The 182,984-nt window shown below is 65.7% G+C and carries 159 protein-coding genes, 1 tRNA gene and 1 pseudogene; 71 read left to right on the plus strand and 90 right to left on the minus strand.

Annotation, left to right across the window (positions count from 1 at the left end; translation table 11 throughout):
* Window positions 1-128: 128 nt before the first annotated feature.
* Window positions 129-204, minus strand: a tRNA-Gly gene (locus LGY53_RS31675).
* Window positions 205-314: 110 nt separating this feature from the next.
* On the opposite strand from LGY53_RS31675, the gene LGY53_RS31680 reads away from it, so the two are divergent.
* Entirely contained in the window at window positions 315-752 is a 438-nt protein-coding gene (locus LGY53_RS31680) for a GNAT family N-acetyltransferase (RefSeq protein ID WP_225730366.1), read from the plus strand.
* Between the two features lie 12 nt (window positions 753-764).
* Here LGY53_RS31680 and LGY53_RS31685 read toward each other — a convergent pair whose 3' ends face one another.
* Both LGY53_RS31685 and LGY53_RS31690 read right to left on the minus strand, forming a co-directional pair.
* Complete coding sequence (locus LGY53_RS31685) at window positions 765-1,634, minus strand: SDR family NAD(P)-dependent oxidoreductase (protein WP_225730367.1); 870 nt, start codon at window positions 1,632-1,634, stop codon at window positions 765-767.
* Between the two features lie 59 nt (window positions 1,635-1,693).
* Window positions 1,694-2,578 (minus strand): NAD(P)H-binding protein, encoded by an 885-nt coding sequence (locus LGY53_RS31690; RefSeq protein ID WP_225730368.1) that lies wholly within the window; start codon window positions 2,576-2,578, stop codon window positions 1,694-1,696.
* Window positions 2,579-2,664: 86 nt separating this feature from the next.
* Between LGY53_RS31690 and LGY53_RS31695 the strand changes: the two genes are divergently transcribed.
* Window positions 2,665-3,528 (plus strand): helix-turn-helix domain-containing protein, encoded by an 864-nt coding sequence (locus LGY53_RS31695; protein ID WP_225730369.1) that lies wholly within the window; start codon window positions 2,665-2,667, stop codon window positions 3,526-3,528.
* 65 nt (window positions 3,529-3,593) lie between these two features.
* On the opposite strand, the gene LGY53_RS31700 is transcribed toward LGY53_RS31695, so the two are convergent.
* Entirely contained in the window at window positions 3,594-4,349 is a 756-nt protein-coding gene (locus tag LGY53_RS31700) for a 1-acyl-sn-glycerol-3-phosphate acyltransferase (protein ID WP_225730370.1), read from the minus strand.
* Window positions 4,350-4,362: 13 nt separating this feature from the next.
* Complete coding sequence (locus LGY53_RS31705; protein ID WP_225730371.1) at window positions 4,363-5,112, minus strand: 1-acyl-sn-glycerol-3-phosphate acyltransferase; 750 nt, start codon at window positions 5,110-5,112, stop codon at window positions 4,363-4,365.
* Window positions 5,113-5,233: 121 nt separating this feature from the next.
* On the opposite strand from LGY53_RS31705, the gene LGY53_RS31710 reads away from it, so the two are divergent.
* A complete protein-coding gene (locus LGY53_RS31710; RefSeq protein WP_225730372.1) occupies window positions 5,234-6,136 on the plus strand; it encodes a hypothetical protein in 903 nt (300 codons plus the stop codon).
* A gap of 42 nt (window positions 6,137-6,178) precedes the next feature.
* Window positions 6,179-7,717 (plus strand): Rieske 2Fe-2S domain-containing protein, encoded by a 1,539-nt coding sequence (locus LGY53_RS31715; RefSeq protein ID WP_225730514.1) that lies wholly within the window; start codon window positions 6,179-6,181, stop codon window positions 7,715-7,717.
* Window positions 7,718-7,741: 24 nt separating this feature from the next.
* Here the strand turns inward: LGY53_RS31715 and LGY53_RS31720 are convergent, their stop codons facing one another.
* Window positions 7,742-9,001, minus strand: a complete 1,260-nt coding sequence (locus tag LGY53_RS31720) for an oxygenase MpaB family protein (protein ID WP_225730373.1) — start codon at window positions 8,999-9,001, stop codon at window positions 7,742-7,744.
* 151 nt (window positions 9,002-9,152) lie between these two features.
* Here LGY53_RS31720 and LGY53_RS31725 point away from each other — a divergent pair, with 151 nt between their 5' ends.
* Window positions 9,153-9,488 carry a DUF6247 family protein gene (locus LGY53_RS31725; protein ID WP_225730374.1) on the plus strand — a complete coding sequence of 112 codons (336 nt, stop codon included), beginning with the start codon at window positions 9,153-9,155 and terminating at the stop codon, window positions 9,486-9,488.
* Entirely contained in the window at window positions 9,489-9,737 is a 249-nt protein-coding gene (locus LGY53_RS31730; protein ID WP_225730375.1) for a hypothetical protein, read from the plus strand.
* A 23-nt stretch (window positions 9,738-9,760) separates the two neighbouring features.
* On the opposite strand, the gene LGY53_RS31735 is transcribed toward LGY53_RS31730, so the two are convergent.
* Window positions 9,761-11,551: a bifunctional diguanylate cyclase/phosphodiesterase gene (locus LGY53_RS31735; protein WP_225730376.1), complete on the minus strand. Its 1,791-nt coding sequence runs from the start codon at window positions 11,549-11,551 to the stop codon at window positions 9,761-9,763.
* Window positions 11,552-11,726: 175 nt separating this feature from the next.
* Window positions 11,727-12,989: a serine--tRNA ligase gene (serS, locus tag LGY53_RS31740; protein ID WP_225730377.1), complete on the minus strand. Its 1,263-nt coding sequence runs from the start codon at window positions 12,987-12,989 to the stop codon at window positions 11,727-11,729.
* Window positions 12,990-13,149: 160 nt separating this feature from the next.
* Here serS and LGY53_RS31745 point away from each other — a divergent pair, with 160 nt between their 5' ends.
* From LGY53_RS31745 to LGY53_RS31770, 6 genes are all read left to right on the plus strand, one after another.
* A complete protein-coding gene (locus LGY53_RS31745; RefSeq protein ID WP_225730378.1) occupies window positions 13,150-14,856 on the plus strand; it encodes an aldehyde dehydrogenase family protein in 1,707 nt (568 codons plus the stop codon).
* Window positions 14,857-14,934: 78 nt separating this feature from the next.
* The gene (locus tag LGY53_RS31750) at window positions 14,935-16,008 is read left to right on the plus strand and encodes a septum formation family protein (RefSeq protein WP_374111260.1); all 1,074 of its coding nucleotides are present in this window, start codon (window positions 14,935-14,937) and stop codon (window positions 16,006-16,008) included.
* Window positions 16,009-16,012: 4 nt separating this feature from the next.
* Window positions 16,013-16,363, plus strand: coding sequence for a metallopeptidase family protein (locus LGY53_RS31755; RefSeq protein WP_225730380.1), 351 nt, complete (start codon window positions 16,013-16,015; stop codon window positions 16,361-16,363).
* Window positions 16,364-16,551: 188 nt separating this feature from the next.
* Complete coding sequence (locus LGY53_RS31760; protein ID WP_225730381.1) at window positions 16,552-16,875, plus strand: PE family protein; 324 nt, start codon at window positions 16,552-16,554, stop codon at window positions 16,873-16,875.
* A gap of 42 nt (window positions 16,876-16,917) precedes the next feature.
* Window positions 16,918-18,111 carry a PPE domain-containing protein gene (locus LGY53_RS31765; RefSeq protein ID WP_225730382.1) on the plus strand — a complete coding sequence of 398 codons (1,194 nt, stop codon included), beginning with the start codon at window positions 16,918-16,920 and terminating at the stop codon, window positions 18,109-18,111.
* On the plus strand, window positions 18,108-18,935 hold the full coding sequence (locus LGY53_RS31770; protein ID WP_225730383.1) for an ESX secretion-associated protein EspG: 828 nt from the start codon (window positions 18,108-18,110) through the stop codon (window positions 18,933-18,935). The genes LGY53_RS31765 and LGY53_RS31770 overlap by 4 nt, the downstream gene beginning before the upstream one ends.
* Window positions 18,936-18,959: 24 nt before the next feature.
* On the opposite strand, the gene LGY53_RS31775 is transcribed toward LGY53_RS31770, so the two are convergent.
* The 4 genes from LGY53_RS31775 to LGY53_RS31790 form a co-directional block, all read right to left on the minus strand.
* Window positions 18,960-19,979, minus strand: coding sequence for an alpha/beta hydrolase family protein (locus LGY53_RS31775; RefSeq protein WP_225730384.1), 1,020 nt, complete (start codon window positions 19,977-19,979; stop codon window positions 18,960-18,962).
* A gap of 86 nt (window positions 19,980-20,065) precedes the next feature.
* Window positions 20,066-20,725, minus strand: coding sequence for a histidine phosphatase family protein (locus LGY53_RS31780; RefSeq protein WP_225730385.1), 660 nt, complete (start codon window positions 20,723-20,725; stop codon window positions 20,066-20,068).
* On the minus strand, window positions 20,722-21,636 hold the full coding sequence (gene pheA, locus LGY53_RS31785) for a prephenate dehydratase (protein WP_225730386.1): 915 nt from the start codon (window positions 21,634-21,636) through the stop codon (window positions 20,722-20,724). Before pheA ends, LGY53_RS31780 begins: the two co-directional genes overlap by 4 nt.
* 406 nt (window positions 21,637-22,042) lie before the next feature.
* Window positions 22,043-22,480 carry a hypothetical protein gene (locus LGY53_RS31790; RefSeq protein WP_225730387.1) on the minus strand — a complete coding sequence of 146 codons (438 nt, stop codon included), beginning with the start codon at window positions 22,478-22,480 and terminating at the stop codon, window positions 22,043-22,045.
* Window positions 22,481-22,616: 136 nt separating this feature from the next.
* On the opposite strand from LGY53_RS31790, the gene LGY53_RS31795 reads away from it, so the two are divergent.
* From LGY53_RS31795 to LGY53_RS31815, 5 genes are all read left to right on the plus strand, one after another.
* Entirely contained in the window at window positions 22,617-23,384 is a 768-nt protein-coding gene (locus tag LGY53_RS31795; protein WP_225730388.1) for a DUF2470 domain-containing protein, read from the plus strand.
* A 46-nt stretch (window positions 23,385-23,430) separates the two neighbouring features.
* Window positions 23,431-24,222, plus strand: a complete 792-nt coding sequence (locus LGY53_RS31800; protein WP_225730389.1) for a CPBP family intramembrane glutamic endopeptidase — start codon at window positions 23,431-23,433, stop codon at window positions 24,220-24,222.
* 65 nt (window positions 24,223-24,287) lie between these two features.
* Entirely contained in the window at window positions 24,288-25,604 is a 1,317-nt protein-coding gene (locus tag LGY53_RS31805) for an LCP family protein (RefSeq protein ID WP_225730390.1), read from the plus strand.
* Window positions 25,605-25,614: 10 nt separating this feature from the next.
* The gene (locus tag LGY53_RS31810; protein WP_167471355.1) at window positions 25,615-26,163 is read left to right on the plus strand and encodes a ferritin; all 549 of its coding nucleotides are present in this window, start codon (window positions 25,615-25,617) and stop codon (window positions 26,161-26,163) included.
* A gap of 71 nt (window positions 26,164-26,234) precedes the next feature.
* Window positions 26,235-26,783 carry a ferritin gene (locus tag LGY53_RS31815; RefSeq protein WP_225730515.1) on the plus strand — a complete coding sequence of 183 codons (549 nt, stop codon included), beginning with the start codon at window positions 26,235-26,237 and terminating at the stop codon, window positions 26,781-26,783.
* Between the two features lie 416 nt (window positions 26,784-27,199).
* Here the strand turns inward: LGY53_RS31815 and LGY53_RS31820 are convergent, their stop codons facing one another.
* The 4 genes from LGY53_RS31820 to LGY53_RS31835 form a co-directional block, all read right to left on the minus strand.
* Entirely contained in the window at window positions 27,200-28,120 is a 921-nt protein-coding gene (locus tag LGY53_RS31820; RefSeq protein ID WP_167471353.1) for a DUF5926 family protein, read from the minus strand.
* 90 nt (window positions 28,121-28,210) lie between these two features.
* A complete protein-coding gene (locus LGY53_RS31825) occupies window positions 28,211-28,978 on the minus strand; it encodes a glycerophosphodiester phosphodiesterase (RefSeq protein ID WP_167471352.1) in 768 nt (255 codons plus the stop codon).
* Window positions 28,975-29,991, minus strand: a complete 1,017-nt coding sequence (locus LGY53_RS31830) for a DUF4328 domain-containing protein (RefSeq protein ID WP_225730391.1) — start codon at window positions 29,989-29,991, stop codon at window positions 28,975-28,977. The genes LGY53_RS31825 and LGY53_RS31830 overlap by 4 nt, the downstream gene beginning before the upstream one ends.
* A 21-nt stretch (window positions 29,992-30,012) precedes the next feature.
* Entirely contained in the window at window positions 30,013-30,372 is a 360-nt protein-coding gene (locus LGY53_RS31835) for a rhodanese-like domain-containing protein (RefSeq protein ID WP_225730392.1), read from the minus strand.
* 550 nt (window positions 30,373-30,922) lie between these two features.
* Between LGY53_RS31835 and LGY53_RS31840 the strand changes: the two genes are divergently transcribed.
* Window positions 30,923-31,534: a hypothetical protein gene (locus LGY53_RS31840; protein ID WP_225730393.1), complete on the plus strand. Its 612-nt coding sequence runs from the start codon at window positions 30,923-30,925 to the stop codon at window positions 31,532-31,534.
* 66 nt (window positions 31,535-31,600) lie between these two features.
* Here the strand turns inward: LGY53_RS31840 and msrA are convergent, their stop codons facing one another.
* Window positions 31,601-32,281, minus strand: a complete 681-nt coding sequence (msrA, locus tag LGY53_RS31845; RefSeq protein ID WP_225730394.1) for a peptide-methionine (S)-S-oxide reductase MsrA — start codon at window positions 32,279-32,281, stop codon at window positions 31,601-31,603.
* 178 nt (window positions 32,282-32,459) lie between these two features.
* On the opposite strand from msrA, the gene LGY53_RS31850 reads away from it, so the two are divergent.
* From LGY53_RS31850 to LGY53_RS31860, 3 genes are all read left to right on the plus strand, one after another.
* Window positions 32,460-33,083: a superoxide dismutase gene (locus tag LGY53_RS31850; protein ID WP_225730395.1), complete on the plus strand. Its 624-nt coding sequence runs from the start codon at window positions 32,460-32,462 to the stop codon at window positions 33,081-33,083.
* 161 nt (window positions 33,084-33,244) lie between these two features.
* Complete coding sequence (locus LGY53_RS31855; RefSeq protein WP_225730396.1) at window positions 33,245-33,775, plus strand: peptidase; 531 nt, start codon at window positions 33,245-33,247, stop codon at window positions 33,773-33,775.
* Window positions 33,776-34,071: 296 nt separating this feature from the next.
* Window positions 34,072-34,869, plus strand: a complete 798-nt coding sequence (locus LGY53_RS31860; RefSeq protein ID WP_225730397.1) for a TMEM165/GDT1 family protein — start codon at window positions 34,072-34,074, stop codon at window positions 34,867-34,869.
* A 328-nt stretch (window positions 34,870-35,197) separates the two neighbouring features.
* Here LGY53_RS31860 and LGY53_RS44260 read toward each other — a convergent pair.
* Window positions 35,198-35,416, minus strand: a pseudogene (locus LGY53_RS44260) (TetR/AcrR family transcriptional regulator); the annotation flags it as partial.
* A 31-nt stretch (window positions 35,417-35,447) separates the two neighbouring features.
* On the minus strand, window positions 35,448-36,326 hold the full coding sequence (locus tag LGY53_RS31870; RefSeq protein WP_225730398.1) for an SDR family NAD(P)-dependent oxidoreductase: 879 nt from the start codon (window positions 36,324-36,326) through the stop codon (window positions 35,448-35,450).
* Window positions 36,327-36,500: 174 nt separating this feature from the next.
* Between LGY53_RS31870 and LGY53_RS31875 the strand changes: the two genes are divergently transcribed.
* Entirely contained in the window at window positions 36,501-37,268 is a 768-nt protein-coding gene (locus tag LGY53_RS31875) for an SDR family NAD(P)-dependent oxidoreductase (protein ID WP_167471343.1), read from the plus strand.
* 59 nt (window positions 37,269-37,327) lie between these two features.
* Here the strand turns inward: LGY53_RS31875 and LGY53_RS31880 are convergent, their stop codons facing one another.
* The 3 genes from LGY53_RS31880 to LGY53_RS31890 all read right to left on the minus strand — a co-directional run bounded on the left by LGY53_RS31880 (window position 37,328) and on the right by LGY53_RS31890 (window position 42,113).
* Complete coding sequence (locus LGY53_RS31880) at window positions 37,328-38,146, minus strand: class I SAM-dependent methyltransferase (RefSeq protein ID WP_225730399.1); 819 nt, start codon at window positions 38,144-38,146, stop codon at window positions 37,328-37,330.
* Window positions 38,147-38,293: 147 nt separating this feature from the next.
* Window positions 38,294-40,252 carry a molecular chaperone HtpG gene (gene htpG, locus LGY53_RS31885; protein WP_225730400.1) on the minus strand — a complete coding sequence of 653 codons (1,959 nt, stop codon included), beginning with the start codon at window positions 40,250-40,252 and terminating at the stop codon, window positions 38,294-38,296.
* Between the two features lie 151 nt (window positions 40,253-40,403).
* The gene (locus LGY53_RS31890) at window positions 40,404-42,113 is read right to left on the minus strand and encodes a TM0106 family RecB-like putative nuclease (RefSeq protein ID WP_374111258.1); all 1,710 of its coding nucleotides are present in this window, start codon (window positions 42,111-42,113) and stop codon (window positions 40,404-40,406) included.
* A 223-nt stretch (window positions 42,114-42,336) separates the two neighbouring features.
* Here LGY53_RS31890 and LGY53_RS31895 point away from each other — a divergent pair, with 223 nt between their 5' ends.
* The 7 genes from LGY53_RS31895 (at window position 42,337) to rraA (ending at window position 46,828) form a co-directional block, all read left to right on the plus strand.
* Window positions 42,337-42,978 (plus strand): DUF6474 family protein, encoded by a 642-nt coding sequence (locus LGY53_RS31895; RefSeq protein WP_225730401.1) that lies wholly within the window; start codon window positions 42,337-42,339, stop codon window positions 42,976-42,978.
* Between the two features lie 4 nt (window positions 42,979-42,982).
* A complete protein-coding gene (locus tag LGY53_RS31900; RefSeq protein ID WP_225730402.1) occupies window positions 42,983-43,492 on the plus strand; it encodes a hypothetical protein in 510 nt (169 codons plus the stop codon).
* A 59-nt stretch (window positions 43,493-43,551) separates the two neighbouring features.
* Window positions 43,552-44,211 (plus strand): YcnI family protein, encoded by a 660-nt coding sequence (locus LGY53_RS31905; RefSeq protein ID WP_225730403.1) that lies wholly within the window; start codon window positions 43,552-43,554, stop codon window positions 44,209-44,211.
* On the plus strand, window positions 44,208-44,756 hold the full coding sequence (locus LGY53_RS31910) for a copper resistance CopC family protein (RefSeq protein ID WP_225730404.1): 549 nt from the start codon (window positions 44,208-44,210) through the stop codon (window positions 44,754-44,756). Before LGY53_RS31905 ends, LGY53_RS31910 begins: the two co-directional genes overlap by 4 nt.
* Window positions 44,757-45,698: a CopD family protein gene (locus LGY53_RS31915; RefSeq protein WP_225730405.1), complete on the plus strand. Its 942-nt coding sequence runs from the start codon at window positions 44,757-44,759 to the stop codon at window positions 45,696-45,698.
* A gap of 53 nt (window positions 45,699-45,751) precedes the next feature.
* Complete coding sequence (locus LGY53_RS31920; RefSeq protein WP_225730406.1) at window positions 45,752-46,117, plus strand: DUF5313 family protein; 366 nt, start codon at window positions 45,752-45,754, stop codon at window positions 46,115-46,117.
* A gap of 222 nt (window positions 46,118-46,339) precedes the next feature.
* On the plus strand, window positions 46,340-46,828 hold the full coding sequence (gene rraA, locus LGY53_RS31925; RefSeq protein ID WP_225730407.1) for a ribonuclease E activity regulator RraA: 489 nt from the start codon (window positions 46,340-46,342) through the stop codon (window positions 46,826-46,828).
* Here the strand turns inward: rraA and LGY53_RS31930 are convergent.
* Window positions 46,825-47,043, minus strand: a complete 219-nt coding sequence (locus LGY53_RS31930) for an RNA-binding S4 domain-containing protein (RefSeq protein ID WP_225730408.1) — start codon at window positions 47,041-47,043, stop codon at window positions 46,825-46,827. The genes rraA and LGY53_RS31930 overlap by 4 nt on opposite strands.
* 145 nt (window positions 47,044-47,188) lie before the next feature.
* Here LGY53_RS31930 and lysX point away from each other — a divergent pair, with 145 nt between their 5' ends.
* The 4 genes from lysX to LGY53_RS31950 all read left to right on the plus strand — a co-directional run bounded on the left by lysX (window position 47,189) and on the right by LGY53_RS31950 (window position 51,861).
* Window positions 47,189-50,509, plus strand: coding sequence for a bifunctional lysylphosphatidylglycerol synthetase/lysine--tRNA ligase LysX (gene lysX, locus LGY53_RS31935; protein ID WP_225730409.1), 3,321 nt, complete (start codon window positions 47,189-47,191; stop codon window positions 50,507-50,509).
* A 59-nt stretch (window positions 50,510-50,568) separates the two neighbouring features.
* Window positions 50,569-50,817, plus strand: coding sequence for a hypothetical protein (locus LGY53_RS31940; RefSeq protein ID WP_225730410.1), 249 nt, complete (start codon window positions 50,569-50,571; stop codon window positions 50,815-50,817).
* A gap of 45 nt (window positions 50,818-50,862) precedes the next feature.
* Window positions 50,863-51,483, plus strand: coding sequence for a histidine phosphatase family protein (locus tag LGY53_RS31945; protein ID WP_225730411.1), 621 nt, complete (start codon window positions 50,863-50,865; stop codon window positions 51,481-51,483).
* Window positions 51,484-51,594: 111 nt separating this feature from the next.
* Window positions 51,595-51,861 (plus strand): hypothetical protein, encoded by a 267-nt coding sequence (locus LGY53_RS31950; RefSeq protein WP_225730412.1) that lies wholly within the window; start codon window positions 51,595-51,597, stop codon window positions 51,859-51,861.
* A gap of 80 nt (window positions 51,862-51,941) precedes the next feature.
* Here LGY53_RS31950 and LGY53_RS31955 read toward each other — a convergent pair whose 3' ends face one another.
* Window positions 51,942-52,841, minus strand: a complete 900-nt coding sequence (locus LGY53_RS31955) for a cutinase family protein (protein WP_225730413.1) — start codon at window positions 52,839-52,841, stop codon at window positions 51,942-51,944.
* A 500-nt stretch (window positions 52,842-53,341) separates the two neighbouring features.
* On the opposite strand from LGY53_RS31955, the gene LGY53_RS31960 reads away from it, so the two are divergent.
* On the plus strand, window positions 53,342-53,914 hold the full coding sequence (locus LGY53_RS31960; RefSeq protein WP_225730414.1) for a dihydrofolate reductase family protein: 573 nt from the start codon (window positions 53,342-53,344) through the stop codon (window positions 53,912-53,914).
* An 85-nt stretch (window positions 53,915-53,999) separates the two neighbouring features.
* Window positions 54,000-55,109, plus strand: a complete 1,110-nt coding sequence (locus LGY53_RS31965) for a hypothetical protein (protein ID WP_225730415.1) — start codon at window positions 54,000-54,002, stop codon at window positions 55,107-55,109.
* A gap of 51 nt (window positions 55,110-55,160) precedes the next feature.
* Here LGY53_RS31965 and LGY53_RS31970 read toward each other — a convergent pair whose 3' ends face one another.
* The 3 genes from LGY53_RS31970 to aroQ all read right to left on the minus strand — a co-directional run bounded on the left by LGY53_RS31970 (window position 55,161) and on the right by aroQ (window position 62,740).
* Window positions 55,161-56,630 (minus strand): glutamate synthase subunit beta, encoded by a 1,470-nt coding sequence (locus tag LGY53_RS31970; protein WP_225730416.1) that lies wholly within the window; start codon window positions 56,628-56,630, stop codon window positions 55,161-55,163.
* Window positions 56,623-61,269, minus strand: coding sequence for a glutamate synthase large subunit (gene gltB, locus LGY53_RS31975; RefSeq protein ID WP_225730417.1), 4,647 nt, complete (start codon window positions 61,267-61,269; stop codon window positions 56,623-56,625). Before gltB ends, LGY53_RS31970 begins: the two co-directional genes overlap by 8 nt.
* An 883-nt stretch (window positions 61,270-62,152) precedes the next feature.
* Complete coding sequence (gene aroQ, locus LGY53_RS31980; RefSeq protein WP_225730418.1) at window positions 62,153-62,740, minus strand: gamma subclass chorismate mutase AroQ; 588 nt, start codon at window positions 62,738-62,740, stop codon at window positions 62,153-62,155.
* A gap of 213 nt (window positions 62,741-62,953) precedes the next feature.
* On the opposite strand from aroQ, the gene LGY53_RS31985 reads away from it, so the two are divergent.
* Window positions 62,954-64,675, plus strand: a complete 1,722-nt coding sequence (locus LGY53_RS31985) for a DUF4407 domain-containing protein (RefSeq protein ID WP_225730419.1) — start codon at window positions 62,954-62,956, stop codon at window positions 64,673-64,675.
* A 133-nt stretch (window positions 64,676-64,808) separates the two neighbouring features.
* Entirely contained in the window at window positions 64,809-66,356 is a 1,548-nt protein-coding gene (locus tag LGY53_RS31990; RefSeq protein WP_225730420.1) for an adenylate/guanylate cyclase domain-containing protein, read from the plus strand.
* A 151-nt stretch (window positions 66,357-66,507) separates the two neighbouring features.
* On the opposite strand, the gene LGY53_RS31995 is transcribed toward LGY53_RS31990, so the two are convergent.
* A complete protein-coding gene (locus tag LGY53_RS31995; protein ID WP_225730421.1) occupies window positions 66,508-68,046 on the minus strand; it encodes an MFS transporter in 1,539 nt (512 codons plus the stop codon).
* 121 nt (window positions 68,047-68,167) lie between these two features.
* Between LGY53_RS31995 and LGY53_RS32000 the strand changes: the two genes are divergently transcribed.
* The 5 genes from LGY53_RS32000 (at window position 68,168) to LGY53_RS32020 (ending at window position 72,950) form a co-directional block, all read left to right on the plus strand.
* A complete protein-coding gene (locus LGY53_RS32000; RefSeq protein WP_225730422.1) occupies window positions 68,168-68,713 on the plus strand; it encodes a TetR/AcrR family transcriptional regulator in 546 nt (181 codons plus the stop codon).
* A 107-nt stretch (window positions 68,714-68,820) separates the two neighbouring features.
* A complete protein-coding gene (locus LGY53_RS32005) occupies window positions 68,821-69,606 on the plus strand; it encodes a hypothetical protein (protein WP_225730423.1) in 786 nt (261 codons plus the stop codon).
* Complete coding sequence (locus tag LGY53_RS32010; protein WP_225730424.1) at window positions 69,603-70,649, plus strand: DUF4129 domain-containing protein; 1,047 nt, start codon at window positions 69,603-69,605, stop codon at window positions 70,647-70,649. Before LGY53_RS32005 ends, LGY53_RS32010 begins: the two co-directional genes overlap by 4 nt.
* Window positions 70,650-70,668: 19 nt before the next feature.
* The gene (locus tag LGY53_RS32015) at window positions 70,669-71,655 is read left to right on the plus strand and encodes a MoxR family ATPase (RefSeq protein WP_225730425.1); all 987 of its coding nucleotides are present in this window, start codon (window positions 70,669-70,671) and stop codon (window positions 71,653-71,655) included.
* Window positions 71,656-71,657: 2 nt separating this feature from the next.
* Window positions 71,658-72,950 (plus strand): DUF58 domain-containing protein, encoded by a 1,293-nt coding sequence (locus tag LGY53_RS32020; RefSeq protein ID WP_225730426.1) that lies wholly within the window; start codon window positions 71,658-71,660, stop codon window positions 72,948-72,950.
* Between the two features lie 15 nt (window positions 72,951-72,965).
* Here the strand turns inward: LGY53_RS32020 and LGY53_RS32025 are convergent, their stop codons facing one another.
* Complete coding sequence (locus LGY53_RS32025) at window positions 72,966-73,799, minus strand: RDD family protein (RefSeq protein WP_225730427.1); 834 nt, start codon at window positions 73,797-73,799, stop codon at window positions 72,966-72,968.
* A gap of 42 nt (window positions 73,800-73,841) precedes the next feature.
* Here LGY53_RS32025 and LGY53_RS32030 point away from each other — a divergent pair, with 42 nt between their 5' ends.
* Entirely contained in the window at window positions 73,842-74,825 is a 984-nt protein-coding gene (locus tag LGY53_RS32030; RefSeq protein ID WP_225730428.1) for a stage II sporulation protein M, read from the plus strand.
* Between the two features lie 732 nt (window positions 74,826-75,557).
* Here LGY53_RS32030 and LGY53_RS32035 read toward each other — a convergent pair.
* Window positions 75,558-77,744 (minus strand): MMPL family transporter, encoded by a 2,187-nt coding sequence (locus LGY53_RS32035; protein WP_225730429.1) that lies wholly within the window; start codon window positions 77,742-77,744, stop codon window positions 75,558-75,560.
* Between the two features lie 59 nt (window positions 77,745-77,803).
* Between LGY53_RS32035 and LGY53_RS32040 the strand changes: the two genes are divergently transcribed.
* The gene (locus LGY53_RS32040) at window positions 77,804-78,454 is read left to right on the plus strand and encodes a TetR/AcrR family transcriptional regulator (RefSeq protein ID WP_225730430.1); all 651 of its coding nucleotides are present in this window, start codon (window positions 77,804-77,806) and stop codon (window positions 78,452-78,454) included.
* A gap of 104 nt (window positions 78,455-78,558) precedes the next feature.
* Here LGY53_RS32040 and LGY53_RS32045 read toward each other — a convergent pair whose 3' ends face one another.
* Window positions 78,559-79,962: a hypothetical protein gene (locus LGY53_RS32045; protein WP_225730431.1), complete on the minus strand. Its 1,404-nt coding sequence runs from the start codon at window positions 79,960-79,962 to the stop codon at window positions 78,559-78,561.
* 196 nt (window positions 79,963-80,158) lie between these two features.
* On the opposite strand from LGY53_RS32045, the gene LGY53_RS32050 reads away from it, so the two are divergent.
* A complete protein-coding gene (locus LGY53_RS32050; protein ID WP_225730432.1) occupies window positions 80,159-80,797 on the plus strand; it encodes a class I SAM-dependent methyltransferase in 639 nt (212 codons plus the stop codon).
* A 346-nt stretch (window positions 80,798-81,143) separates the two neighbouring features.
* Here the strand turns inward: LGY53_RS32050 and LGY53_RS32055 are convergent, their stop codons facing one another.
* Genes LGY53_RS32055 through LGY53_RS32065 form a run of 3 tightly spaced genes read right to left on the minus strand, consistent with a single transcriptional unit; the run spans window position 81,144 to window position 85,654 of the window.
* Window positions 81,144-83,528, minus strand: a complete 2,385-nt coding sequence (locus LGY53_RS32055; RefSeq protein ID WP_225730433.1) for a bifunctional salicylyl-CoA 5-hydroxylase/oxidoreductase — start codon at window positions 83,526-83,528, stop codon at window positions 81,144-81,146.
* A 54-nt stretch (window positions 83,529-83,582) separates the two neighbouring features.
* Entirely contained in the window at window positions 83,583-83,999 is a 417-nt protein-coding gene (locus LGY53_RS32060) for a thioesterase family protein (protein WP_225730434.1), read from the minus strand.
* Window positions 84,000-84,055: 56 nt separating this feature from the next.
* On the minus strand, window positions 84,056-85,654 hold the full coding sequence (locus LGY53_RS32065) for an AMP-binding protein (protein ID WP_225730435.1): 1,599 nt from the start codon (window positions 85,652-85,654) through the stop codon (window positions 84,056-84,058).
* Window positions 85,655-85,790: 136 nt separating this feature from the next.
* Between LGY53_RS32065 and LGY53_RS32070 the strand changes: the two genes are divergently transcribed.
* Window positions 85,791-86,624 (plus strand): PaaX family transcriptional regulator C-terminal domain-containing protein, encoded by an 834-nt coding sequence (locus LGY53_RS32070; RefSeq protein WP_225730436.1) that lies wholly within the window; start codon window positions 85,791-85,793, stop codon window positions 86,622-86,624.
* On the opposite strand, the gene LGY53_RS32075 is transcribed toward LGY53_RS32070, so the two are convergent.
* Window positions 86,605-87,003, minus strand: coding sequence for a RidA family protein (locus LGY53_RS32075; protein WP_225730437.1), 399 nt, complete (start codon window positions 87,001-87,003; stop codon window positions 86,605-86,607). The genes LGY53_RS32070 and LGY53_RS32075 overlap by 20 nt on opposite strands.
* A gap of 111 nt (window positions 87,004-87,114) precedes the next feature.
* Between LGY53_RS32075 and LGY53_RS32080 the strand changes: the two genes are divergently transcribed.
* The 4 genes from LGY53_RS32080 (at window position 87,115) to LGY53_RS32095 (ending at window position 90,003) form a co-directional block, all read left to right on the plus strand.
* The gene (locus LGY53_RS32080) at window positions 87,115-87,954 is read left to right on the plus strand and encodes a fumarylacetoacetate hydrolase family protein (RefSeq protein ID WP_225730438.1); all 840 of its coding nucleotides are present in this window, start codon (window positions 87,115-87,117) and stop codon (window positions 87,952-87,954) included.
* Window positions 87,955-87,968: 14 nt separating this feature from the next.
* Window positions 87,969-88,409 carry a cupin domain-containing protein gene (locus tag LGY53_RS32085; protein WP_167471302.1) on the plus strand — a complete coding sequence of 147 codons (441 nt, stop codon included), beginning with the start codon at window positions 87,969-87,971 and terminating at the stop codon, window positions 88,407-88,409.
* Entirely contained in the window at window positions 88,406-89,260 is an 855-nt protein-coding gene (locus tag LGY53_RS32090) for an acyl-CoA thioesterase II (protein WP_225730439.1), read from the plus strand. Before LGY53_RS32085 ends, LGY53_RS32090 begins: the two co-directional genes overlap by 4 nt.
* Before the next feature lie 107 nt (window positions 89,261-89,367).
* Window positions 89,368-90,003 carry a cysteine hydrolase family protein gene (locus LGY53_RS32095; RefSeq protein ID WP_225730440.1) on the plus strand — a complete coding sequence of 212 codons (636 nt, stop codon included), beginning with the start codon at window positions 89,368-89,370 and terminating at the stop codon, window positions 90,001-90,003.
* A 10-nt stretch (window positions 90,004-90,013) separates the two neighbouring features.
* Here the strand turns inward: LGY53_RS32095 and LGY53_RS32100 are convergent, their stop codons facing one another.
* Window positions 90,014-90,781: an SDR family NAD(P)-dependent oxidoreductase gene (locus LGY53_RS32100; RefSeq protein WP_225730441.1), complete on the minus strand. Its 768-nt coding sequence runs from the start codon at window positions 90,779-90,781 to the stop codon at window positions 90,014-90,016.
* Between the two features lie 89 nt (window positions 90,782-90,870).
* Between LGY53_RS32100 and LGY53_RS32105 the strand changes: the two genes are divergently transcribed.
* From LGY53_RS32105 to LGY53_RS32140, 8 genes are all read left to right on the plus strand, one after another.
* On the plus strand, window positions 90,871-92,043 hold the full coding sequence (locus LGY53_RS32105; protein ID WP_225730442.1) for an NADH:flavin oxidoreductase: 1,173 nt from the start codon (window positions 90,871-90,873) through the stop codon (window positions 92,041-92,043).
* Between the two features lie 43 nt (window positions 92,044-92,086).
* Window positions 92,087-94,531: a WD40 repeat domain-containing protein gene (locus LGY53_RS32110; RefSeq protein WP_374111261.1), complete on the plus strand. Its 2,445-nt coding sequence runs from the start codon at window positions 92,087-92,089 to the stop codon at window positions 94,529-94,531.
* 832 nt (window positions 94,532-95,363) lie between these two features.
* Entirely contained in the window at window positions 95,364-96,935 is a 1,572-nt protein-coding gene (locus LGY53_RS32115) for a TIGR02677 family protein (RefSeq protein WP_225730444.1), read from the plus strand.
* The gene (locus LGY53_RS32120; protein ID WP_225730445.1) at window positions 96,935-98,152 is read left to right on the plus strand and encodes a TIGR02678 family protein; all 1,218 of its coding nucleotides are present in this window, start codon (window positions 96,935-96,937) and stop codon (window positions 98,150-98,152) included. Before LGY53_RS32115 ends, LGY53_RS32120 begins: the two co-directional genes overlap by 1 nt.
* Window positions 98,149-102,270 carry a TIGR02680 family protein gene (locus tag LGY53_RS32125; protein ID WP_225730446.1) on the plus strand — a complete coding sequence of 1,374 codons (4,122 nt, stop codon included), beginning with the start codon at window positions 98,149-98,151 and terminating at the stop codon, window positions 102,268-102,270. Before LGY53_RS32120 ends, LGY53_RS32125 begins: the two co-directional genes overlap by 4 nt.
* Window positions 102,271-102,311: 41 nt before the next feature.
* Window positions 102,312-103,634 carry a TIGR02679 family protein gene (locus LGY53_RS32130; protein WP_225730447.1) on the plus strand — a complete coding sequence of 441 codons (1,323 nt, stop codon included), beginning with the start codon at window positions 102,312-102,314 and terminating at the stop codon, window positions 103,632-103,634.
* The gene (locus LGY53_RS32135) at window positions 103,631-103,894 is read left to right on the plus strand and encodes a type II toxin-antitoxin system Phd/YefM family antitoxin (RefSeq protein ID WP_225730448.1); all 264 of its coding nucleotides are present in this window, start codon (window positions 103,631-103,633) and stop codon (window positions 103,892-103,894) included. Before LGY53_RS32130 ends, LGY53_RS32135 begins: the two co-directional genes overlap by 4 nt.
* Window positions 103,879-104,286, plus strand: a complete 408-nt coding sequence (locus tag LGY53_RS32140; protein ID WP_067579594.1) for a PIN domain-containing protein — start codon at window positions 103,879-103,881, stop codon at window positions 104,284-104,286. Before LGY53_RS32135 ends, LGY53_RS32140 begins: the two co-directional genes overlap by 16 nt.
* 773 nt (window positions 104,287-105,059) lie before the next feature.
* On the opposite strand, the gene LGY53_RS32145 is transcribed toward LGY53_RS32140, so the two are convergent.
* The 27 genes from LGY53_RS32145 to LGY53_RS32275 all read right to left on the minus strand — a co-directional run bounded on the left by LGY53_RS32145 (window position 105,060) and on the right by LGY53_RS32275 (window position 139,970).
* Entirely contained in the window at window positions 105,060-106,535 is a 1,476-nt protein-coding gene (locus LGY53_RS32145) for an AAA family ATPase (RefSeq protein ID WP_225730449.1), read from the minus strand.
* On the minus strand, window positions 106,532-107,770 hold the full coding sequence (locus LGY53_RS32150; RefSeq protein WP_225730450.1) for a DUF262 domain-containing protein: 1,239 nt from the start codon (window positions 107,768-107,770) through the stop codon (window positions 106,532-106,534). The genes LGY53_RS32145 and LGY53_RS32150 overlap by 4 nt, the downstream gene beginning before the upstream one ends.
* Window positions 107,771-107,889: 119 nt before the next feature.
* On the minus strand, window positions 107,890-110,829 hold the full coding sequence (locus LGY53_RS32155; RefSeq protein WP_225730451.1) for a type I restriction endonuclease subunit R: 2,940 nt from the start codon (window positions 110,827-110,829) through the stop codon (window positions 107,890-107,892).
* 29 nt (window positions 110,830-110,858) lie between these two features.
* Window positions 110,859-112,076, minus strand: a complete 1,218-nt coding sequence (locus tag LGY53_RS32160) for a restriction endonuclease subunit S (protein ID WP_225730452.1) — start codon at window positions 112,074-112,076, stop codon at window positions 110,859-110,861.
* The gene (locus LGY53_RS32165) at window positions 112,073-113,611 is read right to left on the minus strand and encodes a class I SAM-dependent DNA methyltransferase (protein ID WP_225730453.1); all 1,539 of its coding nucleotides are present in this window, start codon (window positions 113,609-113,611) and stop codon (window positions 112,073-112,075) included. Before LGY53_RS32165 ends, LGY53_RS32160 begins: the two co-directional genes overlap by 4 nt.
* A complete protein-coding gene (locus tag LGY53_RS32170; RefSeq protein ID WP_225730454.1) occupies window positions 113,608-115,155 on the minus strand; it encodes a class I SAM-dependent DNA methyltransferase in 1,548 nt (515 codons plus the stop codon). Before LGY53_RS32170 ends, LGY53_RS32165 begins: the two co-directional genes overlap by 4 nt.
* Before the next feature lie 112 nt (window positions 115,156-115,267).
* On the minus strand, window positions 115,268-116,275 hold the full coding sequence (gene xerC / locus LGY53_RS32175; RefSeq protein WP_225730455.1) for a tyrosine recombinase XerC: 1,008 nt from the start codon (window positions 116,273-116,275) through the stop codon (window positions 115,268-115,270).
* Window positions 116,272-116,559: a hypothetical protein gene (locus LGY53_RS32180; RefSeq protein ID WP_225730456.1), complete on the minus strand. Its 288-nt coding sequence runs from the start codon at window positions 116,557-116,559 to the stop codon at window positions 116,272-116,274. The genes xerC and LGY53_RS32180 overlap by 4 nt, the downstream gene beginning before the upstream one ends.
* A 352-nt stretch (window positions 116,560-116,911) precedes the next feature.
* On the minus strand, window positions 116,912-122,467 hold the full coding sequence (locus LGY53_RS32185) for a helicase-related protein (protein WP_225730457.1): 5,556 nt from the start codon (window positions 122,465-122,467) through the stop codon (window positions 116,912-116,914).
* Window positions 122,468-123,207: 740 nt separating this feature from the next.
* Window positions 123,208-123,825, minus strand: a complete 618-nt coding sequence (locus tag LGY53_RS32190) for a hypothetical protein (protein WP_225730458.1) — start codon at window positions 123,823-123,825, stop codon at window positions 123,208-123,210.
* 160 nt (window positions 123,826-123,985) lie between these two features.
* The gene (locus LGY53_RS32195; RefSeq protein ID WP_225730459.1) at window positions 123,986-124,393 is read right to left on the minus strand and encodes a DUF4913 domain-containing protein; all 408 of its coding nucleotides are present in this window, start codon (window positions 124,391-124,393) and stop codon (window positions 123,986-123,988) included.
* Window positions 124,393-126,195, minus strand: coding sequence for a type IV secretory system conjugative DNA transfer family protein (locus LGY53_RS32200; RefSeq protein WP_225730460.1), 1,803 nt, complete (start codon window positions 126,193-126,195; stop codon window positions 124,393-124,395). The genes LGY53_RS32195 and LGY53_RS32200 overlap by 1 nt, the downstream gene beginning before the upstream one ends.
* 21 nt (window positions 126,196-126,216) lie before the next feature.
* A complete protein-coding gene (locus LGY53_RS32205) occupies window positions 126,217-126,966 on the minus strand; it encodes a hypothetical protein (RefSeq protein WP_225730461.1) in 750 nt (249 codons plus the stop codon).
* Window positions 126,967-126,973: 7 nt separating this feature from the next.
* Window positions 126,974-127,543: a hypothetical protein gene (locus LGY53_RS32210; RefSeq protein ID WP_225730462.1), complete on the minus strand. Its 570-nt coding sequence runs from the start codon at window positions 127,541-127,543 to the stop codon at window positions 126,974-126,976.
* Between the two features lie 71 nt (window positions 127,544-127,614).
* Complete coding sequence (locus LGY53_RS32215; protein WP_225730463.1) at window positions 127,615-128,394, minus strand: hypothetical protein; 780 nt, start codon at window positions 128,392-128,394, stop codon at window positions 127,615-127,617.
* Window positions 128,395-128,495: 101 nt separating this feature from the next.
* Complete coding sequence (locus LGY53_RS44265; protein ID WP_225730464.1) at window positions 128,496-129,584, minus strand: C40 family peptidase; 1,089 nt, start codon at window positions 129,582-129,584, stop codon at window positions 128,496-128,498.
* Window positions 129,581-131,305, minus strand: a complete 1,725-nt coding sequence (locus LGY53_RS32225; protein ID WP_225730465.1) for a hypothetical protein — start codon at window positions 131,303-131,305, stop codon at window positions 129,581-129,583. The genes LGY53_RS44265 and LGY53_RS32225 overlap by 4 nt, the downstream gene beginning before the upstream one ends.
* 3 nt (window positions 131,306-131,308) lie before the next feature.
* Entirely contained in the window at window positions 131,309-132,805 is a 1,497-nt protein-coding gene (locus tag LGY53_RS32230; protein WP_225730466.1) for an SCO6880 family protein, read from the minus strand.
* Window positions 132,806-132,864: 59 nt separating this feature from the next.
* Window positions 132,865-134,088: a hypothetical protein gene (locus tag LGY53_RS32235; RefSeq protein WP_225730467.1), complete on the minus strand. Its 1,224-nt coding sequence runs from the start codon at window positions 134,086-134,088 to the stop codon at window positions 132,865-132,867.
* A gap of 266 nt (window positions 134,089-134,354) precedes the next feature.
* Window positions 134,355-135,170, minus strand: coding sequence for a hypothetical protein (locus LGY53_RS32240; RefSeq protein ID WP_225730468.1), 816 nt, complete (start codon window positions 135,168-135,170; stop codon window positions 134,355-134,357).
* Window positions 135,167-135,775, minus strand: coding sequence for a hypothetical protein (locus tag LGY53_RS32245; protein WP_225730469.1), 609 nt, complete (start codon window positions 135,773-135,775; stop codon window positions 135,167-135,169). The genes LGY53_RS32240 and LGY53_RS32245 overlap by 4 nt, the downstream gene beginning before the upstream one ends.
* On the minus strand, window positions 135,772-136,041 hold the full coding sequence (locus LGY53_RS32250) for a hypothetical protein (protein ID WP_225730470.1): 270 nt from the start codon (window positions 136,039-136,041) through the stop codon (window positions 135,772-135,774). The genes LGY53_RS32245 and LGY53_RS32250 overlap by 4 nt, the downstream gene beginning before the upstream one ends.
* A gap of 15 nt (window positions 136,042-136,056) precedes the next feature.
* Window positions 136,057-136,335: a hypothetical protein gene (locus LGY53_RS32255; protein WP_225730471.1), complete on the minus strand. Its 279-nt coding sequence runs from the start codon at window positions 136,333-136,335 to the stop codon at window positions 136,057-136,059.
* Window positions 136,335-136,949, minus strand: coding sequence for a DUF6668 family protein (locus LGY53_RS32260; RefSeq protein ID WP_225730472.1), 615 nt, complete (start codon window positions 136,947-136,949; stop codon window positions 136,335-136,337). The genes LGY53_RS32255 and LGY53_RS32260 overlap by 1 nt, the downstream gene beginning before the upstream one ends.
* Window positions 136,946-138,130, minus strand: coding sequence for a cutinase family protein (locus LGY53_RS32265; RefSeq protein WP_225730473.1), 1,185 nt, complete (start codon window positions 138,128-138,130; stop codon window positions 136,946-136,948). Before LGY53_RS32265 ends, LGY53_RS32260 begins: the two co-directional genes overlap by 4 nt.
* Window positions 138,131-138,873: 743 nt before the next feature.
* The gene (locus LGY53_RS32270; protein WP_225730474.1) at window positions 138,874-139,080 is read right to left on the minus strand and encodes a DUF397 domain-containing protein; all 207 of its coding nucleotides are present in this window, start codon (window positions 139,078-139,080) and stop codon (window positions 138,874-138,876) included.
* Entirely contained in the window at window positions 139,077-139,970 is an 894-nt protein-coding gene (locus LGY53_RS32275) for a helix-turn-helix transcriptional regulator (protein WP_225730475.1), read from the minus strand. Before LGY53_RS32275 ends, LGY53_RS32270 begins: the two co-directional genes overlap by 4 nt.
* 280 nt (window positions 139,971-140,250) lie before the next feature.
* Here LGY53_RS32275 and LGY53_RS32280 point away from each other — a divergent pair, with 280 nt between their 5' ends.
* From LGY53_RS32280 to LGY53_RS32300, 5 genes are all read left to right on the plus strand, one after another.
* A complete protein-coding gene (locus tag LGY53_RS32280) occupies window positions 140,251-140,436 on the plus strand; it encodes a hypothetical protein (protein ID WP_225730476.1) in 186 nt (61 codons plus the stop codon).
* Window positions 140,437-140,941: 505 nt separating this feature from the next.
* The gene (locus LGY53_RS32285) at window positions 140,942-141,238 is read left to right on the plus strand and encodes a hypothetical protein (protein WP_225730477.1); all 297 of its coding nucleotides are present in this window, start codon (window positions 140,942-140,944) and stop codon (window positions 141,236-141,238) included.
* A 375-nt stretch (window positions 141,239-141,613) separates the two neighbouring features.
* Complete coding sequence (locus LGY53_RS32290; protein WP_225730478.1) at window positions 141,614-141,892, plus strand: hypothetical protein; 279 nt, start codon at window positions 141,614-141,616, stop codon at window positions 141,890-141,892.
* Window positions 141,893-141,972: 80 nt separating this feature from the next.
* On the plus strand, window positions 141,973-142,269 hold the full coding sequence (locus LGY53_RS32295; RefSeq protein WP_225730479.1) for a hypothetical protein: 297 nt from the start codon (window positions 141,973-141,975) through the stop codon (window positions 142,267-142,269).
* A 496-nt stretch (window positions 142,270-142,765) separates the two neighbouring features.
* Entirely contained in the window at window positions 142,766-143,089 is a 324-nt protein-coding gene (locus LGY53_RS32300; RefSeq protein WP_225730480.1) for a hypothetical protein, read from the plus strand.
* Between the two features lie 42 nt (window positions 143,090-143,131).
* Here the strand turns inward: LGY53_RS32300 and LGY53_RS32305 are convergent, their stop codons facing one another.
* Window positions 143,132-143,896, minus strand: coding sequence for an ESX secretion-associated protein EspG (locus tag LGY53_RS32305; RefSeq protein WP_225730481.1), 765 nt, complete (start codon window positions 143,894-143,896; stop codon window positions 143,132-143,134).
* Window positions 143,897-145,618 carry a hypothetical protein gene (locus tag LGY53_RS32310; protein ID WP_225730482.1) on the minus strand — a complete coding sequence of 574 codons (1,722 nt, stop codon included), beginning with the start codon at window positions 145,616-145,618 and terminating at the stop codon, window positions 143,897-143,899.
* A gap of 324 nt (window positions 145,619-145,942) precedes the next feature.
* Here LGY53_RS32310 and LGY53_RS32315 point away from each other — a divergent pair, with 324 nt between their 5' ends.
* Genes LGY53_RS32315 through LGY53_RS32325 form a run of 3 tightly spaced genes read left to right on the plus strand, consistent with a single transcriptional unit; the run spans window position 145,943 to window position 149,639 of the window.
* A complete protein-coding gene (locus tag LGY53_RS32315) occupies window positions 145,943-146,254 on the plus strand; it encodes a hypothetical protein (protein WP_225730483.1) in 312 nt (103 codons plus the stop codon).
* Window positions 146,254-148,848, plus strand: coding sequence for a hypothetical protein (locus LGY53_RS32320; RefSeq protein WP_225730484.1), 2,595 nt, complete (start codon window positions 146,254-146,256; stop codon window positions 148,846-148,848). The genes LGY53_RS32315 and LGY53_RS32320 overlap by 1 nt, the downstream gene beginning before the upstream one ends.
* Window positions 148,842-149,639: a hypothetical protein gene (locus LGY53_RS32325; protein ID WP_225730485.1), complete on the plus strand. Its 798-nt coding sequence runs from the start codon at window positions 148,842-148,844 to the stop codon at window positions 149,637-149,639. Before LGY53_RS32320 ends, LGY53_RS32325 begins: the two co-directional genes overlap by 7 nt.
* Window positions 149,640-149,657: 18 nt before the next feature.
* On the opposite strand, the gene LGY53_RS32330 is transcribed toward LGY53_RS32325, so the two are convergent.
* The 10 genes from LGY53_RS32330 to LGY53_RS32375 form a co-directional block, all read right to left on the minus strand.
* Complete coding sequence (locus LGY53_RS32330) at window positions 149,658-150,263, minus strand: DUF3558 domain-containing protein (RefSeq protein WP_225730486.1); 606 nt, start codon at window positions 150,261-150,263, stop codon at window positions 149,658-149,660.
* Window positions 150,260-150,664, minus strand: coding sequence for a hypothetical protein (locus LGY53_RS32335; RefSeq protein ID WP_225730487.1), 405 nt, complete (start codon window positions 150,662-150,664; stop codon window positions 150,260-150,262). Before LGY53_RS32335 ends, LGY53_RS32330 begins: the two co-directional genes overlap by 4 nt.
* Before the next feature lie 447 nt (window positions 150,665-151,111).
* Complete coding sequence (locus LGY53_RS32340; protein WP_225730488.1) at window positions 151,112-151,336, minus strand: hypothetical protein; 225 nt, start codon at window positions 151,334-151,336, stop codon at window positions 151,112-151,114.
* 14 nt (window positions 151,337-151,350) lie between these two features.
* Complete coding sequence (locus LGY53_RS32345) at window positions 151,351-152,829, minus strand: ADP-ribosyltransferase (protein WP_225730489.1); 1,479 nt, start codon at window positions 152,827-152,829, stop codon at window positions 151,351-151,353.
* Between the two features lie 2 nt (window positions 152,830-152,831).
* Window positions 152,832-153,140, minus strand: coding sequence for a WXG100 family type VII secretion target (locus LGY53_RS32350; RefSeq protein WP_225730490.1), 309 nt, complete (start codon window positions 153,138-153,140; stop codon window positions 152,832-152,834).
* Entirely contained in the window at window positions 153,137-153,457 is a 321-nt protein-coding gene (locus tag LGY53_RS32355; RefSeq protein WP_225730491.1) for a WXG100 family type VII secretion target, read from the minus strand. Before LGY53_RS32355 ends, LGY53_RS32350 begins: the two co-directional genes overlap by 4 nt.
* Window positions 153,458-154,384: 927 nt before the next feature.
* Window positions 154,385-155,008, minus strand: a complete 624-nt coding sequence (locus tag LGY53_RS32360; protein ID WP_225730492.1) for a hypothetical protein — start codon at window positions 155,006-155,008, stop codon at window positions 154,385-154,387.
* A gap of 14 nt (window positions 155,009-155,022) precedes the next feature.
* Window positions 155,023-155,499: a hypothetical protein gene (locus tag LGY53_RS32365; protein WP_225730493.1), complete on the minus strand. Its 477-nt coding sequence runs from the start codon at window positions 155,497-155,499 to the stop codon at window positions 155,023-155,025.
* A gap of 825 nt (window positions 155,500-156,324) precedes the next feature.
* Window positions 156,325-156,921, minus strand: coding sequence for an MspA family porin (locus LGY53_RS32370; protein WP_225730494.1), 597 nt, complete (start codon window positions 156,919-156,921; stop codon window positions 156,325-156,327).
* 214 nt (window positions 156,922-157,135) lie between these two features.
* On the minus strand, window positions 157,136-157,552 hold the full coding sequence (locus LGY53_RS32375; RefSeq protein ID WP_225730495.1) for a hypothetical protein: 417 nt from the start codon (window positions 157,550-157,552) through the stop codon (window positions 157,136-157,138).
* A 431-nt stretch (window positions 157,553-157,983) separates the two neighbouring features.
* Between LGY53_RS32375 and mobF the strand changes: the two genes are divergently transcribed.
* Entirely contained in the window at window positions 157,984-163,626 is a 5,643-nt protein-coding gene (gene mobF / locus LGY53_RS32380; RefSeq protein ID WP_225730496.1) for a MobF family relaxase, read from the plus strand.
* Window positions 163,627-164,053: 427 nt separating this feature from the next.
* Here the strand turns inward: mobF and LGY53_RS32385 are convergent, their stop codons facing one another.
* The 3 genes from LGY53_RS32385 to LGY53_RS44490 all read right to left on the minus strand — a co-directional run bounded on the left by LGY53_RS32385 (window position 164,054) and on the right by LGY53_RS44490 (window position 165,668).
* A complete protein-coding gene (locus LGY53_RS32385; RefSeq protein ID WP_225730497.1) occupies window positions 164,054-165,049 on the minus strand; it encodes an acyl-ACP desaturase in 996 nt (331 codons plus the stop codon).
* A 113-nt stretch (window positions 165,050-165,162) separates the two neighbouring features.
* Window positions 165,163-165,375 (minus strand): hypothetical protein, encoded by a 213-nt coding sequence (locus LGY53_RS32390; protein ID WP_225730517.1) that lies wholly within the window; start codon window positions 165,373-165,375, stop codon window positions 165,163-165,165.
* Entirely contained in the window at window positions 165,273-165,668 is a 396-nt protein-coding gene (locus tag LGY53_RS44490; RefSeq protein WP_225730498.1) for a DUF4442 domain-containing protein, read from the minus strand. The genes LGY53_RS32390 and LGY53_RS44490 overlap by 103 nt, the downstream gene beginning before the upstream one ends.
* Window positions 165,669-165,840: 172 nt before the next feature.
* Here LGY53_RS44490 and LGY53_RS32400 point away from each other — a divergent pair, with 172 nt between their 5' ends.
* A complete protein-coding gene (locus LGY53_RS32400; protein ID WP_255665202.1) occupies window positions 165,841-166,737 on the plus strand; it encodes a MerR family transcriptional regulator in 897 nt (298 codons plus the stop codon).
* Between the two features lie 151 nt (window positions 166,738-166,888).
* On the opposite strand, the gene LGY53_RS32405 is transcribed toward LGY53_RS32400, so the two are convergent.
* The 4 genes from LGY53_RS32405 to LGY53_RS32420 all read right to left on the minus strand — a co-directional run bounded on the left by LGY53_RS32405 (window position 166,889) and on the right by LGY53_RS32420 (window position 170,834).
* Window positions 166,889-168,058 carry a cytochrome P450 gene (locus LGY53_RS32405; protein WP_225730500.1) on the minus strand — a complete coding sequence of 390 codons (1,170 nt, stop codon included), beginning with the start codon at window positions 168,056-168,058 and terminating at the stop codon, window positions 166,889-166,891.
* Entirely contained in the window at window positions 168,033-169,373 is a 1,341-nt protein-coding gene (locus LGY53_RS32410) for an MFS transporter (protein ID WP_225730501.1), read from the minus strand. Before LGY53_RS32410 ends, LGY53_RS32405 begins: the two co-directional genes overlap by 26 nt.
* Window positions 169,364-170,545, minus strand: a complete 1,182-nt coding sequence (locus LGY53_RS32415; protein WP_225730502.1) for a hypothetical protein — start codon at window positions 170,543-170,545, stop codon at window positions 169,364-169,366. The genes LGY53_RS32410 and LGY53_RS32415 overlap by 10 nt, the downstream gene beginning before the upstream one ends.
* Window positions 170,546-170,666: 121 nt before the next feature.
* Window positions 170,667-170,834 carry a hypothetical protein gene (locus LGY53_RS32420; protein ID WP_225730503.1) on the minus strand — a complete coding sequence of 56 codons (168 nt, stop codon included), beginning with the start codon at window positions 170,832-170,834 and terminating at the stop codon, window positions 170,667-170,669.
* A gap of 574 nt (window positions 170,835-171,408) precedes the next feature.
* On the opposite strand from LGY53_RS32420, the gene LGY53_RS32425 reads away from it, so the two are divergent.
* Window positions 171,409-172,197 carry an NRDE family protein gene (locus LGY53_RS32425; RefSeq protein WP_225730504.1) on the plus strand — a complete coding sequence of 263 codons (789 nt, stop codon included), beginning with the start codon at window positions 171,409-171,411 and terminating at the stop codon, window positions 172,195-172,197.
* Window positions 172,198-172,399: 202 nt separating this feature from the next.
* Here LGY53_RS32425 and LGY53_RS32430 read toward each other — a convergent pair whose 3' ends face one another.
* Genes LGY53_RS32430 through LGY53_RS32445 form a run of 4 tightly spaced genes read right to left on the minus strand, consistent with a single transcriptional unit; the run spans window position 172,400 to window position 174,742 of the window.
* On the minus strand, window positions 172,400-172,612 hold the full coding sequence (locus tag LGY53_RS32430; protein ID WP_225730505.1) for a hypothetical protein: 213 nt from the start codon (window positions 172,610-172,612) through the stop codon (window positions 172,400-172,402).
* A gap of 17 nt (window positions 172,613-172,629) precedes the next feature.
* The gene (locus LGY53_RS32435; RefSeq protein ID WP_225730506.1) at window positions 172,630-174,105 is read right to left on the minus strand and encodes an ADP-ribosyltransferase; all 1,476 of its coding nucleotides are present in this window, start codon (window positions 174,103-174,105) and stop codon (window positions 172,630-172,632) included.
* Window positions 174,102-174,413 carry a WXG100 family type VII secretion target gene (locus tag LGY53_RS32440; RefSeq protein WP_225730507.1) on the minus strand — a complete coding sequence of 104 codons (312 nt, stop codon included), beginning with the start codon at window positions 174,411-174,413 and terminating at the stop codon, window positions 174,102-174,104. Before LGY53_RS32440 ends, LGY53_RS32435 begins: the two co-directional genes overlap by 4 nt.
* Window positions 174,410-174,742 carry a WXG100 family type VII secretion target gene (locus tag LGY53_RS32445; protein ID WP_225730508.1) on the minus strand — a complete coding sequence of 111 codons (333 nt, stop codon included), beginning with the start codon at window positions 174,740-174,742 and terminating at the stop codon, window positions 174,410-174,412. The genes LGY53_RS32440 and LGY53_RS32445 overlap by 4 nt, the downstream gene beginning before the upstream one ends.
* A gap of 509 nt (window positions 174,743-175,251) precedes the next feature.
* Here LGY53_RS32445 and LGY53_RS32450 point away from each other — a divergent pair.
* The gene (locus tag LGY53_RS32450; RefSeq protein ID WP_225730509.1) at window positions 175,252-176,319 is read left to right on the plus strand and encodes a GAF domain-containing protein; all 1,068 of its coding nucleotides are present in this window, start codon (window positions 175,252-175,254) and stop codon (window positions 176,317-176,319) included.
* On the opposite strand, the gene LGY53_RS32455 is transcribed toward LGY53_RS32450, so the two are convergent.
* Complete coding sequence (locus LGY53_RS32455; RefSeq protein ID WP_225730510.1) at window positions 176,311-177,351, minus strand: DUF3068 domain-containing protein; 1,041 nt, start codon at window positions 177,349-177,351, stop codon at window positions 176,311-176,313. The two genes, LGY53_RS32450 and LGY53_RS32455, sit on opposite strands and share 9 nt — an antisense overlap.
* Window positions 177,352-177,708: 357 nt before the next feature.
* Here LGY53_RS32455 and LGY53_RS32460 point away from each other — a divergent pair, with 357 nt between their 5' ends.
* Window positions 177,709-178,908, plus strand: coding sequence for a GAF domain-containing protein (locus LGY53_RS32460; RefSeq protein ID WP_225730511.1), 1,200 nt, complete (start codon window positions 177,709-177,711; stop codon window positions 178,906-178,908).
* Between the two features lie 155 nt (window positions 178,909-179,063).
* On the opposite strand, the gene LGY53_RS44495 is transcribed toward LGY53_RS32460, so the two are convergent.
* The 3 genes from LGY53_RS44495 to LGY53_RS32470 form a co-directional block, all read right to left on the minus strand.
* A complete protein-coding gene (locus LGY53_RS44495; protein WP_374111259.1) occupies window positions 179,064-179,387 on the minus strand; it encodes a restriction endonuclease in 324 nt (107 codons plus the stop codon).
* Window positions 179,388-179,524: 137 nt separating this feature from the next.
* Window positions 179,525-181,840 carry a type I restriction-modification system subunit M/S gene (locus LGY53_RS32465; protein ID WP_225730512.1) on the minus strand — a complete coding sequence of 772 codons (2,316 nt, stop codon included), beginning with the start codon at window positions 181,838-181,840 and terminating at the stop codon, window positions 179,525-179,527.
* Window positions 181,841-182,687: 847 nt separating this feature from the next.
* A partial coding sequence (locus tag LGY53_RS32470; RefSeq protein WP_225730513.1) for a helix-turn-helix domain-containing protein occupies window positions 182,688-182,984 on the minus strand: 297 nt, incomplete at its 5' end.

Genomic DNA, 182,984 nt, shown 5'->3' on the forward strand with positions numbered 1-182,984 from the left:
CCCCCCCCCCCCGGGGGGGGGGGGGGGGGCCCCCCCCCCGCCCGCGCGGGGCGTGGGGGCTGCGCCCCCACAAAACATGGCGAAACGAGCCAGGCCCATGCCCTCCATGGGTATGGGCCTGCTACTCGTGGAGCGAATGACGGGATTCGAACCCGCGACCCTCACCTTGGCAAGGTGATGCGCTACCAACTGCGCTACATTCGCGCGCCTTTCGCTGCTTTCGCAACGTCTTGCGTTGGTGAACTTTAGTCGCCATACCCTCGTTCCACCAAACCGCCCCGGTCGGCGGGTGTCGGATCGCATAGGTTGGCGGCATGAGTGGGGTCAGGATCGAGGTTGCGCGGCGGGCCACTTCGGAGCTCGCGCGTGCGGTGTCCGCGTTGAATCGTCAGTTGTCCAGTTCGCCGCGCGAGTGGTCGGTGGATGGGCTCGGCGAGCTGCTGTCCGCCGAGTCCAACACCTTGTTCGTCGCATATCTCGATGACGCGATCGTCGGCATGTTGACCCTGGTCACCTACCCGATTCCGACGGGCATCCGGGCCAGGATCGAGGATGTGGTGGTCGACGAGTCCGCTCGCGGCCGCGGTATCGCCTTCGACCTCACCACTGCCGCCGTCGACCTGGCCCGCGAAAAGGGCGCCCGCACAGTCGATTTGACCTCACGCCCGGAGCGTGCGGCCGCTAATCGCCTGTACCGCCGCGCCGGTTTCACCGCCCGTGATTCGGTTACCTATCGCCGGACTCTCGAGTGAGGATGCACCGAGTTACCGGGAGGATCGGCTGTCTGCCCGAAATGCATCGATATGGTCGGCGACCCACTGGGCGTACGTGCGGGGCGCACGACCGAGCACCTTTTCGACGTCGTCGGTGATGGTGACGTCGACAGTTTTGCGGAGCATCACCTGAGCCTCGAGCGCGGCTTCGACGAATTCCGGTGACCGGCCCGCCGCCAGCAGATGTTCGCGCGCTACCTCGTCCGGCACGTCGACGACCTGAAGCTTGCGGCCGAGGGCGGCACCGATCACGGTGGCCTGCTCGTGCGTGTTGAGCCCCGCAGGCCCGGTGAGGGTGTATGTCTGTCCGGCATGGGCGTCGGACAGCAGCGCCTCGACGGCCACCGCCGCGATATCGCGCGGATCGATCCACGGCTGTGCGCCGATTCCGGTCAGGTTCGGCACCGGCCGACCGGCCCGAATCTCCGCGGCCCAACCAAGTGAGTTGGAGGCAAAACCGCTGGGCCGCAGGATCGTCCAGGTCAATCCGCTTTCCCGGACCGCACGCTCGCCCGGCACATGCCACGTGCTGACCGCGGCGCCGCCCGGTTCGCCCGTCCCGATCGCCGAGAGTTTCACGATGCGGCGCACACCGGCCGCGCGCGCCGCATCGACAAGGGCTGGATCCGATTCGAGGTACTCGGGGCCGAGTTGGCCGACGAGGAAGGCCGCCTCCGCACCGGTCATCGCGGCGACCATCGATGCGGGTTCGGCCAAATCCCCGCGCACCACCTCAACGCCGGCGGGCACCGCGACCTTTTCCGGATTCCGCGATACCGCACGGACTTTCGCGCCGCGCGCGGCCAGCTGGCGGACGACTTCACTGCCGATGGCGCCCGTGGCACCGGTGATAACGATCATGTCGTTCACGATGCCGTCGCACTGCCCGCGCGCTCTAGGAGAAAGCGGCACAACCGATTTCACAGATGTTTGCCGCGTGCGCCGGGCAGCGGCGCGGTGAGGAAGGCCGCGACGTGGTCCGCGGCCCATTGGGCGTAGGTGTGCGGTGGACGGCCGAGGACCTTTTCGACATCGTCGGTGATCACCGCGTTGCCGTTGTCGCGCACGTAGGTCTGGCCGACGACCGCGAGTTCGGCGAATTCCGGGGTCATGCCCGCGTCGATCATGTGCTGTTTCATCGCATCCAACGGAATGTCGGCGACCTCGATCGTTCGGTGCAGCACGGTGGACAGGATCGCGACGAGTTCGTGCGTGTTGAGGACGGCCGGTCCGGTGAGGGTGTAGATCCGCTCCGCGTGCGCATCGGACAGCAGCGCCTCGATCGCGACCGCGGCGATATCGCGCGGATCGGTGACGCCCTGCCCGCCGGTGCCGGTCATATTCGGCACCGGTTTACCTGCCCGGATCGCCGGAGCCCAGCTCAGGGTGTTGGTGGCGAACATGCTGGGGCGCAGGATCGTCCACACCGCGCCGCTCTCGCGCACCGCCTGTTCGCCGGGCAGATGCCGTTTGCTGAAGTCGGGCAGGCCGGGCTCGCCGGTGCCGATCGCGGACAGCTTCACCATCCGCCGCACTCCGGCGTCGCGTGCCGCATGAGCCAGGGCGGGATCCAGATCCTCATAGCCCGGGCCGAGCTGGCCGACCAGGAATGCGGCCTCGGCGCCCGCCAGCGCCGCCGCGATCGAGTCGGCGTCGCGGTAGTCGCCGCGCACCACCTCGACACTCGGCGGCAGGTCGGCCCGCCCCGGATCGCGGGTCACCGCGCGCACCTTCTCGCCCCGCGCGGCCAGCTGTCGGACAATTTCGCCACCGATAGTGCCAGTGGCACCGGTAATTACGATCATGCGGATCACGCTGCTCGCCGCGATGCCGCGACGGATAGGAAAAACCGGCACGGCCGACCAGCCGCGAACTGCTTAAAGTGGATTCGGTGAGCAGCGCACCGACGGCAGTCATGACCGCCGACGACATCGAACAGCCGATGCCGCCGCCGGAATCGCTGCGGCCGTGGATCACCGAGGTGGGCCATATCCCCGACGTTCGCCGCGAGCCGACGCCATTCGCGCATGTGCCACAGGCGGTGACCACCATCGCGCTGCGCACGTCGGAATCCGGTCGCCGCGACGCACTGGTACTCGGCCCGCGCACCCGTGCCACCTACGCACGGGCCGACAAGGGCGCGGGATGCGTCAGGCTGCGGCTCGCGCCGGGCGCGACCCGGCCGCTGCTCGGCGTATCGGCCGCGGCGATCACCGACCGTGTCGTGCGGCTCGCGGATCTGCCCGGCGTCGCCGGCGAGCTGGCAGACGCGCTCAGCGAGCTCGAACCCGACGATGTGCTGCCTTACCTGGAAGAGACACTGCCGCAACGAATTTCCGAGGATCCGACGCAGCGCGCACACCGTACCCTGCTCACCTCGGCGGTCACCGCACTGACAACGGCGACCGCGCCGGTGCAACAGCTTGCGACCACGTTGGCCATCAGTGAACGGCAGCTGCGCAACCTCTTCGCGACCGGGGTCGGCGTCTCACCCAAGCACTACGCCAGGATCAATCGCGTGCGGCACGTCATCGCCAGGGCGGGCTACCATCCGTTAACCCAAATCACTACGGCCACCGGCTATTACGACCGTATCCGCGATCATTCTATGGCGCGGGTCGCGGCCGACACCGGCTATTACGATCAATCCCATCTGGCGGCGGACTTCCGTGCGCTCATGGGGGTTCCGCCCACCAGATTCTTCCGGGGCGACTTCCCGGCACCGACGCCGTGCCAGTCGATTACGCGCGTCTGATCTTCGACACAATGCCGTCCGCTTCGGCGTTGCCGGCGAACAGAGGCGCGGAATACCTCGCCATGTCAATCCCGGTGGCGCTCAGCGGCTTTCGCCCGCCGACGGGCCATCTCCTCCTGCTCGAGCACCGCGGCCCGCTCCAGCGTCGGTGCGGTGCCGCCGAGCCGGGCGGGCACCCATCGCGCACCCGGCTCCATCGGGTAATCCCGTTGCGCCGCTTCGAGGCATTCGCCCATGCGCGTCCGCAGCGTCGCGGTCAATTCGTCGGTCGGCGGGTCGGGCGGGATCGGCTCGCCGATTTGGATGTTGATCGGAAAACGATGCCGCCCAAGCTTTTTCGGAATATCCTTGGTCCAGATTCGATGCGCGCCCCAGATCACCACCGGGATGATCGGCACCTGCGCCTCGATCGCCATCCGCGCCGCACCGGATTTGAATTCCTTCAGTTCGAAGCTGCGGCTGATGGTCGCCTCGGGATAGACGACGACCAATTCACCGTCCCGCAGGGCCGTGACGGCCCGGGCGTACGACTCCGCGCCCGCCGTGCGGTCGACGCCGATCGCCTTGCAGTGCTTCATCAGAAAGCCGACGATGCCGTGCTCCAGTTCGGCCTTCATCATGTAGCGCACATTGCGGCCGGAATTGCGCCCGACCAACCCGACCTCCATGAAATCCAGGTAGGCCGTATGGTTCACGGCGAGAACGGCCCCGCCGGTCCGCGGAATGCGTTCCTGCCCTTGGATATGGATCCGCAACCCCTGCACCGCGAAGATGGTGCGGACCAATCCGGTGAGAATGTCGTAAACCGGTTCCCGCTGCACTGGTGAAACTCCGCTACTGATCGGCCGTGTTCTTGCGCGCGGCCTTGGCCTCGGCCTCGGCGGCATCCATCGCGTCGGCCTCTTCCAGGGTAGGAGCGCTGCCGCCGAGCCGGGCCGGAACCCAATAGGCGCCCGGCTCGTGCACATAGTCCTGCTGCAGGTCGAGCAGCATTCGCTGCATGGTCGAGCGCAGCTGCGCGGTGAGCTCGGCGGCGGGCTCGTACGGCTGGATCGGTTCGCCGACCGCGATGAAAATCGGGGTGTTGGTGCGACCCAACCGTTTCGGGAACCCCTTGGTCCACACCCGTTGCGCACCCCAGATGACGATCGGGATGATCGGCACCTGCGCCTCGATCGCCATCCGCGCCGCACCGGATTTGAAATCCTTGATCTCGAAGCTGCGGCTGATGGTCGCCTCCGGATACACGCCGACCAGCTCGCCGCGCCGCAGGTAGTCGACCGCCGCCTTATATGAATCGGCGCCCGCCGACCGGTCCACCGGAATATGCTTGAGCGCGCGCATGATCGGCCCGGAGATCTTGTCGTCGAAGACCTCCTTCTTGGCCATGAATCGGATGTAGCGCTTGGGGGTGCGCACGGGCAGACCGGCATAGGTGAAATCCATATAGCCGGTGTGGTTCACCGCGAGCACGGCACCACCGGTGGCGGGAATGTGCTCATCGCCCTTGACGGTGAACTTCAATCCCTGAATGAAGAAGACGGTACGGGCCAGGCCGATGACGGTCCGGTAGACGGGTTCCACAATTCCGCTAGCGTAGTCGCAGACTGTCCCATCCGGCAGTGCGGCGCTGCGCCGCGCGTGCCGCGACGACAGCGCGTCACGTATTCGCCCCACCGCACGCCTATGGAAGAGGACCGTCGAAGTGGAACCCGCTCAACCGGAAACCCGTGTGCGCGAGCTGAAGTCGGCGCGGACCCGCGAGCGGGTGTGGTTCGGTGTACTTGTCGCGACAACCTTGCTGGTCGGCGCGTGCGACAACGTGGTCGGCGTTCCGGAGGACGCGAATCGGCCGGCCCGGCACACCACGCCACCCGCCGCGATCCCCGCACTCACTCAGACGCCGACGACCAGCGCGCCCGCCACGTCGACCCGGCGGCAGGTGCCGTTGGACGCACCACCGGTCGGCGCCCTTCCCGGCCGGGACTCGGGCCCGGCCGGGCTGCAGCTCTGGGCCGCCGACCTGCAAACCGATTCGATCACCGAGCTGCAGGCGAAATGCTGGACCATCGCCCCGAAGAACGTGGCCGACATGTACCAGGACAAGCCGGCGATCCTGGCCGCACTCGCCCAACCCGGCGCGGTCACCGAGGACGGCCTGGTCTGGAAGTACCGTGGCACCACCGTCGTCGCCGACCCGAACACAATCTCATGGGGTTACACCTGCCCACGGGTGTATCCGGCGGGCACCGATATCGGCTACAACGAGGCCGACGCGCGGCACGCCGTGCGCCGCTACCTGTCCCGCTTCGTCGGCACGCCACTCGATCCGGCCGACCAAGAGGGCCACTATCCGCTCATCTGCGGGGCCGCGAGTTGGGATCCGACGGGCAGCGGTAAACCCATCGAGCCGCCACTGGCCAACAATCCGGGCAAGCTCACCGGCGTCACCAAATTCGCGGACCAGGAGATCCGTTCGGAACGGTTGCGGCAGGACTATGTCAGCGTGCAGGTGCCGGTCACCAATGCCGCGGGCGTGACGCAGACCCGCACCTTCACCCTGGCCGAAACCGCGCACGGCTACTGCATCGGCGACGTTTCTTCATAACCACTACCCTGGATGGCTGGTAACGGTCAGGAGGAACAGCTCGTGCAGATCACCAGCGTCGGACACGCCGGTTTCCATATCCGCACCGCGGCCGGGTCGATCCTTTGCGATCCCTGGGTCAATCCCGCGTACTTCGGTTCGTGGTTCCCGTTTCCGGACAACACCCAGCTCGACTGGGACGAACTGGGCAACTGCGACTTCCTGTACGTCTCACATCTGCACCGCGACCACTTCGACGCGAAGAATCTGGCCGAGCACGTCAACAAGGACGCGACGGTGCTGCTGCCGGACTATCCGGTGCCGGACCTGCGGCGGGAGCTGGAAAAGCTCGGCTTCCACAAGTTCTTCGAGACCGAGGATTCGGTCAAGCACACGGTGACCGGTCCGGGCGGCGAACTGGACATCATGATCATCGCGCTGCGCGCGCCCGCCGACGGACCGATCGGCGACTCCGGCCTGGTGGTGTCCGACGGCGAGACCACCTGCTTCAACATGAACGACGCCCGCCCTGTCGATATGGACGTGCTGCACGAGGCGTTCGGGCATATCGATATCCACCTGCTGCAGTACTCGGGCGCGATCTGGTATCCGATGGTGTACGACATTCCGGCGCGCACCAAATCCAATTTCGGCAAGCAGAAGCGCCAGCGCGGCATGGACCGGGCACGCAGCTATATCGAGCAGGTCGGCGCCACCTGGGTGGTGCCATCGGCGGGGCCGCCGGTCTTCCTGGATCCGGAACTGCGCTACCTGAACGACGATCGCGGCGACGAGGGCAATATCTTCCCGGACCAGATGGTGTTCCTGGAGCAGATGCGCATCCACGGGAATTCCGGTGGCGTGCTGATGATTCCGGGTTCGGTCGCCGATGTGCGCGGCGCCGAGCTCGCGCTGACCCACCCGTTCGAACCCGGCCTGATCTACGACAACAAGGCCGAGTACATCGAGCTGATGGCGCAGCGGCTGGCGCCGGTGCTCGAGGCCGAAAAGGCTTCCTGGGCAACGGGAGAAGGCTCATTGCTGGAGCCGTTGAAGGCGCTGTTCGAGCCGATCATGGCGCAGAGCGACCTGATCTGCGACGGCATCGGCTATCCGGTGGGTCTGGTGATCGGCGAGGAAACCGTCGTGCTCGACTTCCCGAAGCGGGTGGTGCGCCAGCCCATCGACGGAGAAGGCAAGTACCGCTACGGATTCCGCATCGCGCCCGAGCTGGTGCGCACCGTGTTGCGGGATAACGAGCCCGACTGGGTGAACACCATCTTCCTGTCCACCCGGTTCCAGGCGTGGCGGATCGGCGGATACAACGAATTCCTCTACACCTTCTTCAAATGCCTCACCGACGAACGAATCGCCTACGCCGACGGCTGGTTCGCCGAGGCGCACGACGATTCCGCGTCCACCGAGATCGCCGGCTGGGAGGTGCAGCGCCGCTGCCCGCACCTCAAGGCCGACCTGTCGAAATTCGGTGTGGTGGAAGGCAATACCCTCACCTGCAACCTGCACGGCTGGCAGTGGGACCTGGAGTCGGGCCGTTGTAAGACCTCCAAGGGTCATGAACTGCGTTCGCGCAAGCTGAGCTGACCTACCCCGCGGATTCGCGCTAGATCAACCGGCGCGCAGGGTCCGCTGATTTGTCGCGAAGGTGTCGTGCCTGGCGTAGGTGCGGTCGCCGCCGTTGCGGGCGATCGAGCCGCGGACCAGGCGGGCCCGCAGGCGCGCACCCAACCTCTCCTGGAAACGCGTTGCGCCGGGCAGTATTTGGCGCGGCACCTCCAGGACGCTGTTCACCAGTGCGGTCGTCACCACCGCGGCCTGGAAGAAGCGGCTGTCGGGCAGGCCGAGAAAATCGGAATTGCTCGGCCCGAGCATGATTCGGCTGTACGCGACCAGATACTGGGTGACCAGCCCGCGGACCGCGCGCTTGGCCGCCGTGTCCTCGGCCAGGAACAGCCCGCCCGCGGCGGACATCAAGGCCTGAGCCAGGCGCCGTGAATCGTCGTCCGGAATGAATTCGGTATCCGCCAGAATCCAGTAGGCCCGCCAGGTATCGGATTCGCTGGTCGGCAGGATCTGCGGATCGATGCCGAGCAAATATCCGATGTAGCGCCACAATTGGAAGACCGCATCCTTCTCCTCGGCCGAGAAGCGCAGCCCGAGCGCTTGGGTGCCAACGAGATTCGCCATCGAGAACAGGCCGAGCGTGCCGACCGTCAGCACCTGGTTCACCGGCTGATCCCAGGCCGCGTAATCCCAGTCCGGCCTGCTGTTCATGCCCGACCGCACCAGCGCGTGCATCAGCCGCACCCGCAGCACGCTCTGGTAACCGACCGAATTGCGTTCCAGCCCACCGGGAGTCGTGACATCCAGCCACCACTGGGTGGTCTCCGCGAGCCGGCGCGGCGCCAGTGCGTCCAGATCACCCGTGCCGACCAGCGTTTTATCCGCCCGGGATGCGAGATAGCCGCCCATCAGCGCGAACATGCCCATCGCGATGCCGCCCCAGACGCCGGTCCGCCCGACCACCCTGGCACCGCGATCCAGCTTCGACCGATCCAGCCAGTACGGCTCCGACTCCACCTGCTCGAAGAAGGCGATCAGCTCCGGCGGCGCATCCGGCACCGCGGCGATGCCCTGCGCCACCGCGACCTCGAACATCTGCCGTCCCACACCCGCGGGCAGCCGCTTGATCATCGCGACAACGTCATCGGCCAGCGGATCACCCAGCTGCGCGAAGCGGCGGAACGAGGCCTGTTGCGCGGCGGTGCAGCGCAGATCCCCCGGGGCCAGCAGCGGTACCGCCTGCCGGAACGGAAACTCCGTGAACAGTCGCGGCGTCGGCAGATAGGTCACTGTGTCATGCGTCATTGCATCGCACCCCAATCGAGTAGGGAATCTGACAGAAACCGTCTCACAGTTTCACCGATTCTGGCAAGACGCTATGCCAGAATGATGCGTAACGGCTCGATCCGGGAGAAACTCGTAAGCACCTGCTGTTACCGACGGCTATTGTGTTCCTATGGCCTCCCCCGCCGCAGCACCCGATTCTGTCCCGGTTCCGCCCGCAGCTGATCCGGCATCGATACGCGCCACTCTGTCACCCGCGCTGCTGGCGATTTTCGACCGTGAATGGGATGCCGTGCTGGAGGAAGCCAAAAAGACCAAGGAGCTCGCCACCATCCGTTCGATGCTGCAGAACTGGCAGTTCATTGCGTACGACGAGATGCGCGACCCTGGTAGCTACTTCCGTCTCCAGGCGAAGGCCGAGCTCATTTCGAGAACCGGCAGTAACCCTGATGCGAGAACAACAGTTGAGGAGATGCGCGCCCAAATACGGCAACGTCTGGAGGGTTAGTTGTACCGCATCATCCCTGACTCCGTTGTCGTAGATCAGGTTGCGGCTCTTCCGACAGAGGCATTGCTCGCTTACGCCGAAGTCTTGAGCGTGCTCGAAATCGAACCCTGGTCTGGTCAACCACAGCATCGTGACAACCCCGAGGGCGCCGTTCGACGATGGGTTTTCGGTGGATCCGGCCAGCTCGTCTATTTGATCGCGGACCGGCAACGCGAAGTCCACCTGCTCAGGCTGGTGTGGCTGGGCTGAGGGCCTCGCCACCTGGCTGACCGCTACCCGAGGGGCAGCCAACCGTTGGCGGTGTGCATCGAATCTCCGCCGCCGAGTTCCCGGCCCGGCACCGTGGAGCCGACCCGCCCGTTGCCCTCGTTGAGGTCGCTGATCAGCTCCGAGACCGGATGCGAATCGCTGTAGTGGTAGCCCTGCGCCAGGGCGAATCCGAGTTCGGTGAGCACCGCGGCCTGGTATTCGGTCTCCACGCCCTCCGCGATCACCTGCAGATCCAGCGCGCTGGACAGCGCCGCGATCACCCCGAGCAGCGGCGGCGCCGGCGAATCCGAGCGGATGGCCGCGACGAACGACTGATCCACCTTGAGGATGTCGCTCGGCAGCGTGGCCAGCCTGCTCAGCGACGAGTAACCGGTGCCGAAATCGTCGATGGCGATCCGCACGCCGCGCTCGCGCAGCGTGTGCAGATTCCCGATGGCCGTTTGGGATTCGGCCGCCAGCTCGCTCTCGGTCACCTCCAGCACCAGCTGGTTCGCGGGCCAGCCGGTGCTGGCCAGAATGTTGGAAACCCGGTCGGCATAACCGGATTCGGCCAGTTCCAGCCCGCTCACATTGACATTCAGCGTCAAATCCAGCTGCGCGAAGGTCTCCTGCAGCCGCGCGGCGTCGGCGCAGGCGCGGCGCAACACCAGCTCGTCCAGATCGGAGATGAGGTCGTACTCCTCGGCGACCCGGATCAGACCCTCGGTGGTGACATCCGGTTGCGCACTCGACGACCAGCGCAGCAGCGCCTCGACACCCACCGCCTTGCCGCCGCCCTCGGTGAGGCTGACGATCGGCTGATAGTGCACGTCGAGCGCGCCGCGATCGATCGCCTCCCGCAACTCGACCGCCAGCGGCAGCTGCCGCGACGATTCCAGCACGGTACGGTTGCGCCCCGCCTGCTTGGCCCGGTACAGACCCACATCGGCGCGACTCACCAGCAACGATCCGGATTCGCCCGGCTGCCATGAGGTGACGCCCGCCGAACAGCCGGTCGTCACCGCCGCCCGCAGCTGTTCGGTGAGCAGGATCGCCGCCTGCTCGGTGGTGTTGGGCAGCAGCAGCGCGAAAGCGTCACCGCCGTAACGGGCCAGCCGCTGCCCGGGCACCAGCAGCTTCGACCAGGTGTCGGCAACCCGTTGCAGCACAGCGTCTCCCGCGCGATGCCCGAGATGATCGTTGATCTTCTGGAAGCGATCGAGATCGACGAGCACCAGCGCCAGCCCCTGCCCGCCGCGGGTGGCCTGTTCGATCGCGGAGTTCAGCGCCCGATCGAAGCCACGCCGGTTGAGCAACCCGGTGAGCACATCGATATCGGCCTCCGAGGCCATCCTGGTCAGGATGCCGACCACCACGCCGACACCGAAGGTGACCCCCGCCGGAATCAATCCCGACCACAGTGGCAGCGCCGGATGCACCGGCCGCGCGGGCAGCACCCAAAGGCACAGCACCAGTGCGAATCCGATATGCGCCGCGGCGAGCGGCCAGGAGAAGAACAGCGCCGCATCACAGGCGATGAATACGTAGAACGCGGCAAGGCTGATGGCCCCAACGGTATTCGGGAACGCGTACACCGCGATCGTCACCAGGATGGTCGCGATGGCGACATATCCGTGGTGGATCGCGTGCGGCACCCGGGGACCCCAGCCGAGCAGGCTGAGCCCGAGTAGCAGCGCGATGGCGGCCGCCCAACCGACCAGCGCCCGATTGCCCTCGTTCCCCGGGGCGATGCCGGTGATGAGCAGCCCGAGCGCGCCCCCCATGACGTAGAAGGCCCCGGTGGTCCGGGACATGACCATAGCCGTCGCCAGCGCAGACGCGGCCCGCACCCGGGTTCGGGTATCGCCGCGAGACCCGATTCCTCGCACGGTGAATAGCCTAGACACAACGTATCCCGGCAGTAGCCACATCCCGTGAATCCGACATGGCGAACACGTGGCTAATTTGCGGACAGCGGATTTCGGCTTGTCACCGAACCGGGCGCAGCACCTCGGTACCGACAAACGGGACGAGCGCGGCGGGCACCCGGACCGAACCGTCGGCCTGCTGATGGTTCTCCAGAATGGCGACAATCCACCGCGTGGTGGCCAGCGTACCGTTCAAAGTCGCTGCGATCTGCGGCTTTCCGTGCTCGTCTCGATAGCGGATGGAAAGCCTGCGCGCCTGGAAGGTGGTGCAGTTCGAGGTGGAGGTGAGCTCGCGGTAGGTCCGCTGGGTGGGCACCCAGGCCTCACAGTCGAACTTGCGCGCCGCCGAGCTGCCGAGATCGCCTGCGGCGGTGTCGATGATCCGGTAAGGCACCTCTACGGCGGCGAGCATGTCCTGCTCCCAGCCGAGCAGCCTGCGGTGCTCCGCCTCGGCATCCTCCGGCTTGCAGTAGACGAACATCTCGACCTTGTCGAACTGGTGCACCCGGATGATGCCGCGGGTGTCCTTGCCGTAGCTGCCCGCCTCCCTGCGGAAACACGACGACCAACCCGCGTACCGCACCGGGCCCGCGCTCAGATCGATGATCTCGCCGGCGTGGTATCCGGCCATCGGCACCTCCGAGGTGCCGACCAGGTAGAGGTCGTCCTCCTCCAGGTGATAGATCTCGGCCGCGTGCGCGCCGAGGAAGCCGGTGCCCGCCATGATCTCCGGACGCACCAGCACCGGCGGAATCATCATGGTGAACCCGTTGGCCACCGCGCGCTGCGCCGCCAACTGCAGCATGCCGAGCTGCAGCAGCGCGCCGTAACCGGTGAGGAAGTGGAACCGCGAGCCCGAAACCTTGGCCCCGCGCTCCATATCGATCATGCCGAGCGATTCGCCGAGCTCCAGGTGATCCTTCGGCTCGAAGTCGAATTCCCTTGGCGTGCCGACGGTTTCGAGAACGACATAATCGTCCTCACCGCCGGCGGGCACACCGTCGAGCACGATATTCGAGATGGCGCGGTGCGCGGCCTCCAGCTCGGCGTCCGCCGCGGTCTGCGCGACCTCGGCCTCCTTGACCTGCTGCGACATCTCCTGCCCCTGCGCCAGCAGCGCGGACCGCTCCTCCGGCTTCGCCTTGCCGATCAGCTTGCCCATCGCCTTGTGCTCGGCGCGCAGCTTATCGGCGGTGGCCACCGCCGCCCGCCGCGCGGCATCCGCCTCGAGCAGGGCATCGACGAGGGCGGGGTCTTCGCCGCGGGCGCGCTGCGACGCGCGGACCGCGTCGGGGTTTTCCCGCAGGAATCGGAGGTCGATCATGGGCCACCAGCCTAATAGGCGCTGCCGACGAAGTCGCCTTCAGACCGCGCCGGGCCGAGCTCCTGCGCGAGGCACTCGCCTAGTGGTTTGCTATTTCCGTTTCACGCCGATATCGGCGGTACCGCGACGGTAAGGCCCATTACGCGCGCATAGTTGGCTCGTGGGAACGACTTTCGACGAATCGGCCATCGACGCGGCGCTCGCCGAGCTGGCGGCGGGCGAGAAAGTGTGGGCGGCGACACCGCTGGCCCGCCGTCGCGAACTGCTCGACCAACTGCATGCGCGCACCGCCCGCTACGCACCGGAATGGGTGGCGACGGCCAGCGCGATCAAACATCTGGACGCCGACTCACCGCTGGTCGGCGAGGAATGGATGTCCGGTCCGCTGGCTCTGCTGCAGGGCGCGTCCGCGCTGGCGGCGACGCTGGCGGCCCTGGAATCGGGCCACAGCCCGCTGGAGGGCCTGCACCTCGGCACCGCCCCCGGCGACCGGGTGAGCGTGCCCATCCTGCCGCTGAATATCTATGATCGCCTGCTGCTCAGCGGTTTTCGCGGCGAGGTATGGCTGCGGCCCGGGGTGGACGCGGCCACCGCGCGCAGACGCGCCGGGCTCGGACAACTCGACCCGACCGCGACCGGCGGCATCGGGGTCGTACTCGGCGCGGGCAACGTCATGTCGATTCCGCCGCTGGACGTGCTGTACGAGCTGTACGCGCACAACCGGGTGGTCGCGCTGAAGCTGAACCCGGTCACCGACCCGATGTATCCGATATTCGAGATGGTCTTCGAGCCGTATCTCGAACTGGGCGTGCTGCGCGTACTGACCGGCGGCGCGGATACCGGCGAATATTTGGTGCATCATCCCGATATCGCGCACGTGCACATGACCGGCAGCGCGAAAACACACGACACGATCGTCTGGGGTACCGGTCCGGAGGCCGAACAGCGCAGGGCCGAACGGCGTCCGCTGCTGGACAAGCCGATCACCAGCGAGCTCGGCGGCGTCTCACCCACCATCGTGGTGCCCGGCGAGTGGTCCGCCGCCGATCTGCGTTTCCAGGCCGAGCACGTCGCGACGCAGCGGCTGCACAACGGCGGCTACAACTGCGTCGCGACCCAGGCCGTCGTACTCGCCGAGAACTGGCCGCTGAAGGACCGGTTCCTGGCCGAACTGCGCGCGGCCATCGCCGCGGCGCCGCAGCGGCCCGCCTACTACCCGGGCAGCGACGGCCGGGTAGCCGAGGCGCTCGCGTCCTATCCCTCGGCCGAACGACTCGGCCCGGAGGCGAACCGGGTGCTGGTGCGGCAGGTTCCCGCGACCGCGAACCCGCTGCTGCGCACCGAATACTTCTCACCGGTGCTCGGTGTCGTCGAACTGCCATACGACGGCAGCGAATTCCTGCATCACGCGGTCGAATTCGTCAACGGCGAGGTCAGCGGGACGCTCGGCGCGAACGTCCTCGTCGACCCCGCGACCAGGCGCAGGCTCGGCATCGCCGTCGACCGCGCCCTGGAACGGCTGCGCTACGGCACCATCGCGGTGAACGCTTGGACGGGGCTGGCGTTCCTGACCCCGCGCGCGGCGTGGGGCGCGTTCCCGGGACACACCCTCGACGATGTACAGAGCGGAATCGGCGTGGTGCACAACGCGTTTCTGCTCGAAGACGTGGAGCGCACGGTGGTGTACGGGCCGTTCCGGCCCGCGCCGCGCTCACTGTTCGGCGGGGAGCTGGCGCTCTCACCGAAGCCGCCGTGGTTCGTCGACAATGCCACCGCCGCGGCGACCGGACGCAAGCTCGCCGAGTTCTACGCAACGGCGAGCCCGGCGAAATTGCCCGCGATTTTCCTGTCCGCCTTCCGCGGTTGAATCCGGGCAGGTCGTGGCACCGCGCCCCGGACACTGCCATGATGGATCGCGATGTCTGTCGATGACGAGCCGAAGCCGATGCCGGGTAAAACCGCGCGCAAACGCCCGCCGCTGTCCATGCCGACGCGGGTGAACCTGCACCTGACCGCGCCGAAGTTGCGCTGGGGTCTGCTCGCGGTGGCCGCCGGCGCGGTGATCGCCGCGCTGGTCACCCTGTTCGTCACCGGATTCCGCAATGACAAGGGCCTGGAGGCGCACAATCCGGCCGTACCCGGTTCCACCATCCTGGACAAGCAGTTCGGCACCGCCGACCGCGGCGACTGCCTGACCTGGTCCAAACCGGACCGGACCGACCTGACGAAGGTGTCCTGCTCGGGTAAGCACCTGTTCGAGGTGGCCGCCGACATCGATATGAGCAAATATCCCGGCGTTGAATTCGGTCCCGGCTCCCGCTTCCCGGATTCGTTGCGGCTCACCGAGTTGAAGGAAGAGCACTGCCTGCCCGCGGTGCAGAACTACCTCGGCGGCCGCTACGACCCGCGCGGCCGCTACATCATCGGCCTCATGTACCCGAGCCCCGACGGTTGGAAGCACGGCGATCGCACGCTGCGCTGTGGTGTGCAGCTCGGCGGCGCCACCGGCGCGGCGCGCCCGGTCACCGGCAGCATCCTCGACGGCGACCAGTCGAAGGTCTACGACCGCGGCACCTGCCTCGGCATCAATCAGAATCTGCCGACCGATCCGGTGGACTGCGCCCAGCAGCACGCGCTGGAGATCGTCTCGACCGTCGACCTGGGCCAGCATTTCCAGGGCCCGCCGCCCGCCAAGGACGAGCAGGACAAATACGTGCAGGACGAATGCGCGAAGGCGGCCACCGACTATCTGGGCGCACCCGACGTGATCCGCAACAAGACGCTCACGATGTTCTTCGACTTCGTCGACGCGCGCAGCTGGCTGGCCGGTAACCGCAAGTTGGACTGCATGGTCGGCAAGGGCGCGGATAAAGAGGGTTTCGCGCCGATCACCGGTTCGGCCAAGGGCGATATCCAGATCAACGGTCAGGCTCCGGTGCCGCCGCCGAGCAACGGCCGCTCCACTCCGAGCCCGCTGCCGGGCGCCGCACCGCTGCCGCCGCAACCGCAACCCAGGTAGTCCGATGGCGGTATCCATGTCCGCCGACCGGTTCGAGGAACTGGTCGGCGATGCGCTAGACCTCATTCCGCCGGAGTTGGCGCGGGCCATCGATAACGTGGTCGTGCTGATCGAACCTCGCAATCCGGATGATCCGCATCTGCTCGGGCTCTATCACGGAATCGCGCTGACCGAACGGGACAGCCACTACGGCGGCTCACTGCCGGACACCGTGACGATCTACCGGGACACCATTCTCGAAATCTGTTCGGACGAAGCCGAAGTCGTCGAAGAAGTGGCGATCACCGTGATCCATGAGATCGCACATTATTTCGGCATTGACGAAGAGCGTCTGCATCAGCTGGGATGGGGCTAGTCTTAGCAAGCTGGTTGCGAGCATGCACGCGACGAAGGGGTTTCGAGTGGGGTTCGTGAGCAGCGAAAGACCGGGCAAGAAATTTTGGGGATTCGATGGAACCGATCGCGTACCCGTCGCGTCCAATCACTCGTAGGGGGAATTCTCGTGGTTCCGCCCCATAGCCGCCACTAGAAGGAGTTCGAGACATGGTTGGCCACGTACTAGTCTCACCCGAAGCCGTGCTCGCCGCCGCGGCCGAGCTCGACCTGGTCGCCGATCGGCTGGCCGGTGTCGCCGCGCTCAGCGGTCCTGCCACGCATGTTGTTCCCTCGGGAATCGACGAGGTGTCGTTGCTGGCGGCATCCCACCTCAACAATGGCGCGGTCACGCACGACGGGGCGACCGCCCAGGCCGTGCTGGAACTGCACCACGCCGCCGCGACCCTGCGTCTCCAGCTGGCCCAGTACCTGGCCGAGGACGCCATGCGCGCGGGCACCATCGCCGCCACCGCAGCGACACTTGCCATCTAGACGCGCACCGGGCAACGCGTCGACCAAGAGGGGAGAACAAAGATGACCGCAGGAATCACCGGGGTGTTCTGGCTGCCCCGGCTGGCAGAAGGCAATTCGCTGGCATTGGAATCGGGCGCGCACGCCGTCCCGATCTACGCGGCGAGCACGGCATGGGGTGCGCTCACGGGTGCATGGGTTGATGCGACGGCAACCGTCGCGCGAGTGATCGCCGAGGTCGGCGTCGGCCTCGAAGGCATCAACGGACTTTCGGTGCTCAGCAAGCTCGCCGGCTTCACCGGCTGGGCCGAGCAGCAGGGCGTCATGGCGGCGAGTATGGCCGCCAAGGCCGCGTCGAACGCGACCGCGTACACCATCGCCTCGCTCGCCATGCCCAATCCGGTCGAGATCGCGGCCGCCGATGGGGCGCGCGTCGCGGCATACTCGACCGGCGGTGTGCTGAACGGCTCCGCCGAGGCCGCCGAGGCGGCAAAGGCCGCGCTCGACCTGCGCGCCGCGCTCACCATGGAAACCTACGAGGCCGCCACCTCCGCGATGGTCGCGACCCCGAGCCAATTCATCAACCCGCCCGCCATCGCGCACGGCGCGGGCACCGCCGATCCGAACCAGGCCGCCCAGCAGACGGCCCAGCAGGCACAGGCCGACCCGGTACAGACCGCGATCGCCGCCGCGACCGCACTGGCCAACAATCCGGCCGTCGCCAGCGTCGCGACCCAGGCGGCCAATGTGGTCGGCTCGATCGCCACCACCGGCGTCAGCGGCGTCGGTACCGCGGCGACCTCGGCGCTGTCCGCCGTCACCAGCATCAGCGCGCCCTCGGTCACCGCGGCCGCACCGATGACCTTCATCGGCGGCGGTGTCGCGGCGGGCGCCGCCGCCGCGGCGACCAGCACCGGGACCAGGTCCGCGTCGGTCGGCGTCGGCACGTTCAAGACGGTCAGCCTGTCCAGCGGATCGCTCAAGCTCCCCGAGGGCTGGGGCAGCGGCATTTCGGGCAGCGGCACACCGACCACCGAGCCGGTGGCGGTGGCGAACGTCGAAACCGGCGTTCCGGTTCGCCCGGCGAGCGCCACCGCGCCCGGCACCAGCCCGCTGCTCGGCCGTCAGGCTCAGGACGAGGACGACGAGTCGCTGCACAACACCCCCGACTACCTGCGGTCCGCCGACAACTTCGCAGACGGCCGCCTGGCTGCGGACGGGGTTATCGGCGCCGAACCGGCCGGGACGGCTAAGTGACGGTTCTCGGTGCGGGCCGCGGCCCGTCGATGCTCGCCGGGGTCGTGCTGTCGCTCGACGAGATGCAGTACCTCTTGGAGAAACTGCAGTTCGACGAATTGCCCACGGTGCTGGATACCCGTGGGCAATACGACAACGTGACCGCGCACGCGGCAGCGATGGCCGCGGCCGCCCAGTCACTCACCGATCGGGAACTGCTGATCGATGGTGTGGTTCATCGAGAATTAGAGGACCGGTTGCGGGCGCTGTACCGCCCGCACTGGGTCGTCGCGCTGCGGCTGCACGTCGAGGGACAGATCAGCCGGATGTGCCTCGCCCGGGGCGACGATCTGGTCACCGTCGCGCTGCGCGGACCGCAGTCGTATGTCATCGACGAGGTCGAGGAAGATCTGCCCGGCCCGCTGATCGCGGCGCTCGGCGCGACCGAACCGCTCGAGCTCACCGGGATGAACGCCCCCACCGAGCAGCTGGTGCCGATCTTCGACGATGCGGGCGATGCGGCGACCACCGCACAGCGCCTCGCCAAGGTCGGCAACCCGCCCCGCGACGCACAGGTGATCGCCTCGGCGATGGTGCAGTGCAATGCGCACGCCGAAATCGTCGGTGTCATCTACGGCGACGGCACCCGCGAGGTCACCGACAATCACATCGCGGTATTCGACACCCGGAACGGACGATTCATCGCCACCGCGAGCAGATCCGACGACGGCGTGAAGTGGACATCGTTCAGCAGCGGCACCAACGCGCGGCTGCGCACCGCACTGCTGGATTTGATCAACTCGCTGCCGCTGCGGGAGGAGTTCCCGGCGAAGCCGGAACACTGAACCCCTCCCGAGCGGGGGGCGACGTCAGCTCGCGATGCCCATGCCCTGCGCGAGCAGCGGCCACGACTCGTGCAGCGCGTCCTCCCAATACGGCCAGTTGTGCGTGCCGACCGGGCTGAACTGGTAGGTCGCGGGGATGCCGAGCGAATCAAGCCGGTTCTTCAGATTCACGGTGCAACCCTTCACGGCCGCCTCGATGCCCATGCCGAGCCCGAGGTTGACCACACCCTGCGGTCCCGGCGCCTCGCTCTGGTACAGCTGAACGTCCCTCATCAGCGGAATGCCGCTACCGGCGGAGATATAGAGCAGGGTGCCGCGCAATTTCTCCGCGTTCACCACCGGATCGTTGTCCTGCCACAGCGGGCTGCTGGCGGGACCGTACATATTCACCGTGTTGCCGCCGGCCCAGAGCTCGGTGGCCAACTTCACGTACTGCTGACCGGCCGGGTCGGAGATCTGCGCGCATCCGCTGTACGCGGCGACCGTCTGCCACAGACCGGGCTTGGCCTCGGCAAGCTGCAACACCGACGTGCCGGAGGTGGACAGACCGGTCAACGCGTTGCGGCCGCTGGATTGCAGGGTCTTGTCCAGTACCGGCGGCAGCTCCTCGGTGAAGAAGGTCCGCCACTTGTTCACGCCGAGAACCGGATCCGGGTTCTGCCAGTCGGTGTAGTAGCTGCCGCGGCCACCGATCGGCTGGATGACGTTGACCTGCTTATCGGCCAGCCAGTCCAGCACCTTGGTGCGGTCCTTCCAGCTCGCGGTGCCCTCACCGGCATCGAGGCCGTTGAGCATGTAGAGGTTCGGCGCTGGTTTGGAGTCATCGGCCGGGCGCAGGACATCGACCGTGATCTCCTTGTCCATCGACGGCGAGTACACCTTCAGATGCCAGGTGCGCCCCTCCTTCGTGATGGAGGTGACTGCAGCCGATTTCGGCGGTGTCGCGACGGCCGTGCCGCCGAGCAAGGTCACCGACACCATGGCGGTGAGTGTCACGGCGGCGGTGCGTAGCGCGGCCGCGCCGCATAGCGAAGAGAGCTTCATCCTTTTCCCGTCTACGTGCTTCGTCCACCCCAGGGGCTGCCCCCAGCCCATCGTTACGTCTGCAGGCGAGACGGAATCGTTACAGGTCAGCCCATCGGGTCGTCGGCCGTCGGCGACACTTCGTCGCCGAACGGCGGCGTGTACCGGCCCCAGCGCGTGCAGTCCCAGCCGCCGTCGTCGCGGGGCGCCAACTCGATGGTTTCGGTGTTGTCCAGATGATTGTTGGTGGCGAAGAGCAGCGGGACACCGGTCAGGAAGCGAGCGACCAGACGCATGGCGGCGCCGTGGTTGACCAGCAGCACATCGCCGGAATCGACGGCGATCAGTTCGGTCCGGACCTGTTCGAGCACCGGGAGGAAACGGGCGAGCACCTGGTAGCCGGATTCACCGCCCGGTGTGCGCTCCCATAGCTGGCCCGCATGCCAGGAGCGGTAGATCCGCTGGAAGATGGCGTGCGCCTGCGCACTGCTCTCCCCCTCGATATCCCCGACCTGCACCTCGTGCACATCGGCGACGATCTGCGCGGGTACACCGGTGGCCGCCTCGATATAACCCGCGGTCTGTCTCGCGCGCAGCGCCTCCGAGCAGAGCAGCGCCCGCGGCGGACCCGACAGACTCGCACCGAATGTTTTCGCCTGTGCCGCACCGCGTTCGGTCAACGGCAGCCCCGGAACCCTGGTGTCCAGGATCTTGGCGACATTGCCCTCGGTCTCCCCGTGCCGGACCAGAATCAATCTGCCACTCATAGATCCGCCACCCCTTTGCGCAACCGGGTCAGCCATTCGGCGTGCGGTTCGTCGGCGGGCGGGGGCGTACCGGTCGTCGAGGCGGCGGGCCACGAGCCGAGGAAACGCACCCGCGCGGTGCGGTGCAGCGCCTTCAATGTCTCGGCGACCGCGATATCGTCGATATGCCCGACGCAGTCGAGATAGAACCGGTAGGTGCCCATACCCGTTCTGGTCGGCCGGGATTCGATCCTGGTCAGGTCGATGCCGCGGGTGGCGAATTCGGCGAACGCGCGCATCAGCGAGCCGGGTTCGTTGGTCAGTTCCAGCACGACGGAGGTGCGGTCGGCGCCGGTCGGCGGCGGCGCGACCCGGGGACGCGTCACCAGGATGAAGCGGGTGACCGCCTGCTCGTGGTCGGCGACACCGGAGGCCAATGCGACCAGTCCGAGACGTTCACCCGCGAGCGCCGTCGACACCGCGGCATCGGCCTTGTCCGCCACCACATCCTCGGCCGCGGCGGCGTTGGATGCCGACGGAAACGGTTGCGCCAGCGGCAGATTCCGCGCCACCCACTCCCGCACCTGCGCCGCCGCCACCGGATAGGCCGCGAGCGTGCGCACGTCGGCCAGGCGGGTGCCGGATTTCGCGAGAATGGTGAAGCTGACCTCCAATTCGGTTTCCGCGACAATCTGCAGTCGCGGCCCGATGGCCAGCGAATCCATGGTGGCCGCGATGGAACCCTCGATCGAACTCTCGATCGGCACCACCGCGCCGTCGACATCGCCGGACCGGATCAGGTCCAGCGCCGCGCCCTGGGTCGGCGCGGCGATCCGTTCGACCGGTCCGTCGAAGACGCCGGTGGATTCGAGGTCGGCGAGGGCCATCTCGGTGAAGGTTCCGGATGGCCCGAAGTAGGCGATGCGGGGCACCCCTACGACATTACTTGCGGGAAACCAGGTTGCCGGGCGATCCGCGAACCCACGGACACCCTGGACCGCTCAACGGATCCAGGATTGCCAGCCCCGCGGACGGGTCGCCTGGACCACCGGATCCGACCGAACTCCGCACCAGCCCCGAACCAGCACGGATCCAGGACGCGATCCTTGGCGACAAGCTCGCCGCGACCACCGGACTCGACCGAATCCCACGGCAGCCCGAATCAGTACGGATCCAGGACACGAGCCCGGCGACAACCTGACTACGACCATCGAATCCGACGAAGGCCCGAACTCCATAGCAGCACCGGGAAGCATGGACCCAAGACCTGAGCCCTGCGACAAACTCACCACGACCACCGGGCTCGGCGGCCGATCGAATTTCGCGGCAACCCCCGAATCAGCGCGGATCCAGGATCGCCAGCCCTGCGGCAAGCTCGCCGGGGTCATTGGTTTCGATGGCGAGCAGGACTGTGCGAACGGCCTCGATCGCGGGTGGTTTCAGCGAGGTCAGGAATGCTATGTCGGGGCTGCGCAATGCCGTGCGAATGTCGTCGCCGCAGAGCGCGGCCGCAGTCGCGGCGATGATGGCGAGCGCCCGTTCCGCGGCTCGCGCAGAGCTGATCTGCGGTGTGCCGACGCCGATGCGTGCGACGAATCCGCCGTCGGTGTGCGCGATTTCGGCGAGGAAGTCGGCGATTTCGGGCTCGGATGCGGTGTCCAGGTCGAGTACGCGGGCGGCGCCGGGCGCGACTGCACGCACCAGTCCGTCGATGAGACTCCGCCGGGACGGCGCGCTCAACGAAACCAGTACCGGCTCATTCGATCCGTCTGCCACCAGGCCACCGTAGCCAACGGCCGGACGCTCCCGACAACGGATCCTTTGCGATCCGACGGCGGCGAACCCTTGCCAATCTCCGGTTGGTCACTTAGCTTAGGGTAACCTAATACGCCCTCAGCTACCGGAGGTCCGCATGCCGCGCACGAACTCGACCGTCGCACCGTCCACCGCGGAACGGGTACGTAGCGCGTGCTCACATGCGGAACAGGCGGTACTCGCCATGCCCGGCATCGATCCGACGCCGACCTCGGTGCACTTCATCCGGCCCGGCGGCGATGCGGTGGTCGCGGTGCCCGCCGCCTCGCTCGCCGCGGTGCTCGCGGCCAATTCCGGCGAGACCGGCGCGCCCGCGGTGCTCGAACTCACCGACCACGCCCCGCTACCACTGCGCGAACCGGTGCGCGCCCTGGTGTGGTTGCGCGGTTGGGTGCGGTCGGTGCCGACCCAGGCGCAGCGCGCGCTGGCCACCGAGGTGGCCAAGGATCATCCGCGCGTGGGCCTGCTGGAGGTCGGGCATACGGCGACGCTGCTGCGCCTGATGATCGATTCCGCGGTGGTGGCCGACTCGACCGGCGCCGCGTCGGTCCACGTCGACGAGCTGCGGCTGGCCCAGCCGGATCCGTTCTGCGCCATGGAATCCGCGTGGCTGCGTCACCTGACCGTCGATCACGCCGACGTCGTCGCCCAGCTGGCCCGCCACCTACCGGCCCGCCTGCAACACGGCCGGGTGCATCCGCTCGCCATCGACCGCTATGGCCTGACCCTGCGCATCGAAGGCAGCGACGGCGACCACGATTTCCGGCTCCCCTTCGGCACCCCCGCCACCGATATCGAATCCCTCAGCCGAGCCGTCCGCACGCTCGCGGGCTGCCCATTCCTGAACGGCCTGCGCCGCATCTGATCCGGCGGTACGCGCCGCATCGCGGCCTGGGCAATAGATTCGACGTATGCATGTCGAATCCGGCGCCGGGGTGGACGAACCCGAGTTGACGCGGCGGGAGCGGATGGCGATCCGGATGGAGATCGCCGTGGTGCTCGTCGTCACGTTCGGGTTGAGCGGGATCAGTGCGGCGCTGTCCTTATTGGAGAGCGCGCTGCGGCCGGGCGGCGTCGGCGGGCAGACGGTGGCGTTGAACCCGTCGCGGTCGGCGCAGTCGATCATCGATCTGCTGTTCCAGCTGATCGGCGTGCTGCGACTGGCCGGTTGGGCCGCCCTCGGCCTATATCTGTTGTGGCGCAGTGGAATCGGACCGCGGCTGATCGGGCTGACGCGAATCAGGTTCCGGCCCGACGGCTGGCATGGGCTCGCGCTCGCGGCGATCATCGGAATACCGGGCCTCGGGCTCTATCTGGTCGCGCACGCGCTACATTTCAGCGTCACCATCGTGCCGAGTTCACTCGGCGACCACTGGTGGCGGCTGCCGGTGCTCATCCTTTCGGCATGTGCGAATTCGGTGGCCGAGGAGGTGATCGTCGTCGCATATTTGCTCACCCGATTGCGCAGACTCGGTTGGACGGAGAATTCCGCACTGCTTGCCTCGGCATTGCTGCGCGGCAGTTACCACCTGTACCAGGGTTTCGGCGGTGGCGTCGGAAATGTGGTGATGGGCTTGATCTTCGGCCGTTACTGGCAGCGAACCAATCGGCTGTGGCCGCTGATAATCGCGCATGCGACCATCGATGCCGTCGCCTATATCGGCTATACCGTACTGCGCGGTCATGTTTCGTGGCTGCCGTAACGCATTCAGCGGAATCCGAGATTCATTCATGAACCGAATCACGACCGACAAGTAGAGTTTCGAGGATGAACGGCGACGACCCCAATGCGCGGACGCGTCGGGTGCCGCCGCAATCCGGCCGCCCCGGCCACTCTCCGGCGAATCACCCGTACCCGCCGCCCGGGCCGCGGCAACGGATAGAACCGACCCACGTCATCGGGCGCGACGGCGCCCCGGACCCGTATGCCCCGCCGCTGGCCTACTCGCAGGTTCCGCCCGAGCGACAGGCCGCACCGCCGCGCCGGAACTGGGCGCCGACCCAGCAGCCGGTCCCCTTCGACGACCACCGCGGCTATGGCCACGAACCGCCGCGCCGCGAACCACCCCGGCGCGCCGCACCGCCACCGCCGCCCGCCCTCCCGCCGAAGCGGGCCGAGCGCGGCGCGCGCCCACCGCGCCGTCGCAAACTGCACCTTTTCCGCTGGTTCCTGGTGCTGATCCTGATCATCGTGCTGGCCCTGATCGGCGCGATCATCAAACTCGATTCCTCGTTGAACCGGATTCCGGCGCTCGCGGGCTACCCGGGCCGCCTCGGCGACACACCCGGTACCAACTGGCTGCTCACCGGCTCCGACGGCCGCGAGGGCCTGACTCCCGAACAGGAACAGGAGTACTCCACCGGCGGCGATGTCGGCCCGGAGCGCAGCGACACGATCATGCTGGTGCACCTGCCGAAATCCGGTAAAGCGACGCTGATCAGCCTCCCCCGCGACTCCTATGTCAGCATCCCCGGCCACGGCAAGGACAAGCTGAACGCCGCCTTCGCCTTCGGCGGGCCGCCGCTGCTGGTGCAGACCGTCGAGCAGGCGACGGGTGTGCACATCGATCACTACGCGGGCATCGGATTCGGCGGGTTCGCGAATGTGGTCGACGCGCTCGGCGGCATCGACCTGTGCCTGGAGCAGCCGATCGACGATCCGCTCGCCGGTGTCGACCTGCAAGCGGGTTGTCAGCGGTTGAGCGGTAAGAACGCGCTGGGTTTCGTGCGCAGCCGCGCGACGCCGCGCGCCGATATCGATCGCATCCAGCATCAGCGCATGTTCATGACGGCGCTGCTGAAGAAGGCGACCGACGCGGGGACGCTGGCGAACCCGTTCAAGCTGTGGCCGCTGGTCAGCGATTCCGCGAAATCGCTGAAGGTGGACAAGGGCGATCACATCTGGGATCTGGCGCAGCTCGGCTGGGCGCTGCGCGGCGGCCCGGTGACCACGACGGTGCCGATCGGCGGTTTCTCCGATACCGATGTCGGCAATGTGCTGGTGTGGGATAAGACCAAGGCGGGTCAGTTCTTCGACGATATCGCCAACGACCGACCCATCCCGGACGATCTTCTGACCCGGTAACGTCGATCGCATGCCGGAAACCGAAGTCGTCCAGACCTTTCCCGCACTGCTCAGAGTCCAGCTCCGGCGCGGGTTCACCATCGCACAGCAGTATCTGGCCGCCGCCGTGTATTTCGATTCGAAACGCCTGCCGCGGTTGGCGAATCACTGTTATGTCAGATCCGAGCGGCATCGCGGGCACGCGCTGCGGATGGTGCGGCATCTGCTCGACCGCGATCTGGGGGTCGCCGTCGAGGGTTTGGACGAAATCGTGTCCACCTTCGAATCACCAAGGGCGGCAATAGCTTTCCTGCTCGCGGCCGAACGCGTCTACACCGCGGAGATCACCGCGCTCGCCGCGTCGGCCCGTACATCGGCCGATTATCTCGGCGAACGTTTCGTGCAGTGGTTCATGAAGGACCAGGTGGCCGAGGTGTCCGGGATGTCGCGGCTGCTCACCGTCATCGATCGGGCCGCGGGCGATCTGTTCGATGTGGAACAGTTCCTGGCGCGCGAGTCGCGCACCGCACCGCCCGTCGACAATATGGCGCCGAAAATGGCGGGGCCGCAGCGGAATTAATTAGGCAACACTAGCCTCAATAAGGTTGTACTTGGATGACACGCGGGCTGACCAGCGATATTGTCGCTGCTATGTCCAGCCACCCGGAGACCCCACGCAGCAAATTCCACGGCCTGCTCCACGATCAGATCAGGCATGAATTCAATGCCGAGCACCAATACATCGCCATCGCGGTGTGGTTCGACAATGCTGATCTGCCGCAGCTGGCCAAGCGCTTCTACGCCCAGGCGGTCGAGGAGCGCAATCACGCGATGATGATCGTGCGGTACTTCCTCGACCGGGATATCACCGTCGAATTCACCGGCATCGACAGCCCGAAGTCGAAATTCGAGAACGCGCGGGAGCCGATCGCACTGGCCCTCGCCCAGGAGAAGACGGTCACCGATCAGATCGTCCAGCTTGCCAGCACCGCCCGGGAAGAGGGCGACTACCTGGGCGAACAGTTCATGCAGTGGTTCCTCAAGGAACAGGTCGAGGAGGTCGCCAATATGACGACGCTGCTCACCATCGCCGATCGGGCCGGCGCCAACCTCTTCGATCTCGAAGAGTTCATCGCACGCGAAATGAGCGGCCCCAGCGATACGTCCGGTGCACCGGGCGCGGCCGGCGGCGCGATTTAACCGCCCCACTGCTTTTCGAACCGCGGCAGGCCCAGCAGGGCCTGTCGCGGCTTTTTCGGATAATGCGTCGGCCCGATTGCGTCTGCGAAATGTCGTACCGAATAAGGGTTCACGCGAAGGCCTCGGGCAGAAACTCGGCGAGGACGCGGTTAAGATCGGGCTTCGTACGAAGACGCCAATTCACCGAGGCCCACGCATAACTCGGCCTGACGTGGGCCAGGCACAGACTTCATGCGACCCGAATATCGGGCACTGCTCACCGCCACACAATGATCGAACCCGCCGCGCACACCTTTCGGCGCACGCGGCGGGCTCAGCGGGCGACCCCGGCGCAATGTCGTCGCGGAGCCCGGCACCGCACCGAATGATTCGGCACGACACCGGAACTCGGGCCCGGGACCGCCACGTCCATGGCGTCAGCGCAGGGTGACCTGACGCGAACGCAACCCGTCGCGGGAACGGCGCTCGGCGGGGCTGAGCGGCGCGTCGACGGCGAGCGCCTCGGCCAGGCGCGCACCGAATTCCTCCGCGGGCTTGGTCCATTCGTTCGCGTGCCGCTCCGGATCCAGATCGAAGACCGGCACCAGCACGCCGTGCGTGCGGAACGATCCGGCGAAGCGGGACCCCTCGCCGAAGGTCAGACCGCCCGCAGCGTGCAACCGGGCCAGGGCCAGCATCAGCTCGTCCTCCGGCTCCGGCCGGACCCAGCGCACATGCGCCTTCTCACCCGCCTCGACCCACCAGGCCGCGCCGACCGAATCCGCGCCGAGCGAGAGGCGGGCCGACGGCATGATGGCCTGCTTGGCCTGTTCGATGGTGGCGGCCACCTGCGGATCGGGCTGCACACCCTCGGGCACCCACCAGTCGAAGTCCTGGTGCACGGTCAGCTCCAGGGCGGCGCCGGGATCGATGACGTCCGCCAGCCGCGGGCCACCGGTGACGGCCTCGGGGGCGTCCAGTGATTCGCCGGGCTCGGCCGACTGGGTCCACAGGATGGCGGCCGCCAGATCGGCGCCCGGATCCGCGCCGCGGTGCTGCATCTGCGCACCGACGTAACCGGTCGGGTTGTCGCCCGCGCGAACCAGCGCGGCGACCGCGCCGGGCAGCACCGTGCCGATGACGACCGGCCGCTCGGCGGCCGCGCCGGGAGCCAGCTTCAGGGTCGCGGTGGCCGACGGCACGAACTCCTGCAATGCCACCAGATCGCATTCCGCGGCGAGCCCATCGAACGGGCGCGTGACGGCCTGCGCGGCCTGTTCCTGCGCCGCCCGCCGCTCGGCGAGACGCTGTGCCCGGTTGCCTCCGGGCTTCGGACTGTTTCGCTTGCTCTTACCCACGGAGGGTCAACCTACATGGTGGACGGCCCGCGTCCCGCAAGCCACGTCGGCGGATCAGCGCGCCCGCGCCGGTACTTGCGCAAACGCCGATCAAGCCGGGGTGAGCAGTGCCTTGGTGCGGCCGGGGTGGTTGGTGGCGACCCAGCTGACACCGAGATCCGCGCAGAGTTTCACGTCGTCGGGTTCGTCGACGGTCCAGCAGTAGGTGGCGCGGCCCGCGGCGGCGGCCTTGTCCACCAGGTCCGGATGTTCGCGCAGGGTCTTCACCGACGGGCCGACGGCCGTCGCGCCGACGGTGGTGGCCGCGCCGCCACCGAGGTAGCGCGAGGATTCGCCGAGCAGGACCGTCGGCAGCAGCGGGGCGGCGCGGCGGATGCGCCAGACCGCGGTGGCCGCGAAGGACATGACGACGGCGCGCGAATGGTCGGCCGAGGCCGGGGTCGCGATGCCGAACCGCTGCAGTTCGGCGAGCAACTTGTTCTCCACCAGTGCGCCGTAGCGGACCGGATGTTTGGTCTCGATGAACAGCTTCGTCGGCCTGCTGCGCCAATCCAGCACCAGCGCAATGAGTTCGGCGAGGGTGAGCACGGAAGCCGGTTCGCCGTCGGCGCCGAAGTCGAGTGCCCGCAGCTCGTCCAGCGTCATCTCGCTGACCAGACCGGTGCCCGACGAGGTGCGGTCCACGGTGCGGTCGTGCACGCAGACCAGGTGCCCGTCGCGGGTCAGCCGGATATCGCATTCGACGCCGTCGGCGCCCTCCTGCAGCGCCAGCTCGTATGCGGCGAGGGTGTGCTCAGGGCGCGCCGCCGAGGCCCCCCGATGCGCGACGACGAACGGTGCGCGACTGCCCTGGCTCACTTGGCCATAACCTCCTCTTGTGCACGGGTCCGCGTGACGTCCCGGTCCGCCTCCCCGTTTCTACCGCCCGGCCGCACCGGCTCGATGACGGGCGTCATCGGATCGACCGCGATCACCCAGCGGCGCGCGATCCTGGTGCGCCCGCGCAGGTCTCGGCCGTCGATCAGGCGCATCACCCACAGCGTCAGCACCGCGACGGCGATCGCGATCAGCTCGGTATACATGGTGAGCACCACTCCGTCGGCCTTGGCCTGCAAGGTATTCGGGAAGTGCCACAGCACCGCGGCCACCGCGAACCCGGCGCCGAGCACCCAGGCACACCACCAGATGCGGATGGCGCGCAGCGCGTGCGGATCGGGTTTGTCGCCGAGCGCCTCGGTCAGGAAGACGCCGGGCCAGATCAGATTCCACACCGGGACAAGGCATCCGACGACGAGCACCCAGGCCGGGCGCGAATCCCGTTGCCCGCGTCGCTCGAATTCGCGATGGCGCATGGCGATCAGCCATCCGGCGGCGGCCACCGCGGTGACCAGCGCGACGGCGAGCGCGAGCAGCGCCGAGACGTTGACGAACCAGTCCGATGCCGTCAAGAGCACTGGATTGATCAGCCTGCTGCGGTTGCGCAGCAGGATCAGGTAGCGCACCAGCTCGGCCAGCGCCGCGACGCCGAATGCGCCCGCGGTCGCCACCAGCAGCGCGATCGCATAACCGGCCACCCTGGCGAACGGCCGCCGCGGCGCGGCCGGGGCCGACGGCGGCTCATCGCGCAGACCCCAGCGCGGAATCTCCGAATACCGCGGTGTGCCAACGGCCGCGCGTGGTTTGGCCTGCGCGCGGCGGATGCGCTGATCCGGCCGCCGGGCCACCCAGCGATAGTTGCGGCGCTCGGCCGGTGCGTCGATGGGCGCGGGCGAGAGCAGGACGCCGCGGCAGCGCGGGCACCAGTGCATCGGCGCGCCCTGGACGGCCCAGCGCGCGCCACAGCGCGCACAGGGCTGCACCACCGTACTCATCCGCGCACCTCGTTCCTTTGGTCAGTAGATCTTCGCCTGCCGGTCGCCGTCGGCAGCGAGCGGGCGGCCCGCCCGCTGCCAGGCCACCATGCCGCCGCTGACGTGCACCGCGTCGAAACCGATGTGCGTGAGATATTCGACCACCTGGATGGAACGGCCGCCTTGCCTGCAGATGACGTAGAGCTCCGAGTCGTAGTCCAGTTCGTCGGTGCGGGCCGGGATGTCGACCATCGGAATGTGGATCGCGCCCGGCGCGTGCCCGAGTTCCCATTCGTCGTCCTCGCGCACGTCGAGCAGGATCGCGGGTACTGCGGGATCGGCTCGGTCGAACTCGGCGGGTACGGCGTCGACCGGCACCGAGGGAACTTCGGGGCTCGTCACGGTTTCGATCCTGCCATGGTTGACGGCGGGGTGGGCAGCTGCGGGAAGTGTGGGCCATGCCATCTGTTTGCTGCCCTGCCGGAAAGACACCGCTCGGGGATTTTCACAACAAACGGTCTGTTTTCAGCGTCACTATCCGGCCCTCTGCCCCGTTGCGCGGCCACCTGTGCATATCCGGGTAAGAGTTATCCACATAATCCACAACCTGATCCACAGGGTCAGACCGCCGAACAGCGTGCGACACACCATTTCGAGACAGCAAGCAAACTTCTAGCGAAGAAAAGAACAGTTCGCCTACCAGCCCATCAGCTGACTCCCCCGGCGAGTCAGCTGATGACTGGCGAACCGGGAGCGGCGAATGCGCGATCCGAGACTCCCCTCCTTCGTCATCCCGGAGCGTTCATTCGCCGCCGACCTCGGATCCCGGGCGCACCGGGTCCGATACCTACTTGGACGTCAGGACTGTTCGATCGGTTCCACAAAAAAACGAGAACACTAGCGAAAAACTGAAATACCGGGCTCCCGGCGGTGTTCTCGGTAGCCTGGCGCTATGAACGTGACCAGGGGTCTGCTCGACGGAATGGACACGAACGGCCTCAACACGGCGTTGGCCGAGGCCACCTGCCTAGGACTGGAGGTGGACGAACCGGGCCGCCGCCTGCGGCTCGACCTGGAGGTTTTGACACTTCAGGAGGACGGGTCCACCCGTGAGCACAATCGGGTGCGCCTGACCTTCGCCGGCGTCAGCCGGGTTGCCGCATCGTTGCGGATCCAGAAGTGGGATGACGTCGACCCGCGGGTGCTGCCGCTGACGCTGGACGGCCTCGCCGATGCGATCCACAGCTTCGGCGGCGGCAGGCTGCACGGCTGGGAGTTCATCGATATCGACGACAGCGGCTGGGCGATCTGGGGTGAGCTGCTCAGCTTCGACACCCTGATCGATCAGCACGTCTCCGCGCATGTGCTGGAGTTCTCCCAGGAGGAGGGCATCGATCCGCGCGAGCTGGACGTGCGGGTCTGGTTCGACAACATCATCATCGAGGACGCCAACGGTCGCGAGATCCCGCTGCAGGACTTCGTCGCGGGCGGTGTGCGCTGGTGGCAGGCGCACGACAGCGGCGACCCGCGTATGCTGCAGCCCGGTATCCCGCCCTCGCTCTAGACGAAACCGCCCGTCCCGCAATCGAATACCGCGCGCCGAGAGTGGTGCGCGGTATTTACGTATGGATCAGGCGTCCAACCCCACCGGGCAGCTGACGCCGGTGGCGTGCACCGGGCAGTACCCGCCCGGGTTCTTGGCCAGATACTGCTGGTGATAGCCCTCGGCGTAGTAGAACGCCGAAAGATCCGGCAGCGGGGTGATCTCGGTGGTGATCGCGCCGTATCCGGCCGCGGTCAGCCGCTGCCCGAAGGCGGCCGCGGTGGCGTGTGCCCGCTCGGCCTGTTCCGCGTCCAGCGGGAAGATCGCCGAACGGTATTGCGTGCCACGGTCGTTGCCCTGACGCATGCCCTGGGTCGGATCGTGATTCTCCCAGAACCGCTTCAGCACGCCCGAATAGTCGAGCACCGCCGGATCGAAGGCGATGAGCACCGCTTCGGTATGCCCGGTGCGGCCGCTGCAGACCTCCTCATAGGTCGGATTCGGGGTGAACCCGCCGACGTAGCCGACCGCTGTGGTGTAGACGCCGTCCAACTCCCAGAATTCCTTTTCGGCGCCCCAGAAACAGCCCATCGCGAGGATCGCCGCCCGCAGGCCGTCCGGAAACGGCGGACGAATGGAATGGCCGTTCACGTAATGGTTTTCCGGTACCACGAGCGGATCCCGGCGGCCCGGCAGCGCCTGCTCCGGCGCCACCATCACCGGCTCGGGCAGGCGAACCCGCCCGACTAGATCGTCGTACCACGACATGATTCGATGCTACGCGTGCGGTATCGATCGACCCCGCCGTTCGTGGCATGGTCCACAGGGGAGCCCCTTCCCGGAATGTTGGGGTGTGGGGTCAGGTTGGTACCCATCGGGTGTACGAATGATGGCTGTACGCGTTTGAACCGACAGGCGCGAGCAGCCCGACACAGGAAGGGACATCGTGGCCGAGTACACGTTGCCAGATCTGGATTACGACTACAGCGCCCTGGAGCCCCACATCTCCGGGCAGATCAACGAACTTCATCATTCCAAGCACCACGCCGCATACGTCGCGGGCGCGAACACCGCGCTGGAGAAGTTGGAGGCGGCTCGCGATTCCGGCGACCACGCCGCCATCTTCCTCTACGAGAAGAACCTGGCGTTCCACCTCGGTGGTCACGTGAACCACTCCATCTGGTGGAAGAACCTCTCCCCCAACGGTGGTGACAAGCCGGTCGGCGAGCTGGCCGCCGCCATCGACGATCAGTTCGGCTCGTTCGACAAGTTCCGCGCGCAGTTCACCGCCGCGGCGAACGGTCTGCAGGGCTCCGGCTGGGCCGTGCTCGGCTACGACACGCTGGGCCAGAAGCTGCTGACCTTCCAGCTGTACGACCAGCAGGCCAACGTGCCGCTGGGCATCATCCCGCTGCTGCAGGTCGACATGTGGGAGCACGCCTTCTACCTGCAGTACAAGAATGTGAAGGCCGACTACGTCACCGCGTTCTGGAACGTCGTCAACTGGGAGGACGTGCAGGAGCGTTTCGCCCGCGCCGTCAGCCAGGGCAAGGGCCTGATCTTCGGCTGATACACCCCGGAGAGCCTGTGGACGGATTGCGTCCACAGGCTCTTTTCGTCTGTCCTGTTAGCACTCTTTGGTACTTGTGTGCCAGGTGATTCTTGATTCATATTCGGGAATCCACAGATCAGTGGACGGGCAAGGCCGCCCCGGTTCCCCTAACGGGAGGCATGGTGCACACGAACGGTCCCATCGGCGTCACGCCGTTCCATTCCCGCGGGCTGTTGCGCGGATTCATCATCTCCGGTCGCTGGCCGGATACCACCAAGGAATGGGCACAGGTCCTCGTGCTCGCCGTGCGGGTCGCGACGCTGCCCGGCCTGCTGGTCACCTCGACCGTTTTCGGCGTGCGCGAGGAATTGCCGGACGATCCGGAACCGGGCACGGTCGGCTTGGTGCTGGCCGAGGGGCCGGTGCTCGGCGACGCGGCGGTGGAGCCGGGCCGGTTTGCCGATCATGTGCCGCCGGCCCTGCTGATGCTGCATCCGCCGTCCGAAACCCGGCCGTCGCTGCCCGAGTGCGCGGGCGCGGCCTCGGGCTGTGTGCTGCTGCCCGGGGTGCCGCATCTCGGGCTGGAGCATCGGGCGGCCTGGGCCGAGGCCGAATCCGACGGCACCGTAACGTCTTTGGTGAGCCGGGTCGGCCTGGACCCGATCAGCGATCCCGACACCGCGGTTCTGGCCATGCTGCTGGCCGCGTAAGGGTAACCGAAACTCTGCGCTTGGATCGCCAAACTTATTGTGCGCATTGCGATTTCGATAACAACAGGTTGGCGCCGTGACGCGGCGCGGGGTAGAGTCGGTAATAGCGAAGGGGAGTAGCCCCCAATCATGCGGTCGACATACTGACCCGCCACCGAACCCGGTTGCGGGTCCGGCCGCATGAACCGGCGACCATCCGGTGGGCGAGACCTTCGGCCAGGACAACCATCGCGTTGTCGGCCGGAGGCATACCCAGATCTCCGGCCGACAGGCCGAAGACCCGGGAGCACCCAACCATGATCGCCACGATTTTGCTGAGTTTCGGCGCGCTGTTCATCGCCGAACTCGGCGACAAATCCCAGCTGATGGCGCTGACCTTCGCGCTGCGCTACCGCTGGTGGGTGGTGCTCGGCGCGATCACGGTCGCGAGCATCGGGGTGAATCTCATCGCGGTGGCGGTCGGGCATTTCCTCGGCGCGGCGCTGCCCACCGACCTCATCGCCTATTTCGCGGCGGCCATCCTGATCGCGGTCGGGCTGTGGACCCTGCGGGAGGTAGTCCAGATTCCGCAGGAGGAGGCGGACGAACCCGCGGCCCCGCCGACCAGGTCGGCCTTCGTCGTCGTGCTCTCGGCCTTCCTACTCGCCGAACTCGGCGACCGGACCATGTTCGCCACCACCGCGCTGGCCGCCAAGAACAACTGGCTCGGCATCTGGATCGGATCGGTCGCCGGCATGGTCGCGGCGGGCGGGCTGGCCATCGCGATCGGCATCGCCGTCGGCAAACACCTTCCGGAGCGGGTGATCGCGATCTGCTCCGGCCTGCTGTTCCTCTACTTCGGCGCGTTGACGCTGCTCACCGCGATCCCGGCGGGGCCGGACGGCTTCGCCGCGGCCGGACTCGCCGCCCTCGCGCCCGCGCTGGCCGGTGCGGTGCTGCTGGTGATCAGGCGCGCACGCTCGGGGATGGCAGGGCCGCATCGGGACGCGACTGGGCCGTCCCGTACAGCTCCCCACTTCGCCGAACCAGATCGAGCAGCGGTTCCCGCAGCGCCCGAAGACCATTCAGATCGTCGGCCGCGATCCGCGCGGTAACCATCGAACTGAGCGCGGCGGCCAGCGTCTGACAGGCGAAGCGCTGCTGCTCGGATCGGGCGCCGAGGACATCGCAGACCAGCTCCACGAACGCCTCCTGCAGTTCGGCCCTGCGGGCCACCGCACGCGAACCGACCGCGTAGACCTCGACGAGAAACAGCCGGGCATAGGCGGGTTCGGCGACCAGCCCGTCGAGGTAGGCGCCGAGGATCCGCTCGATCCGGTCCGGATCGGCGGCTGGCGCGACCGGGTCGGCGCCGGGCGGGTCGGCCGCCTCGGCGATGCGGCCGAGCATCAGGCCGACGGCGCGCTCGTACGCGGCCTCGAAACAATCCTCCTTCGAGCGGAACTGCTCGTAGAAGGTCTCCCTGGAGACACCGGCCCGTTTCAGGATCGCCGCGACAGACGTTCCGACGTAACCGTTTTCGGTCATCGCGGCCGCCATCGCGTCCAGGATCCGCTCGCGCTGCGATGCGATCACCTGCTCACGCGGCAGTCCGTGCCTGCCGCGCGGGAGTTGACGGGCGTTGCTGCCCGATTCGGTCATCTGTTCCACGCCCTTTCCGAACTGCCCGGCCTCAGGCGGGCCGTTCCATTCTGCGGGGTCGCGCGGGCTGATCGGTGGTGAAGGGTGCGTCTTCGGCGCGTGCGATATCGAGGCCGCGGGCCACCCCGCGGCGCAGCGAGAAATCGACCGCCAATTGGACCAGCGGCCGCAGCGGCAGCGCCACCGCGACCCACCACGGCGAGACCACCCGGCGCTTGCGACGCGCGATGGCGCGTTCGAGTCCATCGATGGCGGGGCCGAGCGGTGCGACACCGGAGACCGTCTCGCGGCCGAGGATGGCATGTGCGGCGGCGGTGCCGAAACCGGTGGTGGTCATCTCGGTATCGAGTTCGGCGAAGTATGCGATGCCGACCTTCGCCCCGGTGTGCCGGATCTCGTTGCGCAGGGTGTGGCCGAGCGCCTCGGCCGCGGCCTTCGACGCGCTGTACGCGCCGGCCAGCGGCAGATTCACCGCGGCGGCCAGCGAGGAGACGATGAGCGCGTAGCCGTCCCGGTGGCCGATATGCGGTCCGGCGGCGCGCAGCGTGTAGTAGACGCCGAGCACATTGACCGCGAGGGTTTCCTCCAGCACCCGCGGATCGCCGCCGATGAGTGGAAGTTGCCTGGCCACACCGGCATTGGCGACGACGACATCGAGCCCGCCGAGTTCGGCGACCAGGGTGGTGACCACCCGGTCCACCTGGGTCAGGTCGCCGACATCGCAGTAGCGCCACGGTGCGTCACCGCATTCGCGCGCCACCTCGGCGAGCAGTTCCGGCTCCAGCCCCAGCAGCGCCACCTGCGCCCCGCTCGCGTACAGCTGCCTGGCCAGCACCGCACCGATCCCCCGCGCCGCACCGGTGATCAAGATTTTGCGCCCGGCTACGGTCGCCCGGGACAACAACGTCATAGCTGGACGGTACCACCTGTGAACAGATATGTTCGCAAATAAATTTCCGGTCCTCCGGAAGGTCCGGCAGCTTCGCCCCAGCCGTGCGCGGGTCTGCGGACGACTTCGTCGACAGTGCCCGTTAGGGTGCAATTGACGAAGGGCCAACTGGCTGTCACGAATGAGAGGACCATCGTGGAGATTTCGGGTTCCGCCGCCATAGTCACCGGAGCCGCATCCGGTTTGGGCGCCGCCACCGCCAAGCGCTTCGCCGATCTGGGCGCCACCGTATTCGGCCTCGACGTGCCGCAGTCGATCGAGCGGGCCGGCGACAGCGTGCCCGCCGGCGTCACACTGATCGCATCCGATGTCACCAGCGGGGACGAGGTCGGCGCCGCGGTGGCCAGGGTGGTCGAGTCCGGTACGCCGCTGCGCATCGTGGTCAACTGCGCGGGCGTCGGCTGGGCCGGACGCATCCTGTCCAAGAACGGCCCGCACGATCTGGAGCTGTTCCGCACCGTCATCACCGTGAACCTGCTCGGCACCTTCAACGTCATGCGGCTGGCCGCCGACGCCATCGCCAAGACCGACGCCGTCGACGAATACGGCCAGCGCGGCGTCATCATCAACACCGCATCGGTCGCCGCGTTCGAGGGCCAGATCGGCCAGATCGCCTACTCGGCCTCCAAGGGTGGCGTGCACGGTATGACCGTGCCCGCCGCGCGCGATCTGGCGCAGTTCGGCATCCGCGTCAACACCATCGCGCCCGGCATCATCGACACCCCGATGCTGGCCGGTGTCACCGAGGAATACCGCAAGGGACTCGAGGCCGGCGTTCCGTTCCCGTCCCGGCTCGGCCGCCCGGACGAATACGCCCAGCTCTCCGAGTACATCGTCCGGCACGACTACCTCAACGGCGAGACCATCCGGATGGACGGCGCGCTGCGCATGGCGCCGCGGTAAACCGCTCGCCGATCGAACAGGGCCGCCGCGACCGGATGGGCGCGGCGGCCTTCGCCGTCTCAGATCTCCGGTTTGTGCCCGATGCCGAGGAAGGCGGTGGTGGAAAGGGGATGATTGGGGCGGTAGTGCTCGGCCAGGTAGGCCCGCATCACGGCGGCGCGCTCGGCCCAGAGCTGCTCGCCGATCCGGCGGCGCAACAGCAACAGCGGCGCGTTGCTGCGCACGATGGTCTCGAACATGTCGTCCCCATCGGTGAAGACGACCGAACCGGTGTGCCGCTGAATCGAGACGGCCTCGAAACCCGCTCTGCGCATTTCGGATTCGAAGATCTCCGGATTCTCCAGGCTCAGATAGTTCGGCTGCGGTTCCTGGATCGTCGGATCCGCCGCGTGCACCGCGCCGAACATCAACCGCATCAGCGGCGATTCCAGCACCGGAGCCCAACTGGACACCACGGCCGTCCCGCCCGGCCGCAGCACCCGGAACAATTCGGCGAAACCCTTGGCGCGCACCGGAAAGAACATCAGACCGAACATCGAGAAGGCCGCGTCGAACCGGTCGCTCGCGAGCGGCAGCGCCTGCCCGTCACCGACCGAGGCCTGGATATTGGTAAAACCCGCCGCGCGCGCCGCGGCGCGCAGCCGATCGATCATCGGCGTCGAAAAGTCCACCGCGTGCACCTCGGCCACCCGCGGCGCCGCGAGCAGGCTCAGCATGCCGGTGCCCGCGGCGACGTCGACGATGCGCGAATCCGGCGTCAGCGCCGCGAATTCCAGTGCGCGCGCCGAGAATGGCTGCATGATTGCCGGAGCGAATTCGGCGTAGCCATCGGCCACCAGATCCCAGGGTTCGGCGACGGCGAGCGGGTTTGCGCACATGTGCTGGCGATCCTTTCGACCGCCCAAGGCTAACCGCGAGACGCGTTTTCGAACCACAAACCGACCCGAATATTGCTGTGGCGCTTGACGTTCCGACCGGTCGGTGTTATGCGGCGGGGTGGTCGTCGCACCCCGCCGCAGCCGCCGTCAGAGAGTGCGAGTGAGCCGGTTGGTGAGGATGTGCGCGAAGTGCGCCGGATCCTTCAGCTCGCCGCCCTCGGCGAGAACCGCTGTGCCGTAAAGGAGTTCAGCGGTTTCCGCGAGCTCGGGCGCCGAATCCGCGTCGGCGTCCGCCTTCTTCGCGGTGTACGCGTCGCGCAGACCGGTGACCAGCGGGTGGGTCGGGTTCAGCTCCAGGATCCGCTTGGACTCGGGCAGCGCCTGACCGGACGCCCGATACATGCGCTCCAACTGCGGCGTGAAATCGAAGACGTCGCCGACCAGACAGGCGGGCGAGGTGGTGAGCCGCGAGGTCAGGCGCACCTCCTTGACGTTCGACTCCAGGGTCTTGCCGAGCCAGCCGAGCACATCGGCGAACTCCTTGTCCTGCTGTTCGCGCAGCGTTTCGGAGGCCTTCTTCTCCTCCTCGGTCTCCAGATCGACCTCGCCCTTGGCGATCGACTGGAAGTGCTTGCCGTCGAACTCCGGCACCGAACCGACCCACATCTCGTCGACCGGATCGGTGAGCACGAGCACCTCGTAACCCTTGGCCTTGAACGCCTCCAGGTGCGGCGAGGCTTCGATCTGCTGCCGGGATTCACCGGTCATGTAGTAGATCTTGTCCTGACCGTCCTTCATCCGCTCGATGTACTGCGCGAGCGTGGTGAGCTCATCGGTCGAGTTGGTGGAGGCGAACGAGGACACCTGCAGGATGGTGTCGCGGTTGTCGAAGTCCGACAGCAGGCCCTCCTTGAGGACGCGGCCGAACTCCTTCCAGAACGTCTGGTACTTCTCCTGATCCTCCGCGCCCTGCAGATCCTTGACCGTGGACAGCACCTTCTTCACCAGGCGCTTGCGGATCATCTGAATCTGCCGGTCCTGCTGCAGGATTTCGCGAGAGACGTTGAGCGACAGGTCCTGCGCGTCGACAACACCCTTGACGAACCGCAGGTACTCCGGCATCAGCTCCTCGCAGTTGTCCATGATGAACACCCGCTTGACGTAGAGCTGTACGCCGCGCTTGTGCTCGCGCATGAACAGATCGAACGGCGCGTGCGACGGAAGGAACAGCAGCGCTTGATATTCGAAGGTGCCCTCGGCCTTCAGCGGGATGATCTCCAGCGGATCGTCCCAGGCGTGGCTGACGTGCTTGTAGAACTCCTTGTACTCCTCATCGGAGACCTCGCTCCGCGGGCGCGTCCACAGCGCCTTCATCGAGTTGAGGGTCTGATCCTCGAGGACCGTCTTCTCCTTCTTGTCCTCGCCCTCACCCTCGGTGACGGTCCGCTCCACCTGCATGCGGACCGGCCAGGCGATGAAATCGGAGTACTTCTTGACGATCTCCCTGAGCTTCCACTCCTGGGTGTAGTCGAAGAGGTGATCGTCCTCGTCGACCGGCTTGAGGTGCAGGGTCACCGCAGTGCCCTGCGGGGCGTCGGCCAACTCCTCGATGGTGTACGTCGAGCTGCCCGCGGCCGATTCCCATTTGGTGCCTGCGGTTTCACCCGCGCGGCGGGTGGTCAGGACGACCTTGTCGGCGACCATGAAGGTCGAGTAGAAACCGATGCCGAATTGACCGATCAGCTCCTCGGCGGCCGCCTCGGACTTGGCCTCGTTCAGCTGCCTGCGCAATTCGGCGGTGCCGGATTTGGCAAGGGTGCCGATCAGATCGACCACCTCGGCGCGCGACATTCCGATGCCGTTGTCCCGGACGGTGAGAACCCGGTTCTCCTTGTCGACCGCCAGCTCGATGTGCAGATCGGTGGTGTCGACTTGCAGATCCTTGTCCCGGAAGGACTCCAGCCGCAGCTTGTCCAGCGCGTCGGATGCGTTCGAGATCAGCTCCCGCAGGAACGTGTCCTTGTTGGAGTAGACCGAATGGATCATCAGCTCGAGCAGCTGATGAGTCTCTGCCTGAAACTCGAGTTGTTCGACGTGCTCTGTCACGGTCGCGATGGTACCGCTGCGGTGCGAGGTCAGGTGCGGGGGCGGCAGCGGAGTGTAAAGCACCGCCGGACGCCGCGAATTCGACACCCCGGCGTGCGGTCAGCAGCGGAGCGTAACCAGGTAGCGCCCCGAATTCGATACGGCGGCCGGACTACCGGACCGAGGGCGGCACCTCCGCGGGCGCGCCCGGTCCGAAATCGGCGAGCGCGGGCACCTCGGCATCGGCCCGCTCGCTCATCCATTCGCGCAACACCCGGGTGGCGCGCACATCGTCCTCGTTGTATTCGAGCAGCCGGGTGCGCTGGCCCAGATCGGGCGGGCCGTCGTAGCCGACCGCCTGGCGGTACCAACTCATCGACGCCTCGCCGCCCGCCTCCGGATCGCGCCAGGCGAATCCGGCTACGGGGGCGATCTTCTTGAGCCCCTTGCCATTCGGGCAGATGAACTGATCGGAGACGGCCTGGAACATATCGACCCACTCCGGCCCGTCGACGAACGCGCGCACCTGATCGACGGTGGGCACACCGGGGCGGCCGGCGAATCTGCGGGCCGACTCGTACAGCCACTTGTCCTCGGCGGTGCGCGAATAGCAGTACGCCGCAAAGGTTTTCCCCGCGGTGGCGGCCTGTGCGCGCACCGTCATCAACCAGGTCCAGAACTCGCCGAAGGAGCGGCCCTCGTCCTCGGTGGGCAGCGGATCCCAGGTGACGAACGGGCGGTACACCCCGTCGAGCAGCGTGCCCCACAGGTAGGCGCCGTACTCCTGGAAGCTCTCGAGATCGACATCGACCTCGACGTCGGCGCGCTGCACCGTGATCGGCCGCACCCGGCGCACCAGCGGCGCGCCCGCCAGCCAGGCGCGCGCGGTGACCACCGCCTCGCCGAACGGGCCGTGCTGCCAGTCGTCGGGATCGGGTGCGGACCACGCGGCCAGATCCTCGATGGTCTCGACGCCGTGCCCGCGCAGCACCTCGGCCCGCGAACCGGGCGCGACCAGGCTGACATCGTGGTGTTCGATGAGCCAGCCCTCGCAACTCGGGCCCTCGACGCTGCGGTTCCACCACGGGCACTGGCGGCACTCGGGCACCTTCGACGGAACCGTCGGCGCCTCGCCGCGCACCACCGCGATGCGGTCAGCGTAGCGGCGGTCGTAGTCGGCGAGCACCGGGCCGAGATCGTGTACCAGGATGCGGTCGAAGTGGTAGCCGATGACGCCGCCGACCAGCGCCGGACTCGCCAGGCCGTGCCGCTGCAGCATTCGGTACAGGTGCGCGAGGCGCTGCTGATCGCGCGGCTGCTGCCGCAGTTTGCGATGCGGATCCGGTTGTGGATCCCAGTGATACGGGTCGGAGGTGAGCGGGTGGAAGTCGGCCGGTTCCGGCTGACGCGGATCGGTCACCTTGTGGTTCACCACGATCACCGGGATGTACCCGCCGCGGTCGAGGTCGCGCAGCAGGATCTCCGAACCGCCGCGCCGGCCGGTATCCGGCTCCTGCGGCAGCAATCCGCCCCAAATGCGGTGCGCCCCTTCGGCACACGCGAGCATGGTGGCCGCGGCCCGGTCCGCGGCGCGCAGCATCGGATCGATCACCACCCAGCCGTCCGGATCGGCGCCGATGAGCGAATCGCGCACCCGGGAGCGATGGGCCGCGGCGGCCTCGCGCCGCTGCCGCACACCCGCGTCCTCCGCGACATCGGCGAGCAGGCCCGGATGCGTCGCGTTCAGATGCAGGCGGTGGCGGCAGCCGATCAGCGAGCGGGCATCGATGAATGCCGTCGGCGCGAGTTCGACGGCGGCCGAACGTTCGTCGGTTCCGCCGTTGTCGCCGCGACCATCCCGGTCATCAATACCCGAATACACGTAAGCAGTATGGTCCCCACCCCCGACAAACCCGTGAACCGCATGACACAACGCGGTCCCGGGGCGGGATCGATATCGCCGCCGCGACCGGCCGGGGCGGGTGGGGTAACGCACGGGGTACAACCGAACTGAGCACACCTGCGCACGGTCGAGCGCGTCGACCGGCTAGGGTGAGCGCAAACCGCGTGCACCGGGCAGACAGGCATTACGGAGGGCCTTCGAGATGGGGTTGTTCACGAAGCGCAAGCGGCGCCCGAGCCGCAGGGCCGAGGCGAAAGCCCTCAAGCACAAGGCCGGGCTGGAGGCCAAACTCACCGCGAAGAACGATCGCAAGGCCAAGCGCGCCGAGGCGCGCACCCACCGCAAGGTCGCCAAGCAGCAGATCGCCACCCTGCAGGCGGAGGAGAAGGCCGCGCTGAAGGCGGCGGCCAAGGCCGAGCGGGATCCGTTCAGCGCGAGCCAGGTGAAGAAGTATCTCGGCGTGGCGCGGGTGCTGGTCCCGGTGCTCGCGCCGCTGGCCTACCGGGCGGCGACGTTCATTCGCGGCCGGATCGATACCCGGCGGGCGCATCAGCTCGGCATCGGCATCGACCAGCTCGGCGATTTCAGCGGGCACGGTGCCAAGTTGCAGGCGCGCATCGCGAATACCGAAGCGGCCCTTGGCAAAATCGGCGAGCAGGGCACGGACAAGGGCGACGCGCAGAAGTTCGTCACCGCCGCCAGGGAACGGCTGAACAGCCTGACCGCCGCGGTGCAGACCGCCGAGCAGATGCCGACACCGCGGCGGCGCGCCGTGCACGCCTCGATCTCGAACGAGCTGTCGGGTCTAGAGGCGGATGTGCTCGCGCGCCTCGGCGTGCGCTGATCCGATGCGTCCCGGCCCGCCCACCGGCCAGGTGCGCGGCTGTCTGGTCGGCGCCGCGGTCGGTGCGCTGGCCGTCGCCGCGCACGGCACCGCCGGTGGCGGACTGCCGAATTCGGCCGAACTGACGCTGCTGCTGCTCATCGCGGCGGCGGCCGGCGGGGTGGCGGGCCTGCGCCCGGCGAGCCGGGGTTCGGTGTTCGGACTGCTGGCGCTCGGTCAGTTCGGCGGGCATGTGGCGCTGTCCGGAATGCTCGGCCATGAGTCGCATTCGTCGCCGCTGTCGACCGGGCCGATGCTGTTCGCACATATCGTCGCGACATTCTGTTGCGCCGCACTGATTCTGGTCGTCGATCGGCTCTATGCCGTTGTTTCCCAGGCCATTCGGGTCGCGCTCGGGGTGCCTCGCCGATCGCGTGTCGCCGATCGCCGCCGCTGGGCGGACCCCGGTGTGCCGCATTACCGCTTTCATCCGAACGGCGCGATCGGTCCGCGTGCGCCACCCGTGTCCGTCTGAGCGCGGTTATCGCCGCCGCGCTCGAACGCGCCAATTCACTTCGGACAGAAAGCCATTCCATGAACCTCTCGCTTTCGCGCGCCCTGTGCGCGCCCGTCGCCGCCGCGGGCCTGGTGCTGCTCGGCGCCGGGACCGCCGCCGCGCACGTCACGGTCGACGCGCCGGGCGCCAAACAGGGCGGCTACGCGGTGGCCACCTTCAAGGTGCCCGACGAATCCGACACCGCGAGCACCACATCGCTCAACGTCGCCATCCCCAATATGAAAAGCGCACGGCCGGAACCGATTCCGGGTTGGTCGGTGAAGGTCGACAAGAACGACAAGTCGGAGATCACCGGTATCACCTGGACCGCCGACGCGGGCTCCACCGGTATTGCGCCCGGCCAGTTCCAGCGCTTCGTCGTCTCGCTCGGCCCGCTGCCCAAGCAGGACAAACTCAGCTTCCCGGCCAAACAGACCTACAGCGACGGCAAGGTGGTCGCCTGGGATCAGCCCATGGGCCCCAACGGATCCGAGCCCGAACATCCGGTGCCGTCGCTGACGCTGACCTCGACCCCGGTGTTGAGCGATGATTCGCTGTCGGCCACCAAGGTCACGACATCCGCCGACCATGATTCCACCGACACCACCGCCCGCTGGCTCGGCGGCATCGGCCTGGCGCTCGGCCTGCTCGGCTTCGCGCTCGGGCTCGGCTCGGTGATCCGGAACAGGCGATCATGACCACGGTGAAACGACTGCTGACGCTCGCCGTCGCGGGCCTGTTCCTGCTCGGCTTCGGCATCGGCGCGGCCGGGCTCGCCGCGGCGCATTCGACGCCGACCGGCAGCGTGCCCGCGGACGGGTCGACCGTCGACACCGGCCCGGCGCGGGCCAGCGTCAGCTTCAACGAGGCGTTGCAGACCAGCTTTCCGTCGCTGACCGTCGTCGGCCCGGACGGCAACCTGTGGTCCAAAGGCAGCCCGACCGTCGATGGAAACACCATCAGCATCGAGGTCGGCGAGCTGGGCCCGGCCGGTCAGTACACCATCGCCTACCGAGTGACCTCCGCCGACGGCCATCCGGTGAAGGGCACCAGGACCTTCACCCTGAGCAAACCGGGCAACGGCACGCCGGGGCCGAAAGCCGACGCGAAGACCGCCTCCGATGACGACGGCTCGAGCGGAATCCCGCTGTGGGTCTTCATCGTCGGCGCGGTGGTGCTGTTCGGCGGCGGCCTGGCGTTCGCGCTGCTGGCCGGGCGGAGCCGGAAGCCGAAGCAGGGCTAGGTGACAGAGGTTCCGCAGCGCCGGTGGCTCGCGCCGGCGGGATCAGCGCTGCTGCTGGTGCTTCCGTCGGGCCTGTTCGGGGTCGGGTTGGCCTGGTTGCTGACCCGCCCGGCGGGGCTGCCCGCCGAATCCGTGATCCGGGTGATCGCCGACGGCGCGGGCGCGACGGTGCTCGGCCTTGCCGCGCTACCGCGGCTGCACGATCGGCTGCGACCCGCATGGCGACCGCTGGCCCTACTCGCCGGGCTCTGGTGCGGCGCCGAATTCGGGGTGCTGGTCTGCTCGGCGGCCGAGGTGGTCGGGGTCCCGGTGCGGCGGCTCGGCGCCACCGAATTCGGCACCTACCTGCTGCATCTGAGCGGCGGGCAGATCGGGATCGCCATCCTGGTCGGTACCGGTGCGGCGGCCGGATATTCGGCGCTGGCGTTCCGGCGGCCCGACAGCGCGTCGACCGATCTGGTGCTGGTGTTCGCGGCGGTCGCGTTGGCGCTGCGGCCGATCACCGGGCATATGTCGCAGCAGCCGTTCGGTTCGGTGCTCGGCGCGGTGCACGCGCTGGCCGCCGCGGCCTGGTTCGGCCTGCTGATGGCGTTGGCGCTGGTGGTGCGCACCCGCGGCGAATGGGCGGTGACGCTGCCCAGATATTCGGCGGTGGCGCTGCCGCTGGTGCTCACCGTCGCGCTCACCGGAATCATCAACGGGCTCATAAAGATTCACGGCATCGCGCCCCTGGTGAGCACCGGCTACGGGCGCATCCTGCTCGCGAAAACCCTTGTGCTGCTCGGTCTGCTGGCCCTCGGCTGGTGGTGGCGGCGCACCTGGGTGCCGAGGGCGACCGATCACCGGATGGCCGCCGAGGACTCGCTGCGCCGGGCCGTCGTCGAGGTGACGATGATGGCGGTGGCGTTCGGGCTGGCCGCGACCTTGGCCGTCACGGCATGAGGGCTGCGCCAGCTACCTAGCGGTGACCGGCAGCACAGGCATAGCCTGGAAGTATGAATACTCCCACCATAGGGCAGCGGATCGCATACGATCTGGGCCGCGAGCTCCCGGCGGAGCTGCACGAGTGGGTCATCCACGACCTCGTCGGGCACGGGGCGATGGAGCGCTATCTCGTCCGGTTCCTCGTGCCCATCATCCCATTACTCGCGCTGGTCCTGCTGCTGCCGGGCCCACTGCCGCTGAAGGTCGGTATGTTCGTGATGATGCTCGTCCCGCTGATCGTCTTCACCGTCGCACTCGGCTACGTGTGGCGGCGCTGGCGCATGGTCCAGCACGGACTCGATCCGAACTGGATCGACCACAACAAGATTCGCGAACGCGAGCGGGTCCGGTACCAGGCGCAGTACGGCCATCGATAGCAACCGGCCAGCAGATCGCAACCAGCGACGCCGCGGATCAGCGGCGACCGTGCAGGCAGATCGGGACCAGCACGGAGCGAGCCTTACGAGCGACCGTTCGCGGCCCGTCTCGCGTCTCAGCGGTCGAAGCGCATGCGCCGAAGGTGCGAGTCTCGACCGCTGAGACGCGAGACTCCCAGGGGCCGCGAACACGCAGCGCCGAAGGCGCTGCAAAATAGCACAGTGACCGAAAACGCGAACGTTGTCGCCACCGCCGACCTGGCCGATGAGATCGGCCCCGACATCCGCAGCTGCGATACGCAGTTCATTCAGTTCGGCGGCCGCGAGACCTTCTCCGGACGCATCGTCACCATCCGCTGTTTCCAGGACAACCTCCTGGTCAAGCAGACGCTGAGTGAGCCGGGCGCGGGCAAGGTGCTCGTCGTCGACGGCGGTGCCAGCGTGCACACCGCCCTGGTCGGCGACATCATCGCCGGACGCGGGGTGTCCAACGGCTGGGCAGGCGTCATCGTCAACGGCGCGGTCCGCGATTCGGCGATCCTGCGCACGCTCGATATCGGCATCAAGGCGCTCGGCACCAACCCGCGCAAGAGCACCCAGACCGGGACCGGCGACAAGGATGTGCCCGTCGAATTCGGCGGCGTCACCTTCGTACCCGGTGACATGCTCTACAGCGACCACGACGGTGTCGTGGTCCGCGCGGAGGATTAACCCGATACTCTGGCCTTGTGACCGGCGATGGCGACCACGTCGCCGACGTGTAGCTGACGTCCGCGGCGCACCTCCACCTCGTCGTTCACCCGAACCAGGCCGGCGGCGATAACCGTCTTCGCCTCCGAACCGGAATCGATCAGGTTGGCCAGCTTCAGGAACTGACCGAGTCGAATGACGTCGTCATCGATCGGCACATCGACTGGATCTGACATGGCATACATCCTTACCGTGCGCGGGGTCATCGGTAAACCGCGGGCCTACTTCGCCGTGCACACCGAACGCTCGGACAGGCGAACACGCCGCGGTGAAGGGGTGGCAAATCGAACACAGACCGGGGGCAACATTCACACTGGTGCGGTGACTTCCACGCAAGCCCGGCAACACACCGACTCCGAACCACCCGAAAAGGCGACGCCACCGGTCCCGCATCGGGGGCACGGCCGGCTGCGGGAGGTACCCCACATCACGGGGATGGTGCTCGGTGTTTTCGCGGTGCTGTGTTTCCTGTGGAGTCTTTCACCCGGGTTGCGGTTCCTGACACATGTGCCGCGCCGCTATGTCGACCTGTACTACTTCGACGCCCCGGACACCAGCCTGGTGTGGGCATTGGTGGTCGGTCTGCTCGCCGGTGCGACCGCGAGCCGCAAACGGATTGCCTGGTGGCTGCTCGTCGGCTATCAGGGGCTGTTCTGTCTCGGCAATGTGACCGAATTCCTCGGCTCGCACAATCTGAACAATCTGATCGCCGGGATCGTCCAGCTGATCGTGATCGGCGTGCTGATCGCCGCGTGGCCCGAGTTCTACACCAAGGTGCGCCGCGGCGCGGGTTGGAAGGCGCTGGGCACCTTGGCCGCCGGGCTGGCCATCGGGTGGCTGTTCGGCTGGGGTCTGATCGAACTGTTCCCGGGGACGCTGCCGAGCGGCGTGCAGCGGCCGCTGTGGGCGATGTATCGGGTGACGGCGACGGTGCTGGTGGACAACGAGCATTTCGACGGTCACCCCCGCCCGTTCGTCAACTTCCTGCTCGGCCTGTTCGGCGCGATCGCGCTGTTGACCGCGGTGATCGTGCTGTTGCGTTCGCAGCGCGCGGCGAATGCGATGACCGGCGTCGACGAGTCGGCCATCCGGGGTCTGCTGGAGCGGTCCGATGTCGAGGATTCGCTGGGCTATTTCGCGACCCGCCGGGATAAGGCGGTGGTGTTCGCGCCCAGCGGTAAGGCCGCCATCACCTATCGGGTGGAGCTGGGCGTCTCCCTGGCCAGCGGCGATCCGATCGGCATCCGCGAGGCGTGGCCGCAGGCGATCGACGCGTGGCTGCGCCAGGCCGACCAATTCGGTTGGGCCCCGGCGGTAATGGGTGCGAGCGAACTCGGCGCCACCGCGTATCGCCGGGCCGGACTTTCCGCACTGCGCCTCGGCGACGAGGCGATCCTGGACACCCGCGCCTTCTCGCTGGCCGGTCCGGAGATGAAGCAGGTCCGCCAGGCCGCGAACCGGCTGCGCAAACACGGCATCGAGGTGCGCATCCGCAGGCATCGCGACATATCGGCCGAGGAGTTCCCGCAGGTGATCGCGCGGGCCGACGCATGGCGCGACACCGAGACCGAACGCGGTTTCTCGATGGCGCTCGGCCGCCTCGGCGATCCGCTCGACGGTGACTGCCTGCTGGTGGAGGCGGTGAGTCCGCAGGGCCGGGTGCTCGGCATGCTGTCGCTGGTGCCGTGGGGCCGCACCGGCGCGTCGCTGGAGCTGATGCGCCGAGATCCCAAGGGCCCCAATGGCGTCATGGAGCTGATGATCTCCCAGCTGGCGCTGACCTCCGAACAGCAGGGCATCACCAAGGTCTCGCTGAACTTCGCGGTATTCCGTTCGGTATTCGAGGAGGGCGGCCGGATCGGCGCCGGGCCGGTGCTTCGGCTGTGGCGCGGCGTGCTGCTGTTCTTCTCCCGGTGGTGGCAGCTGGAGGCGCTGTACCGCTCCAATGTGAAATACCAACCGCATTGGGTGCCAAGGTTTTTCCTGTTCGAGGAGCGCAGGCAGTTGCCGCGGGTCGCGGTGGCCAGCGCACTCGCCGAGGGCTTCCTGCCGCGTTTCGGCAAGGAGCCCGATACCGCCGTGCACACTGGTCTACACAGCGCGGTACCGCCGACGCTCACCGGCCTACGAGTCGACGGCAGCGCGCCGGATCTGCCGGAAACCGATGGCACCGAACGTCTTTCGCGCCGCCCGGAACAGGTTCGGGTGCGGATGGAGAAGCTGGACCGGCTCGCCGCCACCGGAGTCGAGGCATATCCGGTGGCTTATCCGCCGACGCATACGGTGGCCGAGGCCAGGCGTTCACCGCGCGGCACCACCGTCCGGGTGTGCGGCAGGCTGCTGCGCATCCGCGACTACGGCGGTGTCATCTTCGCGGTGGTGCGCGACTGGTCCGGCGAGATCCAACTGGTCATCGACCGCGACCGGGTCGGCGCCGAGCGTAGCGGCGCGTTCAGCGATCTGTTCGATCTCGGGGATCTGATCGAGGTCAGCGGGCAGATCGGTCAGAGCCGCCGCGGCGAACTCTCGCTGCTCGCCGCCGATTGGCGGATGCTCGGCAAATGCCTGCACCCGCTGCCGGATAAGTGGAAGGGTCTGGCCGACCCGGAGGCGCGGGTGCGCCAGCGCTACGTCGATATGGCGATCAACACCGATATCCGCGAGGTGCTCGCCAAACGCAGCGCGGTGGTGCGCTCGCTGCGGGATTCGCTGCACGGCCTGGGATATCTCGAGGTGGAGACCCCGATCCTGCAGCAGGTGCACGGCGGCGCGAACGCCACCCCGTTCCAGACCCACATCAACGCCTACGACCTGGACCTGTACCTGCGCATCGCGCCGGAGCTGTACCTCAAGCGGCTGTGCGTCGGCGGTATGGAGAAGGTGTTCGAGATCGGCCGCACCTTCCGCAACGAGGGGGTCGACTTCAGCCACAATCCGGAGTTCACCATCCTCGAGGCGTACGAGGCGCACAGCGATTACGAGCGGATGATGCACGTCTGCCGTCAGCTCATCCAGCATGCGGCGCTGGCCGCCAACGGTGCGATGGTCGCCATGCGGCCCAAGCCCGACGGATCGTTCGAGGAGGTGGACATTTCCGGCGACTGGCCGGTGAAGACGGTGCACGGCGCGGTATCCGACGCGCTCGGCACCGAGATCACCCCCGCGACCGATCTGGAGACGCTGCGCAACCTGTGCGAGAAGGCGAAGGTGCCGTACCAGCACGGCTGGGATCCGGGCCAGGTGGTGCTGGAAATGTATGAGCACCTGGTGGAGTCGCGCACCGAGGAACCGACCTTCTACATCGACTTCCCGACCTCGGTATCGCCGCTGACCAGGGCGCACCGCAGCATCCCCGGCGTCACCGAGCGGTGGGACCTGGTGGCGTGGGGCGTCGAACTCGGCACGGCGTACAGCGAACTCACCGATCCGGTCGAACAGCGGCGCAGGCTCACCGAACAGTCGCTGCTGGCGGCCAACGGCGATCCGGAGGCGATGGAACTGGACGAGGACTTCCTGCAGGCGCTCGAGCACGCGATGCCGCCGACGGGCGGTCTCGGCATGGGCGTCGACCGGATCGTCATGCTGATCACCGGCCGCAGCATTCGCGAAACGCTGCCGTTCCCGCTGGTGAAACCGCGCTGACCGAGCCGGATGCCGCGACTACGCTTGGTGTTCCGGCCGCTACTAGATGGGACTGCCCGATGTACCTTGATCTGCTCACCAACGCACACCTGGTGGACACCTCGGTGTGGGCCAATCCGGATGTGCTGGCCGCCGCGGTGGAGTACCAGGCGCGGCGCAGCAGCCGGGGCGGCGGCGGGGTGTTCCGTTTCCTCGGCGGCCTGTGCTGCGTCGTCGTCATCGGGATCATCGCGTTGATCGTCTGGTTGATCGTGCGCAAGAAGCAGCCGCCGACTCCGCCGTCGGGTCAGTACACGCCGCCGCAGTAACCGCCCGGCCACGCACCGGCCACGTCGCTGCGGCAGAGTGGTGCCGTGCAGTTGATTCTTGTGCGGCACGCGCAGCCGCTCCGGACGGTCGTCGCGGATGGCATCGCCGATCCCGAGCTGGCGCCGATCGGGTTGGAGCAGGCCGAGCGGGTGCCCGCGGCGTTGAGCCAGCATCGAATTCGCCGCGTGGTCGCCAGCCCGCAGCGCCGCGCGGCGGCGACCGCGGCGCCGCTCGCGGCCAAACTCGGGCTGGGCGTCGAAATCGTCGACGATCTCGCCGAATACGATCGCGACCTGCCCGCCTACATTCCGATCGAGGATGCCAAGACCGAATTCCGCGCGGTATACGAGCGGATCAAATCCGGGCACCTGCCCGAACAGATCGATGCGCCCGCGTTCATCGGCCGGGTGCTCGGCGCCGTCGCCGAACTCGCGGCGAATACCGAACCCGCCGACACCGTCGTGGTTTTCGCGCACGGCGGCGTGATCAACGTGCTGCTGCAGGACGTGCTCAGCCTGGCCCGCCCGCTGACCTTCCCGATCGACTACTGCTCGATCACCCGAATCCTGTTCTCCCGCACCGGCCGCCGCACCGCCGCGACGATCAACGAGAACGGGCACGTCTGGGATCTGTTGCCGCGCAATATCGCGGCACGCGGGGCCTGAGCACACAGTGGATTGTCAGGGAGGTCGCACCGGCGTCCCAGCGACGGAAACTTCGATGAGACCGGTGGGTCGCCGCACCAGCGGCTCACGGTCTGACAGAAAGGAATTCCGTTGTCGTCGAAGACATCGCCGCGCCGCCGGGCCGCCCGTTTCGCCATCGCGGGTGCGCTGGTCGCCGTTCCGCTCGCCGCCGTCGCGGCCACCGCCTCCGCCGAGGCGCCCGATCAGTCCGTTCCGGTCGTGCAGGCCGCTCAGGACGCGCCGCAGCAGGCCGGGGATATCAACAACTGGTGGCATCACCGTCGGCATCACCATCACCACGACCACCAGTGGCAGCTGCCCGGTCTGCCGCTGCCCGGCACCGGATCCGCGGGCTGACGGGTTTTTCGCGCCGAACATGACGAAGGCCGCTCGCCCGATAGTCCCCGGGCGAGCGGCCTTCGACTGTGTTTGTTGGATCAGGCCTGTCCGGCGATCCAGTTGTGCATCCAGGAGATGGCCGTCTGACCGCCACCCACCGAGTAGCTGCCGTACAGCGTGTGCGCCTGCGACTTGTAGAAGTGCTCCAGATCCTTGGCGCGCTGCTCGTTCGCCGAATCCGACAGCTGCGACTGCAGGGTCGGGATGCCGCCGTGCGCGAACAGGTCACCCATGATCGAGCCGAGCTCGAGCTGATAGCGCCAGATGTTGGCCGGGTTCGCCTCCGAGCTCTGGGCCAGGAAGCCGGCGAAGCGGGTGACGAAATCGTCGTCCGCGGTGGAGCAGTAGAGGTCTTCCGGATCGCAGATGGTGCGAACGCGGTCGCTGACCCAACCGAAACCGCCCGGACGGGCGCCACCGGCGCCTGCACCCGGAGCGAACGGGCCGATCTGGGTGTCGGAGGGCGAGCGGCGCGGGTCGGAGATCAGGCCGACGGCGGCGAGCCGCTCCGGACGGATCGGGCTTACGCCGGTGCCGATTTCGGCCGCGAGATCGCCCGCCGCATCGGCGCCCTGGCTGTAGCCGACCAGCGCGAGCCGGGTGTTGCCGCAGCGGTTGAGCATGTTCTCCGCCATGGCGCGGGCATTGTCGACGGCTTCCTTCTTCGACGCGCCGTAAACGTCACCCTCCCAAGGGAAGGCGGTGGCGGCGTAGGTCACATAGTCGACGTCGACCGAACCGGGCATGTTGTTCGTGACGCCTGCCAGCATGCCGGGCTGCGGCTTCTTGTCGTGACCCGTTTCCCAAGTGCCGGGGACGGCAACCACATACAGACTCGGGCAGCCGGAATCGGCGCTCGCCGATCCGGTGCCGAACACCAAACCAGATGTCAACGCCGCGGATGCACCGAGAGCCGCGACAATCTTCTTCAACCGCATACTGCTCCAGTTCAAACCTCGCCCCTCGCAAGGGACTCGCCCCGACAAGTTGCCACTATGATGCTGAACTCGACGGATGTCGTTCCAGTGCACACCGGGTTAACTCTGCCAACCCAGCGAGATGACGTGCGAACACGCCAAGATCAACAGCACGCCGCTGAACACAATAAGTGTTCGTGCGTGCCGACGCCATCCGAACACACGGTCCTGTCCAATTTCCGTCGCTTGCCCAAACCTTCTAGGCCAGAGCAGTTTTCATGACCAAGAGTCTGCTGGAAGTTAGCTAATATCATCGACTAAGGGGTTGACCGGGCTCTCAGCATACGGATGGCAAAGCCGGACAGGCGATTTCACGATCGGCTCGGTGACCGGATATCGGGATGCCCACCGGGTGAACCATGGATGCCGAAGATTGATCGCCGGGCGCCGATGACTTTCGCGGGACCGTCCCGTCTACACAGGCGATTGCATCCTGCAACCGCTTGTGAAAGGAAATCACCATGCGCAAACTGGTCGCCCTCGAGCACATGACCATCGACGGCTACGTCGATTCTGGCGAGGGTATGGGCTTCGAATGGACGTTCCCCGGAATGTCCGAGGAGGTCTCCGCCTTCGCCGGGAAGGTCATCGGGGATGTGGACACCGCGATGTACGGCCGCAAGACCTACCTCGGCATGTACGGCCACTGGAGTGCGGTGCCCGACAACCCGGACGCGGGCGCGGGCGAACTCGCACACGCCGACTGGGTCAACAATGTCGCCAAGGTCGTCGCCTCCACCACCCTGGAATCGGCCGACTGGCACAACTCCCGCCTGATCTCCACCGACCTCACCGCCGCCGTCCAGGACCTGAAATCCGCCGACGGCGAGACCATCATGATCTTCGCCAGCCCCGTCCTGGTCCACTCGCTCGCCGCCGCGGGCCTGATCGACGAATACCGCGTCTTCGTCCACCCGGTCGTAATAGGCGGCGGCACACCACTTTTCGCCTCGAAGAGCAACTTCGGCCTGACCCTCGCCGAATCCAACGTCTTCGACAACGGGGTCGTCTACCTCCGCTACGCGGTCGCGTAGTCCACAACCGATCGTGCCTGTGGATGAATTGTCCACAGGCGCAATCGGTTCGGCATGTCGGAGGTTTGGGCCACAATCGGGCGGCATGACGAGAAGGACCGTCCGAGCGCTGGCCCGCCGACTGGTGGAGCTGGGCATGGTGACGGAGCAGAAGGCCGCGGAGGTGCTCGCCGGAATCGCCGCGTGGCGGGCGGAGCATCTGGACGAGGAACTGGACGAAGATGATGTGATCGGTTGGATTCCCGAATTCGGCGTCGCCATTTCGATCCACGGTGAGGATGTCGACGATGTCGCGGACTACTACCGAAGCAAACTGGAAGACGATGTGGCCGAATGTACGGGCGGCGCGGTGGTCATCTCCGATGTCCAGCTGCTGCGGGTCGCGGATGACTACGAGTACCTGTATTTCCGGCGCAACGGCGAACCGGTCTGGTGGCATGTCGAGCACCAGTCCGACGACTATGTCGACCAGGGGGCGGTGTCGGAACAGTTCAGCGATCTGGATCCCGGCGGCGCCGATCCGCGGCTGTTCCACCAGATCTGCCGGTCGAAAATAGAATCATGCCAAGACGACATCTACGTCTTGGCCACATCCGAACAGGCCGCCGTGCTGCGCGACGAGTTCGGCCTCGACTTCTACGATGTTGCCCCACCGCCCCGATCGGACCCGAATCCGCCTGCCGCCGAACCGGACTCGCTCGCCTGGTACATGGCGAAGGAGCGCGGGCTCATGACCGAATTCGCCACGACCTTCCTGGACCGCTGGCTGTCGGATATGGTCCCGGCACTGGTCGCATGGCGAATCCGCTTCCTGCCCAAGGACTTTCCCTTCGACTTCGGTGTCGATTCCCTCTACGCGCTGGAAATCCTCATCCGGCGAGTATTCGACGACTGGTCCGCGGTCGCATCGGCGGCCGCCGACCCCTTCGTGACCGGCGCCGTCCGCTACCTGGGCCAGACCTTCATCCGAAATGCGCCATGCCACTGGGCCTTTTGGGATTCCGACGGTTCGATCTACCACCGCATCCCGCTGATCCGCTCCAATACCCCGACGGCATTCCAGGACATCACCGTCCCGTTGCACCGACTCGCCCGCGTCGCCGAATCCCGCGAACCCGGCGCACTCGCCGAGGCGCTACAGGATATGCGCGATGCCACCCTCCGCTACGAAAGCGCTTGCCGGGCACTGGCATAACAGAAAGGCGCCGGTAGACGTTTTGTCCACCGGCGCCTTTCGTGCAGCCGATCAGCGCTGGGCGACCATGGTGGGGGTGATGGGCGCGGGCAGCGCGGTCTCACCCTCCAGGTAGTTGTCGACGGCGGCCGCGGCGGCGCGGCCCTCGGCGATGGCCCACACGATCAGGGACTGGCCGCGACCCATATCGCCCGCGACGAATACGCCGGGGACGTTGGTGGCCCAGTTCCGGTCGCGCTGGACGTTGCCGCGCTGGTCGTAGCCGACGCCCAAATCGGTGAGCAGGCCCGGCTTTTCGGGACCGACGAAGCCCATGGCCAGCAGCACCAGGTCGGCCTCGAGGGTGAAGTCGGTACCGTCCACCTTCTCGAAGCGGCCGTTCACCATCTTGACCTCGTGCGCCTCCAGGCCGGTCACCTTGCCGTCGGCGCCGACGAAACGCTCGGTGTTCACCGAGAACACCCGCTCGCCGCCCTCCTCGTGCGCCGAGGACACCCGGTACATGAGCGGGTAGGTCGGCCACGGGGTGGACGTCGCACGCTCCTGCGGCGGCCGCGGCATGATCTCGAACTGGTGCACGCTCGCCGCGCCCTGCCGGTGCGAGGTGCCGAGGCAGTCGGCGCCGGTGTCACCACCGCCGATGATGACGACCTTCTTACCCTTCGCATGGATCGGCGGCAGCCCGTCGGCGTCGGTGACGTCGTCGCCGAGCTGCACCCGGTTGGCCCACGGCAGGAATTCCATCGCCTGATGGATACCGTCCAGATCGCGACCCGGAATCGGCAGGTCGCGGGCCAGGGTGGCGCCGCCGGCCAGCACGATCGCGTCGAACTGCTCGCGCAGCTGCTCGGCGGTGATGTCGACGCCGACGTTCACCCCGGTCTTGAAGATGGTGCCCTCGGCCTCCATCTGCGCGAGGCGGCGGTCGATGAAGCGTTTCTCCATCTTGAATTCCGGGATGCCGTAGCGCAGCAGGCCGCCGATGCGGTCGGCCCGCTCGAACACCGTGACGGTGTGGCCGGCGCGGGTCAGCTGCTGTGCGGCGGCCAGACCGGCCGGGCCGGAGCCGACGACGGCCACCCGCTTACCGGTCAACCGGGTCGGGTAGACCGGGGTCACCCAGCCCTCGTCGAAGGCGTTCTCGATCAGCTCGACCTCGACCTGCTTGATGGTCACCGCGTCCTGGTTGATGCCGAGCACGCAGGACGATTCGCACGGCGCCGGGCACAGCCGCCCGGTGAATTCCGGGAAGTTGTTGGTGGCGTGCAGCCGGTCGATACCGTCGCGCCAGCGGTCCTTGTAGACCAGGTCGTTCCATTCCGGAATCAGGTTGCCCAGCGGACAACCGTTGTGGCAGAACGGAATTCCACAGTCCATGCAGCGGCTGGCCTGGGTCTTCAAGGTGTCCTTGGAGAAATTCTCCTCGTACACCTCTTTCCAGTCCATCAGGCGCAGCGGCACCGGCCGCCGCTTCGGGAGCTCACGCGAGGTGTGCTTCAGAAATCCTTGCGTGTCACCCACGAGCGGCCTCCATGATCGCCTCGTCAACATCCTTGCCGCTCTTCTCGGCCTCGGAGATGGCGAGCAAAACCTTCTTGTATTCGCGCGGCATAACCTTCACGAAGTGGTTCACCTGCTGCGACCAATCGCTCAGAATGCGTTCGGCCACAGCGGAACCCGTCTCGTCGCGGTGCTGCGCGACGATGTCGTGCAGCCAGGTGAAGTCGTCGCCCGAGAGCGGTTCCAGCGCCTGCGCCTGCTCCGGGTTCACCCGGTCGGCCAGGGTGCCGTTCGGGTCGTAGACGAATGCGACACCACCGGACATACCGGCGCCGAAGTTGCGCCCGGTCTCGCCCAGGATCACCACCCGGCCACCGGTCATGTATTCGCAACCGTGGTCGCCGACGCCCTCGACCACCGCGGTGGCGCCGGAGTTGCGCACCGCGAATCGCTCGCCGACGACACCGCGGATGAAAGCCCGCCCGCTGGTGGCGCCGAACAGGATCACGTTGCCCGCGATGATGTTCTGCTCGGCGACGAAATCGGCCGGTGCGTTCTGCGACGGGCGGACCACCAGGTGTCCACCCGAAAGTCCCTTGCCGACATAGTCGTTCGCATCACCGTTCACCCGCAGGGTGATACCGGCCGGGACGAACGCGCCGAAGCTGTTGCCCGCCGAACCGGTGAAGGTGATGTCGATCGTGTTGTCGGGCAGGCCCGTTCCGCCGTAGAGCTTGGTCACCTCGTGGCCGAGCATGGTGCCGACGGTGCGGTTCACATTGGTGATCTTGGTTTCGAACTTCACCGCCTGGCCGCGCTCCAGCGCGTCCCGGCTCTGCTCGATCAGCTGCTGGTCCAGGGCCTTGTCCAGGCCGTGGTCCTGCGCCTTGGTGCAGCGGCGGTCCTGGTACATGAACGCCGTCTCGACATCGTCGAGGATCGGCGAGAGGTCCAGCTTGCTGGCCTTCCAATGTGCCTTGGCCCGCGTGGTATCCAGCATGTCGACCCGGCCGATGGCCTCGTTCAACGTGCGGAAGCCCAACTGCGCCAGCAGTTCCCGGACCTCTTCGGCGATGAACAGCATGAAGTTCTCGACGAATTCCGGCTTACCGGTGAAGCGTTCACGCAGCACCGGATTCTGCGTCGCGACACCGACGGGACAGGTGTCGAGGTGGCACACACGCATCATGATGCAGCCCGACACCACCAAAGGCGCTGTGGCGAAACCGAATTCCTCCGCGCCGAGCAGCGCGGCGATCATCACGTCGCGGCCGGTCTTCATCTGACCGTCCACCTGCACGACGATGCGGTCGCGAAGTCCGTTGAGCAGCAACGTCTGCTGGGTCTCGGCCAGGCCGAGCTCCCACGGACCGCCCGCATGCTTCAGCGAGGTGAGCGGCGACGCACCGGTGCCGCCGTCGTGGCCGGAGATCAGCACCACGTCGGCGTGCGCCTTCGACACACCGGCGGCGACGGTGCCGACGCCCGGTTCCGCAACAAGTTTCACGTGAATCCGCGCCTGCGGGTTCGCATTCTTCAGATCGTGGATCAGCTGCGCCAGATCCTCGATCGAGTAGATGTCGTGGTGCGGCGGCGGCGAAATCAGGCCGACGCCGGGCGTGGAGTGCCGGACCTCGGCCACCCACGGGTACACCTTGTGCGCCGGAAGCTGGCCGCCCTCACCGGGTTTCGCGCCCTGCGCCATCTTGATCTGGATATCGGTGCAGTTGGTCAGGTAGTGCGCGGTGACGCCGAAGCGGCCGGAGGCCACCTGCTTGATCGCCGAACGCCGCCAGTCGCCGTTCTCCTCGACCTCGAAGCGGGCCGGATGCTCGCCGCCCTCACCCGAATTCGACCGGCCGCCGAGGCGGTTCATCGCGATGGCGAGGGTCTCGTGCGCCTCGGACGAGATCGAGCCGTAGCTCATCGCGCCGGTGGAGAATCGCTTCACGATCTCCGAGGCGGGCTCGACCTCGTCGATCGAGATCGGCTTGCGCTCCTTGGTCTTGAACTTGAACAGACCGCGCAGCGAGGCGAGGCGCTCGGACTGGTCGTCGACCAGCTTGGTGTACTCCTTGAAGATCGAGTACTGACCCGAGCGGGTCGCGTGCTGCAGCTTGAAGACGGTGTCCGGGTTGAACAGGTGGTACTCACCCTCGCGCCGCCACTGGTATTCGCCGCCCACCTCGAGCTCGCGATGCGCGCGCTCGTTGCGGTTCTCCAGGAAGGCCAGCTTGTGCCGCTCGGCGACATCGGCGGCGATCTCCTCGAGGCCGATGCCGTCCAGGTGCGAGCGCAGACCGGTGAAGTATTCGTCCACCAGTTCCTGCGACAGACCGATCACCTGGAAGAGCTGCGCGCCGTTGTAGGAGGCCATGGTGGAGATGCCCATCTTGGACATCACCTTCAGCACGCCCTTGCCCGCCGCCTTGTTGAAGTTGGCGACGGCCTTGCGGTAGTCGGACTCCAGGCTGCCGGTGCCGAGTGACATCGCCCCGCGCTCCAGCATGTCCTCGATGGTCTCGAAGGCCATGTACGGGTTGATCGCGGCCGCGCCGAAGCCGACCAGGGTGGCCATGTGGTGCACCTCGCGGGCGTCACCGGCCTCGACGACCAGGCCGACCTTGGTGCGGGTGCGCTCGCGCACCAGGTGGTGGTGCACCGAGGAGGTCAGCAGCAGCGACGGAATCGGCGCCAGCTTCTCGTTCGATTCGCGGTCGGAGAGCACGATGATCCGCGCGCCGCCGTCGATGGCCGCCGACACCTGGGTGTTGATGGCCTTGAGCGCCCGGCGAAGTCCCTTGCCGCCCTTGGCGACCGGGTACAGGCCGTGGATGACCACCGACCGCAGCGCGGGCTGCGAACCGTCGTCGTTGATGTGGATGAGCTTGGCCAGCTCGTCGTTGTCCAGGATCGGCTGTTCGATCGCGATCTGCTTACACGATTCGGGGCCGGGGTGCAGCAGGTCGGCCTCCGGGCCGATCGCCCGGTTCAGGCTGGTGACCACCTCTTCCCGGATCGCGTCCAGCGGCGGGTTGGTGACCTGCGCGAACAGCTGAGAGAAGTAGTCGAACAGCAGGCGCGGCCGGGCCGAGAGCACCGCGATCGGGGTGTCGGTGCCCATCGAACCGAGCGCCTCACCGCCGGTCTTGGCCATCGGCGCGATCAGCAGGTTCAGCTCTTCGTTGGTGTATCCGAAGATCTGCTGCCGGATCAGCACCCGGTCGTGCGACATGTGCACGTGCGGGCGGTCGGGCAGATCGGCCAGTTTGGTGACGCCCGCGTCCAGCCACTCCTGGTACGGGTGTTCGGCGGCCAGCTCGGATTTGATCTCCTCGTCGCCGACGATGCGTCCCTGCGCGGTGTCGACCAGGAACATCCGACCCGGCTGCAGGCGGGCCTTGCGGACCACCTTCGACGGATCGATATCGAGCACGCCGACCTCGGAGGCCATCACGACCAGGCCGTCGTCGGTCACCCAGACGCGGCTCGGGCGCAGGCCGTTGCGGTCGAGCACGGCGCCGACGACGGTGCCGTCGGTGAAGCACACCGAGGCCGGGCCGTCCCACGGCTCCATCAGCATCGAGTGGTACTCGTAGAACGCCCGCTGCCGCGGGTCCATGTTCTCGTTGCGTTCCCAGGCCTCGGGAATCATCATCAGCACGGCGTGCGGCAGGCTGCGGCCGCCGAGGTGCAGCAGCTCCAGCACCTCGTCGAAACGGGCGGTGTCGCTGGCCCCCGGGGTGCAGATGGGGAAGATCTTCTCCAGCCGGTTGTTGCCGGCGGAGTCGGTGCCGAAGATGTCACTGTGCAGCAGCGCTTCTCGCGCGCGCATCCAGTTCTCGTTACCGGTGACCGTGTTGATCTCACCGTTGTGCGCGACCCGGCGGAACGGATGCGCCAGCGGCCACGACGGGAAGGTGTTGGTGGAGAAGCGCGAGTGCACGATGCCGAGCGCGCTCTCCACCCGGCCGTCCTGCAGGTCCAGGTAGAACGCGCGCAGCTGCGGGGTGGTGAACATGCCCTTGTAGACGAAGGTCTGGCCGGACAGGCTCGGGAAGTACACCGATTCCTTGCCGACCGCGCCCTCACCGGCGCCCGAGCTGCCGAGTTCGTGCTCGACCCGCTTGCGGATGACGTAGGCGCGCCGCTCCAGGTCCATACCGGAGAGCTGCTCGGTGGAGTTCTTGGGCGAGGCGATGAAGATCTGCCGGAACGTCGGCATGGCGTCGCGGGCGAGCGCGCCGAGCGAGGATTCGTCGATCGGCACCTCGCGCCAGCCGAGGACGTCGAGGCCCTCCTCCTTGACGATCTTCTCCACGCCGTACGCGGCGCGGGCGGCCTCGCGACGGGCCTGCGGCAGGAAGGCGATACCGGTGGCGTACGCACCCTCGGCGGGCAGCTCGAAGTCGACGACGGCACGGAAGAACGCGTCCGGAACCTGGATCAGGATGCCCGCGCCGTCACCGGAATTCGGTTCCGCGCCCGCGGCACCGCGGTGTTCGAGGTTCAGCAGGGCGGTAATAGCCTTGTCGACGATGTCGCGGCTGCGACGGCCGTGCATATCGACGACGAATGCGACACCGCAGGCATCGTGTTCGTGCGCGGGGTCGTAGAGCCCGATGGGGCCGGGTGACCGGTGGCCAGGTAGTTGCGTCATGCCTCTGCCTTCAAGAAATCGGCCTTCGAAGAAACGGCCTTCGTCGAACGCCTCCATCAAGACTGCGCCCGTACGTTCCGGAAACCAGCCGCGCTGATGGTCTCGGTGTTCGAATAGCGGTGCTTTCGGGCTCTGCGCGGTTTGCGCAGGCTTTCGCCTGGCGAGCCCGACATTCGCACCGCTGTGTGCAGTCACGTCTCCAGTTGTGCCACCCGCTTTTCGACGTCGTGGGTGCTGCGTCGGTAACGGATCTCTAACACGATCATTACCTTCGAGCGGGTGTTCGCCCGCTACGCTGGGGGCTGCCCGAGCGGGCGATCCGCCGAACATTTTTGGGTTCGGCGTAAGAGCAAACGATAAGTCAGGTCCGAGGCCCAACCAACTAAGGTTGCACTAATAACCTGGTCTAGCTGGGCTTCTTCATGAGGTCCTCCACGTGTGCGCGTTGTCCAGTGTAAAGCAGCGCCCACGGCGTGATCGAGACCCCGGCACCGCGTGCCAGCGGCCGACAACGATTGTGCGCCACCGGTTCCGAGCCGATCCCATTGCGCCGGAAACACCGCTCACCTGCGTCGAAAGTGATTTCCCCGGTCCGGTGGCCGACAAACCGTCGGCTCGGCGGCTAACCAAACCGATATCTGGTGAGAGATTTCCAACAAGCCCGTGACATGCCCGGGCAGTGATCCGACCGTCCGGACTCTTTTGCGCGCTGTGGCTTTCAGCACATGGCCAGCAAATAGTAGGGAGTGGGATTGGACACACTGGTCACCGGGCACCCCGGCGCGCGGCGGATGTCGCGAAACCGACAGAAGGGGTGCTGTTCCGGAAATATTTCGGCGATGTTTCTAGGCATACTGCCTATCGAAAGACGGACGAATCGCCTTTACGGTGCACACAGCACCGTGGTCGCCCGGACCAGCGCGACCCGATGCAACGCATCCCCCCGCCAGGTCGCGAAGGCGCCGAATACGCTGTGCGCCAACCGCTCCGCACAATCCGGGCCGGACAGCTCGCCCCGATGGGCCGCGACCTCGTCGACGATCTCGGCATTGAGCCGATCGATCCGCGGCCGCACCGTCGACAGGTCCGGCGGCGCGGCGGGCGCGCCCGCCGGATCGAAACGCCAGCCCGCGATCAGCCCGCGCTGCACCACCTTATTGGCCTCGATCTGACCGAAAAAGACCTGCCTGATCCAGTTTTCGGGCAGATCGAGCCGCTCGCCGAGCCGAGCCATCGAATCGTAGACATCCGCCTCGCGGGCCGGATCGTCGATGACCGGCGGGGTTCCGCTGCGTTCGGCCGTCGCCCATTTGGCCGCCGCCACCGCGTCCGCGGTGTCGAGCCGGTCCGCGACCAGCGCAACCAGCCGGTCCAGCGGGCCGGAATCCGGCCCGCCCGGCGTCGCGTTCGCGCTATCGGGCGCCAACACCAGCAGCGCCACCGACAGCACCGACACCAGCAACGCTCGCATGTGCCAACCAATCCGCTCGGAAACGAGTCACCGAATCAGCGTATTCGGGGCGGTTGCTCAGCGGGCATAGCGGATACGCATTTCTGTGAGGCTGCGCACATACCCCGGGCCGTACTCGGTGTGTCGGCCCAAGGCCTGTCACGCTGTCACAACGAATCCGTGACAGTTTCATCGTGCGCGAAAGTGGCTGGGGCGTAGAGGATGTGAGGTCCGGTGGACGAGCGGCGAGGCGCAGGCAGCGACGATAGGAACCTCACCGGCGTACTCGCCTGGCTCGGTGGGTCCGCGACCCCGGCGCGCAGCGCGGAACTCGGGGAGCGGCACGAGCGAGCCGGATACGCGGTCACCGGTGCGGTGGTGCTGTTGTCCGGGGTGGTGGCCGACATTGTCACCGGGCTCGTGCTGGGCTCGGCCGATGCGCCCCTGTTCGCAAACCTGTTGGCCGCGTTGCTGGTCGGCGCGCTGGGCTGCTTCGTCGGGCGGGCGCTCGCGACGGCGCGCCCGGGGCGGATGCCGGACCGGTTCGGGATGGCCGCGCGGATCGGGGTCGCGGTGGTGCTCGGCTGCTGCGTCGCCGAATTGGCCGCGGTACTCGCATTCGGCGGCAGCATCGACCGGACGATCGCCGAAAAGGCCCAGCGCTCCGCCGATTCCGTGCCCGCGGTGGCGGCGGCGAACGCCGAACTCGACCGCGCCGTCGCCGATCGCGCCGCGCTGGACCGGGCAATCGCCAAGGCGCGCAACGATACCGAAGACGCTCTGGTCATCGCGCGCTGCGAAGTCAACCCGACGCCGGAATGCCCGCCCACCAAGATCACCCACGTGCCCGGGCGCGGCCCGGAATCGCAAACCGCCAACGACATGCTCGACGACGCGCGCAAGCAGCTCGCCATCGAACAGGCCAAGGTCGACCCGCTCGACCAGCGCATCGCCGCCGACGAAAAGGCGCTGGCCGCAGCCAGATCCGCCGCCGTCACCACTGCCGATCGCGGGCTCGGCGCACGCTGGGCGGCGATGAACGACTACACGACGCACAATGGCAGTGCGCTCGCCTTGCGGGTGCTCGGCGCGACGGTGTTCACCCTCCTCGCGCTGCTGCCGCTGATCCTGCGCTGGTGGCGCGGCGAAACCTTCCTCGACCGCAGGCTCGCCGCCCGCATCGTCGAGGACCGGGCCGAACGCGAGGCCGACGCGGCCATCGCGATCAAACGGGCCGAGGCGCGCGCCGCGGCCGAAACCCTGCGCGCCGACCAGGAACTCACTGCGACCCGCCTCGCCGTCGAGGCGCAGACCGCCATCGATCGGGAGCAGCAGCGCACCCGCATCGTCGCCGCCATCGGCGGACTGCAGATCGGCGTCGCCGAACCGCCCCGCCGCGAACTGCCCGCAGCCGAAGAGACTCGAGAAGGACATATGACACCGAATCTGCCCGCGCCCGTCACCGGCGCCGCGCTCACCGAGGCGAGCGCGCATCCGGCGCCCGAAATACCGAAGCGCGGTGGCGGCCTGGAACTTCCGATCATCGGCACGGTGCCGTTCACCGATACCGCCGCCCGCCTCATCCGCCCGCTGGTGCCGTCCTTCGTCGCCAACGCGATCGATACCGCGACCCACCCGCTGCGCACCGCGCGGCAGGCCTTCGAGGAGGTCGAGGAGATCACCTTCACGCTGCGGCGCACCCGCAAGGTGACGGTCGACGCGCAGGATTCGCACGGCGGACATCCGGGCTACCAGCTCCAGCCCGGGTCTCCGGAGGCGGCGCGGTACGCACACCAGATCGCCGCGACCGTCGTCGACGCGGATTATTCGGAATTGCCGAACACGCCGCAGGGACAGCGGCTTTCGGCGGGCGCGTCGCACGACGAGCTCGGCGGACGCAACGATCCGCAGCTGCCGGGTCGGCGCGGGCCGCGGGAACTTCCGCCGGGCAACTGACACCTCGGTGCGGTCCGGCAAGTGCCGCCTGGTCGATACGGGCGGCGACCGGTCGCGGCGGACCGCACCGAGACCGGACGGTCGGCACCCAGATCCGGGGTAATCCCGCGCGGGCGGCCTACGCTTGGCGATCATGGCCGACAGCAAGCCGTCATCCTCCGCATATGGATCTTGGCTGCTCGGACCCGTCGACGAGGACGTCCTCATGCGGCGGATCCGGATCCAGTTGCTGCTGACGGTGACCGCGCTGGCCGCGAACACGATCGGCATCGCGGTGGCGGCCGCGCTGATCGGATTCATCCTGCCGGGACCGCCGCTGTTCACCAGGAAACTGGTGCTGCTGAATTTCGTCGCGGCACCGATCTGTATCGGCGCGCTCCTGCTGGTCGGATTGTCCTGGGGCACCGTTTACTCGCTGCGCAAACTGCGCTGGGCCAACGCGGATCAGGTGCCGAACGAAGCCGAACAGATCGCCGCGACGCGCCTGCCGCGGAAACTGGTACTGCAACAGGCGCTGCTGTGGTTCAGCGGCGTGGCCATCCTGACACCGCTGTACGGCATCGCGGAACCGGCGGTCATTCCGAAAGTTCTGCTCGGTACCGGATTCAGTGGATTGATCGTGTGCACCAACAGCTATCTGCTCACCGAATTCGCGTTGCGGGCGGTGACCGCGCAGGTGCTGGAGGCGGGGCCGTCGCGGCGGCGGCGTGGGATCGGCGTATCCGGGCGGGCGCTGCTGGTCTGGCTGCTCGGCACCGGTGTCCCGCTGACCCTGCTGATGGCCGTCGCGATCTGGGCGCTCGCCTCGACGAATGTCAGTACGGCCCGGCTGGCCGTATGTGTGCTGTCGCTGGGCGGCGCGACTTTGGTTTTCGGGCTGTTGCTGATGATGCAGGCGGTCTCGGCGATCGTCGCGCCGGTCCGCGATGTGCGGCGGGCATTGCGGCACGTGGAGGACGGCGATCTCGATGTCGCGGTGACCGTATACGACGGCACCGAATTGGGTGAGCTGCAAAGCGGTTTCAACCACATGGTCGACGGGCTGCGCGAACGGGCGCGGCTGCGCGACCTGTTCGGCAGGCATGTCGGGCGCGAGGTCGCCGCGGCGGCCCTCGCGGGCAATCCGACCCTCGGCGGAGTCGAGACCGAAGCGGCCGCCCTGTTCATCGATATCGTCGGATCGACGACCATGGCCGCCACCCGGTCCCCGGCGGAAATCGTCGCCATCCTGAACAGCTTCTTCGGGATCGTGGTCGACGAGGTGGAGCGGCACGGCGGCCTGCTCAACAAATTCGAGGGCGATGCCGCGCTCGCCGTCTTCGGCACGCCGACACCGCTGTCCGACGCGCCCGGCGCGGCCCTGGCCTGCGGCCGCGCCATCCGCAACAAGCTCGACACCTCCGCACGGGACTTCATCGCCGCCATCGGAGTATCGGCCGGAACGGTGATCGCCGGAAACGTCGGAGCCCATCAGCGATACGAATTCACCGTCATCGGAGATCCGGTCAACGAGGCCGCACGCCTGTGCGAGCTGGCCAAACACGACGATCTTCTGCTCGCGTCGGCGAGCGCGGTCGACGCGGCGGGCGCCACCGAGGCCGCTCGGTGGGAGCTCGGCGAGCTGGTCACGCTACGCGGGCGGGTGGTCCCGACCCGTTTGGCCCGGCCGCGTCAAAAGTGACTGCTGCGGATTAGGTTACGGCCTTACGACGAATCGTCTCACGACAACACTCCCCCACCCGCCCCGGAACAGTGCGAGCGCAAGTCTCCGATGCGGCACTCGCGCCAGCCCTGATACCGGACAAGCACGAGTACCATTGCACCGCAACAACTTACGCCCGGTCACCCCGCAACCGGAACGCGATCACCGCCGCTACCAGCAGAATCATTGCCGTGCCCGCGGCCGCGAAGTGGATGCCCGAGACGAATGCCTCGTGCACCGACGCCAGGAACGCGTCGGCCGTCGTCTCCGGCAGTTCGCGGGCGAACTGCGTTGCGCCACCCAGTGATTCGGTTGCCGAACCAGTACGGTCGGCTGGCACCGAGCTCAGGTCGATGCCGTTGCGGAAGATGGCCATCACCACGCTGCCGAGTACCGCGACGCCCATCGCGATACCGGTTTCGTAGGCGGTTTCGGAGACGGCGGCGGCTGCGCCCGCCCGTTCCATCGGGGCCGAGCTGACCACCAGGTCGGATGAAACCGTAAGCGCGACACCGACACCCGCGCCGATCAGCAGGAAACCGAGGATGAACGGTGTTGTGCTCGTGGCGTCCGGGCTCAGCAGCAGGAACAGTCCGGCGCCGATCGCGGCGACGAGCAGCGCGGCGCCGAGCACCGCGCCGGGGCGGAAGCCGCGCACCAGCCAGGCCGAGGCCAGCGATGCGAGCACGCTCGCCGCCAGACCCGGGAGCAGCAGCAGTCCGGCCCGCATCGGCGACTGCCCGAGCACCAGCTGCAGGTATTGCGAACCGAAGAAGAGCACACCGGCCAGCGCGAACACCGCGAGCAGGTTGGTCAGCACCGCGGTGCGGAATCCGTTCAGCGCGAACAACTTCAGATCCAGCATCGGATGGTCGAGTCCGCGTTGCCTGCGCACGAACAGCACGCCGGCGAGCACGCCGAACGCACCGATTCCGGCCAGGGCCGGGCTCATCCCGTGCGCGGCGCCCTCCTTCACCGCGTAGACGATGGGCACCAGCGCCAGCATGGACAGCGCCGCGCTCGGCAGGTCGAAGCGGCCCGGATTCGGATCGCGCGATTCCGGGACGAGCAGCGGCCCGAGGGCGATCAGCGCGAGCATGACCGGCAGGTTCACCAGGAATACCGAACCCCACCAGTAGTGCTCGAGCAGCCAGCCGCCCAGCAGCGGACCGGCCGCCGCGCCGCCGCCCGCCATCGCGCTCCACACCGCGATGGCCACCGTGCGCTGCCGCGGATCGAGGAACATCGCCCGGATCAGGCCGAGTGTGGCGGGCATCAGCGTCGCGCCCGCGACACCCTGCAGCACCCGCGCGGCGATGAGCATCGCCGGTGAGACCGCCCAGGCGGCCAGCACCGAGGCGAGCCCGAATCCGGCCGCGCCGATCAGCAGCAGCCTGCGCCGCCCGATGCGGTCGCCGAGGTTGCCCATCACCACCAGCAGACCGGCGAGCACGAACGAGTAGGCGTCGATGATCCAGAGCAGCTGCGGGGTGCTCGGCGCGAGGTCGGCGCTGATCGCGGGCACGGCGAGGTCGAGGACCGTCGCGTCGACCGCGAGCAGCAGCAGGGCCAGCGCGAGTACCGCGAGACCACCCCAGTCGCGTGCGGTCGCGCGCGGCGGAGCGGGCGCGAGCTCGACTTTTGTCCTGGGTTCGGTCCGTGTGGTCATGACTTTCTCGACTTCCCCGCGGCACCGGTCCGGGCCGGGAGGCTCTGGACTCGACACCGCTCGTTTAACCGTCCAGACGGTATAGTACATGACATTACCGTCCGGCCGGTATAGTGACCCGGTGACCGCAACCACCCGGGACCGGATCCTGGACGCACTGGAGACTCTGCTGCTCGAAAAGGGCATGGCCCAGGTGACGCTGGAGAACGTGGCCACGGCCGCGGGCGTCTCCAAAGGCGGCCTGCTCTACCACTTCAAAAGTAAGGACGCGCTGCTCGCCGGGCTGGTTCGCCGCCTCGGCGAACGGGCCGAACAGCAGCTCGGCGGCGCGACCGCGCGCGGCGTTTCGGTGGCCGAGTGGTACCTGCAGACGCCGAATCCGGAGAACTCCACCGATGCGCTGGAGCTCGCGCTCTACCGGTCGCTGCTGGCCACCATGCGCACCGTCGACGCGGGCGCCCGCCCGGAGACCGACGAGGTGCAGCAGGCGCTCGCCGATGTCATGCGGGCCTGGTCGGCGGGTCTGGACGAGGAGATCGATGATCCGGTGCGGGCCGATCTGATCCGGCTGGTCGGCGACGGCGTCTACCTGCGCGCCCTGCTGGGCCTGCCGCCCATCGATCCGACGCGCTATCGCAACGTTGTGCGGCGCCTGCTGCACGGCTGACGGCTAGACTCGGCCGCGTGCCACCAGCCGCCGAACCGGCCGGTGCCGTCGGGGCGGGAACAGATCCGGAACCAGGGTCCCCTGGAACGACGGTGCCGATCCGCCCCATGAGTTTCCGCGAACTGCTCGATACGCCGTTCGCGCTCATCCAAGCGAATATCGTCGCGCTGGCCGCGGTGGGCGCGGCGACCCTGGTGCTCGTCGAACTCGCGGTGCTCGGCGTCGTCGCGGGCGTTTCCGGACTCACCGACGGCTCCGATGTGAGCACCGCGTGGTCGGCTGTTCTGGCCACGGCCGCCGGGGTCTGGGTGCTGCGATTCGTACTGCGCGGCTTCACCGTCGCGCTCGGCACGGCCACCGTCGCGGGCGAACGGATCGGCTGGCGGCAGGGGTTCGTCCGCTTCGGCGCGGAATTCGTTCCGCTACTGGTGTTCTCGCTGCTGTACACGCTGGTCGGCGTCGCCGTCATCGCGGTGAGCGCCCTGCTGCTCATCACCTTGCCGTTCGGCATGCTGTGGCTGGGTTATCTGCGCGCGGGCCGATTCGTCGCGGTGCCGGTCCTGTTCGCCGAGCGGGCCGGTCACGCCGCCGCGGTCGCGCGCTCCAAATTGCTTGTCGGCGGGACGGAATGGCCGACGACGGGACTGTGGATCGCGCAGCGGCTGTTGCTGGTGCTGCTCGCGGTCCCGCTGCTCGGCATCCCGAACTATCTGGCGGATTTCTCCGGCACCCACCGCTGGGCGGTGATCGCGCTGCTCACCTCGGCCGTACTGCTCATCGCCGCGTTCGGCGAGGTGGTCGAGGCGTCCACCAGGGTGGTCTGCTACATCGATAAGCGCTGCCGCCGTGAGGGTTTGGATATCCGGGTGCCGAGGGCGCAGGTGGTGGGATGAGTATGCCGCCGGAGGACCGGATTCCGGAGCAGCCGCACCTCGGCGCGGCCGCCGAACATCGCGCCGCCGCCGAAAACGCGGCCCAGCAGCACGATTTCGATCGCGCGCTGCGCGAACGTTTCCGTGCGGTGCTGCGCGGTATGGAACAGCGCGGCGTGCTGGACGTGCGCCGCTCGCGCACCGCGCGGGAAACCCCGGACGAGGCGTCCACCGCCATAGCACCCGAGCTGGCCGACGAACTACGGCCCGCCGCAAGCAGTTTCGACGAGGTCGTCTACGGCGGCCGCCACGCGACCGAGGACGAATACCGCAGGCTCGAATACGTCGATCGGTATTCGGCCACCGCACCGCCGCCCGCACCGGAACCGGTCGACACCGATTTCGTCGAGAAACCGCCACGCGCCCAACGGCGCCCGCTCGAACTACCCGAACTGCTGCGCAGCCCGAAGTTCTGGGCCGCGGTGCTCGGTGTGCTGGTGCTCGCGCTGCTGCTGTGGGCGATGCTGCAATCGTGCGGTGCGCCGAACGCGCCGACGCCGCCGAAACCCCCGCCGATTCCGACCCAGACGCCGCCGACCAAGTCGCCGACCTCGGAGCCCGACGATTCGGATTTCGGCAAGGGTTCCGACTCCATTTTCGAGCGACTCCCAGGACCCGTCGTCTTCGGCGGACTGCAATTCCTGATCGCGGCAGGCCTTTTGGCGTGGTGGCGGGGCAGGCGCCGAGGCGCGCTGGTGGCCGAGCCGCGGCCGGTCGAGGTGGCCGCGAACGAGATATTGGCCGGCCAGGCCGCGCTGTACCGGCGCGGCAAGGACCATCAGCACGTCGCGGGCAAGCTGCGCGCCGCAACCATGCGCCGCATCCGCCCGATGCTCGGCGTCACCGCCGACACCACCCCGGACCGGCTGGTGGCCGCGGTCGCCGCACGCACCGGCGCGGATCCGAACCTGATCGGCAGCGCGCTGTTCGGACCGGTGCCCGATGCGCCGACCCTGGAACTCGTTGCCACGCAACTGCATTGGATCGAGACGGAGGTCGGATGAAGCCACTACAGGAGGTCGGATGACCGGCGCGACGGACACCAACCACACGCCGACCGCGCAAGAGGCGGGCGCCGCGTTCGCCGCGCTGCGCGGCGAGATCGGCAAGGCGGTGGTCGGCAACGACAACGCGATCATGTACCTGGTGCTCGCCCTGCTGTGCCGCGGCCACGTGCTGCTGGAAGGCGTACCGGGCGTTGCGAAGACGCTGCTGGTGCGCGCGCTGGCCACCGCACTGGACCTCGAGCACGCCCGGGTGCAGTTCACGCCCGACCTGATGCCGGGCGATGTCACCGGATCGCAGATCTACGACCCGCATTCGGCCGAATTCACCTTCCGGCACGGCCCGGTATTCACCAACCTGCTGCTCGCCGACGAAATCAACCGCACCCCACCGAAAACCCAGTCGGCGCTGCTGGAATCCATGGAGGAGCGCCAGGTTTCGGTCGACGGCAAGCCGCGGCCGCTGCCGGACCCGTTCGTGGTGGTGGCCACCCAGAATCCGATCGAGCAGGAGGGCACCTACCCGCTGCCCGAGGCGCAGCTGGACCGGTTCCTGTTCAAGGTCGATATCCAGTTGCCCGGCCGCGACGACGAATTCCGCATCCTGCAGCGGCACGCCGCGGGCTTCGATCCGCGCGACCTGGCCGCCGCCGGGTTACGCCCGGTGGCCGGGCCCGCGCACATCGCCGCCGCGAGGGCGGCCATCGGGCAGATCACCGTCAGCCCGGAGGTGCTGGCGTACACCGTCGACCTGTGCCGGGCCACCCGCACCTCCCCCGCCGTGCAGCACGGCGCGTCGACCAGGGGCGCGACCGCGCTGATGTCGGCCTCGCGCGCGTTCGCCTGGCTCAACGGTCGCGGCTACGTCACCCCCGATGACGTGAAAACCGTTGCGGTCGCGGTGCTTCGGCATCGGCTGCACCTGCGGCCCGAGGCCGAACTCGACGGCGTCACCACCGAGGGCGTGATGACCTCGCTGCTGCTCTCGGTTCCGGTTCCGGTGTAGCCGTGGTGGTCACCGGACGGCTCGCCGCCGTCGCCGCCGGGTGCGGCCTGTTCGTCGCGCTGGTCCTGCCGTCCTGGGCCGGTGTGCTGCTGGCGACCGGCATCATGGTCGTCGCGGTACTCGTCGACCTCAGCGCGATCGGTGCACCCGAACTGCAGTTGTCCCGGCCGCCGCTCACCGTGGTGCGGCTCGGGCGATCGGCGGAAGTCGAACTGGCGGTGGCGAATTCCGGTACGCGTACGGTGCGCGGCACATTATGGGACGACTGGCCCGACAGCGCGCGCTCGGAAAACCGCACGCACCGGCTGCATTTGGCGCCGGGTACGAAAACCCGCTTCGGCACGACGCTTACGCCGACCTACCGCGGCGACCGGGTCGCCGGGCCGGTCACCATCCGGCTGATCGGCCCGCTGGGCCTCGCGGGCAGGCAGCTGCGCCGCACCGTACCGGCCCGGGTGCGGGCGCTGCCGCCGTTTCGCACCGAGCGCCTGCTGCGTTCGAAGGTCAAACGGCTGCAGCACCTCGAGGGCCGCAATATCGCGAATATGCGCGGCCAGGGCACCGAATTCGATTCGTTCCGCGAGTACGTCCCCGGTGACGACGTGCGCGCCATCGACTGGCGGGCCACCGCCCGCGCCACCGATGTCCTGGTCCGCACCTGGCGCCCGGAACGCAACCGGCACATGCTGATGCTGTTGGATACCGGCCGGATCAGCGCGGGCCGGGTCGGCGACGGCACCCGGCTGGACGCGAGCATCGAGGCCGCGCTGCTGCTCGGCGGATTGGCCTCGGCCGCGGGCGATTCGGTGGATCTGCTCGCCTATGACCGGCAGGTGCGCGCCGAGGTGCGCGGCGTCGGCGGCCGCAATCTCCAGGTGAAGCTGATGCACGCGATGGCGGGCGTCACCCCGGCACTGCTGGACACCGACACCGCCGGATTGGTGCGCGCGGCGATCCAGCGGGCCCGGCGGCGCAGCCTGGTCGTGTGGTTCACCAGCCTGGACGGGGCCGCGGTGCAGGAGAATCTGCTTCCGGTGCTGCCGACCCTCGCACAGCGGCATCGGGTGCTGATCGTCTCGGTGACCGATCCCGACGTCGCCGCGGCCGCGAAACAGCGCGAGTCGTTGGCGGACCTGTACTCCGCCGCCGCGGCCGAAACCGTGATCGCCGAACGGGCCCTCGTTCAGGAATCCTTGCGCCGCAAGGGCATCGACGTGGTCTCCGCGCCCCCGGACCGGCTGCCGGAGGCGCTTGCCGAGGAGTATCTGGAGCTCAAGCAGTCCGGCACCATGTGAGCCGGGACCAGCCTGTCACCACGGACTGACCTGCGGCACAACCTGATTCGGCGGTTGCAGGACGAACACCGGCTGCCCGAGCAGTTCCGGATTCGTGAACGGCGGCGTCAGCGCCCGGCGCTGCCGCTCCGCGACGATCGCCCCGAGTATCTGAATGGGCGGATAGCCGTTCGGCGGTGGCACCCGCAGGCACGCGCACACCGCGACCACCAATTCGTAGCCGAGGTTCGCCTGCGCCGCGGGCGTCAATCCCTTGAACCGGGTCATGTACTGCCGCGCCGCCAGCGCCAGATCCTCCGACATGCCCGACAGGTCCAGCTGCTGCACCCAACCGACCAGCCACGGCGGCGGTACGGCCAGCGCCGGCGGCGGCAGCCGTCGCGACCCGTGTATCACCACGGTTCCGGCCAGCACATCACCGATCCGGCGGGCATTGGGCGAGCACATCGAGGTGATGACCGCGATGGCGCCGAACCCGCCGAGCATCCAGAAATCGACGATGGCCCCGGCGAGTCCGCGGGTGAGCGCGTGCCGGAAGTCGATGGGCCCGCCGTCCGCGCGCACCACCCGCAGCCCGAGCAGCAGTTTGCCGAATGTCCGCCCGCGACTGAGGGTTTCGCAGACCACCGGATAACCGACCAGCGTGCCGACGATGGTGATCAGCACCACGACGTCGAGCCACGCGGTATCCGGACGCAGCCACGCCAGCACCCCGAACAGAGCCAGACCTAGTGTCAGGGCGACGACAAGCTGGGCCACCACGTCGATGAGGAACGCGGCGGCCCTGGTCGGGACGCGGGCGACGGGTAGCTCGAGGGCCACCGCTTCGCCGGTTGTGAACGCAGCCATGTCGATAGCATTCTTCCGACGGCGGGAGTGGGAGGCAACCGAATGGACGTCGACGCGTACAGCTACGCACACCGGCGCTCGTGGGAGCGGCTGGACGGGCTGGCCGGAAAGCGCAGGCTCACCGGCCAGGAGGCCGATGAGCTGGTGGCGCTGTACCGGCGCGCCTCCCAACAGCTGGCCCGGCTGCAGACGCACAGCCCGGACCCGGAGCTGCTCGCCGGTTTGAGCGCGGTGCTGGCCAGGGCGCGCGGCCGGATCGTCGGCACCAGGACCGATACCTGGCGCGAGATCGGCCGGTTCTTCACCCATCGTTTTCCGGCGGCGGTGTATCGGGCGTGGCCGTGGTGGGTGTCGGTGGCGGCGGTGTTCGTCGTGCTCTCCACCGGGCTGGCCTACTGGGTCGCCGAATACCGTTCGGCGCGGCGGATACTCGGTCTTCCGGGCAATACCGACTCGCTCACCAAGCCGGGCGGCCATTTCGAGACCTACTACACCGAACATCCGCACGACGCGTTCGCGGCGCAGGTGTGGACCAATAACGCATGGGTGGCGGCGCTGGCGCTGTTCACCGGGGTGCTGATCCTGCCGGCGGTGTCGCTGCTGTTCGGCAATGCGCTGAATGTCGGGGTGAGCGCGGGCCTGATGGCCCATGCGGGACGGCTCGACGCCTTCTTCGGTTTCATCCTTCCGCACGGGATGTTGGAGTTGACCGCGGTATTCGTCGCGGGTGGCGCCGGATTGAAGCTGGGATGGACGCTGATCGATCCGGGCCGGTCGAGCCGGTTGACCGCGGTGGCACGGCAGGGCCGGGCCGCGGCGACGATCGCGCTGGGGCTGGCCGGGGTGCTGTTCGTCTCGGGCTTGCTGGAGGGTTTCGTGACGCCGAGCCCGCTGCCTGCCGCGTTGCGGGTCGCGATCGGATTCGTGGTGTGGGCGCTGTTCATCGCCTACGTATTCGTGTTCGGCCGTAATGCGGTGCGGGAACAGGGCGATGCGGCGGGAGAGCTATTGGAACCGGCCGCGTAGACAACCGCGGGCACACGGCGAAGCAAGAACGGCTAGCTAACCATCGGCTACCGTCGCTCGAGCTTCGATCTTGAAGTCCCCCAATTGAGTTCCGCTGACCGCAGCGAGTCGAGCTCAGCTGCGGTCAGCGTTGCCGATTACTGTACACAATCGTTATGCCTACGCAACCCTCCACGCGGAGGTAAAGCGTATAAATCCCGGCGCAGCAAACCAATGTGGCCACAGGGTTTTTCACAGTTCTGGCTAACCCGCGGCGGCGACTCGAACAGGCTCGAATTGACCCTTCGAAACCCGGTCCGGATCGATGCGTGGCAACCCGTTGAACCCGTCGGTGGATCGGGCACACATTCTTCGATCGGTTAACTGCAAGCCTTCCGTCGAATCGGTCTCGAAATCCGATCATGGCCATCTACCTGGGCTTTCGCGATCGATAAACGAGTTAGCTGGCCGTTGGATGAACAGAAAGCAACCTGAAGTTTGTTTAGTGCGGAATAAACACGACCCGCGACTGGTAGCGGACGCTTGTGTCGGACGTATGTCCAGTCGTGATCATGAATATCCGGTCGCCAAAAGGTTGTCCGGACGGTATCTTGTCGCGTCATCGAGCACCGCCGACGGCGGCCACAACACCATAGTGTGATCTTCGTCTCACGCCTGGGCAGCCGGGCGAAACCGGCAGTGCGACAGGCGATCACGGGTGGTGCGACCCGGTCGCACCACCCGCCGGAATGGTCAGGCCTCGGCCAGTCCGATCCGGGCGTGCACCGTCTGCAACGGCCGTGGCGCGAACCAGGCCGCGCGGCCCAACAGCCGCATAGCGACCGGCACCAGCACGCCGCGCACCAGCGTCGCGTCGATCAGAATCGCCAAACCGGCACCGAGACCGAAGAATTGGATGAACCGGACATCGCTGGTCGTGAAGGCGAGGAAGCTGATCGAGATCAGCGCCGCCGCCGTCGTCACCAGACGACCGGTCCGGGCCAGGCCATCGACCACCGCGTCGGCCGTGGTGTGCCCGCGGTCGTGCAGCTCCTTGATCCGGCTGATCACGAATACCTCGTAATCCATCGACAGGCCGAAGGTGATGCAGAACAACAGCAGCAGCATCGACACATCGAGCGGCGCGGGCGTGAATCCGAACAACCCGGCGAAATGTCCCTGCTGGAAGACGAAGACCAGCAGCCCGAGCGTCGCGCCGAGACTCAACATATTCGACAGCAGCGCCCGCAGCGGCTGCACCACGCTGCCGGTGAACAGGAACAGCAGCGCGAAGGTGGTGAGCACGATCCACCCGATCGCGATCGGCAACTTCGACCCGATGGCGGCGAGGCTGTCCCGCAGCTCGGCGACCTGACCGCCCACCAGCGCGGTAGATCCGACGAGCGGCACCGCACGCACCTGGTCGACCAACCCGCGGGCCGCCGCGGAATCGCGATCGAGGTCGGTGAATACGGTCAGCCGCTGCGCATCCGGCCGGGCGAAGCGCGCGTCCGCGGGTGAACTCGTCCGCGGTGCGCCGGTGACGAAAGTGCCCGCGCTCGACTCGACCTCGGTCACATGCGGCACTCGGGACAGCGCGCTCGCGTACTCGGCCAGCGGCCCGGGCGCCACCGCACCCGTGGTGACCACCGACAGCGAATTCGCGTCACCGCCACCGAATCCGGTGCGCAGCGCAGCGCCGACCTGGCGCACCTCGGTGGTGTTCGGCAGCACCCGGTCGTCCGGCGTGCCGAATTGGACATGCAGCAGCGGCGCCGCGGCCAGCAGCAGCAGCGCGACCACCGGCAGCCCGGCGAGCACCGGCCTGCGCATCGCGAACCGCGCGACACCCGCCCAGAACGGCGTCGCGTCACCGCGGATGCCGCGCACTCCCGGCACCCGCCAGGCATCGGTGCGCGGACCGAGCACCGCGAGCAGCGCGGGCAGCGTCACGACGGCGGCCACGGCCGCGATCACCACGACGCCGATGCCGCCGTAGGCGAAGGACCGCAGGAAGTACTGCGGGAAGATGACCAGCGCGGACAGCGCCGCCGCGACGGTGCTCGCGCTGAACACGATGGTGCGGCCGGCCGTCCCCACCGCCGCGACGACCGCGGCGTCGGTATCGGCGCCCGCCGCGCGCCGCTCGCGAAAGCGACTGACCATCAGCAGGCCGTAGTCGACGGCGAGGCCGAGCCCGAGACCCGTTGTGAGGTTCACCGCGTACACCGAAACATCGGTGAGCGAGCCGAGAACGGACAGTTCGGTGAAGGTGCCGAGGATGGCGATGCCACCAATCACCAGGGTGAGCAGCGCCGCGACCACATTGCCGAAGGCGAGCACCAGCAGCGCCAGGATGAGCGGTACCGCGACGGCTTCGGCCAGGCCGAGGTCGGTGCCGATCTGCTTGGTGATCGCATTGAAGATGGCCGCGCCACCGCCGATCTGCACCTGCACCAGTGGACCGTCGGAGCGGTAGGTGGCGACGATATCGGCCGCGTGTTTGTTCTCGCCGTTCGCGGCGGCGCTGCCCGCGAGCACCACCGCGGCGGTCCCGTCCGTGGCGCGCATGGCGGGCGCACCGGTATCCCAATACGAGACGACGTTGGTGAGCCGATTGTCCGCGGCGAGCTTTTGTGCCAGCTCCCGGCCCGCGGCCGCGACGGCGGGGTCGTCGACGGTGCCGTTGCGCGCGCGGACGAGGAAGACGAAGTCGCCCTCGGCGCCGAACTTGTCGGCCAATCGGGTTGCGGCGGTGCTGGATTGGGCGTTGGGGTCGGTCTGGCCGCCGGGTTGCAGCTTGCTGAAGGCGGTCGCGCCGATGACACCGCCCCCGATCAGGGCGAGCACGCTGACGATCAGGATCCACCGCGCGCGCCGGGTGACGAAGGCGCCGAGCCGTTGGAACATATCGAGCCTTTCGACGGTGCATGTTTGCACTAGTAAACTTTGCGGGTGTTAACTTGCCATCGATGTGGGTGGGTGTCAACATCGATTCGATGACGAATTCGGGATCGGCGAAACGGGAGACCCCTTACCACCACGGCGACCTGCGCAATGCCCTCGTGCGCGCGGCCGCCGAATTGGCCGAGCACGGCGGGCCGGAGGCGGTGACGGTCCGTGCGGCGGCCCGCAAGGTCGGTGTCACCCCCACCGCCGCCTACCGGCATTTCACCAACCACGAGCAGTTGCTCGGCGCGGCACAGGAGCAGGCGCAGGCAAGCCTGCTCGGCTCGATGTCCGAAGCGGTGAATTCCCTTGCGCCCGAATCTGATCCAATTGATCGACTGAATGCGGCCGGGCGTGGTTACATCGCGTTCGCGACCCGCGAACCCGGCCTGTTCCGCACCGCGTTCTGCGAATCCCCCTTCGCCGCCGAACCATCCGACGACGACGCGTTCGGGCTGCTCGCCAAGCTGCTCGACGACCTGGTCCAGCGCGGGTACATGGATCCGGCGCACCGGCCGCACGCCGAGATCATGGCCTGGTCGGCGGTACACGGGCTGGCCTCCCTGCTCATCGACGGCGCCCTGTCCTGGCTCGACGACGACGCCCGCGAGCAAGCGATCGCGGCCACCCTCGACGGAGTGCAACGCGGGCTTGCGACCGCACCGAACGCTGCGGGAACACCCACCGGGACTACGGAGTAGCGACACCGCCCGGTTCAGCGGGACGACTTCCCGGTTCGACGGGCACACCTACGCACAGGCGCATCGCCTTCGCCGATCGGCATCCGCTGCGGCGATCGGCGGACTCAGCCGATGCGCAGTATTCCGGTGACGGTGCCCTGGAAAACTTTGCGGCCGTTGGTGATCAGCGGGGCGGTTTGCAGTGGGTCATCGGCGACGGTGCCGGGTAACGGGGTGGTCGATGCGATCGCGCCGGTATCGGGGTCGATGGCGGTGAACGCATAGCCGTCCAGCGGCGTGGTCGCGTCGGGACCGATTCTGGTGACCGTGTAGACGAGGTTGTCCGCGGTCGAAAGGCGGGGCACCGCCGCGCTGCGAATCGTGTTGTCCCATATGGTGTGGCAGCCGTTGTCGCCCACATCGACCCGCGTCATCCCGCCGGCGAAGGGTGCGCTCGGCGGCACGGCGGGACCGGCGTCGTCCGGGACGGCCGGATACGGGTAGCCGTATGTGCTGGCGACGAAGACCGAATTACCGCTGCCGATCGGCGAATTCTCGCTGCCCGGACCGCCTTTGGTCAGCACCGGTACCTGACATACCAATTGCCCGGTCCCCGAACGGTATACGAGCAGATGCACCTGGCCGTCGGCATTGTCGACGATGGTCAGATATTCCGCGCCGGCACCGAAATAGGTTGGCGTCGAACCGGTTCCCCAGCTGAGCTGGCCCGGTTTGCGCGCCGATCCGCGGTCGTATACCGCGCGCCAGCGCACCCGCGGCGCACCGGATGCGTCGAGGCCGAACTCGTACAGCGCGTGCGTGGTCGCGACGCTCACCGCACCGCTCGGCGCGGCCGAAATACTGTTCGCCACCCGCTCGCCCGCGGGCAGCGCCACCGTGCGCACCGCACCGTCCGGTGTCACCGACCCGACCACACCGTTACCGGTGGCGAACCAGATATTGCCCGACCAGTCCGGCACCAGCCCGACCACGGTGTCACCGGTGGGGATGGCACCGGACAGATCGGTGGTTTCGTCGATCGATAGCCGCCAGCCGCCCGCCTCGCGGTGATGGGCGACGCGCAGCAGTTGCCGATTCCCGTCCACGACGACGAGCCGGTCGAGGTTGTCCAGGTACGCGTATACCCCGCCGAGCAGGCTGCCCTTCGCCAGCGGCAGCGCGGCGAGCGAGGTGGCGAACGGTCCCGCCGCGTCCGGATCGATCAGCTCGACCGTCGGTGCGCGCCCGGCGATCTCGGTGCACAGCGCGACCACCGGTCCGTCGGCACCCTGCAGCAGCGTCGGGCAGGCCGCGGCCAATGGGAACATCGTCACCGGCCGCGCACCGGCGCCGGGGCCGGGCAGCGGTGTCGCATCGGATGATTCGGCGTCGCCGTGCATGGTCGACGTGCCGAGCGGGCCGAGGTACGGGTTCGCGGCGAACGGGCCGAACTCACCGGCCGCATTCGCGGCGCCCGCCGGGGCCAGCGCCAGGGTGCACGCGGCAAGCAGCGCCAACGGACCTCGCATTTCGACCACCTTCATCTCCGGTTGCTCGCTCACGGTATTCGATCAACCGTCCAGTCAGGCCGCGGCGGTGCGCCGAACCGTCGACGGGTCCGCGGTGCGGAAGTACAGTCGATCGTCGGAACACTTCCGGCACGCCGGAATTCGATCTCGAACGGTCGCAGGCGCCCATCGGGAATGGTCCGAAAAGAGGAGATTCATGGGTATCCGCACCCGCGCGCTGTCCGCGGTGGCCGACCAGCTGGGCAACCCACACGGTGTGCTCGGTAAGGGCGTCGCGGTGATCCTCAACCGCGGCAACGGACGCTCGATCGCCGCCGCGGTGGACGCCGCCGAAGTCGCGAAGGGCGCGACCGCGGCGGATATCGGATTCGGCGGCGGTGCCGGACTTCCGCTGCTGCTCAACCGGGTCGGCCCCGATGGTTCGGTACACGGCATCGAACTCTCCCCGGATATGTTGGCCCACGCCCGCAGGCGCTACGCCGCCGAAATCGCCGCGGACCGGCTGCGGATCACCGCCGGCTCGCTCACCGAACTGCCGCTCGCCGACGCCTCACTGGATGCCGCGATCACGGTCAATACCATCTACTTCATCGACGACCTGGATAGCGTCTGCGCCGAGCTGGTCCGCGTGATCCGGCCCGGCGGGCGGCTGGTGGTCGGCATCGGCGATCCGGAGGTGATGGCGCGAATGCCGTTCGCCCCGTATGGCAATATCACCCTGCGTCCGGTACCGGAGGTGATCGCCGCATTGGAGAAGACGGGCTGCACCGTCGAACACCGTCGGCTGCCGGTACCGCCCATCCCACACAATCTGCTTATCGCGCTGCCGAAGTAACCCGGCAACGGATTACGCTCTCGCGCGGAGCTTTCCGAGTGCCTGCCCTGGACCGGCGCTGGGGAATGATCGGTACGTCGGCTGGGTGATTGCTCCACTACGACGACTGGATCGCCTGAGCTACCGCCGTGCTGCGCTGGCAAGCGGCGCACCGGTCTCGCACCAAGGTTGTCGCTGTTCCCGCGTAGGTCCTTTGGCTCGCGCATAGCATTCGGCTTCCCGCGCGTGCAATAGCCTGTGCGAAAAGCCGATCGCCACGCCGGAACCGAATTACCTACGGAACCGCAGCTGAACGCTGCGGCGAGGACGGTGGCAATCGACAGCGCTGGCCTGACCTGGCTGTCGATCAGCTGGCCGCCGGGATACCCGGTCGCCACCTGCGACGGCCGCTAGCCTCGGAATCCTTGGCGCGCAACAGTTCCAAGCGCGGGCGTGGGCCGTCGGTGCGGCCGGTGGGCGGTTTGCGGTTGCCCGCGGCGAATTGGTCGGGCCAGTGCGCGCCGGGTCCGGCGTAGCCCTGTTCGACGGCGGCGTGCAGTGTCCATTGCGGGTCGTAGAGGTGGGCGCGGCCGACCGCGACGAGATCGGCGCGCCCGGCCAGCAGGATCGAGTTCGCGTCGTCGTAGGAGGAGATCGCGCCGACCGCGATCACCCCGACATGTGCGTATTTCGCCGTGAGCGCCTGGCGAATCCGGTCCGCGAACGGGGTCTGGTAGCTGCGGCCGAACGCGGGTTTCTCATGCTTGACCACCTGCCCCGAGGACACGTTGATCAGGTCGGCGCCGTGCGCGGCGAATGCCTGTGCGATGTGCACCGCATCGTCGACGGTATTGCCGCCCTCGGCCCAGTCGGTGGCCGAAATGCGAACGGACAGCGGGCGATCGGCGGGCCACACGGCGCGGATCGCGTCGAATACCCGCAGCGGGAAGCGCATTCGGTTGGCCAGTGTGCCGCCGTAGGCGTCGGTGCGGGCATTCGACAGCGGTGAGAGGAACGAGGAGAGCAGATACCCGTGGCCCGCATGCAATTCGAGCAGGTCGAATCCGGCTCGCGCCGCCGCCTCCGCCGCGGCGACGAATTGCGCCGCGATCAGGTCGAGTTCGTCCTCGGTGAGCTCGCGCGGTACGTGGCAGCCGGGTCCGTACGGCAGCGCCGACGGGGCCACCACCTCCCAGTTGCCGGACTCCAGCGGCACATCGATACCTTCCCACATCCGCTTCGTGGAGCCCTTGCGGCCCGAATGCCCCAGCTGCACACCGATTTTCGCCTCGCTGCCGGAGTGCACGAAATCGACGATCCGCCGCCAGGCCGCCTCCTGCTCCTCGGTGTACAGCCCCGCGCAGCCCGGCGTGATCCGCCCTTCCGGTGAGACGCACACCATCTCGGTCATCACCAGACCGGCGCCGCCGAGTGCCTTGCTGCCCAGATGCACCAGGTGGAAATCCCCGGGCACACCGTCGACCGCCGAATACATATCCATCGGCGAAACCACGATGCGGTTGACGAATTCCACGCCCTTCACCCGATACGGATAGAACATCGGCGGCCGCACGCTCGATGCCGGCGGCGTTTGGTCCGCGGCATACCAGTTGTCGATCGCATCGACGAAACCCGGATCGCGCAGCCGCAGATTGTCGTAGGTGACCCGGCGGCTGCGGGTGAGCAGGTTGAAGGCGAACTGCGGCGGTGCCTGCCCGGCGTAATCCGAAATCGATTCGAACCATTCCAGGCTGGCCTGCGCGGCCCGCTGCATGGAAAGCACCACCGGCCTGCGCTCGGCCTCGTACGCAGCCAAACTCGCGTCCAGCGTTGGGTTTTCGTGCAGCGCGGCGGCCAGCGCCAGCGCGTCCTCCATGGCCAGCTTGGTACCGGAGCCGATGGAGAAGTGCGCGGTATGCGCGGCATCGCCGATCAGCACGATATTGCCGTGCCGCCAGCTCTCGTTGCGCACCGTGACGAAGTTGATCCACCGAGAGTTGTTGGCCAGCAGGCGATGTCCGTCGAGGATATCGACGAACAGCTCGCCGAGCACCGCGATGGATTTCTCGTCGTTATCGCCGGGCGCGAATTCGCGGGCGGCATAGTCGTCGAAACCGGCCGCGCGCCAGACATCTTCGTGCATCTCGACGATGAAGGTGCTGCCATCGGCGCCGTACGGGTAGCCGTGGATCTGCATGACGCCGTGCGGGGTTTCCCGGATGAAGAATTCGAAGGCCTCGAAGACCTTGTCGGTGCCGAGCCACATGAACTTGTTGTCGCGCCGGTCCAGGGTCGGCCGGAATGCCTCGGCGTAGCGGGCGCGGATCGCCGAGTTGATCCCGTCGGCGGCCACCACCAGGTCGCATTCGGCGCGCAGGACCTCGATATCCGGCGCCTCGGTGCGGAAATGGATGGTGACGCCCAGTTCCCGGCAGCGCTGCTGCAGGATGGCGAGCAGGTCCTTGCGGCTCATCGCGGCGAAACCCTGTCCGCCCGAGGTGTGCACGGTGTTCAGGTAGTGGATGTCGATATCGTCCCAGCGGGCGAACCGGCTCGCCATCCGCGTATAGATCCGCGCGTCGGCGTGTTCGATGCCGCCGAGCGTCTCATCGCTGAAGACCACTCCGAAACCGAAGGTGTCGTCGGGGGCGTTGCGCTCCCAGACGGTGATCTCGTGTCCGGCGTCGAGCTGCTTCGCCAGCGCCGCGAAGTACAGGCCACCGGGGCCGCCGCCGACTACCGCGATTCGCATCGGTACCTCCGCCGTTTCATATATGACGCATTCCTGACGACAGTAACTATATCGCTATACATCCGGAGTGGCCAACAGCCGCTCCCCGGGCACTCGGCCCGCCGAACACAGCACGCGCACAACGTTTTCCGGCCACGCCGCCGCACCGTCCGTCCCGTTCGCGGTGTGCACCGCGACGAGAATTCCGCGCGCCGCGGTCACCGCGCCCCGCGTGACGACGAATTCGTAACGCACCGAACTGCGCCCGACCTCCGCGACGGTCAACCCGACCGTCGCGAGATCGCCGAACCACAGGCGCTCCAGATAGTCGACCTCGTAGCGCACCCGCGGTATCGCGCCGAAAAGCCCGGCCAGACCCAGCCTTTCGAGCAGCACCGCCTCGGCCGCCTCGACCCAGCGGATGACCGTCGAATGGTGGTAGTGGCCCGCCGCATCGGTATCCGGCCACTCCACCCGTCGCTCGATGGTCACCCGCGCGAAACCGGCGGGCGGCGAATCCGGTTGGGACCGGCCAGAATCCGCGCGAGTCATGCCGGACGCAGCCGGAAGCGCTGAATCTTGCCCGTCGGCGTCCGCGGCAACTCGTCGACGAATGCGACGCTGCGCGGATACTTGTACGGCGCGGCGGTGTTCTTCACGAACTCTTGAATGTCAAGAATCTTGGCATCGGAGGCGATCACCCCGGGCCGCAGCACGACGGCCGCGTGCACGATCATCCCGCGCTCCTCGTCCGGCAGCCCGATCACGGCGCTCTCCAGCACATCCGGATGCCGGTCGAGCACCGATTCCACCTCGGCGGCGGCGATGTTGTACCCCGACGAGACGATCATGTCGTCGCTGCGCGCGTGATACCAGAAGTAGCCGTCGGCATCGCGGGTGAAGACGTCGCCGGTCAGATTCCAGCCGTCGCGCACATAGCTGAGCTGACGCGCGTCGGCCAGATAGCGGCAGCCGGTCGGCCCCTGTACCGCGAGCATGCCGGGGGTGCCATCGGGCACCGGATGTCCCTGCTCATCGTGGATTTCGGCGCGGTAGCCGGGGACGACGCGGCCGGTGGAGCCGGGCCGGATGTCGTCGTCGGCGGCGGAGATGAAGACGTGCAGCATCTCGGTGCCGCCGATGCCGTTGATGATGCGCACCCCGGTCGCCGCACGGAACTGCTCCCACACCGTCTCCGGCAGATGTTCACCCGCCGACACACAGCGCCGCAGCGAGGCAAGCTTGCCGGTCTGCCCGTCCCGCAGCCAGGCCCGGTACGCCGTGGGCGCGGTGAAAAGCACCGTGACGCCGAACTTTTCGATGGCGTCGGCGAGTTCGGCCGGGGTGGCCCGCTCCAGCAGCAGCGTCGCGGCGCCGACCCGGAACGGGAACACCACGAGCCCGCCCAGTCCGAAGGTGAAGGCCAGCGGCGGCGTCCCAGCGAACAGGTCCGTGGGAACGGGTTTGAGCACGTGCCGGGAGAAGGTGTCCGCGTTGGCCAGCACGTCACGGTGAAAGTGCATGGTGGCCTTGGGAATTCCGGTGGTTCCCGAGGTCGGCGCGAGCAGTACGACATCATCGGCCGCGGTGTCGACATTGGCGAACCGATCGGATTTACCCGCCGCGGCGGCGATCAGATCTGTTGCTGCGTCCGAACCGTACGCGACTACCGGGACCCCACCCGCCAGCGCCAACTCCTCGACGAAGCGGTGATCGCACAGCGCGAGCGCCGGTTTGGTGAGCTCGATCAGTTTGCCCAGTTCCGCGCTGCGCAGCAGCGGCATGGTGGTGACGACGACGCCACCGGCCTTGATGACGGCGAACCAGCAGGCCACCAGCCACGGCGCATTCGGCCCGCGCAGCAGCACCCGCTGGCCGGGCACCAGGCCGTGGTCCTCGACCAGAACCCGGGCGATCCGGTTCGCGTGCGCGAGCAGTTCGCCGTAGGACCACTCACTGGTCGGGGTGAGCAGGCAGCGCCGGTCCGCACCCCAGACGGCGACCACGTCGTCGAGCAGGGCCGTCGCGCAGTTCAGCCGTTCCGGATACTTCAGCTCGGGCAGTTCGAAACGAAACCGCGGCCACTGCGATTCGGGCGGCAGGTTGTCACGGCAGAAGGTGTCGATGTGTGCGGTGGGGAAGAGCATCGATACGAGCCTTTCCGAGAATCTCGATGCCCAAGTATGCATTCTTTGTGACGACAAGTGAATAGGCGATATGAACAATGTTCCGAATCGCCCGGCCAGCTCGGGATCCGAGGTCACGACCACCTATGGTGTTCGCATGACGGTCACCATCGACGGCGCGGAGCCGCAGCCGCGGGAGCTGATAGTCACGCTGTTCGGGCTGTACGCCAGGGCGGAGAACAACTGGCTCCCGGTGGCCGGCCTGGTCCGGCTGATGGCCGATCTCGGTATCGACGGACCGGCGGTCCGTTCGTCGGTATCCCGGCTCAAGCGCCGCGACGTGCTGCGCAGCGAGCGGCACGAGGGCGCGGTCGGCTACGCGCTTTCGCAGTCGGCGCTCGATGTGATCACCGAGGGCGACACCCGGATCTTCCACCGCAGGCGCGGTACCGCCGAGGACGGCTGGATCATCCTGGTCTTCTCGGTTCCGGAATCGGAGCGCGACAAGCGGCATACGCTGCGAACCGCGTTGACCCGCTTGGGTTTCGGGACCGTCGCGCCCGGAGTGTGGATCGCGCCGGGCCAATTGGCCCGCGAGGCGCGGGAAATGCTGGAGCGGCGCGGGCTTTCGGCCTATGTGGAGATGTTCGACGGCCACCACCTCGCCTTCGGCGATCTGCGCGCGAAGGTGCGCCGGTGGTGGGATCTGGAGGAATTGACGCTGCAGTACGCGGATTTCGTGCAGCGCCACCGGCCCGCGCTCGCGGAGTTCGGCGGCCGGACCGTGCCGCCGGACAAGGCGTTCGCCATTTATGTGCCGATGCTGACGGAATGGCGGCGGCTGCCCTATCTCGATCCGGGCCTTCCGCTTTCGCTGCTACCGCCGGGCTGGCACGGTGTGACGGCCGAGCAACTGTTCAACGATCTCAACGAGGCGCTGTCCGGCCCCGCCCGCGAGCATGCGGTCGAGGTCATTCATCGGCGACGATAGCGACGCCCTGAATCTCGATGAGCGCCTCCGGCTGCCAGAGCGCGCTCACCCCGATACCCGCCATCGCCGGGTAGTCGGTGCCGGCGAGCTCGCGCCAGATCGCGCCGATCTCGCGGCCGTGCGCCTGGTAGTCGCGGATATCGAGCAGGTAGATGGTGACGCTCGCCAGGTCCGACGGCCGCCCGCCCGCCGCCGCCAGCGCGGTGAGCACATTGCTCAGCGCCTGCCGGAATTGCGGGACGATTCCGCCGTCGACGATCGCCCCGTCCGGCGTCAGCGCCGTCTGCCCGGCCAGGTGGATGACATTGCCCGCACGCGTCGCGTGCGCGAACCCGGACGGCTTGGCCAGGGACGGTGGATTAATGCGGCTGATGGTCACCTGCGGTCCTCGCTGTCGGTCGAATCCGTGTAAATATGGTGCTACAGTCATGATCGTCAGCGCAACACGATATCGCTGATTCGAAGTATCGAGACCACAAGGAGCCGCCTCGTGCGCCTTTGTACCCTTCGGCTCGATGACGGCGGCACCTGCGCCGCGATACTGGATGCCGACCGACTGATCCACCTCCCCGCCGCCGATGTCGGCGCCCTATTGCGGACCGACGGCTGGCGCGAGCGGGTGCTGGACACCGTCCGCGCCGCGGGCCGCACCACCGATCCGGCGACGGCCGACTACGCGCCGGTGGTGGTCGACCCACGCAAAATCATCTGCTGCGGCCAGAACTTCCGGGCGCATATCGCCGAAATGGGCCGCGCGGAACCGGAATACCCCACCCTGTTCACGAAATTCGCCGACACCCTCACCGGCCCGAACGACGACATCACGGTCACCGCCTATGCCGAAGATCTGGATTGGGAGGCCGAACTCGCGGTTGTGGTCGGCGCGCCGATCTTTCACGCGGATCGGCAGCAGGCCGCGGCGGCGATCGCCGGATACACGGTGGCCAACGACTTCTCGGTGCGCTCATGGCAGCGCCGAACCCTGCAGTGGTTGCAGGGCAAGGCCTTCGACTCGACGACACCGCTCGGCCCACTGCTGGTCACCGCCGACGAATTCGATCCCGGGGCCGCACATCTGATCAGCTGCCATGTGAACGGCGTTCGGCGACAACACGGTTCGACCGACGACCTGCTGTTCGATTCGGCGGCCCTGCTGTCCTATATCACCGCCTTCACCGCGCTGCGTCCCGGCGACGTGGTGCTGACCGGAACCCCCGGCGGTGTCGGCGCGGGCGCGCAACCGCCGGTCTTCCTGGCCGACGGCGATGTCGTGGAAACCGCCATCGAGGGAATCGGACAGCAGCGCAACCGAATTCGCATCAAAAACTGAGGAAGGAACATCCGATGACGAACCCGTCCACCTCGGCCGCCGTCGTACCGGTCGTCACCCGCCACGGGCAGGAATATCAGGACACGGCCCAATCCGGCGGCGCCGTCCGCATTTCCGGGGTGAGCATCCAGCACACCCCCGCCACCAAGATCTGGTTCGGCAAGGTGTCCAATGAGCCCGGCTACCGCTCGCTGCCGCACCATCACGGCGAGGCCGAGACCGGCGGCTATGTGCTGTCCGGCGTCGCGCGCATCTACTTCGGCGAGAACTACCAGGAGTTCCTCGATATGAGCGAGGGCGATTTCGTCTTCGTGCCGCCGTATATGCCGCATATCGAGGTGAATATGAGCACCGAGCACGAGCTCGTGTGGCTCACCACCCGCACACCCGACAATATCGTCGTCAACCTGCCCGATGTGGACGACGCCATCCTCCAGGGGTACCGCCGCGCATGACCAACAGTAAGGCCATGATCGACGCGCTCACCCTGAGCGTCACCGGCACCGACGTCTTCGGCGCGACCCACCAGGTCATCCCGTCCGGCCGGGCCTACGGCGGCGAGGTGGTGGCGCAGGCCGTCACCGCCGCGCTGAATACGGTGGATCCGGACCGCACGATCCACTCCTTCCACGGCTACTTCCTGCGGGCGGGCGACGTCAACGAGCCGAGCGAGTGGACGGTCGAGCGGGTGCGCGACGGCCGCGGCTTCTCGGTGCGCGCGGTGACCGGACGGCAGCTGGGCCGGGAGATATTCCGCGGCACTGCCTCATTCCATGTGCCGGAGCACGGCGTCACCCACCAGGACGAGCTCCCCGCCGGGCTGCCGGATCCGGAGACTCTTCCCACCGCAGGGGATGCATTGCGTGGATCCACCGCGCGGGATGCCGAATACTGGTCCGCGGAACGGAATTTCGACATCCGGCACACACCGCCCGCGGTGTACGTCGACGCGGGCGGCGAGCGGGTGCGCCGACAAACCGTATGGCTCAAGGCATATGACCGACTACCCGATGATCCGAACCTGCACCGCGCCGCGCTGGCCTACCTGTGCGACTACACGCTGCTCGAGCCCGTGCTGCGGTATCACGGCGCGGCATGGGCCGACGACGGCGTCGTCACCGCGAGCCTCGACCACGCCATGTGGTGGTACGCCGACGGACGGGTCGACGAATGGATCGCACTGGTACAGGAAAGTCCGGTCGCCGGTGGAGGTTTGGCGTTGACCCGCGCATCTATCTTCTCCCGAGAAGGCGTCTTGCTGGCCAGCGTCGCCCAGGAGGGATTGGTGCGGCTGCCCGCCGCATGAAAAATATGGACCGTGCCGCCCGACGGGCGGCGCGGTCCGCTACCGTCCCCACCAGCCGCAGCTCGAATCTCCTGTGGCACAACCGAATGCTACGGAGGTACCCCGGGATGCCATACCGCATCGAGACCATTGATCCGTCCTCGACCGCGCTGCTGGTCATCGACATGCAGAACGATTTCCTGACGCCGGGCGCCGCATTGGAGACACCGCTCGGCCGCGCGATGATCCCGCGCCTGAACAACGTCATCGCGCTCTGCCGGGACCGAGGCATCCCGGTGATCTTCACCGCGCATGTGCACCGCGCCGACGGCACCGATATGGGCATCTTCGCCAAGCTCTATCCGATGATCGCCGACCGGTCCGCGCTCATCGACGGCACACCCGGCGTCGAGATCGCGTCGAGTATCGCGCGCGAACCCGGCGATCAGCTGATCAAGAAGCACCGCTACAGCGCCTTCTACGGCACCGATCTGGATCTGATCCTGCGCGGGCGCGGTATCCGCACCGTGGTGTTCACCGGCGTCACCATCGAGGACTGCGTCCATGCGACGGCGCGCGATGCCATGTTCCGCAATTACGACACCGTCGTGCTCGCCGATGTGACCGCCACCTACGATCACGCGGACCTCGGCTACGGCGCGATGAAGGCCGAGGAGGTGCACCGGGCCTCGCTGGTCGTGATGGCGCAGTCCACCTCATCAGTGCTGACCGCGGCGGAATTCGAAAAGGCGCTGCCGCAATGAATTCCGGTGCTCACATCAGCATGCCGCCATCGATGCGGATCTCCGTTCCGGTCAGGTAGCGGCCGTCCTCGGAGGCCACCATCGCCACGACTCCCGCGATATCTTCCGGATTTCCGAGCATGCCGCCGTTGAGCCAGCCGGTCATCCGGGAGAACAGCTTCGGGTCGAAATCCGTCGGCTGGTCGAGGATCGATTTCGTGGTGATACCGCTGATGATGCCCCCGGGCACGATATTCACCGCGCGCAAACCCTGTTTGGCGTATTCGAGGGCGATCGCGTGGGTGAAGGCGTTGACGCCGCCCTTCGACGCCGCGTAGGCGGCCAGGTACGGCGCGGCGCTGAAGGCCGCGGTGGACGACAGGTTCACCACCACGCCGTGTCCGGTGTCCAGCAGTGACGGCAGCGCGGCCTGGGTCATCAGGAAGGTTCCGGTGAGGTTCACCGCGAGCACCTGATTCCAGGCGTCCAGCGGCATCTCGTGGGTGCGCGCCGGGCGCAGGATGCCCGCCGCGTTCACCAAAACGTCCATGCCGCCGAGGAATTCGAGCGCCGCATCGACGGCGGCCCGAACCGACGCCGGATCGGCGATATTCACCGGCACCGTCCGCAGCCGCTCGGCGGCCTCGCCCGCCTTCTCTGCGGTCGCCGCCAGGCCCGCCTCGTCGATATCCGCAGCGACCAGCTGCGCCCCCTCGTCCAGCAGGCGCAGGGCGATGCCCTGGCCGATGCCGGATCCGGCTCCCGTGACGACGACTCGGCGGCCCTCATATCTGCGCATGCCAAAAATTAGAACAGGTTTCGATGGCTGGTCAACCCACTTCAGCCAGGTTCTAGCCATCAAACTGACACATGTTCTACCGTGGATGAATGCCGGAAGCCGCGACGCGTGACGCATTCCGCCCCGCCATGCTCGGGCCGGTGCGGCTGCGCAACCGCATCATCAAGGCCGCGACCTTCGAGGGCCGCACGCCGGACGCGCTGGTCACCGACGAGCTCATCGAATTCCACCGCGCCGTCGCGGCGGGCGGCGCCGCCCTCAGCACCGTCGCCTACTGCGCGGTCGCACCCGAGGGCCGAACCGATCGTCATCAGCTCTGGATGCGTCCCGAGGCCCTGCCCGGTCTGCGCCGCCTGACCGATGCCGTCCACGCCGAGGGCGCCGCCATCTCGGCGCAATTGGGACATGCGGGCCCGGTGGCCAACGCCGCATCCAACCGGCTGCCCGCCCTCGCGCCCACCCGGCAGCTCAGCCCACTCAGCCTGCGCATCACCCGATCGGCCACCCGCGCCGATATCCGCCGGGTGATCGCCGCGCACGCCACCGCCGCCCGGCTCGCCGTCCAGGCCGGATTCGACGCGGTCGAACTGCACTTCGGCCACAACTACTTCGTCAGCGCCTTCCTCAGCCCCGCCCTCAACAAGCGCGCCGACGAGTACGGCGGTGCACTGCCCAACCGCGCCCGCCTGGCCAGGCAGGTCGCCGACGCCGTGCGCACCGAGGTCGGCGACGAACTCGCGATACTCGCCAAATTCAATATGGACGACGGCGCGCGCGGCGGCCTCACCGTCGACGAAAGCCGGACCGTCGCAGGCTGGTTGGCCGAAGACGGCAACCTGGACGCCCTCGAGCTCACCGCGGGCAGCTCCCTGCGCAACCCCATGTACCTCTTCCGCGGCGAGGTCCCGCTACGGGAATTCGCCGACCGATTCGGCCAGCCCCAACGCCTCGGCATCCAACTGATCGGCCACCGCTTCTTCCGCGCCTACCCCTTCCACGAGACCTATCTCCTGGACCAGGCTCGCCGCTTCCGCGGCGACCTCACCATCCCGCTGATCCTGTTGGGCGGCATAGCATCCCGCGCCGCCATCGAAACCGCCATGGCCGAAGGCTTCGACTTCGTGGCCATGGGCCGAGCCCTGCTCTACGACCCCAACCTGGTCAATCGCCTACGGGCGCAAGAACTTTCAATCTCTCCGTGTACGCACTGCAACCGCTGCATGCCGACCATCTACACCGGCACCCACTGCGTGCTGACCTGACGGGTCAACCCGGCAGACGACACAGCACCGCACCCAGCACTCGCTGGCACAGACCGCGGAGACGATCTACAGCGGAATGTCGCCGGAGCAGCAACGTCTCCTGCGCGCCACATTGCTGAGACTGGTCGCGCTGGGCGACGGGACCGAGGACACCAAACGCAGAATGGCCAGGAGCGCACTACCCGCGGAGGCGGGCCCGCTCATCGAGGCGCTCGCCCGAGCCCGGCTGCTCACCCTCGATGCCGGTTCGGTCGAAATCACCCATGAGGCGCTGCTTCAGGCGTGGCCGCGACTGCGCGGCTGGCTAGATGGCGACCGTGCCGGTTTGCGCACCCACCACCAACTGTTGGAGGCGGCGGGCGCGTGGATCCATGACGATCGCGACCCTGGCATCCTGTATCGAGGCAGCCGTCTCACCGCCGCCACCGAATGGGTCCGCAACCACGGCGACGACATGCTCCTCGGCGAACACGTCCGCGAATTCCTCGCCGTGTCGACGCGACAGGAACAGCACCGTGTCCAGCTCCGCCGCACCGCGATCGTCCTGCTGACGGTCCTGGCCGTGGTCGCATCCGGTGCGGCGGTCGTTGCCTTCCAACAACGTTCGACCGCCCAGGCGCAACGCGACCGCGCCGTATCCGGGCAGGTGCTCGCCGAGGCCAATCAGATAAAGGGACATGACTCCGCCTTGGCCGCGCAGCTCGATTTGGTTGCCCGCCAATTGAATCCCACCGCCGACACGGCCACGGCACTGATCGATACCCAGAACGTCGCATTGTCCACGGCGATAACGGCGCACACCGATGCGGTGTACGCCGTCGCCTTCAGCCCGGACGGTCACACGATGGCCACCGGCGCCGGTGACAACACGATCCGACTGTGGGACGTATCCCACCCCGGGCAGCCCCGCGCACTCGGCCCACCGCTCACCGGGCACACCAGCTGGGTTTATTGGCTCGCATTCAGTCCCGATGGGCATACGCTCGCCAGCGCGAGCCGCGATGAAACGGCCCGGCTGTGGAATGTGACCGACCCAGCGCGCCCCGTGCCGTGGGCGCCGCCGCTGACCGGTCACCACGGCTATGTCTTCTCGGTGGCCTTCAGCGGCGACGGCCGAAAACTGGTCACCGCCAGCTATGACCACACCCTGCAACTCTGGGACGTATCCGACCCGGCGCGGCCGGCGCCGCTCGGCCCCCCGCTGATCGGCCATACCGATTCCGTCGCATCGGCCGCGATCAGCCCCGACGGAAGTACGGTCGCCAGCGCCGGTCACGATCACACGATCCGACTGTGGAACGTCACCGATCCACAACGCCCAACCCTGTGGACCGAACCGCTGACCGACCACAACGCCGTCGTCTACGCGGTCGCGTTCAGCCACGACGGACGCACCCTCGCCAGCGTCGGCGACGACAACACCGTGCGGCTCTGGGACGTGCACGACCCAGCGCACACCGTCGAGGCCACTCCCCCGCTCACCGGACTCTCGGGCACCCTTCTGACGGTGGCGTTCAGTCCCGACGACCACATCCTGGCGACCGGTGGCGCGGAAAACGTCATCCGGCTCTGGAACGTCTCGGATCCGACCCATCCGGCAGCACTCGGTCCGCCCCTCGTCGGGCACACCGGAATGATCACCTCGGTGGCCTTCCTGCCGGACGGGAACACCCTCGCCAGCGCCAGCGAGGACCACACCGTGCGCCTGTGGAATCTGCCGCACCCACTCACCGGCCACACCGACGTGGTCGACGCACTCGCCTACAGCCCCGACGGACGCACACTGGCCAGCGTCAGCAAAGACCACACCGCACGCCTATGGAATGTTCAGAATCCAACCAGCCCGGGCCCGCGAGGCCCCCTCCCGACCGACCACACCGCAACCGTCGCGGGAGTCGCCTTCAGCCCCGACAGCCACCTACTCGCCACCACCGCCCGCGACCACACAGCCCGCCTGTGGGACGTCGAAAACCCGGACAATCCCCAACTCCGGGCGACAATCCCCGGCGGGCAGGACGATTCCGTCGAGGCAGTGGCCTTCAGCCCGACCGCACCGATACTGGCAATCGACAGCGCCCCCAACACAATCCAGCTGTGGAACATCGGCAATCCCGCACACCCCACCCCGCTCGCCACCGTCGCCGGAGCCGCCGACCTCGTCCACTGGATCGGCTTCAGCCCCGACGGCCATCTGCTCGCCAGCGTCGGCAACGACCAGAAAATCCGCCTCTGGAACACCACCGACCCCGCCCACGCCACCGCCCAAGGCCAACCCCTATCCGCAGGCCACACCGCCCACATCCTCAGCGCCGCCTACAGCCCCGACGGCCACACCCTAGCCAGCACAGGCCAAGACCGCACCATCGAATTGTCAACGGACACCCCACAATCCGCCACCCAACGAATCTGCGCCACCACCCAAAACGCCCTAACCCCCGACCTCTGGCACCACTACATCCCAGAACTCCCTTACACCCCACCCTGCTAGGCAGAATTCGCCGGTCAGGAAACCGCCTCGCAAAAACAACCCGTTCCAGAGACAGCAAACCGGCCAGAGCACCGGTCAGCCATACGGCCGCCATACCCTGGCGACCCCTCACCGATCCGCGCCACACAACCACCGCCACCGAAAGAGACCGCCCCACAACCCATCTCGGCGACCAACCCTTCACCGTCGCCTACCGCCACCCCTCGAACGCCCCTTCATCGCCGAACCACCCTCCCGGGCTTCGTCCCCGAAGCAAGAGATTTCGACGCGAAAGTGATTACGACGCGAAAGTGATTACAAGGAAGGGAATCCGACCAGCCAGACCGAAGCCACAAAAGGCACTGAAGCCCACAAAAGAGCCCACTTGTGCTCTAGCCCACTCCCCAACCAATCCACACCCATGAGAAGCCCCAGGCGACGAAGCCCACCGGACAAGACAAAGAGCTTGCCTAGCAAGTGAAGCGAAAAACCAATCACCTTGCTACGCAACACCACAACACAAGGCGACCACCCGAATCGGGGGTCCGGGGGCAAGCCCCCGGCCGGGGGCGTGGGGGCTTGGCCCCCACAAAGAATGACGATGATCGAAAACAGCGAAGGGGGATTCGAGCACCTCACGGACGGCAACCGTGCCACGATCGTGTATTCGAGTAGCTCGAATATGGCGTGCCCGCATGGATCATGTCAAGCGGTCACGTGGATCGATTCGTAACCTCACGTGGATGGTCCGGGTCGCTCGGCGCACCCCGTCCCGATCTGGGGTGTTTCCGTACGCAAGGTTGGCGCACCGATCACAGTCGGGCGGTCGGTGCGGTTCGGCACAATGGTGCCCGTGAATGCCGACCAACCGACCGTACAGCCATTCGCCCATCTGAGCGCCCCCAACGCGGAACTCTATCGGGATGTGCTGGTCACCTTCGCGCGGGCGCGGGATCGGTTCATCGTGCACATGCGGCCGGAGGATGTGGCGGCTGAGCTGGGTCGTCCGAGTACGCCGGAGACAGTGTCGGCCGCGTTGGAGCAGCTGGTCGGGTGGGGAAACCTGCGGTCTGATCCGGATACCGGCCGGGTCACCACGGTGGCCGACTTCCATCGGGCCCGATATCTTTACCAGCTAACTGTCGCGGGGCAGGCGGCCGAGGAGGCGCTGGCCGTCTACGACGCGGCACTGGGCCGCCGGGGTGCGCTGCAGTCGGTGGCGCTGGAGGACATCGCGAATCAGTTGCGCGCGTTGGTGGCGCTGGCGCGCGCAGAGGTGGCCGATAGCGACCCGGCCAAGGTGCATCTGCTGCTGCTCGGTCTGGTGGAACGGTTTTCGGGGCTGGCCGACAATGCCCAGGCCTTCATGGCCTCGCTGCGCCGGGTGATCGACTTCTCCGACGGTGACGTCGAGGCGTTCGTGGCCTATAAGCAGCGGCTGATCGACTACATCAACCGGTTCATCGCCGACCTCGCCAACCGGGGCGCGGAAATCGCGGCGCTGCTGGAGGGTCTGACTCCCGATGAGGTGGAGCGTCTACTCCGGCTGGCGGTGGAACGCGAGGCCCGAGATGCGATGCCGGACCTGCCCGATACCGCGGACCAGGGCTGGGCCGCATACGAAGCGGCACTCTCCGACACGCTCACCATGTGGCACAACCGGTGGCGTGGCCTGCGCGAATGGTTTGTCTCGACCGACCCGCGCCACCCATCGCAGGCCCGCCTGCTGCGCTCGGCGGCGGTCACTGCGATCACTCAACTGATCGACACTGTCGCCACGCTGAACGAGCGGCGCTCCGGCCGCTCCGACCGGTCCGCCGATTTCCGAGCGCTGGCCCAGTGGTTCGCCGAGGCGCCCGACGACGCTGCGGCGCACCGGCTGTGGCGCGCCGCCTTCGGTCTGACCCCCGCCCGGCACCTGACCGTGACGGTGGAGACGGTGCAACAGTGGCAGCAGGTGGAGCCACCGCCCAGCACCCCGTGGGCCGAGGCGCCGGGCGTAGAGATCAGCCCGCAACTGCGGCGTACCGGCACCTATGAGCGGCGCGGCCAACCGGCCCGGGTCGCCGACCGCGATGAGGCCCGCCGGATGCTCGAGGAGCATGCCACCCGCGAACAGCGGGAGGTCACAGCCGCTCGAGCCAGGCTGTCCACCGGCGGCCCAGTCCTGCTGTCCCAAGTCGATGTGCTGGACACCCGCGTTTTCCGGCTGTTCCTGGGTCTGCTAGGCGATGCGCTGTCGGCGCGGCAGCCCGGCGCCACCGAGGTAGAGACCACCACCAGCGACGGCACGCTGCTGATCCGGCTGACCTCGGTTGCCGACGCGCCGGTTGTCGAGATTCCCACCGAGGATGGGGTTCTGCGCGGCCCGGAACACGTCATCGAGATCATCGATCTCGTAGGTGCCGCACTGGTGGGGGCCTGATGGATCCGCAGGAGGAAGCTACCCAGCGCCGCCGGGCAATGCGAGCACTACTGACCAAACCGCTGCTGACGGTCGGTGCGGACGAGGACGCGCTGCGTCTGGTCCGCCGGCATGCCGCGCATCTGCGAGATTGGTTCGGTGCCGAGACCGGTTGGCGGCTCGTGGTGGATGCCGAATCGGCGCGGCTGTTCAAGGTCTCCGCCACCACTGACGACGCCACGCGTCCCGCGCAGGAGGGAAAGGGCAAGGCGCCCTTCGGTCGTCGACGTTACGTGCTGCTGTGCCTGGCGCTCGCCGTGCTGGAGCGAGCCGACACGCAGATCACCCTGGGCCGTCTGGCGGAGGGTGTGCTGGTTGCCGCTGGCGAACCGGAATTATCCGCGGCTGGTGTGGAATTCACACTGAGCCGCCGGGACGAACGGACCGACCTGGTGGCCGTGGTACGACTGCTGCTGGCTTGGGGCGCGTTGGAGCGGGTTGCCGGCGAGGAGGACTCCTACCTCAGCGACACCGGCGACGTGCTGTACGACGTCCGCCGCCGGGTGCTGGCAGCGCTGCTCACCACAGGCCGCGGACCATCAACGGTTACGGAGGGCGGGTTCGAGCAGCGGTTGAAGGCACTGTCGACCGAATCGATGCCCGACACAGAGGATTTGCGCCGCCGCACGCTGCGCCATCAGCTGACCCGTCGGCTGCTGGACGATCCGGTGCTCTATTACGACGACCTGACCGACGACGAGCGGGCCTATCTGATCAATCAGCGTGTCGCCATCACCCGCCGCATCGAGGATGCGACCGGTCTGGTTGCCGAGATGCGCGCCGAAGGCATCGCGATGGTCGATCCCGACGACGACCTGACCGACGTGCGCATGCCGGAGCAGCGCACCGACGGCCACGTCACACTGCTGATAGCGGAGTATCTGTCCGGGCGGGTCGGTGAGCCGGTTTCGATCGACGCCCTGCGTGCCCACGTGCGTGTACTCGCGCGTGAGCACACCTCGTACTGGCGCCGCGGCGTGACCGAGCCCGGCGCGGACGCCGAACTGCTCGAGATCGCCCTGACCAAGTTGCGGGCGCTGCGGCTGGTTGCGGACTCGCCGCCGGAAGCTGTGCGCGCGCTGCCCGCGATCGCCCGATATTCCGTGCAGGAAGCGGTGATTCGCGATGGCAGCGAGCCACGGATACGCCGCACGACACGAAAGGTACGGCCGCGATGAGCGACCTTCCCACACCGGCCCGGCAGCGCTGGCAGCCACTGCGGGCCGGGCTCGTGGACCTGTTCTACTACGACGTCGAGGAGTTCCACTTTCACGACGGCCGCCTGCTGCTGCGCGGCAACAACGGCACCGGCAAATCGAAGGTGCTGGCGTTGACGCTGCCGTTTCTGCTCGACGGCGAGCTGGCCGCGCACCGGGTGGAACCTGACGGTGACCGCAACAAGCGGATGGAATGGAATCTGCTGCTGGGCGGCAAACATCCACACACCGAGCGGCTCGGTTACACATGGCTCGAGTTCGGCCGGCTGACTTCCGACGGAACACCCGAATACCGGACCATCGGCTGCGGGCTCAAGGCGGTCGCCGGGCGCGGCATCGCCCGGCACTGGTTCTTCGTGACCGAGCAGCGCGTCGGCCATCGGGGCGCCGTGGGAGAGTTGTCCCTGGTCGGCCCGACGAAGGTGGCGCTGACCCGGGAGAAGCTCAAGGACGCACTCGGCGGTAACGGGGTCTACGACACGGCCTCCGACTATCGCCGCGCCGTCGACGAGGCGCTGTTCGGGCTGGGGCAGCACCGCTACGAGGCCCTGGTCAATCTGCTGATTCAACTGCGGCAGCCGCAGTTGTCGAAGAAGCCGGACGAGAAGCTGCTGTCGCGGGCGCTCACCGAGGCACTGCCACCGCTGGATCCGGTGCTGATCACCACGGTAGCCGAGGCGTTCCGCGGCCTCGACGAGGAACGCGAGGCGCTGCGGGGTCTGGCCGAGGCGAAGACAGCAGGCGAGGCGTTCTTGGGCCACTACCGCAGGTATGCACGAATCGCGGCGAAGCGGCGCGCCGAACCGCCGCGCAAGGCGCACAGTCGCTACGAAAAGCTGAACAGCGAACTGGCCGAAGCGCAGTCGGCGTTTGCTCGGGCTGAGGCCGCGGTGGCCGCTGCGGTGGCGGAGCGAGAGGCGGCCGGGCAACACCGGACAACGCTGTCCGCGCGGCGCGATGCTTTGCACGACAGCCCCGAGATGCGCGACGCCAAGGCATTGAACCAGGCGAAGCTGGACGCCGAGCGGCTCGGCACGCTGGCGGCCGATCGGGAGCGCGATCTCGCGAATGCCGTAAATACGCTGCAGCGCAGGGAAAGTCAGCTCGCATCCGCGCGCGGGATGGCCGACGCCGACGCCGACGCTTACCGCCGGGCCACCGACGGCGCGGCGCGGGCCGCGGCTTCGGCCGGGCTTTCCGCGGGCCACACCGAGATCCTCGAGGTGTTGGCGACGGATTCCGAGCCTTACCTGGCGGCGCAACGAGCAGGCGACCAGCTTGTCGATGCGACTCACACCGCGTTGACCACGCTGGCGAAGCTGCTGGACGCCGCGGACACCGCGGACCGGGCCGCACAACGTGCCCACGACGAGATGGATCGGATCACCGGCGAACTGCAGCAGGCCGTCGAGCGAATCTTGGAGGCCGAGCAAGACGTCACGGCCGCCGGTGCTGCCCTTGTGGCCGAGTTCACCGAATACCTTCGTGACGCGCGCTATGTGCGAGTCGCGGACCTCGACACGGTTCAGGCAGCCCTCGATGCCTGGGTCGACACGCTCGACGGTCCGAACCCGGCCGCCACCGCGGTGGCCGAGGCGGTGCGACTGGCCACCGCCGCGGTCGCCCGGGAACAGCAGGGTGTGGAGGCGGCGACCGCGGCCGCCGCAGCCGAGCGCGACGAACTGGTCGAGGAAATCGCGCGACTGGAACAGGGCGGCCACGATGCGCCGCCCGCGCCGCCTACCCGGGATGAAGCTGCCCGCCGGACTCGGCCCGGGGCCCCACTGTGGAAGGTCGTCGACTTCACCGCCACGGTATCCGATGAGCAGCGGGCAGGTTTGGAGGCCGCGGTGCAGGCCGCGGGTATCCTCGACGCCTGGCTGGATCCGGATGGCACCCTGCGCGACGGTGCCACCGACGACGTACTGATCGCACCGGATACCGCAGCTCCGGATGGCGGGCTCACGGCCGTGCTGACCCCTGCCATTGATCGCGCCGACCCGCAGGCCGCGGCGCTGGATGAGCCCGCGGTCATCGCGGCGTTGGGCGCCATCGGTTTCGGGCGCGACAGCGCCACCACCTGGGTGGACACCGACGGCAGCTTCCGGATCGGCGTGCTGCGGGGTTCCTGGCACAAGGCCGCGGCGGCGTATATCGGGGAGGGAGCGCGGGAGACCGCGCGGCGAGCCCGGCTGGAACGACTGAACGCCGAGCTCCAACAGGTCGAGGCTCGGCTGGAGACATTGGCCGCCACGGCCATTGAGCTGGCCGACCGCCAGGAGGCGATCTTCGCCGAACAGCGGCGCCACCCGGCCGATACCGCCCTGCGGGATGCGCACAGCCGGGTGACCGCAGAGCACCGAGCCCGGCAACTGCTGGACGACAAGCACGCCGAGGCCGCCGCCGAATACTCTCGCCGTGCGACACAGGCTCGCGAAGTATTGTCCGCGGCAACGGAATTCGCGCAGGACGTGCATCTCCCCGCAGATCGGTCGGCGTTGGCGGAGGTCCGGACCGCACTCGGTGACTATCGGGTGGCGCTGGCTGGGCTGTGGCCGGCGGCCCGCGCCGATGCGCGAGCACAGGACGCGGTACGCGACGCCGAGCACGAGCGCGAGCTGGCCACCGACCGACGCGACGAGGCTGTTGACGCGGCCGGGCAAGCCCGCATGGAAGCGGACGGTGCGGCCGAGCGGCACCGCACGCTCGTCGAGACCGCCGGCACAGCCGTCGACGAACTGTTCCGTGAGCTGGCCGCGGTCGAGACCGAGATCGCCGCCAGCGAGAAAGGCATCGACGCCGCGCTGGCCGCCGAGCAACGTGCCGTCGGCGACCGCGGGCGTGCCGAAGGGCAGCGCGAAACGCTGTCGGCACAACTCGATGAGGTGACGACCGACCGGGAGCGGACAATCGCCGAACTGCGGGCCTTCGCCGCCACCGGCCTGCTCGCCACCGCGCTGCCCGACCTGACAGTCCCGGATGTGACCGCCGACTGGGCTCCGACCCCGGCGGTGACGCTGGCCCGCGCGATCGATGCCGAACTCGCCGACCTCGATGCGGGAGAACGGCCTTGGGAGCTGATACAGCAGCGGGTTTCCGCCGAGCACAAACTGCTCACCGACACGCTCTCCCGGCAGGGTCATTCGGTGGGTCTCACCGTCCGAGACGGCATCATCGTGGTGGATGTGCGGTTCCAGGGCCGCCAGCAGGACGTGCCGGGTCTGGTGGACGCACTGACGGCCGAAACCGAGCACCGCGCCACACTGCTGTCCGCCAAGGAACGCGAGATCCTGGAGAACCATCTGGTCAACGAGGTGGCCGGGCTGCTGCAGGAACTGATCTCCGGCGCCGAGGACCAGGTGCGGTCTATCAATGCCGACCTGGAGGCGCGACCCACCTCGACCGGTATGCGGCTGCGCCTGCAATGGCGCACGGTGCGCGGGGCGCCGGAAGGGCTGGAACGGGTGCGTGAGCGGCTGCTGCGACAGACCGCCGACGCGTGGAGCACCGCGGACCGTGCGCTCGTCGGCGCGTTTCTGCAGGAGCAAATCAACCGCGAGCACAGCGACGACACCACCGGCGGTGGCTGGACCGAACAGCTCACCCGAGCGCTGGATTACCGGTCCTGGCACGAATTCGGCATCCAGCGATATCAGGACGGTCAGTGGCGGCCTGCGGCCGGCCCGGCATCCGGTGGCGAACGGGCGCTCGTCACTTCGGTCCCGCTGTTCGCCGCGGCCTCCTCGTTCTACAGCTCCGCGGGGAACCCGCAGGCGCCACGACTGGTCGCGCTCGACGAGGCCTTCGCCGGTGTGGACGACGACTCGCGGGCCAAATGCCTGGGCCTGCTCGCCGCCTTCGACCTCGACGTCGTGATGACCAGTGAGCGCGAATGGGGTTGCTACCCACAGGTTCCCGGCTTGGCCATCGCGCAGTTGTCACGCCGGGACGGGATAGACGCGGTGCTGGTCACGCCGTGGTGCTGGGACGGCAGGGAGCGCGTCGCTGTGACGCGGCCGATCTCGCGGCTGCCGGTATCCGCCCCATCCCACGCCGAGCCCGCTGGCGGGTTGTTCTGAGCGGCGTCGAGAGTTCCGCCGAGACAGGCGATCCCGAGCGGGTGCGGCGGCTACTCGGCGGTGATGAGTTGGCGTGGCTGGTGAATCGGGTGCGACGCAGGCTGGAACGGGGAGAACCGGTCACCGGTAGCACCACCCTGGCCGAAGCGAGCCTGGAACAACGCCGTGCCGTCGAGCGACTACTCGGCCGGCGCGGACGTACCGGTGGATCGTTGACGGTATCGCTGGACGAGGTGGACGCCGTGCTACGAGGCAGCGGCGCGGCGCCGGACGGGCTGGCGGGCGCGGTCCGAGTGCTGGTTGGGGTGGTGGTGAACCAGTCCGAGCGGTCGGCCGCCGAGGCCCGGGAATGGGTGCTGGCTCAGGCTCCGCTCGACGAGCTCATCGAGCGCCGACCCGAGTTGCGGGACTGGCGCGAATGGCTGGACAGTACCGGCCTGCTGCGCCGCTGCGCCGCCGACGCAATCGCGGCGCATGAACTGTGCGCCGGCTTGGCGCGAGTGGTCGATCGACTGCCCGCCAAAGACGTCGCGCTCGGCAGGCTTGCCGCCGACGCCACCGGAAAGGCGCATGCGCTCGATGACGGTCGGCCGCTCGCTACGCTGGCCATATCGGCTGCCCGAGCCCTGGCCGGGTCAGCACCGGCGGGGTCGGGGTCGGCGCTGGAAAGGCGGGCAGCATGGGCCGCAGTAGGCGTGCACCGCGACGAATTGTCCTCGACAGTGCTGGCCTTGGGCCTGCCCGGCGGAACTGACTCGGCCATGGGTCAGATCCTGGCGCTGGCGCGCACCGCGAGCGAACCCGTTGTGCTCACGCTGCGGCAGCTCACCCGCATCGAACCGGCGGTCCTCGGCGTCCGGTCAGCGCTGGTTCGGATCTGCGAGAACCCGATCGTTGTTGCATCCGCCGCCGACCGATTGGGATCGGTTTGCCCGCCGCTGATCTGCTTGTCCGGGCAGCCCTCCGCTGCCGCCCGGCACCTGCTGGAGATGCTCTCCGAAGCCGGCGCGGATTTTGCCTACCACGGTGACTTCGACTGGGGCGGCGTCCGCATCGCCAACTCACTCACGCGGCACATACCGTGGCGGCCTTGGCGATTCACCACCGCCGACTATCTGAACGCGCTGCCGCGGGCCACCGGCGGCACACTGTCCGGACGCCCGGCGGCCGCGGTCTGGGACACTGAGCTGGCCCCGACCCTGCGTCGACACGGCGTTCGCATCGAGGAAGAACTCGTGCTCGACGAGCTAGTCGAGGATCTCGCCACCCGGGCTGGACACGGGCGAGCGGACGCAGCCAGTTCGGGCTCACCGCTAGCCCTTCGTACCGTCTCTCCTCGTAATTCAGATATTCTGAATTCATGAGTACGATGACAGCTGCCGAGGCATCGCGGAACTTTTCCGCCGTGCTCGACCGCGCCGAGCACGGTGAAACGATAACCATCGTGCGACACGGGCACACCGTTGCCGTGATCGCGCCCGCGCCCAAACGAACGGGCCGGGATCTGCGGCTCGCCCTGGAGAACTCGGAGATACCGCCGTTCGACAATGACTACGAGTCCGACATCACCGATGGACTGTCCTTTGTCTCAGACGAAATGAGCGACCCATGGGCCGAAGCCTGATCCTCGACACCGGCATCTTGATCGCTTACGAGCGCGGGAAGATCGACCGGACCGTCTTCGATGACGACGAGCTCGCCGTGGCCGCAGTGACCGTAGCGGAGTTCCGCGTAGGTATCGAACTCGCCGAGACCCAAGAGCGGGCAGCCGCCCGATCGCGCAGACTGGATCTGCTCTTGGCAGACATCGACGTACTGGATTACACCAAGCGTACGGCCGCCTACCACGCCCAACTCATCGCCCACGCACGCCGCACGGGCACCCCACGTGGCGCACACGACCTGATCATCGCGGCCCACGCGGCCGAGACCGGCCGAACCGTCGTTTCACTCGATGCCAAAGCCAAATTCGGGCAATTGCCCGGCGTCGTAGAGATCACCCCTGATCGGAGGTGACGTACACCGATGTCCGTTATCGCAAGGGAGGTGCCCTAACGAATTTCCCACCCGTCGAAGTTCTTCCGCATCGACGGCTCCAGGACTTCCGCCCTGGCCGCCTCAGGCGCCGCAACGTGTCAGCCCGAGGCAGGACACCTCTCACCGAAAGGTCGTGCGCGACAAGTGATCCGCAGGATGACGAACTGAACGGCACGAAGTTGTCGTTTCACCGTTCCGGCTTCGATGACCACGGTGTCGGACCATCGACTTGCTGCACCAATAGTATTGTGGCGGTTCATTTTTCGAGCTCGGATCGATAGGCGTACATCAACTACTCCCAGCCTCACCCAGCACCGACCGAGGTATCGCCGCGAGCCGGTAGCGCGATATCTCCAGATAGCCAGTTGGGCAACCCACTACGCACATATCGCTTCGGCCGACGATCTTCGCCAGGGGTTCGACCTGAGCCGTCGGCCGAAGGCAAGCATCAGACCCACACAGAGATTGAAAGCAGCGACACCGCGTGTTCGGGTAGACACTCGAACACACGAATGCGGCATTCATGCCGGAGATTCGGTGGCCAAAAAGCACTCGAGCACGAAAACCCGGCAAGATTGCCAGGTTTCCGTGCTTACGTGGTGGGCGAAGGGGGACTTGAACCCCTCCTCACGGCATCCATGCCACGATTACGTATTCGAGTGGTTCGAATATGACCTACTCGATCGATGCTGTCAAGATACAAAATAATAGATAGCCGACTTTGAACCGTTGAGAGTCAGCCTGTTTTCATCTCAAAGGCCCACAACGAGTGTCCGAATTCGTTCCATCAAACGATCCGTGTCCTTGCGAAGGTTCGGTACCGAGCGAATTTTTCGCACTGCGAAGGAAATCAACCGTATCTCGTCAACGCCTGTATGTTCGCTGACTATGGAAGGTTGGTCGTGGATATTGCAGACGTTTGCCTCTTCCAGGGCGTGCTTCAAGGTGTCCTCCACGACGCTGAGTTCCCTTGAGGCCGCCCCCGTACGTTCCTGAAGGAACTGCATGACGATGGCTTCGGGATCCTGATCGCCTGGCAAGTACTCTAGCCACTCTCCCTGACGACCTGGCTCGGAGCGTGTGTCCCCGTCCAGTACGCCGAGAAATGACACGGCTGGTCGGCTCGGTCCGAGCGCACGTGCGATGGTTACGACGGTGTCAGCGCCTCGCACATCTTGCACACACAAGTGCGGGGCCAGCGCAGGCAGACAGTAGCGGAGCAGTTCCTCAAGCATCAGCCGGGCGAAGCGGTCCTCGACCAGTAACACGGCTTCAGTCCGGGGAGCCATACCGAGCATCCGACCGACCTGAGCAGGAATGGTACCCGTCGAGATAGTCGCTTGTGGCACTGCTCCGATGCCGCGCTCCAATGTGCGCAGCGAAGTGCTGGGCAGCAGATAGGCGAACTCCGGCGAGTGCGAGGCCAGCACGACGGAAAGCTCCATCTCGACCGCGCGTGCGACGATGATATCGAGCAGTCGTTGACGCGCGCGGGGAGAAAGAAAGTTCTCGGGTTCGTCGAGAAGTACCACACTGCCGCGCGGCACTCCACGCAGGGCACGCAAAATAACGCAGGCGGCAAGCTCTCCCAGGCTCATCTGTTCGGGCCCATACGTGTTGCCGTGACGACTGAGTTCATAGTAGAACCAGGTGGATGTTTCACCGGTGGCGGGTTCGCGTCGGTCCAACTCCTGGTGAGTCGCAAGATCGTACGGACGCCCCATTATGGTGCCCAGTGCACGATCGAACCAGGGGCTACGGGGGGCCTTCTCGGCCGCGGCACGCTCGCTTTCGAGTTCGTGAGTAGGAATTCGGCTGACCTGAGCCAACACATCGAAACATTCCCGTGCGGTGTCGATGAATACACACGGTGCTTTAACCTCAGCGAGTTCCACCTCGCCTGAAGCCGACCCTGTGCGATCGCTCTTCCGGTGCCGTGCCTGGCCCGTCAACCTCACCACCGCGGTAGGAGACACGCCGTCCAACGGCGGTTGCTGTCGCATATGACGTGCAAGCGTTCGTAGGAATTGAGTCTTGCCCGCGCCACTCACCCCACACAGAAGGGTGACACCCGGCGCCATTTCAGCGGTGATCGAGCCGAGATGCGCGTGACCATCGATCTCGACCCGACGCAGCGGTGAATGCACTTGGCCCGTGGCCAGTTTGCGGTACTGATCCCTGATCTGGGCTTGGCGGAGCACCTCGTAATCCGCTGCGTCCCGACTCAACTCCATTCCCCCCAGGACTTCAGCACCCCGTCCTCCCACAGAACTTGGTCGATCCTGTCTTCCGTGAACGGCGCGTCATTTGCATTGGTCAGTGCCACATACATGCGCAATACGTCCGGCACTGGGGAGGCTCGACGAGAAGGGGCGCCGCCCGTCGCCACGAGGAACAGCCAGCCGATTGCATCCCGCAAGACTGTCGCCTCTGGACTGTGGGCACCCACAGCGGACACCTCATTGAACCGCTCCAGCAATGCGTCGCACGGAAGCCCACGAAATGCGGATCTCAGCGGCGGAGTCACTCCCGACCCGAGCTCAGCGGCCCGCCTTCGGCGTTCCGGCTCCAGCCATTCAAGGAGATACCCCAGATGGTGTTCGACACCGGGTCCGAACGCACGCCGAGCCCGGACCATCACCAGCGTCCAGGTCAGCAGGGTCGGTTTGGTGAACCGAACAGCGGGCAAGTCAAGTGCAGGCAGTGACATCAGCTCCTTGAGAGCATCAGCCACCTCATCTCGGGTTTGATCAGCCACTGCATCACCTGAGTACAGCCGATGATTCAGTTGCTCGCTGCCTACAGCCGCCGCCAAGATGCTGTTTGCTTCTACGGCAACCAACACTCTGCTGATCACGTCCTCGTAAGCCTGACCCACGTTCCCGAAGCCGATGCGCTCTTCCCCCAGCCCCCAATCGGCCGCCGTGGCCACGAGAGCTCGCACTTGCTCCCCGAACGAACCTGATTCGACGAGCTTGCGACCGGCTTCAGTAAGCCTGGTGTCAGCGTTGAGCCGCAGCACGGCGTGTCGCAACTCGGCGGGAGGCAGTTCATCAAGCTCCAGGAGCACAAGCGGATACTCATCGACCGCTGTACGGAGCCCTTGTGGCAAAGCGTGGTACGTCTTTCCATCCGATTCCCGCAATGCGCGTGCGGGTGGGGCGAGCCTGCCGTCGACCAGTAGGTCGCCACGTACGAATTCCTCAAGCGCCGCGAGGCGTCGCTGCCCGTCCAGCAGGACTCGTGATCCGTCCCTTTCGCGCACGATGAGTAGCGTGCCGATTGGCCAACCGCGCAGGACGGAGTCGAGGAGTACATGCTTGCGGTGGTCCGTCCATTCCGCACTGCTGGACGGCTCAGACGGTTGGCGCAGCCGTCCGTCGCGGAGCTGGGCAAGTACTTCGCGCACATTCGCGACCGTGGGCTGGGTCGCCGACGTGCGCAGATCGTGAGCCGGGTTCATGCAAGTTCACCTCCTCTCGCGTCTAAGCCGGGTCCAGACCTGGTGGGCGCGCGAAGTCCATGCCTGAGTGCACGATACGGCCGAGGCCTGACATCCAGCGGATAGTGGTCTGGGCCACCTCAGTAGTACTGCCGGATGTAGTCGTATGCCTTCTTAAAGAGCTCTTCGTCCCGTTGCAGCTGGTATCGGACCAACGTGCGGCGCAACGCCCTCTTCACTTCGCGCTCACCGCCCGTAGTGTGCTGCCACCCTGGGAACCTCACTGCGTCTACGATGCTGTCGATCTCCTGGACAAGCTTCGCTACCGCCACTGGCGTCCCCTCTGAACGGGAGGACTCGAACAGCCGGGTGAGAGCGTACTTGCCCTGTTCTCGCGGGTCCTTCTTCTTCTCCTCGGTCTCTGCCTGCACGGTCTGTTTTGCGAGATCCAGCAGCTGATATAGATACACTCGACTCACCAACTGTCCCGCCTCGTACTGAAGACGCAGTCGCTCTAGCTTCTGGGCCAGTGAGTCGAAACGTGGTTCACCACGGTGCCGACCGAGCCGGTCCTCGAGCTGGGGCTCAAGTTTCCGAATTCCCTGGTCGGGTACGCGCTGCAGGAACTCGACCATATTGGCATCGAGGACAAGGGTTTCAAGACGTTCAGGTGGCAGGTCCGCATGGATGTGTGCGTTGACCAACTCGCGCGTCTTGGGACCGAGTACTCGCCACAGCAGAGGGCTCGTGGCGTTGCTGGGCCGCACAGAGTGATGCACCTTGGCCAGCCAGCGGTAATCGTCTGCGTACTTGCGTAGCTGTGGGTCAGGGGCCAACGCCTCCCACAGCCGAGACAACCTGGCGAACGCCTCAGCGAACGCCTCTCGTGTCTCGTCATCGGGCAGTTTTTCCTGAGCTGTAAACAAAGCTTCATAGCCGTCTTCGGTGCGATCCACCCCAGGGAAGAAATCCAGACACACACGCAGGGCAGCCGGGAACTGGTCACGTAATCCTTCGATATTAGTAACTGCATGTTCGACTGCCTTCTCGTCGAACTGCATCGCCCGACCTAGGCGGGCGAAGACACCGAGATAATCAACAATCAGGCCATGAGACTTCACTTGCTCGCTGCCCGGACGACGATACGGACGATTAACCCGGCAAACCGCCTGGAGCAGTGTGTGGTCACGCATAACTTTGTCCAAGTACATCGTCTGCGCTATCGGGGCATCAAAACCAGTGAGGAGTTTTGCCGTCACGATAAGGATCTGTAGTGGATCGTCTGGGTCACGGAACCGGTCCAGCAGCGCCGCCTCCTCAGCCATATCTCGCTCGAAGCGCTCCTTTACCTCCTTCGGCTGCCCCTGAGTGGACATCACGACCTCGCTGGCTGCCGGGCCCAGCAACGTGTCTAGATGCTCCTTGTAAAGAACACAAGCCTCTTGGTCGAAAACCACAACCTGTGCCTTGAAACCTTCCGGCGCTACCTTCTCTTGGAAGTGACGTGCGATGTCTTCGCAGACCATACGAATTCGCTCAGGCGCTTTGATCAATGCCCCCATTCTGGCGGCCCGATTGGCCATTGCGGCCTTCTCGCGCGGGGTAAGTCGCTCGGCGAGCTTCTCGAACTCGGCGTCTATGATCTCGCCTTCGATCCGAAAGCGCGCATCGCGTGGCTCGAAGTGCAGTGGAAGCGTTGTCCCGTCGCGCAGTGAGTCAGCCTGGGTGTACCGCGAGAGGTAGCGACCCGGGTCCTTCTCATAGCCGAATGTCCGGAAGGTGTTGACGTCGGTTCGGTTGATGGGCGTGCCGGTCAGACCGAAGAAGACCGCACCGGGCAGGGCCTCACGCATCCGCTGACCCAGGTCTTTGTCCTGAGTACGGTGGGCCTCGTCGACGAGGCAGACGATGTCACGGCGGGTCGACAGAATTCCGTTCTGATCCTTGAACTTATGAATGGTGGTGACGATGATCTTTCGCTGGCCAGTTGCGAGCATCACCCCGAGATCGTCCCCGGAATCCGCTGTGACCACGTTCGGAATATCCGAAGCCTCGAACGTGGAAGTGATCTGCGTATCGAGATCTAGCCGATCGACCACGATCAACACAGTGGGAGCGCCGGTGCGCGGGTCGGTGCGCAGCGCCTGAGCCGTGAACACCATCAAAAGAGACTTACCGGAGCCTTGGAAGTGCCAGACCAGTCCTTGCCGCGGTGCGTTCGGGTCGTGGGCCGCTGCGGCGGCCCGGTCGGCCATCCTCCGGCCGGCCTCGTATTGTTGATAGCGGCAGATGTTCTTGATTTTTCGGTGCTGGTCGTCCGTGCTATAGACCGTAAAGTTCCGGATGACGTCCATAACGGTCGACGGGTTCAGCAGACCATCCACGGCTTGGCGAAGGTACCCGGGGCCGGGGTCAGGATGCTGCTCCCGCATTCCTGGAGACCACCATGGACTCCACAGGTGAAGAGGCAGCCGAAGGCTGCCATAACGCAGATCGCGTCCGTCGGTGGCGAAACACAGGGCATTGGGAACAAAGAACTCCGGCACCTCCGCCTGGTAGCCGTCGAGCTGGAGGGCTCCATCGGCCCAGGTCGTACCTGCGCGCGTTGCGGATTTTGATTCACCTACGACCACGGGAATCCCGTTCACCCACAGCACGTGGTCGAAGCGGCGGCGGGTCGCACCACGGCAGAAGACGACTTCCGTCTCGAGGTGGTAGCTATTCCGAGTCATGTCGTCGAAGTCGACCAACTGCACGGCGACATGCTCATGTTCTGGCCCGAAGGGCATCGACTTCTCACCGAGCAGCCAAGAACGGAAGTCCTCGTTGGCCTTGACAACTCCTTCGCCACGCGCTGACCGAATGAGGGCGGTGAGCTGGTAGAGAACCTCGTCGGCTAGCTCGGGATCTGCAGAGATGGCTGGGTTGAGTCGGATCAGAGCCCTGCGCAGCTCGGACTCGACGAGCACGTCCTGTTCTGCTCGGTCCGGTTCAGCGTCCAGCCGGACCCAGCTGAGCTGCGGAAGAGCGGAGAGCCGGTCGGTGACGAACGCCTGGACCGTATCCTGCTCCCTGAACATCCCCGCCCCTCGCTCACCTTCAGCCGTTGTCATTCCATGTTTCGTCCCGCTACACCCAACGATCGAAGCCCATCGGTGGGTCCACCAACAGGTTGGGAGCCCTGTAGCAGCACGTTCAAGGTGCGTTGCATCAGACTACGCGTCTGCGCAAGATCCGCGGCGACAGTAGTACGCAATTCGCGGGCGGCTTCGAGCTGCTCCACGACCCGTTGCTGGACAGACAGTGGAGGAACGGGGATCGGTTGAGCCGAGAGGAGGCCTGCTGGAAGGTGTGCCATGGAGGTGGTGCGCTTGGCCACCCGGGCGAATGCACCCAAACGCTGACAACGGCGGAACCAACCGAGAGCGAATTCCGGAAGCACTTCATCGCCTGCACGGAAGCGCAGCAATGTCATTTGGAAACAGCAGCCCTCAATCTCCCCGCGGTACATCGCTGCTCGACCCACATACTCCAGGCTTTGCCCTTCGTTTAGCAGCACATCGTTCGGCCTCAGGACGTACTTGGTGAACGCGGCGGGGGCGAAATTCATCTCCAAGACATCATCCAGGAAAAGTTCATCGTCTCCGACATTTGCAACACGAAGGTAGGGGCGCAAATCCGCACCTTTGTGCACACTGGGCTCACGTTTCATACCCAGCTGCACATCACCAGCCTCAGCCACTCGGCGCACGGGCCACTCGGGCACGTCGTATAGCTCGGCTAGCGCCGCCAGCTCCGCCTGTCGTGCAGCCTCTAGCGCATTCGCCTTTGCCTGTGCGGCACGCTCGAATGACCACAGGAGGTCAGCAATACGGCGCTGCTCGTGCAGTGGAGGAAGGGCGAATTCGTACTTCGCTAGCGCCTTCCAATTAGTACGTGGAGACAGAGACCCTACTGACGTTTTCAACGTGAGCCGATGGAATTCTTCGCTTCGAACTATCAACGGAAGATACTCGGGCGCTACATAGTTGTTCTTAGCTTCAAATACCAGGACATCCCCAGAGCATACGCCTTCAAATTCAACATACCCAGACTTTCGCTGATAGGTGCGACGTTTACCGAAGAGGGTTTGCCCTGGCTTGAAAAAACGAGTGAAACTGGATCCAGTCCCAGATTCATCCCATTCCGATACCATTAGCGAGGAACGATCAAGATGTTCGAGTCCCACACGCCGTGTGGACGAGGATTCCACACTTGCTCGGTCGTTGACACTCCGTACAACGTCACCGAACCGGACTGTCTTCCAGGAGCCATCTTTTGAGCTCATATTTCACGGCCACCGAGGCGCGATATCATTGCCTCCAAATGGATGCGGCGTTCTACGGCCTGCAAATCCCATCCCTCCAGACTTTTCTTCAGAGCCTCCAAGTCTTCTTGCTCACCAATTGAGAAGCGATCCACTTGGTAAGATGCGGCAAGCATCGCCCCCTCCTCCAGCAACGTGGATTTGTCTCGAATTACACTGAGCCCTGCCACTTCAGTGAATCCGGCATACAGTTTGGAGATATCTGCGATATGCTCGTCACTTAAGAAGGACTGCCCACGTATTCGCTCGATCCAACTTGCCGCATCGACAAAGAGAACTTTGTCTTTGCGATCGGGCTGCTTCCGAGTGCGGAGCACAACTACGCAGGCCTCCATTGGCGAGTTATAAAAGAGCCCTGGACCGAGTCCTAGTACACACTCCAAGAGATCGGACTCGATCAGATTCTTACGCATGGCAAGCTCATCCTCCCGAAAGAGCACTCCGTGCGGGAAAAGGATGGCACATCGACCCGTTTCAGGATCCAGCGAAGCAGCGATGTGTTGAAAGAACGCATAGTCCGCTCTCCCCTGAGGGGGTACACCCCAGATATTGCGCTGATATGGATCATTTGCGAAGAGTGAACGGTTCCACTGCTTGATAGAATATGGAGGATTTGCGAGCACCACATCGAAGCGTCGCAGCCGGTCACCTACGAAAAACAGGGGTTCGGCGAGGGTGTCTCCGCGCTCAATCCGGAAGTTCTCGATACCGTGGAGATAGAGATTCATACGGGCGATCGAGGAAGTCATCACGTTGAACTCCTGCCCGTAGAGGGTCAGTCGCCGGTGGTCCTTACCCTGCCGCTTCAACTCGGCCGCCGCGGTGACTAGCATGCCGCCGGTACCGCAGGTGGGATCATAGACTGTCTCCCCAGGCTGTGGTTCCAACATCCGTGTCATCAACCGAACCAGTGTTCGGTTCGTATAAAATTCCTGGGCTGTGTGGCCTGAGTCGTCTGCAAACTTCTTGATTAGGTACTCGTATCCTTGACCCAGTTCGTCCTCGGGAACCCTAGCCAACGAGAGCGCCTGGGTAGAGAAGTGTTCCAGCAGGTCGCGGAGCGTGGCGTCCGAGAGCCGTTCAGTGTTCGTCCACTGCGCATCCCCGAAGACTCCCGAGAGCTGGTCCGGGTTGGCCTTCTCGATGGCCTTCATTGCCCGGGCGAGCGCCGAGCCGAGCCCCGAACGGACTTTGCGCACGTCCGACCAATGGTGACCGTCGGGAATCTGAAACTGATAGTTCTCCTCTTTCGCTGCCAGCTCCGCGTCGCCGTTGTAGGTAGCTAGAGCTTGCTCACGTTCTTCATCGTGCACGTCGCAAATCCGCTTGAAGAAAAGAAGCGGAAAAATGAACTGCTTGTAATCACCTGCGTCAATCAGGCCCCGAAGACAGACAGCCGCTCCCCACAGGTAGTTCTCCAGTTCCCGCTGACTTAGCTGCCCCGAAATCGCCTCCATACCTGGCAGCGCGGCCAACGCGGCGCCGGTGTCACTCATTCGAGGAGCCTCCATTCCTTTAACTTGTCACGCAGTTCGTTGTCAGCCGCCACAGCATCAGCCAGTGCATTTTCCAAGGTGGCGACAGCTTCGTGCAACGCAGGCAATCCAGCAGTCGGATTATTTCCAATATATAGAGCGATATTGAGATTGCTATTGTTAGCCTCGATCTCCGGAAGAGCCACCAGGCGGCTGCGCCCCTCATTATCCGCGAAGGCTCGATACCAGCCAAAGATGCGGGAGATGTGCTCAGCCTCAAGCTCATTCTGGTTACGACCTTTACGCAGCTGGTCGGAAGCATCGATGAAGAGGATCTTTCGCTGTCGGCTCTTCGGCTTTTTGGCGCGCAGCACGAGCACACAGGCAGCCAGCGGCGCACCATAGAAGAGACGCTCCCCCAGTCCAATGATGGCCTCGATCAGATCCGACTTGATGATCTGCCTGCGGATACTGGCTTGGACGCCGTCCCGGAAGAGAACGCCCTGTGGAAGTACGACAACCGCTCTTCCGGTTTCGGACCGCATCGAGGCAAGCATGTGCTGGATCCAAGCCCAGTCGGCCGTGCCGCGCGGCGGAACGCCGGTCTTCCCACGGCCATAGGGATCCCTGGCCCACTCCTTCTCCCCCCAGGCAGCTAGTGAGAACGGCGGGTTCGCGATCACGCAATCGAAAGTCCGCAACCCGCCATACGGATCGAAGAACTTGGGGTCGCGCAAGGTGTCTCCGCGTTCTATTCGGAAATCCTCCACGCCATGCAGGATGAGGTTCATGCGGGCGATACCCGAGGTCGTGAGGTTCTTCTCCTGGCCGAAGAGCTTGCCCCACAACAGCTGACGAGCAACACCTTTTCGAGCGAAGTGATTGGTGACCTCGATCAGCATCCCTCCGGTACCACACGCGGGGTCATACACGTCCTCACCTGGCTCTGGGGCGAGGATGTTCACCAGTAACTCGACCACGGCGCGTGGGGTATAGAACTCGCCAGCCTTCTTGTTGGACAGATCCGCAAACTTCTTGATCAGGTACTCGTACGCTTGGCCAAGAAGATCCGCGTTTGCATAGGCATCGCCGAGGAAACGTGCGGAGAAATGATTCAGGAGCGCTCGTAGCACGTGGGGCGGAACTCTGTCACGGTTAGTCCACGGCGTGTCACCGAAGATTCCATCGAGCGTATCTGGATTAGCTTTCTCGATCGCACGGAGCGCATTAACGAGCACGCGGCCGAGCTTCTCGTCAGGTGCCGCTACAACATCCTTCCAGTGATGACCCTCCGGAACGACGAAACGGTGCTGATCAGTCTTTGCCGCGAAGTCACGGTCACCGCCGGAATGGGCGAGCGCGTCATCGAATTCCTCACTATAGACATCGGACAGCCGCTTGTAGAAGAGCAGCGGGAAGATGTAGCTCTTGAAGTCCGCTTGATCGACGAGGCCTCGAAGAAGGTGGGCTGCGCCTAGCAAATGCGCTTCCAGCTCACTCAGCGTGAGCTCTTGGGCGCCACTCGACAGCAAGTCCAACTGCTCCGACGCTTCCAGCTGGGCCACGCCAAGACTCCATTCTGCACGTCGGTCGGTGAAAGCATTCGAAGATAGCAGGTCTACGACCTCCGGGGTCGTCTGTCAGATTATCCCGGAGACACAGGATCGATCAGGCCCGCTATGTCGTGGTCAACGGATGAGCCTCTCCGGTCATAGCCGACAAGGCATAGGCAACTTCGAACATGGACGCTCGGATGTACGTGAGCGTCGCCCCAGCGTTGCCCGACGGTTCCGCGTGGCCAGCAAAAGCACGAGCGACAGCGTAGCCGCAATGACGCTCAACCCAGGTCAGGGTGGTGTGCCGCAACCAGTGTGCGGTTACCTGCTGGGTTGCGACCCACGGGAGGTGCCGACCGATCCGGTTCCACAGATAATCGTATCGGCGGCCGGTGATCGGTTGGCCGTTGCGATATCGAAGGAGCTGTTCACCGGGTTCAGCGCCGCGCTCGCAGTGCTTTACCAAGGCCCCCATCAGCGTCGGCGTCACAGGTTGCCAACGGACCGTGCCGCCTTTCTCGCGGAGCCGGATAAGGCATTGTTCGGTGTCGAGGTCGTCAGGCCGAAGCGCCAGCGCACCGCCGCGGCGGCAGGCGGTCTCGATGTGCAGGCGGACGATGAGCGCGTCGAGGTCTGGGTCGTTTCCTGTAGTGGCAGCGACGTGGTTGATATCGGCCAGGAGGTGGTCCGGCAGGGCGTGGCGGGAGCTGGCCAAGCGACGTGGCTTGGCGATCTCGCTAGCCGGGTGAGCAGCTCGCGCAATGTATCCGTCGTGTTGGGCATGCCGGTAGAGGCAGCGTAAAGCCGCGACCATATGCTCTGCGGCGGAGCGTCCGCCGCAGGCATTCCGACGGATAACTGCGCTCCGTTTGGTGTGCTCTATCAGCTGTCGAATCTCCGTGGCTGTCGGCTCGTCGATGGGGCGGTCGTGCCAAGACTCTCGGATGCGCCGCCAATATGGCCCGTAGGCTCGCAATGTCCCTGCTGGCACGGCGGATTCGAGCCGAGGGATGTACTCGTCGAATGTCGGCACCGTTGCGTTGGAAGCCGCCGACGCCAGCAGATCTTCCGGACGTACGCCCAGACGGGCCAACAGCAGTTTCGCTGCTTCGATTTCGGTGCCGGTCATGATGACATCGCCCAGATGCGGGGAGCTGCCGACCGGAGAAGGTCACTGAGGACGAACGGTGAATACGCGGCCAGCAAGTTGTGCGTGCGATCGGCGACGATCAGCAGACGATCGCCAGCGTATAGCCGTGCATACGAACGGATCTCGGCAGGCAACCGCAAGTAGCAACGCGCATCGAGGATTACCGAGCGGCACTGAGCTGCGTCGGCACCGAAAACAACGATCACGTTGTCGATGAGGTCCAGATGCACCTGTTGGCGAGGCTCCCACTGAAGGAACCGCATCAGTGGACGGTTAGCGAGCCGTCCTCGGTCATCGATGGCGGTGGATGCGATGTATATCGACACTGGCGATGCGCCAGCGTGGCCAACGTCTGGGACTGGCAGCGGCTGCGTCGTCGGGGAGGGTACGCCCGTTTCGGTCGTCATACGTCACCCCGTCGCTGCCGAGGATGCCGGGCAGGTTCATGGGTGGCGTACTCGTGTTCGTGTCTGGAGTTGACCTCCGACTCGGGACGACGCACGCAGTCTTCCATTGCACGTCGGATACTCGGCGGAGTTCCCTTCGCTCCTCGCCGATAGTTCATCCTTCCTGTCTTCGACATGACCGGCCTCCTTCCAGCTACGCAGGTCTCGCCTACTCGATTTCGGGCACGGGTTCGCTTGCTTCGATCGCCAGGGTGTGGAGTACCGCAGGTGGTGGAGCATCGGTTCGGTAGTTGCCAGGCACCGCGATTCCGTTGCAGGCCGAGGGTGTTGCCGTGACGATCAGCTCGCGGATCTTCTGCCCCCTTGACTGCCCGGCGTCGCTGGTGTGCGTGTACGCCTGCTGCCCGTCGAGGTTGGACAAGTACGCGTCGTGCTCGCGTTTGCGCATCAGTGCGCGGACTTGGTCAGCGTTGTCGTAGCCGAGTTGTCGGCAAAGCGCGGGAGTGGCGTTGTACAGCAGGGACCAGCCGGAGCGGCGGCTCCTGGCGGCCAATCGCTCATCGAGGGCGCGGCGCCGAGCGACCGCTTCGGGGCTGGTGGCGTCGTTGCGTAGGTCGCGTTCGAGGTTGTCGAGTTCGGTATGGAGTGTCTTCAGTTCGTCCAACCGGGTGAATTCTGGTGCGGGTTCGGTTTGGAGTTGGTGGAGGCGTGCGTGGTCGCGGTCGCGGTCCCAGCGCCGGTTGTCCAGTGCCCTGGGGAGGTCGTTGATGAGGTTTTCGGTGCGGGTCATGATTCCGGCGGCCAGCCGCGTTTGGGCGGCATCATGTTCGGCGGGTGTCATGGCCGCGGCTTTTGTGGCGTCGAGGTAAAGCTCTTCGTGGGCAATGGTTTTCAGGACCGGCAGCCCGACGGGCTTGAGGTAGAGCAATGAGTCGGCGGTGTTGTAGCGCACCTCGATCTCTACGCCGCGTAGCGACCCGATACCCAGGTGCTGGTCGGCAGATCGGTTGCGCAGTCGACCGGCGGCGTCGCGGAGTGCGGCGAGTAGAGCAGTCGAGGCGTCGGGCCGCTTGGTGTAGTGCTCGCCGTCGATGACGACGGGTGGCTTCTGATTGGTGTGGTCTTGGTGTTCGAGTATGCCGACGATGTTTTCGAGTGCGGTGATTGCGGTTTCGTGGGCGGGGATGGCCGCTTGTAGGGCGGTGAGTTCGCGTTCGTGGCTGCGGGTGGTGGCGAAGTAGGCGTCTTGCTCGGTGTGCAGTTCAGCGATGGCTTGTTCGAGTTCGATGCGGTGGACGTGGCGGTGGTCGCCGGTGGCGACGGCTTTGATCATGGCGGCGTTTTCGGCGAGGTCGTCGGTGCCGAGGTCGGCGACGCGGCGGGCGGTGCGGTCGGCGTGCCGGTACTGCTCGATGAAGTGGGCTTTGCGTTCGACGGTTTGCCACATGTAGATGTCGAAGGTCTTCTCCGCGACGTAGCAAAAGATGTCGATCACCTGATTCTGGTTGCCTTGGCGCAGGATTCGGCCTTCGCGCTGTTCGAGATCAGCGGGCCGCCACGGCACGTCTACGTGATGCAAAGCAGCACAGCGGCTTTGGATGTTCGCCCCGGTGCCCATCTTCTCTGTCGAGCCGAGAAGGACCGCGATCTTGCCGTTGCGGCAGTCAGTAAATAGTTGGGTCTTGGCCGCGGGGCTCGGGTAGTCGTGGATGAACGCGATCTGTTCGGCGCGGATGCCACCAGCGATGAGATCGGCTTTGATGGCGTCGTAGATGCTCCAGGTGGCGTGATCGGGTTTGGGGGTGGCGCGGTCGCAGAACACGATCTGGAGTGCGCCCGGTGTTGGTGAGGGTTCGTCGGTGTCGGGGTCGAGGTAGATGGTGTCCTTGGTCGCCGCATGGATGGCGAGAATTCGCTCGGAGACCACTGCCGAACGCAGGCACCCGGGTTCGGTGGGGTTGGGAGCGCGTAGGTGGGCGGCGCGGGGGTCGAGGGTGACGTTGCGGCCGTCGGTGGCGATCTTGAGGCAGTTGTCCAGATCGGGGCGGCGTGGATCGATGGTGTCGGCGCGGTAGCCGAGGTCGGTGATGAAGTCCTGAACCTCTTGGGGTGGTTCGAAAGAGATCACGGTGCGTTGGCCGTCGCGGAGTTCGGGGAGGGTGGCCGGGATTTTGTCGCGGCCGATGGAGTCGGTGAACGCGCTGGTCATGCCGATGAGGTCGCCGACGTTGACGAATTCGGCGACGCGGGTGCGTGGTTGGAAGCGGGAGCCGGAGGAGTTGAGTTCGATGGTTTCGCGGGTGGCGGTGAACGCCGCACCCCAGGAATCGAGGTGTTCGACCCCGGCATCATGAAGGATGTCCGGGCGCAGGTAGCGGTTCATCACCCATAGCTCCGACAGGCTGTTCGAGAGCGGTGTGCCGGTGGAGAAGGTCGCGACGCGTTCGATGTAGGCGTCTTCGGGGATGCCTGCGGCCTTGGCTTCGCGTTGCCGTTTGCCGCGTAGGTATTCCAGCTTCAGCAGCAGGTCTTGGGCTTGCTGACTGCCCGGAGCGCAAGCCAATTCGTCGATGTTGGAGATCCGCAGCAGGTTCTTGGCCCAGTGCGCCTCGTCGACGAACAAATAGTCACAACCCGATGCCTCAAAGCCAATGCCCTTGTCGGACTTGATTTCCGCGAGCAGCCGCTTGAGCTGGTTGGTGGCGGTCTTCAACCGCAGCTCCAGAATCTTGACCGCTTGCTTGCTGGCCAATTCGCCCAGGGCGTCGGTGAGTTCGTCGATCTGGGCCTGGTAGTAGGCGGTGCGGGTTTGCGCGGAGACCGGCATGAGCTTGAACGCCGACATCGGCACGATCACCACGTCGAAGTCCTGGGCGGCGGATTGCGCGATCAACCGTTGCCGCGCCTCGCGATCGGTGCCCGCGGTCCCGGCCAGGATTTTCGCGCCCGGATACCATTGCGCGGCTTCGCGGGTGATCTGGGCGATCAAATGGTTCGGCACCACGATCCAGGGCTGGCGCGCGAGTCCGAGGCGCCGTAGTTCCATCGCGCCCATGATCATGGTGCCGGTTTTGCCTGCACCCACGACGTGGTCGAGCAGGACGGTGGGTTCGGAGATGATGCGCGCCACCGCATTTCGCTGATAGTCGTACGGGGCGTAGTGCACGCCGAGTCCGGGCAGCCGCAGGTGTGAGCCGTCGAATTCGGGGGCGACGATGGTGTTGAACAGCTCGTTGTAGTGGTCGATCAACCGTTCCCGGCGTGCCGGATCGCTTTGCAGCGCCCACATTTCGAACTCGGTCGCCAACCGGCGGGCCTTGGCTTGGGCAGCGCGGGTGGCGCGGGAGTGCAGCCGGTCCCCACCGGCCTTCTCCAGGTACTGCTTGGATTTGTTGATCTGGATCGGTCTGGAGTTACACAACGCGGTCAGCAGCGCGATGTGATCGAAGTCCTTGCCCGCCACGCCGGAATAGGCGACACCGAGTTCATCGGCGTGGGGGTCTTCGAAGTTGAATCCGCCGTCCTGGTTCGGGTAGATCTTCGGCGCCAGCCCCCATTTTTCGATATCGGCGGACCAGTCGTCGTAGTCGCCGACGTCGATGACCCATTCCCCGGCGACCCGTTCGACCAGCACCCGATGCCCGGCCGGGATGGTGAAGGTGTCGCGAATGAACTGGACGTAGTCGGCGGGCGGTACCCATACCGCGCCGAGCCGGATATCGACATCGGTGCGCCGCTCGGGCAGCACCGCGGACAGCGCTTCGACGTTCGCGCGGTAGCGAGCATCGGCTTCCGCCCGTGTGCGGGCGGCGCTCAGCTTCTTGTGGACGTTCCCGGACAGGTACGCGGCGGCGCCAATCCAGGTGTCAGGGTCGCCGATGGACCGGAACGCCAATTTCTCGTCCACCAACAGGTGTTCGGCATCCTCGACACTAGCGGCCAACAGGCGGGCGATCCGCGGCACGTCGATGATGCCGGTCTCGTCCAGGCTGACCGCGACCGCGTCCTGCACGGTGGCGGCGTGGGTGATCGGCGGCGCGGCGGTGGCGATGACGTCGCTGGTGAACAGCGGCCCCTTGGTGGCACGGCCGGTGTCCTCGTCGAAGATCTCCAGCGCGAACACCAACGCGATCGTCGGATCGTTGCGCAGGATCCCCTCGAGATGGGACTGCTTCTTGAACGGTTCCCGCTCCGGCTCCCACGCCTGTTCCGAAAGCTGCTCCAGCACATGGTCAGGAACCGGTCCTTGATACGGCCGGCCAGGCTCACCCAGCTCGACCCGCCAGGCGGTGACGGCGACGTCGAGGCGCTGGCGATGCTGGGGTTCGGTGACTGCGGGTGGGTCGATCCAGGTGAAGCGGTTGATGAACCCATAGCTGGTCAGGTAGCGGTCGTAGCGGCGGTTCAATTCGCCACGCAGCGCCGATCTTTCAGCGTGATCGTGGCCGTGAAGCTGCGCGTCTACGAGCGCTGCGGCCACGTCGCGCAGGCCGAGGAGTTCGCGCCATTCAGCGATCCGGCGCTTGCCGCGCACCGCGGCTTGGGTCCACTCGGTGCCGGTGTAGACCTCGATGCGGCCCAGGCCGGGGTTCCAACGCAGGGTGTGGACCGCGATGTCGGTGGTCTGCTCAACGGGTTTCACCAGGCCGGGACCGTAGGAGTCCGGGTTGGCGATGGCGGTGGACTCCGCGGTCGCGGTCAGCCCGAGCCCGGCATCCAATGCGTTGTCGACGATCCGGGTCAACCGTCCGGCGATCAGGGTGGCCAGCTTCTCACCTGTGCGGCCTTCGACATCGAGCGCATCGCGGTTGTATTGCCGCTTACGCCAGCACAATTCGCCGAGAATGTGGTCTGGGTGGGCGAGGAAGTACTTGTTTAGTTCGACCTCCCGCCGGTACCCCTGCTGATCACGCACCGTAGTCATGCCCGATTGCAGGTACAGGCGGGTGTCGACAGTTGGTTCGTGACCGGGCTCCCGAACTCGCCAGATGACCAGATCTTGAACGACGCCGGTTCCGGCAACTCGTTGAAATGCCTTGGCGGGCAACCGCAATGCGCCGATCAAGTCAGCGCGGGCTGCCATTTGCTCACGTGCCGTCGTGTCGGTGGATTCGCTGGTGAAATGAGATGTCAACAGCGCGACGTAGCCGCCTGCGCCGACCAAGTCGAGGGATTTGATCAGGAAGTGGTTGTGGATGGAATGGTTGGCGGCATTGTGGATCGGGTCATACAGCCGGGTCTTCCCGAACGGCACATTGCCCACCACCGCTGTGAACGCTGCGGCCTCTACGTGGGTGTCTTCGAATCCTTCGCAGCGGATCTGCGCCGAGGGATACAACGCTGCTGCCACCCGCGCGGTGATCGGATCGGACTCGACGCCCACCATCACCGCCGTCTCCGCAGCCTGACCGATGAAAATACCTGCGCCGCAACCTGGTTCGAGTACCCGGCCGCCGGAGAACCCGGCCCTGACCAGGGCATCCCAGATCGCCTGTGAGACAGCCGGATCGGTGTAGTGCGCGTTCAATGTCGTAGCGCGGGCTTGCGCCCACTCCACCGGATCCAGCAGTTGCGACAAGTGGGCGCGTTCGGCGGCCAATTCCGGGTCGTCGGCGAAGATGCCCGGTAGTGTGCCCCACGACGACCATGCCGCGATCGTCTCTTGTTCCTCCGGCGTCGCGTATCGGTCCTGCGAGTCGAGTAGTCGGAGGGTTCCGATGACGCGAATATTGGCTTGCGCCCGCTCTGTTGGGTCCGCGGGCACCCATAACCGGGTTCCTGGCGAGAAGTCGACCGGGTCCGGCAATCCCGCATCATCTGCCTCCGCCGCTACAGCGACCGCAGTACTGGCCGCCTCCGGTGTGGTCTCGCTCCGAGCAGTGTCCGGCACAGTTTCCTCGGTGGAGGGCTTCCGGACGTTTGTGCCGGTCGATGCAGGTTCGACCGCGTCGGTAGAGGCGAGCACTGGAGATATGCCGGGCGTCGCGAGCTCGGCAGGTGGCTGATCAGTCGGTGTTGTGGACGAAGGGCGCGGTCGGGATGTGCGCTCGGCAACCGAATCCGGCCCCGGTCCCATATGAACGGTGCTATCGGCAGGGTGGGCGGTGCTGATGGTCGCCGAGGTTTCACTCGTCGAGGTCGGGCTTACATCGGCAGCGTTGCTCGCGCTGGCGGTGTCGTTGAAAGCCTGCTTCCAGCCGCGGATATAGGCGTCGAGGATCGGCATCGATCGCGGGTCGCCCAACCGGAGCCCGGTGAGCGCGGCGGCAACCTGCGGGGCTGCCTCGGGCGTCGGGTACTTGACTCCAGCCCGGTAGGCCAGACGCCCGATCTCGACGAAATCCGTTTCCTGCCACCACTCTGCGGCCCCGGCTGCGGGGCCGCTGCTGGTTGATGCAGTGGTCTCGGCTGGTGTGGCGGGCAGGGGCGCGCTGCCCGGATTGGCGGTCGCCGGGTCGATCGGGCACGCGCCGGATGCGTCGAACAGCGATAGTTGGTCTGGGTCTACGGCGTGGCGAGTGCGCCGGGGCCGTCGAGTGGTTGGCCGTCCGCCTGCATCCCCTGCTCGAGCCGGTTCGTAAACGGTGCTACTGCCGGGTCGTCGGGCCCGGTCGGCAGCGGTTGCCCGTCCTCCCGCATCACCTGTAGCAGGTGCGCGGCCATCACCCGCACCAGCGTCGACCGGTGCGGAAGAAGCCGATCGGCGAGTTCGTCGAGATCCGGATCCGGATCCGGTGTCCGCGCCATCGGATCCCGCCACCGCTGCGCTGCGTCCACCTGTTCGTCCAGATCCGTTGGCGCGTCGGGAGTTTCGAGTACGTCCTGCGGTTCCGGCGGGATCTTCTCGTAAAGCGCTTCGGTCAGCACTTGCTCGGTGATCGACTGCCGGGTGTTGTTGAGCAGCCCCACCGTCGTCAGGTAGTCCGGTTCCTGTCCGTGCTCGGCCTTCCAGCGCTGTATCGCCTGCGGTTGTGCGCTGGTTGTTCGTCGGTCGATCTCCGAGCAGATCGCTGCCGTCTCCCGAGCCAGGAACTCCTCCGTCTGCGTGGGGGTCCATTCCGGCGGCAGGCCGATGTGGTTGTGCCAGGTCTGTTCGACGATCTCCCGTATCTGCTGCGACATGCGAGTCCTCCTCGATTGCTAGCTGTGATGGTGGCACGGAGTCGAACAGCGTGGGTTGTCCCTCGCCGAAATTATTCTTATTGGTTTTCATTTTCGACTACTCTCTGCTGGGTGGAAGTCAGGTCAACCGGGCTGCCTCTCCTGGCGGACGGGTGCGGGTCTATTGGTCGGGTTCGGTGGTGTCGTCGAACCAGCCGGGTGGGACGGATGTGCAGGGGTAGGGCTCGAGGTCGTGGTGGCGGGTGGCGCACCGGTACATGGGTCCGGTGTCGCCGTCGCAGAGCACGCGCAGGTGGGGGTCGGCGTGGTGGAGCCACCAGGCGCTCATGGCGTCGGCGGCGTTGCTGGCGCGGGCGGCTTCCCACGCGCGCCACAGGGCGGTGAGCCGGACCGCGACCTGGGGGTGCTGCCACCATTCAGCGCACCAGACCCGGCCGCCGCTGCCGCCGGAAGCTGCAAGCTTGCCGGTCTGGGTGGGCAGCAGCCAGCGTTCGACGAATTCACCGACGCCGCGAAAGTACGGTTTCGGTGCCGCATTGCCGCCCGGGGCGGTGCTGGGTTGGCTCATCACGCCGCCTTCGCCGTCGGGTGGTCGTCATCGGGGCCGTAGCGGCGTAACGACTCTCGGATCGCGTCGGCGAATAGGGTTGTGTCCCAGTGGGTTTTACGGACGAGTACGGGCGGATTGCCAGAAGTCCAGATGACGGCGCGGTCCTTGGGTAGCGCGGCCAGCGCCGCGATCGACAGGATCGGCTCACGCGTCCACGATTGCGACACCGACGAACCGCCGCGCCCTCGGGATCGCGACCAGTGGCAGACGTCGTAGTCGTCAGCGAGGGCGGATAAGTCGGCGAGGTAGGCGCGGTCGCGGATGCCGCCGCCGTAGTAGTGGACGTTGGACTGCTCGGACAGTTGCTTGAGCGATTCGGGACTCCACACCTCCGCGCCCTGTGCCGGGGATTGCAGGAACGTCAGTACGACCACGCCTTGAGAACCCAAGTGCGAGTACAGCTTCGGCAGCTCCCGCAATCGGCAGACGTTGGCGGCCTCGTCGAGGATCGCGACCATCGGGGTCGGCAACCGTCCACCCGGCCGGGTGCGTGCCAGCGCCAGCGCTTCGTCGAGGACGCGGCCGACCAGCGCGGTGGTGAGCCCGGTGGCCGAGGCGGGGCCTTCCATCGACAGCGCGAACAGGGTGTCGGTCGAACAAACGAAGGCACGGGGATCGAATTCGGGCAGATGCCGGTTGGCGGGGACGGACCAGTCGGCGAGTTCGGTGGAGTCGCCACTGAAAACCCTGCGCGTTGGTGGGACGACCGTCGCGGCGGCCGTGGGGTCGGTGAAGACGTTGAGGTTACGTCGGGCCATGTCGTAGAGGCCGTCGCGCTGGCGTGGGTTCAGTGCTTGTGCGGTGGCGAGTTTCGTGGCCGCGAAGCTGTCCCTGGCTGTGACGAGTTGCCGGTGGGCGGTGGTGTCGTCGGCGTCGGACAACCATGCCAGGACGTGGATGAGGTCACCGCCGCCGGATGCCGCTGCCCACAGATACAGGGCGAGCAGCTCGGCAGACCCACCGGAGAAGTAGGCGTCGACGCGGGCGTTGTCCTCGGTCGCGGCCGAGACGAAATACCCGGCCAGCGTCCGGGCGTCACCGAGACCACATACCTGGGCGAGGGGATTCCACCACCAATCCTGGTGCGGGACACCGGTGATGCCTTGCAGATCCGATTCCCAGATCCGGCCGACCCGCTCGCGGACACCGCGGCAGTGGTCCCGCAAATCCCGCTTGTTCGACGTGGCGATCGCCGGCCCCGGCGCGGCGCACAGCGCCGGGATCGCCAGGCACGCGGTTTTCCCGGTGCGGGGTCCGGCGAAGCAGACCCCGACGTCCTCCCAACCCATCAACACCCGAACGTCGCCGCGCACGGTGCGGCCCAACTCGATTCCCACATCAGTGCCAGCGGTGATCGTCGTGCCAGGCCGCAGCCGCTGCGCCCGGTCTCGGGCAGCGGCACCGGTGACTTCACCGAGGTACCGCGGCGGTGTCATCAACCGTGCCTGCGCGTCCAATCGAGCACGTGGGGCTCGGGTCCAGCGCCCACGCAGCTTGGCCGCCTCACCGATACCAGCCATGAGCGCTGCCTCGCCGAGCACGGTGAGCACCGAGGCGTGCACCGGCCAGCGCAGCTCGCCGAGCGCCAGCTGACCGGCGGCGGCGATCGGGTTGGGCGGGATCTGCTGGTCGATCCCGGCCAACCGGTCACCCAACAGCCAAGCCCCGTACGCGATTCCGATCGCCGCGGCCACGACTGCTACCGCCAGGGCGACGCGAACGGAATCATCGAGGCCCTCACGCGAATCATGGTCGTTCATCACAGGTTTCGCCTCCCTCCGCTACGCGCCCAGTCCGACATCACCGGTCAGCTCCTGAACCGGATCGCCGCCCATCTCAACCGTCGACGAATCCGATTGCGAGGCAACGGGACTGGCCGAGCGGTTGGGGTGCGCGGCTTGGATGAGGCCCTGGATCAGCGCCTCAACGTCGAGCACCGTCGGCTCGGTGTCATCGAGCTCCGGCCCAACCTCGGTCCGTTCGGCTCGCGGTGTGGTGTCGGCATGGTGTCCTCGCGGGGTAGCGGTTCCGCTCGCGTCGGCGAGATCGACCGGCGTGAACGGCTGGGTACGCTCCGACGCCGGATCGGTGGCGGCGAAGGGGTTACGCAGCGCGGCCGGGTCGATGCCGGTCTCGGCGAGGAGCCGGGCATCGAATCCGCGTGCTGCTTCGGGGTTTTCGTCGGCGTGAGCCTGTGCCCAAGCCCATTGGCCCACGAGCTGTTCCTGCTCGGCGCGCGTCGTGCGGGCGGCTTCCAGCTCGATCGCCAGATCCGCTGTCGCGGCGCGATCTGCGGCGCGCCACTGCGCGTGCAAACGTCGCTGGGCGCGTTCGGCCAGCCGCATCGCGCGCTCGGCGCGCTGCTCGGCCCGGTCCCGCGCACGCTCGGCCTGACCATGGGCTCGTTCTGTCTCACGCGCATGAGCTTCGGCCAGCGCGGCGACCAACATTCCGGCATCGCGCATTCGAGTGCCGAGCTGGCTTACCTCGCGGCGAATCTGGTCGAGTTCATCGTGATCGTTCATCGCCAACCTCCCTTCATGCCTCGCCCGGCTCGATGTCGGGTGCGGTCAGCTCGTGGTTCAGCTGTTCGCCGGGCTCGAACGGTTGCCGAACGGATTGCGGCGTGCCGGAGTGAACGGATTCGGTGGAGGGGTGCGCGGCCCGGATCAGTTCGTCGATCAATGCGTCATCGTCGAGCACCGTGTGCTCGGCGGCGTCGATCGTGGAAGCAAGGGCCCCTTCGGATTCGGCCAATCGAATCTTCAAGGGTTCCGGGTCGATGCCGACCTCGGTCAGCAGAACGATGTCCATATCCCCAGCGAGGGCGGGATTCTGGCCCACGTTGGCCTGCGCCCACGCCCAGGTGGCGACAGCCTCCTCCTGCTCGACCCGAGAGATCTGTTCCGCGTCCCATGCCGCGGCGAGCCCGGATGCTTTGGCCTGGTCGATCACCCGCCACAGGCCATGCAAATGCTGATCAGCGCCCTCGGCCAGCCGGATCGCCCGCTCGGCTCGCCGGTCGATCCGCTCTCGGGCACGCTCGTCCTGAATCCGGAGCCCCCGCACTTCCCGAGCCCAGGTTTCGGTGATTGCGACCGCCGACATCCTCGTTTCCGCAGCTTGACTTTCGGGCTGGTCCATCTCGGAACGACTTCGGTCGAGTTCGTCGTGATCGTTCACCGCGCACCGTCCTTCGCGTCAGCAGCCGACCTCGGGCGGCTCACTCCTGCGGCCGATCGACTCGCATTCTTGGCGGGCTTGGCCGTCTCGCACTGTCGCGTCGATGTCGTTGCGTCGCTGGGTTCTTCGGCTGTGTCGATGAATTCCGGAAGGTCAGTGCACGCCCGCCGCCCCGGCTTACGGCACCATTCGATTGCCGGGTTACTGTCCGCGGCAACGGGTTCCACGACAAGGGCGAGTCGTGCTCGTTCCGTGGTCCCGGCGAGGAGATCGGTGTGAATTCCGGGGGCGGTGAGGTGCAGAGTCAGGCGCGCGGCGCCGACTCGGGCCAGCGTGCGGGCGCGTCCGGCGATCCAGATCGCTCGGTGGGCCGCCGACAACTCGGCGGTGGCTTGGTCGCCCCGGTACCACCAGTCATCGAGGGTCAGGTTGTTGTACCAGAGCACCCCGCGTGGCCCGCATACCGCGAAGCTCTGCCGGGCGTTGTCACCGGCTGCCCACAACCGCAGATGCGGTCCCTTGTCGGCGTGGGCGATGGCGGCGCGACGTGCTGCGTGGGTCGCGGCGCGGAGCTGGTCGAAATCTATGCCGAGTTGTTCGCGCAGTTCGTGTTTGACCCGCGGCCACAGCTCCGGCCCGCCGAGCCCGTTCACCACGGCCCACCCATAGAGGTGACCGTGTTCGGTGAAGCCACGCAATCTCTCGGCGTGCGCGGTAACGGCGGCTTGGGCTTGCTGCCACAACGGATCACGGTCGTCATTGCCGGTATTGGTCATTACGGGGAGACCTCCTTCGAAATCGCTTGGCCGGTAGCCTGTTTCACTCCTTCCTTCAGGTTTCAGGTTCGCGGTTCTGGTCGCTGACGGATGCTTGCCGGTTATCTCGGGGGTGTGCCTCCTCCCGCGTCGATGGCCTGGGACGGGATGGGTGAGGTGTCGGTGAGGGGTATGCGACGCACATCCAGGCGCTCTCCGGTGGCAGTCCATTGGTCGAGTCGCCCGTAGCTGACGGGGACGTCGAAGGTGGGGGCGTGCAGGATGATGTCGGTACCGTCGCGTTGTCCGGCGTAGATGGCGACGTGGTGGGAGTCGGTCGCGCCGGGCGCGGTGAAGTAGATGAGGTCGCCGGGTTGGCGTGCCTCGAACGGGATCGGGATAGCGCGGGGGTCGTCTTGTTGGGCTTGGGTGTAATGCGGCAGCGTGATACGACCACCAGAGGCGGTGTAGACGGCGTAGAGAACCAGGCCCGAGCAGTCGAAACCACCGTTGGTGGGCCCGGTTTGGTCACCGCCGCCCCACACGTAGGGACGGCCCAGCCAGCGGGCGGCTTCCTCGACGATGCGGGCACCGAGCCCGGCGGGAATGTCGGCACGGCAGTCGCCAACCCTGATGCCGATGCCGGGGGCGAGCGCGGCGAGCAGTGCAGCGACGGAGTTGTGGGTGGGGCCGTAAGCGGATGGGACGTTGGACTTTTCGATGGCCTGGGCAATGGCCTCGGGTGCCATGGTGTGCCAACCGGGGATCTTGTCGAGTTGGTCATAGAACCAGGTAGCTTGCTGAGCGGGGTCCATCAGCCGCGCCATGCCCATAGCTCCCCAGACCGAGGCACGCATCTGCCACGGGCCGACAGAGTCGTAATCGGAACCGACCCCGTCGTGGTCGTAGCGCAGCGATTCGGGGACGTTGATGTTGGCGTAGTTACGGAATCCGCTTTCGGCGGCTGCGGCCATCAGCGCCGCAGTGATGCCGTGCTCGTCGACGCCCCGCTGACGTCCGATGGTGATGGCCAACCGCGCGATCGCCACCTGTCCCGGCGCGTACCCGTCGACGGCGGGAAGCGGGCCGGAAGCTTGTGCGCCGCAACCCTGCTCACTCAATGGCAGCACGACAAGAATCAGCAGCAACGGAATCGCCAGCGTCATCGCCACAACGCCGAGGGCTGCCCTGGGAATCGGTGACCGGCTCACGATGGATCCTCGATCCGCGCGCAAGAGTCGGCGGGTGTACCGGATACGTCGACTACTTGTGTCGAATCATTCTCTTGTTGCCCGGTTTTCGCCGTGGTGTCGAATGTGGTGAACCGAGAGTTGGTGTCGCCGAAACACTCTCGCTCGATATCGGTGAGCGCTAGCTGAAACGGGATGCCCGGCCGCCGATCCTCGCCGATCTTGAGCAAGAACTTGCCGGTACCCGGCGGTGTGGGGTGCTGCCCGCCGGGAGTGGTGAGGTCACCGGTGAGCGCGGCCGGTGAGGACCAGGCGGTGACCATTTGCTGCTCGGTGGCGGTGAACGGTACCCGCGAGTCCAGGCGGGCGATTTCGTCGGCGGGTAGTGCGCCGAAGACCTTGGCGCGGGCACGTTCGAGGAACCCGAGGGCTTTCACGGCGTGGGGGCCGAGACCGTCGAGATCTTTGATGGTGTGGGAGATCATGATCAGCGCGGTGGCCAGTCCGCGTTGCAGGCGGGTGAGTTCGTCGACGCGGTCGACCATGAATTCGCCCATGCCCAGGACTTGCCAGAGTTCGTCCATGACGGCCTGGAAGTAGCGTTGGCGGACCAGCCCGGCATCGGCGAGGGCGTTGTGGGCCTCGATCGCGGCGAATCCGGCTGCCCAGCAGGCGATCATGACGGCGGCTTTGAGTTTCTTGTCGCCGGAGCGGATGTGGGAAACATCGACACAGATCGCGGACGCGTCCAGGTCGATACGGGTGGTGGTGTGCCCGTTGAAGATTCGCCCGAACGGCCCCTGGGTGAGTGCACGCAGCGAGCGACGCAACGGCAGGATCGCCGACTGATAAGCGGCCGGGTTGTCGGCGGCGACATCGAGCAGGAGTTCGTCGCTGCCAGTGACGATCACCTCCACCAGGTCCTCGATGACCGGGGGTGTCTGGGCGGTGAACCCTTTGCCGCCTTCGTTTTTCGGTGTGTGGAGCGTGCGGATGGCGGTGGCCAGGACGGTTTCTTCGTAGTCGGCGACCTTCGCGCCGCGCACGAGTTCGATCAGCGCGGACACCAATGCGGCTTGGCGAGCATGCCATTCGTGCCGCATCACGGTGGCGTACTCGGTACGGCCCGCGTTGTCCAACGCGGTGACCGCGGCAGCGAGCGCTCCGCCGTCGAGGGGGTTGAGCTGCCCGTATCCGTGGCCGAGGTCGACGACCTGGCCGCCGACGGATTCGACCAGTCCTCGGTAGTCCGGTTTCACATCGGCCAGCACCAAGGGCGTGATGCCTTGGGCGATGCCGCCGATCACGATCCGCCGCACCAGCGATGATTTGCCGAATCCGTTGAGCCCCAACACGAACAGCGACGGAGCCGACAGCAGCCGGGCACGGGCGAACCAGTTGAGCGGATCGAAACACACCGGTGCCCCGGTACGCAGGTGCGGGCCGAGCGGCGTGCCGATGACCGGTGCCCCGGCACCGACGGCCCACGGCCATAATCCGACGATCTGGGCGGTGGTCCCGCGCACCTCCACCGGGCGTCCGACCGCCGCGCAGCGACCGCCATCGGCTCCGGTGTATCCGATGCCGGTCGCTCGTGGTGTCGGGCGGTCGAACCCGTCGTTGCGGATCGGTACCGCCGCTGCTCCCGTGACGGGCTTCGTTGCATCCTGCTTGCGGCGCCGCGATCGGCCTGCGGCGGGCTCGGGAAGCGAATCCTGCTGGTGGCGAACATGTTTGGGCATCGCTCAGCCCTCCAGGAACTTCGGGACGTTCGCGTGCTCGGGCAACAGGACCCCGACGCCGAGCGAAGCAGCGAATGCGGCGGCCTGGTAGCGGTAGGAGCGGCGGATCCGCAGCCGGCACTGCACCGCCAGATCCTTGGTGAGCGCTTCGATGCGCGGCAGGTCCGCCTCGGCGGGGTTGGTGACGGTGATCAGCAGCCCGTAGCGGGCGACACCGTGACCGCGGGCTTGTTCGGTGCGGGCTTGTTCGGTGGCGGCAACCCGGATCACCGACGCCGCCGAAGTGATTCCGCCGCGCTGGTTCTGGGAGGCGACCAGCGCGTCGCGGTAGTCGTTGTCCACGATTTTCGTCGCTTCCGCGGCCGAGTGCGGGCGATATACCACCGCGACACGTTTGCGCGGCAACTCCGGGTTCGGTTCCAACAGCCGCGCCAGGACGCGTTCAGTGATCACACCCTGTGGAGCGGCGTCCATTTCCCAGGTGACCGACACCGCGCCCATGTGCCGGTAATGATCCCGGCGTTCGTCGTGCTCGATCGGACCCGCATCGGCCCACTCCACGCCGTGCCCGACCGGATCCGCCGCGGCAGCTTCCAGATCGGGTTGGGAGGCGGGGTCGAAGCTGCGGCGCACGAACCCGGTGATCTCCGCGGCGGTCATCGGCCGTGCCCGCACCCCGGCTTCCTCCAGTGCCGCCACGATCCCCGGTAGTCGCCGCGCGATCTCCAGGGCCTGCTCGGCAGGGTCCTTGCGTCGTTGCGGGGTGGTCGCGCGCAAGGTGATCGCCAGGCGCGCCTCCAGACGCACGTGCTGGGTGGGAAGCCCAGTCCCCAACGCCCACATGACATCCCGCGCCACACGCGGAGCATCCGGGAGGGTGAGAGCTTCGACCTCACTCAGGAGCCGGTTGCCGGTTTCGGGCACGGTGTCGAGCACCGGAACGATCGCCGCGATGTCGGGCTGGCCGCCGATATCGGCGAGGAAGCCGCCCCACGCGGCGACCCACCGGTCCACTACCGGCTGATCTACGGCTTCCGCACCCTGGGGCCAGCAGGCCAGGACGACGGTGTACTCGTGCAGGCGCGGGGCGTGGACCAGCCCGAACGGCCACCCGGCCACATCATGGCCCTCATACAGTCGAGTCGAGGCCAGCAGGCCCGGCAGCTGGCATGCGCCGCCCGGGATCGCGGAGAACGCGCCACCGCGGTACAGGGTTTCGCGGCGATGCCGTGCCCGGATCCAGCGGGTGAGCACAATGAGGCGTTCGTAGCCGGAGCGGCCGTTGACACGCACCACCAACGGACCGGCCACTAACGCTCCGACCGCGAAAACTATTGCGGAGGTAGGGAATCCGGCGATGAGGTGAGTGAGCATGGCCGTCACCACCACGATCCCGGCGGTGATCATGCCCGGCCACGACAATCCCATCAGGCCCTCCGACCGTGGAATCGTGCCCGCGCTATAGGTGCGTTCCGGTTCGGTTGATGTCGGTGTGGTCATTGACAACCCCTCCTCACTTCGTTGTGGAAACGATTGAGTGCCTGTGTATTTCGTGGCGATCAGATTGGGATGTCACCGCCTGGTCGGCGTGGCGATGGGTTCGGTCCTGCCGCAGCGGGTTTCGTGGGGCCTGGACCGGAATGCGGTGCAGCAGGCGTTGGTCGCGTGGTGGAGCCCCGGCTGCTGGGACGTGTGCTGCTCGGTGCAGCACCGGCCGTTGTCGCGGCCGGGCCACTTGAGCTGCCGCCGTTGACCGAAGTGGGGCGTGGCATCACCCCACGCGGACTGCTATTGCTGGCCGGGCGGGTCGTGACGTGCCCAGTGGTGGATCCGCCTGCGGCGGTGACGGTTCCAGCCCTGGCCGCGGCGCCCCGAGCGATCAGGGTTTTGCCGCCGGACGCGACCGCCGCACCCGCGGCCAGCACCGCTCCGGCCGCCGCTGCGCCCGAACCACCCGATCCGGCGGCAGCCACAATCGGCGACACCAGCCGCATCAATGCCGGGAGCACGAATACCGCGCAGCACAGCAGGACAAGTCCAACCAGGCGGCGCTGCGCGGCATCGGCGTCCACCGGTGCGGAGGCGTCCATACCGCGGTCGGTGTCGATCGTGGAGAACGCGACCAGATACACCAGCGCCGCGACCGGCTTCCACAGCAGAAACGCCGCCACCCACGACCACAACCGCTCATGTGCCTGCTTGCCGGACCCGAGCCCCGACCCGGCGGCGGCCAGCGGCAGCAGACTCATCGCCACCACCAGCATGGCTTGGCGCAGGATCGCCATCACCGCCATCGCCAACGCGCCGAGAATCCCGACACACGCCAGGATCAGCACCAACCCGGGCGAGAACGCCGTATAGGCCGAGGTCTGGACCAGGAATTCCGCCGTTCCCTTCGCATCGCCATGCGTGGCGTCATCGATCACCCACGCCGAGAACATGTCCCCGGCCCGGGCGGCGGCGAACACGATCGCACCCGCGGTCCACACGGCGAACACCGACCGCGCCAGCACCCGCACCATCTCGCCGGCCTCTTCGGCGTGGGCGTGGTGGCGGGCGATGGCGATCCGGACCGCGCCCACCATGACCGAGGCAGCCAGCAAATACACCTGAATGTCGTTGGTGTATCCGCTGATTCGCTGCCACAGATCTTGCTCGTCGAGCAGTTTGGCGTTGGGTATCTTCGTCCACCACACCAGCGCCATCGTCAGTGCCTGCCCCAACCCCGACAACAGCGAATCGACCACGGACCCGAAGGTGGTGTCCCACGCCTTGTCTTTCACAGCAATCGCTGCCTGGCCGGGATGGCTCGCGGCATTACCGGCCTTGCACGCCGCCGACCACTCGTCGCCGACAAACCCTCCGACAATAGGGATTTCACTCAGCGAGTCATGGACCTGGTCGCAGGTCTGGTCGAACCCGTACTTCCCCGGATCGGCCAGGGCGATCCCGCACCCGACCCCCACCATTGCTACTACCGCCAAGATGATGGTGGCCACGCGGCGCCGTGCCCATAGTCGAGGCCGATCTCGGTGGGAGTTCACTGCTGTCACCATGGTGTCCACCCGAGGATCGAGGAGATCTCGCGAGGTCCGCCGATCTCGCTGTTGGGCAACAGATTCCAGTCGCCGCCGGTCCAGACGACGGAGTAGCGGGCAGCGGTCCATGTCGGTGCCTGAGCCGGGGTGCCCATCTTCCGGCGCGTGGCAACGGTCAGGACGCACAGGTCAGGTGACCACGACACGATCTGGTAGGCATCCGGCGCGGTGATCCAGCGGGTCACCTCCTCGGGCTGTTGCATCGGCAGTTTCCCGGCGGCCACCCGCTCCCGATACAGATTGACCCCTTCCGGGCTGTAATTGACCCGGGCGACCACCGCGGGATCGGCCGGACGCACCGCTAACTGGTGGGTGATGTAGACCGCCGCCAGCGCCCCCCCGCGCGGCGTATGCGCATATCCGGCGGCCATACCGTTCACGATGCGAGCCGGGCCGTCCGAGGTGGAGAACGGCACCGAAGCTCCGTGAACCCGCTGCCAGCCGCCGCGCCCGTTCATTCCCGACGGTGCCGCGGTCAACCACAGCGGATCCGACTCCCCAATGGGTGCGTCGGTCTGCGGCAGTGGCTGTCCGGCATCGGCGCGGGGAACATCCACCCGGCGGCCATACACGTCGGTGACCGGCGTGCCGAACCCGTCACCGGTCTCACCAGTTCGGTCCGGCGTCGCGGAGGTTGTCGATCCGGAGGAGCTGTCGCGAGTGCCGCCGTGTTCGTAGGCGACGACGGCAACGGCTCCGACGGCGACAACGGCGACGGCGATTACGACGGTTTTGGAGCGGACGATCTTGCCTTGCGAGGTATTCATCGAGACTCCAATCTCACGGCGCTGGGCGGGATTTCGGTGATGGACTCGACCGTGGGGTGCGTCGAGGCCGGGTCGGGTAACTCCAGGAGCCAGTCCTGGCCCAGCCACACCACCGAGGCGTGGGTGGCGGCCAGCGAGGTGTCCGGGTAACGGCTATAGGTGGTGACCGCAGCCCGGGTCTTGGGCATGTAGTCGGTGATTCGGTAGCCGAGAATCGTTGGCGCGGTTGCTCGCTCGGCGGGCTTGGTGATCGACACCAACGTGCGCGCTGCCACCCACATGTCCTTGCCTGGTCCTGGGGCGAGTTCGCTGGCGGCGATCTGCGACCAGGTCCGGTCGGGCGCGACCGACATCCGGACGGTGTGCACGATCGCCGCTAATCCAGCACCGGCCGGGCTGTCCGCGAACCCCGTCGCCACCGTGGCCGAATAGGCTCGCGGACCTTGATCGGCGACCGGAATACCGATGCCCTGATAGTCGACCCAGTGCAGACCCGTCGGCGGCGCGGCGACATCAATGTCCGGTGTCCCGCCTTCCCCGGACCGCCCGCAGCCGACCATCACCAGAATTCCGCCGAATACCAGCGCTACCGCAATGGTTTTCATGATTGGCTCCCGACGGCCGTCGCGGCGATGGGGAGCGCTACCGAGCAGACCGCGGCGCAGATCAGCGTGACCACGATGGCGGTGCTGGTGTGGCGGCCCTGGATCTCCGGTTGCCGTCGTTCCAGCCACAACCGAGCTCCGCAGGAGATCATCATGGCTAGCAACACCAGCTCGCAACCCCACAGCAACCACGACAGCAGCTGCGTGAACGAGGCGGCCACATCGCTCGGCAGTGGCTGAGCGGCACCGAATACCTTGGCGGACATGACAATCACCCGCGCCTACGTGGTCAGAACCACGGTGTTGATCAACGTCGATGCCGAAGTGGCGACGATGCCGCCGATCAGCGCGCACACCACGATCTTGGGTGACTCCAGCGCGCCGCCGTTCCACTTCTCCCACGCGAATCGGCCACCCGCGTAGATGATTCCGGCAACACCGGCGAGCATCACACCCCACAACAGCCACCGCACCAGCAGGATCAACTTCTCCGATCCCGGAGGGGTATCGGCAGTGATCTGATCGATCGCGGCAATACTGGCCAACACAATCGTGTGCATCACAAACCTCTTCCCTCGGTGCGGGTGTCGGCGGTCAACTGCTCGACCACCGCCTCCAACTCGCGGCCCGCACGCGCGATATCACGTGGCACCGCGGACGATTCGGCTTCGGTGGTTCCGCCACAGGGCAGGGCGGACAGTGGTTGCTGGATGAACGGCTCGTGCCAGCGGACGCGCCACCAGCGTTCGACCAGAGAGCTGTAGAGGGTCAGATCCCGGCGGATCACCGCCGAGGTTCGACCGGGCCGCGCTGCCACGGTGACCAGACCGACGATGCGGCTGGCGCCGGCCAGCCCCGCATAGTGCTGGCGCAGCAACGCATCCGCCGCAGCCAACCCGGTCACGGTTTCCCGGGCCACCAACACCACGAACCGCGCCTCACCCGGCTCCGGTCGCGGCCAGAAACGACCACAGTCCGCCGAATGCGGCCACAACCGGGCCAGCGTCGAAACTCCCGCACCACCGTGCGCACCCAGCAACCAAAACCTCGGCACACCACCGGTTACCGTCGCGATCGGGCAGGCACCCTGCCAGATCGGAGCACGGCGATCCGTCGGCGGAGCGACAACCGCCCGTGGCGGCAGCCCTCGATGCAGCAGACCCGCGGCCCTCATCGCGCACCGCCCGAATGCGCCGCAGCGAGGTCCTCGGCAAGGGCGACCAGCCAATCAACCGTCGCTGACGCCGCGGTCGCACCAGCCGCGACCGGCGTCGTCTGATACGACATGTGCGCGGAAATAGTGTTGCTGAACTTCGACCACGTCGCCAGATCAAGCAGATCCTTGTTATCCAACGCGTTTTGCTCGATCGCGGTAAAAGCCTGCTGCACAAGCCGACTTGTCGTCGCGGGCGGAATCAGCTCGGTCACTGCCGCCGCGACCTTCGCGCCCAACACCGCCAACCCGGCCGCCGGGTTCACCATGCCCGCCGAGACCATCTCCGCGATATTCCCCGGCGTCAGAACCGATCTCGCCACCGTGCTCACGGCGTTCAACCCGATTGTCGCCACCTTGAACAACGCCCGGATCACCGCGGACGGATCCACCGCGGTCCGCGGATCGGACGCCTCAGCCATCCGCTGGGACAACGACTCTCGAGGATTCAGCGACAAACTCGCCAACGACGTCCCGGATACGTCTTGGTCGACCACATTGACCGTCGTCTTGAATGCGGTGAACGCCAATGCTTCCGACACCGACCGCAACGCCGTCAGCGGATCATGCAGATCCGACTGCCCGACGATGTTGGTCACGACGCGCAGGATCGGCGCACCCGACGGCGCATCGCAGGCCAGATCACCCACGGTGCACCACGACGCCACCCGACCGGTCAACGCACCGAAATCCGTTGCCACATCGCGCTGCGGACCAATCCCACCACCGGTTGCCGTGGGCTGCGGCAGCGCAGGCAATGCTCGCACCGCATCCCCGGCTGTCCCCGGCGCTGGCTCAGGGCGATCACGACCGGGCGCACCGGGAAACAACGGCGCGTTCGGATTCCGTGTCGGGTCCGCGAAAAGTGCTGCCGCAGCGATCTTCTCAGCGGGCACTACGCCGTGGCCCTGACCGACTTCCTGTACGAACATCGAGGCCACGTGCGAACCCTGCGAATACCCGACAATCGCGAACGCGGTGTTCGGGCAGCGCGCGGCCTCGTCGCGCACCATCTGCCGGGTGCGCTCGATTCCACCGGCGACCGACTCCGAATAGGGAACGGCCGCACCGCCGTTCACGCCGCCGAACGCCGCCTGGTATGGAACGTAGGCGCGGTCGACCTTGCCCGACGCTCGAACCATCAACGGCCCCAACACGGCATCCCCGAGGAACCCGGAATCGGTGTGCGGATCAGCATCCGGCGCCGATTCCCCGGTTCCTTGCACACCCACTACGAACAATGGCATGCACGCTCGCGAATCCGGCGGTTGCGCCGAGGCCATCCCGCCCACGCTGGCAACCGCAAGCGCTGACACGGCTACCGCAGACAACATGCGCGGCATCAGAACTTTCCGCCGCTCAGTGAAACAGCTCGTCATTTGAACGCCTCCCTCCCACAACGGATCCCGTCAAAACGAAGAGGGCACGGCGGTGCACGCGGACGTGACATCGCCAAGCAGGGTGCAGCAACGGATCTGCCGCACCTGCCCTGGGCAGGGATCGCTCAGATGGATTGATGGAAGATGACGCGCGAAACACGTTCCATGACAAAGGAAGTGGTCGCGCCTTCGGGTTCTGTCATCACAGGCGCCCGGCAAACGCTCCAACGTTCGGCTAAACCGCTACGTCATGGAGCGGGTCCTACTTTCCCGTCGAGGCTATCTCCAGCTTGTATTAGCTGAGAGTGTGCCCGCGCGGGGTACGAGCCAGGTTATACCCGCTGCTGTGACGAGCGCAACAAAAATTTTGGCGGGTGAGCTCATACCTACCAAACAGGTGGTCAGACCAGAGCCTGACCACTAATTCGGGAGGATCGGCATAGCCCGCACAGCAAAGAGCCCGAATGATTCCTGATGATCATCCGGGCTCTTCTGCTGTCATGCACCTACGGCCGGTCGAACTCACCATCGCGGGCACCGGCGAGGAACGCGTCCCACTCGGCGGGCGCGAAGACCAGCGCAGGCCCCGTGGGGTTCTTCGAGTCCCGCACTCCGACCACGCCTCCGTCCAGGTAGGCCACTTCCACGCACGTGTCTTTGCCCGAACTGCGGCTGGACTTGAACCACTTGGCCCCGGACAGATCAATGCTCACGCGGCATACTCCTCTGCTGCTTCCAAGATCACGTTCTTGGACTCCACTGCGGACAACGCTACACGCGGGATCTCGGCCAATGCATCCTTGTAACGGCTGACCTCATCATCCAACTCCAGGTAGAGATCTCCGATGTACTCCTCCACGTACACAATGGGAGGCTCGGGCAGCTTGGATTGAGGTAACTCCGGAAACTCCAGGAAGCTGAACGATCCGATCAGAGGTCCCAAGTGGCGCGGCGCGCTGAACGGAACGATTAGGATCGTAATGTTTTCTCGCTCAGCCACTTTCAGAAGGTGACGGGCTTGCTCGGCCATCGCGGTGGCCCCTCCAACCTGCTCGCGCAATACCGCCTCGGACAGCAGCGCAACAACGGTAAGCTCCGAATCCTCCAGGCGCTCTTGACGTCTCGTCATAACTTCGATGCGCTGCTCTACTGCTTCTGGGGGAAGCGGGGGGATTTCCGACCACGCGATAGCTCGCCGGTAGTTCGGAGTCTGAAGCAGACCCGGCACGAGATTCGTCGCCCAGATCGTCAGACGGCACGCCGATGCCTCCAGCGACAGGTAATGATCGAAACCGGTCGCCATCTGAGCATTCGCGTAGGCCCGCCACCAACCGCCACCATGCTTGTGAGTGGTTCGAACCTCATGCGCCAGGGCGAGAACAATCCGGCGCTCGTTGTCGTCGGCCTTGTAGGCGTCGCACAGGACGTTCAAGAAAAGATCATTCGGTCTCGTGGTCTGGCCATCCTCCAGACGTCCGATACTTTGCGCCGACACACCGATAATCCGCGCCGCCTCAGCCTGCCGAATCTTGGCACGTTCGCGAAGCATATGCATCTGACGCCCCAGCGCCCTGCGCGCGAGGGTGGAGCTAGATACGGCCATTTTATTAGCCTCACTAATCGCTGTGTACGGGTTTGCGGAACCCCTTGATCCGGAAGGTGCCGATCCGAACCGCTCCGTAAGTGCAGTATGGCACGAACGATGCGTTAACACCGATATGGAACTTCCACATTTTGGGCAATCGGCGTAGACCTGAGACCAAGCTCAGCGATCGGGAAGACCGGGACACAGGGAGACTTCTACCCCCGCAGAGTAGAGCCACCATTGTGCACCGCCCCGATCGCTGGGTGACCCAAAACCCTCATCCGATCCGAGGTGCACCATGCCCGGCACGATCGATCACAACGAGTTGCCGCAGAACCCCGAGCACGCCAACCATCTTCTTGATCTGCACCATGAATGCCTGGTCATCAGCTGCACGGCAAAGCTGCAATCCAAGCTCTACTTGCTCAGAATTGGTGAACTTCAGCCCAGAGACGGTTTTGCCTGGAACAAGCTCGGATACTGACATGCCCGATAACGTGGGGTTGAGCAAACGCAATCATGTTCCGCCGATTCTGAAGCAGCCACTTTTCGATGCTGAGGTCGAGGTGTGGCTTTCCGGGCACTGGGATTGCGTCGAAACCGAAGGCGGAACAACGCAATATACGTGCGGTATGCGGTGGTGGCTGTTGCGGGAACGCGAACGGCGGGGGCTAACTTTCCGGATACCGACTCGACATTGGCCACCTGGGTGGGATGCCCCGTCTATGCAACCCAACCCCCTGGGCTGGCCGGCGCACCGTTGGGTGATGTGACCGCTTCGAACTTCCCTCCGGCCCCCGTCCAGCCGCCGGAGGGGTAGAGGGGCACCCCTTGATTCAACCCCCTTTCCGCGTCCGGGGTTGATGCAGCAGGGGTGCCCCGCAATAGCCGAAATAGCTTCCTGCCCTTTCGTATCCGAGCCTCGCGGCGGTGGGCAGGGAAACCGGTTCGGATTCATCCAGAAATCGATTGTCCGGAAGGTATTGATCATGGACGCCGACGAGTTGGCCATGGCCGAGACGGAGATCCGCGCGATTCGAGACGTGATCGACACAGTCGAGGCACGCCTTCGCCACTGGGAACAGCGCGGGGGCAAGGTCGCGGCCCCTCGTTCGCAGATCTACGCGAGGGTGATCTACGAGGTGATCGCCAGTGCTACTCAAATGTCGTGTGGCACATTGCATTTAGTGAGTGCTCCGATTCTTGACGCCATCCTCGGCTGGGTGGACGTGCCCGAAGGCGTCAACGTGTTCGATCGGCTGCTTGAGATGACGCTGACCAGTTGAAACGAGATCAATCCTTGATCGCGCGCCAGGAGTTCGTCTGATGTCTTGGTTTGTTCAGTGGTGGGCCGCATACCTCGCCGCCCTCCCATGCCTTTTCGTCGTCGTCCATTACGCGGTCGGCATCCACCTGCCTCCCACTGCGCCGGGTGGTCGGCGGCACGGGACGGGACGGACCGCGATCACGAAATCTCGTGCGCGGTATCGCAAGTCGGCTGGCCGACACCGGGCGCGATGAGAATCCCGACGCCCGTTCGCTCCCACGCCGGTATCACCCTCACCCATTCCCACTCGACGAAAGAGGCGCGCACCGTGTTATTGCTTCATAAGCTCTTGCGCCGCATTAGATTTCGCAGTCGTAGACGACGGTTGGCGGCTGTGATCATGGCGGCACCGGAGCGATTTCACTACGACGATGAACTGGTGGACATGGTCCGGCCGGTCCATCCCCGCGCGACCCGTCGCATGATGAAGCGCCTGTGTGATATCGGAGCGCTGACCGGCGAATGGGACGGCCCGTGGGTGCTCAGGGCGCGCCACGACGAGACGGTGGCATACACCGAACGAATGCCCCGCTACCGCTATCGAGTGACCGAGACGGGCCAGATGCAGCTGCGGGCAATTCTGGGCCCGGACGGGCCGAGCCGGGACACATAGGCCCATCAGCCCTGAACGGCCATAACTCGTTGCTACACAGTCATTTTAGATAGAGAGGCGGGTCGATGGAACCCTGTGAATTGGCAGCTGTGCTCACGTATTTCGACGGCGTGCGGCGGCGGTTTGGATTGCCCGGAGACGCCGAGGAGTTCCGTGCCTGGATGGTCATGTGCCGGGCGTGCGCGCAGGACAAGAACGCATTCGATCTCCATCACGACATCGTGATGGAGTACGTGTCGCGCATCTCGGAGGCCCGAGCACAGGGTATGTACCCGCTGATCATGTGGTCGGACCAGCCAGACGCGCCGGTGTCGGTGGCACACCACCAGATCGCAGCGTTGTACCGCGACCTGCAGCTTCGGACTCAACGTCGATGACGCGCCGCCGATACGACATGGACCGGCCCGATATCCGACTAGCGGTCAACCTCGGCTGGCACTACGTCGGTCAAACACGCGGCGGCCGATGGAGGTTCAAGAATCCCGCGACCGGGACGATTGTGAACTTGGCAAGGAATTGGCCGAACGCTCGGGGCATCCAGAACATTATCGCCGAAATCCGCCGGTTGACGCCGTGACAGCCAATGGCCGGTGTTGGACCGGACAAGACGGGGCGCACAGCACCACGGTAAACCCAAACAAGACCCGGTCGGCAACCATAAATCGTTGCAACACAGACATTTTCGGATATCCACAGCGCGACCCCGATCGGGCGGCTCGATGCTCGATCGCCCGCCGGGTGCGAGCTAATTCTTCTCGCGCGGGGTGATATCCCGGCCCGCACGAGACCGGGGACCTCCGGGGATCACAACTAGGCGATCGACATCCCCGGAGGTCCCCAACCCAAACCCTGCACACCCCAAGGACACTCTCGGTGATCTGTAACCTGTTGCATCGCATCAGATTCCGCACAAGCCGACTGGCGGCAGTGATCATCGCTGCCCTCGAGCGATTTCACCTCGGCGAACTGATCAACCGTATCCGGCCGATCGATCCCGGCGCGACCCGCAGCGAAACGGCGGACCGGTCGATTGATGATTCGGGCCTTGACGAGCGGGTTCGCAAGATGATCGCCGCCGCCGAAGAGGCTGGTTACAGACTGCATCCCGACTCTGATCCGCCGCGCATGCTGCTGTGGCAATGCGTCCACGACGAAGCGATCGTATGGGTGGATGAGCTGCCGGATGAGGATATGTGAAGCTACGATCACATCACGACACCTGCTGCGGCAGAAGGTGTTTCAAAGCCTGTCGAGTTCGGCTCGATGTCGCAGTTCTGTTGCGATCACATCTTCGGTCGCCGGTGTGACCACGGTGTCGTTGTCGTCCACCGAGATCAGGTATCGGCCGCCTGCGGGATGGTCGGGGCGGATGTCGATCCAATTCAGGTACGTCGCCGGGTGCGGATTGCGGTCGTGTAGGTAGCGCTCGATGCACAGATGTCCCTCGGCGGTACGTGGTGCCCGCAGGAGCCTTCGGATGCGTTCTTCGACAGGGTCGAGACCGTCGACGCTTGCCTTCCACGAGGCTGGTGGTTGCTCGCCGCGTACTCGTGGGGTGTGGCCGATCAGCCGCCCGGCCGCCCCGGGTGTCGCGGTGGGCATGGTGGCGGCGATGTGCTTGCCGAGGTTGTGGCGTTGTGTGACAACGAGTTTGATATCGCCACCGAAGTCGGCTGTGGTGCCCGACTTTTGGAAGAGGATGACACCGAGATCGGCGTGTGCGGCGGCCAGTGATCGCACACGTTTAACCGACCCGTAGAACTTGCCGGTGCAGATCAGCCGCAGATCAGGTTTCGCCAGCACTCGCAGCGGCCAGGTGAGATCGGGGTCGCCGCGATGCGGGTATCGGGTGCTGATCTCCGCGCGTCTACGTGCGTATTCGGTTGGCGGAGCGGCGGTTTCAATGATGCTGATCGGGTACGGGTATTCGCCTGCCAATCCGGTCTCGGCCCATACCCAGGCAAATTCGTCGACGCTGAAATCCCATACCCGTTGTGTCTGCATTCAGCGGCGCGTCTCCTGATGCGGTTCGTCGTCCATCACCGGGCCCCGGGCGGTGAACGTCACTGTCTTCGGCTTCTTGTCTTCATTCGAGGTCGCTGTGGCTTCCGTTTCGGTTGAGCCTGTTGGTGATGCCGGGCCTCGGTTACGGGAAGATTCGGGAGCGGTCGCGGCGGGTGCGTGTCCCCCCGTGACGGGCGCTTGTAATGCCGTTGCGGAACCACTCTGCATGGATGGCTTCGAGGGCAACGAGTCGTCGTATCGAATTCCGGGCTCCTCCAAAGGAGTTCGTGGCCTCGGGGCGGCGACCTCCCCGGACCTCGCTGAGCTCGGCTGTACATCGGTGTATGCACTGTCCCAGGAGACCCTGGTCTCGGACTCGGGCTGCCACGTCGCGTGGTCGCCGCCGATGGCCCCCTCCAGCATGGGCGGTAGGTCGGCGAGTTCGGGCTGCACGCGCTTGAGGTAATCCGGGACGCCGCGGGTCCGTTCGTCGTCGTCTTTGCGGCGACCAGGCGCGCCCGGTGCCATCGGACTCGTCGATCGGGACGTACTCGCCCCGGCAGCGCGTGCTGCTGCGGCAGCGTTCGCGCCAACTGGAGCGCCGGGTTGGACCGGTTGACCAGGTTGTCCGGGTTGACCGATGAGCGGCGAGCCCGGCCGGTCGGTTCCAGGTCGAAGGCCCGGCTGGTCGCGGTCGCCGATCCTTGGGCCGCGATCGTTCGGGCCGTCGCGACGGATAGGGCGGTCACCCGGGCCGGTGGTGACGCTGGTCGGCGTCGTCGATGTGTTGGTCGGCCCTGGTGTGCTGGTCGGGGCGGTATCTAGTTTTCCGGTTTCCACCGGGTTGGCAGTGCTCGACGGCGAGGTTGGCGTCGATGTGCTTGCCGGGTCAGTGCGGGCAGGCGTGTTCGGATCTTGCTGGCCCGGTGCGGACGGATCACCGGGTTGCTTGCTGTGGGCGTCGGTCCCTGTTCCGGTGGGGTAGCCGGTCTGGGTATAGGGGCTTCCGGTGTCCGTGCTCGGATCTCCGGAGCCCACATTCGGTGGTGGATTGAGGGCTGGCACGTTTTCACCTGCTGGCGGGAAGATCGGCAGGTAGATGCGGTTGACCGCGTCGATAGCTTGGTTGCGGGCGGCCAGGGCAGCGGTAGTGTCGGCGCGATCCTTCTCCCCGCTGGTCAATCCGGGCAGGACCGAGTCGCTTGGATTGTCGGGATTCGGCGCGGTCGCCGTCGCTGGCGGTGGCACCGCCACAGCCAGCGCGGAGGCGGCGTAGTACATCGAGTCCAGCCGCATGCCCACCGACTGACCGACGTCACCGATCTGTTCCCCGGCGCGGGCGAACCGAGTGATGGCCTGCTGCGCTGCGTCGCTGCTGGCACCTTCCCATCGGCCTTGTAGGGCACGCTCGATACCGATCCGGTGCATTTGGAACAGACTGGTGATCGAGACCGAGGACTTGGCCCAGGTGGTCACCAGCTTCCACAGTGCCTCTTTGTCGATCCCATGGGCTGCGTCGTAGATCTGCTGGTGGGTCATTGTTTCCGGCGGCGGCTCCTGGTTCGTCACGTACGCCGGATCGACGCCGCCGCGTGCAAGCTGCTCGTCGTTCTTGTGCGCGTTCTGCTTGGACGCGACAGCTTTCTGTGTGACAGCGCCGACGGGATCGCCGAGCAGACCGGGCACCAGCGACGGGCTCTGTTCGCCCTGGTTGTCGCCCATCAGCGCGACCTCCCGGTACCGCGCGGATCTGCTGTCGTCCCGGACAGTTGTGCGGCCCCGCCAGCGAGGGCGGTGATGCGGTGGTGACCGGTGACCATACCCATCTCCCCCTTAACGATCGGTGGCCCGAGCCTAGCACGCCGCCCCGTCCAACAGACCTGGGCGAACAACATTCCGCCGGTCGAATAGTGTTGCTCGACAACGGTTTACCTGATCCAGGCGGCAGGTGGCCCTAACCGCGGTGAGTGGCGTTGCCTGTTGCGCCCGGATTATGGTCTAGGCAAGCTCGTGCGAGGCATCGTCGTTCTGCGAGGGGGATCTACCGTGGCGTTGTTGAAAGCCGACATCGATCAGCTGAACAAGCTGGCCAGCGTCTTGACCGATGCCGGACAGGCGATGGGGCGTATCCAGGTCCGCTCCGGGGTCACCGACATCCAGTCCGCGTTGCCGGGCTGCAAGATCGGCGATACCTGCGATCAGGCGGGCGAATCCGCCGAATACGCGTGGCGCAAAGTCGGGGACCGATTCAGCTCCATCTCGCGAGCCGTCACGACCGCGGCCGTCGATCTCGCCAGCACCGACGAGACATTCGCGCAGCAGATGGATACGTTCACCTTCCGGGTAAAGGACCGCTGATGCCGACCCGCAAGGAAGTCGAAACCTGGCGCACCTCGGCACTGTCGGACTGGGCCACCACAATCGAGACCGACGACTCCGCCTACGCCGAGCAGCTCGACCGCGCCCGCAACCAGATCAAGAACCTCGACGGCCAATGGGTCGGCAAAGTCCACGACGCCGCCTACAACCGCATCGGCGAGGAACACGACGAGGGCCGCAAACTGTCGTTCCAGATTCGTGAACTGACTGCCGTGCTCCGAAACGGAGATACTCGCCTATCCGACGAACGCCGCATCCTGCTCGGCACGATCACCGAGACCGAAGCCGCCAGCTACCAAGGAGCCACGTTCACCGTCAGCGACAAATGGGAAGTGTCGGCGCACTACCCCGACAACGTCACCGACGATCAGCGCACCAAGATCCAAAACATGGCCTGGCTGCGCCAGCAACAGGTCAACACGAACTACTACGCGCTGGTCGGCGCGATCAACGAGGTCATCCAGAACATCACCGCCAAGAAGGACGCAATACATACCCGGGGTGATCAACTCGGCAGCGGAATCGAAGCACAAGGCCCCGCTGGCTGGGCCAGTGAGCGAGCGGTCTCGGGCAAGGACGGCGAGGCCGACGGAAAGGCGATCGCCAGCGGGCACCTCACGCCCGAGCAGAAAGCATTACTCGACCAACACTTGGCCGCGCTCGGAGTCACCTCGGATATGTTGGGCAAACTTCAGCGAGGCGAAGACGTGACGATTCCCCAATCCACGCTCGACTACCTCACCGCGTTGGAGAAAGAATCCGGCCGAGACGGGCTGCTCGACGTATCCCGCCAACTGTCCGCCGACGGTTCGCCCGACGCCAAGAACACCAGAAGCGCGCTCGCCGGAGCGATGCTCTTGGCGTCGAACGAGCATGTTCAGGGCGTCGACAACAACGGCCGCAAAACCGGCGACCACGGCAGCTGGGACAAGCTCAACCCCGCGATCCGTGAAATCATCGGCACCAGACCGGATTTCGGTGGTGCTCCGGACTCCAATACCCGATCCGTCCCCGAGGGATACCGCCACGGACGCGGGGCCGCCTGGCCATTCGAGGACACCAAGCGTTATCAGTCCGATCTGGGTGAGCTCGCCGGATTCGTCCACAACGCCCCGGACAGCTACCAGCCTGGCACCCGGTTCGGTGTCGAGATGGACCGCCAGGCAGCACACCAGGCGTGGATTCTCGAACATCACGATGACCGGCTCACCCCCGGCAGCAACAGCTATCTCGAATCCAGCAAGCTGGAGCAGACCGCGCAGGACCTCCTTGGTGCAGGCTCACGCAACCACGAATCCTCGTACGCGATCCTCACCGGCAAGGATGTGCCGGGCCTGGACTTGTTCGGCAAAGACACCCCCGGCCAGTCCAATCACTACCACCGCGACGAGATCGTGGCCCCACTGCTCGAACACGGATGGAAAGACCAAGGCAAAGCCGCCTCCGGATTGTTCTCATGGATGAAGGACGACGCCGTCGTCACCGACCCCGGCAACCCGGTCAGCGTGGACCGCGCGACTCGCGCCGGCGAAGCCGCCTATGGGTTGTCTCAACTACTGTCGACCACCCATTCCGGCGCGAACGGCGAGAACCTCTACAGCAGCTTCATGAACCACAACGGCCAATCACTCGGCCAACTCAACCCGCTCATCGCCCAAGGCATGGCCAGCGGGCTGGCGCCGTACGTAGGCAACATGGTCGGTGCCCCATCCGAGCTGACCGGCACACTCGGCTACGGAAACCTTCCACCCGTCGAAGCGACCCGACTGTTTTCCGTCCTCGACACCGACCCGAAGGCAGGCACAATCCTCAACGCCTCCGCCCTGGCTGAAGCGACCAAATACGACAAGCAGTGGGCCGCTCAAGAAGCCAGCGGCATCAACCTTGGTCATGACTCGCTCGGAAACTTTTCCGGCCGACTGCACGCCCTCGTCGACGAGGGCATCAGCGCGGAATCAGCCAGCCGCTATCACGACGCGTCCGACGCACAGGCTGAGGCATTGACCAGGAAAACAGCCGTCGTCAACGCGGTACAGGCCGCGCTGTCGGCCACGGCCACCGTCCCAGTACCCGGCGTACCGGCGACAGTCAGCGCGCTCAGCGGCGGCGCGGTAAACGTCGTCGGCTACCTCATCCAACCCGACATCCTCAACAGCGGCGGCCAACTCACCCATGACCTCGACCCGGCCAGCCGCGGCGTCGATTTCAGCAACACTGGACAGCCCAGCACCATCAAATACTCGATGGTGCAACAACTCGTGGACCAGGGCCGATTGGATATCAATACCCTGCCGTATGAGTTCATACGCGACGGCGCTAACGGGAAGGTCATTGCGCCGTATTCCCAGGTTACAGACATGTACGGCGACACCCGAATAGGTGATCTTGCGGACAAAGCGCTACACCAAAGTGGGGTAGCGCGCTTCAGTTCGTATGAAGCCGCGCATGACACCGGTGCGAATAAGCTCTACAACATTCTGAAGGGAACCGCGGGCACAAACTGGAGCATCGACCAAGCGTATTCGAACATTCTTCTCGTAGACACACCGAGAGGAGTGGCGAACAAATGGTAGGCAAAAGCTGGCGTCAGTGCGCGGCGACAGTCGTCACAATCTCGGGTATCGCGGTAACTGGTTGCGGTTCACCCAACAATCAACCGAGCCCTGAAACATCCGCAACCAGCACTGTGAATCCATCACGCTATCAACCGCCACCTCAGGTGCTCCACAACACTGTCGTGTGGTCCGCCGAACCCGGGCTCGACCTGTTCAGCGAACAGGTGATTGTTGCCAGAGCCGCTCAGGAAGCCAGGATCGTTGCAACAACAGCAGGAATCGATCACAGCTATCCGGGATTCGCGGAGGCGCTCGCTCCCAGCTCCGCGAAAGAATATCCACACGACACGGATCGCGACAGAAATGCATTCGGCACAGCTTACCTCAGAATTATGGCGATAGAACCTATAGAGACTGGATTCATCGCCGAGACCTGCTATCAGTACTCCAATGTCGCAGTGCAGATAAAAGAAGGCGGCTACAAGCAGGATATAAATCCCGGCGGCTCATCTTTCATGAAATTCGAGAAGGTTGGGCCCGAATCTTCACATCCCTCGGCGGCACCACCTGATCGATCCACGCAGACCGATCCAACGTGGTCGGCACCTACAGCCAATATGTTCACCGGCTGGCACATTGACCTCCAAGCATCCACCTTCGACCAAGACCTGCAACTCCGGCAGCGCTGCGAACCCTGGGGGCGATCGCTGATCCCGGACCTTCCACAGGTGAAGAAGGACTTGGGTGGAACTGTGACGATCGTGGTGAACAATCCTCCACCAACCTTGCCCGCATACCCAGGATGGTAGCCGAGCTGAAATACAGCGCTATTTCTTCGGGAGATCTGGTTGCAGCTTCTCAGCGATGTCACGAACTTGGTCGCATGGCCGCCCCGAAGCTTTAGTGGGATTGAGATCCAACTGTAGATCAATCACCCCAACGGGTGAGTCCATCGCTATAAAACAGGTAATAGACGCGGTTGCTCCAACGAGGGTATAGACGACGGCGTCACGCCCTGCCACAGTCGTATTGTTGCTGGACTGTGTTTTACGCTCGCGAAAGTCTTGCAGCGTCAGGTTGGTGGCCTTGATATCCAGGGACCTCACCGTGAGTCCATCCGGATCTTTCTGCCCGAAATCGCAGCCTAGGAATGTGTAACTGTCGGCGGTCAGATCATTTCGTTTGCGCGTATCAGGATTGAATCCGAGCTTCTGTATTGTTGCGTCGCCGATGTCGATGCACGGGTCAAATGTAACCGCGGGCCGACCTGAATTGTTGCGCTGCTGCGGAGCTGGCGAAACAGTCACCGCAATGCTCGGATGCGTCGTTGTCGGCGTGGTCGATTCGGGCAAGGGCTCCTTGGCGTTGTTACTACAGGCGCCGACTGCGAATACGGTCAGCCCAGTAAGTATTGCGATTCGCGCGGTCCTCACCGGTTAGGGTTCTCCGTCTCGGTAGTTTGACTGACAAACTGCAACGCTTGAGCGTTCTTAGCATCGGCCTCGGCTATCTTTCCACCCGCGATCAGGAACGCCTCTTGTAAGCGCATGGCACCCTCGATGAACTGTGTGAGGACACCAGCGAAATCTTTCGCCTTGTTGTTGAACCCGTGTGCTAATTGTTGCGTGGACGGGAAGCCTCCGAAACCTGTCACATCGATGAGCGACTGAATCTGATTCAGCTCCAAGGTCAACTGAGAGATCAGGCGGTCGTACACCTTGACAGCATCGTCGACAACCTGGGGATCGAACTTAATGTGCCCGCTGGCCGCGCCTTGCTTGAAGGCTGCGATCTCGGCCCGGCCGTAGTCGATCTTTGTCTGCGCCTCCACCATCGCCCCCTCCGAAGAGTCCTGGACCGAAAGGCTACCAGCTGCCGCAACTCGTTGCCGCCGTGTGCGAATGCTGAGATCTAGCGCGGCGACGAAGGCCGAAGATATCGAGGGACTGTGGGTATCGTCCGAGCCGATCACGACAACCCCAGATCGGCCGGGCCTGCTGTTCGGCCGGTCCGGGGTTGATGGTTCCCATCGGGGATCAAGCGCATCGTCGAAGCCCACACCAGCCGCCCGGCCGAGCCGACCTCAACGGACCGAGCCACTCCGGCAAGCCTCGCCGAAAAGACCCTTCCGCAGGAAGTAATCGATGTCGATGACGATTTCTTCGAGCGGCGCCGTCAGGAGGGCTGGCTTGTGTAGGACATGCCCTCACCGATCGCTCTGAAGCTACTTGTTGCGAGAACCTGAGCGGTACGGTTGCCTCCGGATTCGACTTCGCCATACCTATCTCTCGGGCTTCCAGCCTTCGTATTCGGTACCTGCCAGGTCGTCGGACATCCGATCGGGCTGGGGGATCTTCTCGGACTCCGGAACGGCAGCGGCTGCCGCGGAAAACTCGGCGAACCTCTTCTTGGCTTCTTCGATCTCTTCGGGCGTGAGGGGTGTGAACCCTGCGGCCTTTGCTTCCTCAGGGCTGTAGAACGTCTTACCGGCAATTCTCTCGGGCATAATGATTTCCCTCTCTATCGCTCGACCATCTGGATGACAGTTCGCTTGTTCTTCTCGTCATAGAACCGGTTCACGATCTCGAACGGCGTTTTGTCCTTGAACAGGACTTCTTGTTCGTTGCTGTGCGCTCCGGGGCCGAACTTTGAGATTTCCTCGATGTTCTTGCCATGTTTGCTCACGATCTGGAACTCGACGTTGCCATCGTGTCGGGTCGCGGGATTGCGTGTAGTCGATGTGAATGCGTCCTCAACAATCGTTTGCCCCTTTTGGTACTTATCGAGAACATCTTCGGGCAGATTGGTACGCCGGATGACGTTTCCCTCGTAGTCGGGGAATTTGTCGAGCGCTGTCCGCAGGTTCTGTACTCGTGCTGCCTGTGACGGGGTGAGGTCGCCCTGACGCAATGCCTTGTTGAGGTCCTTGTATCCGCTTTGGGTGTAGCGCTCAATCGCTTCCTCGTCTACCTCGGTCAAGTTCTTTGGCCTGGGGGCCTTGTAGTTCTTGCGGGTCCCGAGGTTCTTGATCCGTTCGAGTTCTTTGGAATTCTTCGCGAGGTCGGCTTCGGCGTTGACGCCTTTGCCGATGCCGCGGGCGGTCTTCCATTCCTCGATGATCAGCCGCATCGGTTTGGAGTAGCGGGCGGCGATGGCGATGGCTTCGGCGGACGCGACGGCTGCCCCGATGCCGAAGGTGACGAAGCTCAGTGTTGCGCCGACGATGTAGTCGATGGCCAGAGCTTCGAGGAGTTCTTTGCCGAGTTCTTCGACCTTGTCCTTGAATTTGGTGCGGAACTCGTCGAGCGCTTCCCGATGCTGCTGGCAAGAGTCGCCCAGTTCCTTGCAGCCGGTGGTCCAGACGTCGGCGCTGGCGCGCAGCACCTCCAGATCTTCGGCGATGAAGGCGATCTCGGGGCTGACGACATCGCGGAACTGCTCGGTGATGCGGGTCAGTTCCGCTGGTAGCGCGGTGACCGCGGCGTCGGCGGCGATCTCGTGCCACAACGTCGCCATGTGGGTGAGCTTGTCGCCGTTGCCGTCGGGGATGGTGACCCCGATCTTGTCGAGCAGTTTCAGCGCCTCGGCCGCGCCGCCGCGCAGGCCGGGGCCGTCGCTGCCCGCCGAGGGAAAGGGTTGGCGGCACGTGTACACCGGGACCAGCAGCCAGGTCGGTTCGGCGGGCGCAGGGCCTTTGTCGCCGGTGGTGGCGTTCCATTCGGCCAGGGCGTGGTTGTAGCCCGCCTGCTGGAGCACGCTGGCGTAGTTGCCCGCAGCCTCAGCGATGTTGCTGGCGGCGCCCGCCAATTTCAGGGCGCGGTCGTCGTAGCTGGTCGCCCAGGTCCGCGCCTCCTCGTAGGATCCGCACATCTGGCGGCAGTCCTCGAGCGCGGTCCATCGGTGTTCGAGGGCGGCGAAGAATTCGGTGGCCACCTTGTTCAGCGTCGCGGCGGCGTCATAGTAGACCTGGGTGTCAACCTGCATCGCGGTCGTCGTCATCGTTACTCCCGCCCCAACATCCGCAGATTTGTCTGCACCACCTCGGTATAGCTGCGGTGCGCGGTTTGCGCGGCCGCTCGCATGGTCTCCACGCCTTCGCGGACTTCGGCGGCGCCGGCCGACCAATCCCGGTGCGCCTGGGCGTGCTTGGCGGCGGCCGCTCCGGTCCACTGCTGGTGCAGCGCGGCGACGCGTGTGTCGATTCCCTGAAGCGACTCGTCCAGGAAGCCCAGCAAACCGCCGATCTTCGCGGTCACCTGATCCAGATGATCCAGGTCGACGCGGTAGCTGCTGCCGTCGCTACTGCTCATGGCAGGTCCAGGCTGGAGGTGTAGGACGCCTGAGCCCTGGCGCGCTGGACATCGATCGCGGAGACTGCCTGTGCGGTTGCGCCGATCGCTTCAGCGAGTTCTTTGAGTGCGTCGAACACGGTCGTCGCACCGCGGTGCACCTCACGCCAGCCCGTCGCGTAGGAGTCAGCCGCCCGCCCCTGCCAGGTCGACATCAGCTCTTGGACCTCGGTGTCGGCGGTGCGGAAACCATCGGCCAGGCTTTGCGCGGTCGCGACGAGGTAGTCGCTCGCGCTGGAAGCGCTCTCGGGAACCAGCGCGAATTCCGGTGCGGTCATGCATACGGCCTTTCTGTCGCGTCCAACGACCGGACGGCGGTGCACAGCTGGTCGAACAAGAGGGCGGCTATCGGCCTTCCGGGCGGCGGTGGAAACCGTTGTGTTACTTGCACATTAGGCGATCCACACACCCCATGCTGGTGCGGGTCTTGTTGACATGTCCGGATATCGGTCGTCAGCCCGCCCCAACACATTGGTCCCGATTAGTTTGACGTCACAGGACTCGGAACGGTTCCCTTCCCAGCACAGAGATTGACGATCGGCCGACGCTGCCGAATCGCACGGTGGTCCACCGATCGCGGATAGGCCCGGGCGCGCATTACGCCGTCCTACTTGCGATCGTCCGCTATGCCAGTGAGCCGATATCGCTGGCGCGATATCGGCGGCTGTTGCGACGCCCGGCTCCAGGCGCCAGGCTGACCGCGCCAGGTCGGTGCCGTGCACTCGTACGACCTCGAAGACGGCTGCTGTATGTAGACCCGCTCTCGAAGGCTGAGGATTCGCCCGGCTGATGCGACTGATCTGTATACCGTCATTGTCTGGCTGCACAACCACGCCATTACTGAAGACATCGAAGAACTCCGCGAATTCGCCCATTGAAATGCCGAGTGCCCCGGGGCCTCGGCGGCGAAGACTACTCCGACGATCTACCCAGCATGGGTGGATTCGCGCGACCGCGAGCGGCGACCTTCCAGTCCAGATTCACCAAGGGACGGATCGATGCAGCGATCGGGCTCCCGACTCCGCCTTTTCATGCGTGGCTTCCTCGGATTCCAGCTGGCGATCGAACGATTCCAACATCAAATGGAATGGAACGCCCTGCAGCGTTCGGTTTCGACCTGGACCAGCCCGCCAGCGGGAGCTCTTGTGTCTCCGGCTTCCTTGGATACCCTGGATCTCCGGCATATGTGCAGTTCAGCTGTCTTCTCAGCGCTGGTTGATGGCGGTTGGCAATGGCGTGGCGGTTCCGGTGGCGGAGTTCGGGAAGCATGGCGAGGTGCCTGCCAGGGAGAGTTCGTCCTGGGTTGTTCCGTCGTTGGCTTTGGCGCGGGCGACGATGAGCAGGTAGCCGTCGTGGGTGACGGCGTTGGCCTGTACGTCGGGTTCGATCGGTGTGACGTTCCATAGCCGGTCTCGCCAGATCCGCATGATCGAGGTGAGGTAGTCCCCGGTTTTTCCGGCGGGGATGCCGGTGACCCAGTACCACACCTGCGCTTTCTTGGGTCCGGTGGTGTTGTTGAGGTCGCCGTCGCAGGGTGCTGCGGGTAGGTCGCGCAGATCGGGATCCGCTGTTCGGCCATCTGCTCGAGCCGGGGCTGCGGTAAGCGTGGTGCCTGGCGGTAAGGCGTCGAGGGTTTCGGTGAGGTATTGGCGGATGCGGTCTTGCGCTGCCGCTTCGTTCAGCACCGGCGCCGACGAGGTGGATGTGGCGCTCGGGGTTGAGCTCCCGCCGCACGCGGTGAGGGCCGAAGTGGCGGCGACCACGGCCATGAGCAACAGCCGACATGCCGTGATTCCCGGCGCGAACTGGCGGACGTTCATATCGGTCATCTCCTCGATCGGATTCACGCGGTGGCGGGGATCTGCGGGACGAATGCGCCCATTCTTTCCAGTTGCAGAACATCCTCGATCGAAATGTCGGTCCATTGCGACGGCTGGGTCACGACGGCGTTGTTGAGCGCGGTGATCGTGGTGCGGACCTGATATTGGGGTTGATAGGTGACGGCGAGGGTCGGTTTGCCGTCGAGGTCGATCGAGGACACCGCTTCCGGTTGGAGGCCGACAATCCGCAGTTGGACTCGCTTGGTGGCGTCGATGTCCAGGCTTCCTGGTTTGCCTTGCGCGTTCGGTGGTGCCGGGATGGAGATCTGCGACTTGCCGGTCATCGGGTCCGGGGTCAACACGTTTCCGGACCAAGGGCCAACGGCTCCCGGGGTGGTGTCGGGATCCAGGGTGATCGTATCGCCGTATCCGCTGTAGGGGCCCTGCCCCGCGGTGTACACGCCTTGGACGCCGGGATTCGCGTTGAAGTCTCTGGACATCCATCCGGCCGGGGCATAGACGCCCGGATACACACGGGTTATGTCGAAACGCGAGGTCAGAACCGGAGTACCGGGAGGTACCGGCTTCAGCGGAGGTGGGATCCCCGGCAAGCCATCGACAGCAGACGGGGTATCGCCTCTGACAAACCGGCGTCCGAGAACAACGCCACCGGCTCCAGCGGCCAACACCATCGGCAACAGCAGCCAGGTCAGTGGTGAGACCCCACCCATCGGCTGCGCCTCAGAACGGGCAGTCGACCGGGGAGCCGAATCAGTGGCTCCTGGATCAGGTGCGGTAGCAGGTTGCTGCCTATCGATCGGTGCCGATGGGGCGGGCGAAGGCTCGGCCGGCACCGGGGCGGCCGGTTCGGCTGCGCTCGGACCGGGAGCTGCGGAATCCGGCACGGGACGGGTTGCTGGTTCGGGTATGGAAGGCTGACCTGGGACCGGGACGATCGGTGTCCCGTTGCCCGGCGCCGCAGCAGGGGGAACAAGCGCTCCGGCCTGACTGCCAGCACCACTCGTGCCGGGTTGCTGACCCGGCATGGCGGGGGTCGGCAGCGGAGATGGTGTGCTCGGCAGGCCCGGCACCGGGCCTGGCGGCGGCTTCGGAACAGGAATACAGGGCCAACCGGGATGCATCTGTTGCCACTGCTCACACGGGATATCCGGCTGTGCGGCGACGGTCGGGAGCCCGAAGGCCAACCCACCGATTCCCATGATCACAAACGCACCACCGGCCGCCGCCAGATAGCGGCGGCGCGACGTCGGGAATGACTTGCTCATGCTGACCTTTCTCGCGTCTCGGTGAATGCGTCCGCAGAGCTACAGGTAGATGGGGTCGCCGTAGACGGTGACGGAGTTGTCCGCGGTCGGTGTCGAGATGGCCGCGGTGGCATACGAACGCAGCGATACCGGGCCCATGCAAGCATCGATCTTGACCTGAACCTGCTCGGCGGTGATCGAAGCATGCGGTCCAGCAAGGGGTTTGGTGCCGAACGGGATCGTGGTGATGCTGCCGGGCTTGATCGTGGTGGACACGTTCGGGGTGACCATCGCCGAACCACCCACCGTCACGCCGGGGTACTGGGAGATCGTCACGCTGATGTTCGGGCCTATCGACAACCCCAGCCCCATCGTCAGGCCGCTCGACACATCGACCTGGCAACCGATCTGATAACCCAAGGCCACCGTCCCCGAGGCGATCGGTGCCCTACCAGCACCGGTGACCTCCGCAGCCGCCTTCAGCGACACGAACCCTTCCCGGGTGAACATCGTTGCCGCCAGATTCGGATACCGGTCCAGGTTCTCCATCGACTTGGTGATCGACAACTGCCAGCCATCATCGGTGACAGTCGTACGCGACTTGTCAGCGACCGGGTCGGCCACGGCAAGCCCGGGCATGGCGAACAGCGCTGCCACCGGCAAACCCACGGCCGACAAGACCACAGCAATCGCCCGGCGCTGCGTGGAACAGACCATCGAAACCCCCAGAAAGGCATGCGGTGCCGGGCCACTGTGGCCCCGACATCCTGCAACTACCTTCTAGGACAATCTATCAGCAATCATTTGGCAACCATTGGGTAGATCGAGCGTCACCGATCACCACCGAGTCGCCTACCCGCACTCCGTGGAATCACTGCTCGCGATCGGTAATCGAACCTTCGACCATCGGAATTGTGAACTGCGACACAGCCCCGTTCGCGATGACTGCTTGATGACGGTCAGTCGCTGGAGAATGCTCGCGCGATCCGGAGGCGAGTTTGATCAGTTTGCCCAGTTCGGCGCGGGACAGTCCCGTCATGCCAGCGATGACGGACAGTTCCTCGCCGCGGTTACGCCAGCCCAGCAGGTGCGCGGCCTGGCGATGGCGGATGGAGTCCACGGTGCTACGGAACGCGCGCTCTGTGTCGTCCAGCTGTTGCTGAAGGAGGAGGTAGGCGGTCAGGTCGGCTTCGTTGGCCTGTTCACGTTCGAATCGTTGCCGGCGTTGGATGGCGAGCCTGCGGTGTGCCTGCTGTCGCGCGAGGGTGGCCTGTTTCCTTGTTGTCATAGATCGGCTCCTTCCGTCGTAGGTTGCTCGTCGGATTCCTTTCGTTCCGCGCGGCGACGCACGCCTGCGCCCGCGGTGGTTTGTAGCCGGAAGTGGAATGTCAGGCTATGCCCAATTTTTAGCTATGTCCCGACCTTCTTCATTCTTCAGCATCGAAATACCACCACAATCATCCTATTTGGCGATTCATAACTGAACGTTCAATCCTCACCCCCTACCTGGGACCTTTTGCATTTCGGATAACAAGTTCGCATCTTTGGCGGGAAGTTCGCCCGATTGGCGTTCGCCCTGAACGTGACCGGTTGGACATCGCAGAGATAGCAACCTCCGGGGAGTTCATCTGAGAATTTGATAAGCCATATGGAATAGGCACCTGAGAGCGTGCTTTATTTTCTCCTGGGTATCAATTTCGCGACCGGTAGCGTAGGCGTATGACGGCGACGGTTCATAAACTGTCCGCCGGGGATGGATTCAACTATTACCTACGGCAGACAGCCGCCCATGATGCGAGCGAACGTGGGCGTAGCACTTTGGCCGATTACTACTCGGCCAAGGGCGAGTCGCCCGGTGTCTGGATGGGGTCGGGGTTGTCGGCGTTCGACACGATCAGGGCGGGCGACGAGGTCGCCGAGGCACAGATGCGGGCGTTGTTCGGGCTGGGCAGACATCCGGACGCCGAAGCGATCGAGGATCGGGTGTTCGCCGAGCAGTTGGTCGCTGGTGCCAAGCGAAAGGATGCAAGCCGGGCGGCGTTGGCGGCGTCGCAGCTGGGGCAACCGTTTCGGATCTACCACCATGCCAGTGAGTTTCGGCGTCGCTGTGCGGAGGAGTTCACCGCCTACAACCTGGACCAGGGATCCCATTGGAATGCTGCGATTTCCGATGATGTCCGCTCAGAGATCCGTACGCGGGTAGCGCGAGAGATGTTCGTTGCCGACCTGGGTCGGGAGCCGCTGAACGACGCGGAGCTGTCGGGGTGGGTAGCCCGCAACTCCCGCAACGCCACGACCGCGATATCGGGTTTCGATGTCTGTTTTTCACCGGTGAAGTCGGTGTCGGTGCTGTGGGCGTTGACGCCGCGACCGATCGCGGAGTTGGTCGAGCAGGCGCATCGTGCGGCGGTGACGGATGCGTTGGCGTTCCTGGAATCGCATGCTGCATATACCCGTTTAGGCGCAAACGGGGTGGCGCAGGTCGATACGTGTGGGTTGATCGCGACGGCATTCGAGCATCGTGAGTCGAGGGCGGGCGACCCGGATCTGCATACCCACGTGGTGATCTCGAACAAGGTCCGCACGCGTGAGGGTGAGCTGTGGCGGGCGTTGGATGCGCGGATGCTGTACCGGTTGATCGTCGCGAGCAGCGAGGTCTACAACACCAGCCTCGAGCTACATGTGCACGACCTAGTCGGCGGGGTCTTCGTCGACCGCGGCGGCGGTGACCCGGACCGTCGGCCGGTCCGCGAACTCGTCGGTGTGGACCCGGATTTGAGTCGATTATGGTCGCGGCGCGATGCCGAGATCGAGGTCAAGCTCGGGGAATTGGCGCGGGAATTCCAGCGCCGATGGGGGCGTGAGCCGACGACGGTGGAGATGCTGAAACTGGCCCAGTGCGCCAGCCGGGAGACTCGCCCGCCGAAACACGAACCACGCTCTCGTGCTGAGCAACGAGCAGTCTGGTGGGCTGAAGCAACCGAGCAGCTGGGCGGCCAGTCAGCGGTCGAGGCGATGGTGTGGTCGATGTGCCACTCGCCTGTAGTGGCGCGGCCGGAGGTGACGCCGGAATGGATTGCGGCGGTGGCGGATCGGGTGATCGATGCGGTGTCGCTGAGGCGATCGGTGTGGCAGCGCAATCACATTCATGCCGAGGTGCAACGCCAGTTGCGCGGACAGATCACGAGGGCGGAGAGAGCAGCAGTCGTAGCCGCGGTCACCGAGGCGGTGGTATCGGTACCGCGGTCGATCAGCCGGACGCGGCCGGACATGTTCGACGAGCCGCGACTGCTACAACGGGCCGACGGCACAAGCGCGTTTACGGTCGCTGAATCGGAGCAGTTCACCTCGGCCGCGGTGCTGCTGGCTGAGCAGCGACTCGTTGCTGCTGCGCGGCGAGCTGGCGGCCGGACGGTGACCGATGCAGCGGTCGACGTGGCGTTGCTGGAGTACGCGGCGAACAACGACGGACGCGAACTCACCGCAGGGCAAGCCGCGCTGGTGCGTGAGTTCGCGACCTCCGGGCGAACGTTGCAGGTGGCGGTCGCCCCAGCCGGAACCGGCAAGACGGTCGCCATGCACGTGTTGGTCCGGGCCTGGTTGAGCGAAGGCGGAACGGTGCTGGGCTTGGCGCCAACCGCGGCGTCGGCGGCCCAGTTACAGAAGGAGATCGACACCGCGATCCCGGTGGAAACGATCGACAAGCTGACCTATTTGCTGACCCATCTGACGCCGGATTCGGCAGCCCGATATCGAGTGCCGCACTGGGTATCTGGAATCGGGCCGGGCACATTGGTGATCATCGACGAGGCGGCGAAAGCCTCGGCGCGGCAACTGGATCTGGTCGTCGACTTCGTGGCCCGGCGCGGTGCGATAGTCCGTGCGATCGGCGATGACCGCCAACTCGCCTCCATCGCGGCCGGTGGAGTCATGCGCGACATCATCGACGCCGGGGGCGCAACCACCTTGACGCAGGTGATGCGGTTCATCGGTGATCCAGCCGAGGCCGCCGCGACGCTGGCGATCCGGGCCGGGGATCCGGCCGCCATCGCCTTCTACACCGACCGGAGACGGGTCCATATCGGTGCGCTGGAGACCGTCATCGATGCTGCCTACACCGCGTGGAAGGCCGACCGTGCTGCTGGGTTGGACTCGGTCATGCTCGCCCAGACCCGCGAGATCGTGGCCATCCTCAACCACCGCGCCCGCACCGATCGGCTCACCACCGCTGGAGTTCCTGACGTCGAAGTCGGGTTGTCCGATGGGTTACAAGCGTCCACCGGAGATCTCATCTGCACCCGCCGGAACAACCCACGGTTGCGTTTCAGCAGCTCCGACTACGTCCGCAACGGCTACCGATGGCTCGTCACAGCCGTCCACACCGATGGCAGCGTCACCGCCGCTCATGTCGGCTCCGGCCGCCTCGTGCGTCTGCCCGCGGACTACTTGGCCGCCGAAGTCACCCTCGGCTACGCGTCCACGATCGACTCCGCGCAAGGCATCACCGCCGACACCGGGCACAGCGTGTTCACCGGTTCGGAGAACCGCGCCCAGTTCTACGTCGCGATCTCGCGCGGACGCCGCCGCAACGACATCTACGCCCAAACCGCCGTCGATCTCGAACATGCCCAGTTCAGCGACCGAGCTGTGCATCCACCGACGATCGTCGACCTGCTGACCGATGTCTTGGCTCGCGATGGCGGACACGATTCAGCGACCACTGCCCACCGCGAAACCTTCGACCCTGCCACACGGCTCGGCCACGCTGCCGACGCTTACAGTTACGCCGTCGGCGCAGCTGCCGAACACCTCGCCGGACCCGAGATCCTCGCCCGCATCGACTCCGCCGCCGAAGACCTAATGCCCGGCCTGACCCAGGCCGGCGCCTGGCCGGTCCTGCGCGCTCATCTGGCGATCATCACGATCTCGACTGACCGCGACGGACAGCCCCGCGACCCGGTCACCGCCCTCGCCGAAGCGATTGCCGAGCGCGACTTCGACGGTGTTATCGACCCGGCCGCGGTCTTGGACTGGCGTCTGGACCAAAGCGGCCGACACTCCAGCGGCGCCGGGCCGCTCCCTTGGCTCACCGGCATCCCACCAGTCCTCGAACAACACCCGGTCTTCGGGGCCTACCTCACGGCCCGCTCCCAGCTCGTCATCACTCTCACCAATACAGTCGTGCAGGAAACGCACGCATGGACGACTGCTACCGCGCCGATATGGGCATGTCCGTTGCTCGCTGCCACCCGCGGTGATTCGGCACTGATCGCGGATCTGACGGTGTGGCGCGTCGTCCGGCGGATCGAGGACAACGACCGCCGCGCGACCGGTCCCGAACTGCCGAAATTCGGAATCGCTCGCGCATACCAGGACGACCTCATCGAACGCATCACCGCCCAACTCGGCAATGTCGGCGACGCTCTCGGCAAATGGGTCGAAGCCGCAGACGAAATCGACCTACGCATCGCTGCCGATCCGTATTGGCCGGTACTGGCCGAGCGGCTCGACCTCGCCCATCGTGCCGGGATCGACGTCGCGGCGTTACTTCATACTGCGGCCGAAAACGGCCCGCTACCCGACGAACAACCTGCCGCCGCACTGTGGTGGCGGCTTGCCGAACAACTCGATCCCGGCGTCCTCGACGATGCCGCAGCCCACGACCCGTTGCGCCCAGGATGGATCACCGATGTCGAGGACATCCTCACCACGCCGGTGGCTGCGCTGGTCACCAGCGACCCGGCGTGGCCTCAACTCGTGGCCGCGGTCGAGGCCGCCAACCCAGCCCGCTGGACCCCGCACGACATCCTGGCCACGGCATTTCACCTGATCACCGACAACAGTGACACCGACCAACTTCCCCGCCCAGACCAGTGGGCCACCGCGCTCGCATGGCGAATCACAGCCATCACCCGCCACCACCAATTCCTCTACGGCGCCGCCGCCACCTATGCCCCGACACAGGCGCCACCGCACCCGGCAGACGATGAAGAACTCGCCGCCCGAGCAGGCCATCCACCTGACCCACACACGGATCCGCAGCTCGACTCCGAGACCGCGACCGCCTTCTTCGGCTATCCAGATCCGCGCGCCGCGACGCTGCCCGACGACAACGATCCCAATTACCACTCATCCCTCGCATCGTTTGCCACATCCGCCGAGCAGCCCACCTTCGATACCGCCGACGACACCGACGAATGGGACAACGGCCTCGATGAATGGTGTCCGCCTGTCGATCCTGCCTCCATCCCCGAACACCTCGACCTCCCGTCGGCAGAGCGAGCGCAGGTGTTGCGTGCCGAGTACCTCGAATACGCGCGGACCTATCGCGAACTCGCGACCGCGTATGCCAACGGCGCCGGACGTCATCTCCGCGCGCTCGATGGCTATTTCGAGAATCTGCGCGCTCGGCGAGATGCTCAGCGGCCCTTTCTGCTCGCAGCCCGAGACGCACACGACGCCTGGATCGAAGCCGACCGCGAAGCCGCCGAGTACAAGGCCCACGTCGAGGGACTGACCCGCAACATGAAGCGCCAATCAGACCCGGATATCGACGACCTGGAGAAACTCCTCCCCGATATCGCCGCCCCCACCGTTCGCGACCAATTCGCAGCCCAACTCACCGAATTACGGACCTCCTCCGGAACCCCCGCACAGATCCTGGAGTTGCACGTCGCCCGCATCTGCGCCGAATCCGCCACCACCGCAGCCGAACTCGCCAAAACCGAAGCCGACCAAACCCGCCAAGCCCTCCTCGACGCAGCAGGCCCCCAAGGCGTCGTCACCAGCGAGGACGTAGAACTCGCCCGTCTGACCGCCGACAGCATCGACCTCGCCGAACTCAATCAGGCCCGGTTCCGCCTTGCTTGGAAGGAGGGACAGCTCCTACGCAACGGCATCGAACCGGCTGACCTACGAGCTCCATCCGAGGCCGCCGACGCGCCGACAGCCGACCCAAAACCGCATCCCTCGCTCGTTGCGCCACCCAGCCCGAAGCCGGACATCTCGACGCTCACGAATCCTGAACTTCAGGACCATATTCGCCACCTACAAGTCCATCTCGCCACTGCCGATGCCACCGACGCCGTGCTGTTCCGATGGACTCGTCCGGATCCGGCAACTCTCGATGGCGAACTCCTGAAACAACGCATCGCCGCCGAAAGGATGCGCCATCAACAACTACTCGCAACCGCGCAGGCCGAACAGCAACGCCGACAACAGCTTCCGCCAGAACAACTCACCGCCGAAGAAGAACAGCGGATACAACGGAGTAAACGTCACACCAGTCGGCAACAAGCGCCAGTGCGCAGCCCGACCATGGACCACGCTCCGGACACCGCTGAAGGAGCGGGATTGGAGTAGGACGGTATTCGAATGTCACCCCCCCCCAACTGACCAGAGACTCAGCCGGTCTCCGGTTCAACAATGTTGCGCCAAACGCAACGGAGGCAAAGATGGGGCGGACAGCGGATCTGCCTGGCGCGGCAAGTTGGGTTGGCGCAGGGTGTCGTGGATCTCGCCCCTGCCGACGGCGGTGTTTCGAGGGCAGGTTGGAGGGCAGGGCATGTCGGCAGTGCACCCGATTCCTGAACTCGGACGTGACGATCAAACCGCGCGGCACCATCGGTCATTCGTCCGCTCACCGCACGGTTCCACGATTCGGTCGCCATGACCACCGCGTAACCTGTGGCGACAGCGCTGAAATCAGTCAGCCAGCGGGACAATACAATTCGTCCCCATTCGCTGGACTGCCGACTCGTCGCTTTCTCGAGTGCTGTCCGGACCAGTGTCAAGACACCTTTGCCGGTGCCTCTCGCTTACTGGCCTTGCGGGCGGCGATTCGTTCCCGCCGCTCTTCGAACCGGAGCATGTCCTTCTCGTAACGCGCCAGGTATGCGGCGAGCTCTTCGCGGATCTGTTCACCGCGCGCGGTGAAATCGTTGCGCTCGAACACTTTCCAGGTGCGCAGCACGGGCATGACGACGACTTCGAGGTGCTGGCGCTTGTCGTAGATGCCGTGTGTGGCCATCAATGCCCCGTAGCGGAGAAAGTTGGGGTTCTCGGTGCCGGGCATTCGGAAGTTCCGCAGCATCATCGAGATGGCTTCGAGAGCTTGGTCGGGCGCCAGATCCAAAGCGGCGGCGCACATGTCGCGGTAGAAGATCATGTGCAGGTTCTCATCGGCGGCGATGCGTTGCAGCATGCGGTCGGCGATCGGGTCGTTACACACCGTGCCGGTATTGCGGTGGCTGAGCCGGGTGGCGAGTTCCTGGAATGTCACGTAGGCGATGGCGTGCAGGAATCCCGCCTCGGCAAGCTCGTCCGGATCGATATCGGCCTGCCCCACAGCGGATATGGGGTCGAAGCCCTTGGTCATCGCAGCCATGCGAGCGTGTTCGAGTTCGACCGGGTCAACACCTCGGGTGACGACGAGGTAGTCACGCATCACGATCCCGTGCCGGTTCTCCTCGGCGGTCCAGCGGCCCACCCAGGTGCCCCACGCACCGTCCCGGGAGAAATGCTCGGCGATCACCCGGTGATACGACGGGAGATTGTCCTCGGTGAGCAGATTCGTGATCATCGCAGCCTTGGCCACCTCGGAAAGCCCCGATTGCTCACGGTCCCAATCGATTCCACCCATGGCGGCGAAATTGCGCCCATCGTCCCACGGAACGTAATCGTGCGGATGCCAGTCCTTGGCCAGTGACAGGTGCCGGTTCAGGTTCTGAGCCGCGACCGGTTCCAGCTCGGTGAGCAACTGCAGTTGGGTAAGACGCCTTGCCATACGGATATCCCTTCGAAAACATGTGGTGGAGCTGCTAAACCGCTTCGGCCGGAATTGCGGTGCAACCACACCTGACGCGATCTGCTCGATGCACCGCCCGAGCAAACCTCGACCTAGTGGAGGCGACGGACATAGAGGTCCTGACTTGCTTTCGCGACAATCGCGCCGTCGCCATTTCGAATGTCGGTGACGTGCGTGGTGATCGACCTTCCTCCGCCGGAGGTCATGTCTCGGATCTCCGCGACGACATCCGGGTCGAGTTCCATGATCGCGCTGACGATCCCACGGCCTGGGTGACGAATTCGATGCTCGCGCAGGTATTCCAAACTCGATAGCCGGGGCCGAGCTGACCGAGAGCCATGATCCCGTAGAACGGGTCGGTCATCGAGAACAAGGTTCCTCCGAAGGCGGCCCGGTTCGCATTGCGATTCCACGGCCGAACCCGGTGAGCGACCTCCACCGAGGTCCAATCCGTCGCGATTCGCCGTACGCGCACGCTGGAGAACAAGAACTGCGGATACATGTTCATGACCAGTCGAAACCACCGCGGATCCGGCAGTACGCCGCCACTGGTCCGGCTGATCTCCCCTCCGCCGACGCCCGCACCCCATTCGCCCATCCGCCGCGCTCTCCGTTCTCGACGATGATCGGACACTCGACGCTGACCGCCTATCCGGTTTCCACCGCCGCCGGTTTACGTCGGCCACTACGCTAGAACCTCCACCCGACTGGAGGTTCAAGGATCTGTGACTGACCTCACATATGGCGAAAACCTTGTCAGCATAGGAACTTTGGCACGCACCACCGGGATGTCCGTGCGAAACCTCCGCTTCTACTGCGACTACGGAATCCTCGAATTCCGGCGAACTCCAGGCGGACACCGCCTGTTCACCCCCGATGCGACAGAGCGGGTGACGCTTATCCGCCGGTTGAGAACCTTCGGGCTGAGCCTGGCGAGGATCCAGAAGGTCCTCGACGGCTCCGTCTCGATCGCCGAGGCGGCTGCGGCCCAACGCAGCGAGGTCGACATCGAGCTGAGCACGCTCGCCTGGCAACGGGCCGGGCTCTCAGCAATCGAGAACGCGAAGCCGGCCACCATAGCCGCCAAACTGGAAATGCTCGCAGCGGTGCAGCACGGCCGCGCCGCGCACGACATGCTCGTCAACTTCTGGCGAACAGTACTCACCGCCATGCAGCCCGCCGCGTTCGACGAGTTCATCGCGACGAATATTCCTCAGCCGCCGCAGTATCCGACAGCGAGCCAAGCGCTGGCCTACACCGAACTCACCACCCTCACACAAGACCCAGGACTCAAAACCACAGTGTCGCACCAGATCTGGCTCTCCAAAGACAGCAAAGTCGGCCTCAACCCCGCGCTGCTCCCTGCAATCGCAGACGCCTACTCCCGCACCATTCCTCTCGTCCTCGAAGCCGAAAACCCCCGCCCAGGAGCAGAACTCGATCAGTTCGTCGCCGCCCACGCAGCCGCACGCGGCGAGCGCGATACCACCGAGCTGCGACTCGCGCTACACAACTGCTCCATAGAGATCGACCCGCGCATGCGCCGCTACTCACAGCTCACATGGGAGATCAACGGCTCACGGGGAACAGTCGGAGCCGCACATTACTGGCTCATCCAGGCACTCCACCGCAGCCTTGCCGACCACGGAGTGGACGGTAGTTCCTAACATCCAATGCCGTCCCAGGGGGCGCAGACGCTTCAGAAATACGGGAATAGCGCAGGGTCGAAACACCTACTCTCCGCTAGCCTATCCGAAACACGTTGAGGGGCAGCGGAACTAGTTCCGAAGATGACGCCGAAAGCCAGCCGCGATCCAATCACCAGGAAACCGGTAGATGCCGAATTCCGTGACTGATGCCGCTTGTCCACGTGATCTGCTCTGGATCAATAGCCAACCGGAGTGTCGGGAGTCGCTCTGCCAGGGAGCCGATGGCCTCTTGAAGCTCCATCCGGGCGAGGTGTGCGCCGAGGCAGTGGTGGGGTCCGCAGCCGAAGGCGATGTGTTGATTGTGGGTTCGCCGGATGTCGAGGTTGTTGGGTAGTTCGAAGTGGCGCTCGTCGCGGTTGGCGGCCGAGATTATCGGAAGTACTCCCATTCCTTTTTGCACGTTACCTGATGGGAGTTCAATGTTTTCGGTGGCGACGCGAATCGTGCTTCCGTCGCCGGGCAGTTCCAGTCTGAGGATTTCCTCGACTGCATTGCTGAGTAGGGTTGGGTCGGAACAGATTGCGGTGAATTGTTCGGGGTGGCGCAGCAGGGCATACACGCCGCGGCCGATGGTGGTGCTTATGGTGGCGGTGCCGGTACGTAGGAGCATGCGGACCATCTTGTTGAGCTCTATGTCGTCGAGCTGCTTTCCTTCGTGGTGTGCTTCGATCAGATTGTTGAGCAGTCCTTGGGCTGGCTGATGTCGTCGCGCGGCGATGATTTCGGCAACGTAGGTTTCGAATCTGCGAGGCCCGGGTGGTAGAGACCAGGCAGGAGAGTGGGTTCGATCGATCTGCGGTATGCCGAGTAGTTCATGGATGGTTCTCGCTGGCAGTGGCAGCGCGTAGCCCACGATAAGGTCGGCTCGTGCTGGGGATTGGGTGAGTTCGTTCAACAGATCGGCGGCGATTTGGCGGATTCGAGGACGCCAGCGCTCGAGCTGTTGCGGAGTGAAGGCTTTGCTGACGATGCGGCGTAGGCGTGCGTGCTCGGGTGGGTCCAGGTTGAGAAACCAGTCGTCTGTTCCGACCGTGTCTGTCGGTCCGAGTGGTTGGCCGGTGTCGGGGTTCGGCAGGTACCTGCTGAATCGTGGGTCGGAGAGAATCGCGCGCACGTCGTCATACCGTGTTGCGAGGATGACCGTTTCGCGGCTTGGCATGCGGACAGAACCGAGCGGGTCGGTGGCTTGGCGCTGGGCATATTCCGGGGGGAGCTGGCCGTCGGGTCCAGGGGCGAAAGGGAAGTCGGCTGGTTCATTCTCGGGTGAGATCAGGCTCATCGCGGGTTGCCTCTCGTCGGCGCGTCTGGGTCGTGACGTCCGCCTCGTCAGAGCCCTCCTTGTCGATGAGCAACGCCTCGCTCCGGCGACGGGGCCGGAGTTCTCGGCCGAGGAGTACGACCGTGACTGCTATGCCGCTTATGCCGGCAATGAGAATGGCGGCTGCGGGGTTGAGCGCTTGTGCGAGGGCGCCGCCGAGTGCGAAGCCGATCCCCTCGAGCGTGGCAAGCCCGGCGATGCTGAGGGTCATTGTGCGGGCGAAGAGATGTTCGGGTGAGGTGTCGCGAATGCGGCCGTCGAGCCCGAGCATGTAGGCAGCGCCGACACTCGAGCCGAACAGTAGCGCCATCGCGGCTGGCACAGGTGGATCGAGTGCGAATCCCAGCAGGGGAACGAAACTGGCCACTGCCATGGGGGCGATGAGTTTGCGCTGCTGGTGTGCGGTAAGAAGACGGACTCCGAGAACGTCGCCGACGATGACTCCGAGAGGGGCGGTGACGAGCCACCAGCCAACCCAGCCCGATGTGTTGTGATGATCGGCGACATATGGTGCGCCGACGGCCTCAGGAATCGTTTGCAACATCGGCCCCAGCCATCCGATTAGCAGAAGCGCCACCAGCGGGCGGCATGCGAAAACCTGACGCGCGCCATGGAGAGAATCACGCAGTAGTGTTCCTTGGCTCACCACGCCGGAATTGGCGTGATCTCGAACAATCAGCCGCACCGTTGCTGAGGAGAAGACGAACGACGCGGCGTTGAGAAGCATCATGGTGCCGGGCGACAGCACGACGATCAAGAGCCCGCCGGTCGCGTTACCACCGATCTGGGCGAACTGCGCGGCCAGCCGCCACAGTGATCGCGCGGGAACATAGGCATCGGCAGCGACGGTGACGCGCACCAGGTCCGCGGCAGCACCGCTAGCGAGTGCGGACAGGGTACCGATACCGAAAAGCAGGGCCAACAGTATCGGCACCGGGGCATGGGGCAGCGCCATCGTGCCTGCTAGCACGGCTGAGGCTGCGTCGCAGCTGGTGACGAGTCGTCGCGGCCGGACCCGGTCTACCACCGCGGACAGAACCGCGCCGCTGAAGAGATACGGCAGGAAACTCAGCGCGAACGCCAAGGACGCGAGCAGCGGTGAGTTGGTCCGCCGGTACACCAGCACCGTCAGCGCCACCGCCGCGACGCTGGTGCCACTCTGCGAAACCAGCCGGGAAACCAGCAGCGCACGGAATTCACCCGAGGCCAGAGCGTGCCGATAACTACCGCGATCCGCAGCTCCCCTGGCGACGGGGCCACTTTTTGTCACTGGCACTGGCGAGGATTGTATGCGGAGAACAGACCGCAACAATCACCGTCGATGTCCTCGTCGTACACGCCGGTTTCGATAGCCGGATGTTCACCGCCCAAATCTTTGAAATCAGAGCTCAGCAGGGGTGATTCTCCGGGAATCTCAATTGTGCAGTCCGCTAAGATAAGGTCCAAGTGGACATCGCACTCGTAGAGCACATGTTTTCCTTGATTGTTCTGGCCGAAACCGATGTGCACACCCGGGTATCGTTCATTGAGATGTGAGTTGAGCGGAATGAAGTGCTCGATCCCGATATTCGTCCCGAAACCCAGCTCTCCGACCCTGTCGGCATTGGGCAGGCTAAGACAGCGTTCGATCAATTTCCGAACGGGATCGCTCTCGCAACTGTAGTTCACGGCTCGTCCATCCTCGATTTCAGTGACCACAGGATGATCTCGGAGTCGCGCATCGAGCTTGGTGTAGGCGGTCGAATTGAACGCCCCATCGGCCACGAGTACACCCGAGATATGAGCCGGATAGGTTGCCACCTCTCCCGCAGGCAGGAACACAAACGCTTTTTCCCGGGGAATGCCGCGATTGCTCACCCAGCGGTAACGAGTCGGGTCCAACGTGACTTCCAGGTCGGTTCCCGAGGACGATTTGATTCTGAATCGCTCGGCTGAGCGAAGCTTATTCAGAAGTCCGGCGTTGATGTTGTTCAGTGTGGCGGGAGATACCGTGACACCTTGTTCGAAAAACTCCCGGCCAGCCATTATTGTTCTGAACGCGACGACCTGAGCGCTGGGGAGCGGTGCCAACGCTGCGCGGATCCATTCCGATGGGGTGATGGTGTCATACTCGATGACGACCACTACCAGCCGGTCCCTGATGCTATCGGGACGTATCGATGCCTTGCTCAGCTTATCCATGAAGCCGGTCGTCAACGGCCCGGAGTTCATATCGGACGCGGAAATCGAGTTGAGATCGATTAGGGCTGGCGTGATCCCACGTGCCGATAGTTCTGCCGCGACCCAGGCAGTAGGCTCACGCGCATCACGCGCGTAGAGCAGCAGCACGCTATCCGTATCTTTCAGACAGATGTATTGATCCAGAAGAGAGGCGACGCCGCGCCAGACCTGATCACTGGGCGAAGATTGCGTGATTGAATCGTGCTTACTCGTTCTAACATCGGTCATGACCTAGCCGTCCTGTGGCGTAGTAATGAAATAGCTATAACAATTTGCACTGAAATCTGATAACGACAATGGTGATGCCTGGCTCAGTTTCTCGTCACCGGGCATCACCATTGCGGAGCAATTAGGCGCTGGTCGACCATGCGGCCGTAAACGCTACCTCTTCTTCGTCGCTGCCGGACAAGATATCAACAAGTTCCACCGGTTCGGCTGGTGATTCTTGGTTCAGCATCGTGTCCAGCGCGGAGGCGACGAGTTCGCTGCGCCCTGTTTCTATTTGTGCACTGGTCATCGAGTCTCTCCTCTCATTTCGGATAGCTGGCTAAGAAGCGGCCAGATTCATCCGATGTTATGGAAGGTCCGAGCAATGGACAACCCTCATATTCGACAGATGGATATCAGAAGTAGGGGGTTTCTCCAGTCAACCTGCAAGAAAAGACGTGTCATGATCATTTTCATGGCTTGTCAATAGGGGTTCCGGCAGTTTAATTCGGTATAAAATTATCCAGGTCGCTTGATTCCGAATGAAAGATTCGGAAGATTTTCAGCACCTCTTGATGGCGAGTCGATAATTGAGGTCTACAGGGCTGGCCGGGGCGTTAATGTGGTGAAACTGGCGCTATTCACAGTGGCCGCAATGCATGGCAGCCGCTGCGCCCTGAAGCCACTGGTGATCGATGGCGGTGATCACGTGGTACGAGGTCGGCGGCGACTGGAACGAGCCGATCAGTTCGAGGCCGTCGCAGAGGGCATCGCCCGCTGTGAGCTTCGGCCGCCCGCCACGCGACATCTTGCGTTGTGCCGATACGCTTCGTACACCCTGCAATTCTGGCTGTCACACAACGAAGTGGGGGACGAGTCGGGCGATGTGTCTTGTACTGCTGGGATGGCAAATGCACCCGGTCTATTCGCTGGTGGTGGCCGCCAATCGTGATGAGTTCTACCGGATGCCGACGGAACCCATGGCGTGGCGCAGCATGGGCGGTGCCCGGTTGTTGTGCGGGCTCGATGTGCGCAGTGGCGGGACATGGATGGGGATGAACACTGCCGGTCGGCTTGGCGTCGTCACCAATGTGCGTCGCGGGCGCCCGATACACGGCAGCGCGACTCCATCCCGTGGATTGCTGGTCCCGAAGTTCGCCGCAGGCGGAACCACACCCGCGGAGTTCGCTGAACAAGCGGTACACGACGGCCCGAGATTCGGCGGCTTCAACCTACTGATTGGCGACCGGGACGAACTGTGGTGGACCTCGAACCGCTCGGGTGGCCGCATCGAGGCCCTGGCGCCGGGAGTACACGGACTCAGTAACGCTGCGCTCGACACCGGCTGGCCGAAAGTCAGCAGTGGGACTGCGGAATTCGCCAAGGTTCTGGATGCTGACGATGGGACCGATACGTGGATTGGCAGCTATCTGGATGTGCTCGCCGACCGGCGTATGGCGCCGCGCCGCGCATTGCCGGATACGGGAGTGGGCTTGGTGTTGGAGAAGCTGTTGTCGGCGCGGTTTGTGCGGATGGGCGTATACGGCACACGGTCCAGCACGGTGCTGCGGATCCGGCGTGACGGTCGATTCGACATGACCGAGCGACGATTCGATCGGTTCGGGCGCCGCGTTGGCGAAATCACCGAATTCGGGATGATCGTGCCTAGTTGAACTGAACCGGCGACGCCAGCTCCTACGGCGTCAATGGGACCGGCTGGGTCAGTTACACCTACCTGCGCACGCCGCGCTCGATGATCATTCCCGACTGGTCTACACCGAAGCCCTCGACGACGAGAAGACCGTCACTGCGGACTGTGGTGGCTGCGCGGCCGGGTTCTTCGCCGAGCACAGCATCACTGACCGGCACCAGGCTCTATTTCTCGGGTGTCTCGGGTGGTGTCCAGCCCTCGAATTCGGTGCCGACCAAATCGTCATGGAACCGCTCGGGCAGATCCGCATAGCGAATCTGAGGCTCACGCGCCTCGAATTCGGCGAACGCAGCCTCGGCCTTCGCCAGAATTTCCGGGTCCAGAGGCTCGTTGTCGTCGTAGTCGAAGATCCCGCCGCCGATCCTCTCACGAACCATGTCCCTCTCGCTTTCTCTCATCCGACTTTTTCGACCATCTGAATAACGGTTCTCCCGGTCGACCAGTCAGTGGCCACCTTGGTGACTTTGAACGGTGTATCCGTTTTGAACAGGATTTCCGGATTCGGGCCGTAAGAAGAAATGTCCTTGCCGGTCCGGGAGAAGATCCGGAACTCGACATTGCCGTCCCGGACACCGCCCGCATCCTTGAACGGGGACGTGGAGGTGAATGCCTCCTCGATACGCGTGCCTTTCGTCTCGTAGATCTTCCGGTAGGCGGCTATCTGCTCGGGCGTCAGATTGGTGATCCGAGTGACCGGCCCCTCGTAGTTCGGCAATTTGTCAAGGGCACGGTTCAGCGTGTTGATATATTCCTGTTGCTGCGGAGTGACAGTCCCGGCCCGTAGCGGGATATTGCTGAATTGGTGGCCCGATCCGGTGTAATCGATGATCGCATCAGACTCCGTTTTGGTGAGGCTCGCTGGTTTCGTCGCGGCTGCCTTGGCGTCTTTGCCGAGTTCCTCGAGCCGTTTCAGCTCTTTCTGATACGACTTGAGATCCTTCGAAACCTTGACACCCTCGGATATCTTTTTCTCACCTTTCCAGAAAATAATGCTGGTGCGGATCGGTCCGGCCGCCTCGGCGGTGATTTCCAGGGCGCGGGCGGTGGCGACCGCCAGGCCGACACCGAAGGTCACCGCAGAGGCCACCGCGCCGATCGCGTAGGTGATCGCAAGCTCTTTGGCGAGTTGTTTGCCCAGGTCTTCTAGCATTTCCTTGAGCTTGTCCCGCAATTGGTCGAGTGCTTCGCGGAATGCCTCGCAGGCCCGCCCCATCTCGCGGGCCGCGTCCAGCACGGCTTGCGTGCTCTCCTTGAGGGTCACCACATCCTGGGTCACGAACGCCAGCTCGGGCGCGTCGACTCCGTCGAACTGCGCCGCGATGCGGTCGAGTTCGGCCGGGAGCCCCGCGAGGTCGGCGCTCTCGGCGACCTGCCGCCAGGTATCGGCCAGATTGGACAGTTTGGTGGCGTTGCCGTCCGGGATGACGATCCCGATCTTCTCCACCAGCCCGATGACTTTCGCTTTGGTGTCGTCCAATCCTTGCCCGGGGCCGCCGACCGAGGGCGGCGGGATCCGGTCGGCCGGGATCGGCGGAGCCAGGAACACCGGCCGGGCCGGGGCCGCGCCCTTCTCTCCGGTGGTGGCGTTCCACTCGGCCACCGCATAGTTGTACCCGGCCATCTGCACCACGGTGGCGTAGTTGCCTGCGGCCCGCGCCAGCGCCTTCAGCTGAGAGATGACGGCGATGCTGTGCTCGTCGTAGCTGGCAGCCCAGGTGCGCGCTTCCTCGTACGATCCGGCCGACGAATCACACTGCGCCAGCGCACCCCAGTGGGTTTCCAATGCCTGGTAGAAAGTGGTCGCCACGCGGTTGAGCGAGGTCGCCGCGTCGTAGTAGACCTGCGGATCCACCTTGAGCGTCGAAGTCATCGGCCACCCCCGAACATCTTCAGGTTTGTTTGCATAGCGTCGGTGTAGTGGGTGTGCGCGTTGGCGGCTGCGGCGCGCATGACCTCTATCCCCTCGGTCACCTCGGCCGCGCCGGTCATCCAATCCTTATGTGCTGCTTCATGTTTAGCGGCAGCAGTGCCGGTCCATTCCTGATGCAGCGCAGCAACGCGGGCATCGATACCCGCCAGCGAGTCAGCCAGGAACCCTTGCAGGGTACCGATTTTGGCGGTGACCTGGTCCAGGTGATCCAGGTCGACGTGGAAACCGGATGCGTCGGCGGCGCTCACGGCAGGTCCAGACTCGATGCCGTGGCGGTTGCCGAAGCCTGCGCGCGGGCGCGCTGCACATCCACCGCGGCCAGCGCTGCCGCGCTCACGCCGATGGCCTCGGCTCGCTCCCGCAGCGCGGTGAAAATCTCATCCGCACCGCGATGCACCTCACGCCAGCCCGCGGCGTACGCATCGGCCGCGGTCCCGCGCCAGCTCGACATGAGCGCCTGCACCTCGATGTCGGTCGACCGGAGTGCATCGGCGAGCGACTGCGCCGTCGTGACGATGAAATCGGCCGCGCTGCGGGCACTTTCAGGGACGATCGCGAACTCGTCGGTAGCGGTCACGCACTCACCTCCGGCCCGTCCCGGGTTCCCTTGCCAATCCGGCCGCAGGTGCTGCCGTAGTCATATCCAACCTCCCGTGTCCACCGGTTGTTCTCGAGGGTTTGACGCCAATCAACCGCCAACGGTTCCACCTGGTACCGATTCACGCCAACTCGATACCTGTTCGATATCAACCCAGATCGACACGAGAGTATAGGAGATCGTTGCCGTGCAACACCTTTCGAGACAAGCAGCACCGCTCGCGCGGACAAGACGCGCGAGTTCGACGCCTACACTGCCGACGTGTCGATGTCCAACCCGGAGGGGGCGTGGCACCAGTAAACCCCGCTGCACGAGCCTCGCGCCGACCGGGCCAATGATCTCGGCCGGGCGGCGAATCGCCGCGCCAGATAGGAGGGAAGGCGAAATGTCCGCCGAATAATATGCCCGATTGGGGCGGTACGTCCCGTTGATATACGCTTTTACCAGCTGAAATAGCCGAATGTACTAGAGCAGGGCGGTGATCTCAGATGACATCAGACCTAGCCGGGCAGTGGCTGTTGATCGAGACGATCGGCGACGAACCGACCGTCATTGGCGTCGGTGATCGCGTGCGGGAATTACGCCGCATCAGCAACATGTTCCGTGGTGCCGCCCGTACGGCTATCGATGGGCTGATCAAGGAGGCGACCAAAGCCCGATCACCGGTGACCCAAGCTGTTGCCGCACAGGTGGACGAGCAGCTCGGTGGCCCGTTCGGTATAGCGGTCCCTACGTTGGGGCCGTCCGGCGAAGTGCAAGCTGTGCAAGTGTGGTTTGGCCAGGCCGACGCACAACCCGAACCGCCTGAGCCACTTGGGGTTTGGGAATGGGAGTTGGGACTCGAGGATCGGCCGCCGCGGTTACAGCTGACCGAGACCGCACTCGACATCCTCGGCGTGGACAAGAAGTTCCGCGATAGGTCGGTGTACGGGCCCGCAGACTATTTCACCAGGATCGAGAAGATCAGCGACTTGCTGGACCTCGACCAGAAGGTGAAGACGGCGGCGCCAGGCAACGAGGCCCACGGATCAGTGCTCATTCGCCCCGACGGCGGGGGTGCGTTGCGACGGATGTACTACGCCCAGCGGTGCGTGAGCACGCCTTCCGGGCCACGTCTGCGCGGAGTGTGCCGAGACATCAGCCGCGTCGATGATCCGGGACAAATACGCGTCGACCTACTCGAGCACACCCTTGTAGACATCCTGCTGAAGGAATCGGGCATGTACGCGGTGATAGGCGATGTGACCTTCCCGGCAGCCCCGTACATCATGAAATGGCTGACGCCTCACCCGGCCGGCGTCGGCCACGGCGTGAGCACTGGCCAGACGCCCGGCATCCATCCGGAAGACCTGCCGAAGGTCGCGGGCTGGATCTACGAAATCCGGCAAACCGGCGGCCCGGTGAGCGGCCGGGCACGTACCCGCGCGGCTGGCGGCGGCTGGATCGAAGGCGATTTCATCGGCATGCTTTTAGACCCGGTGCTGTCGAAAACCATCGCGGTCGGCATCGTGATCCCTGGCTCGATCACCATCGAGGAGCCGGAAACATCACGCTGACAACCGCATTCGACGCCATGTGCGGATTTCGAGCCCAAGACCGATAGCGATCAAGACGAGGCCCGCCCCACCGAGACCCCACGGGCAGAACCGGGCCCATAGCAGTTTCGTGCGCGCATCGCGGGCCAGGGCGACGGTCTGATCGAGGGTTTCCGAATCGAACCGTGTGTGGGCATCCAGTGTGGTCAGCGCGTAGGGATCATCCGGGCTGCGTGCAAGGAACCGGTGCAGGTGCTCTTCCACCGCCAGGATGCTGCCCGACAACGGTTCTACCCATACATCCCTCTCGTTCTCGAAGTACAGGTCGAAGGTCACCTGGGTGTCCGGCGCGACATCCGGCAGACCCCAGGCGGACGCGGCAAGGCTCAATCGCGCCTCGGGCTGGCCGGGCCGCAGGTCGATCGGGGCGAGTTTCTGGTGGAAGTGGTAGGCGCGCATCCCACCGATACGGCGGGAGTCGTCGATGTAGTCGATGGGATTCGTTGTGCGCGAAGTGGTGTCGAAATATGGGTAGGTGCAGCGGCAGACATCGAACGGGAACTTGTATTGGAGCCCGGCCCGGTTTGGGGTGGGATCCGGTGGACGGGTAGTCACCACCGCGATCTCGCTCGGCGGATCTGCCAGCGGCATCGCAGTCACCCGGTCCAGAGTTACCCGGTCTACTGTCGCGCTGATCGGTGGTTGATCAGGGCGATCGGCGCGTGTCATCGACGTGGCCGCCTGCACGGTCACCCGGTCGGCGTCCGAAGGTTCTTGGACGGTGATGTATACCCGAAACCTCAGCGGCACACCGGTTTCGGTACGCGCATGCCCGTCCGCGGTGGCCACTACGTCGACGAGCTTGCTGTTCGGGGCTTCGGAGAGCGTGTTCGCCGAGATGTCCAACGGAATCTTCTTCAGGCGCGGTGCTACGTATGCGGGCACCATCACCGCAGCCGTCACCGCCAGTGTCCCCACGCCTATGAGTGCACACGCGAACACGCGGCGGCCAAGCGGGATCGCGCTGTCGGTGGTTTGGCTCCGCCCCGTCATGGCCGCTGACAGTAGCGGTCTTGCAGCAAATCACGTGGGAAACCCGCCGAACCGGCTACCTGCTACTACCAAGAACTAGCGAATCTCGGACGAAATCGACGATTTACTAGTAGCTGTTAGACATCAAGACTGTTCAGGGGTGATAATTGGCGCGAGCAGTTGTCAGCGCTCCGGAAGCTGGAGCGTTGCGAGCACCCCGAACTGGTGTTTGCCCGGCCACCGCTTCTGTTGCGTACCTCGCCGAGGTTCGACACGCGCCCTCTGATGCGTGTCCCGCGCAATCGCTCCGTAGCGCACTGCGTTCTGCCGCCATGCTGCGCGCGGATCGACCCGTGGACTCGAACCAAGAGGTGCAGCATGAGCATTCACAACCACCGCCCTGTCCGGCAGCCTTCCACCCTGCCCGGTCTCTCGACCCTCCGTACACCGTCGAGCCTGCCATCTGGACACCCGATTCATTGCGACAAAGTCCATTCAGGCCCGTGCTGGAACTGGGTGGTTGTCCAAACACTTACCGGGCCGGAGCAACAATCGCTGGTCCTCGACGGACCGGAGCCGCGTTCGTTTTCCAGCCTCAACCACTCCAGCATCGGACGCAATGGTGTGGCGTCCCGGCTGCTGATCCCGGTAGTTCGGCATTGTGCCGGTTCCGGCGAAGCCCAAGACAAGCGCTTCACCCTGCCCGATCGCCGGGTAATGCGGATGATCGCGGTACCAGTACCGGGTCCTTCCAACCACGTGCACGCCGTCGCAGTGTGGGCCGGCGGCTGCGACGACCCGGTGCCGCCAGTGCCGATCGTCGGCGCTATCGAATGGGACGCCGCTGGTGTTGCCTCGTTTTCTCCGGCGGCGCAGTTCCTGCTCCAAACGCCCGATGATCTCCTCGCGGGCTGCACCGTACCGGAGATGCTGTCCAGGTTCACTCATTGGAATGCCCGCGGCAAGTTTCTGACCATGTTCAACTTGGAGGCGCCGACCGATCGTTGGACCGGCACTGCCACAAGGCATTTCAGGAACGGAACCCGTAACCAGTTCTACATTGCGGCCCGCGCTTCCGGCGGAGGTGCCAACCGCATTGTCCGCGCGGTCATTTGCGACATCACCGGCACCCAGCCCACCGCCAGTCCGGATCCATGCTCAATTGCTGTGCGGCACATGCCAGTACCGCCCGGCCATGCACTCGCTCTGGTCGACCTGAAGACCGGATTCGTGCACGAATGGCTCACCGAGGACGGAAGCCCGCTCGCAGGCTGGCGTCACCACAACCCGGAATTCGACGCCGCCGATCAGACGCTCGTCAACACCATCAGCTTCGAACTCGCCACCGGGGTCCGCCAGACCGCGGAGGTACGCGTGCGGGTCCGGTTCAATCCTCGCGACGACTGGATTCTGGTGCGTGTCCGCTGTAGCCGCATCGACAACGGCGAGCAACCACAGGCACTCATCGACATCACACCGATCGTGCCGAAGCCGGTGCCGATGGTCAGCAACTGTCAGATGTGCCAAGTGCTCGCACGGCGCGCAGCCGAGCGTGGCGAGGTCTGTCAAACTCGATGAGACCGGTCATGCGTTGGGGCGGCTATCTCGGACGGGTCAACGGCCGCGCTGGTCCAACGCGTACGTAACGTCGAAGGTTGTTCGGCCGCTGGAACGTCTGCGGCGGGGCGGACGTGGGTCCCGTAACGGGCAATCACGGTCCCGCTGACAATTTCTTACGGCCGGTGGATTTTGTCGTGCCGGGTATGACATCCTTCCCGAGGTGTTTCTTGATCAAGTACTTTAATTCTGCGCCGTCGATGAGCTGGATGCGTTGGTGCCGGAACGCAGAAGTCGATGCTGGTCTTGCCGAACCAGGAAGTAGTGACCAGGACTCCACGGCTGGCGTTCAGGTCCTCCATCACCCCGGCCAGCGCTCGGACGGCTTCGATGGTCTGGATCCTGCTAGGAAAGCTGGCCGTCGCCGCGGGGTCGGGTTGAGTCCAGCAGCCGAATGGAACAAGGCCAGGCACCCTACGCCCACGGACGTAACCTCGCACTCGCCCGCAGGAGAACCATAAAGACCTCCGCGAATCTGGCCCATTTCATTTGGCAACTCTGACCACTCTTTGGTCAGCACCATCAAGGCGAAGGCGACACGGTTCACGGCCTGCGTTGGCGCACACCGCATCCCGGATCACAGCACTCGATCCGCCAACTCAACCGAGCCTGTCGTCAGCCCTTCGGCCAGCGATCCCCGCAGTCTCTCCTCTGCCAGGACCGCCTCCCGCAGTGCGGTTACCCGGCGCTCATGTTCGGCCAGGATGTCCAATATCGCGATTTGTTCCGCGAGCGGCGGCAGCGTGATGACGAAGTCGGCGAGCTTGCTGCCACTCATCGACGGAGCCACGTTGACCGTCGCGGTAGCTCGAATCTGGTCGACGCTTGTACCACGGAGGAGAAATTCCAGTAGAAACCGCGGCAGAAACTGCGGCGCGATGGTGTCTGGCTTCGCTCGTAACCGGGTGAGGTTGGAGTCGATCAACCACCCGTGATGCTCCGGACCGACGATGGCCGCATTCTGCACTTGGCCAACTCGAACGAGTAGGAGATCGTCTACGTCGACCTTCCAGGTGGCGAACCGTTCCGCTACCACGCGTGTCGTCCGGTCCATGCCCTCGGCATCGATCCGACGTGGGTGGAGATTCCGTGGCCGGAGCACCGGGACCACGCCGTCGGCGGCGGCGGTAATGTCGGATTTCTTGAGGCTGGACGGCCCAACTTTGATGTCGCAGAGATCGCCTAGGCGCACGGCGGTCCACCCTGGGGGCAGGCCCGTGGAGTCAAGTTCGCGACGCACCACCGTCGTGGATCTGAGCGTCAATCCGATGGCCCGCATCCGAGCATCCGCCACAGCATCGGCATCACGCTGGATCCGCTGCAGATGCGCCTCACCCCTCTCAAGGACCGGCCCAAGGTAGGTATGCGGTGTGAGCAGATACCCTCGTGCCGCAACCTCACTTGCTGGCACTGCTACTGCCTGGGCGACTGCTCTGCTGCTTCCGTGCTTGACGGTCAACTCTCGAATCTCGCCCGGTGCGAGATTGCCAGGTGTCCGAATCACGTCGGCAATCGCCGACACCCCAACCAGACGCGGCCGAATCCGTTGGCTTTCCTTGTGTTTGCACTGGGTAGCGTCGACGAAGACGATCGCACGGTCTCCGCGATCGGTACTCGGATGCCCTAGTACCCATACGGTGGTGTCGACGGAAGTCGCCGGGAACAGATCGCCCGACAATCGAACGACCGCCCGCAGTGCGCCGCTGTCGACCAGTTCCCTACGGGGGTCTTCGGCCTTGTCTTGGATTCGGCTGCCAGCTTCGGAGATCGGCATCAGCACCACGGCTCGTCCGTGCGTAGAGGTCGCGGCTAGCGCCGCCTGCACCCAGGCCAGGTTGCTGTTGTGCGATGGCGGGCTCCCGTACTTCCAGCGGACCTGCTTTGCGACGGCTCCCAACGCCCCATTGAATGGGGGGTTGACCACGACAGCGTCGTAAACCTCGGTCCCGTGACGGCGCCATGGCGCACCGCCTTGCGCCACCTCTGCTGTTCCGATTCGTCCACGAACGATCAGATGCATGCGGGTTCGCCACACCGCAACCGGGTCGTTGCCAGCCGCATACAACACAGGTGGCTTCTGGCCATGGGCGGTCGGCACCGCAAGCACGAGTTCTCCATGCCTGGAACACAGATCGGCCACTGATCTCAACGGCGCTACCGCCGACACCGCACAGGCACCCATGAGCGCCGAAACCTCGGGAGGTGTCCGATAGGTCTCAGGCGTCCTTCCGAAGTCTTCGGCGAAGGTGGTCAAGATCGCTTCGAATCCCTCGACACCGAGGCAACCGCAGTGGCGGACCAGCCGCTTCACCGAATCACTGTTGCTCGAGCTCAACGGCTTGAGTACCGCATCCGCAGTGGTGTCGAATCCGAATCGGCGCAACACCTGATCGATTTTGATGGCGATTGTGTCGAGGCGCCCCTTTGCCGACTCGATCACCTCCCACTCATCGGGTGCCGTAATCCATGTGAAGGTCAACAGAAGTGCGGCGTCCAGTAGATCCGACCTCGTTACACGGTTTGGACGAAAATACCTGTCCCACAACGCGTTCAATTCACTCATCGCCGCCGGTGACATGTGATCGACATCGCGCAACACGACTTCGGACGCCATTGCCGACAGGTAACGCCTCAACCGGGCACCATAGGTGCCCCTTGGTCCATCCGAAGCCCGGTGTTGACGCTTCGGGACCTCGCGTGTGTCGAGCCATGTGAGCAACTCGCCCACCAAATAGGTGCGTACATCGCCAGGTTGGCCAACCGGGAATCCGCGGTGCCGCCGACGCCAATTACTGATCGATGCGGTGTCGACACCGATCGCCTTGGCCAGCTCGTCCGCCGTCATTCGCATGCCGAGCTGCTCGGCCACCGCGGGGTTCACCGCGTCAACCACAGCTGCACCACAAATGGCGCACATGCAGCGACCGTGATCACTGCTACCACGATGATCAACAGACGGGCCGTCCTAGCCCAATCCAGTCGACCGTCGATAACGGCGTCGATGACGGTACCGACGAGCCCGAGTGCGGTCGACGGACGTTCGGGCTGGTTCGGAATGGGTCGTTTGGAGCTGGGCATGGTCCCTCGAAGCGTCGATGTGGCGTCGTGCTGATGGGATCAGACTCGCACCACAAGATCTTTGATGCTAGATGTCACATGTCAGTTAGTCAGGCCCGGTGTCAAGCTTCCACCCGAGAAGAATGTCCGTATTATGCGCTCAACCAGCATACTTTCTACAAGAACTCGACCCTCTCTCAGCTAGGCAGGTTTTAGCGACTAGCCGCGTAGTGGCACTACGCAAGATTCTGGATTCAGAAGGTATCCGATCTGTCGACGCGGCAGATCTGAAACACGTTTCCCTTGCCGGGGATCACCGGCTATCAGTGGTTCCACGACTGGCACTCTGGCGGTCCTACGACCGCAAGGCGGAACCTTCGGTGTTCGGGATCGTTGATACCGTTCCGTAACTACGGCAGCAAGAGCAGGATCGACAGCGTGAGCAACGAATCCCAGCAGCATGGGGACGCGACCGAGGCGGCTGCGAAGTCGTACCGGATTCGTCCTACTGCCATTGCGATGGCGAGGCGCACTCGAACAGCCCGAAAACGACCTCGCTGAGATGCCGCCGCTGCGGGACACGATGGAGATATCCCACGGCGAAATGGGGCGTTATGTGGGCATAGTCCACAGCAGGCGGCATCTCATCTCCTACACCGCGTCCAGCCCGACTGGGTGAGGCATCAAGCTGCCGCGAAATGCGCGGCGTGGCTGATGATCCTGCTGACGGTCGAACGACTTCGATTGATTTCCCGAGATATCTGGGTCGGTGTCCAGCCATCCTCGTAATGACGCGCGAGGATCGTGGCGACCTCGGCCGGGTCGCGTCGTCGGGCGGGGTCACGCTCACAGATCACGGAGGCGATCTGCGACCAACTCTTCCTTGTTGGCTGATCGGCGGCACGGTAGCTGTCAAACCGGATGAGACCGTTCAGGCTATGAATTCTGTGATGATGTTCTCCTTGGGCGGTTCGTTGATC

The organism is Nocardia sp. JCM 34519.1 (assembly GCF_020361265.1).
GTDB lineage: Bacteria > Actinomycetota > Actinomycetes > Mycobacteriales > Mycobacteriaceae > Nocardia > Nocardia arthritidis_A.

Excerpts from the sequence above, each read along its gene's own strand:
- LGY53_RS32195 (WP_225730459.1), bottom strand. The coding sequence starts at position 124,393 with ATGAGCCAACCCAGCACCGCCCCGGGCGGCAATGCGGCACCGAAACCG.
- LGY53_RS32010 (WP_225730424.1), top strand. The coding sequence starts at position 69,603 with ATGAGTATGCCGCCGGAGGACCGGATTCCGGAGCAGCCGCACCTCGGC.
- LGY53_RS31840 (WP_225730393.1), top strand. The coding sequence starts at position 30,923 with ATGAACGTGACCAGGGGTCTGCTCGACGGAATGGACACGAACGGCCTC.
- LGY53_RS32360 (WP_225730492.1), bottom strand. The coding sequence starts at position 155,008 with ATGACCGATATGAACGTCCGCCAGTTCGCGCCGGGAATCACGGCATGT.
- LGY53_RS31750 (WP_374111260.1), top strand. The coding sequence starts at position 14,935 with ATGCCGGGTAAAACCGCGCGCAAACGCCCGCCGCTGTCCATGCCGACG.
- LGY53_RS31795 (WP_225730388.1), top strand. The coding sequence starts at position 22,617 with ATGCCGCGCACGAACTCGACCGTCGCACCGTCCACCGCGGAACGGGTA.
- LGY53_RS31765 (WP_225730382.1), top strand. The coding sequence starts at position 16,918 with ATGACCGCAGGAATCACCGGGGTGTTCTGGCTGCCCCGGCTGGCAGAA.
- LGY53_RS32105 (WP_225730442.1), top strand. The coding sequence starts at position 90,871 with ATGCCGGAAGCCGCGACGCGTGACGCATTCCGCCCCGCCATGCTCGGG.
- LGY53_RS32430 (WP_225730505.1), bottom strand. The coding sequence starts at position 172,612 with ATGGTTCGTGAGAGGATCGGCGGCGGGATCTTCGACTACGACGACAAC.
- LGY53_RS31755 (WP_225730380.1), top strand. The coding sequence starts at position 16,013 with ATGGCGGTATCCATGTCCGCCGACCGGTTCGAGGAACTGGTCGGCGAT.
- LGY53_RS32460 (WP_225730511.1), top strand. The coding sequence starts at position 177,709 with ATGAGCATTCACAACCACCGCCCTGTCCGGCAGCCTTCCACCCTGCCC.
- LGY53_RS31760 (WP_225730381.1), top strand. The coding sequence starts at position 16,552 with ATGGTTGGCCACGTACTAGTCTCACCCGAAGCCGTGCTCGCCGCCGCG.
- LGY53_RS32190 (WP_225730458.1), bottom strand. The coding sequence starts at position 123,825 with ATGTCGCAGCAGATACGGGAGATCGTCGAACAGACCTGGCACAACCAC.
- LGY53_RS31900 (WP_225730402.1), top strand. The coding sequence starts at position 42,983 with ATGCGTCCCGGCCCGCCCACCGGCCAGGTGCGCGGCTGTCTGGTCGGC.
- msrA (WP_225730394.1), bottom strand. The coding sequence starts at position 32,281 with ATGTCGTGGTACGACGATCTAGTCGGGCGGGTTCGCCTGCCCGAGCCG.
- xerC (WP_225730455.1), bottom strand. The coding sequence starts at position 116,275 with ATGACCGGCACCGAAATCGAAGCAGCGAAACTGCTGTTGGCCCGTCTG.
- LGY53_RS32025 (WP_225730427.1), bottom strand. The coding sequence starts at position 73,799 with ATGGCTGCGTTCACAACCGGCGAAGCGGTGGCCCTCGAGCTACCCGTC.
- LGY53_RS32225 (WP_225730465.1), bottom strand. The coding sequence starts at position 131,305 with ATGCCCAAACATGTTCGCCACCAGCAGGATTCGCTTCCCGAGCCCGCC.
- LGY53_RS32280 (WP_225730476.1), top strand. The coding sequence starts at position 140,251 with ATGCCCGGCACGATCGATCACAACGAGTTGCCGCAGAACCCCGAGCAC.
- LGY53_RS32045 (WP_225730431.1), bottom strand. The coding sequence starts at position 79,962 with ATGCGAGGTCCGTTGGCGCTGCTTGCCGCGTGCACCCTGGCGCTGGCC.
- LGY53_RS31720 (WP_225730373.1), bottom strand. The coding sequence starts at position 9,001 with ATGACGCATGACACAGTGACCTATCTGCCGACGCCGCGACTGTTCACG.
- LGY53_RS32015 (WP_225730425.1), top strand. The coding sequence starts at position 70,669 with ATGACCGGCGCGACGGACACCAACCACACGCCGACCGCGCAAGAGGCG.
- LGY53_RS32265 (WP_225730473.1), bottom strand. The coding sequence starts at position 138,130 with ATGGTTCGAGCGTCGGGCAAGGTCGACCGCGCCTACGTTCCATACCAG.
- LGY53_RS32305 (WP_225730481.1), bottom strand. The coding sequence starts at position 143,896 with ATGCAGACACAACGGGTATGGGATTTCAGCGTCGACGAATTTGCCTGG.
- mobF (WP_225730496.1), top strand. The coding sequence starts at position 157,984 with ATGACGGCGACGGTTCATAAACTGTCCGCCGGGGATGGATTCAACTAT.
- LGY53_RS32250 (WP_225730470.1), bottom strand. The coding sequence starts at position 136,041 with ATGTCCGCCAAGGTATTCGGTGCCGCTCAGCCACTGCCGAGCGATGTG.
- LGY53_RS32095 (WP_225730440.1), top strand. The coding sequence starts at position 89,368 with ATGCCATACCGCATCGAGACCATTGATCCGTCCTCGACCGCGCTGCTG.
- LGY53_RS32165 (WP_225730453.1), bottom strand. The coding sequence starts at position 113,611 with ATGAGTGACACCGGCGCCGCGTTGGCCGCGCTGCCAGGTATGGAGGCG.
- LGY53_RS31800 (WP_225730389.1), top strand. The coding sequence starts at position 23,431 with ATGCATGTCGAATCCGGCGCCGGGGTGGACGAACCCGAGTTGACGCGG.
- LGY53_RS32100 (WP_225730441.1), bottom strand. The coding sequence starts at position 90,781 with ATGCGCAGATATGAGGGCCGCCGAGTCGTCGTCACGGGAGCCGGATCC.
- LGY53_RS32345 (WP_225730489.1), bottom strand. The coding sequence starts at position 152,829 with ATGACGACGACCGCGATGCAGGTTGACACCCAGGTCTACTATGACGCC.
- LGY53_RS31955 (WP_225730413.1), bottom strand. The coding sequence starts at position 52,841 with ATGCGGTTGAAGAAGATTGTCGCGGCTCTCGGTGCATCCGCGGCGTTG.
- LGY53_RS31725 (WP_225730374.1), top strand. The coding sequence starts at position 9,153 with ATGGCCTCCCCCGCCGCAGCACCCGATTCTGTCCCGGTTCCGCCCGCA.
- LGY53_RS32040 (WP_225730430.1), top strand. The coding sequence starts at position 77,804 with ATGACGAATTCGGGATCGGCGAAACGGGAGACCCCTTACCACCACGGC.
- gltB (WP_225730417.1), bottom strand. The coding sequence starts at position 61,269 with ATGACGCAACTACCTGGCCACCGGTCACCCGGCCCCATCGGGCTCTAC.
- LGY53_RS32160 (WP_225730452.1), bottom strand. The coding sequence starts at position 112,076 with ATGAGCTCAAAAGATGGCTCCTGGAAGACAGTCCGGTTCGGTGACGTT.
- LGY53_RS31880 (WP_225730399.1), bottom strand. The coding sequence starts at position 38,146 with ATGTGCGCAAACCCGCTCGCCGTCGCCGAACCCTGGGATCTGGTGGCC.
- LGY53_RS31870 (WP_225730398.1), bottom strand. The coding sequence starts at position 36,326 with ATGACGTTGTTGTCCCGGGCGACCGTAGCCGGGCGCAAAATCTTGATC.
- LGY53_RS32435 (WP_225730506.1), bottom strand. The coding sequence starts at position 174,105 with ATGACTTCGACGCTCAAGGTGGATCCGCAGGTCTACTACGACGCGGCG.
- LGY53_RS31965 (WP_225730415.1), top strand. The coding sequence starts at position 54,000 with ATGACGAGAAGGACCGTCCGAGCGCTGGCCCGCCGACTGGTGGAGCTG.
- LGY53_RS32180 (WP_225730456.1), bottom strand. The coding sequence starts at position 116,559 with ATGCGGTTCCTTCAGTGGGAGCCTCGCCAACAGGTGCATCTGGACCTC.
- LGY53_RS31930 (WP_225730408.1), bottom strand. The coding sequence starts at position 47,043 with ATGTCAGATCCAGTCGATGTGCCGATCGATGACGACGTCATTCGACTC.
- LGY53_RS31830 (WP_225730391.1), bottom strand. The coding sequence starts at position 29,991 with ATGAGTACGGTGGTGCAGCCCTGTGCGCGCTGTGGCGCGCGCTGGGCC.
- LGY53_RS32450 (WP_225730509.1), top strand. The coding sequence starts at position 175,252 with ATGACATCAGACCTAGCCGGGCAGTGGCTGTTGATCGAGACGATCGGC.
- LGY53_RS31995 (WP_225730421.1), bottom strand. The coding sequence starts at position 68,046 with ATGACCACACGGACCGAACCCAGGACAAAAGTCGAGCTCGCGCCCGCT.
- LGY53_RS31680 (WP_225730366.1), top strand. The coding sequence starts at position 315 with ATGAGTGGGGTCAGGATCGAGGTTGCGCGGCGGGCCACTTCGGAGCTC.
- LGY53_RS32375 (WP_225730495.1), bottom strand. The coding sequence starts at position 157,552 with ATGACAACAAGGAAACAGGCCACCCTCGCGCGACAGCAGGCACACCGC.
- LGY53_RS32050 (WP_225730432.1), top strand. The coding sequence starts at position 80,159 with ATGGGTATCCGCACCCGCGCGCTGTCCGCGGTGGCCGACCAGCTGGGC.
- LGY53_RS44490 (WP_225730498.1), bottom strand. The coding sequence starts at position 165,668 with ATGGGCGAATGGGGTGCGGGCGTCGGCGGAGGGGAGATCAGCCGGACC.
- LGY53_RS31910 (WP_225730404.1), top strand. The coding sequence starts at position 44,208 with ATGACCACGGTGAAACGACTGCTGACGCTCGCCGTCGCGGGCCTGTTC.
- LGY53_RS32005 (WP_225730423.1), top strand. The coding sequence starts at position 68,821 with ATGAGTTTCCGCGAACTGCTCGATACGCCGTTCGCGCTCATCCAAGCG.
- LGY53_RS31940 (WP_225730410.1), top strand. The coding sequence starts at position 50,569 with ATGTACCTTGATCTGCTCACCAACGCACACCTGGTGGACACCTCGGTG.
- LGY53_RS31855 (WP_225730396.1), top strand. The coding sequence starts at position 33,245 with ATGGTGCACACGAACGGTCCCATCGGCGTCACGCCGTTCCATTCCCGC.
- LGY53_RS32275 (WP_225730475.1), bottom strand. The coding sequence starts at position 139,970 with ATGGCCGTATCTAGCTCCACCCTCGCGCGCAGGGCGCTGGGGCGTCAG.
- LGY53_RS32310 (WP_225730482.1), bottom strand. The coding sequence starts at position 145,618 with ATGGGCGACAACCAGGGCGAACAGAGCCCGTCGCTGGTGCCCGGTCTG.
- LGY53_RS32415 (WP_225730502.1), bottom strand. The coding sequence starts at position 170,545 with ATGACCGATGTTAGAACGAGTAAGCACGATTCAATCACGCAATCTTCG.
- LGY53_RS32320 (WP_225730484.1), top strand. The coding sequence starts at position 146,254 with ATGCCGACCCGCAAGGAAGTCGAAACCTGGCGCACCTCGGCACTGTCG.
- aroQ (WP_225730418.1), bottom strand. The coding sequence starts at position 62,740 with ATGCGAGCGTTGCTGGTGTCGGTGCTGTCGGTGGCGCTGCTGGTGTTG.
- LGY53_RS31810 (WP_167471355.1), top strand. The coding sequence starts at position 25,615 with ATGCCGGAAACCGAAGTCGTCCAGACCTTTCCCGCACTGCTCAGAGTC.
- LGY53_RS32125 (WP_225730446.1), top strand. The coding sequence starts at position 98,149 with ATGAGCGACCTTCCCACACCGGCCCGGCAGCGCTGGCAGCCACTGCGG.
- LGY53_RS32120 (WP_225730445.1), top strand. The coding sequence starts at position 96,935 with ATGGATCCGCAGGAGGAAGCTACCCAGCGCCGCCGGGCAATGCGAGCA.
- serS (WP_225730377.1), bottom strand. The coding sequence starts at position 12,989 with ATGATCGACCTCCGATTCCTGCGGGAAAACCCCGACGCGGTCCGCGCG.
- LGY53_RS32285 (WP_225730477.1), top strand. The coding sequence starts at position 140,942 with ATGGACGCCGACGAGTTGGCCATGGCCGAGACGGAGATCCGCGCGATT.
- LGY53_RS31805 (WP_225730390.1), top strand. The coding sequence starts at position 24,288 with ATGAACGGCGACGACCCCAATGCGCGGACGCGTCGGGTGCCGCCGCAA.
- LGY53_RS31960 (WP_225730414.1), top strand. The coding sequence starts at position 53,342 with ATGCGCAAACTGGTCGCCCTCGAGCACATGACCATCGACGGCTACGTC.
- LGY53_RS32455 (WP_225730510.1), bottom strand. The coding sequence starts at position 177,351 with ATGACGGGGCGGAGCCAAACCACCGACAGCGCGATCCCGCTTGGCCGC.
- LGY53_RS32090 (WP_225730439.1), top strand. The coding sequence starts at position 88,406 with ATGACCAACAGTAAGGCCATGATCGACGCGCTCACCCTGAGCGTCACC.
- LGY53_RS32140 (WP_067579594.1), top strand. The coding sequence starts at position 103,879 with ATGGGCCGAAGCCTGATCCTCGACACCGGCATCTTGATCGCTTACGAG.
- LGY53_RS32365 (WP_225730493.1), bottom strand. The coding sequence starts at position 155,499 with ATGTCCAGAGACTTCAACGCGAATCCCGGCGTCCAAGGCGTGTACACC.
- LGY53_RS31920 (WP_225730406.1), top strand. The coding sequence starts at position 45,752 with ATGAATACTCCCACCATAGGGCAGCGGATCGCATACGATCTGGGCCGC.
- LGY53_RS31775 (WP_225730384.1), bottom strand. The coding sequence starts at position 19,979 with ATGAAGCTCTCTTCGCTATGCGGCGCGGCCGCGCTACGCACCGCCGCC.
- LGY53_RS32255 (WP_225730471.1), bottom strand. The coding sequence starts at position 136,335 with ATGCACACGATTGTGTTGGCCAGTATTGCCGCGATCGATCAGATCACT.
- LGY53_RS32340 (WP_225730488.1), bottom strand. The coding sequence starts at position 151,336 with ATGCCCGAGAGAATTGCCGGTAAGACGTTCTACAGCCCTGAGGAAGCA.
- LGY53_RS31895 (WP_225730401.1), top strand. The coding sequence starts at position 42,337 with ATGGGGTTGTTCACGAAGCGCAAGCGGCGCCCGAGCCGCAGGGCCGAG.
- LGY53_RS31780 (WP_225730385.1), bottom strand. The coding sequence starts at position 20,725 with ATGAGTGGCAGATTGATTCTGGTCCGGCACGGGGAGACCGAGGGCAAT.
- LGY53_RS31815 (WP_225730515.1), top strand. The coding sequence starts at position 26,235 with ATGTCCAGCCACCCGGAGACCCCACGCAGCAAATTCCACGGCCTGCTC.
- LGY53_RS32385 (WP_225730497.1), bottom strand. The coding sequence starts at position 165,049 with ATGGCAAGGCGTCTTACCCAACTGCAGTTGCTCACCGAGCTGGAACCG.
- LGY53_RS32135 (WP_225730448.1), top strand. The coding sequence starts at position 103,631 with ATGAGTACGATGACAGCTGCCGAGGCATCGCGGAACTTTTCCGCCGTG.
- LGY53_RS32230 (WP_225730466.1), bottom strand. The coding sequence starts at position 132,805 with ATGACCACACCGACATCAACCGAACCGGAACGCACCTATAGCGCGGGC.
- LGY53_RS32215 (WP_225730463.1), bottom strand. The coding sequence starts at position 128,394 with ATGACCAATACCGGCAATGACGACCGTGATCCGTTGTGGCAGCAAGCC.
- LGY53_RS32355 (WP_225730491.1), bottom strand. The coding sequence starts at position 153,457 with ATGACCGCACCGGAATTCGCGCTGGTTCCCGAGAGCGCTTCCAGCGCG.
- LGY53_RS32405 (WP_225730500.1), bottom strand. The coding sequence starts at position 168,058 with ATGAGCCTGATCTCACCCGAGAATGAACCAGCCGACTTCCCTTTCGCC.
- LGY53_RS32155 (WP_225730451.1), bottom strand. The coding sequence starts at position 110,829 with ATGTTCAGGGAGCAGGATACGGTCCAGGCGTTCGTCACCGACCGGCTC.
- LGY53_RS32030 (WP_225730428.1), top strand. The coding sequence starts at position 73,842 with ATGGACGTCGACGCGTACAGCTACGCACACCGGCGCTCGTGGGAGCGG.
- LGY53_RS32245 (WP_225730469.1), bottom strand. The coding sequence starts at position 135,775 with ATGAAAACCATTGCGGTAGCGCTGGTATTCGGCGGAATTCTGGTGATG.
- LGY53_RS32200 (WP_225730460.1), bottom strand. The coding sequence starts at position 126,195 with ATGAACGACCATGATTCGCGTGAGGGCCTCGATGATTCCGTTCGCGTC.
- LGY53_RS32350 (WP_225730490.1), bottom strand. The coding sequence starts at position 153,140 with ATGAGCAGTAGCGACGGCAGCAGCTACCGCGTCGACCTGGATCATCTG.
- LGY53_RS32210 (WP_225730462.1), bottom strand. The coding sequence starts at position 127,543 with ATGTCGGCGGTCGCAATCACCGAAACCTGGGCTCGGGAAGTGCGGGGG.
- LGY53_RS32260 (WP_225730472.1), bottom strand. The coding sequence starts at position 136,949 with ATGAGGGCCGCGGGTCTGCTGCATCGAGGGCTGCCGCCACGGGCGGTT.
- LGY53_RS32425 (WP_225730504.1), top strand. The coding sequence starts at position 171,409 with ATGTGTCTTGTACTGCTGGGATGGCAAATGCACCCGGTCTATTCGCTG.
- LGY53_RS32335 (WP_225730487.1), bottom strand. The coding sequence starts at position 150,664 with ATGGTGGAGGCGCAGACAAAGATCGACTACGGCCGGGCCGAGATCGCA.
- LGY53_RS32085 (WP_167471302.1), top strand. The coding sequence starts at position 87,969 with ATGACGAACCCGTCCACCTCGGCCGCCGTCGTACCGGTCGTCACCCGC.
- LGY53_RS32325 (WP_225730485.1), top strand. The coding sequence starts at position 148,842 with ATGGTAGGCAAAAGCTGGCGTCAGTGCGCGGCGACAGTCGTCACAATC.
- LGY53_RS31735 (WP_225730376.1), bottom strand. The coding sequence starts at position 11,551 with ATGTCCCGGACCACCGGGGCCTTCTACGTCATGGGGGGCGCGCTCGGG.
- LGY53_RS31690 (WP_225730368.1), bottom strand. The coding sequence starts at position 2,578 with ATGATCGTAATTACCGGTGCCACTGGCACTATCGGTGGCGAAATTGTC.
- LGY53_RS32240 (WP_225730468.1), bottom strand. The coding sequence starts at position 135,170 with ATGAATACCTCGCAAGGCAAGATCGTCCGCTCCAAAACCGTCGTAATC.
- LGY53_RS31990 (WP_225730420.1), top strand. The coding sequence starts at position 64,809 with ATGGCCGACAGCAAGCCGTCATCCTCCGCATATGGATCTTGGCTGCTC.
- LGY53_RS32150 (WP_225730450.1), bottom strand. The coding sequence starts at position 107,770 with ATGAACCCGGCTCACGATCTGCGCACGTCGGCGACCCAGCCCACGGTC.
- LGY53_RS32070 (WP_225730436.1), top strand. The coding sequence starts at position 85,791 with ATGACGGTCACCATCGACGGCGCGGAGCCGCAGCCGCGGGAGCTGATA.
- LGY53_RS31860 (WP_225730397.1), top strand. The coding sequence starts at position 34,072 with ATGATCGCCACGATTTTGCTGAGTTTCGGCGCGCTGTTCATCGCCGAA.
- LGY53_RS31905 (WP_225730403.1), top strand. The coding sequence starts at position 43,552 with ATGAACCTCTCGCTTTCGCGCGCCCTGTGCGCGCCCGTCGCCGCCGCG.
- LGY53_RS31685 (WP_225730367.1), bottom strand. The coding sequence starts at position 1,634 with ATGATCGTTATCACCGGTGCCACGGGCGCCATCGGCAGTGAAGTCGTC.
- LGY53_RS32055 (WP_225730433.1), bottom strand. The coding sequence starts at position 83,528 with ATGCGAATCGCGGTAGTCGGCGGCGGCCCCGGTGGCCTGTACTTCGCG.
- LGY53_RS32065 (WP_225730435.1), bottom strand. The coding sequence starts at position 85,654 with ATGCTCTTCCCCACCGCACACATCGACACCTTCTGCCGTGACAACCTG.
- LGY53_RS32420 (WP_225730503.1), bottom strand. The coding sequence starts at position 170,834 with ATGACCAGTGCACAAATAGAAACAGGGCGCAGCGAACTCGTCGCCTCC.